Consider the following 230,686-nt stretch of genomic DNA (forward strand, 5'->3'; position numbering starts at 1 on the left):
GGTTCAAGGGCAAATTCAGCGATGCATGGACAGCAGTTAAAAATGTATTTAGTACAGGAGGTGCTGTATTCGATGGTATCAAAGACGGTATTCTAAATGGCTTAAAGGCTGTTGTAAATGCAATTATTAAAGGAATCAATAAAGTAATTAAAATTCCATTCGATGGTATAAACAGTGCATTAAAATCAATAAAAAAAGTAAGTATTTTAGGACTTAAACCTTTTGACTGGATTAGCACGATAAGCGTACCACAAATTCCTTTGCTAGCCGAAGGAACAGTGGTAAACAAACCAACTTTAGGTATTTTTGGTGAGGCAGGTACTGAGGCTGTAATTCCATTGAAACGTAATACCCAGGGACTTGATCTGATTGCTGAAAAATTAGCAGATAGATTATCTTTTGATGGGGATAGTGGAAATGGAGCAACTTATGTCATTAATTTTGTTTTGGAAAATGGGAAGGTACTGACCAAGATGGTAATTGATAATATTAAAGAATATGAGGTACAAACTGGTAAACCAGTGTTTGATTATTAAGAGGAGGGAGTATATGGCAAATGAAGCATTGATTAAAGTGAATGGTGTAGCTTTGTCTACACCTTCTGATATTAAAGTTGAAATTCAGGATTTGGACGGTGAAAGTGTTAGACCAGTGGCTACAGGTGTTCTAAGAAGAAATAGAATTAGATCAAATATGTTAAAAGTCACATTGACATGGAACATAACACCAACAATCGACATCATGAATATTCTCAATGCGGTAACTCCTGCTGAGTTTGACGCAGAACTATTTATTCCAACTCATGGAATCCGTGCCACTAGAAAAATGTATGCGGGAAACAAAAGTTATAATTACATTAGGACGAAAGAGGGACTTAAAGCTAAGTCCTTTTCTTTTGCATTGATTGAGGTGTAGTCATGCTAATTAAATACGGAAACTTAGATGTGACAAGTCGACTGCTTGACTATAAGATTTCAAGTTCTTTTGCGGAGGGTTATCTTATTGGTAATGTTCCAACAATCCAGCTGAATCTTAAGTTTGATAACTATGATGGAATTCTCGATAATCTTGATACTGAAGTGTATTGGGAAATTCAAGAAACTAATGCTTCAGATAAAAGATATTTTAAGATATATGATCAACCCGAAAAGTATACTAAATCGTTGAGCCTAAAACTGTATGACAATAACTATTCTCTAGATATTGCGTATGATACAAAACTTACATATCCAGTACAAATAAAAGACCAGTTGGATGAAATAGAAAGTCTAACTGGTTTTTCTATAATCAGAACTAACATTCCTGATTATGTATTGAATAAAGAAGTTGCGTGGTATGACAATACAATTGTTATAAGAAGTTATCTAGGCTGGATAGCTGAACTTTGCGGGGCTAACGTGTTTGCAAAGGAAATTAATTCGCTTGAATTTGTAAAAGTTACAAAGGATGTATTTGCAAACACAGATACCTTAACAAATTATGAAAAGAATGAAGTTTATAAAGTGACTCGTATATATGCAGAGAATGGATTGAATCCACTTGAAGCAGGTAATGAAACAGGAAATACGATGTTTCTTAATGCAAATAATCTTTATCTCGATGAACAATTGATTGTAGATTCTCTATACGAACAGTTCGATGGTTTAACATTCTATTCAGTAAAATCTGTAAAGATGATTTCTATTGATAATTTATTACCAGGTAAATTGATTAATTATAATGATGAATTCAATTTTATGGTAATTGATTTATCAAATACATTTAAGGGTGGAAATTTTCTATTATCTGATATAGATGGAACCGTAACTACCAAAAATGAAGAACGTGTTATCAAGAGAATAAACAATACAACACGCATACGAAAGCTGCAGATAACGCAAGATCAGGAATCACTTAAACTGGATGTCATCGCAAAAGAGCAAGAAGGGCTTAATGAAAAAGTCGGGCAGCTTACAATTACTAATGAAGAAATTAACACTAAGATAGAAGAAATCAATACTAAGATAGAGGATATTGATACTTCTTTATATAGAGCTTTTATGATATCAGATGCAACTGTTTTAAATGAACAAAATAAATCAATTGTCCTGTCTTGTCAAGTTGTTAACGGGACTACTGATATTACACCTGACCAGACTGATATACAGTTTCAATGGTATAAAAATGAAGAAAAATTTAAAACTGGCAAATCAGTGACATTGACAGGCAATGATATTGATGTAAGTGCTAATTTTAAGTGTATAGTTTCTATAAGCGGAATTGAATTAGATACAGGAAGTGTAACTATAACTGATAATAATGACATTGCTAATTTAGGCAACAGTTTTCTTGATGTTACCGGTTCACAGTTAGTACAGATTTTAAATACTGACGGAACTTATAGCCCTAACTGGGAAATTAACAACATTACGATTACTCCAGCAGTTTTAGATGGATTATTAAATGTGGATTTAAGTAATTGTGATATTGTCTTTAAAAAGATAATCAACAGTTCAGAAACTGGACTTACGAATGGCGAGAATGTTAGCAATGGAATATTGAATGTAAGTAAAAATATTATGACCAAGGCTAATCCGGCGGTTACATATGTCTGTTATGTATCGTATAAAAACACAAGTATTAAACTGTTTACGTCATTTAGTTTAAATGTACTGGGTAAGGACGGTGCTGACGGTAGTGATGGAAAAGATGGAGCAGTGGGACCGCAAGGTCCAACTGGGGATGATGGTGTTAGTGTGATTAGTATCACACCTTACTTTGCAGTTAATGCCAGCAGTACGACACCACCTGACAGCGGATGGATAACTGCTCAACCGGTTAGAGCAAATGGGCAGTATCTATGGCGCAAAGATACGACAAAATTTAGTAATAATACTACCTCAACAACAATTCCATTCGTCATTACCGGAGATAAAGGCGATACTGGTCCACAAGGGCTTCAGGGACTTCAGGGTCCACAAGGTAATCAGGGAATTCAAGGACCGGCTGGACCTAAAGGAAATGATGGTTCTAGTGGAAAGACTTCGTATTTTCACATTAAATATAGCAGTGTTGCCAGTCCGACAAGCTCTAGTCAAATGACGGAAACTCCGTCGGTTTATATTGGTACTTATGTTGATTACACTGAAACCGACAGTACAGATCCAACAAAATATACATGGGCGAGATTTCAGGGAATTCAGGGAGCTCAGGGGACACAAGGAATACCGGGAACTAATGGTGTAGATGGCAAGACTTCTTATCTCCATATAAAATATTCTAATGATGGCGGGAAGTCGTTTACTGCAAACAGTGGAGAGACAGCAGGTGATTATATTGGACAGTGTGTAGACTTTAATTCTAATGATCCTACAAATGTTGACAGTTATACATGGTCTAAAATCAAAGGTGAACAAGGACCTCAGGGAATTAAGGGGGTTGCTGGAGCGGATGGAGTAAGTTCTTATTTCTATATAAGATACTCTCAAAACGCTAATGGTAACCCGATGACTGACAGTGCTGAGAATGCTGTTTATATTGGTACATGCTCAACAACATCAAATACAGCTCCGAGCTCATATGTTTCATATAAATGGAGCAAGATCAAAGGAGATACTGGAAGCAAAGGAGAACAAGGAATTCAGGGACCGAAGGGAAGCGATGGACAAACTTCGTATCTACATATTAAGTACAGTGATGACGGAAAAACTTTTACCTCAAATAATGGAGAAACACCAGGTAAATATATTGGAACATATGTGGATTTTTCTGAAGCTGACAGTGCAGTTTTTAATAAATACTCATGGGTTAAAATAGAAGGACCACAGGGCGTACAGGGACCTAAAGGAGTAGATGGGAAGCAGTATTATACATGGCTTAAATATGCGGATACACCTACAAGTGGTATGAGTGACAGCCCAACTGGAAAAGCATATATTGGTTTAGCGTATAATAAGACCACTGCAACAGAAAGCAGTAATTATTCAGATTATACATGGTCTTTAATCAAAGGTGAGAAAGGTGATACTGGAATTCAGGGACCAAAGGGTACAGATGGTAAAACAACCTATACATGGGTTAAGTATGCAACAAGTGCCAGTGGTGCTAATATGTCTGATGATCCATCGGGTAAAACATACATAGGTTTAGCTTACAACAAGACAACCCTTACGGAATCAACTTCAGCCAGTGATTATACATGGAGTTTGATTAAAGGTGATAAGGGTGACAAAGGTGACGATGGTACGGTTCATAGTGCTACTGCACCTAGTGATAAAACTAAGTTATGGTTTGATACAACTGATAATCTTCTAAAATACTGGAACGGTACTACATGGGAAGTGACTAATGATTTTGCTGGTGATATCAATGATATGAAGCAGAATATTACCACTGAATATACTTCTGCGATCAACCAGCTTAAAGAATCGCTGACTACACTGGTTGAAAAACTACAGACTTCTACTACTGACAATTCAACTTTGATAGAGCAGTTATCCAGTCAGATAGTCCAAAATGCAAGTTCAATTTCATTGATTACAAACAGTATAAGCAGTATTAATGATAATCTAACTGGTATGGCCACAAAAGAGGAAATCTCACAGTGGGCTAGATTTCAGGATGGTGTATTAGAACTAGGTGCAAGCAATAGTCCCTTTGCTGTTAAATTATCTAATACGGAATTAGGATTCTATCAAAATGGAAGCAGAATAGCATATCTGTCAAACCAACAGCTTAACATTGAATATGCCATTGTAATGACGAAATTAAATATCGGAACATTCAGCTGGAATTATGATGCTACTGATGGTCTGACATTAACTTAGGAGGTGTGTGAATGGCAACTTTTGGAACAAGTAATAAATATATAAACTACAGTGTTAACAGTCAGGAGCTGAGCTATGACATAAATTCAAACACCTCTGTTGTACGAGTTTGGATAGATGTATGGCGAACAAACACAGGTTATACTACAAATGGAACAGGTACAGTATATGCTCGTATAAACGGCGGAGTATACAGTACTGGTATAAGTACTGGACAGAAAATTACATCAACACCGATTCGTTTGGGTACATGGGATGTTACTATTAGTCATGATGCTGACGGTTCAAAAGCTATAAGCGTTACTGGTTGGATAAGTCACAGTCAGTTCAGTTCAAGCGAGCAGGGTTATACACATACATTAACTACAATTCCAAGAGTGTCAGGAGTACGATGTGATGGTGGAACTTTTGGGAGTGCGTTAACTATTTATTTTGATAGAAAATCAGATAATTTTACTCACCATCTTTATTATAGTCTAAATGGTGGTCCTGAAACTGGTATAGGTGCTGACTACAGCACATCAGCTACGTGGACACCACCACTAAGTTTGTTAAATAGTGTAACAGGTGCGGACAGTACAGCAATAATGTTTCGAGCATATACCTTTAATGGTGGAACGAACATAGGAAGCAGTACTTGTACTTGTACTGTTAAAATACCGACGAATATTGTTCCGACTTTTACAAGTATTACTGCAACACCGGTAAATCCATTTGGTTCACTCTATCTGCAAGGAAAATCCAGCATTAAATTAACAATTAACGGGGCATCAGGAGTATATGGAAGTACTATTAAAACTTACAGTATTAGTGGTAGAGATTACAGTTATAGTGGTGATAAAAATACATATACCACCGGTGTGGTTGATAAAAGCGGTGATATAACATTCACCGCAACGATTACTGATAGTCGAGGAAGAACAGCAAGTAAAACGGTTAAAGTCACGGTTACTGCGTATACACTGCCTACATTAACTTTTGAAACATACAGATGCGACAGTTCGGGAACTAAAGATATAATCAAGGGTACTTACATTTATGTTAAGCCTACATTTACTTATTGTGTTATAACTGGGAATGCAATAAAAACTAAAAGTATAAAAATCAACAATACAAGTAAATCAACTGCGTTTAACAGTGGACAAGGATATGTATTTAGTGGTTATGCGTTAAATACTACCCATGAAGTAGAAGTTTCCATTACTGATAATGTTGGAAATACAGTAACTGTAATTCACGATATAGATATTGGTAAAGTTATACTTAATATTCCCCCTCACAAAAACGGTGTCGGCTGGGGACGCTATTGCGATAAAGAAGGTGAATTTCAAATTGAGTATGACTTGAACATATTTGGAAAAATATTAAAAAATGGTGAAGAATTACCAGTATTTACGAAAAATGGAAATTATTCAGTCCCTCCAGCCCCTATTGAGAAAAAGGACATTTATTTTAAATATAGTACAGAAGAACAGTTTACGGGCGAATACTGGATAGATGGCAAAAAGATATATCAAAAATCTTACAATTTAGGTACTATTAATGCTTTTAAAAAAATAGAAAATATTGCAAATTTTGATAGAAATATAAGATATGAATTTTCAATGCGAGCGAACGATAAAATAAGTGGTATGAATGGAAATTCAAGTACTGATTTATTTGTCACTACGGGTGGAGATGTTTACATCAATACCAACGGTAATACTAGATACGATGTAGTATTGACATTATGGTACACGAAAAATTAAAGATGAAAGGACGGCATGAAATTATGATTAAAACACATGAATTAGACGTTACGGCAAGTAAATTTAGTGAACTTTTGGAATCAAATTACAAAATTATAAAACAAAATGATTACGAGCAGAATGATTATATTTTATTTAGAGAAATCGAAACTGTCGAAGAAGAAGTTAGTTATACTTCGAAATCACAGTTAACGCAGATTAAACAGATTATTAATGATGAAGGTATCAAGGAAGGCTATGTATTAGCTGTACTTAATAAAATTTAAACTGAAGGTGAGGAAAATGAAAAAAATGAATGTTTTAAATAATATGAATTACATGGACACATACAATGCGATTACTGGAGCGGTAGTCGCTTTTTTAAGCTTTATTTTTGGAGAACACTGGATTTTATTTGCTTTGTTCTTATTATTTAATGTTATTGATTGGATTACTGGCTGTATGAAATCGAAATTGGCCAATAAAACCAATTCGCAAAAAGGATGGCTAGGTGTCTTAAAGAAATTAGGCTATTGGATTATGATTCTTGTGGCTTTTGCTGCATCTGTTTTATTTATAGAGATTGGCACTACACTAGGAATTGATCTTGGCATTACAACATTAATCGGATGGTTTGTATTAGGGTCATTAGCTGTTAATGAGATTAGATCAATCATAGAAAATCTTGTAGAAGCAGGTTATAACGTACCATCCATTTTAACAAGAGGTTTAGAAGTGGCGGATAAATTAATTAATAAAGAAAGTGGGGATAATTAACATGGAATTAAATGAAACTATCGAAATGATGAATAGTAACGGTTATAAAGAGAGATTTAGAGGTGAGTATTTTCAAGCAAAAATCCGTTATGATAAATTAGATGCAATGACTGTTAAATATGAAGCTGGAACTTTAAACTTTAGACCTAGTTGTTCTTTAGAACTTTTAAAAGAGCAAAAAGGGTATATGGGTAATTATATTAGATGCTTAAAAATTCGTGCAGAAATCGAAGGAATTGATTTAAAGGAGGATAAATAATATGGCAGTATTAACAGCATCACAATTAGTGGATAAAGTAAAAGCAGTAGCAAATACAGCTACTGCTTATAAATTAGGAACTTTCGGAAATAAAACATCTGGTGGTAAAAGACAGTGGGATTGCTCTGGTTTGTTAAAAGGAATCTTATGGGGCTATCCTGATAATGGTAAATATTTAAAGAATGGTGTATTGGATCAGAATGCTGATACTATTATTAGTAAGTGTAGCGGAGTGTCTACGGATTTTAGCAATATTGTTTCAGGTGAAATCGTCTGGATGAAAGGTCATATGGGTATTTATATTGGTAATGGCAAAGTAGTTGAAGCTACTCCTAAATGGGATAATGGTGTTCAAGTTTCAACTTGTGCTAATGTTTCAAATGGATCTAAATCTAGAAAATGGACTAAACATGGCAAAAGTCCCTATATTGATTATGGCACTACTGTATCAACCCCTGCACCAGAACCTTCTCAACCTGTCGATGACTGGTTAAATAGATTAAATGCAGAAATTGCTAGACAAGGATTCTCCAGTTATCCAACTGTAAAAAAAGGTGCGAAGGGTGGTATTACTAGATTAATTCAAGAACGATTAAACAGTGTGGGATTTAATTTGGTTGTTGATGGGGACTTTGGCAAAAAGACTAAAGAAGCTATTATCGTGTTTCAAAGAAATCGTGGTCTTGTTCAAGATGGTGTAGTAGGATCTAATACATGGGACTGGTTATTAAAAGGAACTAAAATGTAAAGATTATGGAAAAGGTATACTTAAAAATAAATGCTGAAGATATTCAGGGGAACTGTTTAAACACAAGGATAGAGTATACCCTTTTGTATATGGGGCTATCTCATAGTATTATTAATAATGGGTATCGCGATATACACGTAAACAATAAATATATAAAATTCAAGCCTAGGTCACACACATTGATCTAGGCTTTTTTGTATAAAGAAAAACACAGTGACATGGGAATGAACACTGTGTTTTTAGCATAATTTTGGAATACGTACTATGCTTAATAAAAGTATATAATAATAAGTAATTATTTTCAATAAACTTTATATAAAAAGAGCACAAGCCCAAAACGGGAGAGGTGAACTTGTACTCTTTGTATACTTTCGAATATTGTTAATGGGAGAGGAACAATATTCTATTGTACAAAAATAATATTTGTACGCAATCTATTCTACTACATTATACAAAATATGCAAATGTATTAAACTTTTAAATAAAAGAGCACAAGGCTCTAGTGAGGAGATATCTCTTTTGTGCTCTTGGTTGGGTATGGCTAAGGGGAAAGGAGGACCATACCCTATTATACAACTATTGGAATTATAGTGGGGATCAATAATTGTACAATATCAATTATAGTTATTTGTCATTTTTTATCAACTTGTATACTCGATATTAATCATAATTTCTACTCATAGTGTTATAAGCAACGATTACCAGAATTTTTGCATCAATAAAAGAAATATAAAGTTTAAGCCTAGGTCTAATTGATCTAGGTTTTTTTTTCATTTTTTTGGATAAAATAGAAGTATTAAAAAAATATTACATATATATATATTAATAGTTGAAAATAAAAATAAGGGATGAAAATTGGTGTTTAAAGGAATCATATTACTTATTTTTGTAACATTTATTGCAATTTTAATCAAAAAATGTTACAAATGTGGTATCATGAAAGTGGATAAAGATGTAATAAGAAAAGGGGAGTGTGAAATGAAATCAAAATATGATGCTTTAGAATTATCAAAAAAAGTAATTTCACTTGCAGAAGAAAATGGTTTATATATTAGTAATTTACAATTACAAAAAGTGATGTATTATATACAAGGAAATTTCATGAAAGAATTTAATAAAAAGGCATTTTTAGATAATATTGAATGTTGGGAATATGGGCCTGTGATAAAAAAAATATGGAGCACTTTTAATGTCTATGGAAGAAGCCCAATTAGAGGAATAAACTCACAACTAAATATTACAGAAGACGAAAAATGTTTAATTATATCTATATTAAAGGATAAATTAAGCATGAATGTTTGGAGATTAGTGGATGAGACTCACGATGAATTGCCATGGAAAAATGCAAATCATAGCGGTAGTTCTATACTTTCAGATGCAGATATGGTGGAGTATTTTTGTAAATGAAAAAGCCTGAAAATTTTATTGATTTTTGCGAGTCTTTAGCTTTACCTTATTCTCAGGCTAAACAATATTTTAATGATGTTATTATAAAAATAGATATTTATAATGATTCAGCTTATTTTTATGATTATTTTGGAAATTTAGAATCAAAAAAACAGGATACTGTCTATAATAATTTAGTTCGCCTTTATGATGTAACTAAAGAAAGTTGTGAAGCATCAATGAAGACGTTTAAACAGCAGACAGATTCATTATATGGTCAAAAAAGGGAAATAATTAGCAGATTAAATAAAAATGATGATTTTAATGAACTGGATTCATTTATGGAAAAAATAACAAAAATAATGAATGATTATAATGCCGAATATAACAAATCTTATAAGTTATCTATTTTAAATCAGCTATTAAATACAGCTGATAATTATAGAAGAAAAAAAGAATCTGTAGATTTACTAACATGTGAGGAAAAATGCAAAAATTCGAAATCTAATCAAGATACACTTGATTCAAAATTGAAAACTATTAAAATAATAATACCAATTTTTTCATCTATGTTATCTATATTTTTCTGTTTGGGTATTTTATATATTTATTTAAAAATGGGTAAGACGATGTTTATGCAATTATTTGAAGATTATATAATTGTAGTATTTATTTTTCCAATGATTTCATCACTAGTTTACCATATTTATAACAAATACAAAAATATATAGTTAGTAGAGTCAAAAATATGAAGACAAGTATAATAAAGAACACAGTAATTTTTTAAGAAGGGAAAGATTTTGTGTTCTTTTTTTGTATTTAAAAACGTCCTAAAATGTACTAAATAAGTAACAAATAAGTAACAAATCGCCTGAAACCCGCATTCTAGCGTGTGTTTTTTTTCAAGACTTGAAATTTTTTCATGGTTTATTAAAAATAATGAGCTTTACGATTAGTCCGTTAATCGGTTAAATGACTAGTATTTATTAGGATTTGTATTATTTTTATAGATTTTGTAAATATCATTAGAACTTAGATAATATAAAGATTATTTAAAATAAAAAAATATTTTTATGATATAATAGCTTGTGGAGGAGAGGATAATGCAACAATTAAAGAAATTTATTTGTTTATTACTATTTCTTTTTATAATGACAGCCTGTCAAGAAAAAATAGCATATGATAAGGAATGGGCGGCAAATTTTGCACAGCAGCAAGTTAAGGCTATGGATGGATATCGTCTGGAGGGAGTATATTTTTATCAAGGAAATCATATTAGGGTAAATGATCAAAAGGTTGGTAAGGCAGTTGTCGTGAAAGCAGTAGTTAGATACTATGATGTTTTTAAGGATCCAAACAAATATGAGCTTGTTTCTGTTTTTGATGAATCAAACATTGATTTAGCAGGACAAGGATATATTTACGGTGAAGATGGAGATAGGTTATTAGGGGTCGATCAAATAGATGTTTATGATTCCAATCAACCAATTAAGTATCTTCGGGCTATGGATGATAAAGACATTAGTGAAGTTAATCGAAAATTAAATACTGTGCAAATAAAATAAAAAAGCATCTTTAAATTGTTCCCTATAGAGTAAACACGATAAATGTGTTTTCTATAGGGTCAGTTTAGTATGATGCTTTTAGTTTACCAATTTTTTATAATGCCTTTTACTAAAGTAACTAGGTCTTTTTCTGCTTTATTAGCCGCTTCTACAACTTCTTGGTGATTTAATTCTTGGTTTGAAAGTCCTGCGGCTTTATTAGTGATCAACGAAATTCCCAGAGTTTTCATATCACAGTGACGAGCAACAATGGCTTCTGGTACAGTGGACATTCCCACTGCATCAGCACCTAAGGCTCTATATGCTAATATTTCTGCTGGTGTTTCATACATTGGGCCTTTAAAAAAAGCATAGACACCATCTTTTAAACTAATATTATTGTCATCGGCAACTTGATGAGCAAGTTTTCCTAATTTTCGATTATAGACTTCACTCATATCTTTAAAACGAGGGCCGAATTCATCGAGATTAGGACCACGTAGTGGGCTTGGGGCAAATAAACCAATATGATCTTTAATCAGCATAATTTGTCCAGGATTTAAATCTTCACGGATTCCTCCGCAAGCATTAGTTAAAATTAAATTATCAATTCCCAGTCTTTTAAATACACGAATTGGCAGTGTAACAATATCCATGTCATTGCCTTCATAATAATGAAAACGTCCTTTCATGGCAATTACTGTTTTATTTTCTAATGTACCGATAATTAACTTGCCGGCATGTCCAATGAGATTAGAAATCGGGAAATGGGGGATATCGCGATAATCTAATTCGATAGGATTTTCAATTTCATCTGCAAGTGGGCCTAGACCTGAACCGAGAATGATTGCTAAATCAATTTTTCCATGATATTGGGTCTTAATATAGTTTGTTGCTTCATTGATTTTAATGTACATATGTCATACCTCCTAGACTCAATTATAGCATAAACTTTTAAGATGTATTATAATGAAAATAGAAAAAGTGGTGAGAACGTGGAACGAAAATTAAAGACTCGACATTTATATCGACATTTCAAAGGCAAACTATATTATGTTATGAATATTGGGTTAGATAGTGAAACATTGGAGGAAGTTGTTATTTATCAAGCTATGTATGATGATAAAAAATATTTATTCGTTCTTTAGAAATGTTTTTATCAAAAGTTGATATAAAGAAGTACCCAAATGTAGAATAAACATATCGTTTTGAGGAGTACGAGGAGGAAGACTGATGAATCAAGCGGCATATCGATTAGAACAGACGAAATTAACAGATAGTAAGGTTTTTCGTGATGCAGTACATAATTATATTCATGTAGATCAACCATTGATATTAGATTTAATCAATAGTCATGAAATGCAGCGACTTCGGAGAATCAAGCAATTAGGCGGGACGCATCAGGTCTATCAAAGTGCGGAACATTCGCGTTTTTGTCATTCTTTAGGGGTTTACTTTATTGCTCGAAAAATGATTTTTAATAGTGCAATTGGAGCCTATTTAAATGATTATGATAAGTTAACAGTAATGTGTGCAGCTTTACTCCATGATATTGGTCATGGTCCATTTTCGCATTGTTTTGAAGATGCCTTTGATTTAAACCACGAAGCATATACAATTAAAATTATTAACGGAAAGACCGAAGTACATGATCTTTTAGAAAAATTTGATCATGGTTTTTCACATAGAGTAAGTAGTGTTATTGAAAAAACACATCCTAATAAAATTTTAGTACAGATGGTTTCGAGTCAACTTGATGCTGATCGGATGGATTATTTACTTAGAGATTCTTATTTTAGTGGTACTACTTATGGGCAATTCGATTTATCCCGAATTTTACGAGTGATGGCTGTTTGTGATGGAAAGATCGTTTTTAAGAATTCTGGTGTACAAGCAATCGAGAATTATATTTTAGCCAGATATCATATGTATTGGCAAGTTTATTATCACCCCACAGCCCGGAGTTATGAACAGGTATTAATTAGTATTTTTAGGAGAATGAAAGATCTTTATGCAGCTGGTTATGATTTTGGAGATATTCGTTATTTAAAGCCGTTTCTTGATGGACATGTCGATGAAAATGATTATACTAAATTAGATGAGGGGATCGTTTTTTATTATTTTACAGTCTTAAAAGAAGGCAATGACGAGATTTTGAAAGATTTATGTACACGCTTTTTAGATCGACGATTGTTTATTTATCATGATCTGCTCGATCAACATGAAAAACAATTAGCTGAATCATTTTATGAAAAAAAAGGCTATGATCCTCGTTATTATGTTGTAAGTGATGATCAAAGCCAAGTTCCCTATCGTTATTATGGAAATACTGAAGAACTCAGTGAAATTGAAATATTAATTGATGAAGAACTCCGGTTTTTACCAGAAGTATCAGAAATTGTTGGGGCAATTGTAAATTCTAAGAAAAATAAAAATGATCATAAGATTTTCTATCCCGAAGTGTAAACTTCGGGATTAGTCTTTTTTAAACCAATAGACTGTACCATTTTCATCAAAATCACCGGTTAGTGGATTGATTGCAATTTGCTGTAGGTCTTCGGTTGGCTGATACCATGTAACATCTTTGTTTTCATTGGTATAGTTTAAAACATCGATAACGGTTTTTTTAGCAACAGTTTTGTCATCAGCTGTTTCCATTTTACGATTGTCATCGTAGCCGACCCAGCTGGCAACCAGGACTTGTGGATTATAAGCTACAGCCAGGTTATCAACATCGGTACTACCAGTTTTACAGGCGTTGATATTATCAAGTTGATAAGAAGCCATTGTTGCTTGAAGATAGGTACTAAATGTACTATTAAATGTAGATGTTAATAGCTGTGATAATTCTAAACAACTATCTTGCTCCAGCAATTGTTTATCTTCTTGTTCGTGCTGGTAAAGGACTTTACCAGCATCATTAGTAATTTTTTCAATTGTATAGAGATGATTGTATTTTCCTTCACTAGCGAGACAATTATACATATTGGCAAGATTATATATGTTTGTATTTAAAGTCCCAAGTGCCAGTGAGGCATTTGCTTTGACGTCCTTGATTCCAAATTTTTTGATTAATGAAGCTAAGTTATCAGTTCCTAAAAATAGATGTGTTTTAACGGCGAAAATATTATCAGATACAGCAATAGCTTGAGCTAACGTAACATCTTTATATGCATATTTATCGTTAAAATTACTAGGACTGTAAGTGCTGTTATCGTCAAGTTTAAAGGTAGTAGGTTCACATAAAAATGTGGTTGCCGGAGTGAAACCGTTTTCTAGCGCCAGGTAGTATAACAAAGGTTTGATTGTACTGCCGATTTGTCGATTAGCTTGAGTGGCACGATTGAATTGTGAGCTGGCATAGTCTTTACCGCCGATAATAGCAAGGATTTTACTGGTATATGGTTCAACAACGATACTCGAGGTTTCGACTTTACTATCCTTAGTATATTCACTAGCACTTTTTTCCACTACTTTTTGGTAATCTTGATTAAAACTTGTATACACATTTAAACCTTGATTCAAATATGTATTGTTGTAGTAACCAAGTTCTTCGAGTTCATCAATAACGGTATCTTTATAGTAATTATTAGCCATATTATCATCTACTTTATGCGTTTCAGCAAGATTAAGATCACTATCAAGAACCTGCTGTTTTTGAGTTACGGTAATTTCCTTACAGTCGATTAGAGCGTTTAAAACGATTGACTGTCGTTTTCGAGCTGCTTTAGCATCATTTAAGGGTGAGTAATAGGTTGGGCCATTAACTACTCCAGCCAACATACTGCTTTCATTTAAATCTAGTTCTTTAGCACTTTTACCATAAAAATATTGTGCAGCATTTTCAATACCATAAATTCCATGACCAAAATAAACGTTATTAATATATCCCTCGAGAATTTCATCTTTTGATAAACGTGTTTCTAACTGCATTGTCAAAAAAGCTTCTTTAATTTTTCGCGACCAGGATTTTTCGTTAGTTAAGTACAATAAGCGTGCATATTGCTGAGTTATCGTACTCGCTCCTTGAGATTTTTTTTGATTTGTGAAGTTTACTTTGAGGGCTCTCATGATTCCAATTGGATCAAACCCCCGATGGTCATAAAAGCGTTGATCTTCAATAGCTACAATACTTTCTTTAAAATAATTACTAACATTATTTAAAGTTACATAATGACCGGTATAGTCGTTGATCGACTGATAATAAATTTCTTGATTATCATCGTATAATTTTAAATAACGATTCTTGTTTAGATCCGGTTCCCCCATGCAATATGCAATAACATATAGTGATAGAAGTATGCCGGCTAAACTTGCTAAAATAGTTACAAATATTTTTACTAATTTTTTCATCATATCACCAAAAGTATTCTTGACGGATTTGTGTTATAATATGCACGGTGATAGAATGAAAAAAATAATTAAAGTAAATTATCGAAGTATTTTTAAATATGAAGAACATCAAGAAACTGTTAAATATGATGGTTCTGGTCATCTGGAGATAGGTGATGATAAAATTGTAGTCAGTTATCAAGATGAAAATAAAATAAAAATTGAATTAAGTGAAAATGAAGTTAAACTTCATAATGGGGCTAGTGTTTTGCATTTAGTAAGAGATCGTGATATTTTAAATCAATATGAAACTCCATATGGAGCAATTGCTTTAAAAACTAGATTAATTAGTTATGATAACGGGGATAATGTGAAAATAAAGTATGAATTATATGATGGAACTAATTTGATTAGTCAAGTATATGTCATGCTCAATTATTTAATATTGGAGAACTAAGATGAAAATACTAAAGTTTTTATCAAACCGGATCGTTGTATCGATTATTTTAATATGTGTTCAGATATTATGGCTAGCTTTATTTATGCGCTATATTTTTACTGATGCGACCTTATTAAAAGGAGTTTTTATTTTTTTAAGTGTGATCGTAACTTTATATATTATCAACAATGACGATGATGACCCCAGTTATAAGATTATTTGGTTAATTCCCATCTTATCTTTTCCGGTTTTTGGTGGTTTGTTGTATGTTGTTTTTGGTAATAAAAAGCCAGCTAAAAAGCTTCAAGAAGCCTTTGCTAATCAAGAAGAAGCTATTAGACCATTTATTTATCCAAATAAGATGGTTGAACAAATTGAGGATTTGATTGCAAAAGGACAAGCTAATTATTTAGTTCAAGAAAATTTTCCTATTTATAATAATAGTGAGATTAAATATTACCCTTTAGGTGATGATACATATCCAGATTTGTTGAAAGAATTAGCTAAAGCAAAACATTTTATTTTTATGGAATATTTTATTGTTGAAGAAGGTGAGATGTTTAATACAGTCTTAACGATATTAAAGCAAAAAGTTAAAGAGGGTGTGGAAGTACGATTTATGTATGATGATATGGGCTCTTTGACAATGCTGCCATTTCGTTATTATCAAAAATTGGAAAGTTATGGAATCAAGTGTATAGCATTTAATCATTTTGTTCCATTTATTTCGGCAGTAATGAATACCCGTGATCATCGTAAAATTACGGTGATTGATGGAAATGTTGGTTTTAGTGGTGGTTTTAATCTGGCTGATGAGTATATTAATGCTAAAGTGAAATATGGACATTGGAAAGATACGGGGGTAATGATCAAGGGTGAGGCTGTATGGAATTTAACACTGATGTTCCTAACAACGTGGAATGCATCATTAAATACATTTGAAGATTATGATAAATATCATCCTCGTCATTATATATGTCCCGAAATAAGTCCAAATGGGTATATTTTACCATACGGCGATTCACCATTGGATAATAAGCCGGTGGGGAAAAACGTTTATTTAAATATGATTAATCAAGCACAAAAATATATTTATATTGATACGCCCTATTTAATCATTAATGATGAAATTAAAAATGCTTTGTGTTTAGCTGTTCGCCGGGGAGTAGATGTAAGGATCATCACACCTGGAATTCCAGACAAAAAAATGGTCTTTAAAGTAACACGCTCTTACTATGAACCACTTGTAAATGGCGGAGTACGAATTTACGAGTATACTCCTGGGTTTATTCATGCTAAGAACTTTGTTTGTGATGATAAAATTGCTACTGTTGGAACAATTAATTTGGATTATCGCAGTCTTTATCTGCACTTTGAATGTGGAGTCTATATGTATGATGTTCCAGCAATTAAAGATATTAAAGAGGACTTCTTGAAAACGATTGCTGTGAGTAAGGAAATGACCCCTGAAGATGTCGTTAAAGGGCGCTTTAGAGGGTGGCTAGAAGCAATCTTAAGATTATTTGCACCATTGTTATAAAAACATTGACTTCATGAGGGTTTAATGGTAATTTAATTAAGATATAGTGATTAGAAGATAGGAGGGCAATGATGGCAATTAATAAAATTGAAGCGACTTTAAAAGGGGCGCTTAAACAAGCAATAATAGCGTGTGGATTTGTTGAAGAATATGATCAAGAAAGTATTACAATTGAAATTCCTAAAGATAAATCACATGGGGATTATTCAACTAATCTAGCAATGCAGCTAACAAAATTATTAAAGAGAAATCCTCGCCAAATTGCTGAGGCAATTATTGAGGCTTTAGATAAAGAAAATGCCAATATTGAAAAAGTAGAGATTGCGGGACCGGGATTTATTAACCTATTCTTGGCAAAAGATGCAATGACATCAATCATTAAAGAAGTTTTAGAAGAAAAAGAAGCATATGGTACCACAACATATGGTCAAGGAACTAAATATAATGTTGAATTTGTTTCAGCTAATCCAACTGGCGATTTACATCTAGGACATGCTAAAGGGGCAGCAGTGGGTGATAGTATCTGCCGAATTATGAGTGCTGCTGGCTATGATGTGACTCGTGAATATTATATTAATGATGCAGGGAATCAAATTCATAATTTAGCGTTATCTCTATACGCTCGTTATAAACAAGCATTTGGACAAGATGTTACAATGCCTGAAGATGGTTATCATGGTAAAGATATTATTGATATTGCAACAAAGATCAAAGAGATCGATGGTGATAAATATCTTGAAATGGATGAAGGTAAAGCAATTGCTTTCTTTAGAAATAAAGGAACAGAATATGAATTACAAAAGATTAAAGATATTTTAAATGAATTTAGAGTGTCGTTTGATGTTTGGTTTTCTGAAACATCATTATATGAAAATGATCGGGTCGTACCAACAATTGAAAAATTAAAAGCTGCTGGTTATACATATGAAGAAGAAGGGGCTTTATGGTTCAAATCAACTGAATTTGGTGATGATAAAGACCGGGTCTTAATTAAAAGTGATGGATCGTATACATATTTGACGCCTGATATTGCTTATCATCTAAATAAATTAGATCGTGGATACGAATATTTAGTTGATTTATTAGGGGCTGATCATCATGGTTATATTAATCGAATGAAAGCAGCTATTCAAGCTTTAGGTTATAATGCTGACCAGTTAAATATTGATATTATTCAAATGGTTAGAATGATGAATAATGGTGAACCAGTAAAAATGTCAAAACGAACTGGAAATGCTGTTACTATTAAAGACTTAATCGAAGAAATTGGTGTTGATGCTACACGTTATTTCTTTGTTTCTAAAGCTGCTAATACACCATTTGATTTTGATATTGGACTTGCTAAATCAAAGTCTAATGAAAATCCAGTTTATTATGCTCAATACGCTCATGCTAGAATGTGTTCGATTAAAGCACAGGCTGCTAAAGCAAACATTGATTATAGTGATAAGTATGATTTATTAGTTAATCCTAAAGAAATTGAATTAGTAAAGCATATTAATGAGTTTAGAAACGTAATTATTGATAGTGCGATCAATCGTACGCCTCACAAAATTACAAATTATGTTCAAAGACTTGCACAATTATTCCATAGTTTTTATAATGAATGTTATGTAATCGATGAAGATAATCTTGAATTAAGTGGACAAAGATTAGCTTTAGTTGAAGCTACAAGAATTACAATGGCTAATGCTTTAAATTTAATCGGTGTTAGTGCCCCAGAAAAGATGTAGGAGGATAATCAAGAATGGATAGTATGGATAAATATTATAATATGTCTATGGTTGATGTAGCATATGAATTAATGTCTAAAAAGAAATCAGCAGTTAATTTTTTCAAATTATGGGAAGAAGTATGTCAAATGAAGAAATTTGATGACGAACAAAAAGAAGATAAAGAATCTTTGTTTTATACTAATATTACCTTAGACGGACGTTTTATCACGGTTGGTGAAAATGCCTGGGATTTAAGAAGTCGTCATAAATTTAGTGATGTTCATATTGATATGAATGATATTTATGCTGATGAAGAAGAAACAGAAGAATTAGAAGAGGATGTCGATTCTACGATTGAAGATGATTATAATTAAGCAAAACGAAAGTTTTGCTTTTTGTTTAGAATTTTTTAAGAATTATTGTTAGTTTAGTTTTAGGATAGTCTTTTATTATTTAAGTATAGAAAGGCGGAACGACTTATGCTTAAATCAATAAAAAAGACAAATTTGCTCATGATGTCATCAATTATTTTGTTCATGGCATTTATTACAATATATTTATTTAGAAACTGCGATTTTAATGATGTTATTTATGAGATTGAAACACTGCCATATTTTACTAAAGTTTCAGCAATGATTGCTTTAATTGCTCTGCAGATCTTTTTAGCATTTTTACCTGGAGAACCTTTGGAGCTGGCTAGTGGATATATTTTTGGTTCATTTCAAGGAACAATCGTTTGTTTGATCGGGTCAATGATTGGAACGATTATTGTTTACTATTTAGCACGAATCTTTCAACACTCAATCATTGATAAAATGTTTGATCAAAGTAAAGTTGCAGAAGTGAAAAAATTATTTTCTTCTAAAAAAAGTAAGTTTTGGCTATTTATTATTTTTTTGATTCCTGGAAGTCCTAAAGATATTATGACTTATTTAGTTAGCTTAACAGATATTGATATAAAACAATGGCTATTGCTTACAACGATTGGAAGAATTCCAAGTATTGTGACATCTACATATTTAATGGGAGCATTAAGAGACGGCAATATTGTATTGGCTGTTTCAATCTTTGCGGTAACTGTTATACTAGTAATTACCGGTGCCGTTTATTATAAAAAAATAGTTAATTCTAATTAGAAAAAGGGAGAAGATTATGGAACATACAATTTTAATTGTTGAAGATGAAAAAGGAATCAGAGAAACAGTAACAGTTTTTTTGAAGAATCAAGGATATAATGTTTTACAAGCTAGTAATGGTGAAGAAGGGTTAGCATTAATCGAAGCAAATGAAATACATTTAGCAGTGGTTGATATTATGATGCCAGTTATGGATGGAATTACAATGGTACTAAAACTACGAGAAAACTATGATTTTCCAGTTATTTTCTTAAGTGCAAAGTCTGAAGATATTGATAAAATAACCGGGCTTAATATTGGTGGTGATGATTATATTACTAAGCCGTTTGAGGCGATGGAATTGATAGCTCGAGTTAATTCGAATCTTCGAAGATATAATCAAATTTTAGCTTTAAAAGAAAATCGTAATCTTAATAATAATCAACAGCGCTTAGTCGTGGGTGGATTAGAGCTGGATAAGTTTACTAAAGAAGTGTTTGTTAATGATCGAGGTGTTCGTTTAACGGCTAAAGAATTTCAAATACTTGAATTATTAATGTCTTATCCGGGAAGAGTCTATTCAGCTGAGGAGATTTATGAAGCTGTTTGGAAAGAAGAAGCCATAAATACTGAGACAATTATGGTGCATGTGCGAAAATTGCGTGAGAAAATAGAAGCTAATCCTAAAAAGCCAGAATATTTAAAAGTAGTTTGGGGAATAGGATATAAAATTGAAAAAGGAGTGTAAAAAATGACAAAAGCTAAAAGAATTTTTGGTGTGATTTTTGCATCAATATTACTATTAATGTCCGTTGTTGTTATATCCTTATATGATAATGTTAGAGAAAATACCCCTCGTGATGATAATTTAACGGGAATTTTAGAAGATGATCTACAGCTTTTTACTATTGCGATGGCTAAGACCCTTGATTCTAATTTTGAAGCAGTAAGCTTTGATGATAGTGTTGATGAACAGACAAGACAAATATTTTTAGATGTTTTTGACGATTATTTAAAGGGAATAACATCATTGTTTAATAATGATGGAGATTTTATTTATAAAGCTGTTAATACTAATACTAATCAAATGATTTCTCAACATAGTGAAAAAATTACAACTAATGATGATCAAAGTAAATATAGTTTCTATACTGAGGCGAGCTATGATCAAAATGGTCTAGTTTCATGTAATGGGGATTTAAGTAGTGATAAACTATCATATTTTAATATTGCTAACCTTTTAAGCTCATTTGCACATTATGATGGTGAAAATACTATATATATTGACAACTGGATGTTTGATACAAATGCAATCAAGATTAATGTTCCTAAGAATCTTCAAATTACATATATTATTCCAGAAACACCAGCCAGTCATGGATATGCTTCACAATATGTTAATTCATGGGAAAACTATAATTATTTTTCAGCTATTGCGTTATTAAGTTGTTCAGCTATATTAGTCTTATTTATCTTATTTTATCCAATTAAAATTGTAGAAGATGTTAATCCGTTTTTGTCAGTAAAGAGATGGAAAGCAGAAATAAATCTAGCTGTTTTAACGCTTATGATTACTTTTGGCGTTATGGGCTGTATGATCGTAACGGGTTATACACTTAATAATTCACTTTTAGAATTATTAAAAAGATATGACATCATGTATGTAGATTACATCGTTATAGTTATTAATTTTGTGATTTGGATACTGACGCTTTTAGTTATTTCATTAGGAATCTTCCAATTAAAGTACATTTTTGCTCGAGGATTCTGGCGTTATTTAAAAGAAGATACGTTAATTGGTAGTGGAATACGCAGTATCAAAAATAAACTTAATCAAATTGCCGATATTGATCTATCAAAGTCGTTAAATCAAACAATCATGAAATATATTTTGATTAATACAGCAATCATTATGATCATGATTACTTTTTGGGGTTTTGGATATTTCCTAGCTATTATTTATGCATTTTTAGTATTTTTTTGGGTCAAAGATAAAGTGCTGAAGGTGCAAGATGACTATGATAAATTATTGACTGCAACAAAAGAATTAAGCAAAGGTAATTTTGATGTAGAGATAGATGGTGATTTAGGTATTTTTAATGCTTTAAATGATGAATTTAAAAATATTCGAATTGGTTTTGAAACTGCTGTTAAAGAAGAAACTAAGTCTCAGAATATGAAAAATGAATTAGTAAGTAATGTTTCTCATGACTTAAAAACACCATTGACATGTATTAAAAATTATATTGTTTTATTGCAAGATGATAATTTACCAATAGAGACAAGACATGAATATTTAGATAATTTAAATCAGTATTCTAATCGTTTAACGAATTTAATTGAAGATTTATTTGAAGTTAGTAAAGTTAATAGTGGTAATATCAAGTTAAATTTAATGGAACTTAATATTGTTGCATTAATTGAGCAGGCGCATGCTGAATGTAGTGAAATATTAGATGCGCATCAATTAACTGTTATTACTAATTATCCACATAATGATATAATCCTCAAATTAGATGGTGATAAGACGTATCGTATTTTTGAGAATCTATTCACTAATATTTCTAAATATGCTCTATTTAATAGCCGTGTATATGTTGATTTAACGGAGGAAACTGAGGATATTACTATTATTTTTAAAAATATTTCACAAGAGCAGATGAATTTTAGTCCTCAAGAAATTACAGAAAGATTTGTTCGTGGTGATAAATCGCGTCATGAAAGTGGCAGTGGTTTAGGATTAGCAATAGCTAAAAGTTTTGTTGAAGCACAGGGGGGGACTTTTAATATTGCAATCGATGGGGATCTATTTAAAGCAATAATTACTTTTAAAAAGATTGCTAAGTAGTCGTAATTGAAGCTATACTAAAGGAGTAGTCCTTTGAAAGTAGGTGGAATTAGGATGAAAATATTATTTGTTGGGAATTCGCATACGTATATGAATGATATGCCAGAAATGGTGCGAATCAATAGTAGTGAAAAGTTAGAAGTGACAATGTTGGCCCGTCCTGCAATTACCTTTCACGATCATTTAGAGTCAATGGAATTACAGTTCGCTTTAAAACAAGGATATGATTTTGTTATTTTTCAACAGGCAGCACATGAGCCTTGTCCAAGTAAAGAAGCAACATTGCATGATGCTAAAGCATTGATTGAATTGGCACGTAGCTGTGGTGTTATGCCATACATTATGATTCCTTGGAGCCAACGGAATTATGATGATGATTTTAAAACAACCAAAGATATTTATCATCAAGTAATGATGGATAATTTAGTTGATGGAATACCAGTGGGTTATGTCATTAATCGTTTAAGCCATCAAAATCCCGAATTAGAATTGTTCCAAAGTGACAATCAGCATTTAACTTCATTAGGGAGTTATCTTGAAAGCATTACGATTTTAAATACAATTTTCTTTGAAACAAAGTTTCCTGGTAAACTCATTTATCCTAACCAAAGTAGTTTTGAAGAACATCAATTGGATGAAAGACTTATTGATTTTTTAACTAAAGAAGTAGTTCATACTGTAGAACGATTTAAGAGTAATTATTGTGTTTGTGGAAAGCGAGAGATTTTAGATGATTAGAAGTGTCACTAAAAATGACTATGAAGAGATTGCTAAACTGATGGTTGAAGCATTTAAAAATCCTCCTTGGAATGAGGTATGGAGTTATGAAAGATCATACCAGCGAATTGAACAGTTAGACGACGGAAAATATACAAGGTGTTTTGTGTATATGTTAGATAACAAAATAGCTGGTGTTGTTTGTGGGAAATTAATAACATATGTTAATGATCTTGATTTTATGATTGAAGATTTTTATATTGATCCTCATTGTCAAAGAAGGGGATTAGGAAAGAAAATGATGAAGGCATTAGAAGAATGTTTACCTGAAGTTGATAATTTAATTTTGTTGACAGGACGAGAATTTTACAGTGCTGATTTTTATCAGAAAAATGGTTTTAAGATTAATGATGACATGGTATTTATGGTAAAAAAATTAAAGTCTTAATAAATCTAAATTATGCCGAATTATGTTGACAATATGTGATTATATCCTTATATTATATGTAGATTGATAAAGGGGATATAAGATGCTGAATAAGTTTAAGGGATTAAAATTAAAGTGGTATCATTTTGTAGTATTTTGGCTACCAGGTGGAATGCTATTATTAACAGGTTTATTAGCATATCAATATCGTAATTCAAAAATAGTATGATTATTTAGCTTGTACAAATTATTAAATGAAAATAGATTTTAAAGACAATAGTTTGATTTAGAAGGGAAATATGTTTCCCTTCTTTTTATATTTTAGGATAGCTGATTTTTATATATTTGGTTGATCTAGACAGTTATATATTAAAAAATGACTAACTGATAATAAAATGAACCTCCATTATTTGTGATGCGTACCCTCTTTACTGGGCAAACCAGTAAGGAGGGTTTTTATATGAAATATGATTATGTATTTAAGTTGAAGTGTGTTGAACTATATAAAAATGGTCGATGGCATGAAACACCAGAAGGAATTGGACAAAAAAACTTTAGAAAAGGAATTACTACATGGGTCAAAATCGCTGACTTACATGGAATAGATGCTTTAAAACATCCTACCACCTGCACTGAGTATACTGTGGAAGAAAGATACGCTTTAGTTGCCAGGGTTCTAGCTGGAGAATCTCAAAAAAGTGTTGCAATAAGTGCTAATATTAATCACAGTCAACTGTCAAACTGGGTAAAACGATATAAAATATATGGATATAATGGTCTCGATTTAAAGAAGGGACGACATAGTAAGGAGCAGCCTCTGAAAAAATCTATAATATCAAGTGAACTTACTCCTCCTGAGAAAGAAGAACTAATACGTTTAAGAGCAGCAATCGTTAAAGAAATTCGTGAAAAAGGATATCGATTAAAGCATCTTCTAAAGGCATGAGATGATGAAACTGATAAAAGAAATCTTTGATCAAAATAAGGGGACGCTATGGAGTTCGTCGAGTTCATAGAGAGCTTCTAAATCGCGGTTATCTGGTAAATCATAAGAGAGTGTAACGACTTATGCATAATATGGGATTATTAGGTAAACGTCCTAAAGAGAGATACCATTCTTATAAAGGGAATGTAGCAGATAATATTATTAATAGAAATTTTAATGCGAGTAGACCATTACAAAAATGGACTACTGATGTATCTCAATTCAATTTTGCATGGGGAAAATGTTATATTTCTCCAATATTAGATAGGTTTACAAATGAGATTATTTCCTATGATTTATCACCGCATCCTAATCTTAAACAAATTACAAATATGCTGACTCAGGCATATGAAAAGTTTTCCATCCTTGAAGGATTGATTTTCCACTCAGATCAGGGATGGAAATATCAACATGCTCATTATATCAATTCATTAAAAGAACACAGTATAATACAATCGATGTCTAGAAAAGGAAACTGTTATGATAATTCGGTAACGGAAACTTTCTTTGGCCGATTAAAAAATGAAGTCTATTATGGGTATGAAAATGAATTGTATTCATTTTCATAGTTTTCTACTGCAATAAAAGAATACAGAAAAAACAAAATGGATGCCACCTGTTTTGTACAGATTAGCATCCATGGCATAATTTTTTTAAAACTAAATTTAAACGTGTCCAGAAAACTGGGTACACATCATTTTTTGGGGTTCACTTCATAAGTTGGTCGTTTTAAATAACTTCATCAATTAAGCCGTATTCAAGCGCTTCATCAGGTTCTAAAAAGTGATCACGATCAGTATCGATAACAATTTTATCTATGGGCTGATTTGTATTTTTACTAAGAATTAAATTTAATTTTTCCTTTTGTTTTAAGATTCGTTTGGCACTAATTTCAATATCACTCGCTTGTCCTTCAAAAGCTCCTAATGGCTGATGAATCATAATTTCACTATTAGGTAAACTACAACGCTTACCTTTAGCTCCGGCACTGAGTAAAAAGGCAGCCATACTAGCAGCCATCCCAATTACGATTGTTGAAACGTCACATTTGATAAAGTTCATTGTATCATAGATTGCCATTCCCGCATTGATACTGCCACCTGGGGAATTAATATACATAAAAATATCAGCATTGTTATCTAATGATTCTAAATAGAGAAGCTGACCAACAATACTGCTGGACATCTTATCATCAATAGTACCGGTTAATAAGATGATCCGGTCTTCTAATAGTCGTGAATATATATCATAAGCATATTCACGTTGGTTTGTTTTTTCAATTACTGTAGGAACTAAATGCATTATCTTACCTCCACATTTAAGTATAGTAATTAAAATAATAATTATTCATTTAAGCCTATAAAAGGCAAGAAAGATTGCGGTAAAACTAGGCTTGTAAAAGTCACTAAATTTATATTATAAAAGAATAATGTTAGATTTTGTTCCATTAAAGTTAAATTTATGAATCTTTTGTGAAATATTTAATTTTTTTCAATGAAACCCGTTACATTAGTTGCTTTTCTTGCCTTTCTGGAATATAATATGAGCATAAAGAACATTCAAGGAGGAATATAAAGAATGGCAGTAAAAGTAGCAATTAACGGATTTGGACGTATCGGACGTCTTGCATTCAGACAAATGTTTGGTGCTGAAGGATATGAAGTTGTAGCAATCAACGATTTAACTGATCCTAAAATGTTAGCACATTTATTAAAATATGATTCAGCACAAGGTAGATATGCATTAGCTGATAAAGTTGAAGCTGGTGAAAATTCAATCACTGTTGATGGAAAAGAAATTAAAATCTATAGTGAAGCAGATGCTTCTAAATTACCTTGGGGTGAAATCGGTGTAGATGTAGTATTAGAATGTACTGGTTTCTATGTATCTAAAGCTAAATCTCAAGCTCATATTGATGCAGGAGCTAAAAAAGTTGTTATCTCTGCACCAGCAGGAAATGACTTACCAACAGTTGTATTCGGAGTAAACGAAAATATCTTAACTGCTGATGATACAATCATCTCTGCAGCATCTTGTACAACTAACTGTTTAGCACCAATGGCTAACGCTTTAAATAACTTAGCTAAAATTAAATCTGGTATCATGTTAACAGTACATGCTTACACAGGTGACCAAATGGTATTAGACGGACCTCATAGAAAAGGTGACTTAAGAAGAGCTCGTGCAGCTGCAGTAAATATCGTACCTAACTCAACTGGTGCAGCAAAAGCTATCGGATTAGTTATCCCTGAATTAAACGGAAAATTAATTGGTTCTGCTCAACGTGTACCTGTTCCTACTGGATCAACTACAATCTTAACTTCAGTTGTTGAAGGTGAAGTTACAGTTGAAGAAGTAAATGCAGCTATGAAAGCAGCAGCTACTCCATCATTTGGATATACTGAAGAACAATTAGTTTCTTCTGATATTATTGGAATTAACTATGGTTCATTATTTGATGCAACTCAAACTATGGTTAAACCAATGGACAACGGAACTACTGAAGTTCAAACAGTTGCTTGGTATGATAATGAAAATTCATATACTTCTAACATGGTTAGAACAATCAAATATTTCGCTGAATTATCTAAATAATTAATTGAAACTTGATGCAAAAGCTGGTCATTGATCAGCTTTTTTCTTATGGAGGATATTATTGTGATCAAACGAGTTGGAATTATTGGGATGGGTGCTTTAGGAATGTTATATGGAGATTTTATTGCAAAAACATTACTAGAGAAGCAGTGACATTTATAGTTGATGAAAAAAGGAAAAAAGCATATCAGGAAACTGTATTTACAATAAATGGTGAGAAAGTTTTATTTAATTTAGTTGAGTATTTTAATGCCGTTCCATTTGATTTAATAATCATAGCAGTAAAAGGGACTGCTTTAGAAGAAGTAATAAAGGAAATTAAAAAATGTGTTGATAAAAATACAATAATAATTTCTGTTTTAAATGGGATTGACAGTGAAAAGGTTATTAGTGAATACTATGGGAGAGAAAAAGTAATTTATGCGGTTGCTCAGGGAATGGATGCAATGAAGTTTGGAACATCTCTAAAGTACACTAAAGAAGGACAGCTCTTATTGGGAATCACTGATTTCAAGCAAAAAGATAAGTTGGATAAGCTTACTAGCTTCTTCGATCAAGCAAAAATTAATTATGAAGTTAAAGGCGATATTTTACATAGTATGTGGGCTAAATTCATGTTGAATGTTGGGATAAATCAGACTTGTATGGCATATAATACCAATTATAGTGGTGCTTTAATGCCAGGGGAAGCAAATGATACCTTGATTGCAGCAATGAAGGAAATTATTGAGTTGTCACATTACGAGGGAGTTGATCTAACTGAAACGGATTTGAAGCATTATATTGAGATAATTAGGACTTTGGCTCCTCTGGGTTTACCATCAATGGCTCAAGATGCAAAAGTACGTCGTTACAGTGAAGTTGAAATGTTTGCTGGAACAGTAATTTCTTTGGCATCAAAGCATAAACTAAAAGTACCAACAAATGAATTTTTATATAAGCGAATAAGGGGCATTGAAAATAGTTATTAAAATGAATATTTAATGCTGCTAAGAAATTATAAAGAAAGAGGAGTATTAATTATGGCTAAATTTGGATATGTTAAAATCGTCTCAGGACAAGCAGCAAGACGAATTGGAAGGTTTATTGGCTGGGATGAAAAAGGGGTTAAAGCAAAAGTGGCTTTTGGTTATGATACTGATATTTTACCATATACTAATTATCATTTTTTTAGCGTCAATAGCATTACTAACAATATTACAAAACAGGACTTAGTCGATCGATATTTTGAACTTTCCCAAGCCTTAAAAGCAATTGATTTACGTGCACACCCTAAAATAAAGAAATATACAGCTGAACATACAAGTATAATTACTGAATGTAATTTGGTTCGGCATTTACTTCAAGTTTTTTTTGATTTAAAAAATCTAACTTTAAAAAATAAAGAAAAAAATATTACTTTATTAACTAATACAAGTAATATAATGTGGATAAATGAATTTGCTTTAGAATTAGAGATTCGTGGGTTTCAAGTTGGAATTCTTAATCATGAAATTATTAAAGATAATTTTAATGATGAACTTAAATATGCATTAGAGGTTTGTAATCATTATATTTTTATTGAAGAATACAATCATCAGGAATTAAAATATATAAAAGAAAATCTTAGTAGCGTTTATCAAAGTCTTACTGTAGTTGTTGAAACAGCTGTAGATGAGGACTATGAAAATGGTTATCTTTATTTTGATGAACCATTTACTGATCGGTTTGAGCAATCATTACAGCGTTTGGTTGAGCGCTTAGAAAGTCCAGAGATATATAGTCAGATATAATAAAAAGAAATCCCTTTACTCGTTTTGATATGGATTATCCAGTACATATCATTTTATTTGAATAAAGGGTTATTTTTTATAATAAATTTGCCATTAATGGTGCAATGATTACAGTTAATAATCCAGCAATAACAATTGATAAACTACTCATAGCTCCTTCAATTTCTCCAAATTCTAAAGCTTTTGATGTTCCAATCGCATGGGCACTATTACCAAGGGCTAAACCGATTGCAACAGGATGCTTAATTTTAAATAATTTACAAATACTTTTAGCAATGATAGCACCAAGGATACCAGTAATAATAACAATTCCAACTGTAATGGTTGAATTACCGCCTAGTTTATCAGAAACACCAATTGCGATTGCTGTTGTAATTGATTTTGGTAAAAGTGAATAATAAATTACAGGATCGGCTTTCATAATTAAACACATTATAAAAATGGAAACAATTCCGGCAAGACAACCACTAAATAAACTGATTAAAATAGCATCTAAATGTTTAATTAATATTTGCACTTGTTTATAAAGTGGTACCGCCAAACAAACAGTAGCTGGGGTCAATAAAAAAGTAATGAATTGAGCTCCCTTATTATATGTATCAAAATCAATATCAAAAATGATTAATATACCAATTGAAATAACAGCACTGATCAATAAAGGATTAAAAATTGGGTAGGGCAATAATTTTCTTATTTGAACTGCAATCCAATATGATAATAGACTGATAACAATCCCAAAATATACTGTTTCAAGCAAAAAACTATCCATTATCATTATCCTCCTTTCGTTCAATGATTACTTGTGCAACTTTTCCTGTAACGATCATAACAACGATGGTACTAATTAAAGTGACAATTCCAATAACTAGGAGATCTTTAATAATAGCATTACCAACGTTGATTAGACTAACAGCAGAAGGAACAAATAAAACGGGCATGATTAAGATCAGCCAATCAGCTACTTCCTCGATTTGATTTAATTTAATTACTCTAGTAAATAAACAAATTAGCATTATTGCTAAACCATAAACGCTTGCCGGTATTGGCAATGGCAATAACAATCCCAACAATTCCCCAATAAATGAGATTGTCATAATAATTAAAAATTGATGTACATACTTCACACTATCCCTCTTTTCTTGTAGATTATAGCACTAAAATAAAAATTATTAAATCTCTAATATCAATGTTATCGTTTTCAATTAAAATAAAAAATATCTGGTCTTTAAAAGCTGCTAATTTTAAAGACTATTTAATATAAATATTAAAAATTATTGACGTTATAGTTATAGAAAAGTATACAGTTTGATGAAAAAGATGGTATTGATATGAATAACGAATATTTTATTAGATTGATTTGATGATATTATGATGTAGTAAACCTTTTATAATTATAATGAAGGGATAATAATTTTGAAAACAAGTTTTCTTTGTACTATCAAATTTTAGAATATTATTAGATAAAGAGTATTATTGATCGTTTTTTGAAAAAATGTTTCTATGGAAAGAATAATTGTTATATGATATTTAGCGAGATATTGCTAACTCAATAAATAAAGATAATACGCTGTTTTTGGGTGCATATCTAAGAAAATGTTAAAAAATTCCTACTTTCGAGTCTGCAACTCTAAAAATAGGAATCTAATTAAAAAGTTATTTTTCTTGATTTATAAGCAGTTGTTCAAATTCTTTGATTGGTCGTGGCTTAGAAAAGATATATCCTTGGATCATATCACAATCAATCATTTTTAAAAATTCCAATTGGCTTGGGGTTTCGACACCTTCAGCAACTGTTTTAATATTAATAGTTTTAGCCATTTCAACAATAGCTTTGATGATTTCTTGACTTCTTTGAATATCATAACTGTTGATTAAGAAAAGCCGGTCTAATTTTATGACTTCAAATGGTAAGTCTTTTAAAGAATTTAATGATGAGTAACCTGAACCAAAATCGTCGATTGAACAAGTAAAGCCATTATTTTGTAGTTCAATGATAATGTTTCTAATTCTTTCAATATTATCAAGTAAAATGTTTTCGGTTATTTCTAATTCAACTAATTTATCAGGTAAACTATATTTATTTTTTATTTTACTGTAGCGTTCAATAAAGTCATCTTGATAAAGATGTAATCTAGAAATATTAATCGATATAGGAACATTTGGCAGGTTTTCGATAATTCGTTGATAGAGAAACTTACAAACACTTTCAAATATATATTCATCCATTTTAAGAATAAAGCCATTTTGTTCAAAGATTGGAATGAATTCACCAGGCATAATGAGATTTCCTGATGGCTCAAGCCAACGAACTAGAGCTTCAGCTCCTAACATGACTTGTCCATTTGGCGCATACTTTGGTTGTAGATAGAATGTAAATTCGTTATTCAGTAAAGCGGACTCCATGTTATTTTCAATCTCTACTTTTCTAATCATTTGATCATGCATTTTAGAATTATAGAAGTAATAGTTATTGGTTTGGCCAGGTATATATGCATTTAAAGCGAGGTGACTACAGTCAATTAGACCATCAATACCTGAGATTGTTTGATCATCTTCATAGCAGCATATACCAATTTTAACTATAGTATTATTTTTATTATCAAGTGATTCTAAAAGATTACAAAATTTTTGATTGATTTCTTGGCATAAGTTTTCCAGTTCGGTTCTATCATGATATGACTGCATGATTAAAAAATTATCGGCATTTACTCGGCACGTAAGTCCTGGGGCTATGACCAATTTTTTTAAAATATTTGCCAGCTGCGTTAAGATCTTATCACCATATTTATAACCATATAATTCATTAATTATTTTAAAGTCATTAATATCTAAATACAGAACTGCAAGAAGAGTATGATTACGTTCCAAAAATAATTTTTCCCCCTCTGTTTTAAACTTTTGATAATTATAGAGCATGGTCAAATGATCATAAAAAGCTAAGTTCTCTAACATTCTTTTGTGTTTACGGCTATCACGGATATATAGCAAAACAACACAGCTGATTGCACCAGCAATACCACTACATAAAATTATGGAGGAAATAATAATGTTATTGGCCTGCTTCATGATTACATTATTAGGAATAATTGAAATAATAAACCAGTGATTGTTTTGTTGTAATGGAACATAGCAAAATACATTGGAACTATCTTGATAATTAAATAAGGCAACACCTTTATCTCTTTTAGATAAAGATGCTTTAAATGATTCAATGGTTTTTGCATCATTACCAGACAGATCGATTAAATCAAATAAGTTTTTAAAAGTACGATTTGAGTTACGATGTTTGGAACGAATTAAAATTTCACCATTATCTTTAACAATATATGAAAAACCTAAATCGTTATAAAACGAAAGTGAGAAGTTTTCAATAATAAAACTTAATTGAGTTTCTTTGACAATGACACTTTGACTATCGCTTGTTTTTACATAAGTTGCAAAAGTCTTAATACCTGTTTTTGAATTAAGATAGGGCTCTAAAAATCCTTGTGAATTATTATCAGCTTTTATTTGCTGAAACAACTGTTCATCACCTAACGGATAATTACCATTTTCATCATAGTAGCAGTCATTGGTATAGTCGATATATAAATATTTAGCTTCTTCACGATTAGATAGATGCTGGAGATACTGCGGAATCTTAGTTTGTAGATAGGCAATATTAGTAAGGATGTTTTGGGAGTTAGTCATTTCTTTAGTCATATAGACATTAAAGGCTTTTTCCTCCTGAGAGGTTGTTTCTAAAATATCATTGATTGACTTATCCCAAAGAGAATCTTGAACATAATTAACATAAATGAACATGGAAAAAACAACAAAAATCACAGCACTAATTCCCCCGACAATCATTAACGATATTTTTTTATTTTTCATTGGAATCATCCTCACTGTTCATAATTTTTGATTATTTCTAATGCACTATCAATACTGTTTCCTGTTAATAATTGGGTGATTCCTTCATGGGTAAGTGACCAAAGGGGAAGATTTATATTTGAATCACTACCTAGAATTGTTTTCTCTGAGGTTAAATAAGGGCTTAATTCTTGAATCTTAGGATCATCAGCAATACGTTGTTCTTTCAGAGGACTAAAAGAGGACTGACTATTTACAAATTTCCACATCACATCTTCTTGACTTAAATATTCAATAAATTTTTTTGCTTCAGTAATATGTGGACCTTTAGCATTAATACATACACGGGTATCAATATTTGAAACTAGAATTGCTCCATCGTCTAAAATTGGATAAGGGTAAACTTTAAAATTTAAATCTGGTGAACTTTTTTCAACTCGAACAGAGGCCCAGGCACCAGTTAACATAAAAGGGTTTTTATTTTCTTCAAACTGTATTAGATCGTCTGCAGTTTTTTCTGTTTTTAAAGTTGTGGCTGCATCAATGAATTTATTGTCGATTAACTGTTTAACATATTGATATCCTTCTTTAAGATAATTACAAAGAATGCTAGGATCTTGATTTAGTGAAGCGATTATTCTATCCTTTTCAGGTGATTGATAGATGGGATAAAGACCTTTAGCAAGAGCAATTGTTTTTAGAGAAATATCATTATTAGCGATGATCGGAGTAATTCCTTGCTCAATAAAATATTGACAAACAGCCATAAATTCTTGATTATTTTTAGGAACTGACTGATGATGTTTTTCTAGTAAATCAAGATTGCAATATAATCCAAATGCTGAAATAGAAGTTGGAATATAGGGGATCGTATTATCTGGTTGCACCATTTGTTCCAATGAGTTTGTGTTAAAGTTTTTTATTGTTTTTAGCTTTGATAAATCTTCAAAATAATTATAATTAGTTAATTGCTGTAAATTATCTTCATCGATCATAAAAATGTCATCATAGTTATTAGAGGCCAAACGTTTTTTTAGTATCTCATAATACTCAGTTCCTTTCACACTTTCATAGGTAATGGTAATATTGGGATTTTTATCCATATAAGCTTGTAAAATTTCTTCGATTGCAACAACATTAATTGCTTCCGTTTTATATCCATAAAAATTTAGTTCAATCTGATCATTATTATTTGTATCAACAATATTTATTGATTTAGCTTGACAGCTGGTATTAAAAATTATTAATAAAAAGACTAATAAGTAATGAAAGAGGGATATTATCTTTGCTTTCATGCTCATTTCCCTCCTTTGTTTTCTAACTTTAATTATAGCATAGTAAATTTTAAATAGGATATAAATATAACATAACGCTCATATATTATTTGGATAATTATCGCCTAAAATAAAAAAGGACAAGTATTGTAGTGAACTACAAAATTTGTCCTTTAAAATATCTATTATTTACTAACACGTCTAATTGTACTTATTCTACTATAGTAATATGATCCTGGTTCAATTGAAGATACTTTAACATAAGCTTTTGGATTATCACCGTGTGTTGATGAATCACCACCACCGGCATGAACCATTGATCTGGAACCATCGCTGTTTACAACAATGATTCCAATATGATAAGCTGGACTACCAAAACATACTAAATCACCAGTTTTAGAGTTTGCAAAACTTACAGCTGACCATTTTCTGGAGTAACCAGCAGCAGTATCTCGACCACCACTAACACCTGCTTGTTTTAATGACCAATATACTAAACCAGAACAGTCAAAGTATGTGGGACCTTGAGCTCCCCACCAATAACGCGATCCTAATTTAGCATAAGCAGCAGCATAGATTTTTTCACCAAGATTATCTGATGTGCTAGAATCATTATTATTGTTTCCGCCATTGTTGTTATTTCCAGAATCGCTATTGTTATTATTGTTGTTGTTATTATTGTTGTTGTTACCACCGGAATTATTATTGTTTCCACCATTATCAGGTTTTGGAGGCGGTGGTGTAGGAGTTGGAGTTTCATATGCTTCTTCATTAAATTTTTTAATTGCAGCATCCAGGGTTTCAGTCATTTCACCATAATCATAAATCGTGTTTTGAGTAGATGCAATTGATTTGTTTTGTTCCTCTAACAAAGCTGTATATTTTGTTTTTAATGTTTTTTGTTCTTCTTGCTGAATAACTAAAGTGGCTTTAGCTTCTTCTAAAATAGTTTGTTGTTGTTCAACTTCTTTTCTTTGTTTATTAAGTTCTTCAATCAACTCTTTATCACTTTGTGTAAGTTCGTTATAACCGTCGATTCTTGAGAACATTTCCGTGAAGTTGCTTGCACCAAAAATAAAGTTAATATATGTATTTTCATTTGCATAAGATTGCATTGCATACATACGATCTTTTAATAATTGAGTATTCTTTTCAATACTTGCTTGAAGATTGGCAATAGTTGTATTTAAATACTCAATTTCAGCTTCTTTATCGCTGATTTGTTTATTAACTTCATCTAATTGTTTTTGAACGCTTTCTAGTGTTGTTTTAGTGTCACTAGCAGCCTCTTTTTGTTCGGCCAATTTTTTAGTTAATTCAGAATTTTTAGTTTTAAGATACTTGTTGAATGCTTCACAAGTTGATTTGTTACTACTAGATAAATTCGAAGATGAGCATAATGTCATATATTTACTTTCATTACCATCAAATTCATCGGCTGCCACAGGGGCTGCATAATAACATGCACTTGTTACTATTGTCAGCGTTAAAGCTGTAGATATAACTTTTTTTATTTTCATACAATCACCTCGATACATAGTAATTATCCTATATTTTTCTTAATAAGTAAATACTAATTTAGATTTTTTCTAAGGATATAAAGCTAATTTTCTAAAAAATATCACATTTGTTATGGAAATAATGAAATTAATTTATGAATTTCATATATATGTGATAAAAAAGATGAGCAAGCTTGCTCATCTAATTGTATTAATACAATCTACGAACGTCATACCATTCTTTTTGCCAATATGAATAACCAAGATCCGCTACTTGAACAGGTTTACCTGTTTGTGGAGCATGAACCATGTTACCACCACCGATATAAATACCGACATGGTGAATTCCGCTGGTACTTCCATTACTGCTAAATAAGATGATATCTCCGGCCTGCATGTTATTACGAGAAACAGATACCCCTTTACTAGCTAGCGATTTGGTATTATTAGAACCAATGTTGACACCTGATTGATAATAAGCCCAGTTGACTAAACCTGAGCAGTCAAATGCAGTGTGGTTTGGATTAGCGATTTCAGACATGCTGTGACATCCACCCCATACATACATATAACCAACGCGAGTTAAAGCCTTTTGTGCAATTGCGTTTCCAACTGCAGAATCACCAGAAACAACGCTTCCGCCAGAAACTTGTGATTTTTCAGTAGCAGCTAATAGTGCAGCGATATTATCAGTGATTTTTTGACTTGAATCGGCCGCTTGAGCAGCTGCTTTTTCTTGCGCAATCAAATCAGCGTTTTGTTTTTCAAATAGAGCTTGATATTCTTGTTGTAGTGCCTGCTTTGATGATTTTTGACTTTCAATATTAGCTTTGGCAGTAACAACCGTAGCTTTTTGTGTTTCTACTTGTTCTTTTTCATCAGCTAGTTGTGCAACTAATTCATCATCATACGATGTTATTTCATTAACGCTGTCAATTCGGGCAAACATATCAGTGAAGCTAGAAGCCCCAAAGATAAAGTCAATATATGAATTATTGTTATTGTATGATTGCATTGAATACATACGTTCTTTTACTTCTTCTTCTTTTTTAGCTATACTTGCTTCTAAATTTGAAATTGAAGTTTGTAAATATTCAATTTCTTTTTGTTTTTCAGCAATTTGATCATTTAATGCACTAATTTCACTTGAGATACTATTCAAACTATTTTGAGTATCAGATACTTTGCTTTTTGAATCACTTACTTGAGATTTCAATTCTTTATTTTTATTTTTCAAGTATGTATTGAATTCTTTACAAGTGTTCAAGTTATTAGTTGAAAGATTTGAAGATGAGCATAATTTCATGTACTTATCTTCTTGCCCGGAAAAATCAGTTGCCTGAACAGGAGTGGGAATAGTTACTAATGAAAGCATTGTACAGACTCCTAAAGCAGTGACGAATACTTTTTTCATTTCATCGACCTCCAATTTATATATATTATTTAGTTTTATATTCAGTTTTAAAGATGGCGTATTTAATCCATACCAATGTGATTATAACATAATATTCATTGTTTCGCATTAAAATGATAAAAAAGTCTAGAAAGTCACACATTTTTGACAATTGCTCATATATTATTAATGGAGGTGGAAGAATGACGACACATGGAATTGATGTCTCACAATATCAGGGGGTAATTGATTGGGAAATTGTTCAAGATCGAGTTGATTTTGCAATTCTTAGATGTGGTTTTGGTCAAGATCGAACAGATCAAGATGATCGTTTGTTTAAAAGAAATGCAGACGAGTGTACACGATTAGGAATACCGTTTGGTGTTTACTTATATTCATATGCTAAAAATAGTAGTGATGCTAGAGGGGAAGCACAACATGTTTTACGTCTAGTGAAAAACTATAAGATGGCATATCCAGTGTATTATGATTTAGAAGATAATAATACGACTGGAAAGCAATCAAATGATGTGATTGCAAATATCGCTAAAACATTTGCTGATGAATTAGAAGCCAATGGATATTATGTTGGGATGTATGCTTCACTATACTGGTGGAACACTAAATTAACGGATCCGATTTTTGATAATTATACACGGTGGGTTGCTAACTATGCTGCTGAGTTAAATTATGATAAACCGTATGATATGTGGCAATATAGTTCGACTGGATGGGTTCAAGGGGTACCAACAATTGTTGATATGAATTATTGTTATGCTGATTTTCCAGCTATTATTAAACGTGCAGGTAAGAATAATTTTGATATTGATACAGCAGTGGAACAATATAAATTAGGTGATACAGTAAGATTTAGCTATGTCTTTTTAACTAGTGAATCTTCTAATCCGTTACGGCCATATCGTAATGTTGGAAAGATAACTCGAATTGTAAAAAATACTCGAAATCCTTATTTAATAGGTAATGATCAAGGCTGGGTCAATGACCAGGTAATTGAAGGTAGGGTAAGCTATTTGTCAAATCCTAATTATGTTGGAGATAGTTTAGTTGGAGCCCTTCAGCAAATTAATGTTGATACAAGTTTTGAAAATCGTCAACATTTAGCAAAACTTAATGGAATTACTAATTATGTAGGTAGTGCGGCGCAAAATTTACAATTATTGCAATTATTAAAAGAAGGAAAACTAATTAGTTAGATTATCTAACTAATTTAGTTTCCCATTCTTTTAAAACCTTGATATGCAGTTCTTCATCTTCAATGATTCGATTTAAAATCGCAACAATATAGGGATCTTTGATGATGCTAGCTTGATACATATACTTATCAATTGCCTGATATTCAGCGTCTATTGCTGTTTTTAGTACTTCCTCTAGTGAATTAGGATAATTTAAATATGATGGTGACCAATAAGTACATTGATCATTTAGACAGCTCCACCAGCGGGGGTCTAAACCTAATTCTAAGGCAAGGGTCATGAAGATGTCTAAATGATGCATCTCGACCATAGAAATATTTAAAAATGTTTTTTTTAGTTCTAAAAAATCTTCGCCAGCAATACTATGGTTATAAATATATTGACAAATTGCAGATGTTTCAGAATTCATCCCACCGACATTATCAAGGATCATTAAACCATAAGTTTCATTTGGCACAGTTACTTTTATTTCGGGGTAAGGCTTATTTACTTTAGTATCCATGTTCTTCACCTCATATAAAAATATGCTGAATACAATAAGATATGAATACAAATGAAATAATTTTTACACTTAAAGATATAAATATTGAAAATAACTAAGATAATAGTCAAAATTATTGTAATTATCAAGTTACTAACAGAAATATTATATGTCATAGTAATATTTCTGTTAGTAAAAAGAATAATGGGGTTATAGTCGCTCAAGCTATTAAAATCATTTAAAAACAAGCTGAGAATAAGGAATGTTTCAACTTACAAGAGACCACTATAATTATTTTTTATGCGGACATTCCTTAAGAAAATTAATCCGATGATAAATATACCAAATACTCATAAGGCTATTAATGCAATTAAAAGATTAGCGATAGTACTGGTAAAATAATAACAACTATACCCATAGATAATAATTGCACTGATGATATATATTAATATTCTCACTCCAATATCACAATATAATTTATCAAAATTAATGATAGCGAATCATAGTAAATATTGATTAACTTAATCGACTGCTGGTATACAAAAATTAATAATTAAAATAAGGTTATAATATTATTGAGCTTACATAGAATATGATGAGGGGGGATTATGTGTTTTATCTAAAATCATCAGATAATGCCAAATTAGCGGTAGAGGATATTAATCCAGCTCATCAAAAGACAGTAGTTTTAGTGCATGGCTGGCCAATTTGCCAAGAAATGTATGAATATCAAAAAGATATTTTAAACGATTGTCGATACCGCATCATTAGTTATGATATTCGTGGATTAGGAATGTCACAAGTTATGGGCAGGGGCTATGATTATGACCAATTAGCGATAGATCTGCATAGTGTTTTAATAACCTTAAATGTCCATAATGTGACATTAGTAGGATTTTCAATGGGTGGGGCGATTTGTGTTCGTTATATGAGTAAATTTGGAAAAGAACGAGTAAGTAAACTAGTTTTGGCTGGTGCTGCAGTGCCTTCATATACTCGTACAATTCATAATCCCGAAGGACAAAGTATCGATGCGGTAAATCAACTGATTGAGCAGTGTTATACTAATCGACCTAAAATGGTTCATGATTTCGGACAAAATGTTTTTGCATTAAATCATGGCAGTGAATTTATGAACTGGTTTACATCAATTTGTTTAAAGGGATCAGGAATAGGAACGATCCAAACAGCAATTTCTTTACGAGATGAAGATGTGTATCAAGATTTGTTTGAGATTAAGGTCACTACTTTAATCATGCATGGAGTGCTTGATAAAATTTGTCCTTTTTCGTTTGCTTTAATCATGCATGAATGTATAGAAGATTCGATTTTATGCAAGTTTGAATATAGTGGACATGGGATTTTTTATGATGAACGAGAACGTTTTAATCAAGTATTAATTGATTTTATTGAACAATAAAACCTGCACTTTGTAATGCAGGTTAAAGAATTTTTTCATATGCTCGTCGAGTTTCTTTATTTTCTAAATAAATAGTGCCACAATATTCAAATCCATATTTAATCAAGAAACGCTGCATCGAAAGATTATCATCATGAGTATCCATACGGATACTTGGTTTTTTAGGATAAAGTTTTAATCCTTCATCAATAATGATTTTTGCCAAGCCTTTACCTTTTTGATCATTTCGTATCGCGATGCGATGAACTACAATGTATGCATTATCTTGAAGCCATTTCCCTTCTATATAATTATAACTAGGTTCAAGCTCTTTAGAGATCATCGCAGTTGCGACTATTTCTCCGTTATCTTCAAGCACATAAGCTTCATGGCGGCTAATATCATTAATAATAGTTAATTCATCAGGATAACCATCTTGCCATTGGTTGATTCCTTGCTCTTTAAAATATACTTTAGCTTGATTGATAATTGTCATGACAGCGGTTAAATCATTAGTAGTAGTTAATCTTAATTTCATCTAATCACATCCTTGTTTATTAATATAACATAACCATATAAAAATAGAAATTACTATTTAGAAAATAGTAGAGAAATGCTGTTAAAGAGCATATAATGATAGCTGGAGGTGGTTAGATGATAGATTTAAAAAATGCTAAAAGATTGTTTGATGAATATGTAGCGAATTATGATAAAGATAATCCTAAAGTTGCCTTAAAGATAGAACATACTTATCGTGTTATGGAGGCCTCAAAAAATGTTGCAGTGAGTCTCGGGTTAGATCAAGATGAAATAGACTTAGCATCATTAATTGGATTATTACATGATATTGGGAGATTTGAACAATTAAAACGTTATAATTGTTTTATTGATAGTAAAACAATTGATCATGCATTATTAGGTGTTCAAATTTTATTTGATGATAATTTAATTAGTAAATTTGATATTGATCAAAAAGATTATCCACTGATCTACAAAGCTATTTTTAATCATAATAAATATAAAATTGCTGAGGGATTAAGTGAACATGAGATGCTCCACTGTAAAATAATTCGTGATGCTGACAAAATCGATATCTTTAAAACAGGTTTGTTAGAAACGTTCGAAGCATTTTTGGATGCTGGACAAGAGATTTTAGAAAATGACATCATTACTGAATCGATATATGAAACATTTATGAATAGTGAATCAATTCTTAGTACCACTCGTAAAACTGACTTGGATCGCTGGGTATCCTTTTTGGCCTTGATATTTGATTTGAATTATCAGTATAGTTGTAATTATGTTTATCAACAAGATTATATTACAAAATTAGTTAAACGACTTAATTATCAAAATAGTGATACTTTTAAGAAGATGTTAAATATAATGAACCATGCTAATGAATATTTAAAAGAAAAGAGTGATCTTAATAATTAAGATCACTTTTTTGAGGTAAGTTAATGATAAAAATAGAGTATGCATATAAAGAATTTAATACTTATGTCAGTGAATATGATTTCGATGTCTCTTTATTATTTTAAGATAGGTTGATTGAAAAATTTAGTGATATTTATAATAATGAGCAAATTATTTATAAAGCAATCATAAAGCACAATAAATATGTGATTTGAATGGGATTAGATACTCATGAATTACTGCATGCAAAGATTATCCGTGATGCTAACAAAATCGATAAGCTGGAAATTAATCTACTCTCCCGCTAGAAACAATTTATTATAAGGGAAAAGAAGAAATAGAAAAACAATTGATTAGTGAGAGCAGTGTACCAGTCATTTTTGAATCATGAAATGATTTTAAGCAGCTGTCAGCAAAATGATTTAGATATTTGGTTACCACATTTAGTATTTGTATTTGATTTGAATTTTAAATATAGTTTTCAAGAGGTTTTAAAACACCAATATATTGATAATTTGTATAAACGTTTAGACTATCAAAACATTGATACTAAAAAAAGATGAGTATTATCTATTAAGTGGTAATGAATTATACATATGAACATGCTAAATAGTCCAGAAGATCTTCTGGACTATTTTTTAAAATAAACTCAATTGTTCCGATGATGCAGTTTGTTTATAACCATTTATAATATCTTCCATCTTATAAATGATATTATATTTGTGACATTCTTCAATAAATATATTTTTTAATTCATAAAGTCGTGGGCTGTTGCATAAATAAGTATTACCGAATTGTTTTATATAGCGTTCCTTACAGCCGGGAAATAAATGATCTAGCTGCGTATAGAAATAATCACGTTGATGATCTCGTAAAGTCACACCAAACATAGGATAAACAAAGCTGGCATTGGCTAAATGTGCGCGATAGATGATTTCTCGAATATTTTCAGGGGTATCGTTAATAAATGGCAAAATCGGTGTCATTAAAACCCCAGCATAAATATTGTGTTGGCGTAATTGTTTAATTGTTTCAAATCGTTTTGATGAAATTGAAACATTTGGTTCGATCAATTTTGCTAATGAATCATCACCACAAGTAATGGTCATACAAATTAGGACAGATTGTTTATCATTAATTTGTTTTATGAGTTCAAGATCGTTAATGAGCGTATGACTTTTAGTCGTTATCATTACACCAAAATTGGTTTGCTTTATTATTTTTAAAGCTTGATGAGTTATCTTTAATTGTTGTTCATAATGATTATAGGGATCAGACATGGCTCCAATTGCAATCACCCCTTTTCTTTTTTTAGAACAAAGTTCTTTAGAAAGTAGGGTGAGTACGTTATGTTTTACTTTAATTTGATCAAAGTTTGAGATTTGATAACAATCACTACGACTGTCACAATAAATACAACCGTGATGACATCCTTGGTAGAGATTCATGTTGTAGTCAAAACCAAACCAAAAATGATTTTTATCGGCTTTGTTTTGAATGATTGTCTTAGCTTTTATTTCGGGTATTTTCATTAATTGTGCCCTCCTAAAAAAGACTATAACATAAAAAAATGACGATTAAAACATAAAAAAAACGAAAAAAAATATTACTTGAAACACCTTGATTTTACTAGGTTTTGGGTTAATTCGACAGTCTTCGATAAAAGTTTTGAACATCAAACTATTTACAAATGTTTTGATTTTGTTATAATGTGACCGTAATATACACGAGGAGGAATATAACGTGGAATTTGAAAAAGTAAAAGAAATAATTGTTGATTCTTTAAGCTGTGATGAAGATGCAGTAACTTTAGAAGCTAACTTAAAAGAAGACTTAGATGCAGATTCATTAGATGCAGTTGAATTAATCATGGCAGTTGAAGAAGAATTTGATATTGAAATCCCTGATGATAAAGCAGCTGAAATTAAAACAGTTCAAGATATCGTAGATTATATCAAAGAAAATGCATAATAAATGCTGATTTTTATTACCCAGAATAGCTGGGTAATAATTTTTTTAAAAAATTACTTTGATATTCAAAATAAAGGAGAGTATTTATGAAAATAGATTTAGTAAAGCAACTTATAAATGAATTTGAAAACTCAGAAGTTTTTAAAATGAAAGTAGAGATAGATGATATTAAATTAGAATTAGAAAAAACGCCAGTAGCACCGGTAAATGTTGTAAGTACACCGGTAGTTTCTGCTCCAACGCCTACTTTAGCGCCAGTGGAGCAAGTAGCAGCTAATGAACCAGCAATCACCGGAACACCGGTTAAATCACCAATTGTTGGGGTTTATTATGCATCTAGTTCACCAACTGCTAAACCGTATGTAGAAGTAGGCACTAAAGTAAAAGCAGGACAGGTGTTGTGTATTGTTGAAGCAATGAAGGTAATGAATGAAATTAAAGCTCCAATTGATGGAACAGTAACATCAATCATGGCAAATACTGAAGATTTAGTTGAATTTGATCAAGTGTTAATGATCATTGAAGGGTAGTTAAGATGTTTAAGCGAATTTTAATTGCCAACCGTGGCGAAATCGCGGTAAGAATAATTCGAACATGCCAAGAATTAGGAATTGAAGCAGTTGCTGTTTATTCAAATGTTGATAGTACTTCATTGCATGTGCAATTGGCTGATCATGCGGTATGTATAGGTCCTGCCAAGGCAGCGGATAGTTATTTAAATATGAAAAATATTTTAAGTGTAGCGACTGCACTAGGTTGTGATGCAATTCATCCAGGATTTGGCTTTTTATCAGAAAACTCAACTTTTGCTCGTTTAGTAGAAGAATGTGGAATAACTTTTATTGGGCCTAGTGGCGATGTTATTGATATGATGGGAAATAAAAGTATGGCCCGTCAAAAAATGATTGAAGCAGGTGTGCCGGTAGTTCCTGGGAGTGATGGGAGTGTAAATACTTTACAAGAAGCTAAAGAAGTTGCAAATCAAATTGGTTATCCAGTTTTAATTAAAGCCTCAGCAGGTGGTGGTGGTCGTGGAATGCGAAAAGCCTTTAGCGAAGAAGAATTTGATGATGCTTATTTAACTGCTAAAGCAGAAGCTAAAGCATGTTTTGGTGATGATGATATGTATTTAGAAAAATTAATTTTAAATCCTAAACATATTGAATTTCAAATTTTAGCCGATAATTATGGAAATGTTATTCATTTAGGAGAACGCGATTGTTCTATTCAACGACGCAATCAGAAGATGATTGAAGAGGCACCAAGTAAAGCCTTAACACCGCTGCTCCGACAAAAAATGGGGGAAGATGCAGTTAAAGCGGCTAAAGGAGCAGGTTATCGCAATGCAGGAACGATTGAATATGTTTTAGATCAAGATGGAAATTATTATTTTATTGAAATGAATACTCGAATTCAAGTTGAGCATCCAATTACTGAAATGGTGACCGGGGTAGATTTAATTAGGGAACAGATTAGAATTGCCGCAAATCAAAAATTAACTTATAAACAAAGTGATATTCATTTAAATGGACATGCGATTGAATGCCGAATCAATGCTGAAAATCCACGTGAGGGATTCAGACCGTGTCCGGGAACTGTTAATAGTGTTCATTTACCAGGAGGTTTAGGGGTGAGAATTGATACAACTTTATATCAGGGGTATAAAGTTTCATCACATTATGATTCCATGATTGCTAAAGTTATTGTTCATGGTTCTAATCGCTTAGAAGCAATTAGAAGAATGCGTAGAGTTTTAGCTGAATTAGTTATTGACGGAATTGATACTAACCAAGAATTACAATATTTGATTTTACATACGGGAGAGTATGTAAAAGGAAATTTTGATACAAGTTTTATTGAAAATAACTTAGATAAGTTGGTGGGATAATAAATGGAAGAGTTATTTAAGGCACGAAAAGAAAAATTGAATTTATTTAAATCTATTCGTAATAAAATGCAAGATAAAAAAAGAATTGATGTACCCGATGGTTTATATACAAAGTGTGATTCTTGCGGAGAGTCGATTTTAAGTGAAGATTTGAAAGAAAGTTATTATGTTTGTCCTAAATGTGGAGCACATTTAAAGATGCGGGCATACACGCGATTAAATCTTTTGTATGATGGGGGAAAATATAAAGAATTATATAAAAGTATTAAATCAAATGATCCATTAATGTTTCCTGGTTATAAAGAAAAATTAGTAAAATTAGAAGAAACAACAAATCTTGACGAAGCGGTTGTTTGTGCTACAGGAAGAATTGATGGAAGAAAAGTTGTTGTTTGTGTGATGGATTCTCGTTTTTTAATGGGGAGTATGTCAGGTGCTGTCGGAGAAAAGATTACTAGAGCAATTGAACATGCGACAAAACGCAAATGTCCAATCATTATTTTTACAACTTCTGGGGGAGCTAGAATGCAAGAGGGAATTATTTCACTAATGCAAATGGCTAAAACTAGTGCTGCTCTAGCCAAACATCATGAAGCCGGATTGTTATATATTTCGTATATTACTCATCCTACTACTGGTGGAGTTACTGCTTCTTTTGCCATGCTTGGGGACATTATTATTGGGGAACCTAAAGCATTAATCGGATTTGCGGGACCAAGAGTAATTGAATCAACAATTAAACAAAAATTACCCGAAGGTTTTCAAAGAACCGAGTTTATGCAAGATCAAGGATTTATTGATATGATCGTAGAACGTTCTAAAATGCGTGAAACGATTATCAAATTATTAAAAATGCATAGCAGGGGGGCGCAATAATGTCACTGCAAGAAAAAGAAATAAAAATTAAAGAAATAGAATTAGAGTTATTAAAATTAAAGGATGACCAAGAGATTGACCACACTTTACAAATTCAAGATTTAGAAAATACAAAAGCAAAAATTGAAGCTGAAGCATATCAGGATATTAGTGCTTATGATCGAGTTTATCTTGCTCGTAAAGCTGACCGTCCTAATGTCCGTGAATATATTGATAATTTATTTGATGATTTTATTGAATTACATGGGGACCGTCTTTACAAAGATGATGGTTCAATTGTCGGTGGATTAGCAATGTTTAATAATATTCCCTGTACTGTAATTGGACATTTAAAAGGACGAACTTTAGAGGAAAATCTACACTGTAATTTTGGAATGTCTTCACCAGAAGGGTATCGTAAAGCGATGCGTTTGATGAAACAGGCGGAAAAATTTAATCGACCAATTGTTACATTTGTAGATACACCAGGTGCTTATCCGGGTTTAAAAGCTGAAAAACATGGAATCGGTGAAGCAATTGCGCGTAATCTAATGGAAATGTCACAGCTGACGGTGCCTATTATTGTGATTGTAATCGGTGAAGGCGGCAGTGGTGGAGCTTTGGCACTAAGTGTTGGAGATCGTATGGTAATGCTTGAAAATAGTGTTTATTCGGTTTTATCACCAGAAGGCTTTGCATCAATCTTATGGAAAGATAAAGATGGTTCAAGAGTTCATGAAGCTGCAGAGCTAATGAAATTGACTGCAAATGATTTATATGAAATGAAGATCATTGATAAGATCATCAAAGAACCTCGAGGTGGAATTACAAAGAACCGCGAATATGTATACAAACGTTTAAGAATCTATCTTCGAAATACTCTTGAAGAATTGATGAAATTATCAAAAACATCATTAGTAAATAAACGTTACAATAAATTTAGAGAAATGGGTCGAATTACGAATGACTAATCGCGATATTTTAAATCGAGAATTAATTAATCAACTGTTTGTAAGACTGTTTAATCAAATTTTGGATATTGAAACCCAATATATGGTAGGACATGGAGTGGAAGATTTAAGTTTATCAGAACTGCATATTATCGATGCAATCAGTTCGCTTTCAAATCCCACGATGTCAACAATTGCTTCTCAGGCGACTTTAACTAATGGAACAATTACGACAGCAATAAAAAAGCTCGAAGCTAAGGGATACGTAAAACGTCGTAAAGATGATAATGATCGACGCATTATTCGTGTAGAGCTGACAGCTAAAGGCAATCGTGTTTGCAAAGTACATCGAGACTTTCACGAAGAGATGGTAAGTCGTGTCTGTGAAGATAGTCATGTTCTTGATGATGAGTTACTGATTAAATCATTACAACAGTTATTGTATTTCTTTGAAGATATCAAAGAAAAATATTAGGAGATTATATGAGTGGATTAAAAATATTATCAACTGGTTATTATGCACCACAAAAAGTACTTGATAATTTCGACCTTGAAAAAGTGGTTGAAACATCAGATGAGTGGATCGTCTCTAGAACCGGGATAAAAAGAAGACATATTGCTGAAAATGAAAGTTGCGTAGAACTTGGGTATCAAGCAGCTTTAAAGGCAGTTGAAAAAATAGATAAAAGTAAGATTGGATTGATTATCTGTGCAACAATGACACCCGATTATTTTACTCCCAGCACTGCTTGTTTGATTCAAGAAAGATTAGGTTTGAATGATCAAGAAGTAATGTGCTTTGATTTAAATGCTGCTTGTAGCGGCTTTGTGTATGCCTTAACGGTAGCCCAGGCATTATTACAAAACATGGAAGATAAATATGCTTTAGTCATTGGAAGTGAAGAAATTTCCAAAATAATGGATTTCAAAGATCGCAATACTTGTGTTTTGTTTGGTGATGGGGCTGGAGCCCTTGTAGTTGGAAATGGTGATGGTATTTTTGCTAGCTACAGTAATTCAGCGGGAAATTTAGAAGCATTAAAGGCCCCGGCAATCAGTAAATCTAATCAGGATCATTATTTAACGATGGCTGGGCAGGAAGTGTTTAAGTTTGCAATAAAAGTAATTCCTGAAAGTATTAATGCAATCTTAGAAAAAACAAATTTAACTCTTGATGAGATTGATTACGTTGTCTGTCATCAAGCAAATTATCGGATTATTAAAAATGTATATAAGAAGATGAAGTCTTCAGAAGATAAGTTTTATATGAATTTGCAAGAATATGGGAATACATCAGCAGCTAGCATTCCTTTGGCTTTAGGTGAAATGAATGAAAAAGGAATGTTAAGACCAGGTGACAAAATTATTTGTGTTGGTTTTGGTGGTGGTCTTACTTGGGGCGCAACATTAATGGAATGGAGTTAGAAGATGAAATTAAATAAATTATTAAATATTGAATATCCTTTGATTCAAGGAGGAATGGCAAATATCGCTACCGGTGAATTTGCAGCTAGTGTATCTAATGCTGGCGCACTTGGTTTAATTGGTGCCGGTGGAATGGACACTGCTACATTAAAAAAGAATATTGAAATTTGCCGTAATTTAACTGATAAACCTTTTGGTGTCAATATCATGTTGATTAATCCTTGTGCTGATGAGATGGCACAATTAGTAATTGATGAAAAAGTGCCGGTCGTAACAACTGGAGCAGGAAATCCTGGTAAATATGTTGCTGCATGGAAAGCAGCAGGAATTAAAGTATTGCCAGTTGTTCCAAGTGTAGCTTTAGCAAAGCGCCTTGAAAAATATAACGTTGATGCAATTATTGTTGAAGGAACTGAGGCAGGTGGTCATATAGGTGAATTAACTACAATGGCATTAGTACCTCAAGTAGTTGAAGCAGTTAGTGTTCCTGTTATAGCAGCTGGTGGAATTGCGAGTGGAAAACAGGTATTGGCAGCGTATGCTCTAGGGGCTTGTGGAGTACAGGTAGGAACTTGTCTGCTTGCAAGCGAAGAGTGTCCGATTCATGAAAATTATAAACAAGCTGTAATCAAAGCTAAAGATACAAGCACTACAGTAACTGGAAGAATCGCAGGAACACCAGTACGGGTAATAAAAAATAAAATGGCTAAAGAGTATGTTAAGCGTGAAAAAGAAGGTGCTGACATGATGGAACTTGAAAAATATACATTAGGTTCACTACGTAGAGCAGTTTTAGAAGGTGACGCCGATACCGGTTCATTAATGGCTGGCCAAGTAGTCGGAATGATCAATGAAATTAGACCTCTAAAAGTAATTATTAAAGAATTATTTGATGATTGTGATAAGGCATTTAAGAAATTAGAAAGCGAGTTTTAATTATGAAAAAGGTAAATATCGGAGATATGACTCTTGATGTACCAATCATACAAGGTGGCATGGGAGTTGGTATTTCACTTGGAAATTTGGCTGGAAATGTTGCTTTAAATGGTGGTATGGGTGTTATTTCAACTGCTCATCCTGGTTATCGTGCTGATGATTTTGAAAAAAATCCGCTAGAAGCTAATAAACGTGAGCTAGCTAATGAAATAAAGAAAGCTAAAGAGATTGCTAAAGGTAAAGGGATGGTTGCAATTAATGCAATGGTCGCAATTACTGACTATGCAGCTTTAGTTGAAGTAGCTGTAAAAAGTAAAATAGATGCAATTATTTCGGGTGCTGGATTACCTATGAACTTACCAAGTTTTGTTCAAGGAACAAAAGTTAAAATTGCCCCAATTGTATCAAGTGGTAAAGCCGCTAAATTGATTTGTAAAACTTGGGATCGTAAATTTAAGGTAGCTCCAGACTTTGTTGTCATTGAAGGAAGTGAAGCTGGTGGTCATCTAGGCTTTCATAAAGAAGATGTGTTAAATAAAACAACGGCTAAATTAGTAGATATTTTTAAAGAAGTAAAAGAGACTGTTCAACCATTTGTTGAAAAATATCAAAAGGATATTCCTATTTTTGTAGCTGGTGGTGTTTATGATAGTGAGGATATTCAAAAGTATTTAGATTTAGGTGCTGATGGTGTTCAAATGGCAACACGGTTTATTTGTACTGAGGAATGTGATGCAGATATTAAATATAAACAAGCATTTATAAATGCTAAAAAAGGAGATATCGAGATTGTTAAATCACCAGTTGGAATGCCGGGAAGAGCCATCATGACGAAGTTGACAAAAAGACTTAAACAAGATGAAAGGATTCCAGTAAAACGCTGTTATAATTGCTTAATTCCTTGTGATGTTAAAACTACGCCTTATTGTATTAGTGGTGCATTGATCAATGCTGCTAAAGGTAATTTGGATGAGGGATTAGTATTTAGTGGAAGCAATGGATATCGTAATGATAAAATTATTTCAGTAAAAGAATTAATGGATGAATTAAAGAGAGGACTAAAATAATGGGTAAGATTGGATTTGTATATGCTGGTCAAGGTAGTCAGGTAGTTGGAATGGGTCAATCATTCTATGATAACTATCAAATTGCTAAAGATGTTTTTGATAACATTGACTTAGATATTGATGTAAAGAAATTATGCTTTGAAGGTCCCCTTGAAGAACTTTCTTTAACAAGAAATACACAACCATGTATGGTTGCTGTTGCTGTAGTAGCAACTAAGCTATTAAAAGAAAATGGAATTGCTCCAGATTATGTAGCAGGATTAAGTCTTGGTGAATATTCAGCTTTAAATGCAGCAGGTGTTTTAGATGATCAAACAGCAATTAATTTAGTACGTTTCCGTGGTCAAGCGATGGAAAGAGCGGCAGCAGGAATTGAAAGCAAAATGATTGCAATTATTGGCTTAGATCGCGAATTATTAAATGAAGCAGTTAAAGAAGCTAGGGCTTTGGGAGTTGTTTCAATTGCTAACTATAATTGTCCAGGACAATTAGTAATTGGTGGTGAGGCTGAGGCAGTTACTAAGGCTAGCGAATTAGCATTAGAAAAAGGTGCTCGTCGGGCAATTCCTTTAAATACAAGTGGACCTTTCCATACAGAATTATTAGCACCAGCTAGTAATGAACTTAAAGAAAAGTTTGTAAGTGTTAATTTTAATGAAATGCAAGTTCCTGTAATATTCAATAGTTCGGCTAAAGAACTTGAGTCTGGAGTTAGTATTGCTCAAATGTTAGAGAAGCAAGTAATGTCTTCAGTATATTTTGAAGATAGTATTCGTTATATGTTAGAAAACGGGGTTGATACAATTATTGAAATCGGTCCTGGTAAAGTTTTAAGTGGATTTATTCGTAAGATTGATAAGACAATTAAAACTTATCAAGTTGAAGATCAAGCATCATTAGAAAAAACATTAGCGGGATTAAAAGGAGAATAAGATGAAATTAAAAGATAAAGTAGTTTTAGTAACTGGTGGAGCCCAAGGAATTGGTAAAGAAATTTGTTTAACTTGTGCTCGTGAAGGTGCTAAGATCATTGTAAATTATGTTAATTTTGGTGATAATAAAAAAATTGCTGAAGCAACTAAATCAGAATTAGAAGCAATCGGTGCGACTGTTATGTTAGCTCAAGCTAATGTTGCTTCGTTTGAAGAAACAGAAACAATGTTTAAAGAAATCATTAAAGAATTTGGTCGAATCGATGTTCTTGTAAATAATGCTGGAATTACTAAAGATGGATTGTTGATGCGAATGAAAGAGAATGATTTTGATGCAGTTATTGATGTTAATTTAAAAGGAACATGGAATTGTATGAAACATGCGACTAAAATTATGATGAAACAACGTTATGGTCGTATTATTTCAATGTCATCAGTAGTTGGGGTAATGGGAAATGCTGGTCAAGTAAATTATTCAGCAAGTAAAGCTGGAATTATTGGAATGACAATGTCATTAGCGCGCGAAGTTGGTAGTCGGGGAATTACTGTGAATGCGGTAGCACCAGGTTTTATTCAAACTGCAATGACTGATGTTTTACCTGAAGATATTAAAGAAAGTATGGCTAAACAAATTCCTTTAGGAACTTTTGGACAAGTAAGAGATATCGCTAATACGGTAGTATTTTTAGCAAGTGATGATGCTAGATACATTACTGGTCAAACTATCCATGTTGATGGCGGAATGGCAATGTAAGGAGAGAGACAATGGAAAGAAGAAGAGTTGTAGTAACAGGGCTTGGAGCAATTAATGCAATTGGTCATAATGTTGAAGAAACTTGGAAAAGTATTAAAGAAGGTGTTTGTGGAATTGACGAAATCACAAACTATGATAAAGAATTAACAAAAGTAAAAATTGCAGGTGAAGTAAAAAATTTTAATGCTGCTGATTATTTAGATAAAAAAGCAGTTCGAAAAATGGATCGCTTTACTCAATTTGGTGTAATTGCTGCTAAAGAGGCTTTTAAGGATGCTGGTTTAAAGATTGAAGAGATTGATGCTGACCGTTTTGGTGTAGTTGTGTCAAGCGGAATTGGAGGGCTTGCAACAATTGAGAAAGATCATACTAAGGGGTTAGAAAAAGGTTATGATCGTGTTTCGCCATTCTTTGTGCCAATGTCAATTACAAATTTGGCAGCGGGAAATATTGCAATTGAATTAGGGGCAAAAGGATTATGTACTTGTCCGGTCACAGCTTGCGCTGGTGGAACTAATGCGATTGGTGATGCGTTTAGAAATATCCGTGATGGTTATCAAGAAATTATGGTTGCTGGTGGGGCAGAAGCTAGTATTACTCCACTTGGTATTGGAGGCTTTTCATCAATGAAAGCTCTTTGTGATAATAATGATCCGAAACGGGCGTCAATTCCTTTTGACGAGGAACGTTGTGGATTTGTTATGGGTGAGGGTGCTGGAATTGTTGTACTTGAAGAATTAGAACATGCTAAAGCTCGTGGCGCTCATATCTATTGTGAAATGGTCGGATATGGTGTCAGTTGTGATGCTCATCATATTACTGCACCTTTAGAAGATGGCTCTGGTGGGGCTAAAGCGATGATCAATGCAATCAAGGATGCTGGTTTAGTAGCTGAAGACGTAACTTATATTAATGCACATGGAACTAGTACCCCTTTAAATGATAAAGGTGAAACAATGGCAATTAAATCTGCTTTAGGTGAAGCTGCTAAAAAGGTTGCTATTTCTTCGACGAAAGGAAATACGGGGCATTGTTTAGGTGCTGCCGGGGGAATCGAGGGGGTAATTTGTGTTAAAGCAATCGAAGAGGGATTTATTCCAGCTACGATTAATTATCAAAAACCAGATCCATTATGTGATTTAGATATCGTTCCAAATACTGGTAGAAATCAAGATGTTAATGTAGCTATGTCAAATTCATTAGGATTTGGTGGTCATAATGCGACTATCATCTTTAAGAAATATGGAGAATAAGAAAATGGAACTAAATAGTAATCAAATTCAAGAAATCAATCCGCACCGTTATCCTTTTGCTTTAGTAGATCGAATTACTGATTACCAGCCTGGACAGTGGGCAAAAGGAATTAAATGTGTCAGTGTTAATGAAATGCATTTTTGTGGTCATTTTCCTGAGCATCATGTTATGCCAGGAGTATTGATTGTTGAGGCATTAGCTCAAGTTGGGTGTATTGCAATTCTTTCTAAAGAAGAAAATAAAGGTAAAATTGCTTTCTTTGGGGGCATTAATAAGTGTAAGTTTAAAGGTCAAGTAACGCCTGGTGATGTTTTAGAAATGGAATGTACTCTAACTAAACAAAAAGGACCAATTGGAATTGGTGATGCTGTTGCTAAGGTAAATGGTAAGGTAGTTTGTAAAGCTGAACTTATATTTGCTGTTCAATAATAATTAATTGGATAACGAAAGTTATCCTTTTTTGTTGTAAATCATATTAATTGACGTAATGGTTATAATAGATATAATCATTATAGTATCTGGAGGTGCTTATGAATAATATCCGTAAAGGGATGATGTGTATAATTTTAGCCGCTTTCTTTTTTGCAGCAATGAATGTATTTGTAAAATTAGCTGGCGATTTACCATCAATTCAAAAAAGTTTTTTTAGAAATTTGGTAGCTGCTTTATTTGCTTTTTTTATCCTATTAAAAAGTAAACAGGGATTTACATATAAACAAAAAGATTTACCGATGCTTTTATTACGCTCAGTCTTTGGAACGTTGGGAATTCTTTGTAATTTTTATGCAGTTGATCATCTTTTAGTTAGTGATGCTTCGATGCTTAATAAATTATCACCATTTTTTGTAATTATTTGTTCCTCTTTGTTTTTAAAAGAAAAAGCGACAAGAATACAAAAAATATCAATTATCGTAGCTTTCATTGGAAGCTTGTTTGTAATCAAACCATCTTTTAATCTTTTAAATAATGTGGATTCAATTATTGGTGTTTTGGGGGCATTAGGAGCAGGAATAGCTTATACTTGTGTGCGGAAGCTAGGTAAGCAGGGGGTAAATGGTGCAAAAATTGTATTTTTCTTTTCATGCTTTTCTTGTCTCAGTGTGTTACCATATTTAATAATTAATTATCAGCCGATGAGTTTAGAACAGTTTTTAATCTTACTAGGTGCAGGGTTAATGGCAGCTGGTGGTCAATTTGCAATTACTGCGGCGTATAATAATGCAGCTGGCAAGGATATTTCAATCTATGATTATAGTCAAATATTATTTGCAGCGATATTAGGATTTATTTTCTTAAATCAAATTCCTGATATATGGAGCATAGTTGGATATATCATTATTATTGGTGCTGCTTTAGGAGTTTATTTATATCAACGAAGAATAGCTAATTAGCTATTTTTTTTATGCAAACATATTGACATTTATTTTTTTGCTTGACGGAGTATTTATAGTGTGTTAAGATACTTTACATAGCAAACCTATCGATATAGTAGGAAAAGAAGAGGAGCGAACGATGATGTTAAAAAGCAGAAGAGATATGATGTATATGTGTATGTGCAGCTGTATACAAAAGTATAGGGTACATTTTCGTGTATGCAAATATTCTTAATACTATATTAAATGGGGTAGTGGGATGTTTACATAAACATCCCACTTTTGTTATTAAAAAGGGGGAATTAGAATGGAAGACGACAGTTTACAAAAAGAATTAGAATATCAATTTGAGTGGTTTCATCGTAATCCGGAATTATCTTATGAGGAATATGAAACTACTAAAAGAATTAAAACATTATTACAAGAGCATGATATTGAAGTTTTAGATTTACCATTAAAAACTGGATTAGTTGCAGTTATTAGAGGTGGATACCCTGGTAAAGTAATTGCTTTACGAAGTGATATTGATGCTTTACCAGTTAATGAGGAAACGACATTAAGCTATAAGTCAGAGATTGAAGGAAAGATGCATGCTTGTGGTCATGATTTTCATTTAACAACGATTTATGGTGTTGCTTTATTGTTAAATGAAAATGCTGCTCAATTACATGGAACAGTAAAATTATTATTTCAACCGGCTGAAGAGTCTTCATTAGGAGCTCTAAAAATTATTGAGACAGGGGTTTTAGATGATGTTAATGCAATTTTTGGAATTCATAGTACTTCGCAGTTTGAAGTGGGAACAATTGGAATTAAAGCGGGGACAGTTTCAGCTGCTGTTGATCGATTTAAAATTAATTTGAAGGGCTTTGGAAGCCATGCAGCCCATCCACAAATGGCTAAAGATCCAATCGTTGCAGCTGCTGCATTAGTTAACAGCTTACAAACGATCGTTAGTCGAAATATGGATCCTTTTAATAGTAGTGTTTTAAGTATTACACATCTTCAAGCAGGGAATACGTGGAATGTTATTCCTGAACAAGCCTTAATTGAAGGGACTGTTAGAACGCTGACTAGCGAGGAGAGGGAGCTGTTTGGAAAACGATTAAAGGAAATAACTTATGGGATTAGCCAAGCCTATGATCTTGATACAGAAATTGAGTGGATAGCGGGGCCTCCTGCAACCGTCAATGATGAGGAATGGAGTAATTTTGCTAAAGCAATTGCTCAAGCAGAAAAAATTGCTATAGGGATACCCGAAGCAACTTTAGGAGGCGAAGATTTTGCATTTTATCTTGAAAAAATCAGGGGAACATTTATTAAAATCGGAACCGGAAAGACCTATCCTAATCATCATCCGAAGTTTAAGGTAAATCCTGCAGCTTTATCGTTAGCTGCAAAATATCTTAGCCAATTGGCGAAACAGGCTCTTTTAAAATTGGAGGCAGATGAGAATGATTAAAATTGAACACGTAAATAAGACTTTTACAACTAAAAGTGGTGAAGTTCCAGCATTGCAAGATGTCTCTCTAGAAGTAGAAGCGGGTGATATTTACGGTGTAATCGGTTATTCTGGGGCTGGTAAATCAACGTTATTACGAATGGTAAATTTATTGGAACGTCCTGAAAATGGGGCAATCTATATTAATAATCAAAATATTATAGATTTAAAAGAACGAGAATTAAATATTTTACGAAAAGATATAGGTATGATTTTTCAACAGTTTAATTTATTAGAATCACAAACAGTCTATCAAAACATTGCTATCCCATTGATTCTTTCAAAACTGGATAAAAAAGCTATTGAAGTAAGAGTTAAACAATTATTATCTTTTGTGGAATTGGAAGATAAGCGTGATACTTATGTATCACAACTGTCTGGGGGTCAAAAACAAAGAATTGGTATTGCTAGAGCATTAGCTACAGAACCTAAGATTTTACTCTGTGATGAGGCAACTAGTGCTTTAGATCCACAGACAACAGAAGCAATTTTATTGCTGCTTAAAAAAATTAATTGTGAACTTGGGATAACAATTTTGTTAATAACTCATGAGATGAATGTAATCAAGAAAATTTGTAATAAAGTAGCGGTAATGAAATCTGGTAAAATCATTGAGAAAGGTGATACTTTAGAGGTTTTTAGTAATCCACAACAAGAAATGACAAAGAGATTTGTTGAAACAGTTATTAGCAATGTAATTCCAACCACACTTTTAAAAGAATTAGATTATCGGTATCCGGTTTTAAAACTTACTTTTTTTGGTGAAAGTACAAAGCATGATGTAATTTCTAAAATTAATAAGCATTTTAAAATTATAACAACAATTTTATTTGCTTCAGTTAATGAAGTAGGAGAAGATATTTTAGGAATTTTAACAATTCAGTTAAAAGGTGAACAGGATGAAGTTATTCGAGCGATAAATTATATTCAAAAACAAGATGTGAAGATAGAGAGGGTGGAATTGAATTATGATTGAAAATTATTTAAATATACCTGCTGATAAATTACTTGAAGCGGCAGGCCAGACAATTTATATGTTGGGAATATCATTATTTTTTGGAACCTTGATAGGAATACCGCTAGGCTTACTTTTAGTCCTTACTAGAAAAAATGGAGTTAAAGCCAATCATACAATTCATTTTCTTGTGAGTGGGTTAGTAAATATTGTTAGATCTGTGCCATTTGTAATCTTATTAGTATTTATTGCTCCGCTAACAAAAGTGCTGGTTGGAACAAGAATAGGAACAAAGGCTGCAATTGTTCCATTAGTATTTTATATTGCACCATATTTGGCTCGTTTGATAGAAAGTTCTATATTAGAAGTTCAACCGGGAATTTTAGAAGCTGCTAAAGCAATGGGGGCAAATACTTTGGAAATCATTCGTTATTTTTTATTACCAGAGGCGAAAGCTTCGTTAGTTTTAGCACTTACTACTGGAACGATCGGTTTATTGGGGGCAACTGCTATGGCTGGAACAATCGGCGGCGGTGGTGTTGGTGATTTAGCATTAACTTATGGTTATCAGCGTTTTAATAATACTCTAATGTTTGTTACCGTAATCATTTTAATTATCTTTGTACAATTAATTCAAACATTGGGAAATCATTTATCTAAAAAAATTAGAACACATGAATAGGGGAAGAAAAATGAAAAAGAGAATATTGAGTTTATTATTAGTGATGGTTTTTGTTTTGGCCGGATGCCAAAGTAGTAGTGATAAAAGTGAAGATAAGACAACAATTATCTATGGTAAGGCAGCGGGGCCATATACAGTCTTATTTGAAGATGCCATTATTCCAATTTTGAAAAAAGAAGGTTATCAATTTAAATGCATCGAATTTTCAGATTTATTGCAAAATGATACAGCCTTAAATGAAGGCGAGATAGATGTCAATGTTGAGCAGCATACAGCTTACATGAAAAATTTTAATGAATCACAAGATGGTGATTTAGTAGCTTTGACAGCAATTCCAACTGTACCTGCAGGAATTTTCTCAAATACTCATAAAAGCTTAGAGGAAATTAAAAAGGGCGCTAAGATTGCTGTACCAAACGATGCTTCAAATACATCTAGAGCATATGTTTTATTACAAAAAGCAAAGTATATTACTTTAGATCCAGATGTGGATATTAGTTCCGTGACAAAAGATGATATTATTAAAAATCCTTATGAAATAGAGTTTACAGAAATGGATTCAACAATGATTCCTCAAGCTTTAGATGAGTTTGATTATGCTGTAATCACCGGCAGCATAGTTTATAATGCAGGAATTGATGCTTCGAGTGCGTTATTACAGGAGGATGTTTTAGAACATTTATTGTTACAAGTAGTTGTAAAAGAAAAAAATAAAGATACAAAATGGGCTAAAGCAATTGTTGAAGCTTATCGTTCAAAAGAATTTAAAGAATATTTAGATAAAAATAATAATGGTTTATGGTATGTACCTAGCTATAATTAAAAGGGGATAAGTGTGAAAGAAATTTATAAAAAAAGCCGACCTAAAAAATTAAAAATTCATGATGAACTCGTTTGTTGAATAGAAGATAAATTGATTTGGCTTATATCAATATCCATGGATTTCAATAATTCTAATGCTTGATGAGTGGTTATCTTCTGGTTGCCTGGTTTTGGATTTTTTAATGATTCATAATCAGATGGATTGAAGTTTTCACCAGTTTTTGTCATATGGTATATAGAAATAAGAATCATTCTAGCGGTCGCTATAATAGCTTTCTTATGACCACGTCGTTTCTTAATACGATTATACTTGATTCTGAAATATGTTTCTTTTTCACTCTTGATAGCCGAAAGAGCACATTGAACAAGAAGTGGTTTCAAATACTAACCAGTTTTGAATATATTCGTCAAGATTATTCATGTGTTTTATAGTGCAGTTGATTTTGAATCTTTGGTCAGATTCAATGTGAGAATTCTGAATGGCTTGAAAAATTTGATCAGATTTCTTTGAAACAGAACCCTTGAGAATTTTCTTAAGATTGTCTTCAGTGATAATATCACTTTTGAGAATCTCATCCATGGCAGCTTTACAATTCTTTCCTAAATGATCAGTAGAGACAGAAGCTAAGGCAATATTAGAAACAGTCATACAGTTTTGATAACGATTGCGTTCAGAAGAGCGCTTATTGACAAGTTTAATGCGATAATGTGATATTTTTCTAAGTTCTCTAATGTTTTTAGGTGGAATAAAAGAGTACTTGAGAAGATCTTGTTTAAAGATGTTAGCAATCCATTTTGAATCTTTCTTATCGGTTTTCTTACTTCTAATCACCTTCACGTATTTAGGATGAGTAAGAAAAATATTGAGTTCAGATTCAAGGATATTAAAGACAGGAATCCAGTACTTACTGGTAGATTCCATGCAAACATCAAAACAGTTGTTTGATTTAAGCCAGTTTAAAAGATTCAACAAATCAGAGTTAAAAGTAGAAAACTGCTTTTGAATATAGGTCGTGACATTATTATCACCAGAAGCAGCGATGGCCGCTACAAAAAATAAAACCTCCTTTCAAAGAAAGAAGAAGTGGTACTGACTGTCATCTAGCAATATGACCAAATTGGTAATATATCAATAATAAGTGTCCAGGCTCTGAGTCCTAATTATTTGTGCTCGAAAAGATGACGGCGACTTATAATTATACAAGATATTCTAACGAGTAGAATTACCTACTCTACTTCTCGTGCTCTGTAGTATACTACCTCCCTTTCATTATAGCAGGGGGTAGTAGAGTAGAAGGAATCAGAATGTCTTTCAAGAAATATTTGTGTCCATGCGCTTAGCGTGGGGAAATGGAGAAAAGTATGAAATATGAATTTGAAACTCGTTGTATTCATCCTGCAAATTTAGAATTGAAACAGCATCCTTATGGTGCTGTTTCAATTCCAATATACCAAACAGCAATTTTTTCTCATCCTGGGATTGGGGAAAGCAGAGGGCATAACTACTCTCGTGAAAGTAATCCAACAAGAGCTTATTTAGAAGAGATTATTTCCAATTTAGAGGGCGCAGTTGATACAGTTGCTTGTTCTAGTGGAATGGCAGCAATTTCATTGGTACTAGAACTTTTTAGTAGTGGTGATCATTTGATATGTTCAAATGATTTATATGGCGGTTCAACTCGACTATTTACTTTGCAGCAAAATAAAGGTTTAAAATTCAGTTATGTTGATACAACTAATTTAAAGAGTTTTAAGCAGTATATTCGTCCTCAAACAAAAGCTGTTTTTATTGAAACGCCGAGTAACCCAACAATGCAAATAAGTGATTTAAAAAAAATTAGTGCCTTGTGTCAAGCCCACAAGCTGTTACTAATTGTTGATAATACCTTCCTTTCACCATATTTTCAAAATCCATTATTATTAGGTGCTGATATTGTAATTCATAGTGCTACTAAGTTTCTAAGTGGGCATAATGATATTATTGCTGGAAGTATTTCGACTGGTGATCATAAACTAGCTAAAAGGATTAGAGAAGTTTCAAAGACAGTTGGAAATAGCTTGTCACCACTAGATTGTTATTTATTGATTCGGGGGATCAAGACGCTGGCAATCAGACAAAAATCGCAACAAGAAAATGCGCTGAAAATTTCAAACTGGTTAAATCGGCATCCGCGGGTTAGCAAAGTTTATTATCCTGGTTTAATAGAGCATCCAGGATATGAAATCAATAGAAATCAAGCCCGCGGCTTTGGCAGCATGATAGCCTTTAGTGTTGAAAATCATTTTTTAGCAAAAAAGATTTTAGAAAATGTACAATTAATTACTTATGCAGAAAGTCTTGGAGGTGTGGAGTCATTGATTACTTATCCAATGATTCAAACCCATGGTGATGTTCCAGCAGAAATTAGAGCTAAATTAGGAATTACAGATAATTTTTTGCGATTATCAGTAGGAATAGAAAATATTGATGATTTATTAGCTGATTTGAGGCAGGCTTTTGGTGATAATGATGAAATCTAATTTTGATTCAATAATAAACCGTACTAATACAAACTCCTTAAAGTATGATTTCACTAGTGAAAGAGAACGTCCTGATGATATTTTACCGTTATGGGTGGCAGATATGGATTTTATCGTTGCTCCAGAAATACAACAACGATTATATGATGTGGTAAATCATGGTATTTATGGATATAGTGATAGTAAGGATGGTTATTATCAAGCTATTTATAGTTGGTATCGGTCAAAATTTAATTACGAAATAAAAAAGGAATGGATAGTTAAGACGCCTGGTGTTGTATTTGCTTTAGCACAAGCAGTGCGGGCATTTACTAAATTGGGTGATGGAGTAATTATTCAAACACCAGTATATTATCCTTTTAAAGAAGTAATTATTGATAACGGAAGACGTGTTATAACAAATTCTTTAGTTTTAAAAAACGCTCATTATGAAATAGACTTTGATGATTTTGAAGAGAAGATTAAGAAAGAAAAAGTAAAATTGTTTATTTTATGTTCGCCACATAATCCAGTTGGTCGAGTTTGGAAAAAAGATGAGCTATTAAAATTAGGGCAAATCTGCCTTAAAAATGATGTTAAAATTATTAGTGATGAAATCCATAGTGATTTTATTTATCCGGGGCATCAGCATCATGTTTTTGCATCATTAAAGACAGAATTACAGAATATTACAATAACCTGTACGGCTCCTACTAAAACTTTTAATTTGGCCGGATTACAAATTTCAAATATTTTTATTGCCGATGAAAAATTGAGATTACAATTTAAAAAAGCTATTGCCAGTACTGGTTATAGCCAGTGTAATTTGTTTGGATTAGCAGCTTGCCAGACAGCTTATGAATCGTGTTCAAGCTGGCTTGAAGATTTAAAGCAATATTTATTTGAAAATACACGGTTTGTAGATGAATATTTGAAAGAACACATACCATTGATAAAGTTGATTATCCCGGAGGGAACTTATTTGCTTTGGCTTGATTTTAGAAGATTACAAATTTCAGATAAAGAATTAAATGATTTATTGATTGAACATGCTCGATTATGGCTAGATAGTGGAACGATGTTTGGAAAAGAAGGAAAAGGGTTTCAAAGAATTAACATTGCTTGCCCAAGAGCATATTTAAGACAAGCTTTGAATCAATTGAAAAATGCACTTGAAGAAATTGAATATTAATATTTTAAGTATCAATTTCTTGAAATATTATTAAAGTAATTATTGGTATAGTGGTTAGTTAGGTATATGACTTGTAAAAATGATTTATTATAAAAAACAATGCTCTAACTGAAATGTAGAATAGATTTGTTTTAGTTGATTTGATAAAGATTTCTAAATCTTTGTAATAGAGATTAAAAGTATAATATATTTAGACTAAAATACTTGAAATCTAGATTTCTTTTGGAGAAACTAATTAAAGTTTAATCAGATTAAATGCTTATTTTTTTAAATATGCTATAATAGTCATATAAGGTATCACGGACCCTCTCCCATATAATTCGTGATACCTTTTATTTTGTTTAGAATATATTTTCAATAAAATAATATTGCTTAGTATTTATGGTATAAATATAGTACATTTTACTACTATCAGACTGTTCAAATATTTTCCGATAATAAAGTTCATCAAAGTTTGGATGTGTGTTGCCAGGGACTGATAAAGAATGAAATAGATCAAGAATTTGCTTTTCTAAATAATGATTTTTAGATGTATTGAATCCATGATAAAAATCCATATAGTTTTTATTTGTAAATACGTAATGACTAAAAAATCAATGTACTAAAAATCATGAAAATAATTATTTTATTTTTTCGATTTATGTTATTGTAACTGTTAATACGATTGTGAAGATTCATTTCATAGTAATATTGATTATCTTGAGTATTGAGATGTTCACCAGCTAATAATTCGTTAATAGTAATGCCTAAGATATCGCGAAAATCGTGATAAAATGAAGCATCGATAAAATTTCGACCATTTTGATATAGCTTTATTTGTTACATTTAGTTTTTCAATCTGGGTTAAGTTTTTTCTTTACAGCATGTCGCAATAAATTTTCCAATTTTAATACAATCCATCTATTGATTTCTCCTTTATATTTTGATTATAACGAGTTTTAATTAATTTATAAATCTACCAATAGTTGATTTATAAAAACTAATAATAAAATTATTTTTTAAATAGGAAGATTAAGTGATAAAATTATTTGTAAAGGAGCTGATATTATGAATAGCCAGTATAAAATAGGGGATATTTCACGATTGTTTAATTTATCAAGTGAAATGATTAGGTATTATGAAAAAATGGGAATTATTGATCCTATAAGAGATGAAAAGAATGGGTATCGCTATTATAGTATTTTTGACATATATATTTTATTAGAATGTTTACAGTATCAGAATTTAGGAATGAAAATAAAAGAAATTCCTAATTTTATTAATTTTAATTATAGAGAAAAGCTTCAAAATCAGTTACATATTTTCCAAAGGCGACTAAATAAAGAGATTGATTATAAAGTCATGTTGAAAAAACGAGTCACAGAGTTGGCAATGCAACTGGAGGTAGCTGATTTAAATTTATCAAATTATTGGGTAAAGAAAATTAATAAAAAATATGCTTTTGATTTTGTAGATGGAATTGGTGATGATTATGATAAAGTTAATACTAGTGAAGATAATATTCGATTTTTATTAAATGATAAATATATTAATTTTATTGATAGTTATGTTTGTTTTAATAAAGATAAAGATGAATGGTATTTTGCTATTGATGAGGAATATTTTAATGGATTAAGTATTTCTTATAAAAAGAAGTATACAATTATTCCGGCTCATTATTGTTTATGCACGGTAATAGAAATGGGACCGTTAGGACAGTTTAGTCATGAGTGTTATGAAGCAGCAGTAATGTATGCTCAAGATAAAGGTTATCATGTACAGTTACCAATACGGGGGATTATTAGGGGGCGTGGATATGAAGGTGATCGTTTTAAACGGTATTTAGAAATACAAATTCCGATTATAAAAAACTCTCAAATAGCTTGAGAGTTTTTTATGTTGTTTTAGTAAAATATATGTGATTAAAAAAGAATATGTGAATAATATCACATATAATAAATTAGAGTTGACCTTCAAATCATTTGATACTGTAAAATAAAGTTATAAAAGGATTGGAGGATATTAAAATGGCTTTAAAAAAATTATTTACCCCTTATCAAATAGGAACTGTAAAAATTCCTAATCGTTTAGTAGTTCCGGCAATGGTGACAAATTATTGTACGATTGAAGGTAAAATTACTGAGCGTTATATGAAATATATTGAAGAAAAGGCTAAAGGCGGCTGGGGTTTGATTATTACTGAGGATTATGCAGTTCAACAATATGGTAAAGGATATCAAAGAATTCCCGGTTTATATAAAGATGAATTGATTGAAGGAAATAAACAATTAACAACGATGGTTCATAAGTATGAATCAAAAATCTTTTGTCAAATGTATCATCCAGGTAGACAAACTACTAGAATTGCTAATGAAGATCATATGCCAGTTGCTCCTTCAGCAATTGAATGTCCCTTATGTCAAGAACAACCAAGAGATATCACAGTTGCTGAAATCAATCAATTAGTAAAAGATTTTGGTAGTGCTGCTAAACGCGCTAAAGAAGCTGGTTTTGATGGAATTGAGCTACACTGTGCCCATGGTTATTTATTAGCGGAGTTTTTATCACCATTTGTCAATAAGCGAGTTGATAACTATGGTGGTTGTCTACAGAATAGAGTACGAATAGTTGCTGAAATTTATTTAGAAATGAGAAAACAAGTTGGTGATGATTTTCCAATTATCGTCCGTCTTTCTGGTAATGAATATGTTCATGGTGGAAGAACTGAAGCAGAAACTTATGAATTATGTATGATTTTTGAAGAATTAGGTTTTGATGGTATTCATATTTCTAATGGCTCTTATGCTTCACCTGGAAATAGAGCAGTAATTGCTCCAATGTTTACGGAACATGCATTGAATATGGAGATATCAGCACAAGTAAAGAAATTGGTTGATTTACCAGTAATTGTAACTAATCGAATTAACGATCCGCAAATGGCAGATACATTAATTAACATGGATAAAGCTGATTTTATTGGAATGGGGCGTGGTTCATTGACTGATCCAGATTTACCTAATAAAGCAAAGGCAGAAAAATATGGGAATATTAAAATGTGTATCGGGTGTCTACAAGGATGTGAAATGCCATTATTTTTTAATCAAGAAGTCACTTGCTTAGTTAATCCACGGGTAGGACGTGAATATGAAAATTCAATGAACATTGTAGAAAAAGCAAAAAAAGTAATGATTGTTGGAGGGGGACCTGCTGGTCTGCAGGCGGCTGAAACTGCGGCAATGATAGGTCACAATGTAACTGTTTATGAGGCTCAGGAAGAAGTTGGCGGTCAATTTAGATCTGCAGCTTATCCAATTGGTAAAGGAGAATTAACAACATTAATATCTGTATTTAAAAAGAATTTAGAGGATCTGCATGTAAAAGTACATTTAAATACTTTAGTAACAAAAGAGATGATTGAACAAGAAAACCCGGATGCTATTATTTTGGCTACTGGAGCAAGACCGCTGGTGCCGGCAGTCAAAGGTATCGATAAAGAAAATGTAGTCAATGCTGAAGATGTGTTATTAGGAAAAATCGCTACAAAAGTTGAGCATATCGTTGTTTGCGGAGGGGGCGAAGTTGGTTGTGAAACTGCCACATTTATTGCTCAAACGCATCGTCATGTAACAGTTCTAGAAATGAAACCAGCTGTTTTGACTGATATGGATCCCATTAATATGAGCTGTCTATTACCAATTATGAATGAATCAGGAGTAACTGCCAGAGCTAATTGTACTGTGACAGAAATTTTAGATGATGGAGTGGCATTTATTAATGAACAGGGAGAAAAAGAAGTTATTTCTGCTGACTTAGTTGTCTTAGCATTTGGATATAAAGCCTATAATCCGTTAGAAAAAATTGCAAATGAATTATGTGAAGATGTTCAAGTAGTAGGTGGCGCAATTAAGGCAGGTAATGCTTTACCAGCAGTTAAAGAAGGTTATGAAGCTGCTTTAAATATAAAATAATTATCTAATAGCATAATTTAAATCTTAAAAGAAAAAGAGCATTCGTTATGAATGCTCATTATTATTTATTTCTTTTTAAAAAACTTAAAGAATTTTGAAAAGTTTTCACAATTGAAATATCCTTCATCACGAACCCAAGTTGGGCAAGTATCAAAGTTGTCAGTTAGTACGTAATATCCATAAGAAATGTTCATGTTATGTCCCTCCTAGATGTTCTATTTTTAATACAATTATATTATATATTAATATTTTAATAATTATAGAGACAGAAATAATAAAAAAATAAGATTTATTTGTGCATCATGCACAAATAATGGTAAAATAAATATAAAGGAAGTGAGTAAAATGGGATTTACGATTGAAGATGCGTTAGTACAAACTCAAGAGCAATATCATTTAAAATTGTTAGCTGGTCGTGAGGGCTGTTCAAATGCGATGAGTTGGGTTCACATGATTGAGGATACGACAATTATTCAACAATTATGGGGAAAAGAATTGGCAGTTACAACAGGTTTAGGATTTCAAAGTCACGATTCGTTATTTGATTTTATCAAGTGTTTGGTTAAATACCATAGTGTTGGATTAGTTATCAATACAGGTAAATATATATTTGAAATTCCTCAAGATATAATTGACTATTGTAATGAGCAGGATTTTCCGCTGTTAACGACACCCTGGGAAGTACACATGGCAGATTTAATTAAGGATTTTAGTATGCGCTGTTTATATTCACAACGAGAAGACAATCAGATTTCAAAATTATTTCAGAATGTTTTTACAACTCCTCAAGTTGTTGAGGAGGTTCGGCAGCAATTGTTAGGTGCATTTGATGTGGATGGTTTTTTTCAAGTTGTTTTAATTGGAATTGAAGATTCTGATCAGTTTGATGCAATTGAACGACGTAGAGTTTCTTTTCAATTGGAATTATGTTTTGAAAAAATACAAAGCCCATATACATTTTTTTGGTTTGATGGATATTTTGTATTAATTGTAAATAATTTAGATCCGGATTCATTAGAGAAAATTACTGATAAAATGTATAAAAGAACAAAGAAGCGAATGCCTTCAAGATTTATTCACTTAGGTATTGGAACGCCAATGACAGATTTTAGACAAGTAATCTTAAGTTATAAACGAGCTCGAGCTGCAGTTGCAATGGCAGAACAATTTAAATATCCGATGATTCTTTTTGAAGAGATGGGAGTTTATCAAATCTTATTTTCAATCGAGGATAAACAAATTTTATCAGGAATGTATCAGCATTTATTAAAGCCTTTAATAGATTATGATCAAAAACATCATAGTGAATTAGAAAAGACATTGTTCTATTACCTGATTCATGATGGCAGTCAAGTAGCGATGGCCAAAAATTTATATATGCACCGAAATACGATTAATTATAGAATGACTAAAGTCAAGGAATTATTAAATTGCCAGTTAGATACATTTGAAGAAAAAATGCCATATATGTTAGCTTTATATATCAAAAAAGTCATTCAAGAAGATATTAACAAAGATAAAGATTTATTTGCTGCAATACAATAATCATAGCTAACAGTTCATATTAGATTTCTATGTTTCATTTTTTGACACAACCAAAAATTATATAGTATTTATATTTTTTTTAACTATGATAACTTTAAAGTGTTAAGAAATGAGGGATTAAATAATGAAATATTTATGTTTAGATTTTGGTGGCACCGGAGTTAAATATGCAATTATTGATGAAAACTTTCAGTTATATGATGTAAATAAAGAAAATAAAATATTTCAAAGTCATGATGAAATGATTACCTGGGTAGTGGATTTATTTAAAACTATACACATGAAATTATCCGGAATTGCGATTAGTTATTGTGGGGAAATGAATCCCTTTACAGGTTTAATAAAAAATGGTGGTAGTTATAGATTTAATGATAATAAAAATATTAAACAAATCCTTTGGAGTAAATGCCACGTACCAGTTTCGATTGAAAATGATGGTAATTGTGCGGCATTAGCAGAATTGTATAGAGGCTCATTAAAAGAAACGAGTAATGGGGCAGTACTAGTATTGGGTACTGGAGTTGGATGCGCAATTATTATTAACGGGGAATTATATCGTGGGTGTAATTATTTTGCTGGAGCAGCTACGTTTTCTTTAATTGATTCTAAACATGACTTTGATTGGCAAAATACATTTGGATTGATTGGCGGTGTAGGTTATTTAACGAGAAATTATGAAAAACGATTTGCATTAGAGCGAAATTCGATCGATGGATTAGCCTTTTTTAACAAGGCTAATCATAATGATATTGCTAGTTTAGAAATACTACGGGATTATACTAAAAATCTTGCAAGATATATTTTTAATATGCAAATGTTATTAGATTTAGAGAATATTAGTATTGGTGGAGGGATTAGTACTCAGCCGTTATTATTAACAATGTTAAAGAAAGAAGTGAGTGATTTATTTGATTGCATCCCAGTTCCGGTAACTCCACCAGAGATCAAAGTGTGTCATTATTATAATGATGCAAATTTGATTGGAGCTTTTTGCTGGTACAAGAAAGCTAATTTTTAAATGAATAAATTTAATTAATATTATATAATGGTAATAATGAGTGGAGGAAGATAATATGTTTATGTGCTTAGCTTATTTTTTATCAATTGTTAATAACTCTAATAATAAAGATTTAAATTATTATATTGCCAAATATATTATAGAAAATATTAATCATATAGGAAGTATTACTTTACAAGATGTGGCTGATGGCTGTTTTGTTTCAGTTCCAACAGTAAAACAGTTTTTAAAAAAATTTGGTTATTCTAATTATTCGATTTTTAAAGAAAGATTAGAAAGTGAATTGGATGTTCGTAAAGATCAAATATATCGAGGTTATAAGATTTTTAACAAAAAACGATTAGCTGCGGCGGTTTCACATTTAGTTGATTATCCATTAGAATTCAATGATAAAATGAAATTAAAGTTGATCATTAAAGAAATAGCTCAAAGTCAGAGAGTTATTATTGTTGCTTCCCCTACGATAACTCCAATTCTTTTTAATTTTCAAATTGATATGATTTCAATGGGGAAGACAGTGATAATGTCGTCTTTATTAAAAGATAATTCTATTGAAATAGAGGATAATGATTTAATTATATTGATTTCAGGTACTGGTAGACTTTTTTTATCTGATGATAATTTAGTGTCGATTTTAGGAAATAAAGCTAATAAAGTTATTATTTTTTCAGGCGAAACAAAAATAAATTTTCATTACAATGTTTTTGAGGTAATTAATATATTATCTAATAATGAAATGTTTGAGACTGAGTATTTGTTGTTGTATTATTTTGATTTGATTAAATTTTATTATCACGAGATTATTTATCAGGAGCAGTGATAAAATGATCGATATACTTTTAGATATATCAATGAATGCAAAAATCAATAATACGGATCAAATTCTTGTTAAATATTTTTTAAACCAAAGGGAAAAGCTAATAGAACTATCTTTAGAGGATGTTATTTATGATACCGGTCTATCTAAATCATCAATCATTAGATTTTGTAAAAGTATAAAAACTAGTCATTTCACGGATTTTAAAAAGACTTTTGTAAGAGAATTTAATGCTGTGATTTGTGATTTTATTTATTTGCTCGATGATCGTGATAAACTTGATGATTTAGTTATAGCATGTAATCATTGTCATCAAATTATTTTATTTGGTGAGCGAGAAGCAATGTTGATTTGGAAAATGTATTTGAAATATTTTTATGTATTAGGTTATGATATTTATATAATTAATGAAGAAGATAACAATTTAGCTATTAATATGGATGAACATACGTTATATTTTTATAGTCATCTTCAGATAAGTTTAGAAAAATACTATGATTATAATATATCCAATGCTTTGATCAGGAATATTTATAGACATTTAAATGACGAAAATAATTATATCATATCTTTAAAGAGCTCGTATACTCATAAACGTTTTTTAGAGATACACGAACAGCCAAGGATTAAGAAGAAATTTGAATTAATGAAGATTATTGAAAGCTTATTAGCAAGATTAAATAACCAAGGATAAGTATTAAAGTTTCAAAAAATGAAACCTTAGCACTTATTTTTTTTATTGGTTTTTATTTTGGACTAATGAAAAGTTTTATGTACTCTTAAATGATTATACTTCTAGATAAAATGTAGTTATAAAGTTAGGAGGAGGAAAAATTATGAATGATTTTATCCAAAATAAAGTTATACCTTTTGCACAGAAGATTGAAAACAATTTTATTTTAAGTGCAATAAGTGGCGCATTTATGAAAGTGATGCCAGCGTTATTAGGAGGAGCTGTATTTTCATTATTTCAGGGTTTACCATTGGGAGACTGGTATACAAATTTTTTATCGTCTACTGGAATATCTGATGCTTTAGCTGTAGGGGTTGCTGTTTGTAATTTAACAGCATTATATTTCATTTTTGCTTTAGGTTATAATTTAGGTGAAAAGTTTAATGTTAATCCATTTCAAACAGCAATTGTTTCGTTATTATCACTATTGTTGGTTACACCATTTTCTTATAACAATGTTGATAATACAAATGGAGCTGTAACATTGATAAAAAATGTTATCCCAGTTGATAACTTAGGTGCTAGTGGTATCTTCACTGCCATGTTATGTGGGATTATTGGGGCATATGTTTTTGCTTTTGCCGTTAATCATAATTGGAAAATAAAATTACCAGATTCGGTACCGGAAATGGTTTCTAAACCATTTGAAGCTGTTGTTCCAGCATTTTTAGTATCAGCCTTGTTTTTATTGGTAAGGTCTGGATTTGCTGTAACATCTTATGGAAATATTCAAAATTTTATTTATACTATGGTTCAAGCGCCTTTAGTAAGTTTAGGTAATAGTTTTCCAGCCATGTTGATTAGTATGTTAATATTATTGCTGTTATGGTGGGTTGGAATTCATGGTACTTCAGTTGTACTTTCTGTCATGATGGTAATTTGGATGGAACCAGCAATTACAAATTTAAATAATTATATGGCCGGAGAACCTGTAACCTTAGTCACAACTTATATGTTTTTCTTTGTTTTTTGTCAGTTTATTGGTGGACCAGGATGTTTATTTGGGCTTACTTGCGATATGGCAATATTTGCTAAAAGCGAACGTTTTAAAGCGTTTGGAAAAGTGTGTTTTGTTCCGGGGATGTTTAATATCGTAGAGCCTGTTATTTTTGGTTTTCCAATCGTATTAAATCCAATTATGTTTATTCCGTTTATTTTAACACCACTTGTATTTATGATTATTGGTTATTTGTTGATGGTTACAGGTGTTGTGAATATTCCCGCCTTAATGTTAAGTGTAATGACAATTCCAGGTCCAATTGCGGGATTTATTTTAGGTGGGGGAATTAGTTTAGGAATCATGATTGTAATTATGTGCTTGTTATCATGTATAATTTATTACCCATTTTTTAAGATTTGTGACAATCAGGCTTTAGAAGCAGAGAAAAAAAGTAATCAAGAAAAAACACTTGAAGAAAACAAAATCTAGAAATGAGGAAAAATTATGAGCAACGTAAAAAGATTGATTAATGCTTCAAAGAGTGAGATAAACAAAATGGGTCCTTTAGAATTAAAAGAATCTATCTATAAATCGGAAGGTCGAGTTATCATGGGACAACATTTAATTTTTGCTGGCCCAGGGACGGTAATGGGTGTGACAAATGCTGAATTGCTTTGTTCGTTTGGTGCAGATATGGTTATGCTTAATACTATAGATTTAGATAATTTTGAAAATAATCCAGGATTGTGCGGCTTAACTATCAAAGAGCTTAAAGAAAAATGCAATTGTCCAATTGGTGTTTATTTAGGGTGTCCTAAGAAGGGAGAAAAGCGTTCTGATGAAAAAACACTTTACCGATTGGCTGGAATGTTAGCAACAAAAGAACATATTTTAAAAGCAGTTGCTTTAGGAGTGGATTTTATTGTATTGGGTGGTAATCCAGGTTCTGGAACATCGATTGAAGATGTAATTGAAGCAACCAAATTAGTAAAAGAAATATGTGGAGATGATATTTTCTTGTTTGCTGGCAAGTGGGAAGATGGTATCGAAGAAAAGGTACTAGGTGATCCTTTAGCAGCATATGATACCAAAGATGTTATTAAAAGACTTATTGATGCTGGTGCTGACTGTATCGATTTACCAGCTCCAGGGACTAGAGCAGGAATCACAGTAGATATGATTAGAGAATTAGTAGAATATATTCATCGCTATAAACCAGGTACTTTAGCCATGAGTTTTTTAAATAGTTCGGTCGAATGTGCCGATGAGGATACAATTCGGCAGGTTGCCCTTTTAATGAAACAAACCGGATGTGATATTCATGCTATCGGGGATGGAGGCTTTGGCGGATGTACTTGGCCAGAAAATATTTATCAATTATCAGTATCAATCAAAGGAAAAAATTATACGTGGTTTAGAATGGCTAGTAATAGTAGATAGTTAATAAGAATAAAAAAGAATTAATCTTAAACATTTAAATGTTATGATTAATTCTTTTTAGTCTAGATAATAAGAGTTTTAAATACTGTTGGCTGCTAAATAACCTTGAGTAATGGCATTATTAATATCAGCAGCTTTTTCATTGCAGTCACCAACAAGATGAATATCAATATTGTGAGCTGTTAATTCACTGACATCAAATGGATTAGGTTTAGCTCCAGTAGCTAAAATAACATAATCACATGGAATCGTTAATTCACCATCGCCATTAGCAGCTTTGATACAATCGTTTTTAATTTCAATTACCTTTGTTTTAGTCAATAATTTAACTTGATGTTTTTCAAAATCTTCAAACATTACTGGCTTTACAGTTGATGATTCTTCTTTTGCAATTTCTTCAAGCATTTCTATGACAGTAACGTCCAAGCCCATTTGTGCTAAAAATTCTGCAGTTTCCGCTCCGACTAGACCACCGCCAATAATCGCTACATGGCCACTAGGGAATTGTTCATAGTTAAGAACTTTCCAAGCATCTAACACATGAGTTAAATCACTGCCAGGAATTGGTAGGGAAGCATTATTGGCACCAACAGCGATGATAACACTATCAGGATGTTCGTTTAATATATCTGTACTAGTTGCTTTTTTACCTAATCTTAAATCAACATTCAATATTTTCATTTCATTTGATAAGTAATTGATAGCCCGATTCATTTCAGCTTTACGTGGTGGAATCGCTGCAATATTAAGTTGACCACCTAATCTAGTGTCTTGTTCAAATAAAATAACATCATGTCCTTTTGTTTTTGCTACCCGAGCAGCTTCTAAACCTGCTGGTCCCCCTCCAACAACTACAATTTTTTTCTTTGTTGCTGCTGGGGTAATTATTCGTTTGTATTCATAACCATTTTCAGCATTTAAAACACAGCTTAAAAATTGTCTATTTTGGATTGCATCGGTACAGCCTTTATTACACATCATACAATGACGAATTCGAGCAGCTTCATTATTTTTTAATTTTTTAACATAATCAGGATCAGCTAATAATGAACGACCTAAACCAATAATGTCACAAATCCCGTTATCAATCAAGGATTCACCATTTTGGGGAGTAAGGATTCGTCCAACAGAAGACACTGGAATCGTAACAACATCTTTAATTTGTTTTGTATATTTATTCATAAAACAGTATGGTTGAGTTCCCATTGCAGGAATGGTATCATTCATATTTCCAGTATGATTGGCTTGACCAACATGGATCATATCAACTCCATGAGCCTCTAAGATAGTAGCCAATTTAATAGCTTCATCAATTTTTAGGCCTCCTTTACCACGAAGCGGATTTTCAGTGATAATTGGCAGTTTATAATCGATGCAAATATCTGGAGCATTTTCTTTAATTACTTTGACAACTTCGAGAGCAAAGCGAATACGGTTTTCAAATGAACCACCATAATTATCATTTCGGTGATTTAGAATGGTTGAGCAAAGGGAACCGACAAGACGATCACCATGAACCTCAATAACATCCACCCCCGCGGCGGCAGCACGCTTAACACAAGCGCCGATTTTATCAATAATTGCTGTAAGCTGGGCTTCAGTTACTTCATCGATATAATGTAGCATGTCATGATGTAATTTAGCACGTGCAGCCTGCATATCACCTTTTCTAAATAATTCTGCTAGAGCATCAACATCATATTCAGGATGAAAGATTTGAATCCCTAGTTTGCAATCATACTCATGTAAGGCATCGCTTAATTTTTTGAAAGCTTCGATTTGACCGTCATGAAAAAGTTTAGGTGTAGGGGAAACAGTATTGACTGGAGCAACATCACCTAAAACAATATAAGCAACATCGCCTTGCGCTAAACGTTTATAGAAATTAAAACTTTGTTCACCGATTGAACCATCTCTTTCTTCATACCCGGTTGTCATTGGGGGAAACATAATTCGGTTTTTTAAAGTAATTTTTCCAACTTTAATAGGTTTTAGTAAATTCATATATTTTCTCCTTTGATTAAATATTTTTACATAAATGATATGCGTCACTTATAGCATTTTTAATTTTTCCTGGGGTTGCAGCGTCACCTAAGACGTTGTAGCTAAGTTGCATTTGATCGAGGGTTTTTTTTAACTCATGATCAGCATAATAACCAGTAGCTTCAATGATTGTATCAACATTCTCAATTGTAATAGTATTGCCATCTTTTTGATATTCGAGAGTTGTTGGTGTAACTTTAACGACTCTACTATCAGTAATAATGTTCACGCCTTTATCAGCCATCCTTTGAACTAAAATACTTCGTGATGGTGAAGTATCATCCATAATAATATTTGATTTCATTTCAATAACAGTTACTTTTTTATTATTTGGATGGCGGTCATTAACTAATGGGGCAACAAAATCAGCAACTTCACAGCCAACAGAGCCTCCTCCAACAACGACAATATTTTTACCTGTCCACATTTTGCCAAGAAGCACATCTTGTCCGGTACCAGTATGAGGATGATTTTTAAAAATATCAAGTCGTAATGGTTTGGCTCCGGTTGCGACGATGATATGATCATAATGATGCTGTGATAAATAGGCTTGATCAACAATCGTGTTTAATTCAATTTTGATATTACAATCGATTACTCGTTTAATGAAATATTTAGTAGTTTGAGCAAAGTGCTGTTTAGCAATAGGATAACCTGCAACGATCATTGCGCCGCCTAATGTATGATGACGTTCAGCAAGGGTAACTTTGTGTCCACGCTTTGATAAAATATAAGCTGCCTCTAATCCAGCTGGACCTCCTCCGATAACTAGGATATTTTGGGATATTGTCGCAGGTGTTACAGTTTCTTCATTCTCACTTGTCAATGATGGATTAATTCCACATTCAACATGATCTTTTAACATGGTCGAGCTTAAACATCCCAAGCATCCAATACATGGACGAATATCATCTTCTTGACCATTTTTGATCTTATTAACAAAATCAGGATCACATAAGAGTGAGCGACCTACCATACATACGTCTGCTAAATCTCTTTCTAAAACTTCTTCGAGAATCCAAGGTTCATTCAAACGTCCTACGGTTGAAACAGGGATATTAACACATTTTTTTATTTCTCGTGCGCTGTCAATATGACTCGCTTGTGGTGTTCCAGGGGGTGCAATTGAGCTGCCGCGGTGGATAGTAGTTCCCCCAGAAACATGGATCATATCAACTTGAGCAGCTTCTAATCTTTTAGCAATATAACATCCTTCGTGTAATGATTGTCCGCCGGCTTCATAATCATCACCGCTGATACGAACAATAATAGCGAAATCACGCCCACATTTTTTTCGAACATTTGCAATTACTTCTAAAAGTAGACGAATGCGATGAGTTATGTCACCACCGTATTCATCAATTCGTTTATTATAGAGTGGAGATAAAAATCCTCCTAGTAATGCATGTGCGTGTGCAGCATGAATTTCAACACCATCTATTCCTGCTTTTTTTAACCGTAAGGCACCATCACCAAATTGTTCAACAATTATACTGATTTCTTCTTTTGTCAAAGGTCGCGGAGGAGTTTTAGCATAGTATGGACCAACCTCACTTGGACCAACTAATTGTGGTGTTTCCGGGAAAGGAATTGCCATATATGCTGGGTGTAGTAGTTGGGCTACGACCTTACTATCATACTTATGAATTTCATTAGCTAATTTTTGCCATCCTTCAAGATAGGAATCATCTTGAACTGATAAAGTATGAGCAATATATTTGTAGGTTGGCTCAATCATTGTTACTTCAGTTACAATCAGACCAACGCCACCTTTTGCTCTTCTGCTATAGTAATAGATCATTTCATCAGTAACATACCCATCTTTTGTTGCAAAGTTTGTTGACATTGGCGACATAAAAATTCGATTTTTTACTTCCAGCTGATTAATTTTTATTGGTTGAAAGAGTTTTTGATATTTATTTTCCAAATTCATACCTCCCTTATAAAGATATGATAGCACTTACATATATATAAAACATATTATATCAATTAAAAAACATATACATTTTCGTATATGCTTATAATAACTTAATATTTTTCTTATATTCACGTGGACTGACCCCTGTGATTTGTTTAAAAGTTTTAGATAGATGATAGGCTGATGAATATCCCAGGTCATTTGCAATCATTGTAACACTTTTACCATGAGCCAGCATTCTTTGAGCATAGAGAACTTTTTGTTGATGAATATAAGTTAGTGGAGGAATTGCTAAAATTGCAATAAAAGATTTATATAACATACTTGTTGAAACACCTAGTTGTAAAGCCATTGCGGTTAGTTTAATTGGTTCATGAAGATGGTCATGAATATACTTAATGGCATCATTAACTAATTCGATATGTGGTAAATCTGTTATTTGTGAAATATGGTCATTATTCCTTTTAAGCTGAGCGCGGATTATCTCTACAACAACTCGAATCAAAGCAGAGGTTATAATGCTTGAATAGCCAATTTCTTTTTCACTAGCTTCGATTAATAAACGTTCTAGCATTTCTTTGAAGTCTTTTATTTCTTCTTTATATATTAAATGCCCGTGTTTTGTTAAGAGAGTAATAAATTGTTGGCGCAATGATAGGGGTTCAATATCAAAATGAAAAAAATAATAGCTGTAGTTAGTATTTCCAGTATTTATTGAAGTGTTGAGCTTATAGGGTTCGATGATGAGAAAGCTGTGGGGTGGGCAGGTGTATTTTTTATTGCCAATGGTTGTAATAGACCCACCTTCTCGATAATAGACAATTTCAATATCATCAGTAATATAATTTGCTCTAGTATCGTGATTACTTTGCCAAAGTCCAAATTTATTGATAGTAAAACTAATCTTACCAAGTAAATCAGTTAACTCATCACTTTGGAATTGGGTATATTGATTTTGGGTTTGAATATACATCGTCATAATTACACCACCTTTGATTATTATTGTACTACTTTTTTAGTGGAAGGAGAATTTTTATCATAAAATTAAGTTGATTTGTATTGATGTTTTAAGGTTGATATGTATAAATAAAGGTAATAGGAGGGATTGGATGTTAGAACAAATTTTGCATTTCAAGGGCACTTGGCGCAGTTATCAACAACGTGTTCTTGATAAATATGACCGTTATAGTCAAGATCGTAAAATTCATATTGTTGCTGCACCTGGTTCAGGAAAAACAACTTTGGGAATTGAATTAATAAAAAGAATCGATTACTCGGCTTTAATCTTAGTCCCATCAATAACGATTCGTGAACAATGGGTAGAGCGTATTTGTGAAGCTTTTTTAGTTAAACAAGAAAATCGCGATCAATATCTTTCTCAAGATTTAAAAAAACCAAAATTAATTACTGTCGTGACATATCAGGCACTACATAGTGCGATGAGTCATTATTGTGGTGAACTAGTAGAGACTAATGATGAATTTAAAACAGTTGAAGAAGTTGATTATCATAATTTTGATGTAATCAGTAATTTTAAAGAATGCCAATTAGGAACTTTATGTCTAGATGAATGTCATCATCTTCGAAGTGAGTGGTGGAAATCATTAGAAGAATTTAAAAAAGCATTTAATAATATTTTCACAGTGGCTCTAACAGCAACTCCGCCATATGATTCTAATCTAAGCATGTGGACTAGGTATATGGATATGTGTGGTGATATTGATGAAGAGATAACAGTTCCAGAATTAGTTAAAGATGGTACTTTATGTCCACATCAAGATTATGTTTATTTCAATTATCCGGCCTCTCAAGAAAAACAAAAATTAAGTATCTTTGAGGAAAATAGTCAAAGTATTTTGGAGCAGCTAATACAAGATGAATATTTTTGTAAGGCTATTATGAGTCATCGCTTTTTTACTGAGGAAGTAAGTGATGATGAGCTATTAGATGATCCGAGCTATTTATCAGCAATGATAATTTTTTTAAATACTAAGGGAGTGTGCAGTGCGAATAAGTATCAAAAGCTTTTAGGATATAAATCGTTAGAACCCTTATCACTTAAATGGTTAGAAATTTTACTGCAAGGCTTTTTATATGATGATATTGCTTCATATCGAGTTGAAGAACAATACCGTGATGAATTGATTCGTGAATTGAAGTCTAAAGGTTTAATCGAAAAACGAAAAGTTTCTTTGTGTTTAAATCAAGCAATTGAAAAAATGCTAATAAATTCGGTTGGTAAATGTGAAAGCATTAAAGAAATTGTTAATTATGAATATAAAACGATGAAACAAGAATTACGACTTTTGATTCTTACTGATTATATTCGAAAAGAATACGAACGGGCATTAGGTGATGAAAGCAAAGATGTGAATAATTTAGGCGTTTTACCATTTTTTGAACAACTAAGGCGTGATAGTGCTAAAAATAAGACAGCAATTAAATTTGGTGTTTTATGTGGCACAATGATTATTATCCCCAAGGATGCTCAAACAGCATTAATAGAATTAGTTGAAGAACCTAGTAAAATCAGCTTCCATCAAATTGGAAAATTAGATGATTATGTAAAAGTTGAAATTAGTGGAAACCGTAATTTTATAACAGGGGTAATCAGTGAGGTATTTGCGCAGGGTTATATGCAAGTTTTGATAGGAACTAAATCTTTACTTGGAGAAGGTTGGGATTCACCGTGTGTTAATTCGCTTATTTTGGCTAGCTTTGTAGGCTCATATATGTTAAGTAATCAAATGCGTGGACGAGCTATTAGAGTTTTTGAGAAAACGCCCAATAAAACAAGTAATATTTGGCATTTAGTTTGTGTTAGACCAAAAGAAAAGTTAACGGGTCATTATGATGATGGCGGTAGTGAAGATTTTCAAACGCTTGCAAGGAGAATGGAACATTTTTTAGGGTTGCATTATCAGCAGGATATAATTGAAAATGGAATCTTGCGACTTAGCGCAATTAAATTGCCATTTAGTCCAGGAAATATAAAAAAAATTAATAGAGATATGCTTAAACTATCTTCAAAGCGTAGTCAATTAAAGAAAAGATGGGAAGATTCGTTAGCTGTCTATGACAAAATTGAAATTGTTGAAGAAACTGAAGTTAAAGAAGAATTTATAACTGTCGTTATGTTTATGGATGCTTTAAGAACTTTACTGATAATTGTTTTTAGTGGGATTATTGGTGCTGTCATTGGAATACCATTTCTAAAATCATTGACCTTGATAGATATTTTAGAATATCTAGTGGTGATAATTTATGTTGGAATATTTGTTATGAGTATTCTTTTGAGCATCAAAAAACTTTATACATTAGCAAATCCTTTAGGTCGTTTAGAAATATTTGGCAAAGGAATTAGAAATGCGTTAGAAAAAACCAATCAGCTGGATTCTTTGAATAGTCGCGTTGAAACAGATTCTTTTAATGCGATACATGCAATATATTTATTAGGGGGAACAGGGCATGATAAGGCTTTGTTTGCCAAATGCATCAATGAATTTTTTGCATCTATTGATAATCAACGTTATATTCTTTATAATCCTAAACGAAAAAATAAATTAGATTGTTATTTTGCAATTCCTGATAGTTTTGCTAAAAGAAAAGAAGATGCGCATATATTTGCTGGCTATATGAAGCCGTTTATTGGTAATTATCAGGTTATTTATACTCGTAATGAAAGTGGTAGAAAAATACTGCTAGAAGCCCGGGTTAGCGCTTTAGCTAATCGTCAAGATCGTTGTTTCACTAGAAAAAAAGTAAAGGGTGCATTAGAATAAAACTTTATAATAAATATTTGTTGTTTTCCTAAATTTCTAATATAATAGAAGTATAGTAATGGGGTGATATTATGAGTTATATTGAATTAGACGAAGTCGATTCTACAAATGATTACGTAAAACGTAATTTAAATAAACTTCCTAATCTAAGTGTAGTTCGTTGTAATTATCAAACAAATGGTCGGGGTCGGAATGGACACGTTTGGCAAAGTAAGAATGGTGATGACTTGCTGATGAGTATTTTGGTAAAAGATTTTAAAAAACCTCAAGACCTTCATAAAATGACACAGCTAGTTGCTTGTAGTGTGGCGGGGTTACTAGATCGTTATGGAATAAAAGCTAAAATTAAGTGGCCCAATGATATTTATGTTGATGATTTAAAGATTTGTGGAATCTTAGTAGAGGCAATCTATCAAACTGATTTAGAAGGGGTTGTAGTTGGAGTTGGATTAAATGTTAATTCAATAAACGGTGATTATGCTTCAATGAAGATGAAAACTGGCCAGACATATCAAGTTAAATCACTAATGATAGCAATGTTAACATATTTTAAGATATACTATAGTCTTTATCAGCAAGGTTCGTATGATAAAATTCTTGATTATGCTAATGATATTGCTTATTTAAAGGATAAACAGGTTGAATTTCAAGATTATGGTTTAGTTACATTTACTAAGTTGAATGAAAATGGTACAGTTAATTTTGTGGATTCAAATCATCGGGAACATAATATTTTAATAAATGAAATATCTTTGCATAAAGATTAAAAAGTTGTAATGAATAAAGCATTACAACTTTTTTAAACATGATTTTCTAAATAAACTGATAATTCATCAAATGTTTTGATTTTCAACATTTCATCAAAAGACTCATCATCTAATAAAAGATCAATAATTGAAGAATAGATTGTATTGAAAGTCATTATGTCTTTTTCATTTATTGAAATAAGCATGACTAAATGAACGGAGGTATCACCCCAAGGAATTGCTTTGTCATTCAATAAAAAAGTAATTCGGGTTTTTACATCACCAAAATGAATTGCATGAGGAACTGCAAATTTATTAAAAAATGAAGTTGTTGATATTTTTTCGCGTTCAAATACACTATCAACAAAATCTGTTTTAGCATCACCATGTTTTAACATTTGACTGCATAAAAATAAAATAGCATCCTTTTTACATGTAAAATCAACATTTCTAAAAAAGAGTTTAGGATCAATGTATTTAGATAATTCCTTTTTTAGCAGATCTTTTTTCTTTTTCTCTTTTAATAGATTGATTTTAAGATTCAATTTATCAATATCTTGTGATAATAGCAAGGGGCTGATTACCATACAATCGGGGCTTTCATAGTCATTAATAGTAGAAATCAAAAAATCAAAATGATAGTCTTGAATATTCTTTTTAGAAGAAATAAAACTAATTAATTGTACATTATCACCAAAGTTTAATAAAAATTGATTGGCAAAATGCTTTCGTAAATCATTATACTCTGGACAAATACATAGTGCTTTTAAATATTGTTTATTTTCTTCATTGGATTGAATCATTAAACCTAAATGAATTGCCAATAGGCCAATTTCGTTAATATTCACTGTAATATTGAAACTTTCTTGAAATTTATAGGCAAAATAAACAGCTAACTCATAAATGAAAGGATGGGTATTTTTAAGGTTATTATGGAAGTCATTTTGAAAGTAAAGCGAAGAATGATTTCTAAAAAATAAACGATGAATATGTAAAGCAAAATGATTTAAAGACATTTGATAATTAAGTTGCAATGAAAAGTGTTCAACAAGATCATCGAGAATTTCTTTAATTTTATAAACAAAACTATAATCATTATATAAAATTTGGGTTTCATAATTTTCTTCGTTTATTTTAATCGAGCCAATACAAAGGACTTGCATATATTCATTATCTGTTTGAGCAAAATGAAGATTAAAATATTCTTCTAGGTTATGACATAGGTCTTTGGACAGCTGGCAAATAATTTCGTCATTTGATAAGGAGTATGAAAACGGCAGGGGTTCGATGTCGCTTCCAACAAAAATTCTTTGAAGCGTGATAGATGTATTCATCACAAGATTTTGATAGTGAATATCGTCAACTCGAATATTATATTTCTTTAAAACAGAGTCGATTATAGCTTCTACTTCAGAAAGATGAAAATCTTGAAAATACTGTTGAAAGTGTTGTAGGCTAGTTATTGGTTGTGAAGCTTCAATCCCAATTAAATGAGCAAAAAGAGCTCTTTTATCATATTCACTACCATGTAACGAAAAAATATCATTTTTTCGTTCAACTGTTAGATGATATTTGTTTAAAAGCGGTTTGATTGTTTTAATACAGCGAGCAACACTGGATTCACTCATATAACAATTTTCTGATAACTCTAATAAGTGACATGATGGGTGATTAAGCAGATATTGTAAAATTATATTGGTAGACTTTGATTGTTCGGATATTTTAATATCATTTATAAGCATATGGGCATTTTCGCTTAATAAAGTTAATTGATAGCCATTTTTGGATGAAGAAATATGAAAATCCTCAATATTTTTATTAATTTGAAAAATATCGTTTCTAAGTGTTCTAGGACTAATATCTAGTAATCTTGATAGCGTATTAGCACTTAGTGGAACGGTATTTTTTTGTAATAGACGAATAATTAAAAATTGTCTAGAGGTAAGTTCAAGCAAAATAATCACTCCTTTATCATATTATAACAAACTTCTTGATAGAAATCTTAAAATTGTGATTCAGCTTTTGCCATGATCGTGGCAAAAGCTGGTTTGGATGCAAAAGCTATTTGACATACAATAAGAGAGCAAGGAGGAGTTAGAAAATGAATCAGTATTATCCACATTTATTTCAACCATTAAGAGTTAATACAATGATGTTGAAAAATAGAATTATTGCATCAACGATGGGGATTCCCAAGAGCCATGAATTATTATCTACGACTCACTATGGAAATGTTAGTATTATAGATAAGTCTGTAGGTGGAGCAGCAATGACTTTTGTATCAATTGAATCTGCGGCTAATGCCAATGGTGAATTTCCAAAACATGATCGCGATGGTATTCGTGAATCTATTTCAGTAGCCCGTCAGTATGGGGCTAAGGTTGGAACTTGGTGTGTACCACGACTAAAACAAGATGCAGCTAATGATATTCGAGCTCATTATGATGGTAAGCAGGTTTTAGCACCATCACCATATTTAACAAGAAGTGGCGCTCGTGCAGTTGAATTAACGCTTGAAGATATTCAGGGAATTATGAAACAGGCAAGAAATGATGCATTGGCAATCAAACGATTTGGTTTTGATTTTATCTATTTGTACGTTGGATATGAAGAATTAACAACCCAGTTTTTATCTCCAGTATTTAATAAAAGAACAGATGAATATGGGGGTTCGCTAGAAAATCGTATGCGCTTTACAATAGAGCACGTTAAAACGATTCGTAATGCTGTTGGCACAGACTTTCCAATTGTTATATTGTTAGGAGCGAGTGATTATTTAAAAGGGTCTTATCAATTTGAAGAAATGTTGGAATTATTAAAAAGAATCGAAGATGATGTTGATTTGATCAATGTATCAGCTGGGATGGATATGATTCCAGGATATTTTCCAGAAGATCAAATAATAGAGCCTGAATTAGGATTGGAAGCTTGGTATAGTGTTAATGGGAAACATTGTCAAAGTATTTTTGAACCGCATCTAACTAATGTTCATTGGGCAAAATTAGTTAAACAAAACTTTCCTAATAAACTAGTCGGTGTAATTGGTTCAATAATGACGCCAAAAGAAGCTGAGCAATTATTACAAGAAGGTGTAGTTGATATTATTTCAATGGGTAGACCTCTAGTCGCAGATCCATTTTTACCACGAAAGGCAATGCAGGGGCAAAGCGATGATATTGTACCATGTATTCGCTGTTTACAATGCTATCATAGTGCTACAGAACATACAAATGTACAATGCTCTGTAAACCCTCGATATCGTCGGGAACATCGGGTACCATTAAAGTTAGAAAAAAGTGAGATTATTAAAAAAGTGATTGTCGTTGGTGGTGGTCCTGCTGGTTGTAAAGCTGCAATAACTGCACATGATCGGGGACATCAAGTTATTTTGATTGAACAACGTGATAAATTGGGGGGACAATTAAATTTGGCCCAACATGAAATGCATAAACAGGAATTAAAAGCATATCGAGATTATCTAGAAAACCAAATTAACAAGCGAGATATTCAAGTTATGTATAAAACGACCGCTACTAAAAATTTATTAGAGCAACTAAATGGTGATGTGGTGCTTGTTGCCATTGGAGCTTCACCAATTCGCCTCCATTTCCCAGGGGAACAATTAGAATATGTTGATTATTTTGAAAACATTTATCCTAAATTGGATTCTTTAAAAGATAATGTTTGTATTGTCGGCGGAGGACAAGTTGGAATAGAGTTAGCAGTAGAGTTATTAGAACGTGGAAAATTAGTAACAGTAATAGAAATGACTGACCAAATAGCTAGTCAAGGGCATATTTTATATCGAGCAGGATTAAGGCGTTTGTTAAAACGATTTGAAAAACAGTTGACCATTTTAATAAATAGTCAATGCTTAGGATTTAGTGAAAGCGGAGTTAAAATAATAAATAAAAATGGCGAATCTATTATTAAATGTGATAATGCCATAATTGCTGTTGGAATGAAACCAAATCGTGAGGAAGCTTTTAAATTGTATGGAATAGCTGATGAAACGATGATGTTTGGTGATTGTGAAAAGTTAGGACAAGTAGTTGGAGCAACTAATGATGCGTATTTTATTGCAGCAAATATATAGGAGGAAAATAAAATGAAAAAATTACAAGATAAACTTATTGAAGTGGGCAATAAGTTAGCAACACAAAGGCATTTGCAATCGATTAGTTTTGGATTAATGGCAATAATGCCATTAACGATTTTTGGGAGTATTTTCCAGCTTATTTCAGCATTACCAGATATATTTCCATTCATACCTAGTTATAGTGAGACGATAAAGGATGCAATTTTATTCCCGTATAATATGGTTTTCGGTTTATTTGGAGTCATTGCAGTATGCGCTATCGCTTATTACCATGCACGAACATATAAACTTGATTTATTACAAGCGCCGATTGTATCGCTGTTATCATTTATTGTTTTGGCAGCACCAATTGTTGATAATAATATGGATGCAACTTATCTAGGATCACAAGGAATCTTTTTAGCAATTTTTGTTGCTTTGGTAACCGTGGAAATCATGCAATTACTAAAGAGACGTAATATTCAAATTAAATTACCTGATAGTGTTCCTCCAGCAGTAGCTGCTTCATTTGATGCGATTATTCCGATGTGCTTGATCGTTGCTGGTTTCTATGGATTATCTTTACTTTGTCAAAATTTTACAGGGATGCTATTACCATCTTGGATAATGAGTTTATTAACACCGGCGATTCAAGGTTCTGAATCATTATGGTTCTGTATGTTGATGGCATTTATTATTGCATTTTTACAATTCTTGGGAGTACATGGGTTTAATGTTGTATCTGGAATAATTCTTCCGTTATTGATTGCCAATACAGGTGCTAATGCTGCTGCTTATGCAGCCGGAGAAACTGCTACAAAAATATTCACTTTACCAATGTTCCAAATGTCTGGAGTATTTTGTTACATAATTCCTCTATTATTCTTAAAATGTAAAAGTGAGCGATTAAGATCAATGGGGAAAATATCGATTGTTCCAGCAATTTTTAATATTGCGGAACCAATTCAATATGGAGCTCCAATTATGTTTAATCCAATTTTAGGAATTCCATGGATTGCTTTTTACACAATCAATATGGGAATAATTTGGTGCTGTATGAATTTTGGCATTATGGGTAAAGCTGTAATTGCTGCTAGTTCTAATATTCCGATGCCGTTTTTCCAATACTTGTGTACTTTAGATTGGCGTGCGGTGCTTATCTTTGTTGTAATGTTCATTGTATCTGGCCTTATTTGGTATCCATTCATCAAAGTATACGATAAGAAATGTCTTGATGAAGAAAATAATTTGCAGGCTGAATAATGAAGCGGATATATATCTTTTGTGCACAGGGAGTTTCAACAAGTATTTTAGTTAATTGTATGAAAAGGTATATTAGTCAAGAGGGGTATAATTATGAAGTATATGCTTATCCAATCTTAAAAATTAATGAATTGGGGAAATATGCTGATTATATTTTTATTGCTCCTCAAATAAAACATGATTTGTATCGAGTTAAGGAATTATTGCCAGAAAAACCGATCGAAGTAATTGATCCATTCGTTTATGGTCAGATGAATGGTCAAGAATTAGTAGTTCAAATAGTTGAAAAACTCGGAAAATAATAAAGATGTCTGCTTTTTTATAATAAAGCAGGCATCTTTATTTTTAATCAAATGTCACATATTGGTTTTTTAATGGAGGGACTACATCGAGGTGCTCCACTGTTAATATAGGAACATTCATTTGATATTCCGGATCATAATCAACTGTAATTTTTCCTTCAACAACGATCCATTCTTCAGGAATCAATTTATTTGCTAGCTTACTAATACAGACAAGCCCAATCAATGAGGTATCTTCTTCACAGCATACCATAGCTTGACGCCCTAGGACAAAACCATCTTCAATGACACGATCTAGACCGATAAACTTACCTTTAATTTTGACTGTTTTACCATTATATTTATCAGGATGATCCATAGCGTCCATACAAAAGATTCCAAAATCATGATCTTGTATATCTAAATGTTCTTTATTAATATCAAATGGTAATTCTTCTTCAGGATTCATTGTATCTATAGTGCCGTTAGCTAATTCATAAATGATTTGAGCATTACTGTTAATCGCTTTAATATTATTTCTTAACATGGATTTTCTAATATTTGGATCGTAGCGATTAAAAATAACAAGATCACTAAAGACAACCTGACTATATACAAGAGAACGCATATTATTTAAATACATTGAAAAAGTAGTAGTATCAAAAGTTGTTAATACTTGGACCACTTTCCAGTTTTCAGGAATCGTTTCTTTTACAAAAATATTCAGGTCCATCATTCCATTAGCTTCAATCATGATTTGAGTAGGACGATATTCTAATTCTAAATGTTTTAGATCATAGGTGGTAAAATTTTCAAAATCTAATGTTACCAATGAAGTATTAGATTTTTTTAAATAAATATCATTATAGGCAACTTCACCTTCTTCAAAACTAATTAATAAGGTGTCTTCTTCACTATAAAAATCAGGATTCATTAAAGTATCATTAATAAATGAGGTTTTACCACTATCTAGAAAGCCTGCGAAAATATATACTCTTGTTTCCATTAAGCGACCTCATCGAATAATCTATCTAATTTTATTTTATCTAATTTTTCGCCAATGACACAAATTCGACCTGTAAAGTCAGGTTTTCCTATACGAATTTCATATTCTCCAGGGACTAAATCAAAATACCACCAATCACCTTCAATACTATCGACATATCCTTTAGCTCTTAAAATATTTCCATAGGCGGAACTGTCACTTAGTTCTTTTAAGATTTTTTCTAATTGAGATTTAGAATATTTTTTAGGTGTCTGTTTACCCCAACTGGTGAAAACTTCATCAGCATGATGGTGCTCATGACCACACTCACAATTATGATCATGATGATGTTCGTGATTATGATGATGTTCGTGATTATGATGATGTTCATGATCGTGGTGATGATCATGATGATGGGCACATATAGGACAAATATCTAATTGTTCCAACAATTCATCACGAAGATTATCACTATTACTAAAGGCATTAGTTAGTATTTCTTTGGTAAGCTGATCCCATGGGGTTGTAATGACATTAGCTTGATTATTATGTTCTTTAATAATTTTTAAACACTCATCTAGCTGAAATTCTGTTATATCTTGAGTTCGGCTTAAAATAATAAGTGAGGCGTACTCGATTTGATTATTAAAAAACTCTCCAAAATTCTTTGTGTATAATCGACATTTTTTAGCATCGATAACAGCAATATAATTATCAAGTTCTAATTCATGACTATGTACATCACTAACAGCTTTAATTACATCTGACAATTTTCCAACACCAGAAGGTTCGATGATAATTCGATCAGGATGATATGTTTCTAATACTTCTTTTAATGAAGCTTCAAAGTCACCAACTAGACTGCAACAAATACACCCTGAATTAATTTCAGTTACTTCAATTCCAGCATTATTCATAAAAGTTCCATCAATTCCAATTTCACCAAATTCATTTTCAATTAAGACAATTTGTTCTCCTGGATATACATCACTAATTAATTTTTTTATGAATGTAGTTTTACCAGCTCCAAGGAAACCAGATATAATATCTACTTTTGTCATATAGTTCATCTCCTTTTTGTCTTTATATTATAACATCATGTATTTTATGGTTCAAATATTGTAGCCTATAGAATTATGTCCTTTTTTTTCTTAATAAGACAAGAAACTATTTTAATTGGCAATTATCTAATAAAAATGATATTCTTTATAAAGAGAGTGAATGGAATCTTTTAGAGAAATAATTTTCAAATTATAAAGGGGGAAAAATAATGCCAACAGGAGTCATTATTAATAGTTTATCAATTGTATTAGGGGGAATATTTGGTGCATTATTAGGTCATAAATTAAGTCATAGACTTAAGACAGAAATAACCTTGATTTTTGGGATTTGTGCTATGGCTATGGGAATCAATGCAATTGGATTAATGGAAAATATGCCGGCAGTAATCTTTTCAATAATTATTGGAACTATTGTGGGATTATCACTGCACTTTAGTGATTGGATCAATAAGGGAGCAATTTTAATGCAAAAGCCAATTGCCAAAATATTTAAAAATAATGGTAGTGATTTAAGTTCGGAAGAGTTTCAATCTACTTTAATTACTATTATTGTGTTATTTTGTGCTAGTGGAACAGGAATTTATGGCTCCTTAACTTCAGGAATGACGGGTGATAATGGAGTTTTGATTTCTAAATCAATTCTTGATTTTTTTACTGCTGTGATTTTTGCTTGTAATTTAGGGTATGTGGTATCTGTAATTGCCATTCCGCAGTTTGTAATCTTTTTTATTTTATTTTTATCAGCAAAGTTTATTTTTCCATTGACTACACCAGCAATGATCAATGATTTTAAAGCTTGTGGTGGCTTTTTAATGATTGCTACAGGATTTAGAATGATCAAGGTTAAAGAATTTCCAATTGCGGATATGATTCCTGCAATGGTTATTGTTATGCCAATTAGCTGGTTATGGGTCAATTATATTATGACGGTTATATAAAAGTATTGTGATTGTACTAAAAGTACAAAAATCACAGTATTTTTTTTATTTTCTTAGTACTTTGTTTCCAGAATATTATAAATATATTTAAATAATAAATAGTTATGTTATAACAAGGAAAAGGAGGCAAAATCAATGAATTTTGGAATTATTGGATTTGGGAATATTGCAAGAAAATTTGTTAAAAGTATTGAATACACTGACGAAGGAAAGATTTATGCAATTGCATCTCATTCCTTAACAAGTGATGATGAATATGTAAAAGCTCACCCAGAAGTTAAAATATATCAAGATTATGACGAATTATTACAGGATCGAGAACTTGATGCTGTATACATTGCCTTACCTCATAAATATCATAAGGAATGGATCTTAAAAGCACTTGATAATCATATTGCGGTATTATCAGAAAAACCAATGGTATTGACAGTTGCAGATATTGAGGAGATTAAAACAAAAGTATATACGGAAAAAGGATATTGCTTAGAAGCATTAAAGACTAAATTTAATATTGGTTTAGAACATTTAAAACAGGATTTATCATTGATTGGTAAAATCAAACAAATTGAAGCTAATTTTTGTTTTGATGCTACTGCTCACCAAACTACCTCATATTTATTTAACGTTGATCAAGGTGGGGCACTGAATGACGTAGGAAGTTATTTGCTTGGTTTTGTATTAGCTTTGGTGGATTCAGATATAAAGAATGTTAATTCACAGATTGATATTGTTGCTGGAGTTGAATGGTATTTTAAAGCAAAAATTAATTTTAATAATGAATGTACTGCGATTGTGGAAGGGGCAATTGATCGTAATAAAGAGCGTTTAGCAATTATCGAAGGTGAATTTGGAAAAATAGAGATTCCAATGTTTAATCGTATTATTGATTATAAAATCATAAAAAATGATGGTACTGTGGTTGAACGCAATTATCCAATTATTGGAGATGATATGACTATGGAGATTCAGTGCTTTATTGATGATGTACGAGCTCATAAAACTGAGAGTGCACTTCATAGTTTGGAAGATACAAAAAGGATATTGGAATTAACAGAAATAATTAGGGAGGCAAATTAAATGAAATTAGGTATTTTAGGAACAGGGATGATTGTTAAAGACTTATTAACAACTATAAATAAGTTAAAGATTGAATCAATTTCGATTTTAGGGACTGAACAAACTAAGAAAGAGACTACTATTCTCGCTAAGCAATATCATCTAGATCATTGTTATTATGACTATGATGAAATGTTGCGAAGTGAAATCGATACAGTGTATGTTGCCTTGCCAAATCATTTACATTTTAGTTTTGCTAAAAAAGCTTTATTAAAAGGTAAGCATGTAATAATGGAAAAACCTATTACTTCAAATGTTAAGGAATTGGAAGAATTAAAAGAAATTGCTCAAGAAAACGATCTAATTATTTTAGAAGCAGTTAATATCCATTATTTACCTGCTTTTAAAAAATTGAAAGAAGATATAAAGAGAATTGGAAATATTAAAATCATGAATTTTAATTATAGTCAATATTCTTCACGATATGATGCTTTTAAACAAGGAACAATTTTACCGGCATTTGATTATCATAAATCAGGTGGAGCTTTGATGGATATCAATGTTTATAATGTTAATGCAATAATAAGTTTATTTGGTCAACCAGTAAGTATTGGGTATATGGCAAATATTGAGAATCAAATTGATACAAGTGGTATTCTAATGTACGATTATGGTTCGTTTAAGGGGATAAGTATAGGGGCTAAAGATTGCAAAGCACCGATTATTTCAACGATTCAAGGTGATAAAGGGGTTATTAAAATTGATAAACCTGTTAATCAGATGACCGGATATCAAATTATTTTTAACGATGGCACTGAAGAAATTTATCGAGTTGATGATTGTGAACATCGCTTATATTATGAATTTATTGAATTTATTAGAATCATTGATAATAATGATTATGATTTTGCTAAAAAGATGCTGGAATTAAGTTTAATAGTAGCTAAAGTCATGAATGAGGCAAGAAATCAAGAAAAAATAGTATTTACAAATGATAATTAAAGGAGAAGACAAATGGAATTTAAAAGCTTGATGCATGTATCTTTTTTCACTGATCAAATGGATGTGATGAGAGACTTTTATGAAAATAAGTTAGGATTAAAAGTTAAAATTGTAACAAGGGCGGGACTTTATAAAGGACTAAATCGTGGTAAATATAGTGAAGTAGCTGAAGTTGATCCAAACAGAATTATCATTGTTTATATTGAAATTGCCCCTGGACAGTTTATTGAACTATTTCCAAAGGATGAAGGACAAGCGCCACATGATGAGTGGAACCAGAGGCTGGGGTATTCACACTTTGCGTTATTGGTTGAGGATATAGAAAAAACTTATCGAGAACTAGTTGAATGTGGAGTTGCAATAGATACACCTATTTCTAAAGGTCCATCACATACCTATCAAATGTGGGTGCATGATCCTGATGGTAATAAATTTGAAATTATGCAGTATACTGATAAGTCATTTCAAGTAGTGGGGCACATTGAAGAAGAGATATCTGAAGATTAATAGTAGGTATAGTTTGGTAACAAACTATACCTTGTTTTTATTTATGAAGAAATAATAATGAGAGAAGGAATTGATTAGTATTTTGCTTTAGTTATGTTATACTGTTGCTAGGTGATAAAATGAAATGTTTAATAGAGAAGAAATGTGGTAGCTGTAAATACATTAATACTGATTACCAGAGACAATTAAAGATTAAAACAGATTATTGTAAGAAGCTGTTAAAAGATAATAAATTAGACATGTATGAAGTCAAGGATACTATTGGAATGGGGCATCCTTATGAATACCGTAATAAAATAATTGTTGCTTTTAATCATAGATATGAATTTGGCTTTTATGAAGAGGATAGTCATAAGATTATTCCTTATGATCGTTGTCTTCTTCATGAAGAACTCAGTGATATGATTATTAAGAAGATTCAAAGCTTATTAAAACGATATCGAGTTAGTATTTATGATGAAAATCGTAATCGCGGATTATTGCGTCATGTATTAATTCGACGTGCTCTTGTTACTAATCAGACAATGGTAGTACTAGTTTGCAATGATAATGTATTTAAAGGATCCAAAAATTTTTGTAATGAGTTGATTAAAAATTTTCCAAGTATTAAGACGGTTGTATTAAATGTAAATAAACGTAAAACGAGTGTGGTTTTAGGTAATGAAGAAAAGATTCTTTATGGTAAGGGATTTATAGTTGATGAATTGTGTGGTTTGAAGTTTAAGATTTCGCCAAAATCATTTTATCAAATTAATCATCAACAGTGTGAATTACTGTATTCTAAAGCTCTAGATTTATTGAATTTAACAGGTCAAGAAAGAATTATAGATGCTTATTGTGGAATTGGGACAATTGGAATGATTGTAGCTAATAGAACTAAGGAAGTTACTGGTGTGGAATTAAATAAAGATGCAGTTAAAGATGCCATCAATAATGCTAAAATGAATAAGATTGAAAATATTAAATTTATTAATGATGATGCTTCTGCTTTTATGATTAAATTAGCTAAACAGAAGCAAAAAGTTGATTGTGTAATTATGGATCCCCCACGCAGTGGCAGTACGCAGGAATTTATGGATGCTGTAAAAATCTTGAATCCTAAACAAGTTGTTTATATTTCTTGTGATCCAAGTACTCAGGTAAGGGACATCAAGTATTTTGCAAAAATTGGCTATCGTGGTGAGGTAATGTATCCGGTTGACATGTTCCCTCATACTAGCCATGTTGAGACAATCGTACTGCTATCAAAAATATAAAAGTTTAGAGCGTAATTTAGTTGCGCTTTTTTTATTAAATAATGAAAATAAGTGAGAATATAAAAAATCTTTATTTTAATAGATATGAAGATTATTCTTTTATTAGGATTAATTATTAGATTAAGAAGGATTGTGATGATTTATAATATTGCAAATAAAATGATTAAATATGCTAATGGAAATAACTATAACATTAAACATTTCTTAAAAGTGCATGCTTATGCTAAAACATTGGTGAATTAGTAAAACTGAATCAGCAAGACTTAAAAGCTCTTGAAACAGCAGCAATTATTCCGTTGAAGATATAAGAAATTTTATGGAAAAAATATTTAAAACAAAAACGGGTATTGAATTATTAAAATCGATACATCAAGTATAAGCATAGTAATTACAAAAGAATAGAAGATAAAAATTTATGACGTCAGTAATACAACAAGCAATGGTATTTATTTTGATTATCTTTTTAGCATGTTTTATAAAATTAAGAGGATATATTAAAGAAAGTGATTCGTATGTTCTTGCTTTACTTATAACAAACATTACATGTCCATGGACATTGCTTGCGGGAACCGTGAGATTCGATTGACATCAAATATCATGCTTTTTATTATTCTAGAAATTTTAAATAATATAATTATGGCGGTTGTTGGCTATCATGTTAAATTAAGAGATTCCAAAACAATGAAAGGTGTCTCTATGTTAAATGCTTCTGTATATAACATTGGAAGCTTTGTTTTGCCGTTTGTTCAAGCGATAATGCCATCTTTGACAATAACTTATTTAAGTACTTTTAATATTGGAGCAATCTTCATGGTGCTGGTAGCATCTATGTGATAAGTGACTATGTTGTAAATGGAGAAAATCATTTTAGAATCAAATCTTTTTAAAACATTGTTTTCATCAATAGCTTTAGATATTTATTTGATTGACTTTATTCTAATGATTATGAGGATAGAAATTCCAAATTCAAAAAAGGCATATTTACTCTCACTGGTATTTTGATAATTAGATACATTGGAGCTGTTTTACTTAGTCTCTTTACCTATGTGTTTGTGCTTTTACTTTTAATAAGCAAAATATTGTAAATAGTTTTATTTTTTGAAAGCCCTTGCAAAAAATAAATTATATGATAAAATATAAGTGTCAATTAAATATGGCTTGTTACCCGGGAAAAACAAGGGGCAATACCAAAAAAGAATTTAGCTTCTTTTTGGTATTGCCCTTTTTATATTGGCAAATTAGAGAGGAAGAGAGGTAAGAAAATGATCAGGTTTCCAAAAGATTTTTTATGGGGAGGTGCTACAGCCTGTTTTCAATATGAAGGTGGATATAAAGAAAAAGGAAGAGGCTTATCGAGTCATGATTTTGAAACTGCTGGTGACATAGATAAAGAAAGACAAATTACTTTAAAATTAAATAATGGAACGAGAGGGAGTATTGATTATCGAGACTCAATTCCCGATGGAGCTATACCGTATATTTATGATGATATATATTATCCGAGCCATCAAGCGACTGATTTCTATCATCATTGGAAAGAAGATATTGCTTTGTTTGCAGAAATGGGATTTAAAGTTTATCGTTTTTCTATTTCATGGAGTCGAATTTTTCCAAATGGTGATGAAGAAAAAGCAAATGAAGATGGTTTGAAATTTTATGAAATGATAATTGATGAACTTTTAAAATATAATATCGAACCAATGATTACAATTTGTCATGATGAAGTACCCTTTCATTTATGTGAATTATATGATGGTTGGGCGGGGCGAGAAACGATTGGATGCTATGTAAATTATGCAACAACACTATTTAACCGATTTAAAGATAAAGTAAGATATTGGATTACTTTTAATGAAATAAATAATTTAGGTGGGTACGCTCAAATGGGAACCCATAGACAAGATAGTCAGACGAGATATCAAGCAGTTCATCATATGTTTGTAGCAAGTGCTAAAGCAATTAGTCAGGGAAAGAAAATTATGGGAGACATAAAATTCGGAGCAATGTTTGCATTAAGCGAAATTTATCCAGCTACATGTAATCCTGAAGATGTTTTTGCCACTTATTGTAAGCAACGTGAAGCATTATTTTTCGTTGATGTAATGGCTCGCGGGTCATATCCAAATTATACAAAAGATATTTTTAATAAGAAAGATGTCAAATTGAAAGTAAGTGAGGAAGATCGAAACTTGATTAAAAAACATACTTTAGATTTTATTTCATTTAGTTATTATCGTTCTTCAATTGTTAGTGCTGGTTCTAAAGTTGATCATATGGGTGGGGAACCCAATCCGTATTTAAAAAAGACCCAATGGGGTGCAGGAATAGATCCATTAGGTATACGCTATTGTTTAAATGAAATTTATGATCGTTATCAAAAACCATTATTTGTTATTGAAAATGGAATGGGAGCAGTAGATATTTTAGAAAATGGAAAAATTCATGATTATTACAGAATAAAATATGTGGCTGAACATTTAAAACAATTGAGAGATGCTATTGTCATTGATAAAGTACCATGTTTTGGATACACTATGTGGGGATGTACAGATCTAATATCTTTAGCTAGTGGACAAATGAAGAAACGCTATGGTTTTATATATGTTGATATGAATGATTATGGACAAGGATCATTACAGCGTTATAGAAAAGATTCATTTTATTGGTATAAGAAGGTAATTAAAACAAACGGGTCTGATTTAACATTTTAATAAATGTAGAGGATTAGATATGAAAAATAAATACTATAGAATTAATAAAATCTTAAATAATAATGCCATTGAAATATTAGAAAATGGAACAGAAATAATTATTATTGGTAATGGCGTAGGATTTAATCATAAAGTTAATGATTATATAACAATGAAAGAAAATTACAAGCTTTATACGTTACAAAATAATTTATTGAAAATTCAATTTAAAGCCTTACTGAATGAAATTCCATTTAAATGTATTGAATTGACCCAAGAAATTATAGATATGGCAAAAACTGATTTAAATAGAAATTTTAATCAAGGATTATTAGTATCGCTATCAGACCATATTAACTTTGTTTCCAAAAATTATCTAAAGGGTTATGGTAGTTATAGTTTAGTTAGTGAAGAAATAAAAAGATTCTATCATGAAGAATATGAAGTCGGCCTTAAAGCATTAGATTTGATTAATAGATATTATCAAATAAATTTAAATAAAAAAGAGGCAAGTGCTATAGCATTTCACTTAATTAATGCTGAGTTTAATAATAATGTAAGCAAAACAACGAGTATTTTAAAGAGCATAGATGATATTTTAAATATAATTGAAGCTAATTTTGGTCTTGAACTACCGGAAGATTCACTGTATTACTCTAGGCTAGTGATTCATCTTAAATTTTTTATGCAGCGGGTGATAAAGGGTGAAAGTGATGATGAGAATTTTGAAAAATTAATAATAAGTGCTAAGTCAGATATTAATAAAAAAATAGGTATTACGTTAGATTCAATCGAAAGATATTTAAATGAAGAATTTGATTATGTACTATCAGAGGCGGAACGATTTTATTTATTAGTACATATTTCAAGAATAATATAGAGGAGAATAATATGGATTATAAAGAAATAGCCGATCAAATCATTATAGCGATTGGCGGACAGGATAATGTTAAATATGTAACCCACTGTGTTACAAGATTACGATTTGTATTAAAAAATAAAAATCTAGTTAATCAAGATAAGATTAATGAAATTGATGGAGTATTGGGCTCAACCTTTGGTGCCGGTCAATTTCAAATAATTATGGGGAAAAATTTATCTGCGACATTTACTCAAGTAGTTAAAAATTATAATTTTGAAGTAGCAGAAATTATTGATGAAATTTTGGATGAAGATATTAAAGAAAAAGATGATTCGCCAATTTGGAAAAGAGGAATAAAAAATATTTTCAATTTCTTATCTGCATGTGTTACACCAATGATTCCTGGGCTTACTGTAGCTGGATTAATAAAAGTATTTTTGGTACTAACCTCATTAGCGTGGCCGGAAATTGTTGATAATCAAACATATCTAGTTATAAATGGTATTGTTAATACTTCTTTCTACTTTATGCCTGTTTTTGTAGCATACGGTGCAGCAATCAGATTAGGAAGTACACCTATTTATTCAATGATAGTAGCTTGTCTACTGATCCATCCAGATATTATTGGGATGTTAAGTGCTGAAGAGCCCTTAAAAATATTAGGCTTCACAGCTTATTCAGCAAGTTATGCTTCATCTTTTTTACCAGCAATATTATCAACTGTAGCAGTTGCAAATATTGAAAAGCTTTTGAATAAGTATTTACCGGGAATGTTTAAAGGAATTTTTGTTGGTGGATTAACACTTGTTCTTGCAAGTCTTTTAACCCTTACTGTATTAGGCCCAATTGGTTTTTTTGCTGGTGAATATTTTATTAATTTCTTAGTTTGGATGCAAAGCACGATTGGTCCATTTGCGCTTGGAGCTCTCGGTGGTGTATTGCCATTTGTAATAATGTCAGGAATGCATACTGTTTTTGGCCCTGTAATGATGCAAAGTATTGCATCATTAGGTTATGAAGGTTTTTTAAGGCCAACACAATTTGTTCATAATGTTGCTGAGGGAGGAGCTTGTTTTGGGGTAGCACTAAAAACTAAGAATCCAGAATTACGTTCACAAGCGATTAGTAGTGGTGTCGGGGCTATTCTAGCCGGGGTATCAGAGCCGGCTATCTACGGAATCAATCTGCGTCTAAAAAAGCCAATGTATGGTGTTATGGCTGGTGGTGCAGTTGGCGGTTGTATTGCTGGATTTTTTGGAGTAAAGGCATTTGCTTATGGTAATCCTAGTATTTTGGCACTTCCTATTTATGGGGAAACGATTATTGGCGTCATTATCGCAATTATTGCGGCATTTGTTGTATCTAGTGTGGTGAGTTATTTCTCAGGATTTGAAGATGTTCCAGTAAAAAATAAAAACTTCCAACAAAATAGTCATTAGCAAATTTAGGAGTTAATACTATGATAAAGATATTTAAATCATTAAAAAATAATCAAAAAAATACAAATAATGTATATGCAGTTGTAAATGGAGTCAGTTTTAATCTTGAATATGTTGATGACAATGTATTTTCAAAAAAAGTAATGGGAGAAGGGGTTGCTATTGTTCCGACCTCGTCAGAGGTCTGTGCCCCTTGCGCAGGAGTATTAACGACATTATTTCCTACTGGTCATGCTTTTGGAATTACACGAGATGACGGTGTTGAAATCTTGGTTCATATTGGACTAGATACCGTTAATTTAAAAGGAAAAGGATTTACAATATTAAAAAAGAAAAATCAAAAAGTTGGAGCTGGTGAAAAAATTATTAAACTAGATCTTAATTATTTAAGAAATGAAAATATTGACTATACAATTATGATTGTTTTTCTAGATACTAAAGGAAAAACATTAAAATTAGAAAAATATGGTAAAGTAACGGCTGGAAAGTCGATTATCACGGTTATGTAGGAATAAAGAGAAACAAGGCGGTAGCTTTGTTTCTTTTAATAGTTGCCAAAATTAATGTTTAATTATGATTTTTATAAAGATTAAATTGGAGATTAAAAAGAAATTTATTTCTTTTTATCCTTTTTTTATATTAAATTGAAAAATTATTATCAGAATAACGGCAATTGGTCTCTTTTCTATGAATTTTATAATATAATAAAGGTATGTATAATCAGGGACTATTAAAATCATTAGAAGATAAAGGAGTGAAAAAATGGATGAATTCTTGAGTGAAATTTATATAGAGGTATTTAAACAGTGGATCTTAATGCAAAGTAATAAAAATTTAGCTATAAGTCTATCGGATGATTATAAAACGATTGCTATTAAGAATAAATATAGTACTAGCCAGGTTAATTTTTATAATATGAATATAGTTGAATTTTCGGTTGAAAATTTAATAAAAAAAGAAGTTGAATTTTATCTCCATTTCCAAATTAAAAATATCAAACATGCAATTCAATTATTTGATGAAATGTTAGAAACGATCAAGCAATTAACAAATAAACCAGCTTTAAAAGTTTTACTTTGTTGTACTGGTGGGTTAACGACAGGTTATTTTGCTGATCGGATCAATCAAATAACAAAGTTACTTAATATCGATGTTCAAGTGTCTGCGGTTAGCTATAATAATCTTTATAAGGCTAGTGAAGATTATGACATGATTATGTTGGCACCACAAATCTCATATATGTATGCAAAGGTATGTGAGATTTTAAAAAATAAAATCGTTTTAAATATCCCGCCTGCTATATTTGCTAAATATGATGTAAAAAAGATGTTATCGATTATTGAAGAGGAGCGTAATTATAAACGAACCTTGGCAAAAGGAATGCATAAACCGTTGAAAGCTAAAAATATGCAGCCTAGTGGTGTTAAAACATTGTGTCTTGCTTTAATTAGGAATAGTAATCGTGTTCATATTGTGTACCGTTTATATGATGAAAATAATAGTATTTTAGAAAATAATGAAATTATCAAACCTACTTTATCAATCCAAGATTATTATGATGTAATCGATAGCATGCTGGCTAAATATGTAGATATTAAAGTTATTGGATTATCGACTCCGGGAATTATACGTGGTGATCAGATTATCTCAATGAGTATAAAGGGGCTAGAGAAAATTTCAATTACTCATGATTTTACTTTGAAATATTCGCAAAAATTTGTTTTTAGTAATGATGCTAATACAATTGCTTTAGGCTATTATAGTTCTAAAGAAAACTGTTCATCACTGTCATTTGTTTTTCAACCGGTTAGTTCGAACTCAGGGGCAGGACATATTGTAAATGATCGTTTGATTGCTGGACACCATCATGTAGCTGGAGAAATACAATATTTGCCATTATCATATTCAAAAGATGTTTTAGAATTACATCAAACACCAGAAGGAGCCATTGAAGCAATGGCTAAAACTGTTACATCAATAATCAGTTTTTTAGATCCGCAAATTATTGTTATATGTTGTTTTTTAATTACTAATATTGAAGAATTGAAAAAAGAGGTAGCTAAATATATTCCTAAAGATTATATTCCTGAAATTGTTTTAATTGATTATCTCCAAGAATATATGTTATTAGGTACGCTATTATTATGTCATCAAGATTAAAAGATAGTAGTTTTATATGAAGAAAAATTAATTATTTATTATTAGCAGCGATGCTGATTTAAAAAAATAGAATTTATGCTCTAGTTGAGTTTAAATTCTATTTTTTCTTAATCAACAATAGGGTGCAATTTTTGTAACTTTTTCTTTCATTTGTTTTATCTTATGTCATTGTGACTAATTGAATATGATATATGTGTAGATAGAAACAAATACCTATCTCATAAATCAAAAGTCGACATTTGATTAATTGCTAAATGATGAGGAGAAGATAAAAATGAATAAAAAAGTTACAATTAGAGAAGCAGTTAATTATGTAATTAATTCAAAAGGAGAAAAACATACATTACTTGGGATTGGACCTATGTCTGAAAATTTTTTACGGGCATCTTTAGAAATTTCAAAAGAAAAAGATTTTCCATTAATGTATATTGCAAGTCGTAATCAAGTTGATGCATATAAATTTGGTGGTGGATATGTATTCAACAGTGATCAAAAGTTATTCAAAGAAAAAATCGAAGAGATTGCGCAAGAAATTAATTATGATAATGTCTATTATTTATGCCGTGATCATGGTGGACCATGGCAAAGAGATAAAGAAAGAGCAGATCATTTACCGGAAGATGAAGCTATGGCAATTGCCAAAGAGTCATATAAAGAAGATATTTTAAATGGTTTTGATTTATTACATATTGATCCAACTAAGGATCCTGATGAATATTGTAAAGTAGTGGATATAGATGTTGTCTTTAATCGTACTATAGAATTAATTGAGTATTGTGAGCAAGTTAGAAAAGAATATGGAATTGAACGTGAAATTGCATATGAAGTAGGGACAGAAGAAACAAGTGGTGGTTTAACTTCGATGGATCGCTATGAAAATTTTATCCAAAGAATTGAATCTTATACTCAAGAACATGATTTACCAATGCCAATTTTTATCGTTGGTCAAACTGGAACGTTAACACGTTTAACTAAAAATGTTGGGAATTTCAGTTATGAAAATTCTTTAGAATTAAGTGCAATATCAACTAAATATGGAGTAGGATTAAAGGAACATAATGGTGATTATTTAAGTGAAGCTAAATTACTAGCACATTTACCTTTAAATATCACAGCAATGAATGTTGCTCCAGCTTTTGGAACGATTGAAACGATGGCTTTATTAGAGTTAATTGAAGTAGAAAAACAGTTTGCTAAATTTAATATGATTAAAGAGCCATCAAATTTAGAAAATGTTATTAAGTATGAATCAATTCATTCAATGAAATGGAAAAAATGGCTTACTGATGAAGTAGATATGTCGGATTTAGATAATTTAGATGAGCAAACAACATTACAAATTACAGAATTATGCGGTCATTATACTTATTCTAAACCTAAAGTAGCATTAGAAATTAATAAATTATATGAAAACTTAGCAAGCATTAAAATTGATGGAAAAAGATTTGTTATTGAAAAACTAAAAGAAGAAATGCAAAAACATGTTAGATGTTTTAATATGGAAGGATTAACATCAAAGATGCTTGCTTGTAAAAAAGGATAAGGGGAATGATTATGCAGGAAAAAGCAATTCATAAGGAAATGGTCTTCTTAAAGCAAGCTTTATCGACTAAAGATGATGTTATTGAATTATTATCAGATCAGGCTATTAAACTAGATTTAATTAATAGTAAAAAAGATTTTAAAGAAGCGGTTTATAAACGAGAAGAAATGGCTTCAACTTCAATTGGTTACCAAATTGCAATTCCTCATGGAATTAGTCATACTGTTAATCGTGCTTTTATTGGATTTGTTCAAATAAAGGATGCATTTCATTGGAATCATGATGAGAAACAATCAGTCCAATTGATTTTCCTTATAGGCGTGCCCCAAGATAATCAAAATAATATTCATCTTAAATTTATTTCTTTATTAAGTAGAAGACTTTTAGATGATAATTTTAGAAAGCAATTGATTGAAGTAGAAGATGTTGAAGATGCATATCGTGCATTAAATGCAATCAATGAACAATTATAGGAGGAAATGAATATGAAAATTGTTGCAGTTACAGCATGCCCAACCGGTATTGCGCATACGTACATGGCTCAAGAAGCAATTGAAAAAGAATGTCGTAATCGTGGTTACGAAGTAAAAGTAGAAACTCAAGGAAGTATGGGGATTGAAAACGAATTAGAACAAGAGGAAATTGATGAAGCGGATGCTGTTATTTTGGCAATTGCAGTGGGGATCGATGGTGAAGAACGTTTTGAAGAAAAACAAGATGCTGGTAAAGTAATTCAAGTCGAACCTGGGGATGTAATTAAAGATGCCGTTAGGGTTATAGATCAAGCAGAAAACTTATAGGAGAAGAAGTTATGAAAAATAATAAAGTATGGAAAGATATTCAAAAAGCCTTTAATACTGGGGTTTCGTATATGCTTCCTTCAGTTGTGGTTGGTGGGATTCTATTAGCGGTTGCTTTAGCAACAGGGACAGCAACGGATACTGGAATGGAAGTAACTAATCCTTTCATGAAAAATTTAAATGATTTAGGATCAGCTGGTTTTGCTATGATGATTCCAATTTTATCTGGGTATATCGCTTATTCATTGGCTGGAAAACCTGGGATAGCTCCAGGGATGATCTTAGGATATGTAGCAAATAATCCAATTGGTGAATCAGAGGTTAAAACAGGATTCTTAGGCGCAATGATTTTAGGGTTAGCAACTGGTTATTTAGTTCGTTGGTGTAAAACATGGAAAGTTTCAAATACGATTAAAACAATCATGCCTATTTTAATTGTTCCTATTTTTACAACATTTATTTTAGGAATTATCTATATTTACGTTATTTCTGTTCCGATTGGAGCTTGTATGGACTGGCTTGTTAAATTTTTAAGTGGAATGCAAGGAGGAAATGCAGTTCTCTTAGGTGCAATCATTGGTGCAATGACAGCAGTTGATATGGGTGGACCAATTAATAAGACGGCAACGGCATTTACTCTTGCGTTGATGGCAGAAGGTGTTTATGCTCCAAATGGTGCTCATCGAATTGCTTGTGCAATTCCGCCATTAGCATTAGCTTTATCTACTTTTATTGATCGTAAAAAATATAGTGCAGATGATAAGAATTTAGGAATATCGGCATTATTCATGGGAACGATTGGAATTACTGAAGCAGCGATTCCTTTTGCGGTAAAAGATATGAAAAGAGTTTTACCAGCAATTATTATTGGTAGTGCAGTAGGTGGGGCACTAGGGATGATGAATGGAGTCGAAGCATTAGTTCCTCATGGTGGTTTGATTATTTTACCAGTAGTCAATGGCAAATTATGGTATGTATTAGCGATGCTGGTAGGAGTATTAGTATCCGCAGCAATCTTACATTTTACAAAGCCAAATTTAGATATAGCAGAAAAAGAAGAAAAATAAACGGAGGAAATTGGGATGATTAGTGCTAGAATGTTTAAAATTATTAGATTTTTAAATCAAAAAAAAGAATCTAGTTATAAAGAAATCGGCAATGCTTTAGATCTTAAAGAACGTAATGTACGTTACGACATAGATTGTATTAACGATGCTTTGAGTTTAAAAGGATTGTCTGAAATTGAAAAGCGTTCTAAAGGACAATTAATTGTCCCAATTGATTTAGATTTAAATATTTTATTAGAAGATAGTGAATTTATTTTTTCAGCTGATGAGAGGATGCAATTATTACGTTTTATTATTATGTTTGATGTTCATAGTCTAAATATTAAAAAGTTAAGTGAAAAATTTCAAGTATCGCGTCGTTCAATTCAAAATGATTTGGATACTCTTATTAAAGAATTTAATCAGTATGGTCTATCGCTAGTCTATAATCGTCATTTTCATTTAATTGAAGATGATCATAAGGGATATCCTTTAAGGGTCAATGAGTTAAAAAAATATATCTATTTATTTAGTAATAAACTTTCTGAATATAATACATTTGAATTAGAATTAATGAAATTGTTATATAGAATCTATAATTTTGATATTCTTCATATTTATGACTGGATCACTAATAAAATGAAAATGATGAGTTGGACTTTTAGTGATGATTCGTTTGATTGGTATGTAGCAAATATATTAACTACTTGCTGGTATATTATAAAAGAGAAGCAATTGCCATCTTGTCCTAAAAAAATTGATGTAGAAGATTATTCACTCCAAGAACTGGAAATGATAATTAATAAACAATTAGATGATAATCAAAAAAAACTAATTATGAGTTATTCTAGTTATACTAATAAATATGGTGAGGTTGATATCAATTTGGATTTAATAATGACTGAAGATATTATAATTCAACTTGTGACAATGATGTCTGATGAGTTAGGAGTATTTTTTTTACGGGATATGATTTTAATAAAAGGATTATTGAATCATGTGGCACCGATGTTGGAACGAATAAAAAATAATATTCGAGTTTATGAGTTAAGTCAAACAGTGATTCCACAAAGTTATGAATATGTATTTGAAGTTTTAAAATCAATTGTATTGAGTATTCAACCGTTACAAGAGATCAGTCAAGAAGAATTAATTTATATTACTATTCATTTTATTGCAAGTATTCAAAGATTAAGAGCAAATGACTATAAAAATATTTTACTAATATGTGGCTTAGGTTTTGGCGCTACAGCACTTTTAAAAGATACTCTAAGAAATGAATATCAGGTTCAAGTGATTGATAGTATTCCAGCGTATGATCTAGAGCATTATCAGAAATGGGAGCAAATAGATATTGTTATTTCAACGTCAAAGTTAATCCTCCCAGTAAAAAAAACTTTGATTGTTGTAAATGCAATTTTTGATAATCATGATCATAATAAATTAGAAGCGGTGGGAATTAGAAAAAAGAATGTTTTAACGAATTATATTGCAATTGAAAAAAGATTGGGATTTTTAAATTCTCCTGAGCGTGAAAAAGTACTTGAAATAATTAAAGAAGAACTTGGCTATAAAGATGTTAGGATTCCTAAGAAATACTATAATATAAGTGATTTATTAGGTGAAAATTGTATTCGTTATGTTAAATCATTTAGCAATTGGAAAGATGCAATCAAACTTTCAACTGATATTTTAATACAACATGGATGTATTAAATCTGAATATTATGAAGGCTTGATGAGTGTCATTAAGGAATCAGGGTTTTATGCTGTAACAGATAGTAAATTTGCGTTATTTCATAGTGGGAACACATCATCGGTTAAAATAAGTTCAATGAGTCTGATTGTAACTGATGAACCCGTATGGTTCGATAATAAACAAGTTAGGGTTATCTTTTGTTTAGCGAGTAAAGATAAAAAAGAACATATTCCTGCAATTGTTAAATTAATGCGAATGGTCAATGATGCAAAGCTGATTGAAAAGCTGGAATCATGTAATAACCAGAATAATATTATAAAAGTTATTAATGAATGTGAAAAAGAAGTGTTATCACAATATATATAAGGAGAAAAATAAAATGAGATTTTTTTTAGATACGGCTAATGTCGAAGAAATAAAAAAAGCAAATGATATGGGGGTTATTTGTGGTGTTACTACCAATCCCTCTATTATTGCTAAAGAAGGTCGAGACTTTAATGAGGTAATTAAGGAGATTGCTGCAATTGTTGACGGTCCTATCAGCGGAGAAGTCAAAGCCACAACTGTTGATGCTGAAGGCATGATCAAAGAAGGCCGGGAAATTGCAAAAATCCATAAGAATATGGTTGTTAAGCTTCCAACTACTGCTGAGGGCTTGAAGGCATGCCGGGTACTGTCCGGTGAAGGGATCAAAACAAATCTGACATTGATTTTTAATGTTCCGCAGGCAATCCTGGCAGCCAGAGCCGGAGCAACCTATGTTTCTCCATTTGTTGGAAGAATCGATGATATCTCGATGGACGGACTGCAGCTGATCAGAGATATTGCCGCAATATTCAAAACGCATGATATCAAAGCGCAGATCATCTCAGCCAGTGTCAGAAACGCCTGTCATGTTATCGAATGTGCTAAAGCCGGAGCGGATCTGGCAACTGTTCCTTACAGTGTTATTGAACAAATGCTGAAACATCCTTTGACTGCTGAGGGGATTGAAAAATTCCAAAAAGACTATCGAGCAGTATTTGGAGGCTAATATGGAAGCAGTTGATAGAAAAACAGTCAGTACCATTAGAGCATTATGCGCTGATACTGTTGAAAAGGCAAATTCAGGACATCCGGGACTACCTTTGGGTTCAGCGGCGGCGGCCTATATCTTATGGGGAAAGGTCATGAAACATAGTGGAACACATCGGAAGTGGGTCAACCGGGATCGCTTTATCTTGTCGGGAGGACATGGATCATCACTGCTTTATAGTCTGCTTCATTTGTATAACTATGGATTAACGATAGAGGATCTAAGACAGTTTAGACAGCTTGATTCACTGACTCCGGGGCATCCTGAATACGGACATACTGTAGGGGTCGAGGCAACGACAGGACCATTGGGAGCAGGGATGGCGATGGCAACAGGAATGGCAATGGCCCAGGCACACTTGGCAGCGATTTTTAATAGACCGGGATATCCAGTATTTGACAGCTTTACTTATGTACTAGGCGGTGACGGCTGTCTGATGGAAGGAATCTCGTCAGAGGCATTTTCACTTGCAGGCACTTTAAAACTGGAGAAACTGATCGTTTTATACGATTCAAATAATATTTCGATTGAAGGAAGCACGGATATTGCCTTTAGAGAAGATGTTCAGGGAAGAATGAAGGCATTTGGTTTTGATACATTCACGGTTGAAGATGGAGACGATCTTGACGAAATATTAAGTGCGATAAATCAAGCTAGGGTATCTCAAAAGCCGGCCTTTATTGAAGTGAAAACCAGAATTGGAAAAGGATGTCCGGCTAAAGAGGGAAAAGCCAGTGCACATGGAGAGCCACTGGGTGAAGAAAATGTCAGGGAATTAAAAAGGACACTGGGACTTGATGAGGATAGGACATTTGCGATAGATGAGGAAGTTTATCTCAATACAGCAAAACAGCAGGAACGCAGCGAGGTAATCTATAAGATTTGGAAGGATATGTTTGATGACTATCTGGTAACATATCCAGAGATGAAAAAATTATGGAAGCAGTATTTTGAGGTGGACTATAATAAAGTACTTGAAAACGATGTGGAATTCTGGAAATTTGAAAATAAACCTGAATCAACAAGAAATTCGTCGGGAACTGCGATGAACCGGATAAAGGAACTATTTCCAAATTTCATGGGTGGTTCAGCAGACTTAGCACCATCTACAAAAACATATTTAAATAAAGTAGGAGACTTTAGTGCCGAGAATTACAGGGGAAGGAATTTACACTACGGAGTAAGAGAGCAGGCGATGACAGGGATTGGAAACGGAATAATGCTTTATGGTGGATTGAAGACTTTTGTATCAACGTTCTTTGTATTCAGCGACTATGTCAAACCGATGGCTAGATTGTCAGCTTTGATGAATCTGCCACTGATATATGTATTGACGCATGACAGTATCGGTGTAGGTGAAGACGGACCAACTCATGAACCGGTAGAACAGCTGACGATGCTGAGAGCGATGCCGAACTTCAATGTATTTAGACCGTGCGATGCACAGGAGACTAATGCTGGATGGTATCTGGCGATGACATCAAAAACAACACCAACAGCACTGGTTTTATCAAGACAAAATCTACCACAGATCAAAGGATCTAGCCGAGAAGCATTAAAAGGAGGATATGTTATTGATGAGTGTGAAGGAACACCGGAAATAATCATCATAGCCTCAGGATCAGAAGTGACACTGGCAGTAGAAGCAAAGAAACGGATCAGAGGCAAAGCGATAAGGGTAGTAAGTATGCCGAGTATGGATATATTTAAACAGCAGAGCCGGGAATATAGAGAAAGTATCCTGCCGCCAGGTATAGAAAAGAGAATCGCAATTGAAGCGGGTTCAAGAATGTCCTGGGGAGAGTTTGTTGGCTTAAAAGGCAAATATATAACAATGGATAGCTTCGGAGCTTCAGCACCTGCTGATGAACTGTTTAAAAGATATGGTTTTACAGTAGATAATGTTGTAAAAATGATTAATAAATTATAAACGGTAAAAAGATGAAATTCTATTTTGATGTTGATGACACGCTATATGATCAGTTCATTCCATTTAAAAAGGCATTTATTGAAATATTTCCTAAAATAAAGACTTTGCCTATATATCAAATTTTTATCAAATTTCGTAAATATAGTGATAAAATATTTGAGGCAAGCCAGTCTGGTCAAGTTACAATAAATGAAATGTATATCTATCGTATCCAAGCAGCCTTAAAAGAATATTATCTTGAAATTGATGAAGCACATGCTTTAGCATTTCAAACAAAATATTATGTATATCAACAAGACATTACAACTAGTAATGCAATCAAAGATATATTAGATTTATTAAAAGATAATCATATAGGAATAGGGATAATTACTAATGGACCTGCTTGTCATCAAATGGAAAAATTACGTAGACTAAAGATGAGCAACTGGGTTGCTCTCGAGGATATCTACATTTCATCGGTTGTTGGTTATTCAAAACCAGATCCACAGATATTTAATTTAATTACGGATAAAGATTGTATCTATGTCGGTGATTCTTATGAAAATGATGTGATTGGGGCCAAAAATGCTAATTGGAAATGTATTTGGTTAAATAAAAAGGGACTTAAAGCAATGGATATTAAACCTGATTATGAAGTTAATGACGAAGAAGCTTTGTTAAATTTGATTTCTAAAATAGTAAAAGAATATGCACAAAAAATGTAGGCAAACAATGGTCTGCATTTTTTAGTTAGTAGATAATATTAGTTTGGTCATGAAATAAATATTTCACTGATTAAACTAATAAGTTGATTTTCTATTGCTGTTTTAGTATCTAAAAGAACCATCGATCGATATATTTAGCGCACTGTCAATATTGATAATTTATTTATATTTATATTCTGGTAAAAATAAACCGAAGTACCTAATAATATTTCAACTAAAATAGTATCTTCATTAGGAATAAAATATTGAATGGAAAGTGAAATACCAATTAAACGATGGTCAATCTATCTTACTGTTTTAACAAATTCTAGTTGGATTAACGATATTACAACAATAAAGGTTTTTAGCTAAAAAATACTGTCACCATCATTGCTAAAGCAAGCCCTAATGATATACGAAACATGTAAAACTGTTGAAATTATTAACAAGATTTAAATAGTAAAATCAAATATAAAAAGATGTAGTCTTTAGCTGCATAAAAAAGAAAATTTAGTATATTTTAATTACTTTTGCATATAGTAACTAATAGTGCGGTATAATAGATATATTAAGCATATACTTAATAGAAAGCTAGGTGGTTATGTGTATGAAAAAGGAGATTTGATTATATATGGTAATCAAAGTGTTTGTAGGATTGAAAATATTGGAGTAATTAGTATTGGTAAGCAGCCCAATTCCCGAAAGTATTATACTTTAAATCCTATTTTTATGGACGGTAAGACGTATGTGCCAATTGATACGCAAGTATATATGCGTCATTTGATTTCGATAGAGGAGTTAGAACGATTATTGACCAGACATCCTAAAGTACAAAAAGAGATTATTGAAAATCAAAATTTAAGACAATTAACAGATTATTACAAAGAAACGATAAGTCAATATACTTGTGATGGCTTGATTCAATTGATTTGTAATCTTCAAGCAAAGCAAAAAAATTTATTGTTACAAAATAAGCGATTGAGTCAAACTGATGAGCGGTACAAAAAAGAAGCAGAAGATCTACTGCATCAAGAATTTGCAGCGGTATTAAATATCCCTAAAGAAGCAGTAATGGCATATATTGAAAATAAAATAAAAGTAGCAGGATAAAAATTTAGGGCTGTTAATTTGGTAAAGAAACATTATTGAAGATAATAATGTTTTTTATTTTTTAATAAAGATACTCTAGTATTAGTCAGATTTGAAAAATTTATAAGTAGAAAATAAAAAATATTTTTATTTTAATCTTTTGTATATGATTATGCATAATTGTTTTATAAAAGAACCAAAATATTATTGAAGGAGGAATTTTATGAATCAACCACCAAAAATGATATCTACTAAAGATAGTGGCTCTTTTAATGATCAATTGAATAGTTTATATGTATTATCGAAGAAGTTAAAAGCTTACGAAGAAAGTGTTGAAGATAATGATATTAAGATGACTTTAGGACGTGTTAATAGCACAATTAAAAATCATTATAGTGAATTATTGGGGTGTTTAAATGGATAATCAAAATTATTCAAATCCAACGAAACAACCAATTTTACCAAATGAAAATACGTTTAATGATTATGATAGAATCAATGATGTTCTATTATGTTTAAAATCATTATTAAGTGATTATACGACTTTTATCATTGAATGCTCTCATCAACAACTAGCAAATAAATTAATAGATATTCAAAAAGAGGTATATCAGATTCAACGTGAGGTCTTTGATCTTATGTATTCTAAAGGCTGGTATCCATTAGAACCAGAAACTCCACAAAAGATTCAAAAAGTAGTTCAAGAATACACAACCAAAGAATCACATTTAATGTAATCCTTTAAAGACTGGTAAAACCAGTCTTTTTATGATTGTTTGCAACATTGGTTATTATTTGATAGAATGATACCTGAGGTGATTTTTGTGGATCAAGAGCGATTTGATAATATGATTAAAGTAATTGACGAAAGTTATGATTTAATACAAGAATATGATAGTAAACCTCGACAATTTGGCAAAGTGATGCTTTATCCAGTAGAAACTCACACTCTTGCAATAATTGGAAATCACCCTGGAATAAATGCTTCGATGATTGCTAAAGAATTAAAAAAAACATTAAGTGCCAGCAGTCAAATTTTAAAGAAGCTAGAACAAAAAGGATTAATTTCAAGAACCAAGAATCCTCATAATAATCGTGAGTATAATTTATACTTAACGGTTGGCGGGAGGCAGATTTTTGATTTACATGGTCAGTTTGATAAGAAAATTATGAAACGTTATTTTAAGAATTTAATTAGTTTTAGCAATGAAGAAATAGATATTTATATTAAGGTTCAAAGAGCTTTAAATAAAGAATATGCACAAGACAATGAAGAATCGTTATGATTCTTTTTATTTGACTTTATAAATTGTGAGAGTATACTATTATTAAGGTACTTAACTATATAGGTGCTTAATAATGGAGGTAGAGAAATGAAATATGATTTTGAAACATTAGTTGATCGGAGTCAAAATGGTTCTGCTAAATGGAACGGGATGAAAGATCATAATCCTGCAGTTGCTAAAAATATAGCTCCACTTTCAGTCGCTGATTTAGATTTGAAATTAGCACCAGAGATTGCTGAAGGGATGCTTGAATTTATGCAGAATAATCCTGTATTTGGCTATACAAATGGAACAGCAGCTTATTACGATGCAGTAATTAACTGGATGAAGGATAAACACAATTATCAAGTTGAAAAAGAATGGATCGTTTTATCTAATGGTGTAGTACCAGCGTTAAGCGATGGGGTAACTGCATTTACTGAAGAAAATGACGGAGTAATTATTTTTACGCCAGTTTATTATCCTTTCTATCGGGCAATTGAGTTAAATAATCGTCGAGTACAAAGATGTCCTTTAATAAATCATGAAAATAGTTACCAAATTGATTTTGATAAATTTGAAGAACTTGCAAAACAAGCAAATACAAAGTTATTGATTCTTTGTAATCCTCATAATCCTGTAGGGCGTGTATGGAAAAAAGAAGAGCTAGAAAAAATTGCGGATATTTGCTTAAATAATGGAATTATAATTCTTAGTGATGAGATTCATGAAGATTTAACTATGCCGGGGTATACACATTATCCAATTGCTGTTTTAAGTGAAGTGATTGGAGATATTACTGTAACATGTACAGCACCAAGTAAAAGTTTTAATATTGCAGGTTTGCAAGGATCTAATATTATTATTAAGAATAAAGAATTAAGAGCTAAATTTATTGCGCAACAAGAGAAAAAAGGATTTTTTACATTAAACACATTATCTTTTGAAGCAACACGGTTAGCTTATACTAAAGGAGATGCATGGTTAGCTGAATTTAAGACATTGATTCATCATAACTATGACATACTGGTAGACTTTATCAAGAAAAATTTTCCATCAGTTACAGTATATCCATTAGAAGGAACATATTTAGCTTGGCTAGACTTTAGAAATTTAGGTTATGACTATCTAGAATTAGAGAAGAAAATGATTGCTGCTGATCTATATTTAGATGAGGGATATGTCTTCGGTCAAGAAGGAGAAGGGTTTGAAAGAATTAATATCGCTTGCCCTACTTGGGTCTTAAAAGAAGCTTTAGAACGATTAAAAAATGCCTTTAGTGGACCACAAGTATCAAAATAAATTATAAAAATAATATATAAATGAAACACTGGAACAACAGTTTACGAGCCTGTTGTTTCTTTTATTTTCTGATGTTAAATTAAAAGTGTAGAAAAAAGGATTTGAAAGGAGCAAACAGATGTCTAAGTGTAAAATTACGGTATTACGAAGAGAGTATTATCAAGATTTAGCGGATCAATATTTAGCGGATCCGCAAGTTGGTAAATGTCCATTGTTTAAAGAGGGACAGGAATTTATTTTGGAGCGTGGTAATGGCAAAGATGATTTTTGGAATATGATGAATGGAAAGTTTTGCAGTGAGGCTTGGGATGCCGTCAGTCGCTATATTTATGCAGCTTTGCAAGGTGGCTCAATTATGAAAGGCTGGACTAATGATGAAAAGATGATGATTGCTTGTTGTAGTGATGGGACAAGACCAGTAATTTTTAAAATTGAAAGAATTGATGAGATGGAGGAAAATTAAAATGATAAGAATTTTATTATGTTGTGCTGGTGGAATGTCAACTAGTCTATTAGTTACAAAAATGGAACAAGCAGCACAGGAAAAAGGAATTGAAACAAAAATCTGGGCAGTCGGAGCAACAGAAGTAAAAAATCACAGCCAAGATGCAGATGTTATTCTTTTAGGACCACAGGTGCGTTATCTAGAAAAAAGTATTGCGGATGATGCTAATGGAGTACCAGCATATTTAATAGATATGCGCGATTATGGCAAGATGGATGGAAAAGCGGTATTGACTTTTGCACTAAATAAATTGCAAGAGGTGTAGTCATGAAGATGGTAGAAAAAAATTTTCCTAAAGGATTTTTATGGGGTGGTGCAATAGCGGCTAATCAGTGTGAAGGCGCAGTCTTAGAAGATGGCAAAGGTTATTCAACGGCTGATGCTTTGCCTGAAGGGGTATTTGGTAATGAAGCAATTCCGCCATTAGATAATTATTTAAAGAAAAATGCAATTGACTTTTATCATCGCTATAAAGAAGATATTGCATTGTTCGCTCAGATGGGATTTAAAGTATTACGCTTATCGATAGCATGGAGCCGTATTTTCCCGCATGGTGATGAGACGGTTCCTAATGAAAAGGGTTTGCAGTTTTACGATGATGTTTTTGATGAATTAGCTAAATATGGAATACAACCCCTAGTTACATTATCACATTACGAGATGCCTTTATATCTAGCGACTAATTATGGAGGATGGGTGAATCGTAAAGTAATTGATTTTTATCTTAACTTTGCTCAAGTATGTTTTGAACGTTATTGTAATAAGGTTAAGTACTGGCTAACATTCAATGAAATAAATGTTATTCTTCATGCCCCCTTTAATGGTGGTGGGATTAAAGGAAAAGCTGATCAAATTAATCCCGAAGTTTTATATCAGGCAATTCATCACCAGTTTGTTGCAAGTGCTCAAGCAACAAAAATAGCTCATAAAATCAATCCGAATTTTAAAATTGGTTGTATGATTGCAGGGAGTCCAATCTATCCATTGACCCCGCAGCCTGAAGATATTCAGGAAACAGTCCGACGTGATCGGGAGTCACTATTCTTTGCTGACGTCCATGTTAGGGGAAAATATCCAGGATACATGCTACGTTTTTTTGAAGAAAATCATATTCATTTAGAAATCACGAAAGAAGATGAAGAAATTTTAAAAAATACAGTCGATTTTATTTCTTTTAGTTATTATATGAGTTATTGTGCTACAGCTGATGAGAAACTTAATCAACAAGCTCGGGGAAATGTAATGAGCGGAGTTAAAAATCCCTATTTAAAAGAATCTGAATGGGGTTGGCAGATTGATCCTAAAGGGTTGCGATATATTCTTAATCAATTTTATGATCGATATCAGCTTCCGTTATTTATTGTTGAAAATGGTCTTGGAGCAAAGGATATTTTGGTTGTAGATGAACAATATGGTTATACAGTAAATGATGATTATCGTATTGATTATTTAAAAGAGCATTTAAAGCAGGTTTTAGAAGCAATCAAAGATGGTGTAGAAGTACTCGGTTATACAAGTTGGGGTCCAATCGATATTGTTGCTAATACAAAATGTCAAGTATCTAAACGTTATGGCTATATTTATGTTGATGTGCATGATGATTTTAGTGGAACGTTGGCGCGTTATCCCAAGAAGAGTTTTTGGTGGTATCAAAAAGTTATTGCAACGAACGGTGAAAGTTTAAATGATATTTAGCTGTTTTGTAAAATGGAGGAGGATTTTCAATCTCCTTTATTTTAATTAATAAAAAGATAATTGATTAGTTCAAATTTGTTTCATCTTGATATCTATGTCATAATAGGAAAAGATGAGGTGATAGTGATGATCTTAGAGAAGCTAAGGGAGAGGAAACGCTTTACTAATAGCGAAAAGCTAATTGCAGAGTATGTTTTAAAACATACTGAACAGTTATATCAATTATCAGTGGAAGAATTAGGAAAAGAAACTTATACGAGTAAGGCTACAGTAATACGTCTTTGTAAAAAGCTGGAGGTTAATAGTTATCAAGAATTTAAACGCCAGGTTGAATTTGAGTATAATGAATTAAGTCGAATTAGTAGTCTTTTAAAAGATGAACCGGTTGATGAAAACAGTACATATCAAGATATTGTTAAAGTTATCCCAACTATTTATGATAAATCAATAGTACAGACAAGGCTGGATTTAGATCAAAATAAAATGATTCAGGTGATTAATCGTTTATCTCAAGCTAAACGTATTTCTATTTATGGAACAGGAATTAGTTATACGATTGCCAGTCAAGCTGCTTTTAAAATCATGACTTTAGGAAAAGAGTGCGATGCACATAGTGGAATCAATGAACATTTCATTTTATCACAAAAAAATAGTCGTCAATGTGTAGCCATACTTATTTCTTTTACTGGCAATAATAGTGAGATGATCAAGATTGCTAAATATTTAAAAAAGGCAGGAATCTATGTTATTGCAATTGGTGGTAAAAAGGGTGAATTACAAAACTATTGTGATATTTACCTCAATGTTTACTCGTCACAAGATATCCTTAGTTTAGAAGTGATTACATCATTTACTGCAACAATGTATGTTCTAGATGTCATTTTTGTGTCTTTACTTGTAAAGGATTATCAAAGTAATGTTACTACTGCTTTAAAAGTAATTGACTTTGAAAATAAAAAATAAATTATGTAAAAAATTTTCATAATTTAATATTTAAAATTGCTAATTTTGAAAATACTATCCTGAATTATATAAATTTATATTTTTTTATAAAACAATGGAGTATTATATTTCCACAGGCTAGTTGGCTTGTAGAAATAGTCGCTACTCTCATAAGATATCTATTGACAGTTCATATTTTAATTTAGTGACTATTTAATCTAAATGATGAAAAGTCCAAAAGGGCTTTTTTATTTTAGAAAAATCAAAAAAGAATAGTGTTAAAATAGTGTTAAAAAAGACTAACATGCCCTTATTAGTGTTATAATGGAAAAAAATTTGGGACAATATTTATAAAGTAATTCGGGGGTAGTTTATGAGTTTATTATCAAAACTGGAATACAAAAAAGGATTTAGTGACATTGAAAAAGGGATTGCTAATTATATAATTGATCATAAAGAAGAAGTGGCTAATATGCGTTTAGTTGAGTTAGCTGAGGCGACTTTTACTTCAACAGCGACGATCAGTCGTTTTTGCAAGAAACTGGGTGAAAAAAACTACAATAGCTTTAAGATCAATTTTGCTTCATCAGTTTTAACTAGTTATCAAACTGATGTTGATTACAATCGACCTTTTAAAGAGAATGATAGTATTCAAGAAGTCACAAATCAGTTAGGCGAGTTATATAAAGATACGATTGAGGCGACTAAAGCATTACTCGACTATGATGTACTTAATCAAGTAATTGAAAAGTTATTAAAAACATCAGTTATTGATATTTTTGCTGTTGGAGCTTCGTATCTTTCGGGACTATTATTCGAGCATCGGATGATTTCGATCGATCACTTTGTTAATTTTAAATCTTCACCAAATGATCAAGATAAGCGTTCTTTATTTGTAAATAAAAATACAGTTGCAATCGTGATATCTTATTCTGGTGAGAGTCATGAAATAAAAACGATAGTTGATCGGATTGTGGATAATAAGGGAACTATTATTGCAATTACTTCAATAAATGATAGTTATTTAAGAAAACGGGCGAATTATTGCTTAACAATGTGTAGTAAAGAAAATATTGTTTCGAAAATAGAAACCTATTCTTCAAAGTTAAGTAGTGATTATTTAATGGATCTAATCTTTTCAATCTTATTTCAAAAAGACTATTATCCTAACTTAATTAGAAAGATAAATTGTGAACAAAAATATGAAAAAAAGACAGATCATGATATGTAATAAATTTACATATCATTTTTAAATATTTTAAAAAAATTGTAAGACTCTTACAGAATGTGGGGAAAGCGTTTCCAAGTATTTCACCCTTTGCTATTATTAGGTAGTCAATAAGGGAGGAAAAGAATTATGGACAAAATGGCAGATGTCCTTGGCCGCGTTGGTGCGTGGTGTGGGCAAAATAAGTATTTATCTGCAATTAAAAATGCGTTCCAAACATTCATGCCTTTGACTATCGCAGGTGCGATCGGGGTTTTATGGTGTAACGTATTAGTTAATGCAGATTCAGGGTTAGGTATGTTCTGGAAACCTATCATGGCTTTAGAAGTAATTAACCCAGCGTTTGCAGCAATGCAATTCGCAACAATTTCTTGTATCACAGTTGGGATTACTTTTGGTATCGCTCAAGAAATCGGTGAAGCTAATGGTGAAACTGGATACTTCGCAGGTTTATTAGGACTTGCTTGCTGGCTAGCAGTAACTCAAAGTGGATGGGCTAACTATGCATTAGTAGACACTGCTAAACAAACATTAGAATTAACAGCTGATGGAGCATTACAAACATTTACAGGTGTTGCTGGTGGTGCTTTAGGAGCAACAGGTTTATTTACAGGGATGATCGTTGGGGTTGTTTCAGTAGAAATCTTCTGTGCATTACGTAAAGTAGAAGGATTAAAATTAAAAATGCCTGAAACAGTACCTCCAGGTGTTGCTCGTGCATTCGAAGTTTTAATTCCAGCTGTAATTACTTTAGCAATCATTGCGTTAATTGGACGTGGATGTGAATTAGTTACTGGATTATATTTAAATGACGTAATTTCAACTTATATCCAAGGACCTTTAGGTGCAATTGGATCAACTATTCCAGGGGTAATCATTATTTATATCATTATCGGATTATTCTGGTTAGTAGGTATTCATGGTAACAACATGTTAGCTGCAGTAAAAGAAGCATTATTTACACCATTAATGTTAGAAAATATCGAAACATTCTCTAAAACAAATAATGCTAAAGGTGATGATTTACACATCTTCGCAATGGCATGGTTACAAATGTTCGGTGAATTTGGTGGTTCTGGGGTTACAATCGGTTTAGTAATTTCTATCTTAGTTTTCTCAAAACGTGAAGATAACCGTACAATCGCAGGTATCTCATTAGTACCAGGTTTATTCAACATCAATGAAACAGTTACATTTGGTATCCCAATGGTATTAAACCCAATCTTAGGTATTCCATTTGTATTAGCACCAATCGTTACTTTAATGCTTGGTTATGTATTAACTGTAATTGGATTCTGTCCAAAAGCTGTAATCAATACACCTTGGACAACACCACCTATCTTACATGGTTTCTTAACTACAGGAGCTAATATCATGGGTGCTGTATCTCAAGCAATTGCAATCGTAGCATCTATCTTAATTTATGCACCATTCTTAATTGCTTATGAAAGATATCAAAACAAACAAGCTGCAGAAGCTGCTGAATAATTTGATAATAAAAAGTGTATCTTTAAAAAGATGCACTTTTTTAAATTTCAAAAATAAATAAAATAATTTATAAAAAGGTTGATTAATTCATATTAAATTAACATTCATGAGAGATTATAATAGTGCAAGGTAGATAACTTGTATAAATAGTCACTACTCCCTAAAATATCTATTGACACTATTTGTTTTAATCAGTGACTATTTTTATTTTTTTATTAAGCCGTATAGGCTTTTTTATTTTAGTAAAATAATCTTTTCTTGGCTTTTAATAAACTGAGTTGTTATAATTCGAATAATCAAGTAACAGTAATGTGTAAATCTAGATATTGGGTTTGCGCATTTTTTATTTGCATTTTCAAGTGAGGACGCTTAAGCAAACGATTGGGGTATTTGAAAAAATAGTAGAGAGTATAAAAACTGGTTATACGGCCACTAATTAGAGTACTGCTCAGTTGTACTGGTGGATTAACAACTAGTTCTTTACGATATCTTATAGTAAGCTATTTGCAGTAGGAAATCACTATGATGTAATTGTTTTAAGCACCACAAATTTTTACTAAATATGATGCTAGACATGCTCTTACATTGATTGAAGATAAGATTGATCATATTGAGGGAAAAAGTTATATCACTTGAACCCTTGTCATTGAAAATGGCAACCCATAAAGGTGTTAAGATCTTATGTATCTCAGTCATTAGAATCAGTGAGCGGGTTTGGTTGATGCATCGTATTTATGATGAACAAAATATTATTATTCTTGATGAAGAACTTACTAAGAATTGAACCATTTTAGAAGATATATATGATATTTTAAATGTTATATTAATAAAATACCAAGATATTAGAAAAATTGGGATAAGTATGCCAGATATAATTAATCATGGCAGTCTTCTCTTATTTCTGGAAGATTTTGATTGTTAGTGTCTTAGAGCCGGGGATTATTGCTTTTTCGTGTTAACTTACATTATAGGTAGATAAGTTAGTTTATGAAATGGAAAAATATATCTTGGAAATTGTGAAAATCGTTAGTTTAAAGGAGTGTATTTTATTAGGAAAAATGATTTTATATGTATAAGCAATGAATAAAAATGAGATTACTAAGTATTATTAAAGTAATTGTGGTAATGATAGATGCAAGGAGTGAATGGAATGTGAAAGATGGACAAACTAAGTTTTATGAATATTATTTAAAAAGAGTGAAACCTGAGTATCAAGATGCAGCACAGCATTTATTAAAAGAAAGTTTCAAAAGACAAGCTGATGGAAATTTTGATGATAATTTTATTAATAAATTTGTTAAAGAGACTCAAGTTTATATTGAAACAGATAAATTAACAGAAGTTTTAGAAATAATTGAACATTTTTGTACTGGACATTTTAATAACTGAATCAAAGTAAAGCCTCCGGTTATTAGGAGGCTTTACTTCTATTCAAAATCTGATTGACTACTAATATTTTTCCAAGTTTCGATTTCTTGAATTCTTTCTTCTAAAGCACTAGCTACGATCTTGGTAGCATCACTACCTAAGAGAAGACGGAAAGGATAGTTGTCTTTTTCAATTGTATCAACAATAACTTGACCACCTTTATCAGGATCACCAGGTTGATTTTTATGATTAACGACATTCTCTTTACGAGTTTTCCCAGCTGTTTCGTTATAATCATCGATCTTATTTTTAGTCCCTTTTAGTGAAGTATCATAAAAATTAGTTCGGAAAGAACCTGGTTGTGCTATCATGACCTTGATTCCTAGCGGTTTTAATTCTTTAGCTAGACCATCAGTCATTAATTCTAAAGCAGCCTTACTAGCAGCATAATAACCAGAACCTACACCCGATCTAACCGCTGCAATTGATGATACGTTGACAATAGCACCGTTTTTGTTAGCTCGCATTTGTGGTAATACTTCTTTAATTAGTTCGATTGGCCCAAAGAAGTTAGTATTAAATAAAAGATTAACATCATCTATGTCACCTTCTTCAACTGAAGAACGATATCCATATCCAGCATTATTGATCAATACATCAATTGTTCCAAATCTTTCTTGTGCTTGTTTTACTGCAGCACTAATACTCTCTTTTTTGGTAATATCTAGAGCCACTCCTAAAGCTGTATTTGGATATTGATCGACTAGATCGGCAATTTTACTTGTATCACGAGCAGTAACAACAGCATTATCCCCTTTCTTTAATACCGCTTTAGCAATGCCGCGTCCAATTCCGCTAGAGCATCCTGTAATTAACCATGTTTTCATTTTAAGTCCTCCTTCATGTATTTATCTTTTCTACATTTATAGTATAGAACTTAGAGTTAACTATAAGTCAATATAAAAATAAAAAAATTAAATATTCTCTTTTTGTCAGTTGCCCAAAAGACATTTTTATCATATAATAATGAATGTGTTAATGACGTACTTGAATTAAAAGCCCTTTGGAGACAAAGGGTATTTTTCTTTTAAAAATACTGATATAATCAAAAATAATTGAAAAGGGCTGATAAATGTGAATAGAATTGGAACTGGAAAACTACGAGATTTAAATGATCAAATCATTTTGAAATTGTTATTAAGACATCAAGAAGTGACAAAAAAAGAACTAGCTAATTATTCAAGATTGACAGTAGCTACAGTAGGAACGATTCTTAATGATTTTTTGGATAATGGAACTGTTGTTGAAAAAGAAATTATTTATTTAAAAAAAGGTCGTCCTACTAAAAAATATGGATTGAATCCAGAATATTTTCATTCATTGTGTTTATTTGTACAAAGAAAAAGAGGCAGAGATTATCTTTGCTGGCAAATCATTGATGCCCTTGCAAGTGTACTAAAACAGGGTAAAGAATTAGTAAATGATTTAAAATTAGAGGATATTTTAAAATTCATTAAATATCTTTTATCACAAGATTCGAGAATCCAAATAATTGGTTTAGGGGTACCGGCAATAATTTCTAAAGAGATAGTAATTGAATCAGATATTCCTAATTTAAAAAATGTAAATCTTAAAGCTGAAATCGAGAAGGCTACAGGATTAAAGACAGTTGTTAAAAATGATATGAATTATACTGCTTATGGCTGCTATTTACATAATAATAAAAAGGATCTTTGTTATGTGACGTTTCCATTAAATTCTGGACCTGGCTGTGGGAGTGTTATTAATGGTAAATTAATAGAAGGAGAAAATAGTATTGCTGGTGAAATCTTATATTTACCATTTTTTAAATACCTAAAACAAGAACAGTTATGCTTTGATTATTCACCAGAAGATGTGGCTTTATCATTATGTTGTGTAGCATCGATAATAAATCCTTCAATCGTGATTTTAACAGGTGAAGCTATTGAGGCTGATGATATATTAAAAATCAAGAAGATTTGTTTAGAGTATTTACCAAGTGAATTTATGCCTGAATTAACGTATTGTGCTAATTATGAAAATGATTATTTATTGGGAATACAGGAAGTTATTAGAGAAAGTTTCATTAAACAAGACAAATAAAACAACTGTTATTGATATAAAAACCTCCTAGATAGTGTAAATAATTAAACACTGAATAGGAACTTTTATATTGTTGAGGGGACAAAAGTATGCTAAAGCGTATAAATTAGAAATTGTCAAAGAACATCTAAATAATCATAAATCTTTCCTTGAATTGAAAGAGAAATATGGATTTATATGTTTGTTGGACGAACAGTATTATCATCAGATTTATCAGTTTGATGTTCAATACCAGAAAATAAAAAGATTATGAAATATGAGACTGAACACTATAGTAATAATATTTGCATAGCTTAACCTGTTTATTTCTAAATAATAAATGAAGTTATTATTTTTGATAACTTCAAATCTAATAATTTGATTGTTTCATCTATTTATTTGATTAGGACGGTTCAAGGACAGTTGTTTTATTTGTTGACTTTTTTATTAGATAACTTATAATTATTAATTAATAAAAGACTTTTAATAAATAAGGAGATAAGTGTGAAACCAAAAAAGAGAATTCTTCATGAACGTTTGGCAGCAGTTGTTGCTAGTCTGCGTCATGGTGAGATGTTATTTATTGCTGATGCTGGCAGTGGAACATCTAGTAAAGCCCTATACCCACTGGATTCAAGTGTTGAATATATAGATGTAGAAGTAGTGACCGGTTCACCAAGTTTTGAGGATATAGTAACTACACTAGTTGCTTGTGGTGATTTTGAAGGAGCAATCGTCACAGAAGATATGATTGAAGTAAATCAAAAAGATTATCAGTTACTGGTTGATTTGTTGGGAAAGAAAAATATTCATTCGATGCATTACATTCCTGAATATTATGAAATGCGTGATCGTTGTAAAGCAGTGGTACAAACAGGTGATTATGGTGTACATGCACAGGCAATTTTAATTGCAGGGTATCCTAGTGCAGAGATTAGTATGAAATGGTTAAAAGAAGGAATAAAGGGGAAATAAAAATGACAGAACGTGAAAAAATGGAATTAGGAATGTGGTATGATGCAAATAATGATGAAGAATTATTAAAACAAAGAGTATTAGCTAAAGATTTGTGTTTTGATCTAGATCACATAAAACCTAGCAGTTATGAAAAAAGATTAGAAGTGATTACAAGTTTGTTAGGTTATCAACCTATAAACATAGAGCTTATAAGTCCCTTTATGTGTGATTATGGAAATAAGATTAAAATTGGTAAAAATGCTTTTATTAATAGTAATTGTTATTTTATGGATGGTGGTGGAATTGAATTAGGAGATAATGTTTATATAGGACCTTCATGTGGTCTATATACTGCTATTCATCCTACCGAATATAAAATTAGAAATACTGGTTTAGAACAAGCGCTACCAATTAAAATTGGTAATAATGTGTGGTTAGGTGGTAATGTAGTTATTTTACCAGGGGTAACGATTGGCGATGGCTGTGTAATTGGAGCAGGCAGTGTTGTGACTAAAGATATTGCTCCTAATAGTGTTGCTTGTGGAAATCCCTGTAAAGTAATAAGATCAATCGAAAATTAAAATATCTGTTTTAGAGGTTATAGTGAGAAGTCATTATAACTTTTTATTATGAAATAATCTGATGAAAGTATTTGTTTATTGACAGATTGGTAACTAGTTACTATAATAAAAATAAGTAACTAGTTACGGATATGGAGAGAATGATGAAAAAATCAAGTTATGAATTATTAGGACAGGATCCTAAATGGGTCAAAAAACTGTTATTTGCGGGTGTGTTTATTCAGGAGAATAAGTTACATGCGATATTTGATCGTTACAATGAAATGACGAGTAAACAATGGTTATTAATGGCTACGATGACTTCATTTACTGATGCTCCTGATTTAAGCATGTTAGCAAAAGTGATGGGGTGTTCACGACAAAATGTAAAAAAATTAGCACTGAGTTTGGAAAAGCAGGGATATGTGATTTTAGAGAAGTCACCCAAAGATGCACGTTCGTTATGTGTGGTAATGAGTAAACAGGGATTGCGCTTTAGAAAAGATATGGAAGAATTAACAGATGAGGTACATCAAGCTTTATTTAGTGAATTTAGTAATGAAGAAATCACTCAGTATTATCAGTTATCAATTAAATTAATGCATGGGATCGATCATTTAGAAGTATTTTTTAAAAATCGTCAAAAGGGGGCAGAAGGATGATTGAAGTAATATATAAAAGTAAAAAGAATAATAAGAAAATTGCGAAGGCAATTGCTGACGAACTTCAAGTCGATGCTAAAAATATTAAACAAGTGCAAGATGTTAAAGCAGATATTTTATTTTTAGGATGTCCAATTTTAGGAGGAAATATTCCTGAACAAGTAACTAGGTTTGTAGCACAACTTGATGCTAATAAAGTTAAGAAGGTTATTTTATTTTCTGCTAACGGTTTTGGAACAGATCAATTTACTAATGTTAAAGCACAGCTTAAAGAAAAGGGAATAATTTATGGACCGGTGTTTTCATGTAAAGGAAGTGCTTTTATTTTTAAAAACTTTGGACATCCTGATAAAAAGGATATCCAGGCAGCTAAAAAGTTTGCTAAAGAAGTTCTAAAATGGAGGTGAGTCGAATTAAAGATCTATATTATGTTTTAATGAAGAATAAACTAGGGAATCACAAGATATGTAAAACCTTGATTAGGCATGGGGAAATTAGGGTGAACGATCAAGTAATTACAGATGTTCGTTATCCAGTAAAGGCGGATGATATTATTATGTATCATCATATTCAATTAAATGCCCAGCCATTTGTTTATTATATGATGAATAAACCGGCTGACTATCTTTGTGCAAATCATGATAAATATCATCAGTGTGTAATTGATCTGATTGGGCGAGAAGATTGCTATTGTTTAGGGCGTTTAGATATTGATACAACAGGGCTATTGATAATTACTAATGACACTTCACTATCAAAAAAATTATTATTACCACAAAATCATGTTAATAAAAAATATTATGTGACTACTAAATTTCCGCTTAAAGATGAATTGATTAAAAAATTCTTTGATGGTGTAGTGATTGATCACAAGGTTCAATGTTTACCTAGTTTATTGGAAATACTTGATGAATACCATTGTTTAGTAACTATCAATGAGGGGAGGTATCATCAAATTAAAAAAATGTTTAAATCATGTCAAAATGAAGTGTGTACACTTAAACGAATTGCTTTTGCAGGTATAGAACTTGATCAAAAATTAGCTTTAGGGGAATATCGAGACTTGACCTCAACAGAATTGATAACTTTGTTTAAGCATTGTTAGACTAATAATTTGTTTTTAGACCTCATTTGTGAGGTTTTTTTGCTTTTCCAGAAAATGAAATTTACTTTGTTCAAAAGAATATGGGCGTATAATAGGTAACTGTAGGGGGCGTGAGGAATGTTATTTGATAACAAAGCATTAAAAAAATTAATTATTCCCTTGGTTGTGGAACAATTATTAGTAATTACTGTAGGTTTTGCAGATACTGTTATGGTTGCTAGCGTCGGCGAAGCAGCAGTATCAGCAGTTTCGCTGGTTGATGCAATTAATATTTTATTAATCAATATTTTTGCTGCATTAGGAACAGGGGGAGCAGTAGTTGCAGCCCAGTTTATTGGACAGGGTTCTAAAGATAAGGCAAAGTATTCAGCAAAACAGTTGATTTTGATTACAGCATTATTGTCAGTAATTATCATGGTGATAGTTATTGCATTTAATGTGCCATTATTACACATGGTTTTTGGAAATGTTGAAGTAGATGTAATGAAAAATGCAGAAATCTATTTTTTATTTTCAGCAATGTCGTATCCTTTTATTGCATTATATAACTCTGGAGCAGCATTATTTAGGGCAATTGGTAACTCTAAAATATCGATGATTAATAGTGCAGTCATGAATGTTATTAATATTATTTTAAATGCAATTTTTATTTTCGTTTTTAGATGGGGGGTATTTGGTGCCGTATTAGCAACGCTGATTGCCAGAGCAGTAGCTTGTATCGTAATTTTAAAGATGTTAAGTCATCGGGATAATGATGTATGTGTAAATGATTATCTTCATTGGAAATTTGACTTTATGTATATAAAAAAGATTTTAGCAATTGGGATACCTTCGGGATTAGAAAATGGGATGTTTCAGCTAGGGAAAATCTTAGTACAAAGTTTAATTGCAACTTTTGGGACATATTCAATTGCAGCTAATGCTGTTTCGAATAACTTGGCTCAAATGCAGATTATTCCTGGGATGGCAATGTCTTTGGCGATGGTGACGGTTGTAGGTCAATGTGTAGGTGCAAATGATTATAAACAAGCAAAATATTATGTTAAAAAGTTATTAAAAATTACTTATCTTTCAATGGCTGGATTAATTGTAGTTTTAATTATTGCAACACCTTCAATTTTAACATTCTATTCATTATCAAAAGAAACGACGGACCTTGCATACCAATGTATCTTTTTACATGCAATTATTGCAGCATTAATCTGGCCTACGTCATTCACATTTCCAAATGCTTTAAGAGCAGCAAATGATGCTAAGTTTACGATGATAGTTTCAGCTGCATCAATGCTAATATTTAGATTATGCTTTAGTTATGTTTTGGGACAATATATGAATCTTGGATTAATTGGTGTTTGGATTGCAATGTTTATTGATTGGGGAGTTCGTTGTATTTTCTTTATCTGGCGCTATTTTAGTGGAAAATGGATGAATCGGCAATTAGTTTAATAAAAAAAGATTGACTTAAAGTAATGTTTAAGGAGTATAGTACTATCGTAGCAAAGTAAGTGATCATGTAGATTATTTTTCTCTCCCAATATAAAATATTACATGATCATTTCATTTGCTGCTAAAAATGAGAGTTATATTGTTGTTTGAAAAGGAAGAAATTCCTTTTTTTAGTAAAAAACAATTCATTATGATAGTTGTTTAGGTAGTTTGGCTAAAATAATTTGGCCTAAGATACCAATGACACTACCTGTAATAAGTGATAAGATTATTAAATAAGGTAGATAATAAATAATATTAAAACCATAGAAAATTAAGGCTACTAGGATTTGTCCTAGATTATGAAAGATTGCGCCGGAAATACTAATGATCAAAGTTGAAAAGAGTTTGGTTTTTTTTAAAAGAACCATAATGACTAAACTTAATAAAGCACCGCTTAAACTATATAAAAACATATAGTAGTTAGTAAAAACACTGGCAATAATAAAAACTCGCAGGAGAGTGATGATTAAAGCGTCTCTAAATCCAAAGCGATATAGTGCAATTAATCCGATGAGGTTAGCAAGGCCGAGTTTTGCACCAGGAATTCCAAAGTTAATAGGAATAAAGGTTTCAAGATAACCGAGAATAATTGCGATTGCGATTAGTAAAGATAAATAGGTAATTCTTTTAGTCATTGGGGCCTCCTATTTGGATGATGAATCAACATCGTTATATTGATTAGAAACAATTGCAATAACAACTTGATTAGGCAAACAAATAATTTGTTCACCATTTTTAGATATCGTTCCTTGTTTGATACATAATTTATCAGGGCAAGTAGCATCTTTCATATGTACACTTCCGTGATTGATCACGATCATATTTTTATCACTAATCTTAATTGTCTGATCAATCTCTAGAGGAACAGTACGATATACTTGATTATTAACGGTGATTTTCACGTAAGCAGCTTTTTGACTGAAATAAAAATGATTAAAAAGCAGTGCCCCGATAATAACGACAAAAATTATGAAAATAATAATGAAGTCTTTCTTCTTAAACATAGCTACCTCCAGAATGAAAGGAAATGACATGAAAAAACGTTGGTTTATAAAAATTTTAATAATCTTAATTATATTTTGTGGATGTACGAATAAACAGCCTCTAAGTCAAACGCAGCTTCTTTTAGATACGCAAGTTACGATTACTTTATATGATCGTGCTTCGTCTAATATTCTAGATGAATGTTTTGCTATTTGCAAGGACTACGAGCTTCTCTTTTCCCGGACTAATCCCAAAAGTGAATTATATCAGCTCAATCATCAAGATAAAACTAAACTAATTAAAATATCCAAGGAACTTGCTAAAGTTATAAATATTGGTTTGGAATATAGTAAGTTATCTAATGGTACTTTTGATATTACAGTAGGACAATTGATTGATTTGTGGGATTTTAAAGCTGATACTCCAAAATTGCCGGAAACTTCAGCAATAGCCGGTGCTTTGACGTCGATTGGATATAGGGGAATTACTTTAAATGATAGTACAATTAGTTTTAGTAATCCTAATACTATAATAGATCTAGGGGCTGTTGCAAAGGGATATATTGCTGATAAAATTAAGGAATACTTAATTGAGCAGGGAGTAGACAGTGCAATTATCAATTTAGGTGGTAATGTTCTTTGTGTAGGGAAAAAGAATAGTGATGATTTTACAATTGGTATTACTGATCCTAAAGGAAGTAGTGATATTTTAAAATTAAAAATTAATGATCAGTCGGTTGTAACTTCAGGAATTTATCAACGTTATTTTGAAGTTGAAGGGAAGTATTATCATCATATCTTAAATCCGAAGACGGGATATAGTTATGATAATGGGTTAGCTTCAGTTACGATTATTAGTAATCATTCAGTTGATGGTGATGCATTAAGCACAGTATGTTTTACTTTAGGTAAAGAGCAGGGGTTAGCATTAGTAAATCAATTAGCGGGGATAGAAGCCGTGTTTATTGATACAAACAATGCTCTTTATTACAGTGATCATGCAAAAGATTATGTGATTCAGTAATTATTTTCATAATATTAAAATATCTCATAAAAGATATGAATTTCTTTATACTTAAAAGAAGGAGGAGCATTATGAATACGAAAATAGCGTTTTTTGATATTGATGGGACATTAGTTAATGTACCTAATGGGATGTTACATCCAACTGATGAGACAATAAGGGTTTTAAATGAATTTAAAAATCAAGGTAATAAGATCGTCATTGCAACAGCTCGGGGTGAAGTACCTGAAAGTGTGGCAAACATTGAATTTGATGGGTATATTTGTAATGATGGACATTATATTCGTTTTAATAATGAGATTTTGATTGATGAACAATTTGATAATGGAATGGTGCAGAAGCAATTAGATGTATATGCAAAATATAATGGTCGTTCAATGTTTAATGGTCGCGGTGGTGCATGGTGCAGTTTTCTTGATGATGAATTGGTTATAAAACATCGTGCTATGTTTCAGGGAACAACTGAAAGACCAACTGATGTTAATGAGGTATTTAAAACTAGTGATGTTAAAGCGGTAAGCTGTTGTGTTTTATTTGATAGTGCAGCACAGTTGTGGGCAGCTTATCATGAATTAGAAGATGAATTTACGATGATTCCGTATGATACAGGTTTGATTCGAATGGATGTTTATTGCAAAGGGTTCACTAAGGGAACTGCTTGTGAATATTTATATCAAAAATTAGGAATTGATTATGAAAACACGTATGCTTTTGGTGACGGTATCAACGATGTAGAGATGTTACAATTGGTTAAACATGGTATTGCTATGGGGAATGCTATTCCTAAATTAAAAAGTGTAGCAAGTGAAATAACTGATAGTGTTGATAATGATGGGATTGCTCAAAGTTTTAAAAAGCATTTTAATATTTAACAGTAAAGTCAGCAGAATGCTGATTTTTTTGTAAGAAAAATGTAAGAAATAAGTGGGAATTTTGTGATTTTTTCTTATGAAGAAATTAAAAAATGAAGAGCGTTTTTTTTATATTATAGATTTATCGAAGGAGTAGTAAGGAAGGATATAATATGAAAAGAAAAACAATAGCTATTTTATTTGGAGGAAAATCAAGTGAATATGAAGTGTCGCTACAATCAGCAGCTGCGATTATAAAGAATTTTCCGCAAGAAAAATATGATCTTTATTTAATCGGGATTACGAGAGCAGGACAGTGGTTTCATTATGATGGGGAAATTGAAAAAATTAGTAATGATACTTGGAATCAAGAACTGCTTAATCCAGTGACGGTATGTTTAGAACCAGAAAGACAAGCAGTGATGGAAATAGTTGATAATAAAATAATCTATCAGCAAATTGATGCGGTTTTACCGGTCTTGCATGGAAAAAATGGTGAGGATGGTACTGTTCAAGGATTAATGGAGCTTGCAAAAATACCAGTACTTGGCTGCGGATTATTAGCATCAGCATTATGTATGGATAAATATCGAGCTCACCAGTTAGTCAAAGCAGCAGGGATAAAGGTTACTAGGTCTGTGCTTGTACATAATATAAATGATTTTAATGTTAAAGCATTGAATTTTCCATTATTTGTTAAACCATTAAAAGCTGGATCATCATATGGAATTAGTAAAGTTGTCAAAATGGAAGAATTAACAAAAGCACTTGAATATGCCTTTAATTACGATAATGAAGTAATTGTAGAGGAAGCTGTTGAAGGGTTTGAGGTAGGTTGTGCGATTATTGGCAACGATGAATTGACTGTTGGTGAGGTAGATGAAATAGAATTATCGGGAGGTTTTTTTGATTATGATGAAAAGTATACTTTGAAAACTTCAACAATTCATATGCCCGCTAGAATTGATGAAGTAACGGCAAGGAAAATTCAAGAAACTGCAAAAATTATTTATCAGACATTAGCTTGTCAGAATTTTGCTAGGGTAGACATGTTTTTAACGCCAAACAATGAAATAGTTTTTAATGAGGTTAATACGATTCCTGGTTTTACTGATCATAGCCGTTTTCCCCAGATGATGAAAGGAGTAGGTTTTGAATTTAGTGAATTAATAGATAAAATTGTTGCGATAGGGCTTAAGTATGCAGATGGTAACTTTAAATAAAGATGATATTTACCAAGGTCCATTAGTATTGGTTAATCATAATTATCCAATTGCAAATAACTATCAAATTACTAACTGTTCGACTGCCAAGGATTCAACAATATCATTAGAAAAAACGGCTATGGAGATGCTAACAAAAGCATTACAGGAAATTAAAGCAGAAGATAAGATTGTTTTAGTCAGTGGTTTAAGAAGCGGTCAAGAACAAGCTATGATCTATAATCAGGCTATTCAAAATCATGGAAAAGAGTTTGTTGATAAGTTTGTTGCTAGAGTGAACTGTAGTGAGCATCAAACAGGTCTAGCCATTGATTTAGCAGTAAAAAATGAAACAATTGATATCTTTTGTCCTGATTTTACAAGTCAGGAAATCTGTCAACAATTTCGTGATATTGCAAGTGATTATGGCTTTATTCAGAGATATTCTAAAAATAAAATTGATTTTACCAAAATTAGTGAGGAACCATGGCATTTTCGCTATGTTGGGATTGTTCATGCAAAAATTATGGAAGAAAATCAGTGGTGTTTTGAAGAATATCATTTATATATAAAAAATCATTCTATTTTCAATCCATATGTTTTAGACTGCCAAGGAAAGTTAGTTGAAGTATTTTATGTTCCAGCAGTTAATGAACAGACTAAGTTAAACTTAAGTGATCATGGTAGTTATCAAATATCGGGAAATAATTGTGATGGTTTTATTATTACATCATGGAGGCCATATGTCTAAAGTAAAAGGTTATCCCTTAATCGACTGTTTTAGGATAATTGCTGCAATTTTAGTTGTCACGATTCATACTTCACCATTAGATACAATTAGCCCAACTTTAGATTTTTATTTAACTCGTGGATTAGGACGTATTGCAGTACCATTCTTTTTTATCACAACTGCTTATTTCTATTTTCTTAATCCCAGTAAAAAACGACTATATAAGATTATTAAACAGACACTATTGATTTATTTAGCAGCAATAATTATTTATTTACCATTAAATCTTTATAATCATTATTTTAATCAAAGTAATCTGATTTATGAAATAATTAAAGATGTTTTGTTCGATGGAACTTTCTATCATTTGTGGTATTTACCAGCAACAGTTCTAGGATTGATCACTGTTGCAGTATTAGATAAACGGGTATCTTTATTAACGAGTTTTTCAATTGTGGTACTACTTTATTTAATTGGATTAGGTGGTGATTCGTATTATGGTTTGATACACCCATATTGTAAATGGGGGTATGACTTGATTTTTTTAATAAGTGATTATACACGAAATGGTATTTTCTTTGCACCGTTATTCATTTGGATTGGAAAACTTCTTGCGGTAAAGCAATTTAACTTTAGTTTAAGAGTAATCGTTATTAGCACGATATTAGCAATAAGTTTGATGTTTATAGAAATATCACTGTTGAAAGGTTATCAAGATGCAGCAGATTATGTTTTTGTACGTCATGATTCAATGAATATCTTATTGCCGGTAGTAATGTTTTGGCTATATCAGGGACTTTTACGAATATCAGGCAAACGAATATCTAAATGTAAAGATCTATCGTTAGCTATTTATCTTTTTCATCCCTTGATGATTGTTGTTGTTCGTGGAATAGGTAAATTATTGAAGTGTGATCATTTAGTTGTTGACCCGCTGATTCAGTTTATTAGTGTATTGATAATAACTGTTTTATTTTCAGAGATTTTATTGAAAGGAAAAGAGAAGTATGGTGAATATTCGCACAAGTCGCAGTTGGATCGAAGTTGATCTAGATGCAATCACGCATAATCTTGATGAATTGAGTTCATTATTAAATAAAAATAGTTCATTAATGGTAGTTGTTAAAGCAGAAGGATATGGTCATGGGTTAGTAGAAGTTGCGAAACATTGTCAAAAAATGGGAATTGAAGCTTTTGCAGTTGCTACTATCGATGAAGGTATCAAACTTCGAGAACATGGGATATATGGCGAAATTTTAGTACTTGGTTATAGTCATCCCATTCGTGCAATTGAATTACATAATTATCGTTTGATTCAAACCATTGTAAATCGTGAGCATGCTCGGCAATTAAATGAAAGTGGGCATATGATCAATGTTCATATTAAGATTGATACTGGAATGCATCGTTTAGGTTTTGATTTAAGCGATTATGAGAGTATTAAAGAAATATATGATTACCAGTTTATTCATATTCAGGGTTATTTTACACATCTTTGTGTTTGTGATAGTAAAAGGAAAGTTGATCAAGAATACACCCAAAAACAAATAGCTGCTTTTTATGATTTAATTAATGAATTAAAATTAAGACATTATGATATAGGAAAGGTTCATCTTCAAAGTAGTTATGGATTAGTAAATTATCCTGAAATCAATGCCGATTATGCTCGGGTTGGGATTTTAATGTATGGAGTGTACTCAACGTTCAATGATTATTCAAAAGTACAATTAGATTTAAAACCAGCTTTAACAATTAAAGCACAAATTGCAATGCTGCATTATTTGACTAAAGGCGCGAGTCTTGGTTATGGCTTGACTTATAAGGTTAATCGTGATAGTGTAATTGCCGTTATTCCAATTGGCTATGGTGATGGATTGCCACGTATACTTTCTTCAAATGGAAGTGTTTTGATCAAAGGTCAAAAGTGTCCAATAGTTGGAAGAATTTGTATGGATCAAATGCTTGTAGATGTTAGCGAGATTAGTGATATCAGTGATAATGATCTAGTCACCGTAATTGGTCAAGATGGTACAGAAGAAATTAGGGTAGAAGAAATTGCACTTGAAGCTAATACAATTAGTAATGAGATTTTGAGTCGTTTAGGAAGTCGACTGCCAAGAATATATCGAGGAGGATAATAGGTTGAAAAGAAGCAGTTACATGTCGTACAATGAAAAGAAAAAAATCCCTTATAAAGTAATCATTAGTGTATTAATCGCTATGTTAATACTTGGGACATTGATTGCATTTAATTTTACAAGAATTCGGTTAATGACGAAGGGCTATGGTTGGTCTGAACAAAGCATTATTTTACAGCTAAATGATAATGAGATTGAGCGTTATTTGGATGCGGAAAAGGTCAGTGATTTAAGTTCCTGGAATGAATATAAAAATAAAAAACATTATTTAGAGTATCAGACATATCAAAAAGAACATCAAGATTATTCAAAAAAAGAAGTAATAAAATATATTGATACTTTCTATCAGGATTATTATCAAGATCTCAAGGATTTAAAATATAGTTATAAACAAGTATTATCTTTAATGAAAGTTGCAGAGCTGTCTGATTTTAAGGTAATCGTCGATAATAAATATACATATTCGCAAATTAAATCTTATTTAAAGATTAATGGAATGGTCTTTGAGGATCTGCCTAAGTATCTTGCAAGTAATCAAGAGCCAATAACAGCTGTACTTACGGTTACTTACCCATTTATTGATGCTAATAATGCTGTTGGATCAGAATATGAAGTTTTAGATCCTAGTAATACACTTCTGTTGATTAAAAAGGGTTTTGTGTTACCTAAAGATTATGTCCCTGCTGATCTTGTTGTACCTGATATACCAATTGCTCCTGATAATAACCATAATAAACTTCGAAAAGATGCAGCTAAAGCATTAGAAGATATGAATAAAGATGCTTTAAAAGAAGATTATCATTTAGTTTTAAATAGTGGATATCGCTCATATGATGAACAAGTAGAAATTTATAATGATTATTTTAACCGTTATGATGAAGTCACTGCTAGTGGTTTAGTTGCGAAACCTGGCTCAAGTGAACATCAATTAGGGTTAGGAGTAGATTTAACTAGCCAAAGTGTAATTGATAAAAAGAGAATGGTTTTTGGTGATACGGATGAGTATAAATGGGTTGCTAAAAATGCTTATAAATATGGCTTTATTCTTCGTTATCCTAAAAATCGTTCGGATATTACTGGAACTGCTAATGAGCCATGGCATTTACGTTATGTTGGTAAGAAAGCAGCTAAAATAATTTATGATAATAATTGGACTCTAGAAGAATATATTTTAAAATATGGTTTTGATTATGAATTAAAGAAAATTGATTAAGCATCCTTTGGATGCTTTTATTATTTTCAATTAAACTTTTAATATGTTAAAATCATTATCATAAAAAGAGGAGTTAACAATGGATATATATAAATTTTTAACACAGTTAGGTATTGATTATCAAAAAATTAATCACCAATCAGTTAGCACTGTTGAAGAAGCAATGTTTATTAATGAGCAAATTGATGGAGTAGCATGTAAAAATCTATTTTTAAAAAGTAGTGATAAACAATTCTTCATTTATATGATGACGGTTGAAAGGCGTGCTGACTTGAAATATATAGCTAAACAAATTGGTAGTAAGCGGCTAAGCTTTGCTAGTGATGAAGAACTTGTAGAATTGTTAAAGCTAATTCCAGGATCAGTGACACCATTAGGAATAATTAATGATAATAAGCGAGTAAAAATATTGATTGATCGTGAATTAAGAGCACAACGATTATTAATTCACCCTAATATTAATACAGCAACAATATCAATTACCTATGATGATTTGTTATTGTTTATTAATGCTTGTGGAAATGAGTATTTAATTATTTAAAAATTTGATTATGGCAGTAATAAGAAATTTATTGAAATAAATACTTGCTGCAAGATTACATCTTTATAACTCTATGTATTTAGTTTAGTCATAATGGTTAGAGTCGTAATATTAATGAATATTATTCGATATATGCTATAATTTTAAAGAAAATTAGGAGGTGACTGGTAAGTGCTTGTAACTGACAAAGAATTACATAGAATCGTAAGCAGTGTTAGAAATCTAAGAACAGGACGAATATATTATCAAAAAGATTATGTTAGAGAAATCACAATTACTTATGATCGACTTTTTGATGATTATACAATTGAAGGCATTGTTGATAATGGTAGTTATGAAAATGTGTGTAAAATCGTTATTGATCAAGATAATAAGATTACTGACTATAGTTGTAATTGTTATTGGTGTGATGAACTCTCGGCTTGCGGTCATATTGGGGCTGTTTTGCTGAAGGTTCAAGAGTTATCACCTGATGATTTTCCATTTAAATATAAAAGTAAAAATGGTAAGATAAGTTATTTCGACAAGTTAGTACAAATTCGTCAGCAGCAGGAAGAAGAACTGCTAAAAAATGAATTAGCAGTAACAAAAAACCTAATAGCATCATTTAAGACTGCTAAAGCAATTGATTTTAATCAGGTTAAACTAAATCAAAAGTATGATCTTGAAGTCCAGATCAAGATTAATTATGGGCACCCATGTTTAAAATTCAAAGTAGGAAGTGATAAAAAGTATATAATAAAAAATATTCCTAATTTTTTAAGTGCATTAGCAAATAATGAATATGTTGAATATGGTAAACAATTAGCGTTTGTTCATAATCAAAAAGTATTTAGTGATGAAGCACTGAAGATTATTGAATTAATGAAATTTTGTATGATCACTTATGAGCGGTATCAACAGGAATATTATTACGATATATCGCATGTGACAAATGAGATAAAGATTATTCCCGAAAGTATTGAATATATCTATGAAGTATTAAAAGATTTAGAAAAAACTAATCAACATTTATCAATTTATCAATACAATTATCAGCCTACTTTACATATAAGGAAACTTGAAAAATATTATTCGCTTGAATTAAAGGATTTTGATGAATTTTGTGGTTATAAAAATCTTTATAAGATTACTGAAAATGAAATAGGTATGGTTAAGCTGGATGATGAAGGAAAAGCAATCAAATTTATTCATAATTGCGAAAGTAAAGACAAATTATTATTAGCAAAAGAAGATGTAAATGACTTTGTTAAATATATTTTAAATGATATTAAGCAATATTTTAATTATACTGGGGACTTATTAACAAGTGAAGTTGTCGAAACAGAAATATTGACACTCTATGGCGATATTAATGAATTGGAACAAATCAAAGTTTATCTTGAAAGTAAACAAGGCCTAGAAACGATTTATTCATTTCAACAGTCGAGAAAGCAAACATCAATTAATTTTGATTTAATTGAAGATTATTTAAAAGAGATTGGTGATGTAGTTGATTTTGAAAAACATTGTATGTATTTGAATTTAGAAAGTGAAAAAACTTACTCCTTTTTAAATGAAGGTTTGCCTTTTTTAGCTAATTATTGTGAAGTGATGGTTAGTGATGCACTTAAAAAGATTGGGAAGAAAAGTCAATTTAGTATTAATGTAGGAGTGACTTTAGAAAATGACTTATTGGCAATTGACATTGAAAGTATTGATATTCCTAAAGATGAATTAGCGTTAGTCTTAAACTCATATCAAAAGAAGAAGAAATTTCATCGGTTAAAAAATGGTCAACTATTATATCTTGATTCTGATGAGCTGGAAGAATTAAATGAATTTATGACTGATTATCAAATTAGACCAAAGATGCTTGAGGATGGACATTTAGAAATGGATGTCTATCGGGCTTTTAGTCTTGATAATAAAGCCGAAACAAGCAATTATTTAGTATATGATCGTAGTACCGTATTTAAAGAAATTATTGATAATTTTAAAGATATAGCTAAACAGAGTTATCCCTTAACGCCTAATTATCAAGAAATTTTACGCGATTATCAGAAATTTGGATATCAATGGCTTCAATCAATTAGTTCTTATGGCTTTGGAGGAATTTTGGCCGATGATATGGGGCTTGGTAAAACCTTACAAATGATTGTTTTACTGGATCAAAATCGGGATGATAAAAAAACTAGTTTAGTTGTTTGTCCATCATCATTGCTATTGAATTGGCAAGATGAGATACATAAATTTTCTAATTCTTTATCTTGTACTTGTATTCACGGCAGTCTAAAACGACGAAAAGAAGCAATTAGAAAATTTAATGAGGTTGATGTGCTAATTACTACTTATGATTATATGCGTCGTGATGCTAATCTTTATGATGGTTATCAATTTGAAAATATTATTTTGGATGAAGCGCAATATATTAAAAATCCTAAAACTAAGAATGCGATAACAGTAAAATCGTTAAAAGCTAAACATCGTTTTGCTTTAACCGGAACTCCTATAGAAAATTCTTTGGCGGAGTTATGGTCAATTTTTGATTTTTTAATGCCAGAGTATTTGTATAGCTATCATTATTTCAAAACTAATTATGAAACACCGATTGTTAAAAATCATGATGAAAACAAACAGCAGGAACTAAAAAAATTAATTACACCATTTATCTTAAGACGTAATAAAAAAGATGTATTGACTGAATTACCGGAGAAGATTGAAAAAACATTATCAATTGAATTTAATGAAGAAGAAAATAAGTTGTATTTAGCTAATTTAATTCAGGTCAATAAAGAACTGCAAGAACAGCTTAATTATGATAATGTAGATCGTATTGCTATTTTAGCAATGTTGACAAGATTAAGACAAATTTGTTGTGAACCACGGATAATATATGATAATATTTCGAATATTTCATCAAAATTATCGGGATGTCTTGATTTAATCCGAAATTTCCTGGGAAATAATCAAAAAGTGCTATTATTTTCTTCTTTTACTTCCGTGCTTGATTTAATTGCTAAAGAATTGGAGAAAGAAAGTATTACTTATTATCAATTAACAGGTGATACAAAAAAAGAAGAACGTCATCGATTAGTTAATCAATTTCAAAATGATGATACAACAGTATTTTTGATTTCATTAAAAGCTGGGGGAACAGGATTGAATTTGACTGCTGCTGAAGCAGTTATTCATTTTGATCCTTGGTGGAATATGTCAGCACAAAATCAGGCGACTGATCGTGCTTATCGAATCGGGCAAGAAAATGTTGTAACGGTTTATAAATTGGTAATGAAGGATAGTGTTGAAGAAAAGATCTTAGAACTGCAAAATAAAAAGAAAAACTTAGCTGATAGTTTTGTGGAAAATAATGAAGGTAGTATAACAACAATGTCTACTAATGACATTATTGAGTTATTTAAAGTATAAATGAAATACTCCAGTAAAAACTTACTAGAGTATTTTTATCGTTGTGCTTTATTAGATAATTATGAACTAACAATTTATAATCATAAGGATAAAAGCAGTAATATAAACTATTTGATTACATAAGGAAACATACTTGATTTATATAATATTTCATTTATTTACAAAGTTTAGTACTTCAAGTATACTTGAAATTAATAAAGCTAATCAATATAGTCAAAAAAGTTATTTGATTGTTTTAAAATGATGGTATTGTAACTATGCGATAAGATTATAGGTTGGAGTATATAATGGAATATTTTGAATATAGCGATATTGAAATTGAATATTTGAAAAGTAGGGATCCTGTTTTAAAACAAGTAATCGAGCAGATTGGTATAATTAAACGTGCGGTAATACCTGATTTATTTGCAGCTTTAATTAATTCGATTGTTGGTCAACAAATTTCTACTAAAGCCCATCAAACAATTTGGCAGAGAATCAACAATTCTTTTAGTCCGATTACCCCAGCAAATTTTAAATCACTTTCAGCTGAGGAATTACAAAAATGTGGCATTACGATGAAAAAAGCACATTATATCAAAGAAATAACGAGACGGATCATTAGTGATCAATTGGATTTGGAGCGATTAGCTGATCTATCAAATGAAGAGGTTATAGAACAGCTTTGTGAGTTACCTGGAATCGGGAGATGGACAGCAGAGATGATTTTAACATTTTCATTACAACGTAAAGATATAATTAGTTATAGCGATTTAGCAATTTTACGGGGAATGCGCATGGTCTATCATCATCGGCGAATTACACCTCAACTATTCACTAAATATAAACGTCGCTATGGACCATATGCAACAATTGCCAGTTTGTATTTATGGGCAGTTGCTGCGGGAGCAATTCCAGAATTGAAAGATTATGCACCGAAATCAAAAAATAATGTTAGAATATAAGTTATATTGAGAGAGTTGATATTTATCTTGTCATGGAGGATAATATAATGAAATTTGAAGAACGGGTCTTACAACAAGAGTTTACACTAAACGATACAGATGATCTAATTGTTGATTATATTCGTAAAAATAAAGCAAATTTGGAACATTTATCAATTCAAAAGGTAGCCGAAGATCTTTATCTTGTTCCCAACTCAATCATGCGTCTTTGTAAAAAGTTAGGGTATAAAGGCTTTGCAGAGATGAAATTTTTAGTTAATAACGAAGTATCAGAAAATTTAGATATTCAAAAATTATTATCAAAGAATTTGTATAAATCAATGGAACTAATTAATTATAAAACGTTAGAAGAAGTTGCCGCTAAGATCAAGAATGCCCGAACATGTCACTTTATTGGTGTCGGTGAGTCATTATATTTTTGTGAAATGATGGTCGATAATTTGCGATGTTATGATTATCGAGCTGAATATTATCAAACTTATCGTGAAATTGAATATCGAATCAAGCATTGTGAAGAAAAAGATATTTTGTTTGTAATTAGTGCAAGTGGTGAGAATGGTCGTTTGAATAATTGGGTAGAAGAAGCAAAACAGAATGGAATTTTTGTTATTTCGGTTACCCATTTTAATGAAAATCGATTGGCTGGTTTAGCACATATTCCATTATATTATTGGGGTGATGAACAAAAATTGAATGGCTATAATGTTGCGGATCGAACAGGGATGATGATGCTGCTTCGAGAGTTGACAGAGGTATTTTGGAGGATGTACTGTGTATAAATACACGGTACATCCATTTTTTATTTAAAAATAAGTGTATGATTTTCCAAATTGAAAAGGGTTACAAAATAATATGCTATGATATTTTTGTAATCAGGGAAAGACATGTCAGTGATTAATAAAATTAAAAGAAGAGGGCAGAAGAAATGGAATTATCTAAATTAACAAGTGAGCAGCTTATTACTTTAAATAGTGATTTGTCATCAAAAGATGAAATAATTAAATTCTTAGTTTCTAAATTATATCAGGCAGGAAAAATTAGTAATGAGGAAGATTTTTATCAAGCAGTATTAGAACGTGAAAGCTTAACACCAACAGGGATTGATAATGGTCTGGCCATTCCTCATGGAAAAGATGGAGTAGTTAGAGAAGCAGCTTTTGCGGTTGTAACTTTAAAGAAACCTGTGAAGGATTGGGAAAGTGTTGTTGAAGGTAACAAAGTACAATATGTTTTTTTACTTGCAATTCCCCAAAATGATAAGAATTCGGTTCAAATGCAATTATTAGCAGAAATGATGACGAAGATGGCTAATCATACATATACAGAAAAATTATATGCTTCTAAAACAGTAAAAGAATTTTATCAAAATCTGGATAATGGGGTTAATAGTGATGAAATAAAATCCTTTGATCGCTCAATCGTTGCGGTTACTGCGTGTGCCGCTGGTATTGCCCATACTTACATGGCAGCAGAAGCATTAACAAAAGCTGGGCAAGAGTTGGGAGTAAATGTATATGTAGAAAAGCAGGGGGCTAATGGAATTGAAGATCGTCATACTAATGAGATGTTAAAAAATGCAAGTGCAGCTATTTTTGCTGTCGATGTAGCGGTTAAAGAGGAGGAACGTTTTAGTCATTTACCAACGATTAAAACAAAAGTATCTGCACCATTAAAGGATGCTAAAAAGATTATCGAAACAGCGTTAGTTAAAGCAGAACAAACTGCTCGTGGTGAGTATGTAGAACATTCACGACATCAAGAAGCCGGATTTTTAGAAACAGTTAAGGAAGCGGTTATGACAGGAATTAGTCATGTTATTCCATTGATCGTGGCTGGCGGAATGATTGCAGCAATTTGTGTAATCTTTGCAAGAACCTTTGGTTTTACAGATTTGATGAATACCGAAGGAAGTTGGCTTTATTTGATCAAATCAATGGGAAGTGGATTGTTAGGAACCTTGATGGTACCGGTATTATCAGCTTATATGGCTTATTCAATCGGGGATAAACCAGCTTTAGCTTCAGGGTTTGCGGCTGGATTTTGTGCTAATACCGTTGGCGGTGGATTCTTACTCGGGATGCTTGGTGGGATCATTGCTGGGTATTCAATACGCTATTTAAAGAAATGGATTCCAGCTAAAGGAACATTTGCCGGTTTTGTGAGTTTTGTAATTTATCCTGTATTGTCTTGTTTGATTGTTGGAGTCTTATTGTTAGTCGTATTAGGTAAACCAGTTGCAATGATCAATACAGCATTAGTTGACTTTTTAGGATCAATGGCAGGAACAAATGCTGCTTTACTAGGGGCTGTTTTAGGAATCATGGTTTCTTTTGATTTAGGTGGACCAGTAAATAAAGCTGCATATGCTTTCTGTGTTGCTGCAATGGCGGAAGGAGTTTTAATGCCATATTGTGCTTTTGCTTCAATTAAAATGGTTAGTGCATTTGGGGTGACATTTGCGACAAAGTTTAGAAAAGATTTATTTACACCAGAAGAACGTGAAGTAGGAAATTCAACCTGGCTATTAGGTTTAGCAGGAATCACAGAAGGGGCAATTCCGTTTATGATGGCAGATCCAATTCGTGTAATTATATCCCTATGTACTGGTTCTGCAGTTTGTGGAGCGATTGTAGCGATGTTTAATATTGGTCTTGATGTACCTGGGGCAGGAATATTCTCTATTTTCGTATTAACTGCTGATAATATTCCATTAGCGATGATCGTCTGGTTTGGAGCGGCAGTAATTGGAGCGATTATTTCAGCGGTGCTACTTGTAATTACTCGAAAACAGAAATTAGCTAAGGCAAAATAGGAGGAATAGCATGGCAAATCAAGTACACATTGTCCCCCATATGCATTGGGATCGTGAGTGGTATTTTTCAGCCGAAGAATCAAAGTTATTATTACTAAACAATATGGAAGAAATATTAGAAATGTTAGAAAATAATGAGGATTATCCTTATTATGTTCTCGATGGACAAACAGCTGTACTTGAGGATTATCTAGCATTAAAACCAAAAAATTTATCACGAATAGTTAATTTAGTGAAAAAAGGTAAATTAATTATTGGGCCTTGGTACACTCAAACTGATGAGATGGTTGTAGGTGGAGAGTCGATTGTTCGTAATTTATTATACGGTCATAAAGATAGTCAGACTTTTGGAGAACCTATGAATATTGGTTATTTACCAGATTCATTTGGTCAGTCAGGCCAAATGCCAATGATTTTAAACGGTTTTGGAATTACAAGAAGCATATTCTGGCGGGGAACGAGTGAGCGAATGGGTTCAAATAAGACAGAGTTTTATTGGACTAGTGACGATGGTTCAAAAGTCTTAACTCAACTATTACCACTTGGTTATGCAATTGGAAAATATTTACCCACAGATCTTGATGAATTAAAAAAACGTTGTGATAAATATATGCCAGTGTTACAAAAAGGAGCAACTAGTGAACATATATTAATTCCTAATGGTCACGACCAAATGCCATTACAAAAAAATATATTTGATGTCATTGAGCAGTTAAAAAGACTTTATCCAGATAAAAACTTCTTTTTAAGTAACTATGATCAGATATTTAAAGAATTAGAGAAAAAAGATAACTATGATATCCTTCATGGTGAACTGCTGGATGGTAAATATATGCGTGTACATCGTTCGATTTTTTCATCACGGGCAGATATCAAAACAATGAATACCGTAATTGAAAATAAAATTACCAATCTGCTAGAGCCATTGGCTTCCATTGCTTTTAAATTAGGGTTTGAGTATTTTGATGGGATGATGGAATCGATATGGAAAGAGATAATGAAAAATCATGCCCATGATTCAATTGGATGTTGTTGTAGTGATAAAGTACATCAAGAAATAAGCAGCCGTTTTACGATTGCTAATGAGAAAGTAGAGCGAATGATTGACTTTTATAAACGAAAGATTACTGATGCAATGCCTAAAGATATTGCGCTTGATAAACTAACGGTCTTTAATTTACTCCCTTATCCAAGAAATCGAGTGGTTCGCAGTGAAGTTATCACGAGAATGAAAAGTTTTAAAATTGTTACTAGTGAGGGTCATGAAATAGATTATCAAGTTATTAATAAAGAAATCATTGATGCTGGGTTAATTGATCGTCAGATTGTTCATTATGGGAATTATGATCCATTTATAAAATATACAATTGAATTTAAAGATAATTTTCCTGCGATGGGGTATCAGGCTTATTTAATTCAAGAAGCAGTAGAGCCAAAAGAAATTTTATTAGATAAAGTGGACTTTCTGGAAAATGAATACTATCAGATTAAAATTAATAGTAATGGAACTTTAAAAATATATGATTTAGTTAATGATCATACTTATGATTCCGTTTTATTGATTGAAGATGGTAGTGATGAGGGTGATGGTTATGATTATTCACCATTATTGGAAGATTATATCATAACTTCTAAAGATGCTAAGGCAGATTATCAAATCAATAGATCCAGGTATTCTACTACAGCTCATATAATTGTCGAAATGAAAGTACCAAAAGATTTAACAAGTCGTAAACAAAAGAAATGTGATACAAGTTTAAAAATTGAATTTCAAATAGAATTAAAACAAGGGGAACGAAATCTTGACATTACAACTAATATTGATAATACAGCTAAAGATCATCGACTTAGAGTACTTCTTCCAACTGATATTTGGGCTCAGGCCTCAGTTAGTGATAATCAGTTTGGGATAATTGAACGCCCAGTAAAAGATATGGCGATAGAATCATGGCAAGAAGATAATTGGAGCGAGCGGCCAGATAGTATTTATCCAATGCTTAGTTACGTTGCAATCAAGGGTTGTCCATTAGCTTTACTCACTAATTCAGTTAGAGAATATGAAGTAATTGGGGATAATTATAATACCCTGGCAATTACGTTATTTCGATCAGTTGGCTATTTAGGTAAAGAAGAATTAGTTCGGCGTCCGGGACGACCATCAGGAATTAAGATGCCTACACCAGATTCACAATTATTAAAACCATTAGAGTTTAGATTTGCGCTTGTTATTGAAAATGATCACGCTAAATTATCACGTTTAGCTAAAGATTATTTAACGCCATTAATTAGTTATAATAAAATGCCGTACAATGCGATGAAGTTAAATGAGGTTGATTTTAACACTCCATATACTTTCTCTCTGCTTCATGAAAATAATGAACTTACTACACTAAGTGTTTTAAAAAAGGCAGAATCTTCAAATAAATTAATTTATCGAACTTTTAATACTAATAATAAAGAGGTTTTAATTTCTTTAAATCATGATCTTAAAGATTTTGTTGATTTAAAAGAAGAGATAGTTAAGACTAATAATAAACTAAAAAAGAATCAAGTAAAGTCATTTATTTTAGATGATTAAATAAAACCGTAGTCCAAATGACTACGGTTTTGACAGTTACCTAAAGGTGCCTACTATTAAAAGACTAGATAATCAATATAATGATATATAAGGAGGAATAAGCAATGTTAGGTGAAGAAAAGTTAATTAATTTTACGAAAACAAACTATCAAAAGAAAATTACTAAAGTTAATGAACGGGTATATCATTTTTTGGGCTATGGACATAGTAATGCAATTGCGATTATTGGGGAAACTTCAATTATATTAATTGATACTCTTGATTCTGATTATCGTGCAAAAGTGATGAAAGATGAACTAGCGAAAATTAGTGATAAACCGGTTAAAACAATTATTTATACTCATGGACATCCTGATCATTTAGGAGGAGCAGGTACTTTTCGGGATACAGTTGTAGAAGTAATAGCATTTAAACCTCGAAAACCAATTTTAAAATACTACGATAGAATTAGTAAACTACTAAATCAACGAGGGATTTATCAGCATGGTTATGGATTAACAGATCAGGAAGCGATTAGTCAAGGAATTGGAATCCGTGAAGGAAAAGAAATTAAAGAAGGAAAATATGATTTTATAAAACCGACGACATATTATGAGCAAAAAGTGGTTGAACGAGTAATTGATGGAATTAAATTAAAGATGGTTAGTGCTGTAGGTGAAGCAGATGATGAAATCTATGTTTGGTTAGAAGATGATCAGATAATGTGTTGTGGAGATAATTATTATGGATGCTGGCCTAATCTTTATGCAATAAGAGGAACCATGTATCGCGATGTTGCGACATGGATTGATACTTTAAATGAGATTTTAAATTATCCAGCTGTTGCATTATTACCAGGACATACACGAGTTTTATGGCAAAATGAGATTAAAGCAATAGTGGGAACTTTTAGGGATGCCATCGAGGATATTTTATTTAAAACATTAGATTGTATGAATCAGGGAATGTCTTTGGAAGAAACTGTTAAAAATGTTAAATTAGCACCAATATATCAGGATAAAGAATATTTAGGTGAGTATTATGGTACTGTAGAATGGTCAGTGAAAAGTATTTATAATGGTTATGTAGGATGGTTTGATGGGGATCCTGTGAAGTTATTGCCACATCCAACTGAGGCTTATAATCAGGCGGTACTTGCTTTAATTGGTGATAATGATAAACTAATATTAGCTATTAAAAATTATATGGCACAAGAAGATTATCAAATGGCATTGCAATTAATTGAGTTATTGATGGTGCAAGATAATTCATTACAAATTATAGAACTGAAAAAACAAGCCTTATTGATGCGGGCTAAACAAGTGACATCTGCTAATGCTCGTCATTATTTAATTGCATGTGCTAAATCATTATAAAGTAAGGAGAGAATATGACAAAAAAGATTTTGGTAACTGGAGGAACAGTTTTTGTAAGTAAATTTGTTGCAACTTATTTTAAAAATCATGATTATGATGTTTATGTTTTGAATCGTGGAAATCGAAAACAGATTGAAGGAGTAAAATTAATTAAAGGTGATCGACATCATTTGGGAAATTTGTTAAAGGGATATGATTTTGATGTGGTTTTTGATGTTACTGCTTATACTAAACAAGATGTCAAAGATTTGTTAGAAGGTCTAAATGGGGTCAAAGATTATATTTTGATTAGTTCCAGTGCTGTTTATCCGGAAAGTTTATCACAACCGTTCAAAGAGGAGCAGAAGGTTGGAAGAAATTCTATCTGGGGAGATTATGGAAGTAATAAAATTGAAGCTGAAAACTATTTACTAAGTCATATTCCTCAAGCATATATTTTAAGGCCACCATATTTATATGGACCAATGCAAAATGTTTATCGCGAACCTTTTGTGTTTGAATGTGCATTAAAGAAACGTTCTTTCTATCTACCTAATGATGGTAAAATGTTATTACAGTTTTTTCATGTTGAAGATCTATGCAAGTTAATGGAAACCATTATTAAAAAGCACCCTCATGATCATATCATGAATGTTGGAAATAGCGAAATTGTTGATATAAATAAATTTGTTGAGTTATGTTATCAAGTTGTAGGAGTACCGCTAAATAAAGTATATGTAACTAAGCATGATAATCAACGTGATTATTTTAGTTTTCATAACTATAATTATGTTCTTGATGTAACTAAGCAAAATCAGCTGTTGCCAAGTCAAAAAAGTCTTTTCGAAGGATTAGAGGAATCATATCAGTGGTACCTTGATCATCCAGATGAAGTTGTTAAGAAAAATTATATAGAGTTTATTGATCAAGAGCTTATTTAAAATAATCTTAAATTTTATATCTAGGAGAATAATGTAGTATGTGGATTATCTTTGGAAGCTTGAGTATTATCTGTACTTTGATGAGCTGTCTGTCTATATTTAAAAGTCAAGAGAAGCTGAGGGCTTATTGGTTTTCGATTTTAGGACTTGTTTTTACCGTGCTTACTCTTTTAGCAGGGTATCAATTAGTAAGTAATTGGGTAAAGCATGAAGATTGGTCAGCATTATTGGATGTAGTACCGTCAATGTTTACAATTCTTACAATATATGTAATTACGATGTTGACTGCAAATATTATTGCACTTATATTAATAAGAGGTAAATCAAAAAATACAAATGATAACTTAATGAAAAAAAGATAGTTATTAATTAAATAACTATCTTTTTTACGTGATTATAGTAAAATAAAGTAAATAATAACTATTTATATATTGAAAGAAATAATGATAAATCATTTTAACAAATGTTGGAATTGAAAAGATTATGAAAAAATATATTAAACGTGTAGTTGCTATGGATGTTTAAAAAATTTATAATGCAGTATATTTATTTAAAGGATTTCTTTGAGTAATAAAGGAGGAGCTAATGGAAATAAAAAGAGTATTTGAACGAGACGAACAGTTAATTAGTTCACTTGTTACGGTTTGGGAAAGTTCGATTAGAGCAACTCATGATTTTTTTAGTGAAACTAATATTCGAGAAATAAAAAAGTATGTTTTTCAAGCAATTGAAGAAATTCCAATTTTAGTAGTTGCTGTTGATAATAAAGAAACATTGGCTTTTATGGGGATTGCTGAGGATAAATTAGAGATGTTATTTATTACAGCACAACGTCGAGGACAAGGTATTGGTAGGAATTTATTAGAGATAGGAATAAATGATTATGAGATCACTGAAGTCTGTGTAAATGAGCAAAATCCTCAAGCTCTAGCTTTTTATGAATATATGGGGTTTACTATTTATCGGCGAAGTGAATTAGATGAACAAGGGAATCCATTTCCAATTTTGTTCTTACATCGTCAATAAGAATTATAAATAGATATTTAGAAAGGACAAATTATGAAGTTGTTGTCATTAACTGAAAAGATAAAGCTAACTAAACAGCAAGAACTTGAATTTATTGATGTTCTCGAAGATGATATTAAGAAGTATTTTAGGATCCCGATATTTTTTATTATGTTATTTCAAATCTATAATATGGTCTATGTAAGTGTATATACGGATTTTACCTATTATACCAAGTCAAGTAAGATTTATATGCTTTTATACACACTCATGTTTATCATCTGTGTCTTAGGGTTGATTTTATTGCATAAAAAGAATGTTAAAAAGGGTTTATTGTTGAAAGTTCAAAATTACTATATTGTTTTTTTAATCATGTGGTCGCTAGCAGTAACGATATATGATAATCGTGTTTCTAATAACATTAGTGTGCATATTATTACAATGTTGAGTATTGCTATTCTTGTTTATTTACCGCCAAAATTATTTGTTCCTCTGTATTTGTTCTCTGATATTATTTTGATTACTGGAATTGAATTAGTGAAACATGGTGAACCATTGGGGAGTCATTATAGTATTTATGTTAATAGTACCTGGTTAACGATTATGGCTCTATTTGTTGGATATTATCATTATCAATCAATGCGACAAACTTTTTTAAATCAGAGTATCATTCTAGAAAAAAATAGGATGATTGAAGAAAAAAGTGCGGAATTAGATTTTATTGCCCATCATGATTCTTTAACGGGGCTTCAAAATCGACGTTATTTAGCTAATTGTTTAAATAATATTTATTTAGAGAGTCGCGATAGTCAGCTTAAAACAGGTGTTTTTATAATTGATATCGATGATTTTAAATCTTATAATGATACTTTTGGGCACATTAAAGGTGATGAATGTCTAAAGAGAGTTTCTAATGCTTTAAATTTATGTTTGAGTGAAGGGTTTTTGATTCGTTATGGTGGAGAAGAATTTGTTTATTTATTAAAAAATACAGATTTAGAAGAAATGCAAAGAATTGGTACAGAACTTTGTCATACTGTTGAACGTCTGCATTTATTAATGCCAAATACTTCAAGTCGTGAATATTTAACTGTAAGTATTGGTGGGGCAATAGGTGTTTTAAATGGAGAAGAAAGTTGGCAAGCAGTTTTAGAGCAGGCGGATCAAGCCTTATATAAAGCTAAAAATACTAATAAAAATAAATGTATATGTGCAGTCGAGTAATATATTTTATAGTTGGGTTATAGATTTGTTTATTAAAAATAGTTTTATGATTGGATAGGAGGTTTGAAAGAGACCTCTTTTTTTATTTAGTGATATTTTAAATTAATAACATTAAGTTTTTATTGACTTATAGTTAACTCTAAGATTTATACTATGTTTAAAGATAAATAAGGTGAGATGGAAATTTTAATTATTTAAAAAACCATATTTAACTTTTTATTCTTATCGATACAAGTGCATAATTTATAGTGCACTGTTAATCAGATAAAGATTTTTAGTATATAAACTAAATATATTTAAATGTAAAAGATTATGATTGAATCTTGAATTTAAAAATCAAATTATTAAAACAAGATTATTGAGACTAAAAATATATGGCTAGAATAGGGGGAAAAATAATGGAATATATAACTTTAAATAATGGTGTAAAAATGCCCATGGCAGGATTTGGAGTTTTCCAAATCAAGGATAAAGAAGAATGTGTAAGGGTTGTCCTGGAGGCAATTGAAACTGGGTATCGTTTAATTGATACAGCACAGTCTTATGGTAATGAAGAAGCTGTAGGAGAAGCAATCTTAAAAACTAATGTACCTCGAGAAGAGTTGTTTGTTACAACAAAAGTCTGGATTACAAACTATGGCTATGAAAAAGCTAAGGCATCGGTGGAGGAATCTTTAGAAAAGATGAAACTCGATTATATTGACCTAGTATTATTGCATCAGCCTTTTAAAGATTATCATGGTGCTTATCGGGCTTTAGTTGATTTATACAAAGAAGGAAAAATTAAAGCGGTTGGTGTATCTAATTTTTATCCGGACCGTTTAGTAGATTTATGTTTAGATACAGATGTTGTTCCTGCAGTGAATCAGGTGGAAGTAAATCTATTTCATCAACAGAATCAAGCATTAGAATATAATCAAAAATATGGTGTTCAATTAGAAGCATGGGCACCGTTTGCAGAGGGAAAGAAGGGAATCTTCACTAATGAAACATTAATGGAAATTGGTGAAAAATATAACAAATCAGTAGGTCAAGTAATTTTAAGATGGTTAGTCCAAAGAGGAATTGTGCCATTAGCTAAAACGGTGAGAAAAGAAAGAATGTTAGAAAATATTGATATTTTTGATTTTCAATTAAGTGAAGAAGATATGAAAACTATTACAAATATGAATAAAGATACGAGTTCATTTTTCTCTCACTATGATCCAGCAACTGTTGAGATGATCTGTGGTTTAAAAAGATAAATTATTAAAGCAAGATGAAAGCTAGATAGCTTTATAGTGAACTAGTCAGAATCTACAATATACTAGGAGGTAAAATATTAATGAGAATAATTGAATTGAGTAATGGTGTGAAGATGCCGATCATTGGTTTTGGAACAATTGGACAGTTTGGTAAACAAGTAGAAGATAATGTTTCTTTTGCTTTACAAAATGGGTATCGTTTGATCGATACAGCTAATCGCTATACTAATGAAAAAAGTGTAGGTAGAGGTATTAGTAAAAGTGGATTGGATAGAAAAGAAATTTTTATTGAGACAAAATTAGCTCCGACGTTTTATGAAAAAAGTAATGCTGTTGAGCAAACATTAGAACGGTTGGGAGTTGAATATATTGATCTGATGCTGTTGCATCACCCTTTAAATAATTATATTGCGGGTTATCAAATGATGGAAAAAGCTTATAAGGAGGGGAAAATCAAAGCACTAGGGTTATCTAATTTTAAGGTTGAACAAATTCAAGAAATTTTGGATATTTGTGAAATTAAACCAGTAGTAATGCAAATTGAATGTCATCCTTATTATCCGGCTGAAAAGGTAAAAGATTTTTGTTTTGAAAATGGGATTATTCTACAATCATGGTATCCTTTAGGGCATGGTAGTAATGAATTGTTAAATGAACCGTTATTTAAAGCATTAGCAATTAAATATCATAAGACAACGTCTCAAATTATTTTGAAATGGCACACGCAAATGGGGTTTAGTGCAGTACCGGGAAGTAGAAGTGCTAATCACATTTTAGAAAATATCGAGTTATTTGATTTTGTACTAACAAATGAAGAAATGTATGAAATAGCAAAACTAAATAAACATTGTCCATTTTATCAAATAACTGAAAAATCACAGCATATACTGGCAACAACAATTCCAGATGTTGACGGTGAGGAATAATAAGGGGGATAAGATTATGGAATATATTATTTTAAATAATCAAATAGAAATGCCAATTTTAGGTTTAGGGGTATTTCAAGTACCGGATAAAAAAGAATGTCAAGAAACTGTATTTCAAGCAATTAAAGCGGGGTATCGATTAATTGATACAGCAGCTTCTTATATGAATGAAGATGCTGTAGGAAATGCTGTTAAGCAAGCTATTGAAGCGGGAATCTGTACGAGAGAAGAGCTGTTTATTACATCAAAATTATGGGTGCAAGATATGCGAACATATGAAACAGCAAAACAGGGAATTGAAAATTCATTGAAAAAAAGTGGATTGGAATATTTTGATTTATATTTACTTCATCAAGCAATGGGAGATTACTTTGCTGCATGGCGGGCTATGGAAGATGCATATCATAAAGGAAAGTTAAGAGCTATAGGTGTTTCTAATTTCTATCCAAATATATTAACGAATTTTTGTGAAATTGTAGAAATTAAGCCAATGGTTAACCAGATAGAACTGCATCCATATTTTACTCAGGAGCAAGCAATAGAGACAATGAAATATTATGATGTTGTTCCTGAAGCATGGGCACCATTAGGAGGCGGTAGATATAATCCTTTTGAAGATGAGATGTTAAAAGGAATTGCTGAAAAATATCATAAGACAGTGGGTCAAGTATTACTTCGGTGGAATATTCAAAGAGATGTTGTTGTAATCCCTAAATCAACTCATATAGAGAGAATTATTGAAAATATTAATGTATTTGATTTTGAGTTGAATAATGATGAGATGAAAAAAATTTCATCCTTAGATATGGGATATAGTGGTTCACGGGCTAAACACTTTGAACCTGATTTTGTAAGGATGGTTGTTCATAGGAAAATCCATGAATAAAAAATAGATTATTAAAGGAGTGAAAAAAATGAGTATATTATTTATTAACGGAAGTCCTAATAAAAATGGTAATACGGTTGCTTTAAGTGAGCAATTTCTAAAGGGTAAAAATTATCAGACATTGCATTTAGTAGATTATAAGATTTATAGTTATGGTCAGCATTTTACAGATGATCAATTTGATGAAGTTGTTTTAGCGATGAGTAAAGCTGATACAATTGTAATTGGCTCACCGCTTTATTGGCATAGTATGTCTGGAGCTGTTCGTAATCTATTAGACCGGTTTTATCAACATGTTGATGAAAGTTTATTAAAGGGTAAAAACATGTATTTTATCTTCCAAGGTTATGCTCCAACGAAACAACAATTAGAAGCAGGGGAATATACAATGCAGCGTTTTGCAAATTTATATGGAATGAATTATCGTGGGATGATTACTGAATAAGAAAGGATAATGCTATGATGATAAAAAGACAGTTAGGGAAAACGAATATGTATGTCAGTCCGATAGGATTAGGCTGTATGGGATTTTCTCATGCTTATGGCTTAGCTGAAGATAAAGAGAGAGCAATTCAAACTATTAAGCAGGCTTATAAAATGGGTTATAATTTTTTTGATACGGCTGAATGTTATACTGGTGAGAATACTGATGGAACTATTTCTTATAATGAAGAGCTTGTAGGTGAAGCATTAAAGGAGGTAAGAGAACAGGTTGTTATTGCAACTAAATTTGGAGTTGAACATAAAGGGGATCATTTAGAATTAGATTCCTCACCAGAAAAAATATATGCATCGATAGAAGGATCATTAAAGAAATTACAGACTGATTATATTGATTTATATTATCAACATAGGATAGATCCTAAAGTTGAACCTGAAGTAGTGGCTGGAGTTATGAAGGAATTGATTGCAGCGGGTAAAATTAAAGCATGGGGAATTTCGGAGACAACAGAAGAATATTTAAGAAGAGCACATGCTGTTTGCCCAGTTACAGCTATTCAAAATAGATATTCAATGATGGCTAGATGGTATGAAGATTTATTCGTTGTTTGTAAAGAGTTAGGAATAACTTATGTAGCTTTTTCTCCAATGGCTAATGGATTACTTTCAGGGAAATTTACACCAGATTCTACCTTTGAAAAAGGGGATTTTAGAAATAATATGCCTCAATATCAAAAAGAAGGGTATGAAAAAGCAAAAAAATTATTGAATTTGTTAAAAGTATTATCAGAAAAGAAAAATTGTACTATGGCTCAACTTTCAATAGCATGGATGCTAAGAAAAAAGGATTTTATTGTGCCTATCCCGGGAAGCAGAAAATTAGAACGTTTAGAAGAAAATTTTAGAGCAGGGGAAATTGAAGTTACAATTGATGAAATCAAAGAAATTGATGCTTTATTAGATACAATTGATTTTGATGTCTTCGGCGGACATTAAAAATGAATATAAGTTCTAATACTACTATTCAAGAAGTATTAGAACTTCCAGCCTTTAAAACATGGGGAAGGTTACTATTTCCAATCAATAGACCGATAGCTCTAAATATGACGATTAAAGAATTAAGTTCGTCTAAAATTTATTTATGGTATAATTATATAGATGTGAATAAGACAATTGAGATTATAAATACACTCAATCACGATGCTCAAAATCATTCAATATTTTATAACATTTATTCTAAAGAAGAATTATTAAATGATGCTTCAAAAAGAGATGTAGGATTGTTCTTTTTTAAAGGAAGTAAAGATGCGCCTTTTGCAATATGCAATGCTGGTGGTGGTTTTGTATATGTAGGAGCAATGCATGATAGTTTTCCACATGCTTTAGAGTTAAGTAAGCGTGGGTACAATGCTTTTGCTTTGATTTATCGTGTTGAGCATCCGTATGAAGATTTAGCTAAGGCTATTTCGTTTATATATAATAATGCGAATATGCTGAAAATAGATAAAAGACACTATTCACTTTGGGGTGGGTCAGCTGGTGCTAGAATGGCAGCAGTATTGGGAAATAAAAAGTTTTTATCTTCATATAGTGAAATTGCTGTCCCTTCAGCCGAAGCTGTCATTATGCAGTATACAGGGTATGATTATGTTTCAAATGAAGATGCTCCAACTTATGCATGTATTGGAACAAACGATTATATTGCAGATCATATTCTTATGAAAAAACGGTTAGAGCACCTAAATAAATTAAATATTCCAACTGAGTTTCATTGTTATAAGGGTCTATCACATGGATTTGGCTTAGGCACAGGAACAATAGCTGAAGGTTGGATAGATGATGCCATTTACTTTTGGCAAAGACAATCGTAAATATGTTGAATAAAAAAGACTTTACAATTAAGTTAATTAATATTGTATCGTCTTTTTATTTGGTCATAAAGATAATGTTATTTGATGTTCATTATTATGGATGTTAAAATAAAATTATAAAGAGAAAAGAGGGATAAAATGACTGAAAAAAAGGCAGTTTTTGATTTTAAAGGTTGGATTCGAGAGCATCATAATACTCCATATGAGATTCGTTTAGAAAACGATGATCTTATTAAATTAGTAACTGAATACGGTGAGGCATCGATTCAATTTACAGTAATTGAGGAATATACAATCGTTGAATTTAGTATTGTTTCAAATAAGGATCATTCTGTTAAATTCTATCTTCATTTTGAACTCAATGATGAAAATCATGCAAAGCAATTATATGATGAGATGGTTGAAACATTGATTGGGTTAAAAGAAGAAAAAACTTTGCGTGTTTTATTATCATGTTCGGCAGGACTTACAACTTCTATGTTTGCTGATAATTTAAATTCTGTAGCAGGAATGTTAGGGTTAGATTACCATTTTGATGCAGTATCTTATATGAGTATTTATGAAGAAGCAGAAAAGTATGATGTAATTTTAATTGCACCACAAATTGGGTATATGCTCAAACGTTTAAAAGAGAGTATCACAGAAAAGCCGGTATTACAAATACCAACATCGGTATTTGCTTCGTATGATGCTTTAGCTGCTTTAAAGTTTATTCAAAGTGAGCTTGAGATTTTCCGCCAAGAAAAAAGTAATGAGCAAGCGCATGAATGTACCCATTGTGCAGAATATGAAAATCGTATCTTATCAATTGTTATTTTGATTAGTAGAGAGCAGACACGTATTTATTATCGGTTAAATGATAAATGTGAAATAATTGATAGTAACCTTGTCATTAAACCTACAATGAATATATACGATCTCTACGATATTATTGATACCATTTTATTAAAACATTCTTACATTGATATGATTGGAATTGCGACACCGGGTATTGTTAAAGATGAAAAGCAGTTGAAAGAACCAACAGATGGAAGAACTATTGATATAAAAGCTGATTTTGAAGATAAATATGGAATTGATGTTTTTGTTTATAATAATGCAAATGCAGCAGTTGTAGGTTTTTCTTTAGAACATCCAGAGTATGATAATATTATTTTCCATTCACAGCCATTTGGATTTGGGGTAGGGGGACAAGGAATAATTTCTAATGGTAAAGTAATTAGAGGGAAAAATGGTATAGCAGGTGAGATAAGATATTTTATCCGACGGATGCAATTATCTGATGATGTTCATAAACTGGCTTGGACACAGCATGGAGCCGTAGAGCTCGTAACAAAATCGTTACTTCCAACTATTTCGCTCATTGGACCCGAAGCTGTAGTGATAAGTTCACCAATGACACCGGATATGGATGAAGTAAAAAATGTGCTATCCTCTTTTATTGATAAAGAATTTTTACCTGAATTTTATTATATTAAAGAAGCCAGCTCTTATATGTTAAGCGGAATTACAAAATTATGTGTTGATTTTATTGAAGAAGAGTAGGATATTTCTAATATAGAAATAAGTCTTTATCTTTTAGTGACAAAAGATAAAGACTTATTTTCTTAAAGTGGTAATTATCAAAGCTATTTACTCATTTATTTCAATAAGATTACTTGTGTACCTGCATTTTCCTTCAAGTACGTCATCGTAAAAGCTTTGTTTATTATCGATATATTCAATACACTCATTTATTTCTGCAATTCTTTTTAACAAATGTTCTTTTGTTTGGCTAAGCATATCTTTACGTTGGGGAATTGAAGTTGGCCCTTGTAAACAATAATTCATATATATTTTTATTTCACTTACGCCTAATCCACATTTTCTTAAACATTGAATTCCTTTTAACCAGGCAATATTTTTCTCATCAAAATTACGATAATTATTTTTATCTCGTTTTACATTAGGAACAAGACCTTCTTTACAATAAAACTTTAATGTTTCATAATTCATACCAATTTCTTTACATACTTCTTTCATCGTACACATAATAAATACCTCTATTTTTGATTTATTTTAAAAAATTATTGACCGGTAGTAACTACCGAGTATTACAATATAATTGTAAGATAAATAAAAAGAGAAATCAAGGAGGATAGAAAAATGAAAGTTATTTTAATTAATGGAAGTCCAAATGCTAAAGGATGTACGTATACAGCCTTAGAGGAAGTATCAAAAACCTTAAAGAGTGAAGGGATTGAAACTGAGATTATTCATGTTGGTCATAAAGATATTCGTGGATGTATCGGTTGTCGTCAATGTAAGACGAAAGGGAAATGTGTATTTAATGATATTGTTAATGATATTGCACCAAAATTTAAAGAATGTGATGGTATTGTTATTGGTTCACCAGTTTATTTTGCGTCGGCAAATGGAACCTTAGTATCATTTATTGATCGGTTATTTTATAGTATGACTGCTGATAAAACAATGAAAGTTGGGGCGGCTGTAGTTAGTTGTCGTCGAGGGGGTAATAGTGCTACATTTGATGAATTAAATAAATATTTTACTATTTCTCAAATGCCGATAGCCTCTAGCCAATATTGGAATATGGTACATGGTAATTCACCAGAAGAAGTACAGCAGGACCTTGAAGGACTACAAACGATGAGAACTCTTGGTAAGAATATGGCTTTTTTAATTAAAAGTATTCAATTAGGTAAAAAGGAATTTGGATTACCGGAAAAAGAGGAGCATAAATTCACTAATTTTATTCGATAAAAAGTAAGACGACAGTATGGTAATGGATTTGTTCCCATATTGTTGTTTTTATTGTAGATTGTGAAGTTCTTTAGTAAGCAAGGCTAAATTATCAATTGTTTTTTTATTAAGAAAGTGTTCAATTTTCTCAACTTGTTCTAGTTCGTTATGACTGTTATTGAGTAGACAGAGAAAGTTATTTAATACCTGATGACGATATATAAAATATTCACCCCATTGTTTACCTAATTCAGTTAACGTGATAATTCCATATTTTTGATATTCTAAAAAGCCTTCTTGACTTAATTTAGTTACCATTTTAGAGGCGGATGAGGGTCTAACATTAAGATTATTGGCCAATTCGTTGATTCTAACGAAGGGTTGTTTTTCTTTTAAGCGAATGATCATTTCTAAATAATCTTCCATTGAAGAAGTTAAGTTACTGTCATTATTCAATTGATAGCCCTTGAAAGTAAAATAGGCATTTTCATCGTTATTCATTTTTTTCTCCTTTTTAGTAACGCTTTACTAGTAATTTAATATTATAGTATTAGGAAACAAAGTTTCCTTAATCTAATATACGATGAGGAGAAATTTATTATGATAGAAAATAGATGTTTAAATGATTTACAAATGGGTGAAGTAGGAGTGATTACTTCATTAATGGCACAAGGGAGTATTAAAAGAAGACTTTTAGATATTGGCTTAGTTGATGATACGGAAGTACAATGTATTTTGAATAGTCCAAGTCAAGATCCTAAAGCTTTTTTGATCAGGGGTGCAGTAATTGCTTTACGGAATGAAGATTGTCAAAATGTTTTAATTAGAAAAGATGATGTGAATTATGGGCTTAACTAACAAATCTACAGGAATTAATGCAAGTGAGACAAAGTTAGTAATAAAAAAACAAAGTAGAAATGATAAAGTTGTTGCCATTGCAGGTAATCCTAATGTTGGAAAAAGCACTGTTTTCAATGGGCTAACAGGCCTTCATCAACATACTGGTAACTGGCCTGGTAAAACAGTTACTAATGCTCAAGGCTATTGTCGAGGAAAAGAAAATTCATATGTTTTAGTAGATATTCCTGGGACATATTCATTATTAGCACATTCAGCGGAAGAAGAAGTAGCACGTAATTTTATTTGCTTTGAGCATCCAGATGTAATTGTTGTTGTATGTGATGCAACTTGTTTAGAACGTAACTTAAATTTAGTAATTCAGACAATTGAAATTCATACAAATGTAATAGTTTGTGTTAATTTGTTAGATGAAGCTAAGAAAAAAGGAATTGATATTGATCTTGAGCAATTATCATCTTGCTTGGGAGTTCCTGTAATTGGGATTACTGCCAGAAAAAAGACAGATTTGCATAAAGTTATTGATTCTTTAGATCAAGCAATCGATAGACCAGTTAATTACAAATCCTTAAAAATAGCTTATAGTGATATTTTATTACAAGCAATAAGAATTGTTGAGGAAGTATTGCAAAAGAAAGTAACTACTTCTTTAAGTTATCAGTGGCTTAGCTTAAGATTGATTGAAAACGATCCTTCCTTAATGATTGAAATGTCAAATCAATTAGGACTGGACTACGATGATCAAGAGCTTAAAGAAGCTATCGACCAAGCAAATGAATTATTAGCACAACATGATATAAATAAGGATAATTTACAAGACAAGATTGTTGTTTCATTTATTCACAGTGCTCATTTGATTTGTCAAAAAGTGGTTCACTATCAAAAGCAAGATTATAATCAAAGGGATCGTCAGATAGACAAGATTTTAACAAATCGCTGGACGGGGTATCCAATCATGATTTTATTACTTGCTTTAATATTTTGGATAACTATAACAGGGGCAAACTATCCATCGCAGTGGTTATCGGATTTCTTATTTGGATTAGAAGTACCTTTTAATCAGTTCTTTCATTTTATTGGGACGCCGCTATGGCTTAGTGATATGCTTGTATCTGGGGTATATAGGGTGTTAGCTTGGGTTGTAAGTGTTATGCTGCCACCAATGGCAATCTTTTTTCCATTGTTTACTTTGATGGAAGATTTAGGCTATTTACCAAGAATTGCTTTTAATCTTGATCATGCATTTAAAAAATGCAGCGCTTGTGGTAAACAAGCTTTAACGATGTGTATGGGATTTGGATGTAATGCTGCTGGAATAGTAGGATGTCGGATTATTGATTCACCACGAGAGAGATTAATTGCAATGATTACTAATAATTTTGTGCCATGTAATGGTCGTTTTCCAACCTTGATAGCAATCTTAACAATGTTCTTTATTGGAACCGAAGCAACTATGCAAAATTCTCTATTATCAGCAATATTTTTAACAATGTTAATTGTTTTAGGAATAACTATGACTTTGATTATTTCAAAGTTATTATCTAAAACTATATTAAAGGGAGTCCCATCTTCATTTACTTTAGAATTACCACCATATCGTAAACCTCAAGTTGGCAAAGTGATTGTTAGATCAATTTTTGACCGAACATTATTTGTTTTATCTCGAGCTGTGGCAGTAGCTGCTCCTGCTGGTCTTATTATTTGGTTAATGGCAAACATTAGTGTTGATGGTATGACAATTTTAAATATTACTTCTAATTTTCTGGATCCCTTTGCTAAATGCATTGGTCTAGATGGCGTTATTTTGTTAGCATTTATTTTAGGGTTTCCCGCTAACGAAATAGTAATTCCTATCATGATTATGGCATACCTCGCTAGTGGTAGTTTGATTGAAATGGATAATTTAGTAATGTTAAAAAGTTTATTAGTAGAAAATGGCTGGACGTGGATCACTGCAATTAATGTAATGTTATTTTCATTAATGCACTGGCCTTGTTCGACAACACTTTTAACAATAAAAAAAGAAGCTAATAGTTGGAAATGGGCGATTGTATCTTTCTTAGTTCCAGCTGTAACCGGAATCATAATTTGTTCTATCTTCACTATGTGTGCTAATCTGTTTATCTAAATGATTTTTAATAATAATGAAATTGAACCTCTTAGTTGGATTTCCAACTAAGGGGGTGAACTATATAAAGATGATATATGGTTTTATTGAGATAAATAGCTATAGATGATATGATATTAAAAGACAGGGGTGGAGAATATAAATGACACGTCCAAATTTTAATGATATTCAAAGTTTTGATGAATTTAAACAGTATTATTGGTATCGTGATGAACTAAAACAAATTTGTAAAGAACACGGAATTACTCATACAGGTACTAAAACGGAACTGAATGATAATATTAAAGCCTATTTTAATGGTGAAATAATTAAACCAGTAAAACGAATGAAAATAAGGAAGCAAGATGTGCCTTTAACCTTAGAAACAAAATTATTAGAATGTGGCTTTGTTCTTAATGGACGTTTTCGTGAATTCTTTGGCGAAATTACAAAAACACCTAATTTTAAGTTCACCGCAGATATGGCAACTGCATTGAGAAGGGTTCGAAGTGAGGGGAATGTTCATTTCACGCTCAAGGATCTTTTAGATGTGTATTATGGAAAAAGTGATTATGCTAAATATGATAATTCAGCTTGTCAGTGGAATCAGTTTTTAAAAGATTTTTGTCGTGATGAAAATAATAAAATTTATTATAATAAATTGAAAGCTGCTTCGATATTGTGGAAGGTTATTAGAGATCAGCCAGGAAAGAAAGTATATTCAGCTTCATTATTAAAGAAACATCAAGCTTTGCTAAGACAATATAAAGGGGAAAATAAATGATAAGAGAAATAGTTAGTGATCAATTTAGACTAAGTCAAAAATCACTTCCAGCTACTAAAGAGGATTTACCGGTTGTTCAAGATTTATTAGATACGATTATAGCTCATGCTACAGGTTGTGTAGGAATGGCAGCTAATATGATTGGTATCAATAAAAATATTATCATTGTAAACGATGATGGTAATTATTTAGTAATGTTAAATCCAGAAATTATAAAAACTATGGGACGTTTATATGAAACAGAAGAAGGATGTCTATCACATATTGGAGTGAAAAAGACAAAGCGATACGAAAAGATAAAAGTAGCATATTATGATGTTGATTTCAAAAAGAAAATAAAAACTTTTAGTAATTATACAGCTCAGATCATTCAACATGAAATAGATCATTGTAATGGAATTTTAATTTAATTAAAGAAGTAAAAGGAATGATATAATTGCAGTTTACTATATAAATATTTAATGGTAATTTTAAATATGATTATGCGCCAAAATGATGATGGAAGGATTATTGTAATTCATTCAGTTGTAATGAAAGATATTTCAGCATATTCTGTTATTGGAGAGAATTCGGCTCATTTTAGACAAGAATGTTTTGGTAATGAAATGATCGAATTGTTGGGATGGTTAAAATGATAAGATTATGAATAAGAAAAACTATGTGATCTCTCCCTTTATTACGTAAGGAAGATTTAGGTGAAGTAAAAAAGAGAGTTTATAAAATTATTAATGGTGAAATCGATGGAAATTAGAAAATATCAGTCTTCGGATTTAAAAGTAATTTGTGAATTGTTTTATGAAACGATTAATACAATAAATAGATATGATTACAATAATGATCAAATCAAAGTATGGTCAAATCGGAGTAATTTTCTGCTGACTCAAGATGACTTTTTTAACTCTATGTATACTCTTGTAGCTGTTGAAAATGAAAAGGTTTTGGGTTATGGTAATATTGATAAGAGAGGTTATTTAGATCATTTATACGTACATAAAGATTATCAAGGAAAACAGATTGCAACAAAGCTATGTGATAAGTTAGAACAGTATTGTAAAGATGTAAAAAGTTTAACAGTTCATGCTTCCATAAGTGCTAAGCCTTTTTTTGAAAAAAGAGGATATAAAGTTATTAAAGAACAGTCAGTCAAAGTGGATAATGTTTATTTAACTAATTATTTGATGGAAAAGACTAGATAATTTGATTTAGCAGTTTAAGATGCCGTTAGGCATCTTTTAATTCGTGATAGATTATTGATTATGAGATAATATAATTAGATTGAGGATATGGATAGTGATTGTCTTTGTTTTAGAATTAACTAAGGATGGTAAAGTAATCAAGCAAGGTAATTTTACTTACAAAATTAGAATATCTTTGTTTTGTTATGATTAGCAATATATACTTATATCGATAAAGGAGTAATTTGAAAAATGAGAATTTGAGTCAAATGGTCTTTTTAAGATATATTTTTATGATGAAGAATCGTTAAGTGATAGAAATGATGAATCAGCTAATTAGGGTGTTATAATAAATTAAATTGTTTAAAGACTATTTTAATCAGGATTAAAAGGAAAGGGGGATTACTGAAGATTTTGGAATTTATTATCAACAAATTATAAGAATAGAGAAAAGTCGTGATGCAATTGCATCATCAGCTAATTCTTTGGATCGGCTCAATATTGTTACAGAGCAAAAAGATTTTTATATTTCTTTACAAAATAATGATCTATTTATTAGTCAAATTAGAAAATTTAAAAGAGAGTTACAGTATAAATAATTTTAATAAAGAAATTAAAATAGTAGAAAATCTTCAAAACAGTTATATATTTGAGGACAAGACTGGGATATGGAATAAAAATAGGTGAACTTTTATATTAGTGCTTATCATAGAAATTTAAATGATTTTATTGAAAACTATTTGTTGAAGGATGAAAATAAATCAAACTGTTTAAACAAATACAAAAAGCTGGTTATCGCTATTGTGGAATCCAGCATGGTAATTTTAATTATTATTTATTTTGCGGGGAGGGAACACATATCTTTTAGCTGTATACATTGTCATAATAAAGTTAGAAAATATGATTATTTAGTTTAATTTGTTAAATATCTAAATATTTTATAGCAGTAAGGTAAAAATGGATAATTAAAGATTTTTAGCAAAACAATATTTTTGCAATCGACAGGCAAATACTGTGACTAAGTTTGGTTTTATCAAAGAAATTTATAAGAAGTTATTATATGATGTTCTTGAAATTAACATGAAATAGGGCTATATTCATACATATAGATTGGGGGTATTCAATGAAACGAACAAAATTAGATGATCGAGTATTACCCGAGTATACTCGAGGTGAAGAAATTTTTAATATGGTTACTCATATTGTAGGTGGAGTTTTTGGAATTGCCGTATTAGTACTTTGTATTGTTTTTGGAGTATTGCGCCATAACAATTATGGTATAGCTTCAGGAATTATTTATGGAATATCAATGATCTTGCTATATACAATGAGTAGTATTTATCATGGGCTTTCCCCAAATACTAAGAGTAAAAAAGTGTTTCAAATTATGGATCACTGTTCAATTTTTGTATTGATTGCTGGTACTTATACACCTATTGTGTTGTGTTCGATAAGACCAGTAGATTCATTTTGGGCTTGGATGATCTTTGCTGTTGTTTGGGGCTGTACGGTTCTAGGAATCATTTTAAATGCAATTGATATTGAAAGTAATGAAAAGTTTTCAATGATTTGTTATTTAGCGATGGGCTGGTGTATTATCTTTAAATTCAATCTATTGCCGGAAGCTATTGGATATAATGGAATTTGGTTACTTGTGGCTGGTGGTGTAGCTTATACGATTGGTACCGTTTTTTATGGTTTGCAAAATAAGTATCGCTATATGCATAGTATTTGGCATTTATGGATCTTATTAGGAAGTGTGTTACATTTCTTATGTATAATTTTATATGTTATTTAAAAGGTATCATTTTAAAAATGATGCTTTTTTTACGATAATATAGAGAAAATGGGGCTAAAGAGTATCATAATAGTGTGGTATTAATAATTCAATGAGGAGATGATAGGTATAAATCTATTTTATCCATCAATTATTAAGTTTGCTCGTTTTAAAATGCAACCAAAAAGTAATGATATTTTTACTATTCTCGAAAATGTCCACTAAGTAGTTGATATTCCTTATCAAGATGACAGGAATCATAATCATTTACTAGATATTTATTATCCTTAATCCACGACTAAGCCATTGTCTATGATCATTGATGTTCACGGTGATGCCTGGATTTATGGTGATAAAGGAGTAAATAAAAATTTGCAGTTATGCTAGCTGCTAAAAATTTTACTGTTGTGAATATAAATTATACTCTAATACCACAAGCCTCGTTGAAGCAGTAAGTTCAGGAAATTATTATGACTTTAAAGTTTGTTGCTAAAACAAAGAATAAATATTTTTGGAATATTGATCAAATTATTTTTACTGAGTGATTCAGCTGGTGGGCATTTAGCAGGATTGGTTTATGCAATCATAAAACAGCCTGAGCTCTGTAAAGTATATAATGTTCAGCCACCAGAAATTATGATTAGAGAGTTTTGTTACATGGTGGAGATGATTTAATAAGTTTTGACTAACAGTAAAAATTTTGTTTATCAGTAGGTTAGTGTTATGGTTCAGGGAGTTAACAATGAAGATTCAGACATATATCGAAAAGCTTGCCTTATTGATGTAATTGATAGTTACCGCCACTTTCAACACGTATTATTAGTAGTGAGATAACTTACATTTTTAGTCAATAAAGGCTAAAAATGTATTGAAGGCTTATAACTGGTATGTTTGAACCGTGTGTTGCTCTAAGGAAAACATTTAGGACATGTTTTTGAAGTTCTGTATCCTGAATATCTTGAAACTCAGTCAACGATTGAACGAATTAAATATTTTATTAATAACTAATTATAATGAAGGTTTTTAAGTAGTTATTGGCCTTGCATTTTAGTTTAGAAAATGGACAGCGATGATATAGGTGGTTTATCTTTTTTTCTTATTAAAAATGAGCTAAACTATTATTAACTATAAATAGGAGGGGAAAGTGATGAAAAAAGAAGTTGGATTATTACATTTGGCTGTTATGTTATTTGGCTTAGCCGGAGTAATTGGAAAATTTGTCACACTACCAGCTATTTTGATTACCTTTGGACGAGTATCTTTTTCTTCAATTTTTCTATTAATAATAATTTTAATAAAAAAAGAGAAAGTTAGATTGAGTAATAAAAAAGATTATATTCTAATCATCGCTGCTGGTATTGTTATGGCACTTCACTGGTTCACTTTTTTACAAGCAATTCAATTATCAACTGTTGCAATTGGAACAATTACTTTTTCAACTTTTCCACTTTTTGTGACTTTTTTAGAACCGCTAGTATATCATGAAGAGCTTAGAATAAAAAATATAATGATTGCGCTAACAATGTTTGCTGGGGTAATAATTACAATTCCAGAGTTCTCACTTAACAATCAAATAACACTGGGAATCTTTATTGGATTAATCGGATCTTTAAGTTATGCGGTGTTATGCTTGATGAATCGCTATTTTGCAGGTAAATATACAGGGAGAACGATTTGCTTATATGAACAAGGAATTGCTGCGATTATATTATTACCGTCATTGCTGATAGTTAAAGCTTCAATAACAAAACTTGATTTATTTGCGCTTATTTTTCTAGGAGTTATATGTACGGCTGTTGCTCATAGCATTTATGTCAGTAGTTTAAAGAAAGTAAAGGTGCAAACTGCAGGGATAATATCGGGAATGGAGAGTGTGTATAGCATTATTTTTGCGATATTTTTGTTACATGAGATTCCTGGAGTAAAGGAACTGCTTGGAGGAGTGATTATTTTGGGGGTGGCTTTTTATGCCACTGTTACTAATAATAAAAAGTTTTAGTTCTAATTTGAAATGAACTTCCATTATTTGGACACCCAATGATGTGTACCCTCTTTACTGAACAAATCAGTAAGGAGGGTACACATTACAAGTAATGGAGGTTCATTTTATTATGGCAAAGATTCTTTTATTTCCATTTTTGATATAACTGTTCAACAAGTTTAATTGTTTCAATAGTTTTTTCTTTATTCATGATAGGACTTTCTAATCGACCATTATTAATACATTGATGAATATGTTCAATTTCATAAACAAATTCACTTTGATAAGGAAAATCATAATGACTATGACTGCCATCATCGAGATAAAGATCTAACTGATTAGATTTCCAATAATTAGGAACAACGATATAACCTAGTTCTCCATAAAAAACAGCTTCATTTTTTAATGCCACATTCATAGCGATTGTTGAAGAAGCAAGAATACTATTATTTATCTTCAATTGGAAATTACATATTTCATCTGCTCCAGTAGAGCACTTGATACATGTACCATCAATTGTTAAATTTGGATGATCAAAAAGATATTGGAGATATTCAATTGTATAAGTAGCACTTCCATAAAGAGCACCACCACCTAATGATAGATCATACATCCAGTGATCGTAAGTAAAGCGACCTGGAAACCCAGCCTTAAATTCTAAGTATTTAATTTTTCCGATTATCTCACTATTGATTAATTCTTTAACTTTACTTGTTGTGGGAAGATAGAGAGCCTTTTGTGCTTCCATTAAAAAACAATTATTTTTTTAGCTAATGTGAATAATTCTTTAGCTTCTAAGACAGTTAAAGCAAAAGGTTTTTCTACAATAACATGTTTATGGTGTTTTAGAGCTTTTTTGCAGTTTTCATAGTGTTGACTGTTAACTGTAGGAATATAAACAATATCAATATTATTTGCACAAAGCAATTCACCATAACTGCCATAATAATTTTCAATGTTTAATCGTTTTGCTGCTTTTTTGGCAGTTTCTAAATTTCTTGATGCAATTGCTTGAACATAGCTATCTTGGCTTTCTCTAATCCCTGCAATAAAACGATCAATGATTGAAGCAGTGCTTAATATACCGTATCTGAACATAATAAACCAATTATAGTATAGGATTTTTTAGACAAAAGGACAAATTTGTTTATATTATTTTATTTTTTGAAGACTATAATATAAGTATAGAAGGTGATAGAGATGTTAAGATTTAATGATGATTTTGATTTTCGAAGTGAATTTGTTGGAAAGTGGAATAAAAAGATTCACTCATTAAGAGTAGCAGGAATTATTGTTGCTATTTTAATGATTATTTGTGCTATTCTATGCATGATTTATCCAGTAAAATCAGTTACTATAATTGGTACGATTGCAACCGGGTTAATTCTTATTTTAGGAATTTATCAGATCATTGATTATATAGCGGCACCACCATTATTTCGTGGTCCAGGTGGCCTTGTAAGCGCTATTTGTAATTTATTAATTGGTCTTTTGTTGATATGTTCACCAATTGAAATGACAATTAATACATTTGCTTTTATTTTTGGATTTATTTTAATGGTTTATGGGCTTAATAAGTTGAGTTTTGCTCATCAATTAAGCTTTTTTGGAATTGAAAGTTATGGTTGGGTTATATTTACGGGTATAATCAATGTTTTAGCAGCTTTAGCATTTATTATTGCGCCATTGATGTCAACCGTCGTATTAAATTATATTGTAGCTGCTTATTTACTTGTTGGTGGTATTGCTTTATTGGTCGAAGTAATTGCCATGCATGATTTAAAATTATAATTTTTAGATATTTAAAAAGCATTTCGGTAATCGGATTATAAATTATCGAGATGTTTTTTGTTTGCTTGTTTTTAAGAAGGTGCTAAAATTAAATAAAGAAATGATAATGGAAGCTGCTGTTTTATGTTTTAGTGAAAGGAGTGATGGTGAGTGTTTGATTTTTTTAAAAAGAAAAAAGATTCAGTCGAAGAGTCAGGAAAACTAGAAATGAATAAAGAAATGTTTTTAAGTACGATGAAGGTGATTACAGACTATACTCAAAGAGATGTTATTAAAATTGAATTAAGTAATGATGAGTGTAGTATTTTTGATAGTAAATTTGGGGGATTACCATACTTAGGAGTAGATGACGAAGTACCATTAAGTACAGATAATAAACAATTACGATTGCTGGGGCAAATTAATTTTGCTGATTTACCGATGAATAGTTATCAATTAGAAGCAGGGTTATTGCAATTTTGGGCTATGGATAATGATCTTTATGGTTTAGATTTTGAGAATATGATATCGCAAGCAGAAAGTCGGGTTATTTATTATTCAAGTATTGATAAAACTGTATCTGAAAGTCAGATACTTAATAAATATCATCCTGAAGGTGAGGGTTATTTTCCAATAGTTGATAACTTTAAGCTGCATTTTATTGGTGGCGAAGAAGGAATAAGTATTGGTGATTATCATTTTGATGGTTTATTTACACAAGAATGGAATAACTTATACCCAAATAATTTAATTTCATCATATTATGATTTACCGGATGAAATTTTGTATGAGGATGAATTTAATGAATTTAGCGGTTTTGGGCATAAAATGTTTGGATATCCTGCATTTACTCAAGAAGACCCCCGCAGTAGTGAAAAGTACGATGATTATATTTTATTACTACAAATTGATAGTGTAGGTATTGGTGATAAAGAGATTATGTGGGGGGATAGTGGTATTTGTAATTTCTTTATAACAAAAAAAGACTTAGAGAATAAGAATTTCTCAAAAGTCTTGTATAATTGGGATTGTTATTAAAATCGATGTTCTATTGCTTCTAAGACAGCTGTTAAATCACGAATATAAGCAGCTTGCTGTTTTTTTAAATATCTTTTGACAAAGGGTTTCATGAAGAATTTTTTAGGTGTGATATTTTCTGTAAAATCAATTGAAGTAATACCATTGTGAGATGAAAATAATCCTATCCAGTGACCTTTCATATTACTGTTTTCCATACTGAATTCATAACGCTGGTAGGGTCTAAAACAGGTAATCGTAAAAGTTGTTGGATAACCATTTTTAGTGTATTCGATAAATTGCTCTTGTGATTTGATAATTTCCAGTTTTGAAAGATCACTGCGCCAAGTATAATTATCTAGGGAAGTAACAATATTCCAAATAGTTTTTATATCGTTAGGAAAAGAGGCCTTAATATTTGTAATTACCATAACATAACTCCTTATTTTTTTATAATTGGTAACCAGTATTCGTAAATGGCATCATTTGGATCGGCTTTTAGATAAACTTCTATATCTGGGATATTAGCATATTCATATCCGGAAGTAGGCAACCACTCTGTAATAACACGACGCTGAAGCTCTTGAAGAGTTCTATTTGTTCCGTGACCAGAAAAGATGGCCCAGGTAGCGCTGCCGATATGATATTCTTCAAAATTTTGATTATGATTAGTTGAACTAACAGCAATGAAATAACGCCAGTCTTCGTGTTGATGAATATTGACTCCTAATAATCCTAGCGGAGTCTGATTATTAAGTCGATAAAGTTGGTTAAGGGTTCCATCATTTAATGCTTTGTCCCATTGCTTAGGGATTTGGACAAAGTTTTCTAGTAATTCTTTACTTAAAAGAGAGCTGATTCCTAGGATTTTAAAGCTATCCTTTTTTTCAATTCTAAAACTTAATTCATCAAGACCTTGAATTGAAAAGGTAAATTTTAGAGCTGGGAATGACTTGATTTGAACATTTTTCTTTCTAACAAGTGAGGGTGCAATTCCATGAACTGCTTGGAAAGCACGGTTGAATGCGGTTGGTGATTCATATCCATATTTTAAAGCTATATCAATGATTTTGTCTTCTCCTGTTTGTAAATCAACTGCAGCTAAAGAAATACATCGTTTGCGAATATATTCTGATAATGAGATATTAGTCATGTAAAGGAAAGTTTTTTGAAAGTGATAACTAGGGCAGCCAGCTATTTTAGCGAGCTGCTCATAATCAATTTTTTCTGTTAAATGATTTTCGATATATTCAATTGTTGTATTTAGCCGTTCAATCCATTCCATTTATATTACCCTCTTTATTATAACTTCTTATTAATGATCAATCCTCGCTTTTTATATAAATAAAAAACGAGATTACACTTTTTTATTTTATCTTGACTTAGAGCTAACCACAAGATTTATTCAGGATTTAAATGATTTAGATTATCTTAATAAGATAGTAAACTATCATTTTAAAGTGAAGCAGTATCGTTAATCGCTTTATTTAACTTTTATGCTATAATATAAACATATCTTGGGAATAAATATTGATAGGAGGTAAGATATGAGCGATATATTTATTAAAAATATTCCCCATGAACAAATAACTACATTAGCATCGCAAGTGGAAGTTCAAGCGGGACAAGTAGTTAGTAAGACACTAGCACAAAATGATGCTTTAAGTATTACTATTTTTTCTTTTGATAAAGGTGAAGAAATTGGAACGCATGGCTCTAGCGGAGATGCGATGGTAACCGTGCTAGAGGGTGTTGGAAAGTTTACAGTTGATGGTCAAGAATATGTCTTAAAGCGTGGTGAAACATTAGTTATGCCGGCTAATAAACCGCATTCTGTATATGGTCAAGAAGCATTTAAAATGTTATTGGTTGTGGTTTTTCCACAAATAAAATAGTAAAAATAGGAGACTGATCGGGTGAAGAAGACTCTATATTTAATGCGTCACGGGCAAACGCTATTTAATGCTCGTAAAAAAATTCAAGGGTGGTGTGATGCCCCTTTGACAGAGTTAGGAATTAAACAAGCTAAGATAGCAGGAAAATATTTTAAAGACAATAACATCGTTTTTGATCATGCTTATAGTTCAACTTCTGAGCGGGCGTGTGATACTTTAGAGTTAGTCTGTGATTTACCTTATCACCGAGTCAAAGGACTAAAGGAATGGAATTTTGGAATATATGAAGGTGAAAGTGAAGATTTAAATCCGCCGCTGCCATATGGTGATTTTTTTGTCAATTATGGCGGTGAAGGAGAATTACAGATGCGCCAAAGAATTGCTGATACATTATTAGAAATTATGCAGAAGGAAGATCATAAAGTTGTGCTTGCAGTTTCTCATGGTGGGGCATGTCGTGGTTTTATGAGATATTGGCAGGAAACTAGTCAAGTTGACCAAAAAGGCGGCTTGAAGAATTGTTGTATTTTAAAATTTGAATTTGAAGATAATGAGTTCAGATTATTAGAAATTATTAATCATAATTTTGATGAAACGAAAGGTTAAAACCTTTCGTTTTTTACTTGACTTAAAGTTTACTCAAGGGAGTATAATAAAAATAGGAAATGTCGAATTGTAGGAGGATGAAAATGGAAACAGTAAGATTGGGGAGAACAAATATTGTTGTTAATCGAAATGGTTTTGGGGCTTTACCTGTTCAACGAGTAAATATGGAAGAAGCAAAAGTTATTTTAAAGAAAGCATATGATAATGGAATTACTTTTTTTGATTCTGCTCGGGCTTATAGTGATAGTGAAGAAAAGATTGGTGAGGCTCTTAGTGAGGTACGCCAAAAAATTTATATTTCAACAAAAACGATGGCAACGACAGTAACGGATTTTTGGAAGGATTTAGAAACAAGTTTATCGTTATTAAAGACAGATTACATTGATATTTATCAATTTCATAATCCGTCGTTTTGTCCTAAGCCAGGGGATGGATCAGGTTTATATGAAGCTATGCTAGAGGCTAAGAAACAAGGAAAAATTAGATATATTGGTTTAACCAATCATCGTTTACATGTAGCAAGAGAAGCTGTTGAGTGTGGTTTATATGATACTTTACAATTTCCTTTTAGTTATTTGGCTTCAAAAAAGGAAGAGGAACTAGTTGATTTATGTAAAGAAAAAGATGTTGGTTTTATTTGTATGAAGGCTTTGTCAGGTGGTTTAATAGACCGTTCTGATGCGGCATATGCGTATTTAGCGCAGTTTGATAATACATTGCCGATTTGGGGAATTCAAAAAGAATCAGAGTTAGATGAATTTATTGAGTATAATGATAATCCACCAATTATGAGTGAAGAAATCAAAGCGATAATTGCTCATGATCAAAAAGAGTTATCTGGTGAATTTTGTCGGGGTTGCGGATATTGTATGCCATGTCCAATGGGAATAGAAATTAATCAGTGTGCTCGAATGTCTTTGATGTTACGACGAGCTCCTAGTGCAGGCTGGTTGTCAGAACATTGGCAAGAAGAAATGAAAAAAATAGAAAATTGTATTAATTGTGGCAAATGTATGTCGCATTGTCCGTATGGATTAAATACACCTGAATTGTTGAAAAAAAATTATGAAGATTATAAAACATTTTTTAAATAATTAGATATACGATTCCTAGTTAAAACTAGGAATTTTTTAACCAATATTAGAACTATCTTATGTTATAATGAAATCAAAGTGCTTAAAGAAAGGAGAAATTAATGCGTGAGATAGATCGTTTAGTCGAAGAAATCCGTCATTTACAGTTTGATGATATCGAGAAAATGTATCAAAAATGTTTGCAGTTAAAAGAAATAGCACTAGAACAAAAAGATGATTACATATTATGTTTAGCTAGTAATTACATAATCGATTACTATTATTCTTGTAAATCGCAACAAGAAACAGTTAAATTAGCGAATGAGATGTTGGCTCTAAATGAAGAAAAAGGGTATCCAGATTTATTGATGCAGGCTTACAACCTATATGCTATTGCAGTATGTAATAATGATTATTCTCTTGCTACTGGTTTTTATCTCAAAGGATTGAAGTTAGCTGAGCAGTTAAATGACTATATAATGAAAGCAAAATTTAACTGTAATTTAGGAGATGTTTTTGTTAATTTAGGTCAATTTGATTTAGCGTTACCTTATTTTTTAGAATCGCTTGAACAGATCAAAAAGATTTCTCCTAAACTGCCGGAATATAAAATAAAACGTTTTGTGTTATGTTATCTTATTATAATTTATTGTGAAAAAAGAAGATTGGATCAAGCAATTGCTCTAATGGAAGAAAATAAGGATTTATTTAATGATACTTCATTTGATCCGATTGATCGGTTATGGCAAGCATTAAAAGCATTAATTTGCTATGGGCATGGTGATGTAGCAAAAGCTTTAGAGTTTATTGATAATATATTAGGGAATGAGATTCATGGTTTTCGTGCAAATGAAGCAATTTATTTTATTCATCATATTTTATTGTATATTACTTTTGCAATCAAGGATAAGGAGCGGACAAAATGTCTTTATCTTTTATTAAAGGAGAATGATTTTGGTAAAACTGGAATGCGTTATCAAATTGAAATGTTAGAAATGAAGATAAAGTATTGTATTGTTTTTGAAGAAAAAGAACAGTTGCCTAAATTATATGAACAATATTATTATTTGATGCATGAAAATCAAAAAGAAAGTATTGATTTTTGTTTAAATAGTGTTTTATATAAAATTGAACTATTTAAAGCAATGGAAGAAAAAAAAGATATCGTTAAGGAGTCTAGACTAGATGATTTAACTAAGATTTATAACCGACGATATTTTCATTATAAATATAGTGAGTTTAAAAATAAAAGTCGACTATTAGGAATTATTATTTTTGATTTGGATCATTTTAAAGAATACAATGATAGTTTAGGTCATTTAACTGGTGATCAAATATTAAAGGATTTTGCTGATAGTTTACAACAAGATGATGATAGAATAATTTCTTGTCGTTTTGGCGGTGATGAATTTATTTGTATTTGTGTAGATTGTAATGAGCAAATGATAATTAGTTTTATTGAACAAGTTTATAGTAAATTTGAGTTATATGGGTATGATAAAATCACTATTTCATCTGGATATTATAATTCTTTTAGTAATTGTTTATCTAAAGAGGAATTAATTAATAATGCAGATTATTATTTATATTATGTTAAAGAGAATGGAAAGAATGGATACTATGGCTTTTCAATTGAGTGATTGTTTAGACTCGACAGTTAGTAATTTTAATGTATAATATAGTTGAATTAGGAAGATGATAATCTTCCTTTAATATTGCAAGTTGAGGTAGAAAATGAGTATATTAAGTGTGGAAAATGTCAGTCATGATTTTGGTGGAAGAACTATTTTAGAAAATGCAAGTTTTAGATTATTAAATGGCGAACATATCGGTTTAGTAGGTGCTAATGGTGAGGGGAAATCTACTTTTTTAAATATTATTACTGGTAAGATTGCTCCGGATTCAGGAAAGATTGAATGGTGTAAAAGAATTTCAACAGGTTATTTAGACCAACACACAGCTTTACACCCAGGAAAAACTATATATGAAACATTACAAGATGCTTTTAAATATTATTATGATCTAGAAGCGGAGATGTTATCGATGTATGAACAAATGGCTGATTGTGATGATGAAACGATGAATCAGTTGATGGAAGAAGTTGGTGAAATTCAAGAAATTTTAGATCATGGCGGGTTTTATACAATTGATGTTAAAATCAAAGAAGTTGCAGGTGGTCTAGGGTTGAATGATATTGGTTTAGATAAACCGGTTGATGCGCTATCTGGTGGGCAACGTTCAAAAGTTTTACTAACTAAATTATTATTAGAGAATCCAATGATTTTAATTCTTGATGAACCAACTAACTATTTAGATGAGCAGCATATCAATTGGTTAATCAATTTTTTAAAGAATTATGATAATGCTTTTATTTTAGTCAGTCATGATGTTAGTTTTTTAAATCAAGTTATTAATATTATTTATCATTTAGAAGATGGTGTATTGACTCGTTATAAAGGTGATTATGACTACTATTTACAACAAGTTGAATTGAAAAAACGTCAGTTAGCTGCTGATTATCAAAAGCAGCAAAAAGAAATTGCTGATCTTGAAGATTTTATCGCACGTAATAAAGCACGGGTAGCTACTCGTAATATGGCTAGTTCACGACAAAAGAAATTAGATAAGATGAATCTTATTTCTAAACCAAAGGAAAAAATAAAACCGACTTTTTCTTTTATAGAAGCTAGAACACCAGGTAAAGTATTATTTGATTGTAAGGATTTAGTGATTGGATATGATAGTCCTTTAACGAAAGAAATGAATCTTGTTTTTGAAAGAAATAAGAAAGTTGCTATTAAAGGTGTCAATGGTTTGGGAAAGACAACTCTACTAAAGACGCTGATTGGGATGCAAAAACCTTATAGTGGAACAGTAGAAAAAGATCCATTTGTTGAAATTGGTTTTTTTAAACAAGAAGAATCTGCAGTTTCCCAAACTGCATTAGACTATTTGTGGGAGGAATTTCCAGATCGAAACAATGGTGAGATTAGAGCTATGTTAGCTAAGTGTGGTTTAACAACTGATCATATTGAATCTTTAATGAAAGTTTTATCGGGTGGAGAAAATGCCAAAGTTAGATTATGTAAGATTATGAATCGTGAAGCTAATGTTTTGGTGTTAGATGAACCGACAAATCATTTGGACGTTGATGCTAAAGATTCTTTACAAAGCGCAATCAAGGCTTTTAAAGGAGCTGTTATTTTAGTTAGTCATGAACCGGAATTTTATTTACCAATTGTTGATGAAGTAATTAATTTAGAAGAATGCTCAACTAAGATTATTTAGAAATGTTCTTTATTTAGAACATTTTTTGTTTTAAATATTTTCACATTTTAAGGGTTGTTGACATATATTATAGTGGTGAAATATATGATAACTATTAGTGTGTGTATGATCGTAAAAGATGAGGAAATGGTATTAGAGAGAGCTTTAAAATCGGTTGAAAGGATTGCAGATGAAATAATCATTGTGGATACCGGATCGACTGATCGAACTAAAAAGATAGCATTGAAATATACTGATAAAGTATATGATTTTGTATGGTGTGATGATTTTGCTAAAGCAAGGAATTATTCATTTTCAAAGGCAACTATGGATTACTGCATGTGGTTAGACGCGGATGATATTATTTCAGATAGCGATCAAGAAGGTTTGATTAATCTTAAAAAAACTTTATCAAAAGATACTTCTGTAGTTATGATGAAATATAATGCAGAATTTGATCAGAATAATAAGCCGACATTTACGTATTATCGTGAAAGATTATTAAGAAGAAAGGATAATTTTTATTGGGAAGGATTTATACATGAAGTAATAAGTCCTAGAGGTAAGGTGCTTTATAGTGATCTTGCAATTACACATAGTAAGGTGAAAAATAGTGATGTTAATCGTAATTTAAGAATATTTAGAGAAAAATTGAATGAAGGGGTAATGTTTAGTCCACGAGAAATTTTCTATTATGCTCGGGAGCTGTTTTATCATCAATTGTATCAAGAAGCAGTAGCTGAATTTAAAAGATTTTTAAATACCAAGAAGGGATGGAAAGAAAATAACATTTCTGCCTGTCAATTTTTAGGCTATTGTTTTTACAATCTTGGTGATATGCAAGAAGCAATAACCTGGCTTTTAAATAGTCTTTGCTATGATTTGCCAAGAGCAGAGATATGCTGTGATTTAGGTAAGTATTTCTTTGAATTGAAGCAGTATGAGCAATCTATCTATTGGAGTGCAGTAGCATTATCGTGTGAGCGTGATGATACATCTGGAGCATTTATATCTCCAGATTGTTATGATTATATTCCCTATATGCAATTATGTTTATGTTATGATAAGCTAAGTAATTATAAAACAGCAAAATATTACAATGAATTGGCAGGAAAATGTAAACCAAATGATCCATCATATTTGCATAATAAATTGTATTTTAATCGTATTGAAAATGATGAATAGAAGTAAAAAAAGATTTAAAAGGGACTAATCCTTAATAAAGGAGTAAGTCCTTTTATTATAATATGATAAACTATTATTTTTTATAAGGCGTTAAGGGTATACGATTTACATATGTATCTAGTAACTTTTTTATTTAGATAATTACTTTAGAAGTTTAATGAAAAAATTAGTCTTTTATTTTTTATGAGATTATTGACACAGTAGTTATTAAAATATTTGCGTATATTATATTAGATCACATAAAGGAGGTGATAAGATGAAAGACTGTAATTATAATGGTTGTATATGGTGTCCATGTTGCCGATGCAGGCCACCAATTATTATTAGATGTCCAACCGGACCGACCGGAGCAACAGGAGCGACAGGGCCAACCGGAGTAACAGGAGCGACAGGACCAACCGGAGTAACAGGCGTGATAGGACCGACTGGAGCAACAGGAGCGACAGGACCAACCGGAGTAACAGGCGTGATAGGACCGACCGGAGCAACAGGAGCGACAGGACCAACCGGACCGACCGGAGCAACGGGAGAAGACGGAGCAACAGGAGCGACAGGACCAACAGGATCAACCGGAGCAACAGGAGAAGACGGAGCAACAGGACCAACAGGACCAACCGGAGTAACAGGAGCGACAGGGCCAACCGGACTGACTGGAGCAACGGGAGAAGACGGAGCAACAGGACCAACCGGACCGACTGGATCAACAGGACCAACCGGAGCAACGGGAGAAGACGGAGCAACAGGAGCGACAGGACCAACCGGACCGACCGGAGCAACGGGAGAAGACGGAGCGACAGGAGCGACAGGACCGACCGGAGCAACAGGAGCGACAGGGCCAACCGGACCGACCGGAGCAACGGGAGAAGACGGAGCAACAGGAGCGACAGGACCAACTGGACCGACCGGAGCAACGGGAGAAGACGGAGCAACAGGAGCGACAGGACCAACTGGACCGACCGGAGCAACGGGAGAAGACGGAGCAACAGGAGCGACAGGGCCAACCGGACTGACTGGAGCAACGGGAGAAGACGGAGCAACAGGACCAACCGGACCGACCGGAGCAACGGGAGAAGACGGAGCAACAGGAGCAACAGGACCGACAGGAGCAACAGGAGCGACAGGGCCAACCGGACCGACCGGAGCAACGGGAGAAGACGGAGCAACAGGAGCGACAGGACCAACTGGACCGACCGGAGCAACGGGGGAAGACGGAGCAACAGGACCGACAGGACCGACTGGAGCAACGGGAGCGACAGGACCAACCGGACCAACCGGAGCAACGGGAGAAGATGGAGCAACAGGGCCAACCGGACCGACTGGATCAACAGGAGCGACAGGGTCAACCGGACCGACTGGTACAAATGGTGCAAACGGAGATAGAGGACCGACAGGACCAACTGGGATAACAGGAGCAACCGGAGCAACCGGAGCAACAGGGTCAACCGGACCGACTGGATCAACAGGAGCAGCTGGAGCTTCAGCAATAATACCATTTGCATCTGGTTTACCTGTATCTTTAACAACTATTGCTGGTGGTTTAGTAGGTACCCCTGCATTTATAGGGTTTGGTAGCTCAGCACCAGGAATATCAATCATTGGTAATACAATTGATTTAACCAATCCATCTGGCACGTTAACAAACTTTGCTTTTACAATGCCAAGAGATGGAGTCATCACTTCAATCGATGTATTCTTTTCAACAACAGCAGCATTATCATTAGTGGGAAGTACAATTACGATTGAAGCAAAATTATATGAATCAATTGCTCCAAACAACACTATGACTGTAGTGCCTGGAACAACTGTAACATTAACGCCTTCACTAACAGGTGTAATTTCTATAGGAACGATTTCTAAGGGAATATTAACTGGCTTAAATATTAATGTTCCGGCGGGAACAAGATTAATGCTTGTTTTAACTGCACGGGCATCTGGATTGAGTTTAGTCAACACTGTTGCAGGTTATGTAAGCGCAGGTGTAGCAATAGACTAGCTAAAAAAGGAGTCTCTAATAACTTATAATAAAAAATATAGTTTTTGTGAAATGTAATATTTATGATTATAGGTATCTCGCAGTTAAAAAGTTCTTATTAAAATGAAGTGCACCCCAAAGTTTGATATATACTTGGAATCTTGGACATGTATATTCAAATGAAAGGGGTGCATCTTAATATGTAAAAATTATTTAAATAATTCGTTTATAAAAATATTTTTAAAATCATAAAAAGTGTTTTATAGATAAGAATATAAGACTATGTCAAGTATTATACTATTTAAATAATTACAATCAAATTAAAGGGAGTAGTTTCTATTCAATTCAGAAATTACTCCTTAATTTATATTAGTATTTAATTTATTGCAGAAATCTTTTATTTCTGCAATTGATAAGTTTGATTACACAAAGTGTTAGATAGCCGCAAAAAGTATTTTTATTTTGAATTATTAGTAATATTGGGAGTTCTCTTATAATCTAATTTTATAACAAAATATTAAATAATAGTTTTTTATTATATTATTGAGATATAAGAATTATTTTCTAGTTTTAGTATTTACATATTTTTGTGCAATTTCTTTGATTGTTTCAAATTGACCTTTAGCTGCCAGTTTGTTTAACTCTCCTCCAATGCCAATAGCATCAATACCAGCATTAAACCACTCAGCTGCATTATTTAGGTTAACACCACCAGTTACCATTAAGGAAACATACGGTAAGGGCCCTTTGATTGCGTTAATATAGTTAGGACCAAAAGCACTTCCTGGAAATAATTTGATAATTTCACAGCCATATTCCATAGCAGTAATGATTTCTTTAATGGTCATACAGCCAGGAATATAAGGAATACCATAGCGATTACAAATTATAGCAGTTTCTTGATTAAAAGCTGGTGATACTATATATTTAGCTCCAGCCATAATAGCGTTTTTTGCAGTTGGTGCATCTAAAACAGTTCCAGCACCAATTAAAACAGTATTATTATTTTGATAATCACCTGATAATTGTTTAATAATCATGTCAGCATTATTGTTAGTATAAGCAATCTCAATAGCTTTTAAATTTCCTTTAATACAAGCGGTGGCTGTTTGGTGACCTTCTTCATAACTTGTTCCTCTAATTACTGCAACTACACCTTGTTTTTTAATTCAATAATTGTATTTGATTTAGTCATAATTTTCTCCTATCTTGATATTTCCTGTTTTGATTTTAATAAATTATTTATTCATTAAAATCAATTTATAAAGTAATAATATTTCTAGCTAGTTAGTAACATCGACTTATTACTAACTTTTTTTACATTCAGTAATATAGATTTATCATAACTTGTTAATAATATTTATGCAGATATTTTTATAATACTGCATAAATTTAGGAGGTTTTAGTTTATGACAAATATTTATGGTTATGCAAGAGTTTCTTCAAAAGACCAAAATGAAGCAAGGCAAATTATTGCTTTATCACAATTTCCAGTAAAAAAGGAAAATATTTATATTGATAAGTTTAGCGGTAAGGATTTTGATAGACCCAAGTACAGTGAATTAATTAAAATATTGAAAGAGCAAGATATTTTAGTGATTAAAGAGATTGACCGTCTAGGTAGAAACTACGAAGAAATCTTAGAGCAATGGCGAGTCATTACAAAAGAAATAAAAGCAGATATCGTTGTTTTAGATATGCCACTACTAGATACTAGAACAAGAAAAGAAAATCTTACAGGGACATTTATTGCAGATCTAGTACTTCAAATTCTTTCATATGTAGCCGAAACCGAGCGACAAAGTATCAAGCAAAGACAGCGTGAAGGAATCGAGGCTGCTAAAAAAAGAGGTGTAAAATTTGGTAGACCGTGCATTCCTGTTCCAGAAGAGTTTTATGATTTAAAGGAAAAATGGTTAAATAAAAAAATCACCTCAAGGGAAGCAGCCACTACTATTAATGTTTCTCAAGATACATTTTTAAGATGGGTTCATTTGAAGTGATGATTATTATGAAAATAGTAGACTTATTCATTCGAAAAGATAAAGCTTTATTTTTAACGAAAAAACTATAAAAACACACAAATTTCTTTCTACTATGATTAATTTTGATGTACTATCTGTCAATTTTCATTATACATTTGTTGAACGATAAAGTCTACTTTATGCGGACGAATTTGTACTATGTGCAAGACAAATATAAACACAATTTTACATTATTAGTACTAGAATTATTGAGGAGGGATGAACGAATAAATGAGGACACAGTTATGTTGTTCAATTATAAATTTGTTTATCTGCTTCTAAGCTTAAAGTAAATTCAATTAATGAAAAAGACTAAAAGTCTAGTTGGCAGAAAATACGGTAAATTACTCGTCTTGGCTGAAACAAATAAATTAGAAGCTCGATATAAAGTATGGGAATGTAGATGTGAGTGTGGAGAAATAACATTTGTTAATACAAAAAAACTGAAACGAGGGACAATCACTAATTGTAGCTGTATTCCTAAAAACAAGGCTAAAAAAGGACAGAAGTTTGGCGACTTATGGCAATTTCTCCAACAGAAAAAAGAACACAGAAGTTAGTGAAACTGGGCTAATGCACGGGCAGTATGTCGGTTGTGGGTGTAGAAAAAAGAGATTACTGAAAGTGTTTATAATAATCTTCATTTGGTTGATGGTACATGTATAGAGTTTATTAACTCACAAAAATTAAAAAGAAATAATACTAGTGGAGCATGCGGTATTTATAAACTGAAAAATAATAAATATCGAGCTAGTATTGGTTTTAAAGGTAAACGTTTTGATTTAGGAACATATTCAAATTTCGAATCGGCTCTAGAGACTCGAAGAGAAGCTGAAGAGCTGGTTTATCAAACTTTTATTATTGCTTATGAACAGTGGAATTTAAAGGCTGCTGATTTAGTCTGGTTCCAGAAAAATCCGTTTATTTTTGAAGTTAATAAGGTCAATGGGAAATTACAAATCAAGCGGAGTTAGGATAAAGAGAAGAAATAGATATATGACTTGAAAGGATGGTTAATTATGCAAAAAGATATTTTTGAAGATGCTGTAAAACTTATGCGGTGTTACTTTATTTCAGATTTACGGATTTTGAAGAAAGAAGTATATGAAATGCTGTATATTGTGGATTTTAAACAATATGATATACCGAATTTGCAGCAATTTTTTGCTTATGTTTTTGATCGAGAGATTTCAAGTTATGAAGATATAGAAGAATTTTTATGGAATGAATCAACTTTATAAATAATAAACCATCTCTTGATTCTAAGAGATGGTTTATTATTTAGTGATTATTTTTTTGATAGTAATATAATGAGTATAGAAAAAGTAAAATACAAAATATAATATAGAAAATAAATAGTTTATTTTGAATACCTCCAGATAGGATAATCAATGAGCCGATAGTTGCTAAAATCGGGCAAACTAAACCTTTAAATTTACTCTTAATTTCCTTATCAAGATACATTTTAAATACCCTTATATATAATAAAGTATAGAAGATATAGGATATTCCGATAGCTCCCTCAGATACATCACTATTATATAATAGGTTGTATTTAGTACATAAATAATGGACGAACATCCAAATCGTACAAATAATCAAGCTACAGATAGCTGAATTTAAGGGCATTTGAAAACGTTTATCGATTTTACGCAAATGTTTAGAAAAGGGAAACATATTTTTACGTAAAGATAATGAATATGGCATGCGAATATAGCCAATGACTAAACCATTAACAGTTCCAATAACCGAAATAACTATAAAAATGATAATCATTTTACTAAAGGCTGGACCAAATAAATTTTGTGCTGCCAAACTGACATGACGATCTCCCAAAGTCATAACTACTTCAGGTGTAACATAACATGAGATACCAATAAAGTATAAAACATAGATACTTAAAACGATTAATGGGCCTAGCATTAATGCTTTAGGCATATTTTTCTTAGCATCTTTTAGTTCATGAGATATAGAAGTTGTTACGATCCAGCCATCAAATGAATAGGCAATGGGACCAAGGGCAGAAATCCACCCAGTACCACTTAGTGTATTGATACTAGTATTTGCTAAACCATTAATAGGATCACCAAAAATAATTCCCAATATTCCTAAAATAAATAAGGGGAGCAGTTTTATTAGGGTTGTACTATTTTGGATAAAAGCACCAAATTTTGGTAAAAGAATATTGTAAACAAAACAAAGTAGTAAAAAGATATAACCAATTAAAATTTCAAATTCTAAACTGGCTTGTAAATTAAATAATATGTTTATATAAACTCCAATGACCCAAGCTACAACAGAAGTAATTGTAGGATAGTAAACAAAGGTTTGAAACCAGCCCATAGCACATGCAACTTTACGAGTTAAAAACATTTCAGCATATGAGATTAGCCCTCCAACTTTATCAGTGCGAGATGCTAATTCACCGATTGTAAGACAACCAAAAATGATTGAAATTGCGGCTAAGATAAATGATAGCACGCCTAGTGCAATACTGCCGTTTGTAGCAATTAAAACATTATCACTTTTAAAGAATATACCCGAGCCAATACAAATTCCAACAATCATTGTAATGGCTGTAAATAATCCATATTTTTTTGTTACATCATTATTATTGTTATTCATTTTAAATCTCCTCTAACATCTTGAAACATTGTACTAAAAACTAAACAATATTAAAAGTAATATAATTTATTATTTTAGCTGCTGGAAAAAATATTTAAAAAGTTAAATATGATGAATGAGAAATTTTAACTGGGATAGTTTTTTTGTGTAATATTTGCTTATTCTTATAAGCATGATAAAATAGTTAAAAAGGAGAGAATGATGATGGTAAAAAGGTGTTCATGGGTAGATGAAAAGTCAGAAATTTATAAAAATTATCATGATCATGAATGGGGTGTACCGGTTTATGATGATGAAAAATTATATGAGATGTTCTTATTAGAAACATTTCAAGCAGGATTATCATGGATAACTATTTTAAAAAAACGAGAAGCTTTTAGAGTGGCATTTGATAATTTCGATGTAATTAAAATAGCTAACTATGATGATAAAAAAGTAATGGAGTTATTAGCAAATGAAAAAATAATAAGAAGTAAACGAAAAATTGGTGCAGCAATTAATAATGCTAAAATTTTTATAAGTATTCAAACTGAATTTGGTAGTTTTTCTGACTATCTTTGGGGTTTTAGTAACCATCAAATTATTAAAAATAAGGATAATAATTTTAAAACAACAACGAAGTTATCTGATGATATTTCGATGGATTTAAAAAAAAGAGGAATGAGTTTTGTAGGCTCAATAACTATTTATTCATATTTACAAGCAATAGGTATTGTTGATGATCATGAATTAGAATGTTTTTGTTATAAGCATTAAATGGAGCTGGTTTTATGGGGTAAGTATTGTAAATGAAAAGAAATTAACTGTCATGGATTTTACTGGTATTTATGAGTTAGAAAGTTTTTATAAGCATAAAAATATTAATTGGATTGATTGTTTAGATATTAAGGGGACACGTGGTTATTGCAGTGAGGAGGCAAAAGCGAAGATCATTAAAAGAATAGGTGATTATCTGCCTGCAGGAATACATTTTATTGATTCAGGTAATTTTCATTATGTAAGTGAATTTTGGATAAGGAAGATAAATTATGATTTTATTTTAATAGTCTTTGATCATCATAGTGATATGATTAAACCGATGTTTGGGGATATTTTAAGCTGTGGATCATGGATCTTAAATGCTTTAAAAAATAATCAATATTTAAAACAGATCATTTTGATTGGAATTGCACAAGAACAAGTTGATTTAATCGATCCTAAGTATAGGGAGCGCGTTATTTATTTGTGTGATAATAATCTTGGTGATTTAAAAGTTTGGAAGATAATTGATGAACTTTTGAAACAATATCCTGTTTATTTTTCAATTGATAAAGATGTTTTAAGTGAACAAGTAGTCACGACTGATTGGCAGCAGGGGCAGATGCGGTTAATTGAATTTAAATTAATTTTAGCAGATTTAATTAAACGTGGCGATGTTATTGGGATTGATATATGTGGTGAATGTTGTAATGAAGTTGCCATGTTAAGTGAGATAAAAAATGATGATTCATTAAATGCGCAAATCTTAGAGTTTTTAAAATGTGAATTGGTAAAATAGGAGATTATTATGTGTGGCAGATATTTTTTAGAATTAAAAGCCTTGATGGAATTGGAAGAAAGAATTGACTATACATTTGAACGTGATTTATTAATTGCTAAAGATTATTATCCAAGTAATATTGTACCAATCATTATTGATCGAGATAATAAATTAGAATTAAAAAAGGCAAAATGGGGCTTTAGTACTTTTGATAATAAATTAATTATTAATGCGCGAAGTGAAACTTTATTGGAAAAACCATTCTTTAAAAAAGAAGTGATTACTCATCGTTGCCTTATTCCAGCTAGTGGCTTCTATGAATGGGACGGTCATAAACATAAGTTCACTTTTGAAAACGAAAAACGATCGTTATTGTTAATGACAGGAATTTATCGAAATGTTAACGGGCAAACAGAAGTGACTATTGTTACAACAAAAGCAAATAAAAGTATGTGTGAGATTCATGATCGAATGCCATTGATTTTAGAGGAGCATTTAAATCATGACTGGTTAGAAAATCGTCATATTGAAGCACTTTTAAGGACAGTACCACAGTCTTTGACGATTACTTCAGGTTTTTTGCAAAGTAGTTTATTTTAGGCATATGATTTGTTATTTTGATATTAGAACAGTATACTTATGGTGTGCCTAATACAATATTATAGAGTATAAGTTTGATTATTATTAGAGCTATAGCTATGAAGTTGTACACGACTAGCTATAGTTTTTTAGTTTCGTTAAAGTAACTAGGTTACAAAAAAGTGCCTTCTTTCATATAAAAATCAACTAGTGTATATTAAAGACGAGCGGAGGTAAGAGTGATGAAAGTTAATGATTATTTAAATGAACTTAGAAAAATAAAAGATGTAGCAATGGCAACTGTAGACAGTGACGGCTATCCACAAATTAGAATCATCGATGTAATGGCTGTGGAAAATAATAATTTGTATTTTTTGACTGCTCGGGGGAAAAACTTTTATCAAGAATTACTTGATAAAAATTTCGTTTCATTAGTTGCGCTAACAAAAGATTATGCATCGATTCGTTTAAAAGGAAAAGTTAAAAAAGTCAGTAATCAAAAAGAATGGTTAGAAAAAATATTTATTGATAATCCGAGTATGAATGAGGTTTATCCAGGTGATAGTCGTAATATTTTAGAAGTATTTTGTATTTTTGATGGTGAAATTGAAATATTTGATTTATCAAAAGTACCAATTGAACGTTCACAATATGATCTTTGTGATAATCGAATTTTTAATAAAGGATATCTGATTAGTAATAGGTGTATTGCTTGTGATCGCTGTAAGCGTGAATGCCCACAACAATGTATTAAAAGTGGAAGCAAGTATAAAATAATGCAAGATCATTGTTTACATTGTGGTTTATGTTATGAAAACTGTCCGGTGCGGGCAATTGAGAAAGCAGGTTAGATTATGTTAAGAGATATGCTATCTTTATTACAAGAAAAAGGGGATTTCTTTTTAAAATTATTAATTGAACATATGCAGATATCGCTAATTGCAATTATTATTGCGACTGTTATAGGCTTGATTTTAGGAGTAATAATCAGTGAATATAAAAAAAGTTCTAAAACAATTTTAGGAATTATTAATTTTATGTATACGATTCCCTCTATTTCACTATTAGGTTTTTTAATTCCTTTTTCTGGAATTGGTAATAGTACCGCAATCATTGCATTAAGTGTTTATGCATTATTACCAATGGTGAGAAATACATATACTGGAATTATTAATATTGATGATAATATTATTGAAGCTGCAACGGGGATGGGATCAACACGTTGGCAAATTTTATACAAAATCAAGTTACCGTTGGCACTTCCAGTAATTATGTCTGGTTTTAGAAATATGGTAACTATGACAATAGCATTAGCAGGGATTGCTTCTTTTATTGGTGCCGGTGGTTTAGGGGTAGCGATATATCGAGGAATTACTACCAATAACACGGCAATGACTTTGACAGGTAGTTTATTGATTGCAATACTTGCATTAATTACAGATATAGTATTAGGCTTTATTGAAAAGTTATTTACCATTCGAAAAGCTACTTTAAAATCTAAAAGAAAGTATGGCTTAGTAGTAATTGTGACAACTTGTGCAGTCTTGATCATATCAATGATTTCAGGCAATCTTAATCAAACAGTAACTTTAAATATTGCTACTAAGCCTATGACGGAGCAATATATTATTGGAGCAATGTTGAAAGAAATGATTGAACAAGATACGGATATTGAAGTTAAGATTACTCAGGGAGTAGGAGGAGGAACTTCAAATATTCAACCAGGAATGGTTAGCGGTGAGTTTGATTTATATCCTGAGTATACGAGTACGGGTTGGAATACAGTTTTAAAACATGAAGGTTTTTATAATGAAACAATGTATGAACAGCTAGTTAAAGAATATCAAGAAAAATATCAATTTACCTGGACAGGGCTGTTAGGGTTTAGTGATGCATATGGTTTAGCAGTAAGAAAAGAGATTGCTGAGCAGTATAATTTAAAAACTTATTCAGATTTAGCAGGAATATCTAATCAATTAGTTTTTGGAGCTGAATATGATTTTTATGAAATTCCTGAGGGTTATGATGCACTATGCCAAAAATATAATTTTACTTTTAAGAATACTATGGATTTAGACATTGGTTTAAAATATCAGGCAATAAATGAAGGTAAGGTTGATGTCATGGATGTCTTTACAACCGATGGTCAACTATCAACAGCAAATGTTGTTGTCCTTGAAGATGATCAACAATTCTTTTCAACTTCGATGGGGGCCTTAGTTGTGCGCAATGAAATTCTTGAACAATATCCAGAATTAAATAATGTTTTTGATAAACTTACTGGTATTCTCAATGAAACAAAAATGGCACAATTGAACTATTTGGTTGAAACAAAAGGACAAGATGCTGAAGATGTGGCTCACGAATTTTTAGTTAGCATTAATTTAGTGAAATAGGAGGAACATATGGATACAGCTATTGAATTTAAACATGTAAAAAAGGTTTATGGTGAAAAAGTAATTATTGATGATTTTAATCTAAAAATTACACCTGGTGAGTTTTTAACTGTAGTTGGTAGTTCAGGGTGTGGAAAAACCACTATTCTAAAAATGATCAATGGTTTAATAATTCCTGATGAAGGACAAGTTCTTGTACATGATCAATGTACACAGGCAGTTGATTTAATTGAATTAAGAAGAGGAATTGGTTATGCAATTCAAGGAAGTGTCTTATTTCCGCACATGACAGTAGCTCAAAATATTGCTTATGTGCCTAACTTATTAAATAAAAATGATAAAAAAAGAACTTATGAAGCACTATCAAAATGGATGAAAATAGTAGGGTTAGATGAAGAGTTAATTCATCGATATCCTAGTGAATTAAGTGGTGGGCAGCAGCAACGAGTAGGGATTGCTAGAGCACTAGCTGCTTCCCCAGATATTCTTTTAATGGATGAACCATTTGGTGCTGTTGATGAAATCACACGGTCTACTTTACAAGATGAGATTTTAAGAATTCATCATCAAGAAAATATCACGATTATTTTTGTAACACATGATATTAATGAAGCTTTGAAATTAGGTAGTCGGGTTATGGTAATGGATCAAGGTAAAGTCGTACAATTAGCATCACCAAGAGAAATTTTAGAACATCCTAAAACAGAATTTGTTAGAAGATTAGTTCAGCGTAAAGACGATTTTCTTCAATAACAGCCTTTTGGGCTGTTTTATTTTACTAAATCGATAAAAAAGTAAAACAATCGATTATAATGAAAGTATAAAAAATAATTATTAATGCACCCGTTGAACATTTTTAATCGTATTCATAGTGGAAGGGATCGTTATGGAAAAAGAAAGATATGAAGAAGTTGTATATCAGTATAGTGACATGGTTACTAGAATTGCTGTTATGAATGTTAAAAATTATGATGATGCTAAGGATTGCTATCAAAATGTATTTATGAAATTATACTGTTACAACAAGAAATTTGAAAGTGAGGAACATTTAAAAGCTTGGTTGATTAGGGTAACTATCAATGAATGTAAAGATTATCAAAAACAATTTTGGAAAAGGGAAATTGATATTGATAAGTTGATTTTAGGTCAAGAAGATCAGCGTTTAATTATTCTACCAATTGTAATGAATATGCCAAGTAAATATCGTAATGTTTTATACTTGTATTATTATGAAGGATATTCAACTAATGAAATTGCATCTATTTTAAAAGAAAATCACAATACGATAAAATCACGATTAATTAGGGGAAGAAAATTGTTAAAGAAAAAGTTGGGAGATGATTTTTATGAATAAATTTAATGAATTTGACTTAATAAAAACTCCTAGAAACTGGATCGATGAAGTGACTGCAACTAATTTTGAACCGACAAAAAGAGCGAAGGTGATTAGAATTAAGTATATATTTGCAATTGTTTTAATTGTTATGACAATAGGAATTTCTTCATTGGGAATTACTTATGCATTTTCTGATTCATTTCGTACTTGGTTGAGTCAGCGATTTAGCAGTAATTTGAAAATTAGTTCAGCTCTTGAATTTTCTTCAATCAACAAAAATACTCCCACATTAAAACTAGATTATGGGCATTGGCGTGCTGAAAATGAATTTTTTGGAATCATTGATGAGGATTATAATTTTCTTAAAGTTTTTACGTTAGAAAATGAACAAATAAGAGAATGTCCTATTAATGAGTATTACGGGAGTATAGCTGGTCATGAATTCAGTTTTAAATATGCGGATTATCAAGAGCGAATAGTTGCATTTGATTTTAATGGATGTATATATAGTGTTTTGCCTAAAATTATTAATAATGATATTTATGTTTGTGTCGATATTAATGATGGAGAGCAGCGTGCTTTAAATATTGCTAAGATTAATTTAGAAAGTAAGCAAATAAGTTTTATTACTAATGATAATATTTCAGTAAATCCAATTACTTCACCACAACAAACTAATATTTTAATTAATAAGAGTGATCAGGGGTGGGAAAATTATAATATTGAAACTGGAGAAACCAATCTCATTAAAAATATCGATCCATATATGCATAGTAATTGTATTACTTTTATTGATGAACAGACTGTTGTTACTTATGATGAAAATGGACATTCTTATTTAATTAATATTTTAACAAATGAAGTTAGAACGTTAGATAAATATCCTTTGGAAGGAACGATTGTCAATATTGAATATAGTGATGAAACGATTAAGTTAACAAATATTATTACAGGCGCTGTTTCAAGAATTGATTATCATTTTTATGGTACTAATTATATGGGAACTTATTGTAGCATAGATTATCTTGTTTTATTTAATAATGAAAAACTTTATCTTTATGATATTGAAAGTAATCAGTTAGTTGATTTGGATCCACAAAAAGAATTAGATGAGCAATTAAAAGAAGTAATGATCATTGATCAAAAACATTTATTAATTACTACAGATAAAAGGGCATATATAGTTGCTAATGTAGGGAATAATGGATAAAATATAAGTTAGTGTAGTGGAGGACTTATATGAATAAAAAATATATTTTGTTTGATTTAGATGGAACCTTAACTGATCCGATGAAGGGGATTACTAAATCAGTACGTTATGCTTTAAATTATTATGGAATCGAAGTTAATGACTTAAATGATTTGTTACCTTTTATTGGACCACCTTTAAGAGATTCTTTTCAAGAATTTTATGGTTTTGATGCTTTAAAAGCCGAAGAGGCAGTAGTTAAATATCGCGAATATTTTTCAACCAAGGGAATTTTTGATAATAAAGTATATCCGGGAATTGAAGTGTGTTTGCAAACTTTGAAAGATCAGGGAAAAGTATTGTTAGTTGCTACTTCAAAGCCAGAAAAATTTGCTAAAGAAATTATAGAACATTTTGGTTTAGCTAAGTATTTTGATTTTGTTGGCGGTAGTGAGTTTAATGGACGAGAAAAAAAGGCTGAAGTAATTGATTATGTTTTAACAGCAAATATGATTGATAAAGATGAAGCGATTATGGTTGGGGATCGAAAGCATGATGTGATTGGAGCCCATGAAAATGATTTACCTTGTATCGGAGTGTTGTATGGTTATGGGACAAAAGAAGAATTGATGGCTTGTAATAGTGATTATTTAGTTGCGGACATTAATGCATTGCAAGAATTACTTGGATAATGGAAGAAATTACTGTTTATTCTTTGGACTATTATCAAATGTCCAAAGAAATAAAAAGAGAAATTGTACATCTTTTACATGTTGTTTGGCCTAGTGATGATTGTAATGATGCCCATAACGAAGAACTTACAGTGCAGTCATTCTATATCATGAAAGATAATCAGGTTGTTAGTTACGGAGCAGTTCTTCGGATGGAAACAACGATAGATAATGAAAAATATCAAATTGGTGGATTGAGTTGTATTGCTACCTTGCCAAATTATCGTAGGCAGGGATTAAGTTCAAAAATAGTTCAAACAGCGACTAAATGGATTGAGGATAATTTAGATTTTGGAATTTTTACGTGTAAACGAGAGCTTGAAGATTTTTATGCTTGTAATGGCAAATGGCAGGTGGCAAATAATGTTGTTTTAATTGCTAATCGTGATAATAATGCTCTATCTAGTAATAAACTTGCAGTTATTGTACTAATACGTCTTTTTTCAAATAAAGCTCAAGTTAATGGACAAAAAATTTTAAATGCGAGAATTTATCTGGATTTGCCTCAAGGTCAATTTATTTAAAGAAAGGGTTGAGTAATATTGCTCAACCCTTATTTTTATTACTGATATGCTTGATCCAAGGCATTTTTTAAATCACTAATCAATAATTCACTATCTTCAAGTCCGATATACATGCGAAGTTGTCCTAAAGATAGACCACGTTCTTTTATCTCATTAATATTGTTTCCTTTATAAACTGACATTACTAAACTTTCAAAACCACCCCAACTATAGGCTAAAGTAAAATGTTCTAATGAATCGATAAAACGTTTAATGATTTCTGGATTTGCATCTTTTAAGACAACCCCTAATAAACTACCATATCCTTTAAGATATTTATGAGCAAGTTCGTTTTGTTGCTCTCCGTTACAAAGAGGATGATAAATTCGTTCGATTCGAGGATCCTCTTGTAGAAAATTAATTACTTGTTGAAGTGTTTCTTGTTGTGATTTTAGACGAACCGGTAATGTTCTTAGACCACGAAGTGCTAACCATGCATTCATTGGTGACATCGTTGCGCCTAGTAAAACTTGTCCAAATTCAACTATTTCATCAATAATTTTTTTGCTGGAAATTACGACTCCACCGACTATATCACTATGTCCACCAATATATTTGGAACATGAGTGAATAACAACATCAATTCCATGAACTAATGGATTTTGTAATAATGGTGTTGACCAAGTATTATCGATTATCGTGAAGATACCTTTATCTTTGCTAAATTTACTGATTAGTTCTAAATCTAACATCTCAAATTTTTGTGATGATGGACTTTCAAAATAGATGATACTGGTATTGTTTTTGACATAATCAAAGATTTCTAAAGTATCACTGACATCAATTTTAGTACTTTCGATTCCAAATTTTGATAATTGTTTGATTAATTTAACTGATGAGCCATAGACTGTATTAACAATGATAATGTGATCACCAGCTTTTGCTAAGGTTAAAATTGATGCTGAAATAGCGCCCATTCCTGAGGCGAACATTTGAGCTGCTTCACCTTTTTCTAAACGTGCTAATTTTGTTTCTAGTAAATTAAGTGTTGGATTCCCGTCCCGTGTGTATGTATAAGCAAATTCTTCTTTAGCATTCACTTTCACATAGTGGTCAAAATTTTTAAATTTAAATGATGATGTTAAAACAATATCTGGACTAATTGGACTATAGTTGTCGAAATCTAACTCATCAACTTCTAAACATACATTTTCAATATCTTTCATATTCGTTCTCCTTACAGTTAAATCTTAACCGACAAAATGGCGAATGTCCATTTTTTTTCATATATGGCAAAAAAAGAATGTACATAAAATTGTACATTCTTATTGCCATGGGTTAATAATATATTTACCTTTATTTCTTAATTCTGGTTTTGAAAGAATATCGGCTAATTTATCTAAACTGCAAATATCACAAACCATTGAACTAACATCGATTTTTTTACTATTGATTAAGTCTAAAGCTCGTTGTTGAGTATATGGGTTGATGAAAGAAGCTTTAATTTCAATTTCCTTTTGGAAAATTTCAAATGGTTTGATAGCCACTTCATCATCAGGTTTAGTTAGCCCAAACATCATTACTACAGATTTATTACCAGCTAAGCTGATTGCTTGTTTAATTGTTGCAGGTAGACCAGCACACTCGATAACAGTGTTGATACGATGAATTCCTTTATCAGCTAAAAGAGCTGGAATATTGTCATTGATTGGATCGACGGTTAAAGTAGCACCCATCTTAAGCCCCATTTCACGTTTAACAGCAACTGGCTCTGACAAGATAATTTCATGAGCACCAGCTAATTTTGCTAATTGAACCATTAACAAACCAATCATGCCACCACCAATAACAAGAACTGTACTAGCCGGAGTAATGTTGCACATGTCAAGACCATGTAAGCAGCAGGCAACTGGCTCGGTCATTGCCCCTTCTTCAAATGATGTTGTATCGGCTAGTTTATATACTTGAGACTCGTTGACTGCACAATATTGGGCAAAACCACCATCCCGTGTTGTTCCGATGCCAATCATATCTTCACAAAAATGACCAATACCACTACGACAATAGTAACAAGTTCCGCATAGTTGATTAGGATCCACACAGACACGATCACCAACTTTTACATGTTTTACTTCATGTCCCACAGCTTCGACGATTCCAGCAAATTCATGTCCTAAAATAGTAGGAGGAGTAGTATTTGCTGCTCCTTTATCACCCTCATAAATATGGACATCAGTACCACAAATTCCACAGGCCATAACTTTGATTAATACATCTTGATTACCTAATTGTGGCATTTCTACTTCTTCAACCTTAATATCATGTTTTCCGTAAAATACTGCACTTTTCATTTTTCTTCCTCCAGACATCTTATATAAAATAGTTTTATAAAAGTATTTAATGTAAGTATAAATGATGATTAATATGATGTCAACGGTTTTAAAATATATTATTTTTTTGAGCTAACTCTTTGATGTAAAGTTGAAAACAAATTAGAGACCTTGAAAAAGGTCTCTAATAATTATATTTAACGATTATCAATTTTCTCAGGATATAAATCATGATTAGCTAAACGGTTGAAAGCAATGGTTTCCCACTTTGTTTCTGGTTTTCCATAATTACAATATGGATCAATTGAAATACCTCCACGTGGTGTAAATTTTCCCCAAACTTCAATGTATTTAGGATCCATTAATTTAATCAGGTCTTTCATAATGATATTCATACAATCCTCGTGAAAATCACCATGATTCCTAAAACTGAATAAATACAGTTTTAATGATTTACTCTCTACCATCTTTTGATTAGGAACATAACTAATATAGATAGTAGCAAAATCAGGTTGTCCTGTAATGGGGCATAGACTAGTAAATTCAGGGCAATTAAATTTTACAAAATAATCATTTTCAGGATGTTTGTTATCAAAAGTTTCTAATACTTCAGGGGCATAATCATCTTTATAAACAGTGTTTTGATTACCTAATAAGGTTAAATTTTTTGTCATTTTTATTCTCCTAATAATGGATCTTTGATTCCATTTTTCAAAAAAGCATTTTGGCGGTCAATACAAGTACCACATGTGCCGCAAGGGGTATCATTTCCTTCGTAACATGACCAAGTTAATTGATAAGGTACGCCTAATGAAAGACCGATTTTAACAATATCTGCTTTGGTCATTTCAACAAAAGGGGCTTTGATTTCCAATTGATGGCCACTGCCTTCATAAATAGCTTGGTTCATCGCATTATTAAAAACTTTACTACAATCAGGATATGCGCTTCCAGCTGCATCATCACTATGAGCACCATAATAAATAATATTACAGCCTTTAGAAAGGGCAATGCTAGCAGCGCTAGATAAAAATAAACCATTTCTAAAAGGCACATAAGTAGAAACAGGATTGCCATCTGTTTTATTTAATTGCTCATTGTACGATTCGTGGGGAATCTCATTATCTGAATGTTGTAGTAATGAGCAATTACTATAAGTGAAGATTTTTGCTAAATCTAAATACAAGTGTTCAACTTGATAAAATTGGGCAATTTTATTTGCGACTTCTATCTCTTTGGTATGTTTTTGACCATAACTAATTGAAAGAGCAACTACATTGTCCTTTCCGTGTTCTTGGATTGCCAGTGCTAATGCAGTGGTGGAATCAACTCCACCACTAAATAATACTAATACTTTCATCTTACTACTCCTTAATGTAAATAAATTTGCAGCTTACTATCAGTTTTAAAACGACCGGTTAGAGTACTTGTGACAGTAGTGCTATTAACTTTTTTGATTCCACGAGATGACATACAGCTATGTTTACCTTCAATGATTACAGCGATATCTTTAGAGTTTGTTACTAGACTAATAATTTCAGCAATATCTGTTCCGATTCGTTCTTGAAGTTGTAGACGTCTCGCTGCCATATCAGCAATCCGTGCAATTTTACTAAGACCAATTACTTTACCACAAGGAATATAAGCAACCGTAACTTTCATGTCATACATTAAAGCGAGGTGATGCTCGCAATAACTAAAGATATCAATATCCTTGATTACAACAACCTCTTGATTATCGAAGTCTAAATCGTCAATAAATGTTTTATCAAACATCGTTGCAATTTCTAGATTACTATAGTTCATTCCAGCAAAAACTTCGCCATACATCTTCGCCACTCGTTTAGGCGTATCTTTTAATCCTTCGCGTTCTGGATCATCACCTAAGGCTTTAAGAATACCGTAGATGTGTTCCTCTATTTTTTTAGTATCAATCATTTTAGACACCTCTTTGATTAACATCCCAAATGAATTTGTGCATTTGTAGTTGCATATTAATACCATTTAGATGATGTTTGACCATATAATCGACGATCATCCGTGGTTCAATCTTACCAAAGACTGGGCTAAAATAAACTTTGGTACGATTGACAAGGTCATAAGTATCAATTATTTCTTTTGCTTTATTTAAATCACTGAGATTGCTAACTACAAATTTAACAACATCATTTTTAGTCAAATATTGATAGTTATTTAAGCACATTTCATTTTCCATTGTACTGCTAGGTACTTTATAATCTAAAGTAAAGATTGGTCGAGTTTCTTTAATAAAGGGTTTAATATCAATACTACCATTAGTCTCAATTTCAACACTAAAACCATTTTTAAGCAGTAAATCAATTAAATAATCAATATTTTGTTGAAGTAATGGTTCACCACCAGTTAAAGTGACATTAACGACTTTATTTGCTTTTAAATAATCTAGGATATTTTGAGCACTTAAAAGTTCATAATTGCTATTTGAATCATTAGCATACCTAGTATCACAATAACTACAATTTAAATTGCAATAATGAAAACGAATAAAGGCGGCTAATTGACCTGCACGACTTCCTTCACCGTTAATACTAATAAATTTTTCAACAACCTTATAATTATTCATAATTTACCTCGATAACTTGCACAGTTATTTGGGGTTTCATATACATCAAGACAATCAACTAAATAATTTTTACTTAAAGCCTCGTAAATATACTTAGCTAAATTTTCAGCAGTTGGACGAAATGGTAAGTTGATTATTTTGAAATTTTCATCGATCAGTGCTTGGTATAGTTTTTCTGATAAACTGCCTGTTTCAATAATTAAAGCATGATCAAAACTATCTGCGATAATTTTTAAATCTTTTTTTAAATCTCCAAAATCAGTTACCATTCCTTTATTTTGGGGATCTTCTAGCAGTTTTTCACTTTTGATAGTTGCAATGACTTTCCAGCGATGACCATGAATATTAGCACATTTACCATGATAACCAGCTAAAAAATGTGCACTATCAAAACTTTGTTCCGTTTTTAAAAAATACATCTTTCCTCCTTCTATACCATCAAATAAAAAAGCAGGCTCACTAAAAAGCCTGCTTAAAAACAACATAAAAAGCATAGCCCTAGTTTTGTTTATAGACAGGATGGTACAAATGAACTGTCTATAGTAATAGTATCTTAAATTGGAGGATTGTCAAGAAAATTGAATAAACTTAATAAAATGCGTAAAAATATGTAAAGAAAAGTTAAGAATTTGTTAACAATCTTTGCAGTATGTAAATTTTATGTTAAAGTAACCGTGTAACAGGGGGAATAAGATGGAACTTACAGATTTCTTTGCTATGTTTGGTGGTTTAGCGCTATTTTTATACGGGATGACGATGATGTCAAATGGTCTCGAATTAGCAGCTGGAAACAAAATGAAAACAATTTTAGAAAAACTTACGACGAATCGCTTTCTAGGCGTTGGAGTAGGAGCAGTTATTACTGCAGTAATCCAATCATCATCTGCAACTACAGTCATGACTGTTGGGTTTGTTAATGCTGGGTTGATGAAATTGGAAAATGCGGTTTGGGTAATTATGGGTGCTAATATCGGTACTACAATTACAGGTCAATTGATCGCAATTGATATTACAGCTTTAGCACCAGTTATTGCATTTGTCGGTGTTGCTTTAATTGCTTTTTTCAAAAGTAAAAAACTTGATGCAATTGGTGGTATTATTGCGGGACTCGGAATTCTCTTCATGGGAATGGAAATGATGTCTAGTGCGATGGTACCGCTTAGAAGTTCACCGGAATTTGTTAATCTTGTCACTACGTTTGAAAATCCATTAATCGGTATTTTAGTTGGTGCTGGATTCACAGCGATAATTCAAAGTTCTTCAGCTTCGGTTGGGATTTTGCAAGCTTTAGCGATGAGTGGCGTAATTACTTTACCATCAGCAATATATGTATTATTTGGTCAAAATATTGGTACATGTATTACTGCCGTTTTAGCTAGTATTGGAACAGGGCGTAATGCAAAACGTACAACGATCATTCATCTTTCATTTAATATTATTGGAACGATCGTCTTTGTTTTTATTAGTATGTTAACACCGTTTGCATCATTTATGCAGTCATTGACGCCAACAAATATTCCGGCACAAATTGCTAATGTACATACGGTATTCAATGTTGTTACAACATTATTATTGCTGCCATTCGGGGCGCAGTTAGTTAAATTGTCATATTTGGTTTTACCTGAAAAAGAAGGTTTTGAAGATAAATTATCTGTTAAGTTCTTGGATAATAGTATCTTTACCAATGATTATCACATTGGAACTAGTGCAATCGCTAACACACAATTATTTAATGAAACACAAAATATGTTAAATATAGTTCAAAAAAATGTTCAAAGAGCTTTTGATTTAATTATTAAGTATGATGAAAAGACACATGAAAAATTATTAAAAGATGAACAATATATTGATTATTTAAACAAAGAAATTATTCAGTTTACAACCAATGCTATTTCTAATGAATTTCCAATCGATGATTCTAAATCAATTGGCTTATTCTTAAAAACGGCTGGAGATTTAGAACGAGTTGGAGATCATGCGGTTAATATTGCTGAACGTGCTGAGAAATTATATAGTGAAGATGAACATTTTTCAGATGAAGCGATGAGAGAAATTAAAATTATGAATGACCTGACAAGAAATATCTTAGAGGAATTAAATGTCTTAAATCGCGATGAACTTCATAACATTGTTGAAAAAGTTGATGTTATTGAAGATAGTATTGATATTACAACACATGAATTTTCACTTAATCAGTTAAGACGTTTGCGAGATAAAAAATGTACGCCGGAACATAGTGCATTATATACAGAAACATTAATTGATTTTGAAAGAATTGGTGATCATGGTTTAAACATTGCCGTTGCTTTTGATGAAATAAAAGATGATTTAACAGAAATGGCTTAACTAGCTGCTTATGCAGCTAGTTTTTTTATAAAAATAAAATCATATTGAAAGGGTAGATGATCTTATTTATTTAATAATTTATTTAATAGACCGGCACGATTATTAATAAAGAGTTCTGTTATTTGATAACTCTCAGTATCTTGATAATCAATAGGTGTTATCTCTTTTGAGTCAAAATTAAGTATTTTTGCCTCAGGGATTCCTAATAGGATCGGTGAATGACTAGCAATAATAAACTGTGAGCCCTGCTTTGCTAATTCATAAATAGTAATTAATAAAGTTAGCTGGCGCTGGGGTGATAATGAGGCTTCAGGTTCGTCAAGAATATATAGACTATTCTGATTAAAACGATTTTGAATCAATGTTAAAAAACTTTCACTATGTGATTGCTGGTGTAATGATTTACCACCATAATAGCGATAGGGATTAAAAACATTTTTTTCATATCATTCTAATTGTGTTGCGACATTATAAAAACTTTCTGCCCTTAAAAAGAAGCCTTCATCAGGACGACGATAACCACGATCAAGGATTATTGCATGATGCAAAGATGAATGAGTATTGTTAGTGTGAAAATTAAAGTTCAAAGTTCCCCCCTCAGGGTTAAAGCCATATTTAATAGCGATTGCTTCTAATAAAGTGGATTTTCCTGTGCCGTTTTCTCCAACAAAAAAGGTAATCGGATTATCAAAAATCAAAGTATTTAATTGTAGCAATTGTATTTAGATAACTGTTTCGCTCGATTAAATCATGATCAATAGTTATACGATTTATAAAATAGGTACTCATTTCATCACCTCTAGTTTAATCATAATACAATTTATTGTGATAATCTATTTTTAATTAATAGATAGTACATATTTTAATGATATAATAAAAGAATAAATAAAGGTGGGAGGATATATTATGAAGATTGATCGGACATATGCAATTTATTTTTCACCAACTTACACTTCCAAGAAGTCAGCTGTTAGTATTGCTCGTGGACTTGAGGGAGAGTTAAGTGAAATTGATTTAACACTAGAAGAAACGATTCCAGAGATGACATTTAGTCGTCATGATATTGTAGTTTTTGGTTTTCCGGTTTACGGTGGAAGAATTCTTCACGAGGCTTTGGAACGGTTAAAATCATTTCGGGGTGATCATACATCATGTGTAATTACTGTTACATATGGAAACCGTCATTATGATGATGCATTATTAGAATTATTTAATACTGTTAAGGAGCAAGGATTTATTCCTATTGCTGGTGCAGCTTTAGTGGGTGAACATACTTATGGTCAAATTCAAGTGGGTCGTCCTAATCGTGATGACTTATATCGTGATGAATTGTTTGGTAGTTTGGTGCGGCTAAAAATTAAAGATGATAATTTTTCATTTGTTTCAGTACCAGGGAAATACCCATATAAAGAAGGAGGAACTGGGGGAAAATTTCGCCCAGAAACTAATGAACAGTGCAGCGGCTGTGGGGTTTGCGTCAATATGTGTCCTACAAATGCTATTGATATAGAAGATTGTAAGACAATTAATAATGATTGTATTGCTTGTTTTAGATGTATTCGTATTTGCCCAGTCCATGCTAAGAGTATGAATAACAATCAAGAATATCAAACATTTGCAGAAAGTTTTAGCAAGAAACTGGCAACACCTAGGGAAAATGAATACTTTATTTAAATTTTTGAGTTTTTTATTAAGCTTTAAGAGATTTTAAAATGTCAGAAAGATAGGCTTTTATGAAACTGGTGAGAAAATTATTTTCTTGCTAGTTTTTCTATTTGTAATCTATGTATAATATATCTATGAAGATTAGACGGAGGAAATAATAATGAAAAAATTAAATTGGGGAATTATTGGCAGTGGTGTAATTGCTAATGAAATGGCTCAGGCTTTGTTGGATGTAAATGGGGAGATATATGCGGTTGGACATCGTGATATGAATAAAGCAATTGATTTTGCAATGAAATATAAAATTAAAAATGCTTATGGAAGTGTTGAGGAATTATTAAATGATCCTGATGTTGATGTTGTTTATATTGCAACACCCCATAATAGTCATTATGAAATCATGAAACAGGCTGTAGCAGTGAAAAAGCATGTTTTATGTGAAAAAGCAATTACTGTAAATGATCGTCAATTGGAAGAAATAGTTGCTTTAGCTAAGAAAAATAATGTTGTTGTACAAGAGGCTATGACAATTTTCCATATGCCGCTATACAAAAAATTAAAGGAAATGGTTGCTGCAGGAGTAATTGGAAATGTAAAAATGATTCAAGTCAATTTTGGCAGCTGTAAAGAATATGATGTTAATAATCGTTTCTTTTCAAAAGAATTAGCTGGTGGGGCATTATTAGATATTGGTGTTTATGCAACAAGTTTTGCCCGGTACTTTTTATCATCAAAACCTAATGTTGTAATTACAACTGCTGATTATTTTGAAACTGGGGTTGATGAACAATCAGGAATCATTATGAAAAATCAAGATGGTCAAATGGTTGTAATGGCTCTAACAATGCGTGCAAAACAACCGAAGCGTGGGGTCATATCAGGAGAATTGGGGTATATAGAAATTAATAATTATCCGCGGAGTAATCAAGCAACGATAACTTATACTAAAGATGGTCATCAGGAAGTCATTGAATGTGGTGATGATAAACAGGGACTACAATACGAAGTTATTGATATGCAAGATTATATTATAAATAATCTTGGTGAATATGAATTACAGTTAACTCGGGATGTAAGTTCACTGCTAAGTCAAATTCGGACTCAATGGGGAATGATTTATCCATTTGAATAATTTAACATTTAAGAGGGGATGATGATTAAGAATTATTATGCATGATTAGTGTACTGATTTTTGCTGATATTTTCATTGTTACATTTATTAGTGTGGCACTTCAACATCAAATGAAAGCTCTAAAAATATATCGACTTATAAAAAACAATTGTTAGTTTTAGATAGCAGTGATAATTTTTGGAATGAGGAACGAATAAAAAAAAGTAGAAAACCGTTATTATGCGATTTAAATGTCATGGTCAAATCAAGATCATGAAACATTAAAAGATTATTTGCCCCCACATTGTTAGAAAAATGGGAAACTAAGAAGGAACGTATAAAAAAGATTAAATTATTGGATATGGTTGTTGAACTATACGATAGAAAATGATAATGAGGATTGTTTGTGGGCTTATATTGAGGAGAAAATAGAGTAATTACGTGTGAAACAAAAGCTTTTGTAGAATACTGGAAATTTATAAGAAATAGTAATAATATATGTTTAGATAAGTTTGAAAATTGATTGGAAAGAATTGTTATGAAAAGTTCAAATCAAAATTTGAATATAGTAATAGGGTGTTTGAAAAGGTGCTATTTAATTATAAAATTTATCAATTTTGTATAAGTAGTCTTGGGAAAACTGTGAGCAGGATAGTTTTATGATATATTATTTAAATTTTGAATAATAAAGAATAGACGTGTGAAATATTCGCACGTCTATTTATATAGATTTGGTTTGATTATTTTGTTATGAATGATGCGTTCAATATATTCGTATACAGTAATACTGCGATCGTTCATTGCTAAAACTAAATGGTAGGGATCTTTAAAGTTTTTTACATGACTTTTAAGAAGATTAGCTAACTCAATAATATGCTCATTATTTGAAGTTAAATCTGTTTTAATAACCATCTGTTCATTAATCTTAAAATAAATTGGATGAGCGACTTCACTTCCAAATGAGTGTATTCTAAATGTTTGATTATACCATCCAATTTCACATTTTTTAATATCCTTAAAGGCAATTTTATCTTGATACATTTCTTTATTAAAAAGCGTATTAATAATTAATTTAAGGATATTAAAATAACTTGTTGATTTATAATAATATATATATTGATTATCATATCCGTGCTGGCGGTAAAATAACGCTCTTACAGTGAAGATGAAGTAAGTGATAAAGAAAATTATTCCAATTGTAATGATGGCTGGAGCCCAATAAGGACTATTTAAATTTTTGGCCCAAGTACTTTTAGCTGCGAGTAAGACAATGATCAGCATGATACTCCATAAACCAGCTAATAATAATAAAGATAAGATTTTTTGTTTAGATGCTTTTGTAGATAGTGTTTTCATTTTTTTAGTTTCCTTTCTGTAAAAGAAATAGCATGTTTTTTTAACACTACAAGTAAATCTTGATATCTTCTTCTTGAAATAGCAATATCTTTATTTTCGTAGTTTTTCATAATTACATTTTCACTGTTTAAAGTAATTAATCTAAAGATATTGATAATTGCTGAACGTGAGATTTTAAAAAAGGTTTTTGGAAGCATTTTTTGTAGATATTCAAAGTTTTGAATAAAAATGCGATATGTTTTGTCTAATGTGTTTAGATATGTCATGCGATTTAAATATTCAAAATAAACAATATCATTTGTTTGGGTATTGACGATGCCCTGATCACTTTTAAATAGTAGTAATTTTCGTTTATCAAGATAATCGATGATATCTTGAATTGCTGGAACAAATTTCGCTTTAATATCTTGATAGCGCAGATAGCTGGAAATATTAATACCTACTGCATCGAAAATAGTTGAACCGTCTTTTGAGATAATTAGTACAAGCATATCATTATTATTTTCAATTAATGTTTTAGCATAATTGATTCCTTGATTATCAAAAGAATCTTCAATAATACAGAAATCCATTTTTTTTGTAAATAACATTTCCTTATCATGAATCTCAATGATACGATATTCACTGTCAATATTTTTAATGATTAGTTCCTTTAATTGTTTGATCACACTATTATCAACAACCATTAATCCAATTTTTTTCATTTAGAAATCTCCTTTATTACTTGCAGTTATCTTTTACACCTTTATTATAGGGGCTTACTTTTAGTATATTTTAATTATTGTATGAATGGTATAGTTTATTGTATGAATGGTATAAAAAATATCTTTTGGACAATAAAATTAGTGATTTCTCATTACTTTTCGCTTGTAAAGTAGTAAAATTAAAGTATAGATAATGACTAAGATTAGGAGGAGGTGCAGATCATGCGCAAGAACATTATTACAATTAGCCGTGAATTTGGTAGTGGCGGTAGAACAATTGGTAAAGAGGTAGCAAAACGATTAAACATACCTTTTTATGATAAGGAATTAATTGAAAAAGTAGCTCGAGAGAGTGGATTAAATGTGAATTATATTGAAGAACATGGTGAATATGCACCATCTAGTAATCCTTTTGCTTATGCTTTTTTAGGTCATTATATTGATGGGATGTCAATGAATGATTATATTTGGATGATGCAAAGAAAGATTATTTTAGAATTAGTGCAAGAAGGACCATGTGTAATCGTTGGGAGATGTGCAGATTATATTTTAAGAGATCGAGATGATTGTTTTAATGTCTTTATTTGTAGTGATCTTGATAAAAAAGTGGAACGGATCGTCAGATTATATGGGGAAACAGATGAGAAGCCTGAGAAACGTTTAGCTGATAAAGACAAAAAAAGACGAGCAAATTATAAATATTATACTGATCAAGTTTGGGGGTTAGCGCAAAATTATCATTTATGTTTAAATAGTGGTGAAATTGGAATCGATAAATGTACTGAGTTGATTGTTGATTTAGTCAAATAGTAGTTAAGATAAAGTAACTATTACTTTCTCTTTTTATGAATTGAAGGATTACATATGCTATACTGTATTGGAAAACATTATAATAAAAAGACGATTATTTTATTATGTTAAGAACTAAAAGATAAAATAATATGAGGATAAGTAGATGATAAAAGCAATTTTTTGATATTGATGGAACACTATTGGATCATGATACACACTTAATGCCATCTAGTACTTTTGAAGCATTAAAAAAATTACGGAAGAATGGAATTAGATTATTCGTTGCTACTGGGCGGCCACCTAATAATCTTAAAGTGATTCAAGATTGTTTCGAGTTTGATGGTTTTCTCACAAGTAATGGACAGTATTGTTTTAATCATGAAGTGGTTATTCATGAAAAATATATTGAAAGAGAAGATATTAGAAATTTATTACCATATATTAACAAAAATCAGATTCCCGTATTATTTGTAGAAATAAATGGTAATTATAGTAATATCCAAAATTATTGTCTTGATGAAGCTGCTAGATCACTGAATAAAGAGGGCTATCCCATTAAAGCTGTTAATGAAATAATTGAAAGTAAGATAATTCAATTAATGGCATATATAGACGAGACTAAAGATAGTGAACGATTATCATATATGCCTAATTGTAAATCAGCACGCTGGACATCGCTCTTTGCGGATATCATCCCTATTGATGGCGGAGAAAATAAGGGAATTGATCAAATGATAAAGCACTATCAAATTAATTTAGGTGAAGTAATGGCATTTGGCGATGGGAATAATGATATTGATATGTTAAAACATGTTGGAGTTGGTGTTGCTATGGGGAATGCTAATGATTTAGTTAAGGCAGCTAGTGATTTTGTTACTGACACGATTAATGATGATGGCATTTTTAAAGCATTAAAAAATTTGAATTAATTTGAAAGGGTGAAAATGATGGAGCAAGAATTAACAAAATTCTTAACTTTTTGGGATCATTTAAATGAAAACGAAAAAGAGTTATTAAAACAAAATGCCACTCTTCAAACTTATGCTAAAGGCATAACAATGCATCGTGGTAGTGATGATTGTTTAGGTGTGGTTTTAGTGAGAAAGGGTCAATTGCGGACATATATGTTATCACCAGATGGACGTGATATTACACTATATCGTTTATTTGCAGGTGATGTATGTATTCTTTCGGCATCATGTGTTTTAGAAACGATTACATTTGATGTTTTTATTGATATTGAAGAAAATAGTGAAATCATTACAATCACGGCAACTTTATTTCAACAATTGGCGAAGCAAAATATTTATGTTGAAACATTTGGGTATAAAATGGCAACCAATCGTTTTTCTGATGTTATGTGGGCGATGCAGCAAATTTTATTTATGTCTGTTGATAAACGCTTAGCTATTTTTCTTAAGGAAGAAGCTGAAAAGAATAATTCTTTAGAGTTAAAAATTACTCATGAACAAATCGCTAAATATATGGCGACGGCTCGTGAAGTTGTAACTAGGATGTTAAAATATTTTAGTCAAGAGGGTATTGTAAAAATATCACGAGGAAAAATAACAATAGTTGATAAACATAAATTAGATAAACTAACTATTGATTAATTATGGAATAATCATTATGATTATTCTTTTTTATTCAAGTTAATTAATTTTTTTTCAAGTGATTATGAGTTGAAATTCAAGCTGACATTAAAGATAATAAATCTATATCAGTAATAGTAATTTGTTATATAAAAAATAGCTATACTGCTAGAAATAGAATGGGAGGAAGAAGTAATGTTACGAAAAGATTTTTTATGGGGTGGGGCAGTTACAGCTCATCAAAGTGAAGGTGGATATACACTGGATGGTAAAGTACCAGCGGTTTGTGATTTAACAGTTACCGGTGAATATTCTGATTTTAAAGACGGAATCGATAGTTACCATCGTTATGAAGAGGATTTTGATTTATTTCAGGAAATGGGATTTAATGCTTATCGTTTTTCACTTGATTGGTCACGTTTAATGAGCGATGAAGGAGTATATAATGAAAAAGGATTTGTGTTTTATGAACATTTTATTGATGCACTGCTTAAAAGAGGAATTCAACCAATTCCAACTTTATATCATTTTGAAATGCCAGCATTTTTATATGAGAAGTATAATGGATTTTATAGTCGCAAAGTAGTCGATATATTTGTAGAACTGTGCAAAAAGATTGTTGATCGTTATCATGATAAAGTTGAAAATTGGATTATTTTTAATGAACAAAATGGAATTTTACAGAAAGGGCCAAAAATGTTTTTTGGGGCAGTTTGTCCGGATGGAGTTGATACTCAAACGTTTGATAATCAAATTATGCATAATACTTTGATTGCTCATAGTCTTATTAATGAATATATTCATCAAAAAGGTGGTAAGGTTATGGGAATGGCGACAGTGGTTCAAAGTTATCCAGAAACTTGTCATCCTCTTGATACACTTGAAAGTATGAAGGCTCAAAGTGAAGCTTATGTTTTTTTAGATGTTTTTGCAAGAGGACATTATAATTCATATTATTTTGCAAATATGAAAAATGAAGGAACAATGCCTGAAATCTTAGATGGTGATTTAGAAATATTAAAGAAAGGGATTACGGATTCACTATCTATTAGTTATTATATGTCGACAATTTCACATTATGGTGAGGAGAGTCTAACAAATATTAATGATGTTGTAATTAAAAAGAATCCTTATTTGGAAATGTCAGAATTTGGCTGGACGATTGATCCAACTGGTCTTAGAATTACTTTAAGACAATTGTATGATCGTTATGAAATGCCAATATATATAGTGGAAAATGGTTTTGGTTATAATGATCAAATAAATGCAGATGGCCAAATTATCGATGATTATCGTATTGATTATATGAGGAAACATCTTGAGGAAATGAAATTAGCGATTCAAGAAGGCGTTGATTGCCGTGGTTACTTGTCATGGGGACCGGTTGACATTTTAAGCAGCCGGGCACAAATGAAGAAAAGATATGGTTTTATTTACGTCAATCGTGAAAATGATGATTTAAAAGATATGCGTAGAATTAGAAAAAAATCATTTGCCTGGTATCAACAAGTAATTGCATCAAATGGAGAAGTACTATAATCGAGGAGCATGTGCTATACTATTTAATGAGGTGAAACAAAGATGAAAGTGACGATGAAAGATATTGCTAATAAATTAGGAATTTCAATTAATGCCGTTTCAATTGCACTAAATGATAAACCTGGTGTCAGCGATGAAATGCGTTTAGAAATTTTAAAAATGGCTGATAAAATGGGTTACATTAATCAAAAAAGACAATATCTATCAGTTTATTCTAAATCAAATATTTGTATTTTAATGCAAAGTTATTATGCAGATACAGGACACTTTTATTCGATTGTTTTACGGTCAATCGTTGAACAAGCAAAAGTATTTGGTTATTTTTCAATTTTAAATTATTTTGAAGAAGGGCACTTCGTAGTACCTGAATGTATTGAAGAAAGGAAAGTGGCTGGAATATTAGTTGTAGGCAAAATATCTGATAGTAACCTGCTGCTGCTTAAAAATATTGGTGTACCCGTTGTTCTAGTAGATTTTACATCATTATGTACACCGTGTGATTGTGTTTTGACGCATAATAAACAAGGTAGTTATATGATGACTACGCATGTTATTAATAAAGGGTATCAACGGATTGGTTTTTTTGGAGATCTTGATTATTCCTTTAGTTTTGAGGATCGTTTTATTGGATTTAAACAGTCACTGTTAAAGAATAATATTGTTAGTTATTCAAAGGTTGATGAATATATTCAAAAATATTCTTTTCTACAAGGAATTGAAGAATATGTTTTAACTAATCAAATTGATAAAATAATTGAAATTTTGAATACTAAAAAATTACCAGAGGTCTTAGTATGTGCAAATGATTCTAATGCATTTGCTGTGATTACTGCGTTAAAAGATATGGGCTTAAAAGTCCCCAAGGATATTAGTGTCGTTGGATTTGACGATACACCGTTGTGTGTTAAATCAGTACCGCAGATCACAACAGTTCAAGTTCAAAAGGAACTGATGGGCGAGGTGGCGGTATCTAATCTAATTGATCGGATTCATCGTAAAGATAATATTCCGATGACACAATTATTAAGTGTGAAAATAGTTGAACGAACGTCTTTAAAAATTTAAAGACGTTTTCATCATTTATAATTCAACCATATTCTACTGATTATAAAGGTTTATAAAAAACTTTTTCAAGTGATTTTTCGTTGAAATTCAAGTGATAATAACTAAAAATAATAGATGTAGTAAGCGTTTTCAATATTATTTAAAAGGAGGATATTATATGATTAAAAAGGCATTGAGAATAATCCTGTCATTAGTTATGTCTTTTGGGCTTGTTTTAAGTTCCATGAATGTAACTTATGCAAGTGAGAGTGATTTTGCAACAATCAAAACGCGTTTAAAAGATTACTTTTTAACTTTAGACACGATTGATGATGGGTCAAAAGTAGAAACATGCTATGTTTCAAAAGCAAAAGATTATCTTGATTTGATTCAAGAAGATGGTGCTTTTGGGGATGTTGACTACAAAGCGACATCAAGTGCTGCTAATGGAACAGCATGGTCACCTTATTTAGCTCTTGATCGTCTACAAGCAATTACAGTTGCTTATCATAAAGAGGGAAACGCTCTTTATCATGACGAAGAAGTAATTAATAAGCTAAATAAAGCAATTGTTTATTGGGGAAAAATGAATCCATCTTCTTCTAACTGGTGGGAGAATCAAATTGGAGTTCAATTAAGATTTTCTAGAATTGCTTTATTTATGGAAAGCATTGTAAGTAAAGATGCAATGGATATTATGCTTAATAAATTATTGGAAAAAACACCAGTTAAATATGGTACAGGTCAAAATAATTTATGGTTTGATCAAAATTATGTTTATTACGCAATTATTACAGAAAATGGGACTAAACATACCAATTCTACAGGATTTAAGAAATTAGATTTAAAAGAACTTGTAGATGATTATTTAAGTTATTGCTTAGTTGTTCAAACTGATGATAATACTGCTGAAGCAGTTCAGGTTGATAACAGTTTCTATATGCATGGTAGGCAGTTCTATTCTAATGGATATGGAATGTCAATGTTTAGAGATATGAGTTTTTGGATTTATATGCTAAGAGAAACTAGTTATGCATTTGAACAAGATGTCATTGATTTAATGGCTGATTATATGATTGATGGGACAAGCTGGACAATCAGAGGAGATATTATGGAGCTTTACCTTGGATATCGGCCATATGATTATGATGTTGGCTATGATAACTATGCAGCAGAGTATATCGATCCACTTAAGAGAATGATTGAATCAGATCCTGATCGAGCTGATGAATATCAAGCAATCCTTGATAACATCCAAGGAAAAAATACAGTTAATGGAAAAAATGGTAATTATTATATGTGGCGTTCTGGTTATGCTTCTCACATGCGAGATGGGTACGGAGTTAATATTAAAATGGACTCTAACCAAATCATCGGTGGTGAATGGCGTGGCAGCTGGTCAGGTTATGATAAAGACGGAGGACAATTAATTTATTGGACATCATCAGCAGCTTCAACAATCACAGTTGACGGAGATGAATATACTAACGTTTATCCAACATATGATTGGGCTCATTGTCCAGGAACAACAACAGCAGCACGAATCGTTCAAGATTATGCTAATGCAGGTCGTTTTACAAATGGAACTGAACATACAATTGGGGTATCCAATGGTAAATATGGAAATACTGCTTATGATATGAATAAAAAGGGGACTCAAGTAAAGAAAGGATATTTCTTCTTTGATGATGAATTTGTTGCTCTAGGTTCGGGGATCAATTCTACTGAGGGAGTCAATATCCATACAACATTAAATCAATGCGAAGCTGAAGATGTAAATGTTGGTGGTCAAAGTGTGGCTGAGGGAACGAAAGAACAAATTTATAACACTAATTGGCTATATAATGGAAAAGTTGGATATGTTTTCTTAGAAAATACGGATGTAGTTGTAAGTAATAGTGTTCAAACTAATAATCCGTCATTATGGGATGAAGCAAAAAAGAATGAAACTCCGGCTACTTTTACAGCCTATTTAGATCATGGATTAAAGCCAAGCAATGATAGCTATGCCTATATTGTCGTACCAAATACCACAGCAGGTGCAGTTAGTCAATATGCCGGTAATACACCAGTTACTGTAATTGCTAATAACGAAAAAGTTCAAGCGGTAAGACATGACGGTTTAAAACAAACTCAAATTAATTTCTATCAAGCTGGTTCATTGGAATATAAAGATGGCTATATAATTACTGTTGATCAACCTTGCAGTATTATTATTGATGAATCAGAGGATACAAGAAAAATCTCTGTAGCAGTCAATGATACAGCAGCCAATCAAACTGTAAATGTAAATTTAAATTATGATAATCAAGAAACACAAACAACATTTGTTTCAGGAGCATTACCATATGCTGGACAAACAATGACGTTATCAGAAGGCTCAGATAATCGTTATCATACTAATTCTTCAATGATTGGACACGAAGTCGAAAAAGCTTTTGATGGTGATGAAAATACATATTGGCAAAGTGAAGAAACGCAAAATGAATGGATCAGTATGTTTACTGGCAATAATAAACATTTAGCATCTATGAATATTCTTTGGGGTGATAATTATGCTAGTGCTTATGATGTTATGGTTTCTCAAGATGGTAAAAATTATGAATTATTGAAATCTGTAAGTAATGGTGATGGTAAGACAGACACGATTGAATTAAAAGGAGTCTACCCATATATTAAGATTATCATGAAAGATGGAAATGGAAATTGTTTTGAAATTAAGGAAATTACATTTAAAGCAAGTGATTCAATAGCGCTTAATAAATCTGTTGAAGCAAGCAGTACGTCAACAAATGACCCTGGAAATACTAAAGAATTAGTTGTAGATGGTAATACAAGTACAAGATGGAGTTCATTACGAAATGAAGATGAGAACTGGATCATGGTTGATTTGGGACAATATTCAGAAATTAATGCTATGAGCATTCAATGGGAATCCGCTTGTTCTGATGATTATGATATTCAGGTCTCTAGTGACAAAAATAACTGGATAACGGTTAAAAATAGTATGGCAACTGGAAGTAGCTTATTGGATGAATACAATTTTGATGAACCTGTATATGGGCGTTATGTTAGAGTTTCGTCACATAAATCAAGAACTTTAAAATATGGTATTAGTATTTATGAAATTTCTGTGTATGGTTCTTATAAAGATGAGGATATTGCAGCTAATAAAAATGCATTTTCAAGTACAATAAAGGATTTGAACTTACCGACTCATGCAATTGATAATAAAGCCAATACGTCTTGGATTTCGAGTGCAGCCGGTGATCAATGGATCTATGTAGAATTAAAAGGAATTTATAAAATTTCAAGTATGCAGGTTGATTGGGGAAATAATTATGCACCTAATTATGAAATTCAGATTTCTGATGATGCACAAATGTGGCAAACAGTAAAAACTATAATTGATGGACAAGGTGGTAATGAGAACATTTCAGATTTAGGTAATCAAGAAGCACGATATGTTAGATTAAAATTAAATGGTTCTAGTGGCTCATCATACCAAATCATCCAGTGGTCAGTTTATGGCGAACTTGTTGAAGCAGAAAATTTAGAGAATATTGCTTTAAATAAAACAGCAACAGCTTCTTCAGTTTATAACAATGTTTATACTGCAAATAGAGCTATTGATGGAAGTTTTGAAAATAATGGTGGAAATGATCAATCAAGATGGGTTTCAAATAGAAATTCGAATGATGAATATATTCAAATAGATTTAGAAGCGAATTATGATTTAACGGGTGTAAAACTTTATTGGGAAGGAAATGGTGCTAAAAAATATCAAATTCTTGTCTCTGAAGATGGAAAAACATGGCAAAAGGTTTATCTAGAAGAGAATGGACAACCTGGAATTGCAAATATCCCATTTAATGAAACTGTTACTGCTCGGTATGTTAAAATGCTAGGTATAGAATGTGCTTCTAAATACGGATATTCATTATGGGAATTTGAAGTGTATGGAAAATTACACCAAGAACCAGTGGTGCCTGAAGTAAATATTGCATTGAATAAAACCTCTAAGGCAAGTAGCGAGTTTACTGACCCTAATGATGGTAATAAAACATATCAATCTTTATTAGCGTTTGATGGCAAAGGTACAAATGAAACAGTTGATGGAAAGCAATCACGCTGGGTATCTTTAAGAACAAAAGATGATCCAACAGCAACATCACAATGGATCTATGTTGACTTAGAAGCTGATTACGATATTTCTAAAGTTGTTCTTAACTGGGAAGGAAATGGTGCTAAAGAATATAAAGTGCAAATTTCTAATGATGGTCAGAATTGGACAGATATATCACATATTACAGATGGTAAAGGTGGTATTGATGAACTGACATATAAAAATACAACAGGCAGATACGTAAGAATGTTAGGAATCGAGCCTGGAGGAATTTATGGATATTCATTATGGGAATTTGAAGTTTACGGGGAAGCTGTATTAGAACCTGAAAATCCAAATGTAAATTTAGCTTTGAATAAATCTTCGAATGCGAGCTCAGAATATGTTGATTCGAAAGATGGAAATAAAACATATGAATCTTCGCTAGCGTTTGATGGTAAAGGTACAAATGAAATAGTTGATGGAAAGCAATCACGCTGGGTATCTAATCGGAAATCTAATGATGAGTGGATATATGTAGACTTACAAGATATTTATAATATTTCTAAAGTTATTTTGAATTGGGAAGGAAGCGGTGCAAAGAAATACAAAGTGCAAGTTTCTAATGATGGTCAAGTTTGGACAGATATATCAGATATTAATGATGGCGATGGAGGTCTTGATGAATTATCATATAAAGATGTAACAGGACGATATGTAAGGATGTTAGGGATTGAAGTTGGAAGTGATTATGGGTATTCACTATGGGAATTTGAAGTTTATGGAACAACTTTAAAATCTAAGTTACAGGAAATTTATAAGAAATATAAAGATTTAGATATTTCATCATACACCCCTAATAGTATTGCGCGATATCAAGAAGCATTAAATAATGCTGTTAAAGTTTATAACGATGATGATGTTACATCTGAAGATATCTTAAAAGCAATTGATCAGTTGGAAGATAGTGTTAAAGGACTTACTAAGATTGTTGATAAAATGGAGTTGGAAGAAACAATCAATTCAGCAAGTAAACAATTAGATACAGCTAAATATACCCCTCAATCAATTGAATTACTTACAGTCACTTTACAAAAAGCTAAAGAAGTTTTCAATGATGATAATGCTACGAAACATGAAGTTGATGAAGCAATTAATAAATTAAATGAAGTAGTCGCAGCATTAGTTGAAAAAGCTGATAAAAATAATTTAATATCAATTTTTAATACTGCATTGAAACTTGATAAAGAAAAATATACTTCTGAAAGTCTTACTAAAGTTGAAGCCTTGTTAGAGAAGGTAGAATCAATTATTGATGATGAAAATGCTGCACAGGCAGAAGTCGATGAGATGTATGACCAATTGCATCAAGCGTTAGATCAATTAGTGATAAAAGAAGATGTAAATACAAACGATAAAGTTGAAGGTGATGTAACAGTTATTCCTACGCCAGAAAAAGAGATACCAAAAGATGATAGTACTTCAGCAGCTAAAACTGGTGATTCAGTATCTATTCAAATATTGGCGGGAACATTATTGATCAGCATCTTAGGAATTGGAATTTTAAGAAAAAAGAAACAATCATAAAAAGGAGACTTGGAATTAATTCCAAGCTCCTTTTGTTATATAAATAGTGACATATCAGATTCTTCACCGTTAGCTAACATAGTAGCAACTCCCGATAATGTAACACCATCAATCAATTCTTCTTGTTTAATGCCCATTACATCCATACTCATCGAACAGGCAATTAGTTCAACACCATTATCTTGAGCTAGTTTGATTAAATCTTCTAAACTGTCAATATTTTTATCTTTCATAATAGTACGGATCATTTTAGCTCCCATACCACCCATATTCATTTTTGAAAGCGATAGTTTTTTTGAACCACGAGGCATCATCATTGCAAACATTTTTGAAATAAAATTTTTTTTGATTTTAACCTTTTCTGGTCGTCGAATGATATTTAGTCCCCAGAAGGTAAAGAACATTGTGACTTTTCGTCCCATAGCCGCTGCGCCATTAGCAATAATAAATGATGCAATTGCTTTATCTAAATCTCCAGAGAAAACAATCATATTTTTATTATTTTTATTTCCGTTTGAGATACTGTTCTGTCCTTTCTTTATTTTAGCACTGCTAATTCCTTTATTACAGCTAAGTTCTATTAGTTCATTACCAGTACGACGACAATAGCCATCTAGATCTGTAGCAAAAGCCGGGTCCGTAGTTTGAATTTCAATAATATCGCCATCTTTAGCAGTTTCTAGTGATGCTGATAATTTTACAATCGGACCTGGACACTGAAGACCGCAGGCATTAATTTTAATTGTTTCTGGATTTTCTATGGGACAAGCAGGATGCATTGTCTTGATTTTGGGTTCATCATGTTCTTGATTAAAAATTGTATTATATAAGCGATATCCTCCATTGAGATTATAAGTATCAAAACCATTTTGACTTAAAATCCGTGATGCTATATAGCCTCTAAGTCCAATCTGGCAGGTTACATAAATAGGTTTATTTAAATTAAGCTCATGAAGACGAGTTCGCAAGGAATCCAATGGAATATTAATGTAACCATCGATGTGACCATTTGCATATTCTAATTCAGTACGAGTATCTAATAGAATCACACTGCCATCACGGGGCAGTGATGCAACATCATCCCAATTATATTGTTTGATCTTGTCAGTAAGAATATTTTCAATTACAAAACCAGCCATGTTAACAGGATCCTTTGCTGATCCATATGGTGGAGCATAGCAAAGTTCTAATTCAGTTAAATCAAAACCCGTCATTTTGGCACGAATAGCAGCTGCTAAAACATCCATGCGCTTGTCAACCCCATCATAACCAACTATCTGAGCCCCTAAAATGGTTCCCGTTGATTTATCAAAAAGGACTTTTATTGACATATTGACCGCACCTGGATAATAGCCGGCATGATTAGCTGAATATGTGTAGACTTTATCGTAATTGAGATTTAATTCCCTAGCAGTTTTTTCATTGATTCCGCTACTTGCAACAGTTAAGTCAAAGACTTTTAAAATTGATGAACCTTGTGTTCCTTGATAATGGCGATCAAAACCGCAAATATTATCAGCTGCAATTCGTCCTTGTTTATTAGCTGGGCCTGCTAGGGGTACATAACTTGCTTTATTAGTAACAAAATTTTTGATTTCAATAGCATCGCCTACAGCATATATATCTTTGATTGATGTTTCCATCTTATCGTTGACGATGATTGCTCCGCGAGAATTAGTTGCAATTTCTGTATTTTTTACAATCTTAGTTTCAGGTACCACACCAATTGCCATAATTACCATATCTGTATCTACAGTTTGATTATTTAGAGTAACTGTCAGCTTGTTATCGGCTTCATTAATAGCTTGAAGTTCTGTTTCTAAAACTAAGTTAATTCCTTTGCTTATAAGATGTTGATGAACTTCACAAGCCATCTCATAGTCAATCGGAGAAATGACTTGATTAGCCATTTCTACAATCGTTACATTTATTCCAGTTGAATGTAAATTTTCTGCCATTTCAATACCAATAAATCCCCCACCTACAACAATTGCATGTTTTGGTTTATGGGTATCAACGTATTCTTTTATTGCATAAGTATCAGGGATATTTCTAAGTGTAAAAACTTTATTTGAATTGATTCCAGGAATATTTGGCTTGATTGGTTTTGCTCCCATTGAAAGAAGTAATTTATCATAACTTTCCTGATATTCTTTTTGTAATTGATGATTATATACAGTAACGGTTTTAGTTTCAGGAGTAATAGCAGTAACTTCGTTAAAGTTGCGAACATCGACATTAAAGCGTGCTTTAAAACTGTCAGGAGTTTGTAAGGTTAAAGCCTCTTGATCAGTGATTTCACCACCAATATAATAGGGTAAACCACAGTTAGCAAATGATATATATTCATCTTTTTCAAACATAATAATGTTGGCAGATTCATCTAAACGTCTTAGACGAGCAGCAGCTGAAGCGCCACCAGCGACTCCGCCTACGATAAGAATTTTTTGATTAGTATTCATTTTTTTCCTCCATAATTATTAATCTATGATTCATTTTCAAGATTATTATAATTTTAATTTAAAATTAGTTCTGTAACTAGGTCACACAATTATAAGAATAGTGGTTTAGTAAGGAAAATTATTTAATAATGAGATATTCATGTATTTTGAATTATGTATACATTTATTATCTTCAATATTCAATGAAGTCAAGTATTGATTTATATTAGAAGTAAGATTGTTATCTTTCAATAATGTTAGGAAAGCTATACTAAAACTAAATATTTTGATAATTATCAAAGAAGTGATAAATATTTGTAATAAAAAATACAATTATTTTTATCTATTCAGAATAATTAATTAGAGTTTAGGATATGAATATCAGCGTTATTAATAAAGTAATTTAGAAGCTAGATAATTATCTATATTAAATTGATTGACTAATTTGTTGATGTAATGTAAAAAATGGATTGTTGATATTAAATTAGACAAGACCAAAACCATTCATATTAGACACTTCTTAATGTCATATAGGCAGTTTTTTTTGATTTTGTTAAAATGTTCATTGGAAATAAAGATAATCTTTAGTTAGGCATTTTAGAACTAGCTGAATAAATAAGAAATCAAAGGTCATTATTAGATTTAGTAACCGGGTTTTGTCTTAATATACGAAATATCCAATAATTCCTGTGATAATCATTAGGGCAATCGGATTAGGTTTCTTTTTTTGTAACCATAATAAAGAAATTACAAAAATAATTATTGCTAAAAAGTTGATAGAGTTATTTTCAACAAAAGTTAGAATTAAAATTGTTGCACCAGCAGACATGATCAAACCAACTGATGTAGCTTTTAAAGTATTTAGAATATTTGTAATTATTTCTAGTTTTTGATATTTAGTAAAAAGAAGATAAAGGATAATTGAAATTGTTGCTCCAGCAAAAATACAACCAATTGTAGCAACGATAGCACCACTAATTCCAGCTAGTTGAATACCCACAAAAGTAGAGGTATTAACTGCTAAAGGGCCAGGTGTCATTTGCGAAATTGTGATAATGTCAGTAAATGTATTGGCACTGATCCAATGATAGTTATTGACGACCTGTTCTTGAATCAAAGGAATGATTGCATAGCCGCCACCAATACTGAATAATCCAATTTTAAAGAAAATTATAAATAAATTTAACATTGGCAGTACCTCCGGCGATAGTATAGTTGAGCAGTGGCTACGATAATTGTAATTAAGATTATTACAACGATATTAACTTTAAAGATATAGCTGGCAATGAAAGTAATAGGAATCATCGCGGTTAATAATTTTGAATGTTGTTCATTAATAGCTCTTGTCATTCCTATTAGGATATCCACGATAATAGCAGCAATTCCGGCTTGCATTCCTTTTAAGATAGCCATAATGATGTGATTTGTACTAAAAACTTGATACCATAATGAAACAACTGCCAAAATAGTAATTGGCGGAATAATCGCTCCAATGCAACTAACGATAGTTCCAATGGTACCGGCAACTTTATAACCAGCTAATGCCGCAAGATTGATTGCGATTGCTCCAGGTGTTGTTTGGCTAATTGCCGACATGGTGATTAAGTCACTTTCATTGAAAATTTTTCTTTTTTCAACAAAATACTTACGAACCATTGATACAACCACATAACCACCTCCAAATGTAAAGCTGCTAATAAAAATATTGATAAAGAACAACCATGTAAGGTCTTTTAGTTTATTTGCTTTCATTAATATTCTCCTTTATATATCAAGATTATATAAGTTGTATATACATTAGTAAAATGATATAATTTAATGAAATACATTACTTTTATTCATGATAGGAGAAAGCTATGAACCTTAGACATTTATTAATATTTAAAACAGTAGTTGATACAGGGAGTTTTACTAAAGCAGCAAAACAATTATTTATTACGCAATCTGGAGTATCGCATGCGATTAGGGAATTAGAACAACAAACAAATGTTGTCCTATTCGATCGTTTATCAAAGGCAATTATATTGACTCCTGCAGGGAAATTATTATTGGAAAAAGTTATTCCAATTTTATCACTATATCATGACTTAGAAAAACAAATAGATGTTTTGGAAATGAGTGCGCCTCTAAAAGTTGTTTCAAGTATTACTATTGCAACCTTTTGGTTACCAAAGATTCTAAAACAATTTGCAAGCAGCTATCCTAATATTAAGGTTGAGGTGCAAGTGGTCAGTGCAAAAGAAGCATTGGCAGTTTTGGAATGTGGAGAAGCCGATCTTGCTTTGGTAGAGGGAGTAGTTCCACCAGGACCCTTTATTGTAATAGATTTTTCTTCTTATCAATTAAACGTTTTATGTGCACCAGATTATTTTGCGGATAATGAAATTACATTAAAAGAACTTTGTACTCATGATCTTTTGCTTCGTGAAAAAGGGAGTGCAACTAGAGATATTATTGATAGTTGTTTATATTTGCGAGGATTGGCAGCATATCCTAAATGGACAAGTGTAAATTCAAAGGTCCTGATTGAAGCATGTAAGGCTGGATTTGGTTTTGCGGTTTTACCTACTCTTTTAGTTACTGAGGAGTTAAAGCATGGTACTTTAAAAACGGTGGAAACAGATGAATTGCTTTATAATAAAACAAAGCTTTTATATCATCAAGAAAAATATATAAGTGAACCATTGGCTAAATTAATTGATATTATTGGAGAGGCTGAATAAAAGAGGCTATAAGGAATAAAGTTTTTTAAACTTTTAGGTGTTATAGCCTCTTTTAATGTATTTAGAGTAGAAGTAGTAGTCTTTTTATGGTTGATGATTTTATCGATATTTTTATAATAAGTTAGAAATATTAATAAAAAACAGTAAAATATTTATTTTTTACTTTAAATCACTAATATTTATCATTATAATAAAAAAGTATTTTGAAAGGATAAAGGGTAGGATGTTTAAAGATTATGTATTAAGTTTGAAAAAAGAATTTGCAGGTTATAATGGTCAAAAGCTAGTAATGGATATTTTGGCAGGATTAACCGTAGCTGCGGTTGCGTTGCCGTTAGCTTTGGCTTTTGGGGTGAGTAGTGGTGCTGATGCTGGGGCTGGTTTGATTACAGCGATTATAGCAGGATTATTGATCGGTGGCTTATCTGGGGCATCGTATCAAATTTCTGGACCAACTGGAGCAATGTCAGCAATTTTAATTGGATTGTCAACTACATATGGTTTACAGGGGGTGTTTGTTGCTAGTTTTATTTCTGGGGTAATGTTATTAATTGCTTCATTATTTAAGTTTGGTAAGATAGTATCATTTATACCAGCTAGTGTAATTACTGGATTTACGAGTGGAATCGCAATAATTATTGCAACTGGACAAATTGATAATTTTTTTGGAGTTACTTCGAAAGGAAGCAATCCGATTGAAAAAATCTTATCTTATCGTATGTTAGGCTTTAATGTAAATTTAGAGGCACTGTTTTTTGGGATACTAGTAATAGCAATTATTATTTTATGGCCTAAAAAATGGGGAAATATATTTCCGGCTTCATTAGCTGGAATTATTATTGCTTTGATTATTAATTTAGTATTTAAATTTAATGTAGCAGAGGTCGGGAGTATTCCATCTACATTATTGCCTAAAGCTCGTTTGTCATTGAATAGTTTAAATTTAACAGCAATAACAAATCTAATTATTCCTGCATTTAGTATTGCTATGTTAGGAATGATTGAATCACTTTTATGCGGTGCTAGTGCTGGAAAAATGAAAAATGAAAAGTTAAATGCTGATCAAGAACTTTTTGCACAAGGGATTGGTAATATGGTTATTCCTTTTTTTGGAGGTGTTCCTGCTACAGCTGCTATTGCTAGAACGAGTGTTGCGATTAAAGCTGGCGGTCAAACGCGTTTAGTTAGTATTTTTCATGCAGCGGCTTTACTAATTTCAATGTTTGTTTTAGGTCCATTTATGTCAAGAATTCCTTTATCAGCTTTAGCCGGTGTGTTAATTATGACCGCCTGGAAAATGAATGAATGGCATGAAATTAAACAATTTTTTTCGAAACGAATAAAAACAAGTATGACACAATTCTTAGTAACAATGTTAGCGACCGTTGTATTTGACTTGACAGTTGCAATTGTAATTGGAGTGTTTATATCTATGATTTTATTTGTAATCAATAATTCTGATTTAGATATTGAAACAAGTGATATTGAACCACAACGACTTGATAAGGAGTTAAATTATGATCATCAAAGGACTAAAGTAATTTATATGGCTGGTCCATTGTTTTTTGGAAATCAAGAACAAATAATTACAAAAGTTAATGAGATTTTAAATGAATGTAATAATATTATTTTTTCAATGCGTGGTGTACCTTCAATCGATGATTCAGGGATCCGGGAGTTTATTGATGTAGTAGAATTATGTCGCCAAAATAATATTAATGTTTTATTTGCTGGAGTCCAAAAAAATGTAATGAAACAATTCAAGCGACATCATTTCGTAGAATTAGCACAACCAAATAATTTTTGTTGGGATGTTATTAAAGCATTAGATAAAATTGAACAAAAAGGATAAAAAAACTTGGATTTAACCAAGTTTTTTTTCATCTTTAATAATTTCATTGATTGTATATTGAGCATTTTCCGCACGTTCTGCTTCATCGCTATTATATGTGATCAGGGCCTTCCATAAAGCCCAGCCACAAGCACGATCAATCATCCCTTGATCTAGTTTTTTTAAGAATCGCTGTCGGCTTTCTTCTTCAAAAAAAGTCCAAGCCATTGCATAATCACAAGAAGGATCTCCAACACCTAAAACACCAAAATCAATTACTGCTGCTAATTTACCATTTTTAACAAGTAAATTGCCAGGGGCTATATCGCCATGAACCCAAACATTTAAATCAGATACTGATGCATTAAGGGCACGTTGCCAGATTTTCAGTAGCAGCTCAGTTGGTAAAACGGTTTTAAGATTTTCTAAAGCTTCGATTGTTTCATTGTGATATACTGCTAGATAACCACCACGATAATAGTTGTGAAGTCCTGCTTGAGGACCATTGGTTGTATCAATTTTCTGAAATTCTTTTAAGAATTTAGCTAGGTCATCAGCAAATTCATTTAAATTATTAATGTTTTGCTTTGTTAAAGTATCACCTTCTATATATTTGTTGATTGACCAAGAAAATGGATATCCACAGCTTGGATAACCTTTAGCTATTGGCGAAGAAATTGTCATGGTTAAATGTTTTTGGAGATAAGGTAGCCATGTAAGTTCTTTTTCAACTTGGGCTGCATAGCCTTTACCACTAGGCAAACGGACAGTCATCTTTGATCCTAAATGAAATGTTCGATTATCATGTCCGCTTTTAGCGACTGGTTCAATTACTAAATCTTTCCATTGAGGAAATTGTTCATTAATTAAGTTTTGTACTAGTTTTTTATTAATTTCAATCATATCATTATTCCTTTATAAATTTATGTTCATTAATCATAATTTGTAATTCATTAATAAAATGAGAAACATGGTAAGCACCACATAATTGATGATGTACTCTAATTGATAGTGATAGAAGAGTTTTATCATTTTGTTTGTAGTATTTACCAATTGCGAAAATTGGTAATAAGTAATGTGGCTTATCATTAATTGTTAAAAAAACTCATTGAATGTTACCTAGGGTGGACAGGAAAAGTTAAATGAATTAACAGATTCTTGTTTAGGAAATATTTTTTAATTTCACCGTAAGTTTTAAGATTATTTAAGTAATTTGGATAGAAATATTTAAATTTATAATTATATTCACTCCATAGGATAGAAAAAGTTTCATCGTCGAAATGAAAAATAGTATAACTTAGATTCATTGTTTTATATGTTCCTAAAATTCCTTGATTTATATATAGTTAGTTTTTCTATTTTAAGAAGGCTGATCTTCGTGTTCTAATCATATTTATTTACCTCGCTTTTCTTATATTCTATCAGATAGTAACCTAGAGTAAAAGTTTTTTCACTTTAGTGTGAGTTTAGCAGGGGGCTTTAGGCTATTAAATAAATACAAAAAAGTTTGTAGATAACAATCGACAAACTTTAAATTAATTATGGTACAGGAAATGGGACTTGAACCCACACGAGAAAATCTCACTAGAACCTGAAACTAGCGCGTCTGCCATTCCGCCACTCCTGCATTATTAATAAGTACAATAATTGTTGAGAAGATCTTGAGATAATTTGATTGCATGGAGGATAGTTAATATTGAGAAAAAAGAGTAAGCAAAAACATATGTTTTAAAAACAAAAACCATTACTAAACCAATGAATCCTTCTACAAGAAATATAATTAAATAAATGTAAGGGAGGCAGGTTATTAAAAATGGTTTGCTAATGGCAATGTTTTTTAACAAACTGAATTTTTTTTAGTATTAGCAAGACAATATATAATCCATAGCTAGATATTGACCATAAAACTGTTCTAAAGATCAAATCAAAAAGAATTGTTTCTATTTTGAAAAAAGGATAGCACCAAATATAACCTAGACACATTATAATCAAATAAATACTGCTTAGTATTAATGCCTGTCTTTTCATTGGCTAGTCCTCCTAAAAGCTATACATGATTGTGATATTTAATGACAGGTTAATCTAAATTAAAATAATTATTAAAGTCCTTTAATAATATTATTATACATCATTTAATTTGATTTGTTAATTAGTTAAACATTTTGTTATAATAAAAATAGTGAAAATGGAGGTTAGGTATAATGGCTGTTTTAGACACAGAGATTTTAGTTAATTATTATTTTGAGGAAATTTGTAAAATTCCCCATGGCTCTTATAATGAAGAAAAGATTGCTGACTTTGTTGAAGCATTCGCGAAAGAAAAAGGTTTTAGATATCATCGGGATCACTTAAATAATATTGTTATTTACAAAGAAGCTAGTCAAGGATATGAAAATCATGAAACACTGATGTTGGAAGCACATATGGATATGGTCAATGAAAAGAATAAAGATAGTAATCATGATTTTGAACATGATCCATTAGATTTGTATCTTGAAGATGGCTATGTTAGTGCTAATGGGACGACATTAGGAGCAGATGATGGCTATGGAGTTGCTTATATGTTGGCAATCTTAAGTGATCCTAATGTTAAAAATCCACCTTTAGAGTGTGTTTTTACAGTTGCCGAAGAAGTTGGTCTTGATGGAGCGTTAGGTTTTGATGCAAGTTTATTAAAGGCGACAAGAATGATTGGGCTAGATAGTGAAAATGAAGGAGAAATTTGCACAACTTCATCAGGAGGCTGTGATGTAATGATTACTAAGGAATTATATTTTACTAGTAATGAAAATCCAACTTATACATTATTAATAAAAGGATTATCAGGAGGACATTCTGGAGGTGAAATTCATCGCGGTAAAGGAAATGCCAATAAATTGGCTGCTCGAGTTATGTATGGTATGATCAAGGCAAATTTAGATATCCAGCTAGTGGATCTAAATGGTGGATTAAAAAATAATGCGATTCCCCGTGAATGTGCAATTGTTTTTGCTAGTACAAGTGATTTTAAGTTACTTCAGGAAGTGGCAGATGAGTATCAAGATTATTTTAGTGAAGAATTTGAAATTAGTGATCCTGGTGTTAAAGTTGAGTTATCATTAAATAATGATATTGCACAGCAAACGTTGAGTATAAAAGAATCAAAAGATATTATAAAATTAATGATGGCAGCTAAGAGTGGTTTTGTCGAACGTTCATTAGTGATTGAAGATTTGACAACGGTTTCATTAAATATGGGTGTAGTATCAATTAAAGATAAACAATTAAAAATAGATTATTTACTACGTTCACCAATGAAAAGCGCTGTGATGAACATGGTTGATGAATTAGATATTATTGCAGATGCCTTTGGTGGCACAATTACTCCAGCAAATTATTATCCTGGTTGGAATTACGACCAACATTCAAAATTACGTGATTTATTTAAAGTATTTTATTTTAAACGTACTGGAGCAGAAGTAAAAGAAGTAGCTACTCATGGTGGACTAGAAACGGGAATCTTTAAAGGAAAGATGCCAGCGCTAGATATTATTACGATGGGTCCTAATATGGCAGACATCCACACTCCAGATGAACGTATGGAAGTTGCATCATTTGTAAATTGTTACGAAATATTAAAAGATTTTATTGCGACATTATAAACCAAGTGTTAACTTGGTTTTTTCATTCTTTGAAAAGGGATATTGTTGAAAAGTGGCGATAATAGGAATACAATAATATGAGTTATAATAGATAAAAGAGGGAAAATTATGTTTAAAATGAAAGTTGATTTAACCAAAGATCCAATTTTAAAATCATTGTTGATCTTTGCGTTTCCATTATTTGTGGCTAATGTTTTTCAACAACTTTACAATACCATGGATACGATGATCGTAGGAAACTTTTTAGGGGATACATCATTGGCGGCAATTGGAGCATGTGGTGCTATTTATGAATTATTAGTTGGTTTTGCTTTAGGGGTAGGAAATGGATTAAGTATTGTTACAGCACGAAGTTTTGGTGCTAAAGATGAGAACTTGTTAAAAAAATCAGTTGCGGGATCAATCGTAATAGGAATCTTGTTAACTATTATTTTAATGCTTTTTTCACAGTTTTGTTTATATCCGCTATTAGAATTATTAAATACACCAGCAAATATAATTAATGAGGCATATGATTATATTTTTATGATTACTATTTTTGTTGGGGTAATGTTTGCTTATAATTTGTGTGCTGGATTATTGCGAGCAATTGGCAATAGTGTAATGCCGCTTGTTTTTTTACTTATTTCTTCAGTCTTGAATGTAGGATTAGATTTATTATTTATTACTCAATTTAATATGGGAATTCAAGGTGCTGCTATTGCAACTGTTATTGCTCAAGGAGTTTCGGCAATTCTTTGTTTTTATTATATTTATAAAAAATGTCCTATTTTGCTTCCTCACAAAGAGCATTTTAAAATTAGCAGGGAACTATATCAAGAATTGGCAGGGCAAGGTTTTTCGATGGGATTAATGATGTCGATTGTTTCTACAGGAACTGTTATTTTGCAAACCGCCATCAACAAATTTGGTTATTTAATTATTGCTGGACATGTTACTGCTCGTAAATTAAATAGTTTTTGTATGATGCCTGCAGCAACATTGGGTCTAGCCCTATCTACTTTTGTTTCACAAAATAAAGGGGCAAATCAAGGATTGCGAATTCGACAAGGGGTCCGTTATGCTAATTTAATTGCAGTAGGGTGGAGTGTTATTGCAACAGTTGTATTATTCTTTATTGCCCCAACTCTAGTTCAATTATTGTCAGGGTCAAGTAGTGCAGTAGTAATTGATAATGGTTCATTATATTTAATGCTAAATGCTCCATTTTATTGTATGTTAGGAATCTTATTGAATCTTAGAAATTCTTTACAGGGATTGGGGCGTAAGATTATTCCTTTAGTTTCAAGCATAATTGAATTTATTGGGAAAATAGTATTTGTTTGGCTGTTTATTCCATTGTTAGGATATTTTGGGGTTATTATTTGTGAACCGGTAATTTGGTGTTGTATGTGTTTACAGTTAGCTTATTCTTTTTATCGGGATCCATACATTAAAGAATATAGAAATATTAAGAAAGAGGCTGTAACGGGTAAATAATTATGTTGTGGTTTTGTCTTGTGCAAAAAGCACTCTATGATGAACGCTTTTTCAGACTTTTGACAAAGTGATACTCCAAAACGAGTATCGCTTTTTTTATATTGACTAACTTATAGAAAAATAGCGTTTTTGGATTACATACAGTGTTGTTCCCCTATCTTGCTATTATTTTTAGAATGTGATACGCAAAAATCATTAGTCCTTGATGCTGATTCTCCTTAAGACCTTTTTACTCTTGTATATCTCAAATTGTGATGTTTTTTGCAATTCTATGGATTTAATTTGTATTTCCTATATCCTAACTTATTTGTAGCGCTGTATTCTAAAATCTTTATGTTGGGACATACATATTCATATTTTTTAATGTAGCTTTTTTTGTGATTGATCTTTTATATGGTGCATACATCTTTTGTTTGTTTTCTAATATCGTCTTACAAATTGTCAGTGTGATATATTCTGGATTTAAACATATATTTTTTGTCCTATCTTTATATTCTTCATTTAGTAACGCATACGTTGGAAAAACGATACACTGTTATGCACGTTGCCTGTGACGCAATAGTTTAATCCAACCAATCTGTTTTTATCACAAAATGTTTGATGGGAATATACTATTCATATAGATATGCCGGGAAACCGTAACAGCTGTTTCAAAATAGATCTTGATGTAACATTTATGCATATAAAATACGATTACTATAAGCATACAAATGTATTTAAATCTGAATATAATATCCAATTTGGGATAAGTGATGGAATTATAAGAATTATATATATCAGCGTAACGGTAATGATTTAAAAACATATATACCATCGATGAAAAATATGAAGCAATCTATGGAAAGCTTCCTAAAAGAACACCAGCAGGTGTAAAATTAGAGATATAAATTTTTTCAAAAATAAGGTAATTCTTTTAAAATGCGTCAAAAAACAGTAAATTAATGAGGAAAAGACAGAGTAAAAAGGCTAAAATTTTATCATTTATTTTAATTTACAAAAAAAGAACTGTAATACTCTAAAATAGCTAAAAAACTACACAATCATTACAGCCACTTTTTATCATATGTTTTTTTATAAAAAAATAACAATTCAATGCAATTAATTTTAGATAATTCCTTTGAATTAAAATGTTGTCATCTTAATTTGATGGTATTGGTAAAATTATTTTCTTTATATATATTTCTTAATTCTATTTTGATAATTTTGTTTTGAATATCAAACAAAATCTTATTATATAAATTTACAACTTATTGAATATTAGTATAATTAAAGTATAAAGACATTTTCGTTGCACTGCTATTGCAAGGAGGTATGATGTTTATGAATGATACCATAAAAACAATTAATCACAAGATACAAGAAATGTCTTTTGAAGATTTAAGATTGATTTGCACAAAACATAGTATTGATATTTCAGATGGAAATCTCAATGCAATTTTGTCACTCATAAAAAATAATCCATCAACTATTATGTTTGCTGACTATCATCCAATTATCTATATTCAGATTTTGAATAAATTAGATGATAATATTTTAAATATATTCAAGCCTCTAATAGAGAAGGATTATTTAATGCATGATATCAAAAAGTTGTGTAAAATCAATTAAGGATTTATCATTTTGACGAAGAATGTCTTTAGGTATGATAATAAATGATATATAATTTAATGCATATGACAATTTTAAAAATGTTGCAGTTTGACATTGTTTGAAATCATCAGATTCAGACTAATTTGACTATCATCGATATGGAATACTAAGATAGAACTGAATAGTATAAAATAGTAGTTATCATTCCATATATTATATTAATCTAGCTTACAGATAAAGAAAAAATATTATGATTGTTATATCTGCTGCAAAAGCATCTTTAAAATTTGCTAACATTTTTATAATATAAAATTTCTCTTTAGATAAACAAAACTAAAGAGATTTTTTGTTTTAATATTCTAAAAGCAGTAAATAAATACATATTTTGATAGAATACAATTGGCGGTAATATAATGTATGCAGCTGATTATTTATTAAAAAAGG

General features: G+C 31.5%; 223 protein-coding genes, 1 tRNA gene and 1 pseudogene (1 of these 225 only partly in view). 175 read left to right on the top strand and 50 right to left on the bottom strand.

What is annotated here, in order from left to right; translation table 11 throughout:
* From EYR00_RS02245 to EYR00_RS02295, 11 genes are all read left to right on the top strand, one after another.
* A protein-coding gene (locus EYR00_RS02245) for a phage tail protein (RefSeq protein ID WP_003539083.1) crosses the window boundary here: on the top strand, positions 1-536 show its 3' end. It extends 2,146 nt beyond the left edge of the window; 536 of the gene's 2,682 nt are visible here — the last part of the coding sequence; its start codon lies beyond the left edge, outside the window; the stop codon is at positions 534-536.
* Between the two features lie 13 nt (positions 537-549).
* Positions 550-915, top strand: coding sequence for a DUF6711 family protein (locus EYR00_RS02250; RefSeq protein WP_008792291.1), 366 nt, complete (start codon positions 550-552; stop codon positions 913-915).
* Positions 916-917: 2 nt separating this feature from the next.
* On the top strand, positions 918-4,805 hold the full coding sequence (locus EYR00_RS02255; protein WP_003539081.1) for a collagen-like domain-containing protein: 3,888 nt from the start codon (positions 918-920) through the stop codon (positions 4,803-4,805).
* An 11-nt stretch (positions 4,806-4,816) separates the two neighbouring features.
* Positions 4,817-6,553: a DUF859 family phage minor structural protein gene (locus EYR00_RS02260; protein WP_003539080.1), complete on the top strand. Its 1,737-nt coding sequence runs from the start codon at positions 4,817-4,819 to the stop codon at positions 6,551-6,553.
* A 23-nt stretch (positions 6,554-6,576) separates the two neighbouring features.
* Positions 6,577-6,819 (top strand): DUF3850 domain-containing protein, encoded by a 243-nt coding sequence (locus EYR00_RS02265; protein WP_008792285.1) that lies wholly within the window; start codon positions 6,577-6,579, stop codon positions 6,817-6,819.
* Between the two features lie 16 nt (positions 6,820-6,835).
* Complete coding sequence (locus EYR00_RS02270; protein ID WP_003539078.1) at positions 6,836-7,309, top strand: phage holin family protein; 474 nt, start codon at positions 6,836-6,838, stop codon at positions 7,307-7,309.
* Position 7,310: 1 nt separating this feature from the next.
* On the top strand, positions 7,311-7,568 hold the full coding sequence (locus tag EYR00_RS02275) for a crAss001_48 related protein (protein ID WP_003539077.1): 258 nt from the start codon (positions 7,311-7,313) through the stop codon (positions 7,566-7,568).
* 1 nt (position 7,569) lies between these two features.
* Positions 7,570-8,316 carry a C40 family peptidase gene (locus EYR00_RS02280; protein ID WP_003539074.1) on the top strand — a complete coding sequence of 249 codons (747 nt, stop codon included), beginning with the start codon at positions 7,570-7,572 and terminating at the stop codon, positions 8,314-8,316.
* A 936-nt stretch (positions 8,317-9,252) separates the two neighbouring features.
* Positions 9,253-9,723, top strand: a complete 471-nt coding sequence (locus EYR00_RS02285; RefSeq protein WP_147349878.1) for a Panacea domain-containing protein — start codon at positions 9,253-9,255, stop codon at positions 9,721-9,723.
* Positions 9,720-10,433 carry a hypothetical protein gene (locus EYR00_RS02290; protein ID WP_003539070.1) on the top strand — a complete coding sequence of 238 codons (714 nt, stop codon included), beginning with the start codon at positions 9,720-9,722 and terminating at the stop codon, positions 10,431-10,433. The genes EYR00_RS02285 and EYR00_RS02290 overlap by 4 nt, the downstream gene beginning before the upstream one ends.
* 372 nt (positions 10,434-10,805) lie before the next feature.
* Entirely contained in the window at positions 10,806-11,267 is a 462-nt protein-coding gene (locus EYR00_RS02295; RefSeq protein WP_003539068.1) for a hypothetical protein, read from the top strand.
* Between the two features lie 83 nt (positions 11,268-11,350).
* Here the strand turns inward: EYR00_RS02295 and EYR00_RS02300 are convergent, their stop codons facing one another.
* Positions 11,351-12,163 (bottom strand): purine-nucleoside phosphorylase, encoded by an 813-nt coding sequence (locus EYR00_RS02300; protein WP_003539066.1) that lies wholly within the window; start codon positions 12,161-12,163, stop codon positions 11,351-11,353.
* A gap of 78 nt (positions 12,164-12,241) precedes the next feature.
* On the opposite strand from EYR00_RS02300, the gene EYR00_RS02305 reads away from it, so the two are divergent.
* Both EYR00_RS02305 and EYR00_RS02310 read left to right on the top strand, forming a co-directional pair.
* The gene (locus EYR00_RS02305) at positions 12,242-12,394 is read left to right on the top strand and encodes a DUF1653 domain-containing protein (protein ID WP_226910363.1); all 153 of its coding nucleotides are present in this window, start codon (positions 12,242-12,244) and stop codon (positions 12,392-12,394) included.
* Positions 12,395-12,479: 85 nt separating this feature from the next.
* Entirely contained in the window at positions 12,480-13,712 is a 1,233-nt protein-coding gene (locus EYR00_RS02310) for an HD domain-containing protein (protein WP_003539060.1), read from the top strand.
* Between the two features lie 9 nt (positions 13,713-13,721).
* On the opposite strand, the gene EYR00_RS02315 is transcribed toward EYR00_RS02310, so the two are convergent.
* Complete coding sequence (locus tag EYR00_RS02315) at positions 13,722-15,599, bottom strand: transglycosylase domain-containing protein (protein ID WP_003539058.1); 1,878 nt, start codon at positions 15,597-15,599, stop codon at positions 13,722-13,724.
* Positions 15,600-15,654: 55 nt separating this feature from the next.
* On the opposite strand from EYR00_RS02315, the gene EYR00_RS02320 reads away from it, so the two are divergent.
* From EYR00_RS02320 to EYR00_RS02375, 13 genes are all read left to right on the top strand, one after another.
* The gene (locus EYR00_RS02320) at positions 15,655-16,035 is read left to right on the top strand and encodes a DUF1934 family protein (RefSeq protein ID WP_224209058.1); all 381 of its coding nucleotides are present in this window, start codon (positions 15,655-15,657) and stop codon (positions 16,033-16,035) included.
* 1 nt (position 16,036) lies between these two features.
* On the top strand, positions 16,037-17,557 hold the full coding sequence (cls, locus tag EYR00_RS02325) for a cardiolipin synthase (RefSeq protein ID WP_003539054.1): 1,521 nt from the start codon (positions 16,037-16,039) through the stop codon (positions 17,555-17,557).
* A 71-nt stretch (positions 17,558-17,628) separates the two neighbouring features.
* A complete protein-coding gene (gene argS, locus EYR00_RS02330) occupies positions 17,629-19,290 on the top strand; it encodes an arginine--tRNA ligase (RefSeq protein WP_008792274.1) in 1,662 nt (553 codons plus the stop codon).
* A gap of 14 nt (positions 19,291-19,304) precedes the next feature.
* Positions 19,305-19,646 carry a DNA-directed RNA polymerase subunit delta gene (gene rpoE, locus EYR00_RS02335; RefSeq protein ID WP_003539051.1) on the top strand — a complete coding sequence of 114 codons (342 nt, stop codon included), beginning with the start codon at positions 19,305-19,307 and terminating at the stop codon, positions 19,644-19,646.
* A gap of 105 nt (positions 19,647-19,751) precedes the next feature.
* On the top strand, positions 19,752-20,408 hold the full coding sequence (locus tag EYR00_RS02340; RefSeq protein ID WP_003539050.1) for a TVP38/TMEM64 family protein: 657 nt from the start codon (positions 19,752-19,754) through the stop codon (positions 20,406-20,408).
* A gap of 16 nt (positions 20,409-20,424) precedes the next feature.
* A complete protein-coding gene (locus EYR00_RS02345) occupies positions 20,425-21,135 on the top strand; it encodes a response regulator transcription factor (RefSeq protein WP_003539048.1) in 711 nt (236 codons plus the stop codon).
* Positions 21,136-21,138: 3 nt separating this feature from the next.
* Positions 21,139-23,235, top strand: a complete 2,097-nt coding sequence (locus EYR00_RS02350; RefSeq protein WP_003539047.1) for a sensor histidine kinase — start codon at positions 21,139-21,141, stop codon at positions 23,233-23,235.
* A gap of 54 nt (positions 23,236-23,289) precedes the next feature.
* Positions 23,290-23,973 (top strand): hypothetical protein, encoded by a 684-nt coding sequence (locus tag EYR00_RS02355; protein WP_003539046.1) that lies wholly within the window; start codon positions 23,290-23,292, stop codon positions 23,971-23,973.
* Positions 23,966-24,400 carry a GNAT family N-acetyltransferase gene (locus tag EYR00_RS02360; protein ID WP_003539045.1) on the top strand — a complete coding sequence of 145 codons (435 nt, stop codon included), beginning with the start codon at positions 23,966-23,968 and terminating at the stop codon, positions 24,398-24,400. Before EYR00_RS02355 ends, EYR00_RS02360 begins: the two co-directional genes overlap by 8 nt.
* A gap of 82 nt (positions 24,401-24,482) precedes the next feature.
* Positions 24,483-24,608, top strand: coding sequence for a hypothetical protein (locus EYR00_RS15725; RefSeq protein WP_003539044.1), 126 nt, complete (start codon positions 24,483-24,485; stop codon positions 24,606-24,608).
* 231 nt (positions 24,609-24,839) lie between these two features.
* On the top strand, positions 24,840-25,325 hold the full coding sequence (locus EYR00_RS02365) for a helix-turn-helix domain-containing protein (RefSeq protein ID WP_040434423.1): 486 nt from the start codon (positions 24,840-24,842) through the stop codon (positions 25,323-25,325).
* Positions 25,326-25,351: 26 nt separating this feature from the next.
* The gene (locus tag EYR00_RS16025; protein WP_081446383.1) at positions 25,352-25,441 is read left to right on the top strand and encodes an IS3 family transposase; all 90 of its coding nucleotides are present in this window, start codon (positions 25,352-25,354) and stop codon (positions 25,439-25,441) included.
* A gap of 6 nt (positions 25,442-25,447) precedes the next feature.
* Positions 25,448-25,933: an IS3 family transposase gene (locus tag EYR00_RS02375; RefSeq protein WP_003539040.1), complete on the top strand. Its 486-nt coding sequence runs from the start codon at positions 25,448-25,450 to the stop codon at positions 25,931-25,933.
* A gap of 160 nt (positions 25,934-26,093) precedes the next feature.
* On the opposite strand, the gene EYR00_RS02380 is transcribed toward EYR00_RS02375, so the two are convergent.
* Positions 26,094-26,666, bottom strand: coding sequence for an ATP-dependent Clp protease proteolytic subunit (locus EYR00_RS02380; RefSeq protein WP_003539038.1), 573 nt, complete (start codon positions 26,664-26,666; stop codon positions 26,094-26,096).
* A gap of 276 nt (positions 26,667-26,942) precedes the next feature.
* Here EYR00_RS02380 and gap point away from each other — a divergent pair, with 276 nt between their 5' ends.
* From gap to EYR00_RS02395, 3 genes are all read left to right on the top strand, one after another.
* The gene (gene gap, locus EYR00_RS02385) at positions 26,943-27,959 is read left to right on the top strand and encodes a type I glyceraldehyde-3-phosphate dehydrogenase (protein ID WP_003539036.1); all 1,017 of its coding nucleotides are present in this window, start codon (positions 26,943-26,945) and stop codon (positions 27,957-27,959) included.
* A 149-nt stretch (positions 27,960-28,108) separates the two neighbouring features.
* Positions 28,109-28,930, top strand: coding sequence for a ketopantoate reductase family protein (locus tag EYR00_RS02390; protein ID WP_009299489.1), 822 nt, complete (start codon positions 28,109-28,111; stop codon positions 28,928-28,930).
* Between the two features lie 51 nt (positions 28,931-28,981).
* Entirely contained in the window at positions 28,982-29,731 is a 750-nt protein-coding gene (locus EYR00_RS02395; protein WP_040434416.1) for a hypothetical protein, read from the top strand.
* Between the two features lie 76 nt (positions 29,732-29,807).
* Here EYR00_RS02395 and EYR00_RS02400 read toward each other — a convergent pair whose 3' ends face one another.
* The 6 genes from EYR00_RS02400 to EYR00_RS02425 form a co-directional block, all read right to left on the bottom strand.
* Positions 29,808-30,500 (bottom strand): LrgB family protein, encoded by a 693-nt coding sequence (locus tag EYR00_RS02400; protein ID WP_008792265.1) that lies wholly within the window; start codon positions 30,498-30,500, stop codon positions 29,808-29,810.
* Positions 30,493-30,855 (bottom strand): CidA/LrgA family protein, encoded by a 363-nt coding sequence (locus EYR00_RS02405; RefSeq protein ID WP_008792264.1) that lies wholly within the window; start codon positions 30,853-30,855, stop codon positions 30,493-30,495. The genes EYR00_RS02400 and EYR00_RS02405 overlap by 8 nt, the downstream gene beginning before the upstream one ends.
* Before the next feature lie 529 nt (positions 30,856-31,384).
* Complete coding sequence (locus EYR00_RS02410; RefSeq protein ID WP_009008641.1) at positions 31,385-33,604, bottom strand: bifunctional diguanylate cyclase/phosphodiesterase; 2,220 nt, start codon at positions 33,602-33,604, stop codon at positions 31,385-31,387.
* A gap of 11 nt (positions 33,605-33,615) precedes the next feature.
* On the bottom strand, positions 33,616-34,878 hold the full coding sequence (locus EYR00_RS02415; protein WP_003539020.1) for an ABC transporter substrate-binding protein: 1,263 nt from the start codon (positions 34,876-34,878) through the stop codon (positions 33,616-33,618).
* A gap of 164 nt (positions 34,879-35,042) precedes the next feature.
* Positions 35,043-36,377: a coiled-coil domain-containing protein gene (locus EYR00_RS02420; RefSeq protein ID WP_224209059.1), complete on the bottom strand. Its 1,335-nt coding sequence runs from the start codon at positions 36,375-36,377 to the stop codon at positions 35,043-35,045.
* Positions 36,378-36,567: 190 nt separating this feature from the next.
* Positions 36,568-37,770 carry a C40 family peptidase gene (locus tag EYR00_RS02425; RefSeq protein ID WP_008792262.1) on the bottom strand — a complete coding sequence of 401 codons (1,203 nt, stop codon included), beginning with the start codon at positions 37,768-37,770 and terminating at the stop codon, positions 36,568-36,570.
* A 182-nt stretch (positions 37,771-37,952) separates the two neighbouring features.
* Here EYR00_RS02425 and EYR00_RS02430 point away from each other — a divergent pair, with 182 nt between their 5' ends.
* On the top strand, positions 37,953-38,963 hold the full coding sequence (locus EYR00_RS02430; RefSeq protein ID WP_008792261.1) for a glycoside hydrolase family 25 protein: 1,011 nt from the start codon (positions 37,953-37,955) through the stop codon (positions 38,961-38,963).
* 1 nt (position 38,964) lies between these two features.
* On the opposite strand, the gene EYR00_RS02435 is transcribed toward EYR00_RS02430, so the two are convergent.
* Complete coding sequence (locus tag EYR00_RS02435; RefSeq protein WP_003539012.1) at positions 38,965-39,465, bottom strand: ferritin-like domain-containing protein; 501 nt, start codon at positions 39,463-39,465, stop codon at positions 38,965-38,967.
* A gap of 589 nt (positions 39,466-40,054) precedes the next feature.
* Here EYR00_RS02435 and EYR00_RS02440 point away from each other — a divergent pair.
* Positions 40,055-40,864, top strand: a complete 810-nt coding sequence (locus EYR00_RS02440) for an alpha/beta fold hydrolase (RefSeq protein WP_008792260.1) — start codon at positions 40,055-40,057, stop codon at positions 40,862-40,864.
* Between the two features lie 22 nt (positions 40,865-40,886).
* Here EYR00_RS02440 and EYR00_RS02445 read toward each other — a convergent pair whose 3' ends face one another.
* Positions 40,887-41,381, bottom strand: a complete 495-nt coding sequence (locus tag EYR00_RS02445) for a GNAT family N-acetyltransferase (RefSeq protein WP_003539007.1) — start codon at positions 41,379-41,381, stop codon at positions 40,887-40,889.
* A gap of 116 nt (positions 41,382-41,497) precedes the next feature.
* Here EYR00_RS02445 and EYR00_RS02450 point away from each other — a divergent pair, with 116 nt between their 5' ends.
* Positions 41,498-42,280 carry an HD domain-containing protein gene (locus EYR00_RS02450; protein ID WP_003539005.1) on the top strand — a complete coding sequence of 261 codons (783 nt, stop codon included), beginning with the start codon at positions 41,498-41,500 and terminating at the stop codon, positions 42,278-42,280.
* A 617-nt stretch (positions 42,281-42,897) separates the two neighbouring features.
* Here EYR00_RS02450 and EYR00_RS02455 read toward each other — a convergent pair.
* Positions 42,898-43,791, bottom strand: coding sequence for an SPL family radical SAM protein (locus tag EYR00_RS02455; RefSeq protein WP_003539000.1), 894 nt, complete (start codon positions 43,789-43,791; stop codon positions 42,898-42,900).
* Positions 43,792-44,002: 211 nt separating this feature from the next.
* Between EYR00_RS02455 and acpP the strand changes: the two genes are divergently transcribed.
* The 18 genes from acpP to EYR00_RS02545 all read left to right on the top strand — a co-directional run bounded on the left by acpP (position 44,003) and on the right by EYR00_RS02545 (position 59,625).
* The gene (gene acpP, locus EYR00_RS02460; protein WP_003538999.1) at positions 44,003-44,230 is read left to right on the top strand and encodes an acyl carrier protein; all 228 of its coding nucleotides are present in this window, start codon (positions 44,003-44,005) and stop codon (positions 44,228-44,230) included.
* A gap of 86 nt (positions 44,231-44,316) precedes the next feature.
* Positions 44,317-44,760, top strand: coding sequence for an acetyl-CoA carboxylase biotin carboxyl carrier protein (gene accB / locus EYR00_RS02465; RefSeq protein ID WP_003538997.1), 444 nt, complete (start codon positions 44,317-44,319; stop codon positions 44,758-44,760).
* Positions 44,761-44,765: 5 nt separating this feature from the next.
* A complete protein-coding gene (locus EYR00_RS02470; RefSeq protein ID WP_003538995.1) occupies positions 44,766-46,118 on the top strand; it encodes an acetyl-CoA carboxylase biotin carboxylase subunit in 1,353 nt (450 codons plus the stop codon).
* Between the two features lie 3 nt (positions 46,119-46,121).
* The gene (gene accD, locus EYR00_RS02475) at positions 46,122-46,994 is read left to right on the top strand and encodes an acetyl-CoA carboxylase, carboxyltransferase subunit beta (protein WP_003538994.1); all 873 of its coding nucleotides are present in this window, start codon (positions 46,122-46,124) and stop codon (positions 46,992-46,994) included.
* Positions 46,994-47,944: an acetyl-CoA carboxylase carboxyltransferase subunit alpha gene (locus EYR00_RS02480; RefSeq protein ID WP_003538991.1), complete on the top strand. Its 951-nt coding sequence runs from the start codon at positions 46,994-46,996 to the stop codon at positions 47,942-47,944. The genes accD and EYR00_RS02480 overlap by 1 nt, the downstream gene beginning before the upstream one ends.
* Positions 47,937-48,398: a MarR family winged helix-turn-helix transcriptional regulator gene (locus EYR00_RS02485; RefSeq protein ID WP_003538989.1), complete on the top strand. Its 462-nt coding sequence runs from the start codon at positions 47,937-47,939 to the stop codon at positions 48,396-48,398. Before EYR00_RS02480 ends, EYR00_RS02485 begins: the two co-directional genes overlap by 8 nt.
* Before the next feature lie 8 nt (positions 48,399-48,406).
* Positions 48,407-49,348 carry a beta-ketoacyl-ACP synthase III gene (locus EYR00_RS02490; RefSeq protein WP_003538988.1) on the top strand — a complete coding sequence of 314 codons (942 nt, stop codon included), beginning with the start codon at positions 48,407-48,409 and terminating at the stop codon, positions 49,346-49,348.
* A 3-nt stretch (positions 49,349-49,351) separates the two neighbouring features.
* A complete protein-coding gene (locus tag EYR00_RS02495) occupies positions 49,352-50,284 on the top strand; it encodes a DUF561 domain-containing protein (protein ID WP_003538987.1) in 933 nt (310 codons plus the stop codon).
* A 2-nt stretch (positions 50,285-50,286) separates the two neighbouring features.
* A complete protein-coding gene (locus EYR00_RS02500) occupies positions 50,287-51,351 on the top strand; it encodes an NAD(P)H-dependent flavin oxidoreductase (protein WP_003538986.1) in 1,065 nt (354 codons plus the stop codon).
* Positions 51,351-52,283, top strand: a complete 933-nt coding sequence (fabD, locus tag EYR00_RS02505) for an ACP S-malonyltransferase (RefSeq protein ID WP_003538985.1) — start codon at positions 51,351-51,353, stop codon at positions 52,281-52,283. Before EYR00_RS02500 ends, fabD begins: the two co-directional genes overlap by 1 nt.
* A gap of 1 nt (position 52,284) precedes the next feature.
* The gene (gene fabG, locus EYR00_RS02510; protein ID WP_003538984.1) at positions 52,285-53,037 is read left to right on the top strand and encodes a 3-oxoacyl-[acyl-carrier-protein] reductase; all 753 of its coding nucleotides are present in this window, start codon (positions 52,285-52,287) and stop codon (positions 53,035-53,037) included.
* Positions 53,038-53,048: 11 nt separating this feature from the next.
* A complete protein-coding gene (gene fabF, locus EYR00_RS02515; protein WP_003538983.1) occupies positions 53,049-54,290 on the top strand; it encodes a beta-ketoacyl-ACP synthase II in 1,242 nt (413 codons plus the stop codon).
* 4 nt (positions 54,291-54,294) lie between these two features.
* Positions 54,295-54,720, top strand: a complete 426-nt coding sequence (fabZ, locus tag EYR00_RS02520; protein ID WP_008792258.1) for a 3-hydroxyacyl-ACP dehydratase FabZ — start codon at positions 54,295-54,297, stop codon at positions 54,718-54,720.
* 101 nt (positions 54,721-54,821) lie between these two features.
* On the top strand, positions 54,822-55,682 hold the full coding sequence (locus EYR00_RS02525) for a DMT family transporter (RefSeq protein ID WP_003538981.1): 861 nt from the start codon (positions 54,822-54,824) through the stop codon (positions 55,680-55,682).
* Between the two features lie 289 nt (positions 55,683-55,971).
* Positions 55,972-57,126 carry an amidohydrolase gene (locus EYR00_RS02530; RefSeq protein WP_003538980.1) on the top strand — a complete coding sequence of 385 codons (1,155 nt, stop codon included), beginning with the start codon at positions 55,972-55,974 and terminating at the stop codon, positions 57,124-57,126.
* On the top strand, positions 57,119-58,141 hold the full coding sequence (locus EYR00_RS02535; protein WP_029481779.1) for a methionine ABC transporter ATP-binding protein: 1,023 nt from the start codon (positions 57,119-57,121) through the stop codon (positions 58,139-58,141). Before EYR00_RS02530 ends, EYR00_RS02535 begins: the two co-directional genes overlap by 8 nt.
* On the top strand, positions 58,134-58,802 hold the full coding sequence (locus EYR00_RS02540; protein ID WP_003538978.1) for a methionine ABC transporter permease: 669 nt from the start codon (positions 58,134-58,136) through the stop codon (positions 58,800-58,802). Before EYR00_RS02535 ends, EYR00_RS02540 begins: the two co-directional genes overlap by 8 nt.
* Before the next feature lie 10 nt (positions 58,803-58,812).
* Positions 58,813-59,625, top strand: coding sequence for a MetQ/NlpA family ABC transporter substrate-binding protein (locus EYR00_RS02545; RefSeq protein ID WP_008792256.1), 813 nt, complete (start codon positions 58,813-58,815; stop codon positions 59,623-59,625).
* Between the two features lie 333 nt (positions 59,626-59,958).
* Here the strand turns inward: EYR00_RS02545 and EYR00_RS02550 are convergent, their stop codons facing one another.
* Positions 59,959-60,666 carry an IS110 family transposase gene (locus tag EYR00_RS02550; RefSeq protein WP_226814522.1) on the bottom strand — a complete coding sequence of 236 codons (708 nt, stop codon included), beginning with the start codon at positions 60,664-60,666 and terminating at the stop codon, positions 59,959-59,961.
* 320 nt (positions 60,667-60,986) lie between these two features.
* Between EYR00_RS02550 and EYR00_RS02555 the strand changes: the two genes are divergently transcribed.
* The 4 genes from EYR00_RS02555 (at position 60,987) to EYR00_RS02570 (ending at position 67,262) form a co-directional block, all read left to right on the top strand.
* Positions 60,987-62,144 (top strand): trans-sulfuration enzyme family protein, encoded by a 1,158-nt coding sequence (locus EYR00_RS02555; protein ID WP_009008652.1) that lies wholly within the window; start codon positions 60,987-60,989, stop codon positions 62,142-62,144.
* A complete protein-coding gene (locus EYR00_RS02560; protein WP_009008653.1) occupies positions 62,134-63,315 on the top strand; it encodes a MalY/PatB family protein in 1,182 nt (393 codons plus the stop codon). Before EYR00_RS02555 ends, EYR00_RS02560 begins: the two co-directional genes overlap by 11 nt.
* Before the next feature lie 1,047 nt (positions 63,316-64,362).
* The gene (locus tag EYR00_RS02565) at positions 64,363-65,181 is read left to right on the top strand and encodes a MerR family DNA-binding transcriptional regulator (protein WP_003538971.1); all 819 of its coding nucleotides are present in this window, start codon (positions 64,363-64,365) and stop codon (positions 65,179-65,181) included.
* A gap of 140 nt (positions 65,182-65,321) precedes the next feature.
* Entirely contained in the window at positions 65,322-67,262 is a 1,941-nt protein-coding gene (locus EYR00_RS02570) for an oxidoreductase (RefSeq protein ID WP_003538970.1), read from the top strand.
* Between the two features lie 65 nt (positions 67,263-67,327).
* Here the strand turns inward: EYR00_RS02570 and EYR00_RS15730 are convergent, their stop codons facing one another.
* Positions 67,328-67,456 carry a hypothetical protein gene (locus tag EYR00_RS15730; RefSeq protein ID WP_003538969.1) on the bottom strand — a complete coding sequence of 43 codons (129 nt, stop codon included), beginning with the start codon at positions 67,454-67,456 and terminating at the stop codon, positions 67,328-67,330.
* 151 nt (positions 67,457-67,607) lie between these two features.
* Here EYR00_RS15730 and EYR00_RS02575 point away from each other — a divergent pair, with 151 nt between their 5' ends.
* From EYR00_RS02575 to EYR00_RS02600, 6 genes are all read left to right on the top strand, one after another.
* The gene (locus EYR00_RS02575) at positions 67,608-68,807 is read left to right on the top strand and encodes a PucR family transcriptional regulator (RefSeq protein ID WP_003538968.1); all 1,200 of its coding nucleotides are present in this window, start codon (positions 67,608-67,610) and stop codon (positions 68,805-68,807) included.
* A gap of 124 nt (positions 68,808-68,931) precedes the next feature.
* Positions 68,932-69,825, top strand: a complete 894-nt coding sequence (locus EYR00_RS02580; RefSeq protein ID WP_003538967.1) for an ROK family protein — start codon at positions 68,932-68,934, stop codon at positions 69,823-69,825.
* A 55-nt stretch (positions 69,826-69,880) separates the two neighbouring features.
* Positions 69,881-70,645: a MurR/RpiR family transcriptional regulator gene (locus EYR00_RS02585; RefSeq protein ID WP_022007875.1), complete on the top strand. Its 765-nt coding sequence runs from the start codon at positions 69,881-69,883 to the stop codon at positions 70,643-70,645.
* A 4-nt stretch (positions 70,646-70,649) separates the two neighbouring features.
* Positions 70,650-71,336, top strand: coding sequence for a MurR/RpiR family transcriptional regulator (locus tag EYR00_RS02590; protein ID WP_003538965.1), 687 nt, complete (start codon positions 70,650-70,652; stop codon positions 71,334-71,336).
* Positions 71,337-71,478: 142 nt separating this feature from the next.
* Positions 71,479-72,804 (top strand): PTS sugar transporter subunit IIC, encoded by a 1,326-nt coding sequence (locus tag EYR00_RS02595; RefSeq protein WP_003538953.1) that lies wholly within the window; start codon positions 71,479-71,481, stop codon positions 72,802-72,804.
* Between the two features lie 15 nt (positions 72,805-72,819).
* Positions 72,820-73,755, top strand: a complete 936-nt coding sequence (locus EYR00_RS02600; protein WP_003538951.1) for a DUF7916 family protein — start codon at positions 72,820-72,822, stop codon at positions 73,753-73,755.
* 78 nt (positions 73,756-73,833) lie between these two features.
* Here the strand turns inward: EYR00_RS02600 and bilR are convergent, their stop codons facing one another.
* The 3 genes from bilR to EYR00_RS02615 all read right to left on the bottom strand — a co-directional run bounded on the left by bilR (position 73,834) and on the right by EYR00_RS02615 (position 78,695).
* Entirely contained in the window at positions 73,834-75,759 is a 1,926-nt protein-coding gene (gene bilR / locus EYR00_RS02605; RefSeq protein ID WP_040434415.1) for a bilirubin reductase, long form, read from the bottom strand.
* A gap of 16 nt (positions 75,760-75,775) precedes the next feature.
* Complete coding sequence (locus EYR00_RS02610; RefSeq protein ID WP_040434414.1) at positions 75,776-77,731, bottom strand: FAD-dependent oxidoreductase; 1,956 nt, start codon at positions 77,729-77,731, stop codon at positions 75,776-75,778.
* Positions 77,732-77,816: 85 nt separating this feature from the next.
* The gene (locus EYR00_RS02615; protein ID WP_003538945.1) at positions 77,817-78,695 is read right to left on the bottom strand and encodes a helix-turn-helix transcriptional regulator; all 879 of its coding nucleotides are present in this window, start codon (positions 78,693-78,695) and stop codon (positions 77,817-77,819) included.
* 130 nt (positions 78,696-78,825) lie between these two features.
* Here EYR00_RS02615 and EYR00_RS02620 point away from each other — a divergent pair, with 130 nt between their 5' ends.
* Positions 78,826-81,498 carry a DEAD/DEAH box helicase family protein gene (locus tag EYR00_RS02620; protein ID WP_003538943.1) on the top strand — a complete coding sequence of 891 codons (2,673 nt, stop codon included), beginning with the start codon at positions 78,826-78,828 and terminating at the stop codon, positions 81,496-81,498.
* Between the two features lie 71 nt (positions 81,499-81,569).
* Positions 81,570-82,265, top strand: coding sequence for a biotin--[acetyl-CoA-carboxylase] ligase (locus tag EYR00_RS02625; protein ID WP_003538941.1), 696 nt, complete (start codon positions 81,570-81,572; stop codon positions 82,263-82,265).
* A gap of 32 nt (positions 82,266-82,297) precedes the next feature.
* On the opposite strand, the gene EYR00_RS02630 is transcribed toward EYR00_RS02625, so the two are convergent.
* Positions 82,298-84,208: a BglG family transcription antiterminator gene (locus EYR00_RS02630; RefSeq protein WP_003538939.1), complete on the bottom strand. Its 1,911-nt coding sequence runs from the start codon at positions 84,206-84,208 to the stop codon at positions 82,298-82,300.
* Between the two features lie 137 nt (positions 84,209-84,345).
* Here EYR00_RS02630 and EYR00_RS02635 point away from each other — a divergent pair, with 137 nt between their 5' ends.
* Genes EYR00_RS02635 through EYR00_RS02645 form a run of 3 tightly spaced genes read left to right on the top strand, consistent with a single transcriptional unit; the run spans position 84,346 to position 87,887 of the window.
* Complete coding sequence (locus tag EYR00_RS02635; RefSeq protein ID WP_003538936.1) at positions 84,346-86,340, top strand: oxidoreductase; 1,995 nt, start codon at positions 84,346-84,348, stop codon at positions 86,338-86,340.
* A gap of 12 nt (positions 86,341-86,352) precedes the next feature.
* Positions 86,353-87,585 carry a PTS sugar transporter subunit IIC gene (locus tag EYR00_RS02640; RefSeq protein ID WP_003538934.1) on the top strand — a complete coding sequence of 411 codons (1,233 nt, stop codon included), beginning with the start codon at positions 86,353-86,355 and terminating at the stop codon, positions 87,583-87,585.
* On the top strand, positions 87,585-87,887 hold the full coding sequence (locus EYR00_RS02645) for a PTS sugar transporter subunit IIB (protein ID WP_003538933.1): 303 nt from the start codon (positions 87,585-87,587) through the stop codon (positions 87,885-87,887). The genes EYR00_RS02640 and EYR00_RS02645 overlap by 1 nt, the downstream gene beginning before the upstream one ends.
* Before the next feature lie 43 nt (positions 87,888-87,930).
* Here EYR00_RS02645 and EYR00_RS02650 read toward each other — a convergent pair whose 3' ends face one another.
* Both EYR00_RS02650 and EYR00_RS02655 read right to left on the bottom strand, forming a co-directional pair.
* On the bottom strand, positions 87,931-88,872 hold the full coding sequence (locus EYR00_RS02650; protein WP_003538932.1) for a TIGR03943 family putative permease subunit: 942 nt from the start codon (positions 88,870-88,872) through the stop codon (positions 87,931-87,933).
* The gene (locus tag EYR00_RS02655) at positions 88,872-89,912 is read right to left on the bottom strand and encodes a CobW family GTP-binding protein (RefSeq protein WP_003538931.1); all 1,041 of its coding nucleotides are present in this window, start codon (positions 89,910-89,912) and stop codon (positions 88,872-88,874) included. Before EYR00_RS02655 ends, EYR00_RS02650 begins: the two co-directional genes overlap by 1 nt.
* 209 nt (positions 89,913-90,121) lie before the next feature.
* On the opposite strand from EYR00_RS02655, the gene EYR00_RS02660 reads away from it, so the two are divergent.
* The 32 genes from EYR00_RS02660 to EYR00_RS02810 all read left to right on the top strand — a co-directional run bounded on the left by EYR00_RS02660 (position 90,122) and on the right by EYR00_RS02810 (position 121,503).
* A complete protein-coding gene (locus tag EYR00_RS02660; protein WP_003538929.1) occupies positions 90,122-90,850 on the top strand; it encodes a DUF554 domain-containing protein in 729 nt (242 codons plus the stop codon).
* Between the two features lie 135 nt (positions 90,851-90,985).
* A complete protein-coding gene (locus EYR00_RS02665) occupies positions 90,986-91,927 on the top strand; it encodes a Gfo/Idh/MocA family protein (protein WP_003538927.1) in 942 nt (313 codons plus the stop codon).
* Positions 91,928-92,908, top strand: coding sequence for a Gfo/Idh/MocA family protein (locus tag EYR00_RS02670; protein WP_003538925.1), 981 nt, complete (start codon positions 91,928-91,930; stop codon positions 92,906-92,908).
* Positions 92,909-92,920: 12 nt separating this feature from the next.
* Positions 92,921-93,415: a VOC family protein gene (locus EYR00_RS02675; protein ID WP_008792238.1), complete on the top strand. Its 495-nt coding sequence runs from the start codon at positions 92,921-92,923 to the stop codon at positions 93,413-93,415.
* Between the two features lie 119 nt (positions 93,416-93,534).
* Complete coding sequence (rlmD, locus tag EYR00_RS02680) at positions 93,535-94,671, top strand: 23S rRNA (uracil(1939)-C(5))-methyltransferase RlmD (RefSeq protein ID WP_003538920.1); 1,137 nt, start codon at positions 93,535-93,537, stop codon at positions 94,669-94,671.
* A 582-nt stretch (positions 94,672-95,253) separates the two neighbouring features.
* Positions 95,254-95,505, top strand: a complete 252-nt coding sequence (locus EYR00_RS02685) for a hypothetical protein (protein WP_229107977.1) — start codon at positions 95,254-95,256, stop codon at positions 95,503-95,505.
* Positions 95,506-95,933: 428 nt separating this feature from the next.
* Positions 95,934-97,382 (top strand): glycoside hydrolase family 1 protein, encoded by a 1,449-nt coding sequence (locus EYR00_RS02690; RefSeq protein WP_003538911.1) that lies wholly within the window; start codon positions 95,934-95,936, stop codon positions 97,380-97,382.
* 19 nt (positions 97,383-97,401) lie between these two features.
* Complete coding sequence (locus tag EYR00_RS02695; RefSeq protein WP_003538910.1) at positions 97,402-98,241, top strand: PRD domain-containing protein; 840 nt, start codon at positions 97,402-97,404, stop codon at positions 98,239-98,241.
* 11 nt (positions 98,242-98,252) lie between these two features.
* A complete protein-coding gene (locus EYR00_RS02700) occupies positions 98,253-99,662 on the top strand; it encodes a PTS transporter subunit EIIC (RefSeq protein WP_003538906.1) in 1,410 nt (469 codons plus the stop codon).
* Between the two features lie 20 nt (positions 99,663-99,682).
* On the top strand, positions 99,683-100,171 hold the full coding sequence (locus EYR00_RS02705; RefSeq protein WP_003538904.1) for a PTS sugar transporter subunit IIA: 489 nt from the start codon (positions 99,683-99,685) through the stop codon (positions 100,169-100,171).
* Between the two features lie 253 nt (positions 100,172-100,424).
* Complete coding sequence (locus EYR00_RS02710) at positions 100,425-101,822, top strand: ROK family protein (RefSeq protein ID WP_003538902.1); 1,398 nt, start codon at positions 100,425-100,427, stop codon at positions 101,820-101,822.
* Between the two features lie 274 nt (positions 101,823-102,096).
* The gene (locus EYR00_RS02715) at positions 102,097-103,365 is read left to right on the top strand and encodes a class II D-tagatose-bisphosphate aldolase non-catalytic subunit (RefSeq protein WP_009008670.1); all 1,269 of its coding nucleotides are present in this window, start codon (positions 102,097-102,099) and stop codon (positions 103,363-103,365) included.
* Between the two features lie 11 nt (positions 103,366-103,376).
* Positions 103,377-103,838, top strand: a complete 462-nt coding sequence (locus EYR00_RS02720) for a PTS sugar transporter subunit IIA (protein ID WP_226814587.1) — start codon at positions 103,377-103,379, stop codon at positions 103,836-103,838.
* A gap of 12 nt (positions 103,839-103,850) precedes the next feature.
* Positions 103,851-104,165: a PTS fructose transporter subunit IIB gene (locus EYR00_RS02725; protein ID WP_009299511.1), complete on the top strand. Its 315-nt coding sequence runs from the start codon at positions 103,851-103,853 to the stop codon at positions 104,163-104,165.
* Positions 104,166-104,176: 11 nt separating this feature from the next.
* Positions 104,177-105,232 carry a PTS fructose transporter subunit IIC gene (locus tag EYR00_RS02730; RefSeq protein ID WP_003538894.1) on the top strand — a complete coding sequence of 352 codons (1,056 nt, stop codon included), beginning with the start codon at positions 104,177-104,179 and terminating at the stop codon, positions 105,230-105,232.
* A 15-nt stretch (positions 105,233-105,247) separates the two neighbouring features.
* Positions 105,248-107,275, top strand: coding sequence for a BglG family transcription antiterminator (locus EYR00_RS02735; protein ID WP_003538892.1), 2,028 nt, complete (start codon positions 105,248-105,250; stop codon positions 107,273-107,275).
* 13 nt (positions 107,276-107,288) lie between these two features.
* Positions 107,289-107,942 (top strand): fructose-6-phosphate aldolase, encoded by a 654-nt coding sequence (gene fsa, locus EYR00_RS02740; protein WP_009299512.1) that lies wholly within the window; start codon positions 107,289-107,291, stop codon positions 107,940-107,942.
* Position 107,943: 1 nt separating this feature from the next.
* Positions 107,944-109,914, top strand: coding sequence for a transketolase (tkt, locus tag EYR00_RS02745; RefSeq protein WP_003538890.1), 1,971 nt, complete (start codon positions 107,944-107,946; stop codon positions 109,912-109,914).
* 11 nt (positions 109,915-109,925) lie between these two features.
* Positions 109,926-110,621 carry an HAD family hydrolase gene (locus tag EYR00_RS02750; RefSeq protein ID WP_003538889.1) on the top strand — a complete coding sequence of 232 codons (696 nt, stop codon included), beginning with the start codon at positions 109,926-109,928 and terminating at the stop codon, positions 110,619-110,621.
* 582 nt (positions 110,622-111,203) lie between these two features.
* Positions 111,204-111,710, top strand: a complete 507-nt coding sequence (locus EYR00_RS02755) for a CarD family transcriptional regulator (protein ID WP_008792230.1) — start codon at positions 111,204-111,206, stop codon at positions 111,708-111,710.
* A 202-nt stretch (positions 111,711-111,912) separates the two neighbouring features.
* Positions 111,913-112,113: a hypothetical protein gene (locus EYR00_RS02760; protein ID WP_003538887.1), complete on the top strand. Its 201-nt coding sequence runs from the start codon at positions 111,913-111,915 to the stop codon at positions 112,111-112,113.
* Positions 112,106-112,426: a spore coat protein gene (locus EYR00_RS02765; RefSeq protein WP_003538886.1), complete on the top strand. Its 321-nt coding sequence runs from the start codon at positions 112,106-112,108 to the stop codon at positions 112,424-112,426. Before EYR00_RS02760 ends, EYR00_RS02765 begins: the two co-directional genes overlap by 8 nt.
* Positions 112,427-112,513: 87 nt before the next feature.
* Entirely contained in the window at positions 112,514-112,975 is a 462-nt protein-coding gene (locus EYR00_RS02770; protein ID WP_008792229.1) for a MarR family winged helix-turn-helix transcriptional regulator, read from the top strand.
* A gap of 87 nt (positions 112,976-113,062) precedes the next feature.
* Positions 113,063-114,256, top strand: a complete 1,194-nt coding sequence (locus EYR00_RS02775) for a MalY/PatB family protein (protein WP_040434413.1) — start codon at positions 113,063-113,065, stop codon at positions 114,254-114,256.
* Positions 114,257-114,374: 118 nt separating this feature from the next.
* On the top strand, positions 114,375-114,719 hold the full coding sequence (locus tag EYR00_RS02780) for a TIGR04076 family protein (RefSeq protein WP_003538880.1): 345 nt from the start codon (positions 114,375-114,377) through the stop codon (positions 114,717-114,719).
* Position 114,720: 1 nt separating this feature from the next.
* Positions 114,721-115,026, top strand: coding sequence for a PTS sugar transporter subunit IIB (locus EYR00_RS02785; RefSeq protein WP_008792227.1), 306 nt, complete (start codon positions 114,721-114,723; stop codon positions 115,024-115,026).
* A 2-nt stretch (positions 115,027-115,028) separates the two neighbouring features.
* Positions 115,029-116,456 (top strand): glycoside hydrolase family 1 protein, encoded by a 1,428-nt coding sequence (locus EYR00_RS02790; protein ID WP_003538878.1) that lies wholly within the window; start codon positions 115,029-115,031, stop codon positions 116,454-116,456.
* A 126-nt stretch (positions 116,457-116,582) separates the two neighbouring features.
* A complete protein-coding gene (locus EYR00_RS02795; protein ID WP_022007345.1) occupies positions 116,583-117,419 on the top strand; it encodes a MurR/RpiR family transcriptional regulator in 837 nt (278 codons plus the stop codon).
* Between the two features lie 352 nt (positions 117,420-117,771).
* On the top strand, positions 117,772-118,629 hold the full coding sequence (locus tag EYR00_RS02800) for a MurR/RpiR family transcriptional regulator (RefSeq protein WP_003538870.1): 858 nt from the start codon (positions 117,772-117,774) through the stop codon (positions 118,627-118,629).
* 126 nt (positions 118,630-118,755) lie between these two features.
* Positions 118,756-120,114, top strand: a complete 1,359-nt coding sequence (locus tag EYR00_RS02805) for a PTS sugar transporter subunit IIC (protein ID WP_003538868.1) — start codon at positions 118,756-118,758, stop codon at positions 120,112-120,114.
* Between the two features lie 652 nt (positions 120,115-120,766).
* Positions 120,767-120,898: a hypothetical protein gene (locus EYR00_RS15735; RefSeq protein WP_003538867.1), complete on the top strand. Its 132-nt coding sequence runs from the start codon at positions 120,767-120,769 to the stop codon at positions 120,896-120,898.
* 305 nt (positions 120,899-121,203) lie between these two features.
* Positions 121,204-121,503 carry a hypothetical protein gene (locus EYR00_RS02810; RefSeq protein ID WP_003538865.1) on the top strand — a complete coding sequence of 100 codons (300 nt, stop codon included), beginning with the start codon at positions 121,204-121,206 and terminating at the stop codon, positions 121,501-121,503.
* Between the two features lie 38 nt (positions 121,504-121,541).
* Here the strand turns inward: EYR00_RS02810 and EYR00_RS02815 are convergent, their stop codons facing one another.
* Positions 121,542-122,369: an oxidoreductase gene (locus tag EYR00_RS02815; RefSeq protein ID WP_003538862.1), complete on the bottom strand. Its 828-nt coding sequence runs from the start codon at positions 122,367-122,369 to the stop codon at positions 121,542-121,544.
* 247 nt (positions 122,370-122,616) lie between these two features.
* On the opposite strand from EYR00_RS02815, the gene EYR00_RS02820 reads away from it, so the two are divergent.
* The 7 genes from EYR00_RS02820 (at position 122,617) to EYR00_RS02850 (ending at position 128,315) form a co-directional block, all read left to right on the top strand.
* The gene (locus tag EYR00_RS02820; protein WP_003538854.1) at positions 122,617-123,606 is read left to right on the top strand and encodes an ROK family protein; all 990 of its coding nucleotides are present in this window, start codon (positions 122,617-122,619) and stop codon (positions 123,604-123,606) included.
* A gap of 483 nt (positions 123,607-124,089) precedes the next feature.
* Complete coding sequence (locus EYR00_RS02825; protein WP_003538852.1) at positions 124,090-124,560, top strand: RbsD/FucU domain-containing protein; 471 nt, start codon at positions 124,090-124,092, stop codon at positions 124,558-124,560.
* Between the two features lie 2 nt (positions 124,561-124,562).
* Positions 124,563-125,123: a sugar O-acetyltransferase gene (locus tag EYR00_RS02830; protein WP_009008682.1), complete on the top strand. Its 561-nt coding sequence runs from the start codon at positions 124,563-124,565 to the stop codon at positions 125,121-125,123.
* Positions 125,124-125,266: 143 nt separating this feature from the next.
* Positions 125,267-125,764: a MarR family winged helix-turn-helix transcriptional regulator gene (locus EYR00_RS02835; RefSeq protein WP_008792221.1), complete on the top strand. Its 498-nt coding sequence runs from the start codon at positions 125,267-125,269 to the stop codon at positions 125,762-125,764.
* Positions 125,761-126,171, top strand: a complete 411-nt coding sequence (locus tag EYR00_RS02840; protein ID WP_003538848.1) for a flavodoxin family protein — start codon at positions 125,761-125,763, stop codon at positions 126,169-126,171. Before EYR00_RS02835 ends, EYR00_RS02840 begins: the two co-directional genes overlap by 4 nt.
* Before the next feature lie 29 nt (positions 126,172-126,200).
* Positions 126,201-126,869 (top strand): 16S rRNA pseudouridine(516) synthase, encoded by a 669-nt coding sequence (locus EYR00_RS02845; RefSeq protein WP_227174087.1) that lies wholly within the window; start codon positions 126,201-126,203, stop codon positions 126,867-126,869.
* A gap of 117 nt (positions 126,870-126,986) precedes the next feature.
* Positions 126,987-128,315, top strand: a complete 1,329-nt coding sequence (locus EYR00_RS02850) for an MATE family efflux transporter (protein WP_003538837.1) — start codon at positions 126,987-126,989, stop codon at positions 128,313-128,315.
* 188 nt (positions 128,316-128,503) lie between these two features.
* Here EYR00_RS02850 and EYR00_RS02855 read toward each other — a convergent pair whose 3' ends face one another.
* Positions 128,504-128,992 (bottom strand): Gx transporter family protein, encoded by a 489-nt coding sequence (locus tag EYR00_RS02855; RefSeq protein ID WP_003538835.1) that lies wholly within the window; start codon positions 128,990-128,992, stop codon positions 128,504-128,506.
* Positions 128,993-129,001: 9 nt separating this feature from the next.
* Positions 129,002-129,361 carry a NusG domain II-containing protein gene (locus EYR00_RS02860; RefSeq protein WP_008792218.1) on the bottom strand — a complete coding sequence of 120 codons (360 nt, stop codon included), beginning with the start codon at positions 129,359-129,361 and terminating at the stop codon, positions 129,002-129,004.
* 28 nt (positions 129,362-129,389) lie between these two features.
* Between EYR00_RS02860 and EYR00_RS02865 the strand changes: the two genes are divergently transcribed.
* The 25 genes from EYR00_RS02865 (at position 129,390) to EYR00_RS02985 (ending at position 158,198) form a co-directional block, all read left to right on the top strand.
* Entirely contained in the window at positions 129,390-130,364 is a 975-nt protein-coding gene (locus EYR00_RS02865; RefSeq protein ID WP_040434412.1) for an FAD:protein FMN transferase, read from the top strand.
* 71 nt (positions 130,365-130,435) lie between these two features.
* Positions 130,436-131,236, top strand: coding sequence for a Cof-type HAD-IIB family hydrolase (locus EYR00_RS02870; protein WP_003538827.1), 801 nt, complete (start codon positions 130,436-130,438; stop codon positions 131,234-131,236).
* 152 nt (positions 131,237-131,388) lie between these two features.
* Positions 131,389-132,438, top strand: coding sequence for a D-alanine--D-serine ligase VanG (vanG, locus tag EYR00_RS02875; protein WP_003538826.1), 1,050 nt, complete (start codon positions 131,389-131,391; stop codon positions 132,436-132,438).
* Positions 132,416-133,168: a D-alanyl-D-alanine carboxypeptidase family protein gene (locus tag EYR00_RS02880; protein WP_009008686.1), complete on the top strand. Its 753-nt coding sequence runs from the start codon at positions 132,416-132,418 to the stop codon at positions 133,166-133,168. The genes vanG and EYR00_RS02880 overlap by 23 nt, the downstream gene beginning before the upstream one ends.
* Positions 133,161-134,195: an acyltransferase gene (locus EYR00_RS02885; protein WP_003538822.1), complete on the top strand. Its 1,035-nt coding sequence runs from the start codon at positions 133,161-133,163 to the stop codon at positions 134,193-134,195. Before EYR00_RS02880 ends, EYR00_RS02885 begins: the two co-directional genes overlap by 8 nt.
* Complete coding sequence (gene vanT, locus EYR00_RS02890) at positions 134,155-135,285, top strand: serine racemase VanT catalytic subunit (protein ID WP_008792213.1); 1,131 nt, start codon at positions 134,155-134,157, stop codon at positions 135,283-135,285. Before EYR00_RS02885 ends, vanT begins: the two co-directional genes overlap by 41 nt.
* A gap of 22 nt (positions 135,286-135,307) precedes the next feature.
* The gene (locus EYR00_RS02895; RefSeq protein WP_003538820.1) at positions 135,308-136,498 is read left to right on the top strand and encodes a M15 family metallopeptidase; all 1,191 of its coding nucleotides are present in this window, start codon (positions 135,308-135,310) and stop codon (positions 136,496-136,498) included.
* A 79-nt stretch (positions 136,499-136,577) separates the two neighbouring features.
* Positions 136,578-137,039 (top strand): prolyl-tRNA synthetase associated domain-containing protein, encoded by a 462-nt coding sequence (locus EYR00_RS02900; protein ID WP_003538819.1) that lies wholly within the window; start codon positions 136,578-136,580, stop codon positions 137,037-137,039.
* A 171-nt stretch (positions 137,040-137,210) separates the two neighbouring features.
* Positions 137,211-140,447 carry a DEAD/DEAH box helicase gene (locus EYR00_RS02905; protein WP_003538818.1) on the top strand — a complete coding sequence of 1,079 codons (3,237 nt, stop codon included), beginning with the start codon at positions 137,211-137,213 and terminating at the stop codon, positions 140,445-140,447.
* A 287-nt stretch (positions 140,448-140,734) separates the two neighbouring features.
* Positions 140,735-141,391, top strand: a complete 657-nt coding sequence (locus tag EYR00_RS02910) for a DNA-3-methyladenine glycosylase family protein (RefSeq protein WP_003538817.1) — start codon at positions 140,735-140,737, stop codon at positions 141,389-141,391.
* Between the two features lie 47 nt (positions 141,392-141,438).
* Positions 141,439-142,170 carry a MurR/RpiR family transcriptional regulator gene (locus tag EYR00_RS02915; protein ID WP_009299523.1) on the top strand — a complete coding sequence of 244 codons (732 nt, stop codon included), beginning with the start codon at positions 141,439-141,441 and terminating at the stop codon, positions 142,168-142,170.
* A gap of 146 nt (positions 142,171-142,316) precedes the next feature.
* The gene (mngA, locus tag EYR00_RS02920; RefSeq protein WP_003538814.1) at positions 142,317-144,203 is read left to right on the top strand and encodes a PTS 2-O-a-mannosyl-D-glycerate transporter subunit IIABC; all 1,887 of its coding nucleotides are present in this window, start codon (positions 142,317-142,319) and stop codon (positions 144,201-144,203) included.
* Positions 144,204-144,213: 10 nt separating this feature from the next.
* Positions 144,214-146,781, top strand: coding sequence for a mannosylglycerate hydrolase (gene mngB, locus EYR00_RS02925; RefSeq protein ID WP_003538813.1), 2,568 nt, complete (start codon positions 144,214-144,216; stop codon positions 146,779-146,781).
* Positions 146,782-146,885: 104 nt separating this feature from the next.
* A complete protein-coding gene (locus EYR00_RS02930) occupies positions 146,886-148,136 on the top strand; it encodes an alkyl sulfatase dimerization domain-containing protein (protein WP_003538812.1) in 1,251 nt (416 codons plus the stop codon).
* Between the two features lie 14 nt (positions 148,137-148,150).
* Positions 148,151-149,056 (top strand): NAD-dependent epimerase/dehydratase family protein, encoded by a 906-nt coding sequence (locus EYR00_RS02935; protein ID WP_003538811.1) that lies wholly within the window; start codon positions 148,151-148,153, stop codon positions 149,054-149,056.
* A gap of 38 nt (positions 149,057-149,094) precedes the next feature.
* The gene (locus EYR00_RS02940; protein ID WP_008792205.1) at positions 149,095-149,418 is read left to right on the top strand and encodes a hypothetical protein; all 324 of its coding nucleotides are present in this window, start codon (positions 149,095-149,097) and stop codon (positions 149,416-149,418) included.
* A 223-nt stretch (positions 149,419-149,641) separates the two neighbouring features.
* Positions 149,642-150,082: a GNAT family N-acetyltransferase gene (locus EYR00_RS02945; protein ID WP_003538809.1), complete on the top strand. Its 441-nt coding sequence runs from the start codon at positions 149,642-149,644 to the stop codon at positions 150,080-150,082.
* A gap of 33 nt (positions 150,083-150,115) precedes the next feature.
* Positions 150,116-151,285, top strand: a complete 1,170-nt coding sequence (locus EYR00_RS02950) for a GGDEF domain-containing protein (protein WP_003538808.1) — start codon at positions 150,116-150,118, stop codon at positions 151,283-151,285.
* A 398-nt stretch (positions 151,286-151,683) separates the two neighbouring features.
* Positions 151,684-152,529 (top strand): aldo/keto reductase, encoded by an 846-nt coding sequence (locus EYR00_RS02955; protein ID WP_008792203.1) that lies wholly within the window; start codon positions 151,684-151,686, stop codon positions 152,527-152,529.
* 80 nt (positions 152,530-152,609) lie between these two features.
* Complete coding sequence (locus tag EYR00_RS02960) at positions 152,610-153,455, top strand: aldo/keto reductase (RefSeq protein WP_003538806.1); 846 nt, start codon at positions 152,610-152,612, stop codon at positions 153,453-153,455.
* Positions 153,456-153,471: 16 nt separating this feature from the next.
* Positions 153,472-154,341, top strand: coding sequence for an aldo/keto reductase (locus EYR00_RS02965; RefSeq protein WP_008792201.1), 870 nt, complete (start codon positions 153,472-153,474; stop codon positions 154,339-154,341).
* A gap of 28 nt (positions 154,342-154,369) precedes the next feature.
* On the top strand, positions 154,370-154,786 hold the full coding sequence (locus EYR00_RS02970) for a flavodoxin family protein (protein WP_008792200.1): 417 nt from the start codon (positions 154,370-154,372) through the stop codon (positions 154,784-154,786).
* A 17-nt stretch (positions 154,787-154,803) separates the two neighbouring features.
* On the top strand, positions 154,804-155,778 hold the full coding sequence (locus EYR00_RS02975; RefSeq protein ID WP_008792199.1) for an aldo/keto reductase: 975 nt from the start codon (positions 154,804-154,806) through the stop codon (positions 155,776-155,778).
* A 2-nt stretch (positions 155,779-155,780) separates the two neighbouring features.
* A complete protein-coding gene (locus EYR00_RS02980; RefSeq protein ID WP_003538801.1) occupies positions 155,781-156,653 on the top strand; it encodes an alpha/beta hydrolase in 873 nt (290 codons plus the stop codon).
* A gap of 138 nt (positions 156,654-156,791) precedes the next feature.
* Complete coding sequence (locus tag EYR00_RS02985; protein ID WP_003538800.1) at positions 156,792-158,198, top strand: ROK family protein; 1,407 nt, start codon at positions 156,792-156,794, stop codon at positions 158,196-158,198.
* Positions 158,199-158,285: 87 nt separating this feature from the next.
* Here the strand turns inward: EYR00_RS02985 and EYR00_RS02990 are convergent, their stop codons facing one another.
* Positions 158,286-158,684: a MerR family transcriptional regulator gene (locus EYR00_RS02990; protein ID WP_008792197.1), complete on the bottom strand. Its 399-nt coding sequence runs from the start codon at positions 158,682-158,684 to the stop codon at positions 158,286-158,288.
* Between the two features lie 114 nt (positions 158,685-158,798).
* On the opposite strand from EYR00_RS02990, the gene EYR00_RS02995 reads away from it, so the two are divergent.
* Positions 158,799-159,416 (top strand): flavodoxin family protein, encoded by a 618-nt coding sequence (locus EYR00_RS02995; RefSeq protein ID WP_003538789.1) that lies wholly within the window; start codon positions 158,799-158,801, stop codon positions 159,414-159,416.
* 48 nt (positions 159,417-159,464) lie between these two features.
* On the opposite strand, the gene EYR00_RS03000 is transcribed toward EYR00_RS02995, so the two are convergent.
* Positions 159,465-159,896 carry a metal-dependent transcriptional regulator gene (locus EYR00_RS03000; protein ID WP_003538787.1) on the bottom strand — a complete coding sequence of 144 codons (432 nt, stop codon included), beginning with the start codon at positions 159,894-159,896 and terminating at the stop codon, positions 159,465-159,467.
* Between the two features lie 99 nt (positions 159,897-159,995).
* Here EYR00_RS03000 and EYR00_RS03005 point away from each other — a divergent pair, with 99 nt between their 5' ends.
* The 9 genes from EYR00_RS03005 to EYR00_RS03045 all read left to right on the top strand — a co-directional run bounded on the left by EYR00_RS03005 (position 159,996) and on the right by EYR00_RS03045 (position 168,095).
* The gene (locus EYR00_RS03005; protein ID WP_003538785.1) at positions 159,996-160,253 is read left to right on the top strand and encodes a FeoA family protein; all 258 of its coding nucleotides are present in this window, start codon (positions 159,996-159,998) and stop codon (positions 160,251-160,253) included.
* Positions 160,240-162,381, top strand: a complete 2,142-nt coding sequence (gene feoB, locus EYR00_RS03010; protein ID WP_003538784.1) for a ferrous iron transport protein B — start codon at positions 160,240-160,242, stop codon at positions 162,379-162,381. Before EYR00_RS03005 ends, feoB begins: the two co-directional genes overlap by 14 nt.
* Before the next feature lie 142 nt (positions 162,382-162,523).
* On the top strand, positions 162,524-163,144 hold the full coding sequence (locus EYR00_RS03015; RefSeq protein WP_003538783.1) for an SAP domain-containing protein: 621 nt from the start codon (positions 162,524-162,526) through the stop codon (positions 163,142-163,144).
* Positions 163,141-163,554: a peptide deformylase gene (locus EYR00_RS03020; RefSeq protein WP_003538782.1), complete on the top strand. Its 414-nt coding sequence runs from the start codon at positions 163,141-163,143 to the stop codon at positions 163,552-163,554. Before EYR00_RS03015 ends, EYR00_RS03020 begins: the two co-directional genes overlap by 4 nt.
* A gap of 66 nt (positions 163,555-163,620) precedes the next feature.
* On the top strand, positions 163,621-163,779 hold the full coding sequence (locus EYR00_RS03025) for a hypothetical protein (RefSeq protein WP_162147734.1): 159 nt from the start codon (positions 163,621-163,623) through the stop codon (positions 163,777-163,779).
* Between the two features lie 105 nt (positions 163,780-163,884).
* Positions 163,885-164,340, top strand: a complete 456-nt coding sequence (locus tag EYR00_RS03030; protein ID WP_029481720.1) for a GNAT family N-acetyltransferase — start codon at positions 163,885-163,887, stop codon at positions 164,338-164,340.
* A gap of 380 nt (positions 164,341-164,720) precedes the next feature.
* A complete protein-coding gene (locus EYR00_RS03035) occupies positions 164,721-164,918 on the top strand; it encodes a PH domain-containing protein (protein ID WP_081446381.1) in 198 nt (65 codons plus the stop codon).
* Between the two features lie 524 nt (positions 164,919-165,442).
* Positions 165,443-166,117 (top strand): PAQR family membrane homeostasis protein TrhA, encoded by a 675-nt coding sequence (gene trhA, locus EYR00_RS03040; RefSeq protein WP_003538775.1) that lies wholly within the window; start codon positions 165,443-165,445, stop codon positions 166,115-166,117.
* Between the two features lie 1,126 nt (positions 166,118-167,243).
* Positions 167,244-168,095 (top strand): DMT family transporter, encoded by an 852-nt coding sequence (locus EYR00_RS03045; protein WP_003538772.1) that lies wholly within the window; start codon positions 167,244-167,246, stop codon positions 168,093-168,095.
* A gap of 127 nt (positions 168,096-168,222) precedes the next feature.
* Here EYR00_RS03045 and EYR00_RS03050 read toward each other — a convergent pair whose 3' ends face one another.
* Together EYR00_RS03050 and EYR00_RS03055 are read right to left on the bottom strand one after the other, a co-directional pair.
* A complete protein-coding gene (locus tag EYR00_RS03050; protein ID WP_003538771.1) occupies positions 168,223-168,825 on the bottom strand; it encodes a Gfo/Idh/MocA family protein in 603 nt (200 codons plus the stop codon).
* Complete coding sequence (locus EYR00_RS03055; protein WP_003538770.1) at positions 168,825-169,175, bottom strand: Gfo/Idh/MocA family protein; 351 nt, start codon at positions 169,173-169,175, stop codon at positions 168,825-168,827. The genes EYR00_RS03050 and EYR00_RS03055 overlap by 1 nt, the downstream gene beginning before the upstream one ends.
* Before the next feature lie 102 nt (positions 169,176-169,277).
* On the opposite strand from EYR00_RS03055, the gene EYR00_RS03060 reads away from it, so the two are divergent.
* Together EYR00_RS03060 and EYR00_RS03065 are read left to right on the top strand one after the other, a co-directional pair.
* Positions 169,278-169,868, top strand: coding sequence for an HdeD family acid-resistance protein (locus EYR00_RS03060; protein WP_003538769.1), 591 nt, complete (start codon positions 169,278-169,280; stop codon positions 169,866-169,868).
* A 150-nt stretch (positions 169,869-170,018) separates the two neighbouring features.
* Positions 170,019-170,885, top strand: a complete 867-nt coding sequence (locus tag EYR00_RS03065; RefSeq protein ID WP_003538768.1) for a YwqG family protein — start codon at positions 170,019-170,021, stop codon at positions 170,883-170,885.
* On the opposite strand, the gene EYR00_RS03070 is transcribed toward EYR00_RS03065, so the two are convergent.
* Together EYR00_RS03070 and EYR00_RS03075 are read right to left on the bottom strand one after the other, a co-directional pair.
* Positions 170,882-171,295 carry an SRPBCC family protein gene (locus EYR00_RS03070; protein WP_003538767.1) on the bottom strand — a complete coding sequence of 138 codons (414 nt, stop codon included), beginning with the start codon at positions 171,293-171,295 and terminating at the stop codon, positions 170,882-170,884. The two genes, EYR00_RS03065 and EYR00_RS03070, sit on opposite strands and share 4 nt — an antisense overlap.
* An 11-nt stretch (positions 171,296-171,306) precedes the next feature.
* The gene (locus tag EYR00_RS03075; RefSeq protein WP_003538766.1) at positions 171,307-172,149 is read right to left on the bottom strand and encodes an AraC family transcriptional regulator; all 843 of its coding nucleotides are present in this window, start codon (positions 172,147-172,149) and stop codon (positions 171,307-171,309) included.
* A gap of 262 nt (positions 172,150-172,411) precedes the next feature.
* Between EYR00_RS03075 and EYR00_RS03080 the strand changes: the two genes are divergently transcribed.
* The 7 genes from EYR00_RS03080 to EYR00_RS03110 all read left to right on the top strand — a co-directional run bounded on the left by EYR00_RS03080 (position 172,412) and on the right by EYR00_RS03110 (position 180,883).
* Complete coding sequence (locus EYR00_RS03080; protein WP_003538765.1) at positions 172,412-172,759, top strand: cupin domain-containing protein; 348 nt, start codon at positions 172,412-172,414, stop codon at positions 172,757-172,759.
* Between the two features lie 21 nt (positions 172,760-172,780).
* A complete protein-coding gene (locus tag EYR00_RS03085) occupies positions 172,781-173,365 on the top strand; it encodes a histidine phosphatase family protein (protein WP_008792190.1) in 585 nt (194 codons plus the stop codon).
* Between the two features lie 83 nt (positions 173,366-173,448).
* Positions 173,449-174,459 (top strand): aldo/keto reductase, encoded by a 1,011-nt coding sequence (locus EYR00_RS03090; RefSeq protein ID WP_022007732.1) that lies wholly within the window; start codon positions 173,449-173,451, stop codon positions 174,457-174,459.
* 101 nt (positions 174,460-174,560) lie between these two features.
* Positions 174,561-176,078: a GGDEF domain-containing protein gene (locus tag EYR00_RS03095; RefSeq protein ID WP_003538760.1), complete on the top strand. Its 1,518-nt coding sequence runs from the start codon at positions 174,561-174,563 to the stop codon at positions 176,076-176,078.
* A gap of 94 nt (positions 176,079-176,172) precedes the next feature.
* Complete coding sequence (locus EYR00_RS03100; protein WP_003538758.1) at positions 176,173-177,726, top strand: ABC-F family ATP-binding cassette domain-containing protein; 1,554 nt, start codon at positions 176,173-176,175, stop codon at positions 177,724-177,726.
* Positions 177,727-177,810: 84 nt separating this feature from the next.
* The gene (locus EYR00_RS03105; RefSeq protein ID WP_009008706.1) at positions 177,811-178,890 is read left to right on the top strand and encodes a glycosyltransferase; all 1,080 of its coding nucleotides are present in this window, start codon (positions 177,811-177,813) and stop codon (positions 178,888-178,890) included.
* A 256-nt stretch (positions 178,891-179,146) separates the two neighbouring features.
* Positions 179,147-180,883, top strand: coding sequence for an exosporium glycoprotein BclB-related protein (locus EYR00_RS03110; RefSeq protein WP_003538754.1), 1,737 nt, complete (start codon positions 179,147-179,149; stop codon positions 180,881-180,883).
* Between the two features lie 536 nt (positions 180,884-181,419).
* Here the strand turns inward: EYR00_RS03110 and EYR00_RS03115 are convergent.
* Positions 181,420-182,031 (bottom strand): bifunctional 2-keto-4-hydroxyglutarate aldolase/2-keto-3-deoxy-6-phosphogluconate aldolase, encoded by a 612-nt coding sequence (locus EYR00_RS03115; protein ID WP_154670628.1) that lies wholly within the window; start codon positions 182,029-182,031, stop codon positions 181,420-181,422.
* Positions 182,032-182,271: 240 nt separating this feature from the next.
* Here EYR00_RS03115 and EYR00_RS03120 point away from each other — a divergent pair, with 240 nt between their 5' ends.
* The 3 genes from EYR00_RS03120 (at position 182,272) to EYR00_RS03130 (ending at position 184,127) form a co-directional block, all read left to right on the top strand.
* On the top strand, positions 182,272-182,865 hold the full coding sequence (locus tag EYR00_RS03120) for a recombinase family protein (protein WP_003538749.1): 594 nt from the start codon (positions 182,272-182,274) through the stop codon (positions 182,863-182,865).
* Positions 182,866-183,530: 665 nt separating this feature from the next.
* Entirely contained in the window at positions 183,531-183,860 is a 330-nt protein-coding gene (locus tag EYR00_RS03125; protein ID WP_003538745.1) for a hypothetical protein, read from the top strand.
* A gap of 45 nt (positions 183,861-183,905) precedes the next feature.
* Entirely contained in the window at positions 183,906-184,127 is a 222-nt protein-coding gene (locus EYR00_RS03130) for a hypothetical protein (protein WP_003538743.1), read from the top strand.
* A 40-nt stretch (positions 184,128-184,167) separates the two neighbouring features.
* Here EYR00_RS03130 and EYR00_RS03135 read toward each other — a convergent pair whose 3' ends face one another.
* On the bottom strand, positions 184,168-185,511 hold the full coding sequence (locus tag EYR00_RS03135; RefSeq protein ID WP_003538742.1) for an APC family permease: 1,344 nt from the start codon (positions 185,509-185,511) through the stop codon (positions 184,168-184,170).
* Positions 185,512-185,709: 198 nt separating this feature from the next.
* Between EYR00_RS03135 and EYR00_RS03140 the strand changes: the two genes are divergently transcribed.
* The 10 genes from EYR00_RS03140 to EYR00_RS03185 all read left to right on the top strand — a co-directional run bounded on the left by EYR00_RS03140 (position 185,710) and on the right by EYR00_RS03185 (position 193,785).
* A complete protein-coding gene (locus EYR00_RS03140) occupies positions 185,710-186,267 on the top strand; it encodes a DNA-3-methyladenine glycosylase I (RefSeq protein WP_003538740.1) in 558 nt (185 codons plus the stop codon).
* A gap of 52 nt (positions 186,268-186,319) precedes the next feature.
* Positions 186,320-187,048, top strand: coding sequence for an arginase family protein (locus EYR00_RS03145; protein ID WP_003538738.1), 729 nt, complete (start codon positions 186,320-186,322; stop codon positions 187,046-187,048).
* 9 nt (positions 187,049-187,057) lie between these two features.
* Positions 187,058-187,630, top strand: coding sequence for an SOS response-associated peptidase (locus EYR00_RS03150; RefSeq protein ID WP_003538735.1), 573 nt, complete (start codon positions 187,058-187,060; stop codon positions 187,628-187,630).
* A 221-nt stretch (positions 187,631-187,851) separates the two neighbouring features.
* Positions 187,852-188,460, top strand: a complete 609-nt coding sequence (locus EYR00_RS03155; RefSeq protein ID WP_003538734.1) for a 4Fe-4S binding protein — start codon at positions 187,852-187,854, stop codon at positions 188,458-188,460.
* Positions 188,461-188,463: 3 nt separating this feature from the next.
* Positions 188,464-190,005, top strand: a complete 1,542-nt coding sequence (locus EYR00_RS03160) for an ABC transporter permease/substrate-binding protein (RefSeq protein WP_003538733.1) — start codon at positions 188,464-188,466, stop codon at positions 190,003-190,005.
* Positions 190,006-190,014: 9 nt separating this feature from the next.
* A complete protein-coding gene (locus tag EYR00_RS03165) occupies positions 190,015-190,758 on the top strand; it encodes an ATP-binding cassette domain-containing protein (RefSeq protein WP_003538732.1) in 744 nt (247 codons plus the stop codon).
* Between the two features lie 133 nt (positions 190,759-190,891).
* Positions 190,892-191,359: an RNA polymerase sigma factor gene (locus tag EYR00_RS03170; RefSeq protein WP_020994615.1), complete on the top strand. Its 468-nt coding sequence runs from the start codon at positions 190,892-190,894 to the stop codon at positions 191,357-191,359.
* Positions 191,352-192,551: a hypothetical protein gene (locus tag EYR00_RS03175; RefSeq protein WP_009008718.1), complete on the top strand. Its 1,200-nt coding sequence runs from the start codon at positions 191,352-191,354 to the stop codon at positions 192,549-192,551. The genes EYR00_RS03170 and EYR00_RS03175 overlap by 8 nt, the downstream gene beginning before the upstream one ends.
* A gap of 29 nt (positions 192,552-192,580) precedes the next feature.
* Entirely contained in the window at positions 192,581-193,222 is a 642-nt protein-coding gene (locus EYR00_RS03180) for an HAD-IA family hydrolase (RefSeq protein WP_003538729.1), read from the top strand.
* On the top strand, positions 193,222-193,785 hold the full coding sequence (locus EYR00_RS03185; RefSeq protein WP_003538728.1) for a GNAT family N-acetyltransferase: 564 nt from the start codon (positions 193,222-193,224) through the stop codon (positions 193,783-193,785). The genes EYR00_RS03180 and EYR00_RS03185 overlap by 1 nt, the downstream gene beginning before the upstream one ends.
* A 38-nt stretch (positions 193,786-193,823) precedes the next feature.
* On the opposite strand, the gene EYR00_RS03190 is transcribed toward EYR00_RS03185, so the two are convergent.
* From EYR00_RS03190 to queD, 7 genes are all read right to left on the bottom strand, one after another.
* Entirely contained in the window at positions 193,824-194,990 is a 1,167-nt protein-coding gene (locus EYR00_RS03190; RefSeq protein WP_003538727.1) for a trans-sulfuration enzyme family protein, read from the bottom strand.
* A 99-nt stretch (positions 194,991-195,089) separates the two neighbouring features.
* On the bottom strand, positions 195,090-196,115 hold the full coding sequence (locus tag EYR00_RS03195; protein ID WP_009008719.1) for a zinc-dependent alcohol dehydrogenase family protein: 1,026 nt from the start codon (positions 196,113-196,115) through the stop codon (positions 195,090-195,092).
* Between the two features lie 176 nt (positions 196,116-196,291).
* A complete protein-coding gene (gene queF, locus EYR00_RS03200; protein ID WP_003538725.1) occupies positions 196,292-196,768 on the bottom strand; it encodes a preQ(1) synthase in 477 nt (158 codons plus the stop codon).
* 2 nt (positions 196,769-196,770) lie between these two features.
* Positions 196,771-197,454 (bottom strand): 7-cyano-7-deazaguanine synthase QueC, encoded by a 684-nt coding sequence (queC, locus tag EYR00_RS03205; RefSeq protein WP_003538724.1) that lies wholly within the window; start codon positions 197,452-197,454, stop codon positions 196,771-196,773.
* 11 nt (positions 197,455-197,465) lie between these two features.
* Complete coding sequence (gene folE / locus EYR00_RS03210) at positions 197,466-198,032, bottom strand: GTP cyclohydrolase I FolE (protein WP_020994616.1); 567 nt, start codon at positions 198,030-198,032, stop codon at positions 197,466-197,468.
* Between the two features lies 1 nt (position 198,033).
* Positions 198,034-198,696, bottom strand: coding sequence for a putative 7-carboxy-7-deazaguanine synthase QueE (gene queE, locus EYR00_RS03215; protein ID WP_003538722.1), 663 nt, complete (start codon positions 198,694-198,696; stop codon positions 198,034-198,036).
* Entirely contained in the window at positions 198,693-199,115 is a 423-nt protein-coding gene (gene queD, locus EYR00_RS03220) for a 6-carboxytetrahydropterin synthase QueD (protein ID WP_009008721.1), read from the bottom strand. The genes queE and queD overlap by 4 nt, the downstream gene beginning before the upstream one ends.
* Positions 199,116-199,389: 274 nt before the next feature.
* On the opposite strand from queD, the gene EYR00_RS03225 reads away from it, so the two are divergent.
* Positions 199,390-201,042 (top strand): Na/Pi cotransporter family protein, encoded by a 1,653-nt coding sequence (locus EYR00_RS03225; protein ID WP_003538720.1) that lies wholly within the window; start codon positions 199,390-199,392, stop codon positions 201,040-201,042.
* A gap of 62 nt (positions 201,043-201,104) precedes the next feature.
* On the opposite strand, the gene EYR00_RS15740 is transcribed toward EYR00_RS03225, so the two are convergent.
* The 3 genes and pseudogenes from EYR00_RS15740 to EYR00_RS15750 all read right to left on the bottom strand — a co-directional run.
* Positions 201,105-201,404: an AAA family ATPase gene (locus tag EYR00_RS15740; protein ID WP_003538719.1), complete on the bottom strand. Its 300-nt coding sequence runs from the start codon at positions 201,402-201,404 to the stop codon at positions 201,105-201,107.
* 84 nt (positions 201,405-201,488) lie between these two features.
* Complete coding sequence (locus EYR00_RS15745) at positions 201,489-201,629, bottom strand: hypothetical protein (protein ID WP_167309565.1); 141 nt, start codon at positions 201,627-201,629, stop codon at positions 201,489-201,491.
* Between the two features lie 36 nt (positions 201,630-201,665).
* A pseudogene (locus tag EYR00_RS15750) lies at positions 201,666-201,758 on the bottom strand (AAA family ATPase); the annotation flags it as partial.
* 190 nt (positions 201,759-201,948) lie between these two features.
* Between EYR00_RS15750 and EYR00_RS03235 the strand changes: the two are divergent.
* Both EYR00_RS03235 and EYR00_RS03240 read left to right on the top strand, forming a co-directional pair.
* Positions 201,949-202,716, top strand: coding sequence for a 4Fe-4S binding protein (locus EYR00_RS03235; RefSeq protein WP_008792168.1), 768 nt, complete (start codon positions 201,949-201,951; stop codon positions 202,714-202,716).
* Positions 202,717-202,867: 151 nt separating this feature from the next.
* Positions 202,868-203,839 carry a Gfo/Idh/MocA family protein gene (locus tag EYR00_RS03240; RefSeq protein ID WP_003538716.1) on the top strand — a complete coding sequence of 324 codons (972 nt, stop codon included), beginning with the start codon at positions 202,868-202,870 and terminating at the stop codon, positions 203,837-203,839.
* Between the two features lie 696 nt (positions 203,840-204,535).
* Here EYR00_RS03240 and EYR00_RS03245 read toward each other — a convergent pair.
* Positions 204,536-205,174 (bottom strand): hypothetical protein, encoded by a 639-nt coding sequence (locus tag EYR00_RS03245; RefSeq protein ID WP_003538715.1) that lies wholly within the window; start codon positions 205,172-205,174, stop codon positions 204,536-204,538.
* Entirely contained in the window at positions 205,171-205,878 is a 708-nt protein-coding gene (locus EYR00_RS03250) for a LytTR family DNA-binding domain-containing protein (protein WP_003538714.1), read from the bottom strand. The genes EYR00_RS03245 and EYR00_RS03250 overlap by 4 nt, the downstream gene beginning before the upstream one ends.
* Positions 205,879-206,100: 222 nt before the next feature.
* Here EYR00_RS03250 and EYR00_RS03255 point away from each other — a divergent pair, with 222 nt between their 5' ends.
* The 6 genes from EYR00_RS03255 to EYR00_RS03280 all read left to right on the top strand — a co-directional run bounded on the left by EYR00_RS03255 (position 206,101) and on the right by EYR00_RS03280 (position 216,537).
* Positions 206,101-206,688 carry a cytidylate kinase-like family protein gene (locus tag EYR00_RS03255; protein WP_003538713.1) on the top strand — a complete coding sequence of 196 codons (588 nt, stop codon included), beginning with the start codon at positions 206,101-206,103 and terminating at the stop codon, positions 206,686-206,688.
* Between the two features lie 167 nt (positions 206,689-206,855).
* Positions 206,856-207,599 (top strand): Cof-type HAD-IIB family hydrolase, encoded by a 744-nt coding sequence (locus EYR00_RS03260; RefSeq protein ID WP_154670627.1) that lies wholly within the window; start codon positions 206,856-206,858, stop codon positions 207,597-207,599.
* Positions 207,600-207,617: 18 nt separating this feature from the next.
* Positions 207,618-208,283, top strand: coding sequence for a Crp/Fnr family transcriptional regulator (locus EYR00_RS03265; protein ID WP_224209064.1), 666 nt, complete (start codon positions 207,618-207,620; stop codon positions 208,281-208,283).
* Between the two features lie 174 nt (positions 208,284-208,457).
* Positions 208,458-209,801, top strand: coding sequence for a glycoside hydrolase family 1 protein (locus tag EYR00_RS03270; protein ID WP_003538710.1), 1,344 nt, complete (start codon positions 208,458-208,460; stop codon positions 209,799-209,801).
* 42 nt (positions 209,802-209,843) lie between these two features.
* Positions 209,844-210,866, top strand: coding sequence for a LacI family DNA-binding transcriptional regulator (locus EYR00_RS03275; RefSeq protein WP_003538709.1), 1,023 nt, complete (start codon positions 209,844-209,846; stop codon positions 210,864-210,866).
* 157 nt (positions 210,867-211,023) lie between these two features.
* The gene (locus EYR00_RS03280; protein ID WP_040434410.1) at positions 211,024-216,537 is read left to right on the top strand and encodes a discoidin domain-containing protein; all 5,514 of its coding nucleotides are present in this window, start codon (positions 211,024-211,026) and stop codon (positions 216,535-216,537) included.
* Positions 216,538-216,572: 35 nt separating this feature from the next.
* Here EYR00_RS03280 and EYR00_RS03285 read toward each other — a convergent pair whose 3' ends face one another.
* From EYR00_RS03285 to EYR00_RS03295, 3 genes are all read right to left on the bottom strand, one after another.
* Positions 216,573-218,999 carry a CoA-disulfide reductase gene (locus EYR00_RS03285; protein ID WP_003538707.1) on the bottom strand — a complete coding sequence of 809 codons (2,427 nt, stop codon included), beginning with the start codon at positions 218,997-218,999 and terminating at the stop codon, positions 216,573-216,575.
* A gap of 640 nt (positions 219,000-219,639) precedes the next feature.
* The gene (locus EYR00_RS03290) at positions 219,640-220,167 is read right to left on the bottom strand and encodes a chromate transporter (protein ID WP_003538706.1); all 528 of its coding nucleotides are present in this window, start codon (positions 220,165-220,167) and stop codon (positions 219,640-219,642) included.
* Positions 220,161-220,730 carry a chromate transporter gene (locus EYR00_RS03295; protein WP_003538705.1) on the bottom strand — a complete coding sequence of 190 codons (570 nt, stop codon included), beginning with the start codon at positions 220,728-220,730 and terminating at the stop codon, positions 220,161-220,163. The genes EYR00_RS03290 and EYR00_RS03295 overlap by 7 nt, the downstream gene beginning before the upstream one ends.
* A gap of 104 nt (positions 220,731-220,834) precedes the next feature.
* On the opposite strand from EYR00_RS03295, the gene EYR00_RS03300 reads away from it, so the two are divergent.
* Together EYR00_RS03300 and EYR00_RS03305 are read left to right on the top strand one after the other, a co-directional pair.
* Complete coding sequence (locus EYR00_RS03300; RefSeq protein ID WP_003538704.1) at positions 220,835-221,701, top strand: LysR family transcriptional regulator; 867 nt, start codon at positions 220,835-220,837, stop codon at positions 221,699-221,701.
* 223 nt (positions 221,702-221,924) lie between these two features.
* Positions 221,925-223,553, top strand: a complete 1,629-nt coding sequence (locus tag EYR00_RS03305; RefSeq protein WP_003538703.1) for a SulP family inorganic anion transporter — start codon at positions 221,925-221,927, stop codon at positions 223,551-223,553.
* Positions 223,554-223,565: 12 nt separating this feature from the next.
* Here EYR00_RS03305 and EYR00_RS03310 read toward each other — a convergent pair whose 3' ends face one another.
* The 4 genes from EYR00_RS03310 to EYR00_RS03325 form a co-directional block, all read right to left on the bottom strand.
* The gene (locus EYR00_RS03310; RefSeq protein WP_003538702.1) at positions 223,566-224,435 is read right to left on the bottom strand and encodes an aminoglycoside phosphotransferase family protein; all 870 of its coding nucleotides are present in this window, start codon (positions 224,433-224,435) and stop codon (positions 223,566-223,568) included.
* A gap of 4 nt (positions 224,436-224,439) precedes the next feature.
* Positions 224,440-224,625, bottom strand: a complete 186-nt coding sequence (locus EYR00_RS16030) for a CatA-like O-acetyltransferase (protein WP_081446388.1) — start codon at positions 224,623-224,625, stop codon at positions 224,440-224,442.
* 22 nt (positions 224,626-224,647) lie between these two features.
* Positions 224,648-224,872, bottom strand: a complete 225-nt coding sequence (locus tag EYR00_RS16035; protein WP_368735794.1) for a CatA-like O-acetyltransferase — start codon at positions 224,870-224,872, stop codon at positions 224,648-224,650.
* A 202-nt stretch (positions 224,873-225,074) separates the two neighbouring features.
* Positions 225,075-225,159, bottom strand: a tRNA-Leu gene (locus EYR00_RS03325).
* A gap of 574 nt (positions 225,160-225,733) precedes the next feature.
* On the opposite strand from EYR00_RS03325, the gene pepD reads away from it, so the two are divergent.
* The 3 genes from pepD (at position 225,734) to EYR00_RS03340 (ending at position 230,260) form a co-directional block, all read left to right on the top strand.
* Entirely contained in the window at positions 225,734-227,173 is a 1,440-nt protein-coding gene (pepD, locus tag EYR00_RS03330; protein WP_003538701.1) for a beta-Ala-His dipeptidase, read from the top strand.
* A gap of 108 nt (positions 227,174-227,281) precedes the next feature.
* Positions 227,282-228,652, top strand: coding sequence for an MATE family efflux transporter (locus tag EYR00_RS03335; protein WP_003538700.1), 1,371 nt, complete (start codon positions 227,282-227,284; stop codon positions 228,650-228,652).
* Between the two features lie 1,320 nt (positions 228,653-229,972).
* Positions 229,973-230,260, top strand: a complete 288-nt coding sequence (locus tag EYR00_RS03340) for a hypothetical protein (protein ID WP_008792158.1) — start codon at positions 229,973-229,975, stop codon at positions 230,258-230,260.
* The last annotated feature ends 426 nt before the right edge of the window (positions 230,261-230,686 follow it).

Origin of the sequence: Thomasclavelia ramosa DSM 1402 (assembly GCF_014131695.1) — a bacterium.
GTDB lineage: Bacteria > Bacillota_I > Bacilli_A > Erysipelotrichales > Coprobacillaceae > Thomasclavelia > Thomasclavelia ramosa.

Coding starts and splice junctions, on each gene's coding strand:
- EYR00_RS02250 (WP_008792291.1), top strand. CDS start 550: ATGGCAAATGAAGCATTGATTAAAGTGAATGGTGTAGCTTTGTCTACA.
- EYR00_RS02255 (WP_003539081.1), top strand. CDS start 918: ATGCTAATTAAATACGGAAACTTAGATGTGACAAGTCGACTGCTTGAC.
- EYR00_RS02260 (WP_003539080.1), top strand. CDS start 4,817: ATGGCAACTTTTGGAACAAGTAATAAATATATAAACTACAGTGTTAAC.
- EYR00_RS02265 (WP_008792285.1), top strand. CDS start 6,577: ATGATTAAAACACATGAATTAGACGTTACGGCAAGTAAATTTAGTGAA.
- EYR00_RS02270 (WP_003539078.1), top strand. CDS start 6,836: ATGAAAAAAATGAATGTTTTAAATAATATGAATTACATGGACACATAC.
- EYR00_RS02275 (WP_003539077.1), top strand. CDS start 7,311: ATGGAATTAAATGAAACTATCGAAATGATGAATAGTAACGGTTATAAA.
- EYR00_RS02280 (WP_003539074.1), top strand. CDS start 7,570: ATGGCAGTATTAACAGCATCACAATTAGTGGATAAAGTAAAAGCAGTA.
- EYR00_RS02285 (WP_147349878.1), top strand. CDS start 9,253: ATGAAAGTGGATAAAGATGTAATAAGAAAAGGGGAGTGTGAAATGAAA.
- EYR00_RS02290 (WP_003539070.1), top strand. CDS start 9,720: ATGAAAAAGCCTGAAAATTTTATTGATTTTTGCGAGTCTTTAGCTTTA.
- EYR00_RS02295 (WP_003539068.1), top strand. CDS start 10,806: ATGCAACAATTAAAGAAATTTATTTGTTTATTACTATTTCTTTTTATA.
- EYR00_RS02300 (WP_003539066.1), bottom strand. CDS start 12,163: ATGTACATTAAAATCAATGAAGCAACAAACTATATTAAGACCCAATAT.
- EYR00_RS02310 (WP_003539060.1), top strand. CDS start 12,480: ATGAATCAAGCGGCATATCGATTAGAACAGACGAAATTAACAGATAGT.
- EYR00_RS02315 (WP_003539058.1), bottom strand. CDS start 15,599: ATGAAAAAATTAGTAAAAATATTTGTAACTATTTTAGCAAGTTTAGCC.
- EYR00_RS02320 (WP_224209058.1), top strand. CDS start 15,655: ATGAAAAAAATAATTAAAGTAAATTATCGAAGTATTTTTAAATATGAA.
- cls (WP_003539054.1), top strand. CDS start 16,037: ATGAAAATACTAAAGTTTTTATCAAACCGGATCGTTGTATCGATTATT.
- argS (WP_008792274.1), top strand. CDS start 17,629: ATGGCAATTAATAAAATTGAAGCGACTTTAAAAGGGGCGCTTAAACAA.
- rpoE (WP_003539051.1), top strand. CDS start 19,305: ATGGATAGTATGGATAAATATTATAATATGTCTATGGTTGATGTAGCA.
- EYR00_RS02340 (WP_003539050.1), top strand. CDS start 19,752: ATGCTTAAATCAATAAAAAAGACAAATTTGCTCATGATGTCATCAATT.
- EYR00_RS02345 (WP_003539048.1), top strand. CDS start 20,425: ATGGAACATACAATTTTAATTGTTGAAGATGAAAAAGGAATCAGAGAA.
- EYR00_RS02350 (WP_003539047.1), top strand. CDS start 21,139: ATGACAAAAGCTAAAAGAATTTTTGGTGTGATTTTTGCATCAATATTA.
- EYR00_RS02355 (WP_003539046.1), top strand. CDS start 23,290: ATGAAAATATTATTTGTTGGGAATTCGCATACGTATATGAATGATATG.
- EYR00_RS02360 (WP_003539045.1), top strand. CDS start 23,966: ATGATTAGAAGTGTCACTAAAAATGACTATGAAGAGATTGCTAAACTG.
- EYR00_RS15725 (WP_003539044.1), top strand. CDS start 24,483: ATGCTGAATAAGTTTAAGGGATTAAAATTAAAGTGGTATCATTTTGTA.
- EYR00_RS02365 (WP_040434423.1), top strand. CDS start 24,840: ATGAAATATGATTATGTATTTAAGTTGAAGTGTGTTGAACTATATAAA.
- EYR00_RS02375 (WP_003539040.1), top strand. CDS start 25,448: ATGCATAATATGGGATTATTAGGTAAACGTCCTAAAGAGAGATACCAT.
- EYR00_RS02380 (WP_003539038.1), bottom strand. CDS start 26,666: ATGCATTTAGTTCCTACAGTAATTGAAAAAACAAACCAACGTGAATAT.
- gap (WP_003539036.1), top strand. CDS start 26,943: ATGGCAGTAAAAGTAGCAATTAACGGATTTGGACGTATCGGACGTCTT.
- EYR00_RS02395 (WP_040434416.1), top strand. CDS start 28,982: ATGGCTAAATTTGGATATGTTAAAATCGTCTCAGGACAAGCAGCAAGA.
- EYR00_RS02400 (WP_008792265.1), bottom strand. CDS start 30,500: ATGGATAGTTTTTTGCTTGAAACAGTATATTTTGGGATTGTTATCAGT.
- EYR00_RS02410 (WP_009008641.1), bottom strand. CDS start 33,604: ATGAAAAATAAAAAAATATCGTTAATGATTGTCGGGGGAATTAGTGCT.
- EYR00_RS02415 (WP_003539020.1), bottom strand. CDS start 34,878: ATGAAAGCAAAGATAATATCCCTCTTTCATTACTTATTAGTCTTTTTA.
- EYR00_RS02420 (WP_224209059.1), bottom strand. CDS start 36,377: ATGAAAATAAAAAAAGTTATATCTACAGCTTTAACGCTGACAATAGTA.
- EYR00_RS02425 (WP_008792262.1), bottom strand. CDS start 37,770: ATGAAAAAAGTATTCGTCACTGCTTTAGGAGTCTGTACAATGCTTTCA.
- EYR00_RS02430 (WP_008792261.1), top strand. CDS start 37,953: ATGACGACACATGGAATTGATGTCTCACAATATCAGGGGGTAATTGAT.
- EYR00_RS02435 (WP_003539012.1), bottom strand. CDS start 39,465: ATGGATACTAAAGTAAATAAGCCTTACCCCGAAATAAAAGTAACTGTG.
- EYR00_RS02445 (WP_003539007.1), bottom strand. CDS start 41,381: ATGAAATTAAGATTAACTACTACTAATGATTTAACCGCTGTCATGACA.
- EYR00_RS02450 (WP_003539005.1), top strand. CDS start 41,498: ATGATAGATTTAAAAAATGCTAAAAGATTGTTTGATGAATATGTAGCG.
- EYR00_RS02455 (WP_003539000.1), bottom strand. CDS start 43,791: ATGAAAATACCCGAAATAAAAGCTAAGACAATCATTCAAAACAAAGCC.
- accB (WP_003538997.1), top strand. CDS start 44,317: ATGAAAATAGATTTAGTAAAGCAACTTATAAATGAATTTGAAAACTCA.
- EYR00_RS02470 (WP_003538995.1), top strand. CDS start 44,766: ATGTTTAAGCGAATTTTAATTGCCAACCGTGGCGAAATCGCGGTAAGA.
- accD (WP_003538994.1), top strand. CDS start 46,122: ATGGAAGAGTTATTTAAGGCACGAAAAGAAAAATTGAATTTATTTAAA.
- EYR00_RS02480 (WP_003538991.1), top strand. CDS start 46,994: ATGTCACTGCAAGAAAAAGAAATAAAAATTAAAGAAATAGAATTAGAG.
- EYR00_RS02485 (WP_003538989.1), top strand. CDS start 47,937: ATGACTAATCGCGATATTTTAAATCGAGAATTAATTAATCAACTGTTT.
- EYR00_RS02490 (WP_003538988.1), top strand. CDS start 48,407: ATGAGTGGATTAAAAATATTATCAACTGGTTATTATGCACCACAAAAA.
- EYR00_RS02495 (WP_003538987.1), top strand. CDS start 49,352: ATGAAATTAAATAAATTATTAAATATTGAATATCCTTTGATTCAAGGA.
- EYR00_RS02500 (WP_003538986.1), top strand. CDS start 50,287: ATGAAAAAGGTAAATATCGGAGATATGACTCTTGATGTACCAATCATA.
- fabD (WP_003538985.1), top strand. CDS start 51,351: ATGGGTAAGATTGGATTTGTATATGCTGGTCAAGGTAGTCAGGTAGTT.
- fabG (WP_003538984.1), top strand. CDS start 52,285: ATGAAATTAAAAGATAAAGTAGTTTTAGTAACTGGTGGAGCCCAAGGA.
- fabF (WP_003538983.1), top strand. CDS start 53,049: ATGGAAAGAAGAAGAGTTGTAGTAACAGGGCTTGGAGCAATTAATGCA.
- fabZ (WP_008792258.1), top strand. CDS start 54,295: ATGGAACTAAATAGTAATCAAATTCAAGAAATCAATCCGCACCGTTAT.
- EYR00_RS02525 (WP_003538981.1), top strand. CDS start 54,822: ATGAATAATATCCGTAAAGGGATGATGTGTATAATTTTAGCCGCTTTC.
- EYR00_RS02530 (WP_003538980.1), top strand. CDS start 55,972: ATGGAAGACGACAGTTTACAAAAAGAATTAGAATATCAATTTGAGTGG.
- EYR00_RS02535 (WP_029481779.1), top strand. CDS start 57,119: ATGATTAAAATTGAACACGTAAATAAGACTTTTACAACTAAAAGTGGT.
- EYR00_RS02540 (WP_003538978.1), top strand. CDS start 58,134: ATGATTGAAAATTATTTAAATATACCTGCTGATAAATTACTTGAAGCG.
- EYR00_RS02545 (WP_008792256.1), top strand. CDS start 58,813: ATGAAAAAGAGAATATTGAGTTTATTATTAGTGATGGTTTTTGTTTTG.
- EYR00_RS02555 (WP_009008652.1), top strand. CDS start 60,987: ATGAAATATGAATTTGAAACTCGTTGTATTCATCCTGCAAATTTAGAA.
- EYR00_RS02560 (WP_009008653.1), top strand. CDS start 62,134: ATGAAATCTAATTTTGATTCAATAATAAACCGTACTAATACAAACTCC.
- EYR00_RS02565 (WP_003538971.1), top strand. CDS start 64,363: ATGAATAGCCAGTATAAAATAGGGGATATTTCACGATTGTTTAATTTA.
- EYR00_RS02570 (WP_003538970.1), top strand. CDS start 65,322: ATGGCTTTAAAAAAATTATTTACCCCTTATCAAATAGGAACTGTAAAA.
- EYR00_RS15730 (WP_003538969.1), bottom strand. CDS start 67,456: ATGAACATTTCTTATGGATATTACGTACTAACTGACAACTTTGATACT.
- EYR00_RS02575 (WP_003538968.1), top strand. CDS start 67,608: ATGGGATTTACGATTGAAGATGCGTTAGTACAAACTCAAGAGCAATAT.
- EYR00_RS02580 (WP_003538967.1), top strand. CDS start 68,932: ATGAAATATTTATGTTTAGATTTTGGTGGCACCGGAGTTAAATATGCA.
- EYR00_RS02585 (WP_022007875.1), top strand. CDS start 69,881: ATGTTTATGTGCTTAGCTTATTTTTTATCAATTGTTAATAACTCTAAT.
- EYR00_RS02590 (WP_003538965.1), top strand. CDS start 70,650: ATGATCGATATACTTTTAGATATATCAATGAATGCAAAAATCAATAAT.
- EYR00_RS02595 (WP_003538953.1), top strand. CDS start 71,479: ATGAATGATTTTATCCAAAATAAAGTTATACCTTTTGCACAGAAGATT.
- EYR00_RS02600 (WP_003538951.1), top strand. CDS start 72,820: ATGAGCAACGTAAAAAGATTGATTAATGCTTCAAAGAGTGAGATAAAC.
- bilR (WP_040434415.1), bottom strand. CDS start 75,759: ATGAATTTACTAAAACCTATTAAAGTTGGAAAAATTACTTTAAAAAAC.
- EYR00_RS02610 (WP_040434414.1), bottom strand. CDS start 77,731: ATGAATTTGGAAAATAAATATCAAAAACTCTTTCAACCAATAAAAATT.
- EYR00_RS02615 (WP_003538945.1), bottom strand. CDS start 78,695: ATGACGATGTATATTCAAACCCAAAATCAATATACCCAATTCCAAAGT.
- EYR00_RS02620 (WP_003538943.1), top strand. CDS start 78,826: ATGTTAGAACAAATTTTGCATTTCAAGGGCACTTGGCGCAGTTATCAA.
- EYR00_RS02625 (WP_003538941.1), top strand. CDS start 81,570: ATGAGTTATATTGAATTAGACGAAGTCGATTCTACAAATGATTACGTA.
- EYR00_RS02635 (WP_003538936.1), top strand. CDS start 84,346: ATGAATCAGTATTATCCACATTTATTTCAACCATTAAGAGTTAATACA.
- EYR00_RS02640 (WP_003538934.1), top strand. CDS start 86,353: ATGAAAAAATTACAAGATAAACTTATTGAAGTGGGCAATAAGTTAGCA.
- EYR00_RS02645 (WP_003538933.1), top strand. CDS start 87,585: ATGAAGCGGATATATATCTTTTGTGCACAGGGAGTTTCAACAAGTATT.
- EYR00_RS02650 (WP_003538932.1), bottom strand. CDS start 88,872: ATGGAAACAAGAGTATATATTTTCGCAGGCTTTCTAGATAGTGGTAAA.
- EYR00_RS02655 (WP_003538931.1), bottom strand. CDS start 89,912: ATGACAAAAGTAGATATTATATCTGGTTTCCTTGGAGCTGGTAAAACT.
- EYR00_RS02660 (WP_003538929.1), top strand. CDS start 90,122: ATGCCAACAGGAGTCATTATTAATAGTTTATCAATTGTATTAGGGGGA.
- EYR00_RS02665 (WP_003538927.1), top strand. CDS start 90,986: ATGAATTTTGGAATTATTGGATTTGGGAATATTGCAAGAAAATTTGTT.
- EYR00_RS02670 (WP_003538925.1), top strand. CDS start 91,928: ATGAAATTAGGTATTTTAGGAACAGGGATGATTGTTAAAGACTTATTA.
- EYR00_RS02675 (WP_008792238.1), top strand. CDS start 92,921: ATGGAATTTAAAAGCTTGATGCATGTATCTTTTTTCACTGATCAAATG.
- rlmD (WP_003538920.1), top strand. CDS start 93,535: ATGAAATGTTTAATAGAGAAGAAATGTGGTAGCTGTAAATACATTAAT.
- EYR00_RS02690 (WP_003538911.1), top strand. CDS start 95,934: ATGATCAGGTTTCCAAAAGATTTTTTATGGGGAGGTGCTACAGCCTGT.
- EYR00_RS02695 (WP_003538910.1), top strand. CDS start 97,402: ATGAAAAATAAATACTATAGAATTAATAAAATCTTAAATAATAATGCC.
- EYR00_RS02700 (WP_003538906.1), top strand. CDS start 98,253: ATGGATTATAAAGAAATAGCCGATCAAATCATTATAGCGATTGGCGGA.
- EYR00_RS02705 (WP_003538904.1), top strand. CDS start 99,683: ATGATAAAGATATTTAAATCATTAAAAAATAATCAAAAAAATACAAAT.
- EYR00_RS02710 (WP_003538902.1), top strand. CDS start 100,425: ATGGATGAATTCTTGAGTGAAATTTATATAGAGGTATTTAAACAGTGG.
- EYR00_RS02715 (WP_009008670.1), top strand. CDS start 102,097: ATGAATAAAAAAGTTACAATTAGAGAAGCAGTTAATTATGTAATTAAT.
- EYR00_RS02720 (WP_226814587.1), top strand. CDS start 103,377: ATGCAGGAAAAAGCAATTCATAAGGAAATGGTCTTCTTAAAGCAAGCT.
- EYR00_RS02725 (WP_009299511.1), top strand. CDS start 103,851: ATGAAAATTGTTGCAGTTACAGCATGCCCAACCGGTATTGCGCATACG.
- EYR00_RS02730 (WP_003538894.1), top strand. CDS start 104,177: ATGAAAAATAATAAAGTATGGAAAGATATTCAAAAAGCCTTTAATACT.
- EYR00_RS02735 (WP_003538892.1), top strand. CDS start 105,248: ATGATTAGTGCTAGAATGTTTAAAATTATTAGATTTTTAAATCAAAAA.
- fsa (WP_009299512.1), top strand. CDS start 107,289: ATGAGATTTTTTTTAGATACGGCTAATGTCGAAGAAATAAAAAAAGCA.
- tkt (WP_003538890.1), top strand. CDS start 107,944: ATGGAAGCAGTTGATAGAAAAACAGTCAGTACCATTAGAGCATTATGC.
- EYR00_RS02750 (WP_003538889.1), top strand. CDS start 109,926: ATGAAATTCTATTTTGATGTTGATGACACGCTATATGATCAGTTCATT.
- EYR00_RS02760 (WP_003538887.1), top strand. CDS start 111,913: ATGAATCAACCACCAAAAATGATATCTACTAAAGATAGTGGCTCTTTT.
- EYR00_RS02765 (WP_003538886.1), top strand. CDS start 112,106: ATGGATAATCAAAATTATTCAAATCCAACGAAACAACCAATTTTACCA.
- EYR00_RS02775 (WP_040434413.1), top strand. CDS start 113,063: ATGAAATATGATTTTGAAACATTAGTTGATCGGAGTCAAAATGGTTCT.
- EYR00_RS02780 (WP_003538880.1), top strand. CDS start 114,375: ATGTCTAAGTGTAAAATTACGGTATTACGAAGAGAGTATTATCAAGAT.
- EYR00_RS02785 (WP_008792227.1), top strand. CDS start 114,721: ATGATAAGAATTTTATTATGTTGTGCTGGTGGAATGTCAACTAGTCTA.
- EYR00_RS02790 (WP_003538878.1), top strand. CDS start 115,029: ATGAAGATGGTAGAAAAAAATTTTCCTAAAGGATTTTTATGGGGTGGT.
- EYR00_RS02795 (WP_022007345.1), top strand. CDS start 116,583: ATGATCTTAGAGAAGCTAAGGGAGAGGAAACGCTTTACTAATAGCGAA.
- EYR00_RS02800 (WP_003538870.1), top strand. CDS start 117,772: ATGAGTTTATTATCAAAACTGGAATACAAAAAAGGATTTAGTGACATT.
- EYR00_RS02805 (WP_003538868.1), top strand. CDS start 118,756: ATGGACAAAATGGCAGATGTCCTTGGCCGCGTTGGTGCGTGGTGTGGG.
- EYR00_RS15735 (WP_003538867.1), top strand. CDS start 120,767: ATGGCAACCCATAAAGGTGTTAAGATCTTATGTATCTCAGTCATTAGA.
- EYR00_RS02810 (WP_003538865.1), top strand. CDS start 121,204: ATGAGATTACTAAGTATTATTAAAGTAATTGTGGTAATGATAGATGCA.
- EYR00_RS02815 (WP_003538862.1), bottom strand. CDS start 122,369: ATGAAAACATGGTTAATTACAGGATGCTCTAGCGGAATTGGACGCGGC.
- EYR00_RS02830 (WP_009008682.1), top strand. CDS start 124,563: ATGACAGAACGTGAAAAAATGGAATTAGGAATGTGGTATGATGCAAAT.
- EYR00_RS02835 (WP_008792221.1), top strand. CDS start 125,267: ATGAAAAAATCAAGTTATGAATTATTAGGACAGGATCCTAAATGGGTC.
- EYR00_RS02840 (WP_003538848.1), top strand. CDS start 125,761: ATGATTGAAGTAATATATAAAAGTAAAAAGAATAATAAGAAAATTGCG.
- EYR00_RS02845 (WP_227174087.1), top strand. CDS start 126,201: ATGAAGAATAAACTAGGGAATCACAAGATATGTAAAACCTTGATTAGG.
- EYR00_RS02850 (WP_003538837.1), top strand. CDS start 126,987: ATGTTATTTGATAACAAAGCATTAAAAAAATTAATTATTCCCTTGGTT.
- EYR00_RS02855 (WP_003538835.1), bottom strand. CDS start 128,992: ATGACTAAAAGAATTACCTATTTATCTTTACTAATCGCAATCGCAATT.
- EYR00_RS02860 (WP_008792218.1), bottom strand. CDS start 129,361: ATGTTTAAGAAGAAAGACTTCATTATTATTTTCATAATTTTTGTCGTT.
- EYR00_RS02865 (WP_040434412.1), top strand. CDS start 129,390: ATGAAAAAACGTTGGTTTATAAAAATTTTAATAATCTTAATTATATTT.
- EYR00_RS02870 (WP_003538827.1), top strand. CDS start 130,436: ATGAATACGAAAATAGCGTTTTTTGATATTGATGGGACATTAGTTAAT.
- vanG (WP_003538826.1), top strand. CDS start 131,389: ATGAAAAGAAAAACAATAGCTATTTTATTTGGAGGAAAATCAAGTGAA.
- EYR00_RS02880 (WP_009008686.1), top strand. CDS start 132,416: ATGCAGATGGTAACTTTAAATAAAGATGATATTTACCAAGGTCCATTA.
- EYR00_RS02885 (WP_003538822.1), top strand. CDS start 133,161: ATGTCTAAAGTAAAAGGTTATCCCTTAATCGACTGTTTTAGGATAATT.
- vanT (WP_008792213.1), top strand. CDS start 134,155: ATGGTGAATATTCGCACAAGTCGCAGTTGGATCGAAGTTGATCTAGAT.
- EYR00_RS02895 (WP_003538820.1), top strand. CDS start 135,308: ATGTCGTACAATGAAAAGAAAAAAATCCCTTATAAAGTAATCATTAGT.
- EYR00_RS02900 (WP_003538819.1), top strand. CDS start 136,578: ATGGATATATATAAATTTTTAACACAGTTAGGTATTGATTATCAAAAA.
- EYR00_RS02910 (WP_003538817.1), top strand. CDS start 140,735: ATGGAATATTTTGAATATAGCGATATTGAAATTGAATATTTGAAAAGT.
- EYR00_RS02915 (WP_009299523.1), top strand. CDS start 141,439: ATGAAATTTGAAGAACGGGTCTTACAACAAGAGTTTACACTAAACGAT.
- mngA (WP_003538814.1), top strand. CDS start 142,317: ATGGAATTATCTAAATTAACAAGTGAGCAGCTTATTACTTTAAATAGT.
- mngB (WP_003538813.1), top strand. CDS start 144,214: ATGGCAAATCAAGTACACATTGTCCCCCATATGCATTGGGATCGTGAG.
- EYR00_RS02930 (WP_003538812.1), top strand. CDS start 146,886: ATGTTAGGTGAAGAAAAGTTAATTAATTTTACGAAAACAAACTATCAA.
- EYR00_RS02935 (WP_003538811.1), top strand. CDS start 148,151: ATGACAAAAAAGATTTTGGTAACTGGAGGAACAGTTTTTGTAAGTAAA.
- EYR00_RS02940 (WP_008792205.1), top strand. CDS start 149,095: ATGTGGATTATCTTTGGAAGCTTGAGTATTATCTGTACTTTGATGAGC.
- EYR00_RS02945 (WP_003538809.1), top strand. CDS start 149,642: ATGGAAATAAAAAGAGTATTTGAACGAGACGAACAGTTAATTAGTTCA.
- EYR00_RS02950 (WP_003538808.1), top strand. CDS start 150,116: ATGAAGTTGTTGTCATTAACTGAAAAGATAAAGCTAACTAAACAGCAA.
- EYR00_RS02955 (WP_008792203.1), top strand. CDS start 151,684: ATGGAATATATAACTTTAAATAATGGTGTAAAAATGCCCATGGCAGGA.
- EYR00_RS02960 (WP_003538806.1), top strand. CDS start 152,610: ATGAGAATAATTGAATTGAGTAATGGTGTGAAGATGCCGATCATTGGT.
- EYR00_RS02965 (WP_008792201.1), top strand. CDS start 153,472: ATGGAATATATTATTTTAAATAATCAAATAGAAATGCCAATTTTAGGT.
- EYR00_RS02970 (WP_008792200.1), top strand. CDS start 154,370: ATGAGTATATTATTTATTAACGGAAGTCCTAATAAAAATGGTAATACG.
- EYR00_RS02975 (WP_008792199.1), top strand. CDS start 154,804: ATGATAAAAAGACAGTTAGGGAAAACGAATATGTATGTCAGTCCGATA.
- EYR00_RS02980 (WP_003538801.1), top strand. CDS start 155,781: ATGAATATAAGTTCTAATACTACTATTCAAGAAGTATTAGAACTTCCA.
- EYR00_RS02985 (WP_003538800.1), top strand. CDS start 156,792: ATGACTGAAAAAAAGGCAGTTTTTGATTTTAAAGGTTGGATTCGAGAG.
- EYR00_RS02990 (WP_008792197.1), bottom strand. CDS start 158,684: ATGTGTACGATGAAAGAAGTATGTAAAGAAATTGGTATGAATTATGAA.
- EYR00_RS02995 (WP_003538789.1), top strand. CDS start 158,799: ATGAAAGTTATTTTAATTAATGGAAGTCCAAATGCTAAAGGATGTACG.
- EYR00_RS03000 (WP_003538787.1), bottom strand. CDS start 159,896: ATGAATAACGATGAAAATGCCTATTTTACTTTCAAGGGCTATCAATTG.
- EYR00_RS03005 (WP_003538785.1), top strand. CDS start 159,996: ATGATAGAAAATAGATGTTTAAATGATTTACAAATGGGTGAAGTAGGA.
- feoB (WP_003538784.1), top strand. CDS start 160,240: ATGGGCTTAACTAACAAATCTACAGGAATTAATGCAAGTGAGACAAAG.
- EYR00_RS03015 (WP_003538783.1), top strand. CDS start 162,524: ATGACACGTCCAAATTTTAATGATATTCAAAGTTTTGATGAATTTAAA.
- EYR00_RS03020 (WP_003538782.1), top strand. CDS start 163,141: ATGATAAGAGAAATAGTTAGTGATCAATTTAGACTAAGTCAAAAATCA.
- EYR00_RS03025 (WP_162147734.1), top strand. CDS start 163,621: ATGATTATGCGCCAAAATGATGATGGAAGGATTATTGTAATTCATTCA.
- EYR00_RS03030 (WP_029481720.1), top strand. CDS start 163,885: ATGGAAATTAGAAAATATCAGTCTTCGGATTTAAAAGTAATTTGTGAA.
- trhA (WP_003538775.1), top strand. CDS start 165,443: ATGAAACGAACAAAATTAGATGATCGAGTATTACCCGAGTATACTCGA.
- EYR00_RS03045 (WP_003538772.1), top strand. CDS start 167,244: ATGAAAAAAGAAGTTGGATTATTACATTTGGCTGTTATGTTATTTGGC.
- EYR00_RS03050 (WP_003538771.1), bottom strand. CDS start 168,825: ATGGAAGCACAAAAGGCTCTCTATCTTCCCACAACAAGTAAAGTTAAA.
- EYR00_RS03055 (WP_003538770.1), bottom strand. CDS start 169,175: ATGTTCAGATACGGTATATTAAGCACTGCTTCAATCATTGATCGTTTT.
- EYR00_RS03060 (WP_003538769.1), top strand. CDS start 169,278: ATGTTAAGATTTAATGATGATTTTGATTTTCGAAGTGAATTTGTTGGA.
- EYR00_RS03070 (WP_003538767.1), bottom strand. CDS start 171,295: ATGGTAATTACAAATATTAAGGCCTCTTTTCCTAACGATATAAAAACT.
- EYR00_RS03075 (WP_003538766.1), bottom strand. CDS start 172,149: ATGGAATGGATTGAACGGCTAAATACAACAATTGAATATATCGAAAAT.
- EYR00_RS03080 (WP_003538765.1), top strand. CDS start 172,412: ATGAGCGATATATTTATTAAAAATATTCCCCATGAACAAATAACTACA.
- EYR00_RS03090 (WP_022007732.1), top strand. CDS start 173,449: ATGGAAACAGTAAGATTGGGGAGAACAAATATTGTTGTTAATCGAAAT.
- EYR00_RS03095 (WP_003538760.1), top strand. CDS start 174,561: ATGCGTGAGATAGATCGTTTAGTCGAAGAAATCCGTCATTTACAGTTT.
- EYR00_RS03100 (WP_003538758.1), top strand. CDS start 176,173: ATGAGTATATTAAGTGTGGAAAATGTCAGTCATGATTTTGGTGGAAGA.
- EYR00_RS03105 (WP_009008706.1), top strand. CDS start 177,811: ATGATAACTATTAGTGTGTGTATGATCGTAAAAGATGAGGAAATGGTA.
- EYR00_RS03110 (WP_003538754.1), top strand. CDS start 179,147: ATGAAAGACTGTAATTATAATGGTTGTATATGGTGTCCATGTTGCCGA.
- EYR00_RS03120 (WP_003538749.1), top strand. CDS start 182,272: ATGACAAATATTTATGGTTATGCAAGAGTTTCTTCAAAAGACCAAAAT.
- EYR00_RS03130 (WP_003538743.1), top strand. CDS start 183,906: ATGCAAAAAGATATTTTTGAAGATGCTGTAAAACTTATGCGGTGTTAC.
- EYR00_RS03135 (WP_003538742.1), bottom strand. CDS start 185,511: ATGAATAACAATAATAATGATGTAACAAAAAAATATGGATTATTTACA.
- EYR00_RS03140 (WP_003538740.1), top strand. CDS start 185,710: ATGATGATGGTAAAAAGGTGTTCATGGGTAGATGAAAAGTCAGAAATT.
- EYR00_RS03145 (WP_003538738.1), top strand. CDS start 186,320: ATGGATTTTACTGGTATTTATGAGTTAGAAAGTTTTTATAAGCATAAA.
- EYR00_RS03150 (WP_003538735.1), top strand. CDS start 187,058: ATGTGTGGCAGATATTTTTTAGAATTAAAAGCCTTGATGGAATTGGAA.
- EYR00_RS03155 (WP_003538734.1), top strand. CDS start 187,852: ATGAAAGTTAATGATTATTTAAATGAACTTAGAAAAATAAAAGATGTA.
- EYR00_RS03160 (WP_003538733.1), top strand. CDS start 188,464: ATGTTAAGAGATATGCTATCTTTATTACAAGAAAAAGGGGATTTCTTT.
- EYR00_RS03165 (WP_003538732.1), top strand. CDS start 190,015: ATGGATACAGCTATTGAATTTAAACATGTAAAAAAGGTTTATGGTGAA.
- EYR00_RS03170 (WP_020994615.1), top strand. CDS start 190,892: ATGGAAAAAGAAAGATATGAAGAAGTTGTATATCAGTATAGTGACATG.
- EYR00_RS03175 (WP_009008718.1), top strand. CDS start 191,352: ATGAATAAATTTAATGAATTTGACTTAATAAAAACTCCTAGAAACTGG.
- EYR00_RS03180 (WP_003538729.1), top strand. CDS start 192,581: ATGAATAAAAAATATATTTTGTTTGATTTAGATGGAACCTTAACTGAT.
- EYR00_RS03185 (WP_003538728.1), top strand. CDS start 193,222: ATGGAAGAAATTACTGTTTATTCTTTGGACTATTATCAAATGTCCAAA.
- EYR00_RS03190 (WP_003538727.1), bottom strand. CDS start 194,990: ATGAAAGATATTGAAAATGTATGTTTAGAAGTTGATGAGTTAGATTTC.
- EYR00_RS03195 (WP_009008719.1), bottom strand. CDS start 196,115: ATGAAAAGTGCAGTATTTTACGGAAAACATGATATTAAGGTTGAAGAA.
- queF (WP_003538725.1), bottom strand. CDS start 196,768: ATGACAAAAAATTTAACCTTATTAGGTAATCAAAACACTGTTTATAAA.
- queC (WP_003538724.1), bottom strand. CDS start 197,454: ATGAAAGTATTAGTATTATTTAGTGGTGGAGTTGATTCCACCACTGCA.
- folE (WP_020994616.1), bottom strand. CDS start 198,032: ATGATTGATACTAAAAAAATAGAGGAACACATCTACGGTATTCTTAAA.
- queE (WP_003538722.1), bottom strand. CDS start 198,696: ATGAATAATTATAAGGTTGTTGAAAAATTTATTAGTATTAACGGTGAA.
- queD (WP_009008721.1), bottom strand. CDS start 199,115: ATGTATTTTTTAAAAACGGAACAAAGTTTTGATAGTGCACATTTTTTA.
- EYR00_RS03225 (WP_003538720.1), top strand. CDS start 199,390: ATGGAACTTACAGATTTCTTTGCTATGTTTGGTGGTTTAGCGCTATTT.
- EYR00_RS03235 (WP_008792168.1), top strand. CDS start 201,949: ATGAAGATTGATCGGACATATGCAATTTATTTTTCACCAACTTACACT.
- EYR00_RS03240 (WP_003538716.1), top strand. CDS start 202,868: ATGAAAAAATTAAATTGGGGAATTATTGGCAGTGGTGTAATTGCTAAT.
- EYR00_RS03245 (WP_003538715.1), bottom strand. CDS start 205,174: ATGAAAACACTATCTACAAAAGCATCTAAACAAAAAATCTTATCTTTA.
- EYR00_RS03250 (WP_003538714.1), bottom strand. CDS start 205,878: ATGAAAAAAATTGGATTAATGGTTGTTGATAATAGTGTGATCAAACAA.
- EYR00_RS03255 (WP_003538713.1), top strand. CDS start 206,101: ATGCGCAAGAACATTATTACAATTAGCCGTGAATTTGGTAGTGGCGGT.
- EYR00_RS03265 (WP_224209064.1), top strand. CDS start 207,618: ATGGAGCAAGAATTAACAAAATTCTTAACTTTTTGGGATCATTTAAAT.
- EYR00_RS03270 (WP_003538710.1), top strand. CDS start 208,458: ATGTTACGAAAAGATTTTTTATGGGGTGGGGCAGTTACAGCTCATCAA.
- EYR00_RS03275 (WP_003538709.1), top strand. CDS start 209,844: ATGAAAGTGACGATGAAAGATATTGCTAATAAATTAGGAATTTCAATT.
- EYR00_RS03280 (WP_040434410.1), top strand. CDS start 211,024: ATGATTAAAAAGGCATTGAGAATAATCCTGTCATTAGTTATGTCTTTT.
- EYR00_RS03285 (WP_003538707.1), bottom strand. CDS start 218,999: ATGAATACTAATCAAAAAATTCTTATCGTAGGCGGAGTCGCTGGTGGC.
- EYR00_RS03290 (WP_003538706.1), bottom strand. CDS start 220,167: ATGTTAAATTTATTTATAATTTTCTTTAAAATTGGATTATTCAGTATT.
- EYR00_RS03295 (WP_003538705.1), bottom strand. CDS start 220,730: ATGAAAGCAAATAAACTAAAAGACCTTACATGGTTGTTCTTTATCAAT.
- EYR00_RS03300 (WP_003538704.1), top strand. CDS start 220,835: ATGAACCTTAGACATTTATTAATATTTAAAACAGTAGTTGATACAGGG.
- EYR00_RS03305 (WP_003538703.1), top strand. CDS start 221,925: ATGTTTAAAGATTATGTATTAAGTTTGAAAAAAGAATTTGCAGGTTAT.
- EYR00_RS03310 (WP_003538702.1), bottom strand. CDS start 224,435: ATGATTGAAATTAATAAAAAACTAGTACAAAACTTAATTAATGAACAA.
- pepD (WP_003538701.1), top strand. CDS start 225,734: ATGGCTGTTTTAGACACAGAGATTTTAGTTAATTATTATTTTGAGGAA.
- EYR00_RS03335 (WP_003538700.1), top strand. CDS start 227,282: ATGTTTAAAATGAAAGTTGATTTAACCAAAGATCCAATTTTAAAATCA.
- EYR00_RS03340 (WP_008792158.1), top strand. CDS start 229,973: ATGAATGATACCATAAAAACAATTAATCACAAGATACAAGAAATGTCT.